Annotated in this window: 193 protein-coding genes, 5 tRNA genes, 3 pseudogenes and 1 riboswitch (2 of these 202 only partly in view); of the genes and pseudogenes, 101 read left to right on the plus strand and 100 right to left on the minus strand. The window is 70.2% G+C overall.

Annotation, left to right across the window (positions count from 1 at the left end; genetic code table 11):
* The 9 genes from SSPS47_RS10330 to SSPS47_RS10370 all read left to right on the plus strand — a co-directional run.
* Window positions 1-393 carry the 3' end of a 6-phospho-beta-glucosidase gene (locus tag SSPS47_RS10330; protein ID WP_164250459.1) on the plus strand. It extends 882 nt beyond the left edge of the window, so only the last 393 of its 1,275 coding nucleotides appear in the window; its start codon lies off the left edge, out of view; it ends in the stop codon at window positions 391-393.
* Complete coding sequence (locus SSPS47_RS10335) at window positions 390-1,394, plus strand: BadF/BadG/BcrA/BcrD ATPase family protein (protein WP_164250461.1); 1,005 nt, start codon at window positions 390-392, stop codon at window positions 1,392-1,394. The genes SSPS47_RS10330 and SSPS47_RS10335 overlap by 4 nt, the downstream gene beginning before the upstream one ends.
* A gap of 471 nt (window positions 1,395-1,865) precedes the next feature.
* Window positions 1,866-3,137: a hypothetical protein gene (locus tag SSPS47_RS10340; protein ID WP_164254491.1), complete on the plus strand. Its 1,272-nt coding sequence runs from the start codon at window positions 1,866-1,868 to the stop codon at window positions 3,135-3,137.
* Window positions 3,138-3,148: 11 nt separating this feature from the next.
* The gene (locus SSPS47_RS10345; RefSeq protein WP_164250463.1) at window positions 3,149-4,225 is read left to right on the plus strand and encodes a glutamate ABC transporter substrate-binding protein; all 1,077 of its coding nucleotides are present in this window, start codon (window positions 3,149-3,151) and stop codon (window positions 4,223-4,225) included.
* A 123-nt stretch (window positions 4,226-4,348) separates the two neighbouring features.
* Window positions 4,349-5,677, plus strand: a complete 1,329-nt coding sequence (locus SSPS47_RS10350) for a hypothetical protein (RefSeq protein WP_203557818.1) — start codon at window positions 4,349-4,351, stop codon at window positions 5,675-5,677.
* 73 nt (window positions 5,678-5,750) lie between these two features.
* Window positions 5,751-8,531 (plus strand): serine/threonine-protein kinase, encoded by a 2,781-nt coding sequence (locus SSPS47_RS10355; RefSeq protein ID WP_164250465.1) that lies wholly within the window; start codon window positions 5,751-5,753, stop codon window positions 8,529-8,531.
* A 3-nt stretch (window positions 8,532-8,534) separates the two neighbouring features.
* Complete coding sequence (locus SSPS47_RS10360; RefSeq protein WP_164250466.1) at window positions 8,535-9,956, plus strand: PP2C family serine/threonine-protein phosphatase; 1,422 nt, start codon at window positions 8,535-8,537, stop codon at window positions 9,954-9,956.
* 320 nt (window positions 9,957-10,276) lie between these two features.
* Window positions 10,277-11,632: a VWA domain-containing protein gene (locus SSPS47_RS10365; protein WP_164250468.1), complete on the plus strand. Its 1,356-nt coding sequence runs from the start codon at window positions 10,277-10,279 to the stop codon at window positions 11,630-11,632.
* 86 nt (window positions 11,633-11,718) lie between these two features.
* Window positions 11,719-12,930 carry an FHA domain-containing protein gene (locus SSPS47_RS10370; protein WP_164250470.1) on the plus strand — a complete coding sequence of 404 codons (1,212 nt, stop codon included), beginning with the start codon at window positions 11,719-11,721 and terminating at the stop codon, window positions 12,928-12,930.
* On the opposite strand, the gene SSPS47_RS10375 is transcribed toward SSPS47_RS10370, so the two are convergent.
* Entirely contained in the window at window positions 12,911-13,936 is a 1,026-nt protein-coding gene (locus tag SSPS47_RS10375) for a methyltransferase domain-containing protein (RefSeq protein ID WP_164250472.1), read from the minus strand. The genes SSPS47_RS10370 and SSPS47_RS10375 overlap by 20 nt on opposite strands.
* Before the next feature lie 193 nt (window positions 13,937-14,129).
* Here SSPS47_RS10375 and SSPS47_RS10380 point away from each other — a divergent pair, with 193 nt between their 5' ends.
* The 4 genes from SSPS47_RS10380 (at window position 14,130) to SSPS47_RS10395 (ending at window position 22,072) form a co-directional block, all read left to right on the plus strand.
* Window positions 14,130-14,528 carry a globin gene (locus SSPS47_RS10380; protein WP_147875336.1) on the plus strand — a complete coding sequence of 133 codons (399 nt, stop codon included), beginning with the start codon at window positions 14,130-14,132 and terminating at the stop codon, window positions 14,526-14,528.
* Between the two features lie 176 nt (window positions 14,529-14,704).
* Window positions 14,705-18,106, plus strand: a complete 3,402-nt coding sequence (locus SSPS47_RS10385) for an ABC transporter permease (protein ID WP_164250474.1) — start codon at window positions 14,705-14,707, stop codon at window positions 18,104-18,106.
* 1 nt (window position 18,107) lies between these two features.
* Window positions 18,108-21,059, plus strand: a complete 2,952-nt coding sequence (locus SSPS47_RS10390) for an FtsX-like permease family protein (protein ID WP_239064836.1) — start codon at window positions 18,108-18,110, stop codon at window positions 21,057-21,059.
* Window positions 21,056-22,072: an ABC transporter ATP-binding protein gene (locus tag SSPS47_RS10395; RefSeq protein WP_164250476.1), complete on the plus strand. Its 1,017-nt coding sequence runs from the start codon at window positions 21,056-21,058 to the stop codon at window positions 22,070-22,072. The genes SSPS47_RS10390 and SSPS47_RS10395 overlap by 4 nt, the downstream gene beginning before the upstream one ends.
* A gap of 213 nt (window positions 22,073-22,285) precedes the next feature.
* Here the strand turns inward: SSPS47_RS10395 and SSPS47_RS10400 are convergent, their stop codons facing one another.
* The 7 genes from SSPS47_RS10400 to SSPS47_RS10430 form a co-directional block, all read right to left on the minus strand.
* Entirely contained in the window at window positions 22,286-23,011 is a 726-nt protein-coding gene (locus tag SSPS47_RS10400) for a hypothetical protein (protein WP_164250477.1), read from the minus strand.
* The gene (locus tag SSPS47_RS10405) at window positions 23,008-23,433 is read right to left on the minus strand and encodes a thioesterase family protein (RefSeq protein WP_147875340.1); all 426 of its coding nucleotides are present in this window, start codon (window positions 23,431-23,433) and stop codon (window positions 23,008-23,010) included. The genes SSPS47_RS10400 and SSPS47_RS10405 overlap by 4 nt, the downstream gene beginning before the upstream one ends.
* Before the next feature lies 1 nt (window position 23,434).
* Window positions 23,435-25,099: an energy-dependent translational throttle protein EttA gene (gene ettA / locus SSPS47_RS10410; RefSeq protein WP_147875341.1), complete on the minus strand. Its 1,665-nt coding sequence runs from the start codon at window positions 25,097-25,099 to the stop codon at window positions 23,435-23,437.
* A gap of 330 nt (window positions 25,100-25,429) precedes the next feature.
* A complete protein-coding gene (locus tag SSPS47_RS10415; protein ID WP_164254494.1) occupies window positions 25,430-26,782 on the minus strand; it encodes a Cys-Gln thioester bond-forming surface protein in 1,353 nt (450 codons plus the stop codon).
* Window positions 26,783-27,069: 287 nt separating this feature from the next.
* The gene (locus SSPS47_RS10420; RefSeq protein WP_164250479.1) at window positions 27,070-27,600 is read right to left on the minus strand and encodes a single-stranded DNA-binding protein; all 531 of its coding nucleotides are present in this window, start codon (window positions 27,598-27,600) and stop codon (window positions 27,070-27,072) included.
* Between the two features lie 187 nt (window positions 27,601-27,787).
* Complete coding sequence (locus tag SSPS47_RS10425) at window positions 27,788-29,740, minus strand: YfjP family GTPase (protein ID WP_239064837.1); 1,953 nt, start codon at window positions 29,738-29,740, stop codon at window positions 27,788-27,790.
* Between the two features lie 5 nt (window positions 29,741-29,745).
* Window positions 29,746-31,338 (minus strand): dynamin family protein, encoded by a 1,593-nt coding sequence (locus tag SSPS47_RS10430; protein WP_164254495.1) that lies wholly within the window; start codon window positions 31,336-31,338, stop codon window positions 29,746-29,748.
* A gap of 324 nt (window positions 31,339-31,662) precedes the next feature.
* Here SSPS47_RS10430 and SSPS47_RS10435 point away from each other — a divergent pair.
* Window positions 31,663-31,735 (plus strand) — tRNA-Arg (locus SSPS47_RS10435).
* Window positions 31,736-32,050: 315 nt separating this feature from the next.
* Here the strand turns inward: SSPS47_RS10435 and SSPS47_RS10440 are convergent.
* The 7 genes from SSPS47_RS10440 to SSPS47_RS10470 all read right to left on the minus strand — a co-directional run bounded on the left by SSPS47_RS10440 (window position 32,051) and on the right by SSPS47_RS10470 (window position 40,796).
* Complete coding sequence (locus tag SSPS47_RS10440; RefSeq protein ID WP_164250481.1) at window positions 32,051-33,352, minus strand: MFS transporter; 1,302 nt, start codon at window positions 33,350-33,352, stop codon at window positions 32,051-32,053.
* 230 nt (window positions 33,353-33,582) lie between these two features.
* Entirely contained in the window at window positions 33,583-34,389 is an 807-nt protein-coding gene (locus SSPS47_RS10445) for an APH(3'') family aminoglycoside O-phosphotransferase (RefSeq protein ID WP_164254497.1), read from the minus strand.
* A gap of 130 nt (window positions 34,390-34,519) precedes the next feature.
* Window positions 34,520-35,302 carry a hypothetical protein gene (locus SSPS47_RS10450; RefSeq protein ID WP_239064838.1) on the minus strand — a complete coding sequence of 261 codons (783 nt, stop codon included), beginning with the start codon at window positions 35,300-35,302 and terminating at the stop codon, window positions 34,520-34,522.
* Window positions 35,303-35,573: 271 nt separating this feature from the next.
* On the minus strand, window positions 35,574-36,107 hold the full coding sequence (locus SSPS47_RS10455) for a DUF6630 family protein (RefSeq protein ID WP_164250483.1): 534 nt from the start codon (window positions 36,105-36,107) through the stop codon (window positions 35,574-35,576).
* A gap of 106 nt (window positions 36,108-36,213) precedes the next feature.
* Entirely contained in the window at window positions 36,214-37,875 is a 1,662-nt protein-coding gene (locus SSPS47_RS10460; RefSeq protein ID WP_164250485.1) for an MFS transporter, read from the minus strand.
* Between the two features lie 196 nt (window positions 37,876-38,071).
* Window positions 38,072-39,385, minus strand: coding sequence for a DUF4032 domain-containing protein (locus SSPS47_RS10465; RefSeq protein WP_164250487.1), 1,314 nt, complete (start codon window positions 39,383-39,385; stop codon window positions 38,072-38,074).
* A gap of 121 nt (window positions 39,386-39,506) precedes the next feature.
* Window positions 39,507-40,796, minus strand: coding sequence for a damage-control phosphatase ARMT1 family protein (locus SSPS47_RS10470; RefSeq protein WP_164250488.1), 1,290 nt, complete (start codon window positions 40,794-40,796; stop codon window positions 39,507-39,509).
* Between the two features lie 179 nt (window positions 40,797-40,975).
* Between SSPS47_RS10470 and SSPS47_RS10475 the strand changes: the two genes are divergently transcribed.
* Window positions 40,976-41,800, plus strand: a complete 825-nt coding sequence (locus tag SSPS47_RS10475) for a class I SAM-dependent methyltransferase family protein (protein ID WP_164250491.1) — start codon at window positions 40,976-40,978, stop codon at window positions 41,798-41,800.
* Here SSPS47_RS10475 and SSPS47_RS10480 read toward each other — a convergent pair.
* The gene (locus tag SSPS47_RS10480; RefSeq protein WP_164250493.1) at window positions 41,781-42,245 is read right to left on the minus strand and encodes an anthrone oxygenase family protein; all 465 of its coding nucleotides are present in this window, start codon (window positions 42,243-42,245) and stop codon (window positions 41,781-41,783) included. The two genes, SSPS47_RS10475 and SSPS47_RS10480, sit on opposite strands and share 20 nt — an antisense overlap.
* Before the next feature lie 156 nt (window positions 42,246-42,401).
* Complete coding sequence (locus tag SSPS47_RS10485; protein WP_164250495.1) at window positions 42,402-43,994, minus strand: von Willebrand factor type A domain-containing protein; 1,593 nt, start codon at window positions 43,992-43,994, stop codon at window positions 42,402-42,404.
* A gap of 370 nt (window positions 43,995-44,364) precedes the next feature.
* Here SSPS47_RS10485 and SSPS47_RS10490 point away from each other — a divergent pair, with 370 nt between their 5' ends.
* Window positions 44,365-45,162: a DNA-binding response regulator gene (locus SSPS47_RS10490; RefSeq protein ID WP_239064839.1), complete on the plus strand. Its 798-nt coding sequence runs from the start codon at window positions 44,365-44,367 to the stop codon at window positions 45,160-45,162.
* A gap of 53 nt (window positions 45,163-45,215) precedes the next feature.
* Here SSPS47_RS10490 and SSPS47_RS10495 read toward each other — a convergent pair whose 3' ends face one another.
* The gene (locus SSPS47_RS10495) at window positions 45,216-46,091 is read right to left on the minus strand and encodes an ABC transporter permease (protein WP_147875352.1); all 876 of its coding nucleotides are present in this window, start codon (window positions 46,089-46,091) and stop codon (window positions 45,216-45,218) included.
* Window positions 46,088-48,730 carry an alpha/beta fold hydrolase gene (locus SSPS47_RS10500; protein ID WP_164250496.1) on the minus strand — a complete coding sequence of 881 codons (2,643 nt, stop codon included), beginning with the start codon at window positions 48,728-48,730 and terminating at the stop codon, window positions 46,088-46,090. Before SSPS47_RS10500 ends, SSPS47_RS10495 begins: the two co-directional genes overlap by 4 nt.
* 159 nt (window positions 48,731-48,889) lie before the next feature.
* Here SSPS47_RS10500 and SSPS47_RS10505 point away from each other — a divergent pair, with 159 nt between their 5' ends.
* Entirely contained in the window at window positions 48,890-49,306 is a 417-nt protein-coding gene (locus SSPS47_RS10505; RefSeq protein ID WP_164254499.1) for a GNAT family N-acetyltransferase, read from the plus strand.
* Window positions 49,307-49,313: 7 nt separating this feature from the next.
* On the opposite strand, the gene SSPS47_RS10510 is transcribed toward SSPS47_RS10505, so the two are convergent.
* Window positions 49,314-50,165, minus strand: coding sequence for a class I SAM-dependent methyltransferase (locus SSPS47_RS10510; RefSeq protein WP_343234872.1), 852 nt, complete (start codon window positions 50,163-50,165; stop codon window positions 49,314-49,316).
* A 259-nt stretch (window positions 50,166-50,424) separates the two neighbouring features.
* Between SSPS47_RS10510 and SSPS47_RS10515 the strand changes: the two genes are divergently transcribed.
* The gene (locus tag SSPS47_RS10515) at window positions 50,425-51,360 is read left to right on the plus strand and encodes an aldo/keto reductase (protein ID WP_164250499.1); all 936 of its coding nucleotides are present in this window, start codon (window positions 50,425-50,427) and stop codon (window positions 51,358-51,360) included.
* A gap of 95 nt (window positions 51,361-51,455) precedes the next feature.
* Here the strand turns inward: SSPS47_RS10515 and mmsA are convergent, their stop codons facing one another.
* From mmsA to iolC, 5 genes are all read right to left on the minus strand, one after another.
* Window positions 51,456-52,955, minus strand: coding sequence for a CoA-acylating methylmalonate-semialdehyde dehydrogenase (mmsA, locus tag SSPS47_RS10520; RefSeq protein ID WP_164250507.1), 1,500 nt, complete (start codon window positions 52,953-52,955; stop codon window positions 51,456-51,458).
* A gap of 54 nt (window positions 52,956-53,009) precedes the next feature.
* Entirely contained in the window at window positions 53,010-54,896 is a 1,887-nt protein-coding gene (gene iolD / locus SSPS47_RS10525) for a 3D-(3,5/4)-trihydroxycyclohexane-1,2-dione acylhydrolase (decyclizing) (RefSeq protein ID WP_164250509.1), read from the minus strand.
* A complete protein-coding gene (gene iolB / locus SSPS47_RS10530) occupies window positions 54,893-55,873 on the minus strand; it encodes a 5-deoxy-glucuronate isomerase (RefSeq protein WP_164250511.1) in 981 nt (326 codons plus the stop codon). Before iolB ends, iolD begins: the two co-directional genes overlap by 4 nt.
* Before the next feature lie 78 nt (window positions 55,874-55,951).
* The gene (locus tag SSPS47_RS10535) at window positions 55,952-56,833 is read right to left on the minus strand and encodes a deoxyribose-phosphate aldolase (protein ID WP_164250513.1); all 882 of its coding nucleotides are present in this window, start codon (window positions 56,831-56,833) and stop codon (window positions 55,952-55,954) included.
* The gene (iolC, locus tag SSPS47_RS10540) at window positions 56,830-57,906 is read right to left on the minus strand and encodes a 5-dehydro-2-deoxygluconokinase (protein ID WP_164250515.1); all 1,077 of its coding nucleotides are present in this window, start codon (window positions 57,904-57,906) and stop codon (window positions 56,830-56,832) included. Before iolC ends, SSPS47_RS10535 begins: the two co-directional genes overlap by 4 nt.
* Before the next feature lie 126 nt (window positions 57,907-58,032).
* Here iolC and SSPS47_RS10545 point away from each other — a divergent pair, with 126 nt between their 5' ends.
* Both SSPS47_RS10545 and SSPS47_RS10550 read left to right on the plus strand, forming a co-directional pair.
* Entirely contained in the window at window positions 58,033-58,944 is a 912-nt protein-coding gene (locus SSPS47_RS10545) for a sugar phosphate isomerase/epimerase (protein ID WP_164250517.1), read from the plus strand.
* 254 nt (window positions 58,945-59,198) lie between these two features.
* Window positions 59,199-59,396 (plus strand): MerR family transcriptional regulator, encoded by a 198-nt coding sequence (locus tag SSPS47_RS10550; RefSeq protein ID WP_078077269.1) that lies wholly within the window; start codon window positions 59,199-59,201, stop codon window positions 59,394-59,396.
* A 102-nt stretch (window positions 59,397-59,498) separates the two neighbouring features.
* On the opposite strand, the gene SSPS47_RS10555 is transcribed toward SSPS47_RS10550, so the two are convergent.
* Window positions 59,499-61,775, minus strand: coding sequence for an MMPL family transporter (locus SSPS47_RS10555; protein WP_164250520.1), 2,277 nt, complete (start codon window positions 61,773-61,775; stop codon window positions 59,499-59,501).
* Between the two features lie 180 nt (window positions 61,776-61,955).
* On the opposite strand from SSPS47_RS10555, the gene SSPS47_RS10560 reads away from it, so the two are divergent.
* Window positions 61,956-62,660: a TetR/AcrR family transcriptional regulator gene (locus tag SSPS47_RS10560; protein WP_239064840.1), complete on the plus strand. Its 705-nt coding sequence runs from the start codon at window positions 61,956-61,958 to the stop codon at window positions 62,658-62,660.
* A gap of 143 nt (window positions 62,661-62,803) precedes the next feature.
* A complete protein-coding gene (locus tag SSPS47_RS10565; protein WP_164250524.1) occupies window positions 62,804-63,121 on the plus strand; it encodes a heavy metal-associated domain-containing protein in 318 nt (105 codons plus the stop codon).
* A 589-nt stretch (window positions 63,122-63,710) separates the two neighbouring features.
* Here the strand turns inward: SSPS47_RS10565 and SSPS47_RS10570 are convergent.
* The 5 genes from SSPS47_RS10570 to SSPS47_RS10590 form a co-directional block, all read right to left on the minus strand.
* The gene (locus SSPS47_RS10570; protein WP_078077265.1) at window positions 63,711-65,000 is read right to left on the minus strand and encodes a citrate synthase; all 1,290 of its coding nucleotides are present in this window, start codon (window positions 64,998-65,000) and stop codon (window positions 63,711-63,713) included.
* Window positions 65,001-65,274: 274 nt separating this feature from the next.
* Window positions 65,275-67,497: an ATP-dependent RecD-like DNA helicase gene (locus tag SSPS47_RS10575; RefSeq protein WP_164250525.1), complete on the minus strand. Its 2,223-nt coding sequence runs from the start codon at window positions 67,495-67,497 to the stop codon at window positions 65,275-65,277.
* 367 nt (window positions 67,498-67,864) lie between these two features.
* Window positions 67,865-68,656 (minus strand): sugar phosphate isomerase/epimerase family protein, encoded by a 792-nt coding sequence (locus SSPS47_RS10580; RefSeq protein ID WP_147875421.1) that lies wholly within the window; start codon window positions 68,654-68,656, stop codon window positions 67,865-67,867.
* A gap of 101 nt (window positions 68,657-68,757) precedes the next feature.
* Window positions 68,758-69,987 carry a dihydrodipicolinate synthase family protein gene (locus SSPS47_RS10585; RefSeq protein ID WP_164250527.1) on the minus strand — a complete coding sequence of 410 codons (1,230 nt, stop codon included), beginning with the start codon at window positions 69,985-69,987 and terminating at the stop codon, window positions 68,758-68,760.
* Window positions 69,984-71,135 (minus strand): Gfo/Idh/MocA family oxidoreductase, encoded by a 1,152-nt coding sequence (locus tag SSPS47_RS10590; RefSeq protein ID WP_164250529.1) that lies wholly within the window; start codon window positions 71,133-71,135, stop codon window positions 69,984-69,986. The genes SSPS47_RS10585 and SSPS47_RS10590 overlap by 4 nt, the downstream gene beginning before the upstream one ends.
* A gap of 124 nt (window positions 71,136-71,259) precedes the next feature.
* Between SSPS47_RS10590 and SSPS47_RS10595 the strand changes: the two genes are divergently transcribed.
* The 3 genes from SSPS47_RS10595 (at window position 71,260) to SSPS47_RS10605 (ending at window position 74,317) form a co-directional block, all read left to right on the plus strand.
* Window positions 71,260-72,321: a LacI family DNA-binding transcriptional regulator gene (locus SSPS47_RS10595; protein ID WP_164250531.1), complete on the plus strand. Its 1,062-nt coding sequence runs from the start codon at window positions 71,260-71,262 to the stop codon at window positions 72,319-72,321.
* 207 nt (window positions 72,322-72,528) lie between these two features.
* Window positions 72,529-73,503, plus strand: coding sequence for a helix-turn-helix domain-containing GNAT family N-acetyltransferase (locus SSPS47_RS10600; protein WP_164250533.1), 975 nt, complete (start codon window positions 72,529-72,531; stop codon window positions 73,501-73,503).
* Window positions 73,504-73,516: 13 nt separating this feature from the next.
* Window positions 73,517-74,317 (plus strand): sugar phosphate isomerase/epimerase family protein, encoded by an 801-nt coding sequence (locus tag SSPS47_RS10605; RefSeq protein WP_164250536.1) that lies wholly within the window; start codon window positions 73,517-73,519, stop codon window positions 74,315-74,317.
* A 388-nt stretch (window positions 74,318-74,705) separates the two neighbouring features.
* Here SSPS47_RS10605 and SSPS47_RS10610 read toward each other — a convergent pair whose 3' ends face one another.
* A complete protein-coding gene (locus SSPS47_RS10610) occupies window positions 74,706-76,133 on the minus strand; it encodes a S28 family serine protease (RefSeq protein ID WP_164250538.1) in 1,428 nt (475 codons plus the stop codon).
* Between the two features lie 1,298 nt (window positions 76,134-77,431).
* Here SSPS47_RS10610 and SSPS47_RS35960 point away from each other — a divergent pair.
* Window positions 77,432-77,656, plus strand: coding sequence for a LuxR C-terminal-related transcriptional regulator (locus SSPS47_RS35960; RefSeq protein WP_255293297.1), 225 nt, complete (start codon window positions 77,432-77,434; stop codon window positions 77,654-77,656).
* Window positions 77,657-78,491: 835 nt separating this feature from the next.
* On the opposite strand, the gene SSPS47_RS10620 is transcribed toward SSPS47_RS35960, so the two are convergent.
* The gene (locus SSPS47_RS10620; protein WP_164250540.1) at window positions 78,492-78,812 is read right to left on the minus strand and encodes a hypothetical protein; all 321 of its coding nucleotides are present in this window, start codon (window positions 78,810-78,812) and stop codon (window positions 78,492-78,494) included.
* 596 nt (window positions 78,813-79,408) lie between these two features.
* Here SSPS47_RS10620 and SSPS47_RS10625 point away from each other — a divergent pair.
* Entirely contained in the window at window positions 79,409-79,588 is a 180-nt protein-coding gene (locus SSPS47_RS10625) for a hypothetical protein (RefSeq protein ID WP_164250541.1), read from the plus strand.
* A 16-nt stretch (window positions 79,589-79,604) separates the two neighbouring features.
* Here SSPS47_RS10625 and SSPS47_RS10630 read toward each other — a convergent pair whose 3' ends face one another.
* The 4 genes from SSPS47_RS10630 to SSPS47_RS10645 form a co-directional block, all read right to left on the minus strand.
* On the minus strand, window positions 79,605-83,420 hold the full coding sequence (locus SSPS47_RS10630; RefSeq protein ID WP_239065239.1) for an ABC transporter ATP-binding protein: 3,816 nt from the start codon (window positions 83,418-83,420) through the stop codon (window positions 79,605-79,607).
* 332 nt (window positions 83,421-83,752) lie between these two features.
* Entirely contained in the window at window positions 83,753-85,444 is a 1,692-nt protein-coding gene (locus SSPS47_RS10635) for a thiamine pyrophosphate-binding protein (protein WP_164250545.1), read from the minus strand.
* Window positions 85,441-86,463: an agmatinase gene (gene speB, locus SSPS47_RS10640; RefSeq protein WP_239064841.1), complete on the minus strand. Its 1,023-nt coding sequence runs from the start codon at window positions 86,461-86,463 to the stop codon at window positions 85,441-85,443. Before speB ends, SSPS47_RS10635 begins: the two co-directional genes overlap by 4 nt.
* Before the next feature lie 159 nt (window positions 86,464-86,622).
* Window positions 86,623-88,125 carry a sodium:solute symporter gene (locus SSPS47_RS10645; RefSeq protein ID WP_164250547.1) on the minus strand — a complete coding sequence of 501 codons (1,503 nt, stop codon included), beginning with the start codon at window positions 88,123-88,125 and terminating at the stop codon, window positions 86,623-86,625.
* 132 nt (window positions 88,126-88,257) lie between these two features.
* Here SSPS47_RS10645 and SSPS47_RS10650 point away from each other — a divergent pair, with 132 nt between their 5' ends.
* Complete coding sequence (locus SSPS47_RS10650; protein WP_164250549.1) at window positions 88,258-89,712, plus strand: PucR family transcriptional regulator; 1,455 nt, start codon at window positions 88,258-88,260, stop codon at window positions 89,710-89,712.
* Between the two features lie 33 nt (window positions 89,713-89,745).
* On the opposite strand, the gene SSPS47_RS10655 is transcribed toward SSPS47_RS10650, so the two are convergent.
* The 5 genes from SSPS47_RS10655 to SSPS47_RS10675 all read right to left on the minus strand — a co-directional run bounded on the left by SSPS47_RS10655 (window position 89,746) and on the right by SSPS47_RS10675 (window position 94,484).
* Window positions 89,746-90,498: an amino acid ABC transporter ATP-binding protein gene (locus tag SSPS47_RS10655; protein ID WP_239065240.1), complete on the minus strand. Its 753-nt coding sequence runs from the start codon at window positions 90,496-90,498 to the stop codon at window positions 89,746-89,748.
* 80 nt (window positions 90,499-90,578) lie between these two features.
* Window positions 90,579-91,580: an amino acid ABC transporter permease gene (locus SSPS47_RS10660; protein ID WP_239064842.1), complete on the minus strand. Its 1,002-nt coding sequence runs from the start codon at window positions 91,578-91,580 to the stop codon at window positions 90,579-90,581.
* A gap of 63 nt (window positions 91,581-91,643) precedes the next feature.
* The gene (locus SSPS47_RS10665) at window positions 91,644-92,594 is read right to left on the minus strand and encodes an ABC transporter substrate-binding protein (RefSeq protein WP_164250555.1); all 951 of its coding nucleotides are present in this window, start codon (window positions 92,592-92,594) and stop codon (window positions 91,644-91,646) included.
* Entirely contained in the window at window positions 92,591-93,409 is an 819-nt protein-coding gene (locus tag SSPS47_RS10670; protein WP_164250557.1) for a carbon-nitrogen hydrolase family protein, read from the minus strand. The genes SSPS47_RS10665 and SSPS47_RS10670 overlap by 4 nt, the downstream gene beginning before the upstream one ends.
* 19 nt (window positions 93,410-93,428) lie before the next feature.
* The gene (locus SSPS47_RS10675) at window positions 93,429-94,484 is read right to left on the minus strand and encodes a hypothetical protein (protein ID WP_164250559.1); all 1,056 of its coding nucleotides are present in this window, start codon (window positions 94,482-94,484) and stop codon (window positions 93,429-93,431) included.
* 205 nt (window positions 94,485-94,689) lie between these two features.
* On the opposite strand from SSPS47_RS10675, the gene SSPS47_RS10680 reads away from it, so the two are divergent.
* From SSPS47_RS10680 to tesB, 3 genes are all read left to right on the plus strand, one after another.
* Window positions 94,690-96,054: an aminotransferase class I/II-fold pyridoxal phosphate-dependent enzyme gene (locus tag SSPS47_RS10680; RefSeq protein ID WP_164250567.1), complete on the plus strand. Its 1,365-nt coding sequence runs from the start codon at window positions 94,690-94,692 to the stop codon at window positions 96,052-96,054.
* 189 nt (window positions 96,055-96,243) lie between these two features.
* On the plus strand, window positions 96,244-97,401 hold the full coding sequence (locus SSPS47_RS10685) for an acyl-CoA dehydrogenase family protein (protein ID WP_164250569.1): 1,158 nt from the start codon (window positions 96,244-96,246) through the stop codon (window positions 97,399-97,401).
* Between the two features lie 22 nt (window positions 97,402-97,423).
* Window positions 97,424-98,296 carry an acyl-CoA thioesterase II gene (gene tesB, locus SSPS47_RS10690; RefSeq protein ID WP_164250571.1) on the plus strand — a complete coding sequence of 291 codons (873 nt, stop codon included), beginning with the start codon at window positions 97,424-97,426 and terminating at the stop codon, window positions 98,294-98,296.
* Between the two features lie 7 nt (window positions 98,297-98,303).
* On the opposite strand, the gene SSPS47_RS10695 is transcribed toward tesB, so the two are convergent.
* The 3 genes from SSPS47_RS10695 to SSPS47_RS10705 form a co-directional block, all read right to left on the minus strand.
* The gene (locus SSPS47_RS10695; RefSeq protein WP_164250573.1) at window positions 98,304-98,876 is read right to left on the minus strand and encodes a hypothetical protein; all 573 of its coding nucleotides are present in this window, start codon (window positions 98,874-98,876) and stop codon (window positions 98,304-98,306) included.
* 111 nt (window positions 98,877-98,987) lie between these two features.
* Window positions 98,988-99,716 carry a Crp/Fnr family transcriptional regulator gene (locus SSPS47_RS10700; RefSeq protein ID WP_164250576.1) on the minus strand — a complete coding sequence of 243 codons (729 nt, stop codon included), beginning with the start codon at window positions 99,714-99,716 and terminating at the stop codon, window positions 98,988-98,990.
* Between the two features lie 1,034 nt (window positions 99,717-100,750).
* The gene (locus SSPS47_RS10705) at window positions 100,751-101,530 is read right to left on the minus strand and encodes a phosphatase (RefSeq protein ID WP_164250577.1); all 780 of its coding nucleotides are present in this window, start codon (window positions 101,528-101,530) and stop codon (window positions 100,751-100,753) included.
* Window positions 101,531-101,608: 78 nt separating this feature from the next.
* Here SSPS47_RS10705 and SSPS47_RS10710 point away from each other — a divergent pair, with 78 nt between their 5' ends.
* Window positions 101,609-102,094 carry a peroxiredoxin gene (locus SSPS47_RS10710; RefSeq protein WP_164250579.1) on the plus strand — a complete coding sequence of 162 codons (486 nt, stop codon included), beginning with the start codon at window positions 101,609-101,611 and terminating at the stop codon, window positions 102,092-102,094.
* A 20-nt stretch (window positions 102,095-102,114) separates the two neighbouring features.
* On the opposite strand, the gene SSPS47_RS10715 is transcribed toward SSPS47_RS10710, so the two are convergent.
* Window positions 102,115-102,729 carry a TetR/AcrR family transcriptional regulator gene (locus SSPS47_RS10715; protein ID WP_164250581.1) on the minus strand — a complete coding sequence of 205 codons (615 nt, stop codon included), beginning with the start codon at window positions 102,727-102,729 and terminating at the stop codon, window positions 102,115-102,117.
* A gap of 88 nt (window positions 102,730-102,817) precedes the next feature.
* Between SSPS47_RS10715 and SSPS47_RS10720 the strand changes: the two genes are divergently transcribed.
* The 5 genes from SSPS47_RS10720 to SSPS47_RS10740 all read left to right on the plus strand — a co-directional run bounded on the left by SSPS47_RS10720 (window position 102,818) and on the right by SSPS47_RS10740 (window position 109,255).
* Window positions 102,818-104,449, plus strand: coding sequence for a carboxyl transferase domain-containing protein (locus SSPS47_RS10720; RefSeq protein WP_164250583.1), 1,632 nt, complete (start codon window positions 102,818-102,820; stop codon window positions 104,447-104,449).
* A gap of 49 nt (window positions 104,450-104,498) precedes the next feature.
* On the plus strand, window positions 104,499-106,592 hold the full coding sequence (locus tag SSPS47_RS10725; RefSeq protein WP_203558055.1) for an acetyl-CoA carboxylase biotin carboxylase subunit: 2,094 nt from the start codon (window positions 104,499-104,501) through the stop codon (window positions 106,590-106,592).
* Entirely contained in the window at window positions 106,589-107,524 is a 936-nt protein-coding gene (locus SSPS47_RS10730; protein ID WP_164250584.1) for a hydroxymethylglutaryl-CoA lyase, read from the plus strand. The genes SSPS47_RS10725 and SSPS47_RS10730 overlap by 4 nt, the downstream gene beginning before the upstream one ends.
* A gap of 2 nt (window positions 107,525-107,526) precedes the next feature.
* On the plus strand, window positions 107,527-108,681 hold the full coding sequence (locus SSPS47_RS10735) for an acyl-CoA dehydrogenase family protein (protein ID WP_164250586.1): 1,155 nt from the start codon (window positions 107,527-107,529) through the stop codon (window positions 108,679-108,681).
* 157 nt (window positions 108,682-108,838) lie between these two features.
* Window positions 108,839-109,255 carry a hypothetical protein gene (locus tag SSPS47_RS10740; protein WP_239064843.1) on the plus strand — a complete coding sequence of 139 codons (417 nt, stop codon included), beginning with the start codon at window positions 108,839-108,841 and terminating at the stop codon, window positions 109,253-109,255.
* Between the two features lie 64 nt (window positions 109,256-109,319).
* Here the strand turns inward: SSPS47_RS10740 and SSPS47_RS10745 are convergent, their stop codons facing one another.
* On the minus strand, window positions 109,320-109,685 hold the full coding sequence (locus tag SSPS47_RS10745; RefSeq protein WP_147875388.1) for a VOC family protein: 366 nt from the start codon (window positions 109,683-109,685) through the stop codon (window positions 109,320-109,322).
* A 150-nt stretch (window positions 109,686-109,835) separates the two neighbouring features.
* Here SSPS47_RS10745 and SSPS47_RS10750 point away from each other — a divergent pair, with 150 nt between their 5' ends.
* Both SSPS47_RS10750 and SSPS47_RS10755 read left to right on the plus strand, forming a co-directional pair.
* Window positions 109,836-110,861: an ABC transporter substrate-binding protein gene (locus tag SSPS47_RS10750; protein WP_164250590.1), complete on the plus strand. Its 1,026-nt coding sequence runs from the start codon at window positions 109,836-109,838 to the stop codon at window positions 110,859-110,861.
* A 3-nt stretch (window positions 110,862-110,864) separates the two neighbouring features.
* Window positions 110,865-111,770, plus strand: a complete 906-nt coding sequence (locus SSPS47_RS10755) for a siderophore-interacting protein (protein WP_164250592.1) — start codon at window positions 110,865-110,867, stop codon at window positions 111,768-111,770.
* A gap of 138 nt (window positions 111,771-111,908) precedes the next feature.
* Here SSPS47_RS10755 and SSPS47_RS10760 read toward each other — a convergent pair whose 3' ends face one another.
* The 3 genes from SSPS47_RS10760 to SSPS47_RS10770 form a co-directional block, all read right to left on the minus strand.
* Entirely contained in the window at window positions 111,909-112,595 is a 687-nt protein-coding gene (locus SSPS47_RS10760; protein ID WP_164250594.1) for a lysophospholipid acyltransferase family protein, read from the minus strand.
* Between the two features lie 154 nt (window positions 112,596-112,749).
* A complete protein-coding gene (locus SSPS47_RS10765) occupies window positions 112,750-113,049 on the minus strand; it encodes a hypothetical protein (RefSeq protein ID WP_164250596.1) in 300 nt (99 codons plus the stop codon).
* Window positions 113,050-113,272: 223 nt separating this feature from the next.
* Window positions 113,273-114,862, minus strand: a complete 1,590-nt coding sequence (locus SSPS47_RS10770; protein WP_239064844.1) for a beta-N-acetylhexosaminidase — start codon at window positions 114,860-114,862, stop codon at window positions 113,273-113,275.
* A gap of 342 nt (window positions 114,863-115,204) precedes the next feature.
* On the opposite strand from SSPS47_RS10770, the gene SSPS47_RS10775 reads away from it, so the two are divergent.
* The 3 genes from SSPS47_RS10775 to glmS all read left to right on the plus strand — a co-directional run bounded on the left by SSPS47_RS10775 (window position 115,205) and on the right by glmS (window position 118,400).
* Window positions 115,205-116,122, plus strand: coding sequence for a DUF4429 domain-containing protein (locus SSPS47_RS10775; protein ID WP_164250597.1), 918 nt, complete (start codon window positions 115,205-115,207; stop codon window positions 116,120-116,122).
* 88 nt (window positions 116,123-116,210) lie between these two features.
* Window positions 116,211-116,492, plus strand: a complete 282-nt coding sequence (locus SSPS47_RS10780) for a hypothetical protein (RefSeq protein ID WP_078077226.1) — start codon at window positions 116,211-116,213, stop codon at window positions 116,490-116,492.
* Between the two features lie 78 nt (window positions 116,493-116,570).
* On the plus strand, window positions 116,571-118,400 hold the full coding sequence (glmS, locus tag SSPS47_RS10785; protein WP_164250599.1) for a glutamine--fructose-6-phosphate transaminase (isomerizing): 1,830 nt from the start codon (window positions 116,571-116,573) through the stop codon (window positions 118,398-118,400).
* Window positions 118,401-118,662: 262 nt separating this feature from the next.
* Here the strand turns inward: glmS and SSPS47_RS10790 are convergent, their stop codons facing one another.
* Window positions 118,663-119,184, minus strand: a complete 522-nt coding sequence (locus SSPS47_RS10790; protein WP_078077224.1) for a universal stress protein — start codon at window positions 119,182-119,184, stop codon at window positions 118,663-118,665.
* A 375-nt stretch (window positions 119,185-119,559) separates the two neighbouring features.
* Here SSPS47_RS10790 and SSPS47_RS10795 point away from each other — a divergent pair, with 375 nt between their 5' ends.
* From SSPS47_RS10795 to SSPS47_RS10825, 7 genes are all read left to right on the plus strand, one after another.
* Window positions 119,560-119,826: a hypothetical protein gene (locus tag SSPS47_RS10795; protein ID WP_164247415.1), complete on the plus strand. Its 267-nt coding sequence runs from the start codon at window positions 119,560-119,562 to the stop codon at window positions 119,824-119,826.
* 450 nt (window positions 119,827-120,276) lie between these two features.
* Entirely contained in the window at window positions 120,277-121,497 is a 1,221-nt protein-coding gene (locus tag SSPS47_RS10800) for a helix-turn-helix domain-containing protein (RefSeq protein WP_164250601.1), read from the plus strand.
* Between the two features lie 10 nt (window positions 121,498-121,507).
* A complete protein-coding gene (orn, locus tag SSPS47_RS10805) occupies window positions 121,508-122,101 on the plus strand; it encodes an oligoribonuclease (RefSeq protein WP_164250603.1) in 594 nt (197 codons plus the stop codon).
* Window positions 122,102-122,226: 125 nt separating this feature from the next.
* A tRNA-His gene (locus SSPS47_RS10810) sits at window positions 122,227-122,299 on the plus strand.
* 172 nt (window positions 122,300-122,471) lie between these two features.
* Window positions 122,472-123,095 (plus strand): extracellular solute-binding protein, encoded by a 624-nt coding sequence (locus SSPS47_RS10815; protein WP_164247417.1) that lies wholly within the window; start codon window positions 122,472-122,474, stop codon window positions 123,093-123,095.
* Window positions 123,095-123,988, plus strand: coding sequence for a carbohydrate ABC transporter permease (locus tag SSPS47_RS10820; RefSeq protein WP_239064845.1), 894 nt, complete (start codon window positions 123,095-123,097; stop codon window positions 123,986-123,988). The genes SSPS47_RS10815 and SSPS47_RS10820 overlap by 1 nt, the downstream gene beginning before the upstream one ends.
* Before the next feature lie 31 nt (window positions 123,989-124,019).
* Window positions 124,020-125,444, plus strand: a complete 1,425-nt coding sequence (locus SSPS47_RS10825) for a family 1 glycosylhydrolase (protein WP_164250605.1) — start codon at window positions 124,020-124,022, stop codon at window positions 125,442-125,444.
* A 249-nt stretch (window positions 125,445-125,693) separates the two neighbouring features.
* Here SSPS47_RS10825 and SSPS47_RS10830 read toward each other — a convergent pair whose 3' ends face one another.
* Window positions 125,694-127,097 (minus strand): HAMP domain-containing sensor histidine kinase, encoded by a 1,404-nt coding sequence (locus SSPS47_RS10830; RefSeq protein ID WP_164250607.1) that lies wholly within the window; start codon window positions 127,095-127,097, stop codon window positions 125,694-125,696.
* The gene (locus tag SSPS47_RS10835) at window positions 127,094-127,828 is read right to left on the minus strand and encodes a response regulator transcription factor (protein ID WP_164250609.1); all 735 of its coding nucleotides are present in this window, start codon (window positions 127,826-127,828) and stop codon (window positions 127,094-127,096) included. Before SSPS47_RS10835 ends, SSPS47_RS10830 begins: the two co-directional genes overlap by 4 nt.
* Before the next feature lie 102 nt (window positions 127,829-127,930).
* On the opposite strand from SSPS47_RS10835, the gene SSPS47_RS10840 reads away from it, so the two are divergent.
* Entirely contained in the window at window positions 127,931-128,506 is a 576-nt protein-coding gene (locus SSPS47_RS10840) for a hypothetical protein (protein WP_164250611.1), read from the plus strand.
* Between the two features lie 210 nt (window positions 128,507-128,716).
* On the opposite strand, the gene SSPS47_RS10845 is transcribed toward SSPS47_RS10840, so the two are convergent.
* Both SSPS47_RS10845 and SSPS47_RS10850 read right to left on the minus strand, forming a co-directional pair.
* Complete coding sequence (locus SSPS47_RS10845) at window positions 128,717-129,505, minus strand: fused MFS/spermidine synthase (protein WP_239065241.1); 789 nt, start codon at window positions 129,503-129,505, stop codon at window positions 128,717-128,719.
* A 170-nt stretch (window positions 129,506-129,675) separates the two neighbouring features.
* Window positions 129,676-130,125, minus strand: a complete 450-nt coding sequence (locus SSPS47_RS10850; RefSeq protein ID WP_239065242.1) for a hypothetical protein — start codon at window positions 130,123-130,125, stop codon at window positions 129,676-129,678.
* A 306-nt stretch (window positions 130,126-130,431) separates the two neighbouring features.
* On the opposite strand from SSPS47_RS10850, the gene SSPS47_RS10855 reads away from it, so the two are divergent.
* Entirely contained in the window at window positions 130,432-131,811 is a 1,380-nt protein-coding gene (locus tag SSPS47_RS10855; protein WP_164250615.1) for a tetratricopeptide repeat protein, read from the plus strand.
* A gap of 36 nt (window positions 131,812-131,847) precedes the next feature.
* Here SSPS47_RS10855 and SSPS47_RS10860 read toward each other — a convergent pair whose 3' ends face one another.
* Window positions 131,848-132,444 carry a histidine phosphatase family protein gene (locus tag SSPS47_RS10860; protein WP_164250617.1) on the minus strand — a complete coding sequence of 199 codons (597 nt, stop codon included), beginning with the start codon at window positions 132,442-132,444 and terminating at the stop codon, window positions 131,848-131,850.
* A 233-nt stretch (window positions 132,445-132,677) separates the two neighbouring features.
* On the opposite strand from SSPS47_RS10860, the gene SSPS47_RS10865 reads away from it, so the two are divergent.
* The 7 genes from SSPS47_RS10865 to SSPS47_RS10895 all read left to right on the plus strand — a co-directional run bounded on the left by SSPS47_RS10865 (window position 132,678) and on the right by SSPS47_RS10895 (window position 139,276).
* Window positions 132,678-133,757 carry a phosphatase PAP2 family protein gene (locus SSPS47_RS10865; RefSeq protein ID WP_164250619.1) on the plus strand — a complete coding sequence of 360 codons (1,080 nt, stop codon included), beginning with the start codon at window positions 132,678-132,680 and terminating at the stop codon, window positions 133,755-133,757.
* Complete coding sequence (locus SSPS47_RS10870; protein ID WP_239064846.1) at window positions 133,714-134,868, plus strand: hypothetical protein; 1,155 nt, start codon at window positions 133,714-133,716, stop codon at window positions 134,866-134,868. Before SSPS47_RS10865 ends, SSPS47_RS10870 begins: the two co-directional genes overlap by 44 nt.
* Entirely contained in the window at window positions 134,859-136,532 is a 1,674-nt protein-coding gene (locus tag SSPS47_RS10875) for a hypothetical protein (RefSeq protein WP_164250622.1), read from the plus strand. Before SSPS47_RS10870 ends, SSPS47_RS10875 begins: the two co-directional genes overlap by 10 nt.
* Window positions 136,529-137,884 carry an AAA domain-containing protein gene (locus SSPS47_RS10880; protein WP_147875429.1) on the plus strand — a complete coding sequence of 452 codons (1,356 nt, stop codon included), beginning with the start codon at window positions 136,529-136,531 and terminating at the stop codon, window positions 137,882-137,884. The genes SSPS47_RS10875 and SSPS47_RS10880 overlap by 4 nt, the downstream gene beginning before the upstream one ends.
* A gap of 92 nt (window positions 137,885-137,976) precedes the next feature.
* A complete protein-coding gene (locus SSPS47_RS10885; protein ID WP_164250624.1) occupies window positions 137,977-138,324 on the plus strand; it encodes a hypothetical protein in 348 nt (115 codons plus the stop codon).
* Between the two features lie 132 nt (window positions 138,325-138,456).
* The gene (locus tag SSPS47_RS10890) at window positions 138,457-139,119 is read left to right on the plus strand and encodes a hypothetical protein (RefSeq protein WP_239064847.1); all 663 of its coding nucleotides are present in this window, start codon (window positions 138,457-138,459) and stop codon (window positions 139,117-139,119) included.
* Between the two features lie 83 nt (window positions 139,120-139,202).
* Window positions 139,203-139,276: transfer RNA gene (locus tag SSPS47_RS10895), tRNA-Lys, on the plus strand.
* 72 nt (window positions 139,277-139,348) lie between these two features.
* Here SSPS47_RS10895 and SSPS47_RS10900 read toward each other — a convergent pair.
* On the minus strand, window positions 139,349-140,620 hold the full coding sequence (locus SSPS47_RS10900; RefSeq protein WP_239065243.1) for a M6 family metalloprotease domain-containing protein: 1,272 nt from the start codon (window positions 140,618-140,620) through the stop codon (window positions 139,349-139,351).
* Between the two features lie 297 nt (window positions 140,621-140,917).
* Here SSPS47_RS10900 and SSPS47_RS10905 point away from each other — a divergent pair, with 297 nt between their 5' ends.
* Window positions 140,918-142,810 carry an EAL domain-containing protein gene (locus tag SSPS47_RS10905; protein WP_164250626.1) on the plus strand — a complete coding sequence of 631 codons (1,893 nt, stop codon included), beginning with the start codon at window positions 140,918-140,920 and terminating at the stop codon, window positions 142,808-142,810.
* Between the two features lie 6 nt (window positions 142,811-142,816).
* Here SSPS47_RS10905 and SSPS47_RS10910 read toward each other — a convergent pair whose 3' ends face one another.
* From SSPS47_RS10910 to SSPS47_RS10920, 3 genes are all read right to left on the minus strand, one after another.
* Entirely contained in the window at window positions 142,817-143,884 is a 1,068-nt protein-coding gene (locus SSPS47_RS10910; RefSeq protein WP_164250628.1) for an LLM class flavin-dependent oxidoreductase, read from the minus strand.
* A gap of 86 nt (window positions 143,885-143,970) precedes the next feature.
* A complete protein-coding gene (locus SSPS47_RS10915) occupies window positions 143,971-144,690 on the minus strand; it encodes an aspartate/glutamate racemase family protein (RefSeq protein WP_147875433.1) in 720 nt (239 codons plus the stop codon).
* Complete coding sequence (locus SSPS47_RS10920; RefSeq protein ID WP_164250630.1) at window positions 144,687-145,649, minus strand: aspartate/glutamate racemase family protein; 963 nt, start codon at window positions 145,647-145,649, stop codon at window positions 144,687-144,689. The genes SSPS47_RS10915 and SSPS47_RS10920 overlap by 4 nt, the downstream gene beginning before the upstream one ends.
* A 130-nt stretch (window positions 145,650-145,779) precedes the next feature.
* Here SSPS47_RS10920 and SSPS47_RS10925 point away from each other — a divergent pair, with 130 nt between their 5' ends.
* Window positions 145,780-146,730 carry a D-2-hydroxyacid dehydrogenase gene (locus SSPS47_RS10925; RefSeq protein ID WP_164250632.1) on the plus strand — a complete coding sequence of 317 codons (951 nt, stop codon included), beginning with the start codon at window positions 145,780-145,782 and terminating at the stop codon, window positions 146,728-146,730.
* Window positions 146,723-148,132 carry an amidase gene (locus SSPS47_RS10930; protein ID WP_164250634.1) on the plus strand — a complete coding sequence of 470 codons (1,410 nt, stop codon included), beginning with the start codon at window positions 146,723-146,725 and terminating at the stop codon, window positions 148,130-148,132. The genes SSPS47_RS10925 and SSPS47_RS10930 overlap by 8 nt, the downstream gene beginning before the upstream one ends.
* A 108-nt stretch (window positions 148,133-148,240) precedes the next feature.
* Here SSPS47_RS10930 and SSPS47_RS10935 read toward each other — a convergent pair whose 3' ends face one another.
* The gene (locus SSPS47_RS10935; RefSeq protein ID WP_078077198.1) at window positions 148,241-148,741 is read right to left on the minus strand and encodes a DUF3830 family protein; all 501 of its coding nucleotides are present in this window, start codon (window positions 148,739-148,741) and stop codon (window positions 148,241-148,243) included.
* 180 nt (window positions 148,742-148,921) lie between these two features.
* Here SSPS47_RS10935 and ehuB point away from each other — a divergent pair, with 180 nt between their 5' ends.
* The 5 genes from ehuB to SSPS47_RS10960 all read left to right on the plus strand — a co-directional run bounded on the left by ehuB (window position 148,922) and on the right by SSPS47_RS10960 (window position 153,056).
* Window positions 148,922-149,842, plus strand: a complete 921-nt coding sequence (ehuB, locus tag SSPS47_RS10940; RefSeq protein WP_164250636.1) for an ectoine/hydroxyectoine ABC transporter substrate-binding protein EhuB — start codon at window positions 148,922-148,924, stop codon at window positions 149,840-149,842.
* Window positions 149,839-150,579: an ectoine/hydroxyectoine ABC transporter permease subunit EhuC gene (gene ehuC, locus SSPS47_RS10945; protein WP_203557820.1), complete on the plus strand. Its 741-nt coding sequence runs from the start codon at window positions 149,839-149,841 to the stop codon at window positions 150,577-150,579. Before ehuB ends, ehuC begins: the two co-directional genes overlap by 4 nt.
* Complete coding sequence (gene ehuD / locus SSPS47_RS10950; protein WP_164250638.1) at window positions 150,579-151,229, plus strand: ectoine/hydroxyectoine ABC transporter permease subunit EhuD; 651 nt, start codon at window positions 150,579-150,581, stop codon at window positions 151,227-151,229. Before ehuC ends, ehuD begins: the two co-directional genes overlap by 1 nt.
* Entirely contained in the window at window positions 151,219-152,043 is an 825-nt protein-coding gene (ehuA, locus tag SSPS47_RS10955; RefSeq protein ID WP_164250640.1) for an ectoine/hydroxyectoine ABC transporter ATP-binding protein EhuA, read from the plus strand. The genes ehuD and ehuA overlap by 11 nt, the downstream gene beginning before the upstream one ends.
* Before the next feature lie 254 nt (window positions 152,044-152,297).
* Window positions 152,298-153,056 carry an IclR family transcriptional regulator C-terminal domain-containing protein gene (locus SSPS47_RS10960; protein WP_164250641.1) on the plus strand — a complete coding sequence of 253 codons (759 nt, stop codon included), beginning with the start codon at window positions 152,298-152,300 and terminating at the stop codon, window positions 153,054-153,056.
* A gap of 164 nt (window positions 153,057-153,220) precedes the next feature.
* Here the strand turns inward: SSPS47_RS10960 and SSPS47_RS10965 are convergent, their stop codons facing one another.
* The 3 genes from SSPS47_RS10965 to SSPS47_RS10975 form a co-directional block, all read right to left on the minus strand.
* Complete coding sequence (locus tag SSPS47_RS10965) at window positions 153,221-153,814, minus strand: lytic polysaccharide monooxygenase auxiliary activity family 9 protein (RefSeq protein WP_147875442.1); 594 nt, start codon at window positions 153,812-153,814, stop codon at window positions 153,221-153,223.
* A 153-nt stretch (window positions 153,815-153,967) separates the two neighbouring features.
* Complete coding sequence (locus tag SSPS47_RS35285; protein ID WP_239064848.1) at window positions 153,968-156,178, minus strand: SPFH domain-containing protein; 2,211 nt, start codon at window positions 156,176-156,178, stop codon at window positions 153,968-153,970.
* Window positions 156,179-156,192: 14 nt separating this feature from the next.
* On the minus strand, window positions 156,193-157,551 hold the full coding sequence (locus SSPS47_RS10975) for a peptidoglycan-binding protein (protein WP_164250643.1): 1,359 nt from the start codon (window positions 157,549-157,551) through the stop codon (window positions 156,193-156,195).
* 181 nt (window positions 157,552-157,732) lie between these two features.
* On the opposite strand from SSPS47_RS10975, the gene SSPS47_RS10980 reads away from it, so the two are divergent.
* The 3 genes from SSPS47_RS10980 (at window position 157,733) to SSPS47_RS10990 (ending at window position 162,244) form a co-directional block, all read left to right on the plus strand.
* Window positions 157,733-157,806, plus strand: a tRNA-Lys gene (locus tag SSPS47_RS10980).
* A gap of 494 nt (window positions 157,807-158,300) precedes the next feature.
* Window positions 158,301-160,295 (plus strand): cellulose synthase catalytic subunit, encoded by a 1,995-nt coding sequence (locus SSPS47_RS10985; protein ID WP_164250645.1) that lies wholly within the window; start codon window positions 158,301-158,303, stop codon window positions 160,293-160,295.
* On the plus strand, window positions 160,292-162,244 hold the full coding sequence (locus tag SSPS47_RS10990; protein ID WP_164250647.1) for a kelch motif-containing protein: 1,953 nt from the start codon (window positions 160,292-160,294) through the stop codon (window positions 162,242-162,244). The genes SSPS47_RS10985 and SSPS47_RS10990 overlap by 4 nt, the downstream gene beginning before the upstream one ends.
* A gap of 73 nt (window positions 162,245-162,317) precedes the next feature.
* On the opposite strand, the gene SSPS47_RS10995 is transcribed toward SSPS47_RS10990, so the two are convergent.
* The 7 genes from SSPS47_RS10995 to SSPS47_RS11025 all read right to left on the minus strand — a co-directional run bounded on the left by SSPS47_RS10995 (window position 162,318) and on the right by SSPS47_RS11025 (window position 170,088).
* Window positions 162,318-163,337, minus strand: a complete 1,020-nt coding sequence (locus SSPS47_RS10995) for a glycoside hydrolase family 6 protein (RefSeq protein WP_164250649.1) — start codon at window positions 163,335-163,337, stop codon at window positions 162,318-162,320.
* 194 nt (window positions 163,338-163,531) lie between these two features.
* The gene (locus SSPS47_RS11000; RefSeq protein WP_164250651.1) at window positions 163,532-164,200 is read right to left on the minus strand and encodes a class F sortase; all 669 of its coding nucleotides are present in this window, start codon (window positions 164,198-164,200) and stop codon (window positions 163,532-163,534) included.
* A gap of 10 nt (window positions 164,201-164,210) precedes the next feature.
* A complete protein-coding gene (locus SSPS47_RS35290; protein WP_164250653.1) occupies window positions 164,211-165,125 on the minus strand; it encodes a hypothetical protein in 915 nt (304 codons plus the stop codon).
* A gap of 113 nt (window positions 165,126-165,238) precedes the next feature.
* The gene (locus tag SSPS47_RS11010) at window positions 165,239-166,018 is read right to left on the minus strand and encodes an HAD-IIA family hydrolase (RefSeq protein WP_164250655.1); all 780 of its coding nucleotides are present in this window, start codon (window positions 166,016-166,018) and stop codon (window positions 165,239-165,241) included.
* Window positions 166,019-166,179: 161 nt separating this feature from the next.
* A complete protein-coding gene (locus SSPS47_RS11015) occupies window positions 166,180-167,277 on the minus strand; it encodes a 2-aminoethylphosphonate ABC transporter substrate-binding protein (protein ID WP_164250657.1) in 1,098 nt (365 codons plus the stop codon).
* Window positions 167,278-167,537: 260 nt separating this feature from the next.
* Entirely contained in the window at window positions 167,538-168,539 is a 1,002-nt protein-coding gene (locus tag SSPS47_RS11020) for a hypothetical protein (RefSeq protein WP_164250660.1), read from the minus strand.
* A 259-nt stretch (window positions 168,540-168,798) separates the two neighbouring features.
* The gene (locus SSPS47_RS11025) at window positions 168,799-170,088 is read right to left on the minus strand and encodes an ROK family transcriptional regulator (RefSeq protein ID WP_164250662.1); all 1,290 of its coding nucleotides are present in this window, start codon (window positions 170,086-170,088) and stop codon (window positions 168,799-168,801) included.
* A gap of 87 nt (window positions 170,089-170,175) precedes the next feature.
* On the opposite strand from SSPS47_RS11025, the gene SSPS47_RS11030 reads away from it, so the two are divergent.
* The gene (locus tag SSPS47_RS11030) at window positions 170,176-171,276 is read left to right on the plus strand and encodes a Gfo/Idh/MocA family oxidoreductase (protein WP_164254508.1); all 1,101 of its coding nucleotides are present in this window, start codon (window positions 170,176-170,178) and stop codon (window positions 171,274-171,276) included.
* Window positions 171,273-171,764, plus strand: a complete 492-nt coding sequence (locus SSPS47_RS11035) for a heme-degrading domain-containing protein (RefSeq protein WP_164250664.1) — start codon at window positions 171,273-171,275, stop codon at window positions 171,762-171,764. The genes SSPS47_RS11030 and SSPS47_RS11035 overlap by 4 nt, the downstream gene beginning before the upstream one ends.
* Window positions 171,765-171,823: 59 nt before the next feature.
* On the opposite strand, the gene SSPS47_RS11040 is transcribed toward SSPS47_RS11035, so the two are convergent.
* The 5 genes from SSPS47_RS11040 to SSPS47_RS11060 all read right to left on the minus strand — a co-directional run bounded on the left by SSPS47_RS11040 (window position 171,824) and on the right by SSPS47_RS11060 (window position 175,415).
* Window positions 171,824-172,417 (minus strand): DsbA family protein, encoded by a 594-nt coding sequence (locus SSPS47_RS11040; protein ID WP_164250666.1) that lies wholly within the window; start codon window positions 172,415-172,417, stop codon window positions 171,824-171,826.
* 46 nt (window positions 172,418-172,463) lie between these two features.
* Window positions 172,464-173,321, minus strand: a complete 858-nt coding sequence (locus SSPS47_RS11045; protein WP_164250668.1) for a fumarylacetoacetate hydrolase family protein — start codon at window positions 173,319-173,321, stop codon at window positions 172,464-172,466.
* A gap of 255 nt (window positions 173,322-173,576) precedes the next feature.
* Window positions 173,577-174,338: a YidC/Oxa1 family membrane protein insertase gene (locus SSPS47_RS11050; RefSeq protein WP_164250669.1), complete on the minus strand. Its 762-nt coding sequence runs from the start codon at window positions 174,336-174,338 to the stop codon at window positions 173,577-173,579.
* 127 nt (window positions 174,339-174,465) lie between these two features.
* Entirely contained in the window at window positions 174,466-174,798 is a 333-nt protein-coding gene (locus SSPS47_RS11055) for a DUF6412 domain-containing protein (protein WP_147875457.1), read from the minus strand.
* An 86-nt stretch (window positions 174,799-174,884) separates the two neighbouring features.
* Window positions 174,885-175,415 (minus strand): helix-turn-helix domain-containing protein, encoded by a 531-nt coding sequence (locus tag SSPS47_RS11060; protein ID WP_164250670.1) that lies wholly within the window; start codon window positions 175,413-175,415, stop codon window positions 174,885-174,887.
* A gap of 103 nt (window positions 175,416-175,518) precedes the next feature.
* Here SSPS47_RS11060 and SSPS47_RS11065 point away from each other — a divergent pair, with 103 nt between their 5' ends.
* The 6 genes from SSPS47_RS11065 (at window position 175,519) to SSPS47_RS11090 (ending at window position 184,195) form a co-directional block, all read left to right on the plus strand.
* Window positions 175,519-176,919 (plus strand): MFS transporter, encoded by a 1,401-nt coding sequence (locus SSPS47_RS11065; protein WP_164250672.1) that lies wholly within the window; start codon window positions 175,519-175,521, stop codon window positions 176,917-176,919.
* Window positions 176,920-177,006: 87 nt separating this feature from the next.
* Complete coding sequence (locus tag SSPS47_RS11070) at window positions 177,007-178,005, plus strand: SEC-C domain-containing protein (RefSeq protein ID WP_164250674.1); 999 nt, start codon at window positions 177,007-177,009, stop codon at window positions 178,003-178,005.
* 261 nt (window positions 178,006-178,266) lie between these two features.
* Window positions 178,267-179,802 carry an ATP-binding protein gene (locus SSPS47_RS11075; RefSeq protein WP_164250676.1) on the plus strand — a complete coding sequence of 512 codons (1,536 nt, stop codon included), beginning with the start codon at window positions 178,267-178,269 and terminating at the stop codon, window positions 179,800-179,802.
* A gap of 13 nt (window positions 179,803-179,815) precedes the next feature.
* Window positions 179,816-182,740: a Z1 domain-containing protein gene (locus tag SSPS47_RS11080; protein ID WP_164250678.1), complete on the plus strand. Its 2,925-nt coding sequence runs from the start codon at window positions 179,816-179,818 to the stop codon at window positions 182,738-182,740.
* 41 nt (window positions 182,741-182,781) lie between these two features.
* Window positions 182,782-183,693 carry a NaeI family type II restriction endonuclease gene (locus SSPS47_RS11085; RefSeq protein ID WP_164250680.1) on the plus strand — a complete coding sequence of 304 codons (912 nt, stop codon included), beginning with the start codon at window positions 182,782-182,784 and terminating at the stop codon, window positions 183,691-183,693.
* Between the two features lie 46 nt (window positions 183,694-183,739).
* Entirely contained in the window at window positions 183,740-184,195 is a 456-nt protein-coding gene (locus SSPS47_RS11090) for a very short patch repair endonuclease (protein WP_164250682.1), read from the plus strand.
* On the opposite strand, the gene SSPS47_RS11095 is transcribed toward SSPS47_RS11090, so the two are convergent.
* Window positions 184,130-185,341: a DNA cytosine methyltransferase gene (locus tag SSPS47_RS11095; protein ID WP_164250684.1), complete on the minus strand. Its 1,212-nt coding sequence runs from the start codon at window positions 185,339-185,341 to the stop codon at window positions 184,130-184,132. The genes SSPS47_RS11090 and SSPS47_RS11095 overlap by 66 nt on opposite strands.
* 158 nt (window positions 185,342-185,499) lie before the next feature.
* On the opposite strand from SSPS47_RS11095, the gene SSPS47_RS11100 reads away from it, so the two are divergent.
* Complete coding sequence (locus tag SSPS47_RS11100; protein ID WP_164250686.1) at window positions 185,500-186,252, plus strand: HNH endonuclease; 753 nt, start codon at window positions 185,500-185,502, stop codon at window positions 186,250-186,252.
* A 29-nt stretch (window positions 186,253-186,281) separates the two neighbouring features.
* Here SSPS47_RS11100 and SSPS47_RS11105 read toward each other — a convergent pair whose 3' ends face one another.
* Window positions 186,282-186,911, minus strand: a complete 630-nt coding sequence (locus tag SSPS47_RS11105) for an ATP-binding protein (protein ID WP_164250688.1) — start codon at window positions 186,909-186,911, stop codon at window positions 186,282-186,284.
* Window positions 186,912-187,124: 213 nt separating this feature from the next.
* On the opposite strand from SSPS47_RS11105, the gene SSPS47_RS11110 reads away from it, so the two are divergent.
* The 7 genes from SSPS47_RS11110 to SSPS47_RS11140 all read left to right on the plus strand — a co-directional run bounded on the left by SSPS47_RS11110 (window position 187,125) and on the right by SSPS47_RS11140 (window position 194,326).
* Complete coding sequence (locus SSPS47_RS11110) at window positions 187,125-187,970, plus strand: helix-turn-helix transcriptional regulator (protein ID WP_164250690.1); 846 nt, start codon at window positions 187,125-187,127, stop codon at window positions 187,968-187,970.
* A complete protein-coding gene (locus SSPS47_RS11115; RefSeq protein WP_164250692.1) occupies window positions 187,970-188,182 on the plus strand; it encodes a DUF397 domain-containing protein in 213 nt (70 codons plus the stop codon). The genes SSPS47_RS11110 and SSPS47_RS11115 overlap by 1 nt, the downstream gene beginning before the upstream one ends.
* A gap of 199 nt (window positions 188,183-188,381) precedes the next feature.
* Window positions 188,382-188,582, plus strand: a complete 201-nt coding sequence (locus tag SSPS47_RS11120) for a DUF397 domain-containing protein (protein WP_164250693.1) — start codon at window positions 188,382-188,384, stop codon at window positions 188,580-188,582.
* A gap of 400 nt (window positions 188,583-188,982) precedes the next feature.
* Window positions 188,983-192,573: a DNA polymerase III subunit alpha gene (dnaE, locus tag SSPS47_RS11125; RefSeq protein ID WP_164250695.1), complete on the plus strand. Its 3,591-nt coding sequence runs from the start codon at window positions 188,983-188,985 to the stop codon at window positions 192,571-192,573.
* Window positions 192,570-192,917 carry a DUF6300 family protein gene (locus SSPS47_RS11130; protein ID WP_164250697.1) on the plus strand — a complete coding sequence of 116 codons (348 nt, stop codon included), beginning with the start codon at window positions 192,570-192,572 and terminating at the stop codon, window positions 192,915-192,917. The genes dnaE and SSPS47_RS11130 overlap by 4 nt, the downstream gene beginning before the upstream one ends.
* Window positions 192,918-193,716: 799 nt before the next feature.
* Window positions 193,717-194,109 (plus strand): carboxymuconolactone decarboxylase family protein, encoded by a 393-nt coding sequence (locus SSPS47_RS11135; RefSeq protein ID WP_164250698.1) that lies wholly within the window; start codon window positions 193,717-193,719, stop codon window positions 194,107-194,109.
* Window positions 194,110-194,113: 4 nt separating this feature from the next.
* Window positions 194,114-194,326, plus strand: a complete 213-nt coding sequence (locus SSPS47_RS11140) for a hypothetical protein (RefSeq protein WP_164250700.1) — start codon at window positions 194,114-194,116, stop codon at window positions 194,324-194,326.
* Between the two features lie 27 nt (window positions 194,327-194,353).
* Here SSPS47_RS11140 and SSPS47_RS36175 read toward each other — a convergent pair whose 3' ends face one another.
* Both SSPS47_RS36175 and SSPS47_RS11150 read right to left on the minus strand, forming a co-directional pair.
* On the minus strand, window positions 194,354-195,433 hold the full coding sequence (locus SSPS47_RS36175) for an alpha/beta hydrolase (protein ID WP_343234873.1): 1,080 nt from the start codon (window positions 195,431-195,433) through the stop codon (window positions 194,354-194,356).
* 149 nt (window positions 195,434-195,582) lie between these two features.
* Window positions 195,583-196,833: pseudogene (locus SSPS47_RS11150) on the minus strand (DUF445 domain-containing protein); the annotation flags it as partial.
* Between the two features lie 734 nt (window positions 196,834-197,567).
* On the opposite strand from SSPS47_RS11150, the gene SSPS47_RS11155 reads away from it, so the two are divergent.
* On the plus strand, window positions 197,568-198,140 hold the full coding sequence (locus SSPS47_RS11155) for a GDSL-type esterase/lipase family protein (protein WP_239064849.1): 573 nt from the start codon (window positions 197,568-197,570) through the stop codon (window positions 198,138-198,140).
* Window positions 198,141-198,320: 180 nt separating this feature from the next.
* Here the strand turns inward: SSPS47_RS11155 and SSPS47_RS11160 are convergent, their stop codons facing one another.
* From SSPS47_RS11160 to SSPS47_RS11175, 4 genes are all read right to left on the minus strand, one after another.
* On the minus strand, window positions 198,321-199,010 hold the full coding sequence (locus SSPS47_RS11160) for a DUF1707 domain-containing protein (RefSeq protein ID WP_164250706.1): 690 nt from the start codon (window positions 199,008-199,010) through the stop codon (window positions 198,321-198,323).
* A gap of 31 nt (window positions 199,011-199,041) precedes the next feature.
* Window positions 199,042-200,040, minus strand: a complete 999-nt coding sequence (locus SSPS47_RS11165) for an ATP-binding cassette domain-containing protein (protein WP_164254510.1) — start codon at window positions 200,038-200,040, stop codon at window positions 199,042-199,044.
* A 94-nt stretch (window positions 200,041-200,134) separates the two neighbouring features.
* Window positions 200,135-200,986 (minus strand): ABC transporter permease, encoded by an 852-nt coding sequence (locus SSPS47_RS11170; RefSeq protein ID WP_239065245.1) that lies wholly within the window; start codon window positions 200,984-200,986, stop codon window positions 200,135-200,137.
* Window positions 200,987-201,005: 19 nt separating this feature from the next.
* On the minus strand, window positions 201,006-201,806 hold the full coding sequence (locus SSPS47_RS11175) for an ABC-2 family transporter protein (protein WP_164250708.1): 801 nt from the start codon (window positions 201,804-201,806) through the stop codon (window positions 201,006-201,008).
* A gap of 222 nt (window positions 201,807-202,028) precedes the next feature.
* On the opposite strand from SSPS47_RS11175, the gene SSPS47_RS11180 reads away from it, so the two are divergent.
* Window positions 202,029-204,491 (plus strand): transglycosylase domain-containing protein, encoded by a 2,463-nt coding sequence (locus tag SSPS47_RS11180; RefSeq protein WP_164250710.1) that lies wholly within the window; start codon window positions 202,029-202,031, stop codon window positions 204,489-204,491.
* A 240-nt stretch (window positions 204,492-204,731) separates the two neighbouring features.
* Here SSPS47_RS11180 and SSPS47_RS11185 read toward each other — a convergent pair whose 3' ends face one another.
* From SSPS47_RS11185 to SSPS47_RS11195, 3 genes are all read right to left on the minus strand, one after another.
* Window positions 204,732-205,052 (minus strand): multidrug efflux SMR transporter, encoded by a 321-nt coding sequence (locus SSPS47_RS11185; protein WP_147875474.1) that lies wholly within the window; start codon window positions 205,050-205,052, stop codon window positions 204,732-204,734.
* Between the two features lie 31 nt (window positions 205,053-205,083).
* Window positions 205,084-205,155: riboswitch (guanidine-III (ykkC-III) riboswitch) on the minus strand.
* A 78-nt stretch (window positions 205,156-205,233) separates the two neighbouring features.
* Window positions 205,234-205,536 carry a co-chaperone GroES gene (locus SSPS47_RS11190; protein ID WP_239065246.1) on the minus strand — a complete coding sequence of 101 codons (303 nt, stop codon included), beginning with the start codon at window positions 205,534-205,536 and terminating at the stop codon, window positions 205,234-205,236.
* A 97-nt stretch (window positions 205,537-205,633) separates the two neighbouring features.
* On the minus strand, window positions 205,634-205,954 hold the full coding sequence (locus tag SSPS47_RS11195; RefSeq protein ID WP_147875475.1) for a DUF3618 domain-containing protein: 321 nt from the start codon (window positions 205,952-205,954) through the stop codon (window positions 205,634-205,636).
* 156 nt (window positions 205,955-206,110) lie between these two features.
* Here SSPS47_RS11195 and bcp point away from each other — a divergent pair, with 156 nt between their 5' ends.
* From bcp to SSPS47_RS11210, 3 genes and pseudogenes are all read left to right on the plus strand, one after another.
* Window positions 206,111-206,578 carry a thioredoxin-dependent thiol peroxidase gene (gene bcp / locus SSPS47_RS11200; protein ID WP_164250714.1) on the plus strand — a complete coding sequence of 156 codons (468 nt, stop codon included), beginning with the start codon at window positions 206,111-206,113 and terminating at the stop codon, window positions 206,576-206,578.
* A 284-nt stretch (window positions 206,579-206,862) separates the two neighbouring features.
* A complete protein-coding gene (locus SSPS47_RS11205; protein ID WP_203558047.1) occupies window positions 206,863-208,071 on the plus strand; it encodes an IS701 family transposase in 1,209 nt (402 codons plus the stop codon).
* 261 nt (window positions 208,072-208,332) lie between these two features.
* Window positions 208,333-208,527: pseudogene (locus SSPS47_RS11210) on the plus strand (MFS transporter); the annotation flags it as partial.
* Between the two features lie 569 nt (window positions 208,528-209,096).
* Here SSPS47_RS11210 and SSPS47_RS11215 read toward each other — a convergent pair.
* Together SSPS47_RS11215 and SSPS47_RS11220 are read right to left on the minus strand one after the other, a co-directional pair.
* On the minus strand, window positions 209,097-209,426 hold the full coding sequence (locus SSPS47_RS11215) for a hypothetical protein (protein WP_147875477.1): 330 nt from the start codon (window positions 209,424-209,426) through the stop codon (window positions 209,097-209,099).
* Window positions 209,427-209,546: 120 nt separating this feature from the next.
* Entirely contained in the window at window positions 209,547-210,800 is a 1,254-nt protein-coding gene (locus tag SSPS47_RS11220; RefSeq protein ID WP_147875478.1) for a helix-turn-helix transcriptional regulator, read from the minus strand.
* A 402-nt stretch (window positions 210,801-211,202) separates the two neighbouring features.
* On the opposite strand from SSPS47_RS11220, the gene SSPS47_RS11225 reads away from it, so the two are divergent.
* The 6 genes from SSPS47_RS11225 to SSPS47_RS11250 all read left to right on the plus strand — a co-directional run bounded on the left by SSPS47_RS11225 (window position 211,203) and on the right by SSPS47_RS11250 (window position 216,557).
* Window positions 211,203-211,391, plus strand: coding sequence for a hypothetical protein (locus SSPS47_RS11225; protein WP_147875479.1), 189 nt, complete (start codon window positions 211,203-211,205; stop codon window positions 211,389-211,391).
* Between the two features lie 1,120 nt (window positions 211,392-212,511).
* A complete protein-coding gene (locus tag SSPS47_RS11230; protein ID WP_147875480.1) occupies window positions 212,512-212,892 on the plus strand; it encodes a hypothetical protein in 381 nt (126 codons plus the stop codon).
* Window positions 212,889-213,113 (plus strand): hypothetical protein, encoded by a 225-nt coding sequence (locus tag SSPS47_RS11235; RefSeq protein WP_164250716.1) that lies wholly within the window; start codon window positions 212,889-212,891, stop codon window positions 213,111-213,113. Before SSPS47_RS11230 ends, SSPS47_RS11235 begins: the two co-directional genes overlap by 4 nt.
* Before the next feature lie 253 nt (window positions 213,114-213,366).
* Window positions 213,367-214,710, plus strand: coding sequence for an FtsK/SpoIIIE domain-containing protein (locus tag SSPS47_RS11240; protein ID WP_239064850.1), 1,344 nt, complete (start codon window positions 213,367-213,369; stop codon window positions 214,708-214,710).
* Window positions 214,707-214,898, plus strand: coding sequence for a hypothetical protein (locus SSPS47_RS11245; RefSeq protein WP_164250717.1), 192 nt, complete (start codon window positions 214,707-214,709; stop codon window positions 214,896-214,898). Before SSPS47_RS11240 ends, SSPS47_RS11245 begins: the two co-directional genes overlap by 4 nt.
* A 258-nt stretch (window positions 214,899-215,156) precedes the next feature.
* Window positions 215,157-216,557, plus strand: a complete 1,401-nt coding sequence (locus SSPS47_RS11250) for a replication initiator (protein WP_164250719.1) — start codon at window positions 215,157-215,159, stop codon at window positions 216,555-216,557.
* 531 nt (window positions 216,558-217,088) lie between these two features.
* Here SSPS47_RS11250 and SSPS47_RS35300 read toward each other — a convergent pair.
* On the minus strand, window positions 217,089-217,838 hold the full coding sequence (locus SSPS47_RS35300; RefSeq protein WP_239064851.1) for a zinc ribbon domain-containing protein: 750 nt from the start codon (window positions 217,836-217,838) through the stop codon (window positions 217,089-217,091).
* An 826-nt stretch (window positions 217,839-218,664) separates the two neighbouring features.
* On the opposite strand from SSPS47_RS35300, the pseudogene SSPS47_RS11260 reads away from it, so the two are divergent.
* Together SSPS47_RS11260 and SSPS47_RS11265 are read left to right on the plus strand one after the other, a co-directional pair.
* Window positions 218,665-219,972, plus strand: a pseudogene (locus SSPS47_RS11260) (MFS transporter); the annotation flags it as partial.
* Between the two features lie 30 nt (window positions 219,973-220,002).
* A tRNA-Leu gene (locus SSPS47_RS11265) sits at window positions 220,003-220,086 on the plus strand.
* Window positions 220,087-220,188: 102 nt separating this feature from the next.
* On the opposite strand, the gene rdgB is transcribed toward SSPS47_RS11265, so the two are convergent.
* From rdgB to SSPS47_RS11285, 4 genes are all read right to left on the minus strand, one after another.
* Window positions 220,189-220,791, minus strand: coding sequence for an RdgB/HAM1 family non-canonical purine NTP pyrophosphatase (gene rdgB / locus SSPS47_RS11270; RefSeq protein ID WP_164250724.1), 603 nt, complete (start codon window positions 220,789-220,791; stop codon window positions 220,189-220,191).
* Between the two features lie 45 nt (window positions 220,792-220,836).
* Entirely contained in the window at window positions 220,837-221,220 is a 384-nt protein-coding gene (locus SSPS47_RS11275) for a hypothetical protein (protein ID WP_164250726.1), read from the minus strand.
* A gap of 105 nt (window positions 221,221-221,325) precedes the next feature.
* Window positions 221,326-222,063: a ribonuclease PH gene (gene rph, locus SSPS47_RS11280; RefSeq protein WP_147875490.1), complete on the minus strand. Its 738-nt coding sequence runs from the start codon at window positions 222,061-222,063 to the stop codon at window positions 221,326-221,328.
* 128 nt (window positions 222,064-222,191) lie between these two features.
* A complete protein-coding gene (locus tag SSPS47_RS11285) occupies window positions 222,192-222,425 on the minus strand; it encodes a PTS glucose/sucrose transporter subunit IIB (protein ID WP_078077135.1) in 234 nt (77 codons plus the stop codon).
* Between the two features lie 204 nt (window positions 222,426-222,629).
* Here SSPS47_RS11285 and SSPS47_RS11290 point away from each other — a divergent pair, with 204 nt between their 5' ends.
* Window positions 222,630-223,913 (plus strand): PTS transporter subunit EIIC, encoded by a 1,284-nt coding sequence (locus SSPS47_RS11290; RefSeq protein WP_164250728.1) that lies wholly within the window; start codon window positions 222,630-222,632, stop codon window positions 223,911-223,913.
* Window positions 223,914-224,252: 339 nt separating this feature from the next.
* Window positions 224,253-225,515, plus strand: coding sequence for a PTS transporter subunit EIIC (locus SSPS47_RS11295; protein ID WP_147875492.1), 1,263 nt, complete (start codon window positions 224,253-224,255; stop codon window positions 225,513-225,515).
* Window positions 225,516-225,602: 87 nt separating this feature from the next.
* On the opposite strand, the gene SSPS47_RS11300 is transcribed toward SSPS47_RS11295, so the two are convergent.
* The gene (locus SSPS47_RS11300; protein ID WP_147875493.1) at window positions 225,603-226,355 is read right to left on the minus strand and encodes an MBL fold metallo-hydrolase; all 753 of its coding nucleotides are present in this window, start codon (window positions 226,353-226,355) and stop codon (window positions 225,603-225,605) included.
* Window positions 226,356-226,566: 211 nt separating this feature from the next.
* Between SSPS47_RS11300 and SSPS47_RS11305 the strand changes: the two genes are divergently transcribed.
* Window positions 226,567-227,091: a type II toxin-antitoxin system PemK/MazF family toxin gene (locus tag SSPS47_RS11305; protein WP_164250730.1), complete on the plus strand. Its 525-nt coding sequence runs from the start codon at window positions 226,567-226,569 to the stop codon at window positions 227,089-227,091.
* Between the two features lie 47 nt (window positions 227,092-227,138).
* On the opposite strand, the gene SSPS47_RS11310 is transcribed toward SSPS47_RS11305, so the two are convergent.
* The 5 genes from SSPS47_RS11310 to SSPS47_RS11325 form a co-directional block, all read right to left on the minus strand.
* Entirely contained in the window at window positions 227,139-228,260 is a 1,122-nt protein-coding gene (locus SSPS47_RS11310; RefSeq protein ID WP_164250732.1) for a hypothetical protein, read from the minus strand.
* A 153-nt stretch (window positions 228,261-228,413) separates the two neighbouring features.
* Window positions 228,414-229,364, minus strand: coding sequence for a cysteine synthase (locus SSPS47_RS11315; protein WP_147875496.1), 951 nt, complete (start codon window positions 229,362-229,364; stop codon window positions 228,414-228,416).
* Window positions 229,364-229,681, minus strand: a complete 318-nt coding sequence (locus SSPS47_RS11320) for a MoaD/ThiS family protein (RefSeq protein WP_164250733.1) — start codon at window positions 229,679-229,681, stop codon at window positions 229,364-229,366. The genes SSPS47_RS11315 and SSPS47_RS11320 overlap by 1 nt, the downstream gene beginning before the upstream one ends.
* Window positions 229,682-229,774: 93 nt before the next feature.
* Window positions 229,775-229,888 carry a putative leader peptide gene (locus tag SSPS47_RS36180; RefSeq protein ID WP_329033241.1) on the minus strand — a complete coding sequence of 38 codons (114 nt, stop codon included), beginning with the start codon at window positions 229,886-229,888 and terminating at the stop codon, window positions 229,775-229,777.
* A 69-nt stretch (window positions 229,889-229,957) separates the two neighbouring features.
* Window positions 229,958-230,686, minus strand: the 3' portion of a protein-coding gene (locus tag SSPS47_RS11325) for an ABC transporter ATP-binding protein (RefSeq protein WP_164250735.1). It continues 75 nt past the right edge of the window; only the last 729 of its 804 coding nucleotides appear in the window; its start codon lies off the right edge, out of view; it ends in the stop codon at window positions 229,958-229,960.

Here is a 230,686-nt window from a genome sequence, read left to right on the forward strand (position 1 = left end):
GGCGGCGCCTTCTACAGCGAGGCCGCGGTCGATCTGGCCGCCTCGCTGCTGGGTGACGCGGGCCGCGGCGGCAGCCCGGTCCAGGTCGTCAACACCTACAACAACGGCACCCTGCCCTTCCTCGCCGACGACGCGGTGATCGAGGTACAGGCGAGGATCGATTCCTCCGGGGCGACGCCGCTGGCCGTGGCCGAGGTCGACCCGCTGTACGCGGGGCTGATCGCGAACGTGACCGCGTACGAGGACCTGGCGCTCCACGCCGCACTGCACGGTGGCCGCGACCGTGTCTACAAGGCGCTGCTGTCCCACCCGTTGATCGGTCAGTACGAGTACGCCGAGGGCCTCACCGACCGACTGATCGCGCACAACCGGGAGCACCTCGCGTGGGCATGAGCCGGACCGAGCCGGCGGCGGGACGCGGGAGCGTCCTGGCCGTCGACGCCGGGAACAGCAAGACCGATGTGACCGTGATCGGTGCGGACGGGTATGTGCTCGGCGCGGCGCGCGGCGGCGGCTTCCAGCCGCCGGTCGTGGGCGTGGAGCCGGCGATCGACCGGCTCGCCGCGATCGTCGCCGACGCGGCGGCCGACGCCGGCCTCCGTACGGAGGGCATCGCCGGGCATGTCTCCGCGTGTCTGGCCAACGCCGATCTCCCGGTGGAGGAGCGGGAGTTGGCGGCGGCGGTGCAGCGGCGCGGCTGGGGCCGCACCACGGAGGTGCGCAACGACACCTTCGCGATACTGCGTGCCGGGCTGCCCGGCGGCGCCGAACCGCGCGGAGTCGCCGTGGTGTGCGGCGCGGGCATCAACTGCGTGGGCATGCTGCCGGACGGGCGTACGGCGCGCTTCCCCGCGATCGGCCGGATCTCCGGCGACTGGGGCGGTGGCTCCGGGCTCTCCGAGGAGGCGCTGTGGTTCGCGGCGCGCGCCGAGGACGGTCGGGGCGAGCCGACGGAACTGATGCGTACGGTGCCGGCGCACTTCGGCCTCGGCTCGGTGTACGCGCTGATCGAGGCGCTGCATCTGGGGCACGTCCCGTACGGGCGCAGGCACGAGCTGACGCCGGTCCTCTTCGCGACGGCCGCGGCGGGCGACGCGGTGGCCCGGTCGGTGGTCGACCGGCTCGCCACCGAGGTCGTGGCGCTGGCGGGGGTGGCGCTGGAGCGGCTGGGGCTGCTCGACGAGGAGGTGCCGGTGCTGCTGGGCGGCAGTGTGCTGGCGGCCCGTCACCCGCAACTGGACGAGGGGATCGGGGAACTGCTCGCGGCCCGTGCGCCGAAGGCGGTGGTGGCAGTGGTGACAGCGCCGCCGGTGCTGGGTGCCGGGCTGCTGGGGCTGGATCACACCGGCGCCGCGCCCCCGGCGCACGCCAGGCTGCGCGCGCACTACGCCTGACGCGCTCGTACCGCCGGGCACCCGCACGAACGCGGGTGCCCGGCGTCGGCGTGTACCGGGCCCGCGCCGGGCGCGAACCGGGCGTGTGCCAGGCGTGTACCGGGCGCGGCCACCCTCCGGGCCCGTGATCGAACCCTCACGTTCGGGAACCGATCACGGGTTCCTGACGTATTCAATGGGGGGAGCACGCCGGGGAGATCGTGTTCCGTCGGCGGGCTCCGTCCGCACAAGATCCAGTCAAGGCCTGTGTGGAAGCCGGTCCCTGCGGCCATACTGCTGGCCGGGAGTCGTCCCACGGTCCGCCGAAGAGCGCGACGCCGTCGACAGGACCTAGGGGGAGGTCAAGTGACATACCCGCCGAATGTGCGCTCAGCGCCTGTTCCGGCACCGCCGCACGCGCCCGCGCCGTCGGCTCCGCCACCGGAGCCACCACCCGCGCGCCACGGCGCGTGGGCCGAGGGCAAGGAGCGCCTGCGCGCGGCGGCGACGACGGAGCCGGGCCGGCTCCAGATCATCGGTGCCCTGCTGGCCCTGCTGGTCGTGGTGTTCGGAGCGGTGACGGCCTTCGAGGTCGGTGACCGGTCCGTCGCCGCGGACGACGTCGTCGACCGCAGCCAGCCGCTGAGCGCGGACGCGGCGAACATCTACCGCTCGCTGGCCGGCGCCGACACGGCCGCCGCGAGCGGCTTCCTGGCGGGCGCGCAGGAACCGCCGAAGGTGCAGCAGCTCTACAAGGACGACATAGAGACCGCGTCCCTGCTGCTGGTCAAGGCCGCGGCGAACACGGAGGGTTCCAGTGAGTCCCGCAGCCAGATCGCCACGCTCAACGAACAACTCCCGCTCTACACGGGTCTGATCGAGCGCGCCCGGGCCAACAACCGCCAGGGCCTGCCGCTGGGCGGCGCCTATCTGCGCTATGCCAACCAGAAGATGACGAAGGAGATCCTCCCGGCGGCCGAGAAGCTGTACGCGTCGGAGACCGCGCAGCTCGACCGGGACCAGGGGGACGCGCGGGCGTGGCCGTTGCTGTCCCTGGCCACCGGTGTCGTGGCGCTGGGTGTGCTGGCCTGGGCGCAGCGGCGCAACTACCACCGGACGAACAGGGTGTTCAACCACGGTCTGCTGGCGGCGACGGCCGCGGCGACGGTCGTGCTGCTGTGGCTGGCGGTGGGCCACACGGTGGCGCGTACGCAGCTCGACGACGCGAGCGCGCACGGCCAGGCGTCGCTGACGGTCCTCAACGACGCCCGGATCAGCTCGCTGAAGGCGCGTGCGAACGAGAACCTGACGCTGGTCGCACGCGGCGCCGTCCTGACGAAGGACGGCAGCGACCGGTACGAGACGGACCACCAGGCCGACATGAAGGGGCTCGGTGCCGCGCTGGAGAAGGCGCGGAAGCTCGCCGACGACAGCGCGGGCTCCGAGCCGGTCGGCGTCGCCCGCACGGCGGCCACCGAGTGGCAGAAGCTGCACAAGTCGGCGAACGACACCGACAAGGCCGGTGACTACGAGGGCGCGCTGGCGAAGGTCATCGGCGACAAGGACTCGACGGGCGAGTCGTTCGACCGGGTGGACGACGCGCTGGCGAAGGCGATCGGCCACGAGCAGCGGGAGTTCACCGACGCCGCCGATTCCGGCCGGGACGCGCTGACGGGCCTGTCGATCGGGGCCGTCGTACTGGCCCTGCTCGGCGCGGTGGGCGCGATCCTGGGTATCAACCGCAGGCTTTCGGAGTACCGGTGACAGGGGGAGGAATGACAGCCGACACCACGGAGCCGACGGGCACGGACGGGCCGCGCGAGCCGTACCGGCCGCAGAGGACCGACCGTCGCCCGGCCGCCCGCCGTACGGGAGTCACGGTCGCCGCCGCCCTCGCGCTGACGGCGACGCTCGCCCTCCTTCCGCTGTCACGCGACAGCCGGACCGGCGAGGGCGGGGAGCCGCGGCAGGTCACGGCCGAGGCCGCGCCCGCCGCCGCCGAGGCGCCGGACTGCGAGGAGCCGGAGCGCAGTCTGCGGCCCGACGACGCGGACGGACCGGCCGTCGAACGCATCAGGGCCCGGGGCAAACTGGTCGTCGGCATCGACCAGAACAGCTTCAGCTGGGGCTACCGCAACCCCGCCACCGGCACCATCGAGGGCTTCGACATCGACCTCGCGCGGGAGATCGCCAAGGACATCCTCGGCTCCCCCGACGACATCATCTTCCGCGCCATCCCCACCAATCTGCGTGAACAGTCCCTGGAGAACGGCACGGTCGACCTGGTCGTACGGACCATGACGATCAACTGCAAGCGGCTCGAAAAGGTCTCCTTCTCCACCGCCTACTTCCAGGCCGGCCAGCAGGTGCTCGTGCCCAAGGGGTCGGACATCACGGGTTACGACGAGTCGCTGTCCGGCAAGCGCGTCTGTTCGGCGTCGGGCTCGACGGCGTACGACGCGCTGGTGGAGCAGTCGTACGGCGCGATCTTCAAGGACAGGCACGACGGGACCGAGCAGGACGAGGACAAGCTGACGGTGTCGAACCAGCTGGACTGCCTGGTGCGGCTCCAGATGGGCGAGGTCGACGCGGTCGTCACCGACAACGCCCTCGCGGCCGGCCAGGCGGCGCAGGACCCGGCGGTCGAGCTGGTGGGCGAGCCGTTCACCGAGGAGTACTACGGCGTCGCGGCCAAGCTCGGCAGCGACGACCTGGTGCGCCGGGTCAACCAGGTCCTGGAGGACTACCGGGCGGGCGGCGCCGGCAGCCTCTGGATGCGTTCGTACAACCAGTGGCTGAAGGACGGTCTGCCAGGCATAACCGCGGCCCCGAAGGCCAAGTACAAGGATTGAGGAACGAGGTCGGGGACCGGGCATCCGGGCACCGACGCCGCGAAGAGGCGGTATCAGAACGGAAGATCGGGCACGGCACCGGGCAACGGCGCCGGCGGTCAGGGCAGAGCGGAGAGGTGATCGATGGGCGACGCGGGCTCCTTCACCGGTTCGACGGGGAAGTCGGCCGGTCCTGCCATGGACCGGGACGAGGCGGATCGTGCCCTCGCGCGCCTCGGCGCGGAGCGCGAGGCGATCGAGACGTCCCTGCTCGCCCTCCAGGACCACGCGGGCAGGCGGCTGCTCGAAGGGGCCTCCCTGACCGGAGTCACCAAGGACCGCTGGGCCACCACCGAACAGACGATCACCCTGCTGTGGAGCTACTTCGACGCCTACGGCGCCGCGCTGCGCGGCGCCCGCGAGGCCCGCGCCCGGCTGCGGTGGCTCAACCAGCAGGACCTGGTGGACCTGACCGAGAAGCTGCGGGGCCGCAGCGTCACGGTCGCGGGCTCCGCCACCGCCGTCCCGTCCATCGCGGGACCGGCGAAGCTCTCCGAGCAGTTCACGCTCGCCGAGCTGGTCGCGCGGATGAACGAGCTGTACGCGCAGTCGCTGGACATGGTCGTGGCGTCGGACTCCGTCTGGTCGGCGCTGCCCGCCCGGATCGACCTGCTCGCCGCCGAGCTGAACCGCACCCGCTCGCTGGCGCACTCCGCCGGGGTACGGCCCGGTGAGCACCCGGCGGGTGACGAACTGGAGGCGATCACCGACGAGCTGTCCACGCTGCGTGCCCAGGTGATCTCCGATCCGCTGGCCTTCTGGCAGCCGGTGCACGGCAGTTCGGCGCCCGGCGGCGGCCGGCCCGACACCGAGCGCTACGACCGGGCGGCCCGCGCGCTGGAGGACGTACGCCGCGAGATCGACGCGGTCCTGACGGTGCGCCAGGACTCGGAGGCGCGGCTGCTGCGGCTGCGTGACGTGCTGTCGCGCGCCGACCGTACGCTCACCGAGGCGCGGTCGGCCCGCGGCGAGGTGCTGGCGAAGATCGCCGCTTCGGAGGTGCCCGCGGTGAGCGGTCCGCCGACGGCGCTCCAGGAGCGGCTGTCGACGGCCGCCGAGTACCGCAGACACGCGCAGTGGCACCGCCTCTCCCCGCTGCTGGAGTCCCTGGAGCGGGAGGCGGAGGACGAACTGCACCGGGCCCGCGAGTCGTTGACGGCCGTCACGGCCCCGCTCGCGGTCCGGGCCGAGCTGCGCGGCAGGCTCGACGCGTACAAGGCGAAGGTCGCCAGGCACGGGCTCGCCGAGGACCTGATGCTGACCGAGCGCTACGACGCGGCCCGCCGGATGCTCTGGAGCGCCCCCTGCGATCTGCGCGTCGCCGAGCAGGCGGTGCTGCGCTACCAGCAGGCGGCGGCGGAGGCACTGGCCCAGCGGCAGTCCGGGCCCTCCGACCGCGGGGGGAACGCGTGAGCGAGGGCAGGGCGGTGGTCGGGAGACCGGGCGGCACCGGCGGAACGAACGACGTGGGCGAACGGGGGGACCGATGAGCGGGACGAGGGGATGCCAGCGCCCCGGCTGCGAGGGCAGTTACGAGGACATGGGCGGCGGTGAGCTGTACTGCGACAACTGCGGTCTGGCACCGGTCGTCCCGCCGACCGGCATGGTGTCGTCCCCGCCGACCGGGATCACCGGCGGCGGCAGGGACAGCAAGGGCAGCGGCCGGAGCAGCGGTTCGACGCGCAGCGGTTCGTCCCGCGCGTCGTCGCGGGCCTCCTCGCGCTCGTCGACGTCCCGGCGTTCGGTCTCGGGACGGCTGTCGCGTTCGCTCTCCGGCCGGCTCTCCAGCCGGTCGGTCTCGGTCCGCAGCTCCGGCACCGCCACCGCCGCTTCGGGGCGCAACCGGCTGGGCGCCGGCCTCGTCTCCGTACCGGACGTGCCGAGGCCCGATCCGCGCTCGGCGGTGATGACGAGCGCCGAGGTCCCGGAGCGCAAGCGGTACTGCTCGCGTTCCGACTGCGGTGCGCCGGTGGGCCGTTCGCGCGGTGAGCGGCCGGGGCGTACGGAGGGGTTCTGCACCAAGTGCGGCCACCCGTACTCGTTCATGCCGAAGCTGCGCGAGGGCGACATCGTCCACGGGCAGTACGAGGTCGCGGGCTGTCTGGCGCACGGCGGTCTGGGCTGGATCTATCTCGCCGTCGACCGCGCCGTCTCCGACCGCTGGGTGGTCCTCAAGGGTCTGCTCGACACGGGTGACCAGGACGCCATGGAGGCGGCGATCTCCGAGCGGCGCTTCCTCGCCGAGATCGAGCACTCCAACATCGTCCGTATCTACAACTTCGTGGAACATCTCGACCAGCGGACCGGCTCCATGGACGGCTACATCGTCATGGAGTACGTGGGCGGCAAGGCGCTCAAGGAGATCGCCAACGAGCGGCGCGGCCCGGACGGCAAGCGCGACCCGCTGCCGGTCGAGCAGGCGTGCGCGTACGGCATCGAGGCGCTGGAGGCCCTCGGGCATCTGCACAGCCGCAATCTTCTCTACTGCGACTTCAAGGTCGACAACGCGATCCAGTCCGAGGACCAGCTCAAGCTCATCGACATGGGCGCTGTCCGCAGGATGGACGACGACGAGTCGGCGATCTACGGCACGGTGGGCTACCAGGCGCCGGAGGTCGCCGAGGTGGGCCCGTCGGTGGCCTCCGACCTGTACACGGTGGCGCGCACGCTCGCGGTGCTGACGTTCGACTTCCAGGGCTACACGAACGTGTTCGTGGACTCGCTGCCGGACCCGGACAACATCGACGTGTTCCGGAAGTACGAGTCGTTCTACCGGCTGCTGGTACGGGCGACGGACCCGGATCCGGCGCGGCGGTTCGCCTCGGCGCAGGAGATGGCCGAGCAGCTGACCGGCGTGCTGCGGGAGGTCGTGGCGTTGCAGACGGGGCGCCCCCGCCCGGCGCTCTCGACGCTGTTCGGTACGGAACTGCGCGTCACGGACACGCGGTTGTTCGCCGACACCTTGCAGGACGTGTCACGGCTGGGGCTGCGCCCGGAGCCGGTGCGCGCCGGTCTGTTCGGCCGCCGCGACAGGGCCGCGATGGGCGGGAGCGGCGCCCCGGGCACGGCCGCGATCGGCTCCGGCTTCCCGGTCGGTGCCCCGCCCCCGCCGGGCGGGGGCAACGGCGCGCCCGTACCGCTGCCCGGCCGGCCGGCGATGCCGCCTCCCCCGGCGCCCTTCGGGGCACAGCCCCAACTCCCGCCCGGGAACGGTGGTCGGGCCGGCGTCCCGGCACCCCGGACGGCGCCGGGCGGCGCGGTCCCCGCCTCGCCCGCCGGAGAGACCCTGGAGACCGGCGCCCCGCTCGCGCGCATCGACGCGGGCGCCACCGCGCTCGCGCTGCCGGTGCCACGGGTCGACGCGAACGACCCCAACGCCGGCTTCCTGGCCGGTCTGATGGCCTCCGCCCCCGCCGAGCTGATCTCGGCGCTCGCGGCGGCTCCCGCCGACTCCGTCGAGCGCCGGCTGCGCGAGCTGCGCGCCCGGCTGGAGATGGGCGAACTGGTCACGGCCTCCGAGGCGTTGACCGAACTCGAAGCGTGCCACGCCGACGACTGGCGGGTGGTCTGGTACCGGGGTCTGGCCTCGCTCGTGACGGGTGAACACGAGATCGCCGCGCTCTCCTTCGACGCGATCTACGACGCGTTCCCCGGCGAGGCTGCGCCGAAGCTGGCGCTCGGGGTCTGCGCCGAGGTGCTCGGCCAGCTCGACAACGCGGCCGAGTACTACCGCCTCGTATGGATGACGGATCCGAGCTATGTCAGCGCCGCCTTCGGTCTCGCCCGGGTGCAGAACGCGGCGGGTGACCGGACCGGAGCCGTACGGACACTGGAGTCAGTCCCCGAGGCGTCGATCCACTACACGGCGGCCAGGATCGCGGCCGTTCGGTCCCGGCTGCGCCGCCGTGACCTGCGCTCTCAGTGGCCCGCGACCACGGCGGGAGCCGCGGCGGACACACCGCTGATCGACGATCTGCGGGCCGCCGCCGACCAGATCTCGCGGCTGGGCCAGTTCGGTCTGGACGCGCTGCGGCGCGAGCAGTTGTCGGCGGAGGTACTGGGCACGGCTCTGGACTGGGTACTCTCCGGTGGTCCAGGGAATCGGCCCGGACAGACCACGCTGCTCGACAGTGAACTGGACGAGCGCGGTCTGCGCTTGGGACTGGAACGCTCGTACCGGGTGCTTGCCCGGCTCGCTCAGCGTGGCGAGGAGAGGATCGACCTGGTGGAGCGGGCCAACCGCTTCCGCCCCCGGACGTGGGTGTGATTGATGTCGCAGATGCACCAGCCGACAGCCCTTTCGAGGTGCCCCGGTTGCGAGGAGCCGCTGGAGTCGGGCGACCTGTTCTGTGGTGCGTGCGGGTACGACCTGTCGGCCGTGCCCCCGCCCCCGGACGACCACCCCACGATCGTCATCAACGGCGCCCCCGCACCGGCTGAGGCCGCTTCGGGCGCCGCTCCCCCGGGCGCCGTCGACTGGCCCGCCGCCGCCGACAGGGACAGCACGAACACGCCCGCCCCGGTCCATCTGCCGGGCGAGCTGCCGGGCCTCGACTCGACCGGGGTGCCGCTGTCCGGGCACACCACGGCCGCGCCCACCCCGGCCGGTGACTTCGAACTCCCCGCGCCCGCCGCGGCGCCGGACGCGGTCGCCGGGGCCGTGCCCGCGGTGCCCCATGTCACCGACCACCGCTCGTCGGACCCGGACCCGGTGGCCCCCGCCGACCCGGCCGATCCCCGTACGGCGCCGCCCGCCGCCCCGGCGGGTACGAAGCTCTGCGTGGCCTGCCGCGCCGGCCATGTCGACACCGACGGCTACTGCGAGAACTGCGGTCACGCCCAGCCGCGCGAGCGCGACCACGTGGAGCAGGAACTGAACTCCGTGGCGGCGGTGAGCGACCGCGGACTGCGCCACCACCGAAACGAGGACGCGTTCGCCGTGTCGTCGGCCGCCCTGCCGGACGGCACACCGGCCGTGATCGCGATCGTCTGCGACGGGGTGTCGTCGGCGACCCGCCCCGACGAGGCCTCGGCGGCGGCCTCGGCCACCGCCAACGAGGTGCTGCTGGCCGCACTACCGCGCGGCACGCACCCGCAGCAGGCGATGCACGAGGCGATCGTGGCCGCCGCCGAGGCCGTCAACGTCCTTGCCACCCGGCCGGGTCGGGCGGGCGAACACGAGGCCGCGCACCGCGCGCAGAACGCGCCCGCGTGCACGATCGTCGGCGCGGTCGTGGCGAGCGGGCTGCTGGTCGTCGGCTGGGTCGGCGACAGCCGCGCCTACTGGGTGCCCGACGACCGCACCGGCCCGCCCGCGCGGCTCACCGAGGACGACTCCTGGGCGGCGCAGATGGTCGCCGCGGGCCTGATGAACGAGGCGGAGGCGTACGCGGACGAGCGCGCCCACGCCATCACCGGCTGGCTCGGCGCCGACGCGTACGAACTCGAACCGCACACGGCGTCTTTCAAGCCGGACCGCCCCGGGGTCGTGGTGGTCTGCACGGACGGGCTGTGGAACTACGCGGAGAGCCCGCAGGAAATGGCCCGGGTCCTGCCGCCCGACGCCGCCGGTCGGCCTCTGCACAGCGCCCAGGTGCTGGTCGGCCACGCGCTCGACGGTGGGGGCCACGACAACGTAACAGTGGCCCTGCTGCCGTTCGCCGTACCGCAGCAAGGGGCAGGATCCGGCTAGGTCCTGTCCGGAGGATCTTCGGGGATCGGCCCGGGGCTTCCGGTGCGGTGCGTCGCAAGGCGGAGGATCGTGCTCGTACCGGGCGTACGTGCACGACTCCGACCACGCGGCGAGGTGCCGTGCCGGACGCCCCGGGGGCCCCGGAGATCGCCGGACAGGGCCTGAGCCCGGCCTGAGCACCCCACTGCCCGGCCCACCGGACCGGAGGGGCGACCCGGACCGGCGCCCGGTCCAACCCCGGGAGCACGCCGGCCCGTTGTCCAGCCGTCCCCCTCAAGTCTCAGATCTTTTGCCAGTGGAGCGTCAAGGAGCCGATACAGATGGCGAACTTCTCCAAGTCGACGGTGCCGCAGTTCTCCGTCGAGGTGTACCAGAACGAGTTCCTGCCGGAAGGCGGGCGCGAGGTGAACGCGATCGTGACGGTTACCTCCACCGGGGGTGGCACGAGCGGCGGGGCGCCGCTCACGGGCGCGCCCCCGGCATCGGCGACGCCGCCGGGCGGGAACCCGAACGCGGCCGTTGTGATCATGGTCGACTGCTCGGGGTCGATGGACTATCCGCCGACGAAGATGCGCAACGCGCGCGACGCCACGTCCGCCGCCATCGACACGCTGCGCGACGGTGTCGCCTTCGCCGTGGTGGCCGGCACGCACGTGGCCAAGGAGGTCTACCCGGGCGAGGGCCGGCTCGCGGTCGCCGACGCAGGCACCCGCGCGGAGGCCAAGAACGCCCTGCGCAAGCTGAGCGCGGGCGGCGGTACGGCCATCGGCACCTGGCTGCGCCTCGCGGACCGGCTGCTGGCCTCGGCCGACGTGTCGATCAGGCACGGCATCCTGCTCACCGACGGGCGTAACGAGCACGAGACACCGGAAGACCTGCGTGCCTCGCTCGACGCCTGCGCCGGCCGTTTCACCTGTGACGCCCGCGGTGTCGGCACGGACTGGGTGGTGAAGGAGGTCACAGGCATCGCCTCGGCGATGCTCGGCACGGCGGACATCGTCGCCGATCCCTCGGGGCTGGCCGCCGACTTCACCGAGATGATGGAGAACGCGATGGGCAAGGAGGTCGCGGACGTCGCGCTGCGGCTCTGGACACCCGTCGGCGTGGAGATCAAGTTCGTCAAGCAGGTGGCGCCGACGGTCGAGGAGCTGACCGAGCGGCGTACGGACGCCAATCCCCGTGCGGGGGACTATCCGACCGGCTCCTGGGGCGACGAGTCCCGCGATTACCACGTATGTGTCCAGGTCCCGGAGGCGGGCGTCGGCCAGGAGATGCTGGCGGCCCGGGTCTCGCTGATCCTCCCCGCCGCCGACGGCACGTCGCAGGTGCTGTCCCAGGGACTGGTACGGGCGGTATGGACCGACGACATGGTGGCGTCGACGTCCATCAATCCGCAGGTCGCGCACTACACGGGCCAGGCCGAGCTGGCGCAGGTCATCCAACAGGGCCTGGAGGCCCGTAAGTCGGGCGACTTCGACGGCGCGACGGCCAAACTGGGGCGCGCGGTACAGCTCGCGTCGGACTCGGGTAACGCCGATACGGCGAAATTGCTTTCGAAGGTGGTGGACGTGGTCGATGCGGCGACGGGTACTGTGCGACTGAAAGCGAAGGTCGCGGACGCGGACGAGATGACACTGGAGACTCGCTCGACGAAGACAGTCCGCGTCAAGAAGTAGCGAACAGCGGCACGTCACGTCACGTCACGTCACGTCACGATCAACCGCGGCCTGCGGGCCGGACGAGGAGAGGGGGAAGCGCCGACATGCCGACTTGCCCGAACGGACACCAGTCGGGTTCCGACGACTGGTGCGAGGTCTGTGGCCATCGCATGGCCGGAGCCGGCGCTCCCGCCGGTTCGGTGCCGCCGCCTCCCCCACCGCCCGCGCCCGGCTACGGCTACCCGCAGGACCCGAACGCGACTGCGCAGGCGGAGCTCTGCCCGCAGTGCCGCACTCCTCGCGAGGGCAACGCCCTGTTCTGCGAGGAGTGCCGGTGGAACTTCCTCACCAACACGGCCACCTCGTACACGCCGCTGGCTCCGCAGCACCAACAGCCCGGACCGGGTGGTCCCGGCGGGCCGGGAGGACCGGGTGGACCGCCGCCTCCGGGACTGAACCTGCCGCCGGGCTTCCAGGCCCAGCAGGGGCCACCCCGGCCGCCGGAGCCCTACGACTACCAGGGCTCGCGCCCCTCCCAGCTGAACCGGCCCGCCGAGCCGCTGCTCCCCGATCAGCAGGGCGGACCCGGTGGACCCGGCCCGCAGGGCGGGCACCCCGGTCCCCCCGGACCTCCCGGACCGCACGGCCCTCCCGGTCCCCATGGCCGGCAGGGACCGCCGCCGCCCCCGCCGTACCAGCAGCAGGGCCCGCCGTCGCCTCCCTCGTTCCAGCAGTCGGGGCCCCCGGCGCCCCCGCAGCAGACCGGTGGCGACGACTGGGTGCTGCCGCCGCCCTCGCAGGCGCAGGCTTCGGCGCCCCCGCAGCAGTTCCAGCAGGGACCGCCGCCGCAGCAGCACCAGCAGCAGCAGCACGACCCGATGCAGCAGCAGCCCCACCAGTACCAGCCGCCCGGCAACTGGACCGCGGTCGTCGCGCCGGACCGTGAGTACTTCATGGCGATGATGCAGCGCAGCGGCCCCGAGGCGACGGGCCTCAACCTGCCCGCGTACTCACCGGAACAGCACCTTCCGATGACCGGGAACCAGATCACCATCGGCCGCCGTCGCCACTCCACCGGTGAGTCCCCCGATGTCGACCTGTCCGTCCCGCCGGAGGACCCGGGCGTCTCGCACCAGCACGCGGTCCTGGTCCAGCAGCCCGACGGCGGCTGGGCGGTGGTCGATCAGAACTCCACCAACGGCACGACGCTGAACGGCGCCGAGGACCCGATCCAGCCGTATGTCCCCGTCCCCCTCAAGGACGGCGACCGCGTGCACGTCGGTGCCTGGACGACGATCACGATCCGCCGGGGCTGAGCGGCCAGACGTACGGCCCCGAGGGGTCGTCCAGCCAGGCCCACTGCCGGTCCCGGCCGACGGTGATGCCGAACCTCTCCCGCTGCGGGCGCTTCTCGCGCTCCCAGAGGGAGAGGGCCTCGTGCGGGTCCAGGCTGCCCGCCGTCAGCGAGAGCATGAAGCGGAAGAGTTCGTTCTCCAGCGCCCGTCTGGGCAGTCCGCCGATCCGCTGGAGGACCGGCAGCCCCGACTTCTCCGTGCCGCCCCGCAGCGGGACGAAGAAGGCGGACGTGTGCAGGAAGTGCCCTTCCGCGTAACGGCCGTGGAGGTCCTCGCCGACGTCCAGCGCGATCAGTCCGGTGGACAGCGGCGCCAGGATCCGCGCACCGTCCGCGCACTGCTCCAGCCAGCCGGACGGCACCGCGGACAGCGTGCAGGTCGCGATGATCCGGTCGAACGGCGCCCGGCGCCGGCAGCCGATCGCACCGTCGCCGGTGACGACCGCGGGCCGGTATCCGGCGCTCGCGAGATGCGTACGGGCGGACTCCGTGATCTCCGGATCCAGATCGACGGTCGTCACGCGCTCGTCACCCAGCCGGTGCGAGAGCAGCCCCGCGTTGTAGCCGGTGCCCGCGCCGATCTCCAGGACGGTGTGCCCCTCGCGCACCTCCAGCTCCGCGAGCATCCGGGCCATCAGCGAGGGCTGACTGCTGGAGGAGATCAGTTCACCGTCCCGTACGCGGGTGGCCAGCGCCCCGTCCGCGTACGCGCCGCGCAGCCAGCGGAGCCGCCGGACCGGATCGGGGTCCTCGCGCCACAGCCGGTCGTGGCCGCCGGGTCTGCTGACGAAGTAGTACGGCACGAACACATGGCGCGGCACCTCCTCGAACGCCGCGCGCCAGGCCGGGTCGGCCAGCGACCCGTCGTCCACCATGCCCCGCACCATGGCGGCACGCGCCTCGGCGGCGACGCCCTCGTCGTCGTCGCCCGGCCGGTACGCCTCGTGGTGCTCGCGGTGAACGCCCATGACCCCACTGTCCTGTGTCCCGGGCGCGGAAGCGAGCAGTACCGTCTCCCGGACCCCGGGTAACCGGATTCCCGGGCGTGATCGGCCGGTTCCGTGAGGTGGTCGTGCAGGACCCATGTCCTGCCCGGCTGAGATCGCCCGTGCGGGACCTAGATCTCAGGTACTCGGCCGGTGGGTCTGAGACCATGGAGGGGTGAACGAGATTCCGCGCGGCACACTTTCGGAGCAGACCTTCTACGAGCAGGTCGGCGGGGAGGAGACCTTCCGGCGCCTGGTCCACCGGTTCTACCAGGGGGTCGCCGAGGACCCGCTGCTCCGGCCGATGTATCCGGAGGAGGATCTGGGGCCCGCCGAGGAGCGGTTCACGCTGTTCCTGATCCAGTACTGGGGCGGCCCGCGCACCTACAGCGACAACCGGGGCCATCCCCGGCTGCGGATGCGCCACGCCCCGTTCACCGTCGACCGGGCCGCGCACGACGCGTGGCTGCGGCACATGCGGGTGGCCATCGACGAGCTGGAGCTCTCCGAGGAGCACGAGCGGCAGCTCTGGAACTACATGACGTACGCCGCCGCGTCCATGGTCAACAGCTGACGCCCCGCCCCGGCCCCGGCCCGGCGGACACCCGCCGCGCCCCGGAATACGGAACTCCCGTTCCGCACAACGGTCACGATCGGATCAATGTAGGCCCGTGAGCGGTTTCCACGGGCGGGTGCCCTCTGAAAGTATCCGAGGCTCCGGGGGAGAACGACGGATCGCAAGGGGGACGTGTGACGGGGTTCGTCTTTCTGCGGGTCCGCGCGCACCGGCTCCTGCTCGCCGCCGCCCTTCTCGCCGTCCTCCTCACCACCTCCGTCCTGTCGGCCCTCACCGCCTTCTCGGGTTCGATCGGGGACGCCGCGCTCCGTCACACGCTCCAGGGCCGCGAGGCCGCCTCGGCGGCGCTCGTGATCAGCGCGCAGGTCGCCGCCGACGACCGGGAGGCCGCGAACGAGGCCGCCTCCGAGGCCGCGCGTAAGTCCTTCGACGGGCTGCCGGTCACCGTGGGGAAATTGGAGCGTTCCGGGTCGTACGCGCTCCCCCGCGCTCTCCAGCCGCCCGCCGCCCGCGAGGGAGAGCCCGACCTCACGCACTTCGCGACGCTCGACCGCTCACGCGTACGGCTCGTGACCGGGGCCTGGCCCGCCGCGGGTGACGCCACCGCCGGCGACCCCGTGCAGGCGGCGTTCCCCGAGGTCGCCGCGGCCCAGCTCGGGCTCAAGGCGGGGACCCGGCTCACCCTCGTCGACCGGCTGGGGGACAGACCGCTCACGATCCGCGTCACCGGCATCTACCGGCCGGCCGATCTCACCGACCCGTACTGGAAGTTGGACACCCTCGGCGGCCACGGGGTCCGGACGGTCACCTTCACCACCTACGGCCCGCTGCTCACCGACCCCGCCCTGTTCGACTCCGGACGGCTCTCGGCGGGCGACCTCGCCTGGCTGGCCGCCGCCGACTTCCGGTCCGTCACCACCGGCCGTATCGATTCGCTGCGCACCTCGGCCGAGCGGGGTCCCAAGACCCTCGCCGAGCAGCCGGTCTTCGCCGACGGCGTGAACGTGAGCACCGCACTGCCGGGGGTGCTCGACCGGACCCAACGCGCGCTGCTCGTCTCCCGCTCCACGCTGCTGATCGTCGCCGTGCAGCTCGTACTGCTCGCGGGTTACGCCCTGTTGCTGGTCGCCCGCCTGCTGAGCACCGAGCGGACGGGCGAGACAGATCTGCTGCGGGCCCGCGGGGGCTCGCGGCGCCGGATCCTCTGGCTCACCGCCGTCGAGGCGCTGCTCCTCGCGCTGCCCGCCGCGCTCTGCGCGCCGCTGCTCGCGGGGCCGCTGACCCGGCTCCTCGCCGACAGCGGCAGGCTCACCGAGATCGGACTGCGGCTCGGTGACACCTCCACCGCCGAGGTGTGGCTGACCGGCGGCGGGGTCGCGCTGGCGTGCGCCGCCGCCGTCGTGGCGCCCGCCCTGGCCTCGGCCGGCGCGACCCGGCTGCGGCGCGGCAGGGCCAAGCCGCTGCCGGGCCCGGTGCGCGCGGGCGCCGACGTGGGGCTGCTGGTGATCGCCGCCGTGGCGTACTGGCAGTTGGACCGGCAGACGGCCGCCTCGGGCGGCGGCGCGCTGAGCGGTGACAGCCGGGGCGAACTCGGCATCGATCCGCTGCTGGTCGCCGCTCCCGCGCTGGCTCTGCTGGCGGGCACCGTACTGACCCTTCGCCTGCTGCCCCCCGTGGCACGCCTCGCCGAACGGCGCGCGGCGAACGGGGCGGGCCTGTCGTCGGCGCTCGCCGGCTGGCAGTTCAGCCGCAGGCCGCTGCGCGGCGCGGGCCCGGTGCTGCTGCTGGTGCTGGCCGTGGCGATGGGGATGCTGGCGATCGGGCAGAGCGCGTCGTGGGACCGTTCGCAGGAGGACCAGGCGGACTTCCGGACCGGCGCGTCGGTGCGGGTGGCGACGGACCGGCCGGGGGATCCCGGGCAGGCGGGGATCTACGCCGCGCTGCCGGGGGTGCGCGACGCCGCCCCCGCGCACCGCGCGACCTCCGAGCTGGCGGGGAACCGGATGGCGACCGTCCTCGCACTGGACACCGCTCACGCGCGGGAGCGGATGCTGCTGCGGGACGACACCCCCGGACTGTCCGGCGACGAGGGCGCGGCCCGGCTCCTGGACGCGCTGAAGCCGCCGGGGACGGCACGGCCCGGCGCCCCGCTGCCCGACGGCACCCGTCAGCTCCGGATCACGCTGCGGCTGACCGACACCGGGGCGGACGACGGAGTGTCGCCGACCGGTGCGGAACCCTTCGCCACGGTGGTGGTCGAGGACCGGTACGGCGTCGGCCACCGCATGCCCGTGGGCGAGGTGCCCGTCGACGGCCGCCCGCACACGGTGACACTGGATCTGACCGGAGCGGCGGACTCCGCGGCCGGGCCCGAGGCGAGGACCACACCGCTCGCCCCGGCCGAGCCGCTGGCGCTGACCGGTCTGGAGTTCGTCTCCACCGCTCCGCAGGGCAGCAGCGAGACCCACCGGCTCAGCGTCGACGCGCTGCGCTCGCTGGACGCCGACGGCACCGTGCGCCCGGTCGACGTCGCCGAGGACCTCGACTGGCGGGCGACGCGGCTGAGTTCCCTGGACGGCGAGGCGGACCCGGAGGTGCCGCTGAAGCCGGCCGCCTCGGCGACGGCCCCGCTGGCGCTCTCGTACGAGACGGGGGTCAGCCCGCTGGCCGGGCCGTACCTGGATCCCGCGCGAAGCGTCACCGTCCATGTGAGCGCGGCGCGCGCCGAACCACCGGCCGTGCTGCCCGGGATCGCCACCGACACCTTTCTGCGCGCGGCCGGCGCGAAGAGGGGGCAGAACGTGGACGTCCAGATCTCGGGCCAGCGCCTCCGGGTGAAGATCGTGCGCTCGGTCGACCAACTGCCCACCACCGGGGCCAGCGCCCTGAGCGCGCGGGCGACCTCGGAGACCGTCGACGGCGGGCGTCCGGGTGACGGCGGCGGACTCCTGGTCGATCTGCGCACCGCCAACGAGGTGCTCACCGAAAGGCGCGTGGCGTCGCTCGCCCCCACCGAGTGGTGGCTGAGCACGGCACCGGACCGTACGGCGGAGATCGCCGAGACGCTGCGGAAGCGGTCCGACCTCGACCCGGCGCAGGTCCTGGTACGCGACGAGACGGCGGACGAGTTGCTGAGCGATCCGCTGGGAGTCGGCCCGCAGTCCGCGCTGACGGCCGCCGCCATCGCGGCGGCGGCGCTCGCGGCGGTCGGCTTCGCGGTGAGCGCGGCGGGGTCGCAACGCGAACGGGCCGCCGAATTCGCCCTGTTGAGGGCCCTGGGGACGCCACGGCGCCAACTCGCCCGACTGATAGCCACCGAACAGGGCGTGCTGCTGACGGTCGCGCTCCTGGTCGGACTCGCCCTCGGCGCCGTCCTGACCAGGGCGGTGGTGCCCCTGGTCGTCCTGACGGGCCAGGCCACCCAGCCGGTCCCGCGCGTCCTGGTCGAACTGCCCACGGGCCAGGTGGCGGCGCTGCTGGCGGGGGTGTCGGCGCTGCCCCTGCTGATGATCGCGTCCCTGGCCCTGCGCCGCACGGACCCGACGGTCACGCTGCGCGAACGGGGAGGCAACTGAGATGCGAACTCCTTCGCGGGACCCCAACGGGAACGGCGGGCCGGAGACCGCGGGCGGGCCCGAGTCACGTACACCCGGCGGCGACGGGGCCACCCGCGGCCGCCCGCTGCGAAGCGCCGGATCCCGCGCCGGGCGCCCCGCGCGGGCCGTCGCGCCCTGGGTGCGGACGCGGCTGCGGACCGCGCCCGGCGCGGCCGTCGCGATGGCTGTGCTCGTCGTGCTCACCGCCTACCTCGCCGCCGCGTTCCCCCGGTCCGTCGACGCGTACGAGACCCACGGCCTGCGTCACGACATCCGGAGCGCCACCGCCGTCGAGAGGGTCCTGGAAGTCAGTTCTCCGGCGTTCGGCCCCGGCGTGCCGCGGGCGGACCGGGAGGAGACGCTGCGCGGCGCGTGGGTGGCCCGGACGCAGCGCAAGATCGTGCGGGGTCTGCCGGCGCCGGTACGGGCCGACGAGGGCAGTTCGGCGTACGGCGTACGGACCTCCGAGCCCATCGAGGGCACCGACCCCTGGCTGGCCGCGCCCGACAATCTGCCGCCGATGTTCACCCTCGCGGCCCAGGCGGCCCTCGACAGCCACTCCACACTCCGCGAGGGCCGGCTCCCCCGCGCCGACGCGCCGGTGACGGAGAGCACGGAGGAGGTGGAGGCCGCGGTCACCGCCGCGACCGCCAAGTCGCTCCATATCGAGGTCGGTTCGGTGGTGCACGTGCCGGCCGCCGGCCGGGACGAGATCGGTGTACGGATCACCGGAATCGTCGTGCCACGCGACCCGGACAACAGCTACTGGTCCTTCGAGCCCACACTCCGCTCCCCCGCCCTGGTCGCCTTGCCGACCGACGACCGCCCGCAGCCCCGCTACTGGCGCGCTGCCCTCCTCCTGCCGCCCGACGCCGCCCCGGTACTGCTCGCCACCACCGGCGAGCCGCAGCTCTACTGGCGGATCGCGCCCGACACCGACGCGCTCACCGCACGCGACGCGCCGGCGCTCGCGTCGCGCGTCGCGTCGATGAAGAACGGCCCGGAGCTGACCGAACTGCGCACGAACGTCGTCGGCCCCGTGGCCGTGGTGGCGACGAGACTCGACGACATCGTCGCCGGGCACCGCTCGATGCGTGCCGCCATCTCCCCGGTCGTCGCCGTCGCCGCACTGGGGATCGGGGCCGTGGCCGCCGTCGTCCTGGTGATGGCGGGCGGCCTGATCGCGGCACGGCGCCAGGCCGAGCTGGGCCTGCTGCGCTCACGCGGCGGATCACTGACCGGCATCGGCGGCAGACTCCTCGCCGAGACGGCGGTGGTCGTCCTGCCGGCGGCGGCCGTCGGCCTGTGGCTCGCCGTCCTGACGGTCCCGGAGGCCCGGCTGCTGCCCGCCGTGGCCGCCGCGGGCGCCGCGGCCCTGCTGGCCTGCGCAGCGCTGCCGGTACGGGCCGTCGTACGGCACCGCAGGCCACTGCCGCACGGGGGCCGCGAGGATCTCGTCCGGACCCGGCCCTCCCGCCGCCGCACGATCGCCGAACTGACCCTGCTGGCCCTGGCGATCGGCGCGGTGGTCGCGCTGCGCCGGCGCGGCACGGGCGGCGCGTCCGGCTCCGCGGGCACCGGTGGCGTGGGCGACGTGGACTATCTGGTCAGCTCCGCGCCGGTGCTGGTGGGACTGATCGCCGCGCTCGTCCTCGTACGTCTCTACCCACTGCCGCTGCGTCTCGCGGGCCGCCCCGCCGGCCGGCTGCGCGGCGCGGTCGGTTTCCTCTCGCTGGCCCGCGCGGGCCGCGCGTCGTCGTCGGGCGCGCTGCCGCTGCTCGCCCTGCTCGTCGCGCTGACGACGGCGGCGTTCGGCGGCTCGGTACTCGCCGGGATCGAGAGCGCCAGGGAACGGGCCGCCGTGCTGGCGACGGGCGCCGACGCCCGCGTCAGCGTCGCCGGCACGTCGCCGGCGCTGCCCGACGGCCTGGCCGCGGCCGTGGGGAAGAGCTCCGGGGTCGATGAGGTGACCGCGGTGCGCGTCGAGTACGGCGTACCGCTGGCGTCCGACGGCGAGGATCCCCGGACGGCGCGCGGTGTGACCATGATCGGTGTGGAGCCGCGGGCGTACGCGCGACTGGCCCGGCAGACCGGCCTCGGCGAGTTCTCCGCCGACGCCCTGAAGTCCGTCGGCGGGGGCGGTGTGCGCGACGGCGGACCGGACCGGAACCGGGTACTGCCCGCGATCGCCTCACCCGCCGTCGCCGAACGTCTCGGTGACCAGCCGCGTGACATCCTCTCCGAGGCCGGGGAGTTCAAGGTGCGGGTCGCGGAGATACACCGGAACACCCCGGCGGCACCCGGCACCGACTATCTCCTGGTGAACGCGGCCGACCTGACGCAGCGGGCGCCCACCACCCTGCTGGTCGGCGGTGCGGAGCTGGACGGCGCGGCACTGCGCCGTACCGTCGCCGGGTTCGGCGACGATCTCAGCGTCAAGCTGCGCACCGAGGAGCGGAGCACGTTCGTCAACACGCCCATGCAGGAGGGCGCCGAGCGGATCTACGCTGCGGCGATCGCGGCGGGCGCGGGTTACGCGCTGCTGGCCCTGCTGCTCTCGCTGTCGCAGACGGCCCCGGAGCGCGTCACGTTGCTGGCGAGGCTGCGCACCATGGGCCTCACGACGCGGCAGGGCCGCCAGCTTCTCGGTCTGGAGGTCCTTCCCCAGGCGCTGCTGGCCGCCGTGGGCGGGGCGCTGGTCGGCTGGGCGACCGTCGTACTGCTGGCGCCGGGCGTGGATCTCGTACGGCTGGCGCTCAACGCGACGTCGGACGTGACGCTGGACGGGGCGCCGCTCCAGGCGGATCCGTGGTCGCTGGTGCTGCCCGCGGTGGGGGTACTGGCACTCGCCGGGGCGGTGTCGGTCGTCCAGGCGTGGTGGGCGGGACGACAAGGGTCGATCAATGAACTCAGGGCAGGAGACAGCCGATGACATCGTCGACCGGGTCGAGCAAGTCGGGTGGGTCCGCTGTGTCGGGTGAGTCCGGTGAGTCGGCAGTGACGCTGGAGCAGTTGGAGCGACGCGCGGGTACGCACCGCGACCGGCCGTCGTACGGCCACGACGCGCTCATCGCCTGCGACCGGCTGGTGCGGATCTTCACCGCCGACGGAGTGGAGGTGCAGGCCCTCCAGGGCCTCGATCTCCTGGTCGCGGAGGGCGAGTTGATGGCTCTCGTGGGCGCGTCGGGCAGCGGCAAGTCGACGCTGATGAACATTCTCGCGGGGCTGGACGTCCCGACGGCCGGCGCCGCGAAGGTGGCGGGGCGCGATCTGCTGGGCATGGACGCGAAGACGCGGCTGCGCTACCGGCGCGAGGCGGTGGGCTTCGTCTGGCAGGAGACCGGACGGAATCTGCTGCCGTATATGACGGCCGCTCAGAATGTGGCGCTGCCGATGCAGTTGAGCCACCGGGGTGGCCGCGGCCGGCGGGCCGAGCGCGCCGCGCGGGCGGAGTCGCTGCTGGCGATGCTGAACGTCGCGGACTGCCGCGACCGCCGCCCGCGCCAGATGTCGGGAGGCCAGCAGCAGCGCGTGGCGATCGCCGTCGCCCTTGCCAACTCCCCTTCCGTACTGCTGGCCGACGAGCCGACGGGTGAGCTGGACTCGGCGACCGGTGAGCAGGTGTTCGCCGCGTTCCGGCGGGCGAACGAGGAGCTGGGCACGACGATCGTGATCGTCACCCACGACCAGGCGGTCGCGAGCGAGGTACGCCGGACGGTCGCCATCCGCGACGGCCGCACCTCGTCGGAGGTCCTGCGCCGCACGGAGGTCGACGCGACGACGGGCCAGGAGTCGGTGGTGGCGAGGGAGTACGCGATGCTCGACCGTGCGGGCCGCCTCCAGCTGCCCGCGGAGTACACGAAGGCACTGGGCATGGAACAGCGCGTGCTGCTGGAACTGGAACAGGACCACATAGGAGTCTGGCCGGACACCCCACCCACCTGACCAACCCACCCCCGCCCGGCGAGCATTTCAAGCCCGTCCGGCGATTGAGGACACCACCCACCCGGCGCAACCAACCAAACCACCCAGGCCAGCAAATCAAGCCCGTCCGGCGATTGAGGACACCACCCACCGGGCGCAACCCGGTGAACCCGGTGAACCCGGTGAACCCGGTGAACCCGCCCGCAGGCAACCCCGCCACGTCGGCGACAAGCCCTACGTCGGGGTGACGCTCAGCCCCCCGATGCCACCAGCCCCACCCGTACGTACGGCGATCGAGCCGTACGGCGTCCGCAGCCGCATCCACGCCCCCGCCCTCAGCAGCGCCACCGGCGCGTCCTCGGGCATCGGCCGCAGGAAGCCCACCGACTGCGCCGCGTGCACGGCGCGCAGCGGCAGACCCGTGCCGCCGACCGTCCGCGACCAGATCTCGCGGCCGATCCTGTCCCGTTCGGCGCGGTCCCGGTGCGCCGCGGGCAACGCCTCGTCGCGCGTGCGGAATTCGGTGACCGCCGCCGCGACCGCCTGGCGCAGCCCGTCGGGCCCCGGCAGGCCGGGCACCCGCTGCCAGCCGCCGCGCGGCGGCAGCACCCCGGTCCACGGGGGACCGGTGACGGCGGCGGGCAGCCCGAAGCCGCCCGTCAACTCGTCGATCCCTTCGAGGAGTTCACCGGCGGAGACGGTGACGTCCAGCTCCACCGGACCCTCCACCGAACCCTCCGCAGACCTCTCCACCGCCCCCGCGTCACGCAACCGCGCCGTACGGATCGCCAGCACCTCGAACGCCGGCGGACGCCCGAACACGGCCACCGCCCCGCCGCCCGCCTGGAGGCGCACCGCGGCGGCGCGGTCGTAGCGGATCAGCCGGCCGAGGAAGGCGGCGAGATCCGCCGCCTCCGCCGTGTCGGCGAGCCGCAGGGCCCGCACGGTCGTCGCCGTCATGCCGCGAGCGCCTCCGCGTCGTCGAGGTACTTCAGGAGGAAGGACTTCTCCTCGGCGGTGATGCGCCGAGGCCGGCCCGCCTGGAGGTCGTACGGCACGATGACCGTCGAGGCCCGCACGTACACCTGGTCCTCGTCCTTGATCTCGTACGCGATCGTGAGCGTCGCCGCGCCGATCTTCGTCACCCACAGCTCCACGGTCACCGGCTCGTGCCGGTGGACCAGCGGCAGCTTGTAGTCGATCTCGTGCCGGGCCACGACCGACCCGCCCGAGAAGGACGGCGAGCCGCCCCCGGGCGCCAGCCGGAACATGAAGTCGATACGCGCTTCCTCCAGATAGCGGATGAAGACGACGTTGTTGACGTGCCCGAAGGCGTCCATGTCCGACCAGCGCAAGGGGCAGCTGTAGTGGTGGCGGGTCATGTCAGCCTCGGGTCAGCTTCTTGTACGTGGCGCGGTGCGGCCGGGCCGCGTCGGCGCCGAGCCGCTCCACCTTGTTCTTCTCGTACGACTCGAAGTTGCCCTCGAACCAGAACCACTTGGACTCGCCCTCGTACGCCAGGATGTGCGTGGCGACACGGTCGAGGAACCACCGGTCGTGAGAGATGATCACGGCCGCGCCGGAGAACTCCAGCAGCGCGTTCTCCAGCGACGACAGGGTCTCGACGTCGAGGTCGTTGGTCGGTTCGTCGAGGAGCAGCAGGTTGCCGCCCTGCTTGAGGGTCAGCGCCAGGTTGAGGCGGTTGCGCTCACCGCCGGAGAGGACCCCGGCCGGCTTCTGCTGGTCCGGGCCCTTGAATCCGAACGCGGAGACGTACGCCCGCGAGGGCATCTCGACGTGGCCGACGTTGATGTAGTCCAGCTCGTCGGAGACGACGGCCCACAGCGTCTTCTTCGGGTCGATGTTGGCGCGGCTCTGGTCGACGTAGCTGATGTTGACGGTCTCGCCGACCTTGATGCTGCCGGAGTCCGGCTGCTCCAGGCCCTGGATCATCTTGAAGAGCGTGGTCTTGCCGGCGCCGTTGGGGCCGATGATCCCGACGATGCCGTTGCGCGGGAGCGAGAACGACAGGTCGTCGATCAGGACCTTGTCACCGAACGCCTTGGAGAGCTTCTCCACCTCGACGACGACGCTGCCGAGCCGCGGGCCCGGCGGGATCTGGATCTCCTCGAAGTCCAGCTTCCGCATCTTGTCCGCCTCGGCGGCCATCTCCTCGTAACGGGCCAGCCTGGCCTTGGACTTGGCCTGGCGCCCCTTCGCGTTGGAGCGGACCCACTCCAACTCGTCCTTGAGGCGCTTGGCGCGCTTGACGTCCTTCTGCCCCTCGACCTTCAGACGCGCCTGCTTGGTCTCCAGGTACTTGGAGTAGTTGCCCTCGTAGCCGTGCAGACGGCCGCGGTCGACCTCGCAGATCCAGCCGGCGACGTTGTCGAGGAAGTACCGGTCGTGGGTGACGGCGACGACGGTGCCGGGGTACTTGGCGAGGTGCTGCTCCAGCCACTGCACGGACTCGGCGTCCAGGTGGTTGGTGGGCTCGTCCAGCAGCAGCAGGTCGGGCGCCTCCAGCAGCAGCTTGCAGAGCGCGACACGGCGGCGCTCACCGCCGGAGAGCGTGGTGACGGGCCAGTCGCCGGGCGGGCAGCCCAGCGCGTCCATGGCCTGCTCCAGCTGGGTGTCCAGGTCCCACGCGTTGGCGTGGTCCAGGTCCTCCTGGAGCTTGCCCATCTCGTCCATCAGCGCTTCGGAGTAGTCGGTCGCCATCAGCTCGGCGACCTCGTTGAACCTCTTCAGCTTGCCCATGGTCTCGGCGGCGCCGTCCTGGACGTTCTCCAGGACCGTCTTGGTCTCGTCCAGCGGCGGCTCCTGGAGGAGCATCCCGACCGAGTACCCGGGCGACAGGAAGGCGTCGCCGTTGGACGGCTGCTCCAGCCCGGCCATGATCTTCAGCACGGTGGACTTACCGGCGCCGTTGGGGCCGACCACACCGATCTTCGCACCGGGCAGGAAGCTCAGCGTCACGTCATCGAGGATGACCTTGTCGCCGTGCGCCTTGCGCGTCTTGCGCATCGTGTAGATGTACTCAGCCAAGAGAAACCGTCCGGCATATCGAGAAGGGCCAATGTGCGGCTCCGCCGCGTGAGGGCAGATGAAACCATCTTGCCGCACGTTCCTCCCTTGGGAGAAACCGCGTGTCCAGGGCTCGGACACACCGTCCAGGCCCGCGGCACCCGGGCCGCTCTCCGGGCAGGCCCGGAGGGTGGCCGCGGACCGGCCTCGTGTCGGCGCGCGGCTCCGGCGCGCGACCGGATTCGTCTGCGCGTCGGAGCCGCTGTCAGGGGTGACCGTCACGCGACCGTCTGCCATGCCGGTCGGCGGGTCGTACCAGTCAGCAGGAGGTCGTGCGGCGCTCCGGGCCGCTCACTCCTCGGCGGAGGGGTCGTTCTTCTTACGGAAGAAGAAGACCGCCGCGCCACCCAGCAGGACCAGTCCGATCGCGACACCCGCGATCACCGGGGTGGCGTTGGAGGTGCCGGTCTCGGCCAGGTCGAGACCGTCCGTGCCCCCGGTGACGCCCGCCGAGGCCGGGGCCAGCTGGGTGGTGGTCTCGTCGGCCGGCGGGGCCGGGTTTCCGGTGGTGCGGCAGTCGAGGACGCCCTGGAAGTTCTCCGTGAAGCCACCGGGCCCGGTGATCGTGAAGTCGTACGCCTGGTCCTCGGCGACCGGCACCGTGACCGTCCTGGCCTTGCCGGCCTCGACCTCGTACTCCTCGCCGGCGAGCTGGAAGGTGAACGGCTCGTCGCCCTTGTTGGCCGCCGTGACGTCCACGCCGCCCTTCGCGCAGTTCTTCTCGGCGGTGATGGCGGGTATCGCGCCCTGCGCGGCCCAGGTGGCGGTGGCCGTCGCCGAGACCGTGGACTCGCTGGAGCCGGCCAGGATCTGCGTCTGGCTCTTGGTGACCCCGGCGAACGCCCTGCCCACCGGCACCGAAGTGGTCGCCTGCACGCTCAGTGAGGCCGTGCCGTCGGCCGCGTCCTCGGGAACGTCGAAGTACAGCCGCGCCCCGTCGGTCGCCTCGGTGACGGGCTTGCCGTCCTTGTCGGTGACCTTGATGCCCAGAGCTGCCGCGTCGGCGGGCGGGGACACCGCGACACTGTCCGCGTCCGTACGGACGGTGACCGGCCCGAGAAGCTCGCCGCTCCTGCCGGAGACCGCGCCGGGCTCCAGGGTGAGCGAGGCCTTGGGCTCACCGAGATGGTCGGCGCTCCGCTCCAGCCAGTCGGCCAGCTTCTCGGCCTGCGGGTCCACTGCGTCCACGTCGGCGTTGTCCGAGTGACGCCAGATCGCGACCTGCGTACCGGCGGCGGCGGTCCGCGCGGTGAGCGGTCCGGTGTCCGCGTCGTCGGCGAGCGCGGCGAGGTCGTCGACCTGGGGGTAGGAGTTCTGCAGGATCCAGCGGATCTTCCCGGCGTTCTTGTTCGCGCCGAGTGAGGTCTGGGCCCAGGGGGTCTCCAGATACTTCGCCTGGTTCTGCGTGGGGTTGTGGATGTCGATGCAGTACGTCTTGAGCTTGCCGCCGCCGTCGACGGTCATCTCGAAGAGCCCTGCGGGCAGTTCGCGCGTCTCGCCGTCCGTGTGGAGAACGGCCTTGTCGAACGTCCGGAGGCCGTCGAGCGTCGCGGCGGCGCCGCCGCGGTGCTGGAGCGTGTCGTCGGCCACGGCCACGCCCGCGCCGACCATGGAGCCCGCGACGACAAGGCCCGAGACGGCCATCGAGGCGGCGAGACGGGCGGCGCCCCGCCTCCGAGCGGTTGGAGCGAAGAACTCAGACAGCGCAGACAACACAGATTTTTCCCTCCGGGCGAGGTCCTCCGCGTGGGACGCGTGGGGGGATTGCCTCACCAGCAGACTCAAGTGCCCCATGAGTACTCGGGAATCCTATGGATCAAGGGGACCGCCGATGCCCGTTCATACGTTCCGATAACCGTTCCGAATCGGAATCGTTATCGCTCACACCTTCGGGTTCGTTCGACTATCGACATATCTCCACAACTCCCCGGTCAGAGCGGCCCGGTCGGCGCCGCGACCTCCCCGGCCGACGCGGACGACTCGTCCTGTTCGGACAACCACGGTTGCGTATGCACGGGTTCGCGGGTCACCGCCGTCGCACCGGACATCGCCGCGGATGTCGCGGCCGACGCGTCCGCCGGACGCTCCGTCAGCGCCGGATTCGCCCGTGCCACCCGCTTGAACGCCGAGGTCCCCCACGTCAGATCGTGACCGACAGACACCGCGTCGATGTCCACGAACGTCCGGCGCACGCCGTCCTTCGCCTCCTCCCTCACGCGCAGCTTGCCGTGCACCACCAGCGGGTCTCCCACATTGACCGACGCGGTGAGGTTCGCCCCGAGATTCCGCCACGCGCAGACGGTGTAGAAGCTCGTACCACCGTCGGTCCAGACCGAATTGCGGCGGTCCCAGCGGCGCGGAGTCACCGCGAACCTGAACCGCGCCACCCCACCGTTCGTCGTCTCCCGGTACTCCACACCCGTCGCGGCATTACCCACCAGCGTCACCACCGTGTCGTTCATGACAGCCCCCTGCTTCTCCGGCGTCGGCGCTCACCGACCACTTCATGCTGGCCCGGAGGAGAAATCTCTGCCGACGCCTGTGGACTACTCGCCAGTTGTGCAAAACTCCGTCACCCTTTCGTGGCCAACCGCGCCCAACCGCCGGAAACACCCGGCCCACCCGGCACGTGCGAGCACGCAGAGCGCTCTACCTCGTCAGCCCCGACACCGTCGAGTACTGCTCCCGCACCTCCCGGTACCGCATCAGCTCCGCCGCGATCGGATCGAGCACCTTGGCCCGTCCGCAGCCCGCCGCCGCCTCGCGCAGCCTCCGCTCCGCGTCCTGCCCGTACCGCCTCGCCGGTCCGCGCGCCGCCGCCGCGCACGCCCACTCCACCAGCGGCCCGCCGACGATCCCGCCGAGCATCACCAGCACGGGCGGGACGATGCCGGGATCGAGCACCCCGATGATCTGGCCGACCAGCCACAGCCCGCCGTAGATTTGCAGGAGCGTCATGGTCGCCTGTGCGAGCACCGCCGCCGGCCACCAGGCGGGGCGCGAGGGGCGACCGCTCGGCGGCCCCGCCGTCACCGCCAGCTCGTCCAGGGCCTCCGGCAGCCCTACGGCGCCCCGCACCGCCGCCTCGCGCACCGCCTGCGCCCACGGCCGGGGCAGCCCGGCCGCCGCGTCGTCCGCGACCGTACGCACGGCCTGCTCGACCCGTTGCCTGGCGGTGAGTTCGTCCTCCACGATCACCTCGGCGCGCGGCACGCCGCCGCCGGGTGTCCGGGTGCGTTCGTACCAGCGCCACAGCCGCAGCCAGGGCGTGCCGCAGGCGCGTCCGGCGTTCCTGAGCCACTCGCGTTCGGCGGCCTCACCGGTGGCCACCGCGCCCACCGCTCCCGCGAGCCGTTCGGCGAACTCATCGCGCGAGCGCTCGCTGAGGCCCGTGCGCCCGTCGGCGACGTACACCGAGCGCAGCCGCGCGGCGGCCGCGTCCACATCGGCCGACAGCCGCCTCGCGGCGGCGTTCCGCTCCTGGACGCAACGGCCGATCTCCCCGCGCAGTTCGCCCACACCCCGGCCGGTGAGCGCGGAGATCGGCAGCACCGTGGCCCCCGGTTCACCGTGCTCGCCGAGCGCCATGCCGTCCTCGTCGAGCAGTCTGCGCAGATCGTCCAGGACCTGGTCGGCGGCGTCCGCGGGCAGCCGGTCGATCTGGTTCAGCACGACGAAGGTGATCTCCGCGTGGCCGGCGAGCGGTCGCAGATAGCGCTCGTGGAGCGCGGCGTCGGCGTACTTCTCGGGGTCGACCACCCAGATGACGGCGTCGACCAGGGCCAGTACGCGGTCGACCTGGTCCCGGTGCGCCACGACGGCGGAGTCGTGGTCGGGCAGGTCGATGAGGACGAGACCCTCCAGTTCCTCGTCCCCGTCACCGCCCGCGAGCGGCTTACGACGCAGCCTCCCGGGGATGGCGAGCCGGTCGAGCAGCCCGGCGGCGCCCTCGGACCAGACGCAGGCGATGGGCGCGGAGGTGGTGGGCCTGCGCAGCCCAGTCTCGGAGATCGGTACCTCGGCGAGGGCGTTGAACAGCGTCGACTTGCCGCTTCCCGTCGCGCCGGCGATGGCGACGACCGTGTGCCGGGACGAGAGCCTCTGCCGCGTGGACGCCTCGTCCAGCACGCGTCCGGCCTCGGCGAGCGTCGTCCCCTCGATGCGGGTCCGCGAGAGACCCACGAGTTCACGCAGGGCGTCGAGCCGCGCCCGCAACGGCCCTTCGTAGGCGCCTCCGATGGGCTGGTGCGCGCCGGCCGGGGCCGCCGTACCGCCGTCGATCCCCTCCACGCCGACGGTGACGGCCACGCCGCCGACGCCGTTGTGCCCGGCCGCGTGACGGGCGATCAGTCCGTCGTCCCAGCTCCGATCCGCGCCTTCCGCACCGCTGTTCGCACCGCCCTTCGTACCACCGTTCGCACCGGTCACCTCTGCCGTACCAGCACCGCCGGCACCGCTCGCACCACCAGAACCACCGGCCGTCCCGGCATCGGCCGTCCCGGCATCGGCCTTCCCGGCCCTGGCCCTTCCGGCTCCGACCTTTCCGGCTCCGGTCTCACCGGGCCCGTTCGTCAACGTGCTCACGTCCGTCGCGTCCGCCATCTCGGTCACATCTCCTTCTGGAGTACGGAAAGCGCGGCGATGAGTTCCGCCTGCGGCTCCGGCGCCACTTCGAGCGCGTCGAGGGGAGCCAGCCGCCGGTCCCGTTCTGTGTGCAGTACGTCGTCGATGTATGTCGCCACCAGGTCACCGCCCTTGTCGCGCAGCCGCAGCGCGCCCTGCGCCCCGATCCGCTCGGCCAGCCGCTCCCCCGCGACCCGGGTGCGGTGCCCGCCGAGAAGGGAGGCGGCCAGGAGCGCGGCGACGGTCTCGGCGTCGGGCGCGCCGGCGCGTTCGAGGAGTCGTACCTCGTCCTCGGCCAACTCCTCGACGACCCGCCGCCAGCGCCGTACGGCCATCCCGATCCGCTCGGACACCTCACCGTCCGGCCCCGGTGCCAGGACCGCCGCCGAGGCGGGCTCGCGCCGCCACGCCTCGATGACCTGCTCGTCGGCGGCGGCGACGGCGCACTGGAGCAGCGAGGCCAGGCTCTCGACCAGCGAATCGAGCAGTTCCCGCGCGGAGCTGTCCCTCGGATAGCCGCGCCAGCGGGTCCGCGCGTCCCCCGCGAGCACGGCCCCCGCCTTGAGCCGCCCCCGTACCCGCTCGCGCTCGGACGCGTACGCCTCCTCGACGGCGCCCGTGAGGCGTACGGCGGCGGCGTACTGCGCCGCGACGGCGCCCGCGAGCTCCGGCATCCGCACGTTGAGCGACCCGATGACACCGGCGGCCGTACGCACAACGGCCTGCTGGCGGGCCGCCGGATCCCGCACCCGGTGCGTCAGCCAGGCCAGCAGGGGCGCGACGGCGGTGGTGGGGAGCAGCCCGCTGCCGCCGCCCGCCGACTCGGGCAGTTCGGGGATGGTGAAGCGCGGCACGTCACCCAGGCCCGCCTTGGTGAGCAGCGCCGCGTACTGACGTGACACCTCGTCAATCATCTGATGGGGCACCCGGTCGAGGACGGTCACGAGCGAGGCGTCGTACTCCTTCGCCGTACGCAGCAGATGCCAGGGCACCGCGTCGGCGTACCGGGACGCGGTGGTGACCATCACCCACACGTCGGCCGCGCAGATCAACTCGGCGGCCAGGACCCGGTTCCGTACGACGAGCGAGTCGATGTCGGGCGCGTCCAGCAGCGCGAGGCCGCGGGGCAGCGCCGCAGCGGTGTCGATGCGCAGCGCGTACTCGTCGTCCGCGCTCCAGGCGCCCGGGCCGCCGTCCTTCTCCTGCTGGGTCAGAAAGACGCGGGGCAGCTGCGGCAGGACCCGTACGCCGTCGAACCAGTGGCAGTCGTCGGGGTGGCACACCAGTACCGGCGTACGTGTCGTGGGCCGCAGCACGCCCGCTTCGCTGACCCGCCGCCCCACAAGGGAGTTGACCAGCGTCGACTTCCCGGCCCCGGTGGATCCGCCCACCACGGCGAGCAGCGGCGCTTCGGGGTCCCGGAGCCGTGGCACCAGATAGTCGTCGAGCTGCGCGAGAAGCTCCTCCCTGGTCTGCCGGGCACGCGGAGTCCCGGCGAGGGGGAGTGGAAGACGCACGGCGGCGACACGGTCGCGCAGCGCGGAAAGTGCGTCGATCAGCTGAGGCCGTACGTCCAAGGTCACCACATGCGAAGAATGCCCAACTTTAGCGGCTTTTTGAAGCGTATAGACATCTCCTGCGCGCCGGTCAGCCGTGGGGGACAGACAGGACGAGTGGGGCACAGGCATAACGAGTGCACAACACCCGTAGCTTGAGGCGCGAAAAGCACTGCAGGAATCGCACCTGCCTGCGATTATCGGTTCGCTTCACCGAACCTCCACATCGTGCCACGCAGGTGAAGCAACCGGGTCAGGGTGAGCGGAGCCCTATCCTTGTCCCGGCACAGGTCACGGACCGCACGGACTGCCCACCGGCACTCCGGGCCCCGGGACCACGTTCCGGCCCCCGTAGCTCAGTGGATAGAGCAGGCGCCTTCTAAGCGCTTGGCCGCAGGTTCGAGTCCTGCCGGGGGCGCAACAGACATCGCGCCGGATCGGCGGCGTTTCACACAGGTCCGGCTTCCCGTGTCCGGTTCTCCGGCGGAAGGCCGGGGACGGCGGGCCGCGCCGAAACCGCCGCGCCGAAGCGGCGATTGCGCCGCACGGACGGACGAGCCCCGGCGCAGGCGCCGCTAGGGTCTGTCGTTTGGATCAGGCCGGATCAGGGAGCGGGGTCCGGTGCGTGCGATCGCAAGGCGGAGGAGGGAGACAACGCGGAGCGTTGGCGACCGACGACAACGCGGCGGGCGTGCCAGGGGCCGCGAGCCCGGCAAGATCCGAACGACAGGCCCTAGCCCCCGGATCGCCCGAGCGCGACCGACCCGCCAGGTGCCGGCAGCTCCTTCCCCAGCCGCGCGAGCGGGGAGAACGCCATGAACAGCGGGGACAGCACCATGCCGACCGCTGTGAGCAGCAGGCTGGTTCGCAGATCCCACCGGTCGGCCAGAAAGCCGCCGAGCAGCGAGCCGAGCGGGGTCAGTCCCATGCCGACGAAATTGATCGTCGCGACCACTCGTCCCTGGATGGGCAGCGGCGTGATCGACTGGCGAACCGCCATCACCGTGACGTCGACCAGCTGACCGAAGGCGCCGAACAGGAAGTTGACCGCCATGAGGGAGGCGACCGTGAGAGCGGTGGAGCCGCGCATGGCCGGTACGCACAGCATCACGGCGTCGGCGAGCACCGCCGACGACACCAGCACCACGCCGTGGCCGAACCTCCTCGGCAGCCGCGCCGCCAGTACGGATCCGACCAGCGCCCCCGGGCCCATGGCCGCGAGCACCAGGCCCACCTCCGTACCCGACAGATGCAGCGTGCGCGGCAGGAAGAGCAGATAGACGGTCATCAGGGCCGCGAAGAAGAAGTGGAAGAGCGCCGAGGCGAGCCCCACGGCCCGCAAGGACGGATCACCTGCGACCAGGCGGAGACCTTCGGTGATCTGCCGTCCCATCCGGGTGGGGCGTTCGACGGCGCGGGGCGGCGACTCGCGGTGCCGGATCCGCCGGATCGACAGGCAGGACACGCCGAAGAAGAACGCGCCCGCGATCACCGCGATCGGCGCCGTGAGGAGCGACACGAGCGCACCGCCGAGCGCGGGTCCGCCGATCTGCGCCGCGGATCTGCTGCCCTCCAGCGCGCTGTTGCCCTGCACCAACTGGTCGCGTTTCACCAGCCGTACGAGGGCGGCCTGGTAGGCCACGTCGAAGAACACCGTGAGCACGCCGACGAGGAAAGCGACAACGAGCAGTACGGGAATCCCGAGTACGCCCAGCAGGAAGGCGATCGGGATCGCGGCAAGTGCCGCCGCCCGGCCGAAGTCCGCCAGCACCATCACGTTGCGGGATCGCCAACGGTCCACCCACACGCCCACGAAGAGCGAGAACAGGAGGATCGGTATCTGCTGGACGGCGCGGAGTGCGCCGAGTTGGGTGGAGTCGGCGTTGAGCGCCACCACGGCGAGGAGCGGCAGCGTCACCTGGCCGGCCTGAGCCCCGAACTGGGACGCCGTCTGGCCTGCCCAGAGCCTGCGGAAGTCGCGGTCCCGCCAGAGGCTCGGCGGAGTGGGTGATGCGGGAGATTCAGGTGATGGCACAGCCGGCACGGACGGCACAAGGACCCCTTGAGTTGCCGAGAACGAAATCCGCCGAAATGGGGCGGTGAAAGGTTCGCTGTGCCGCAGCTCAAAGGGCAGCACGCGATGACAGGTCGGTCGTGACCTACGGCGTCAACGCGCGCTCGGGTAACCGGGTGTCTCGGGCATCGGCATCTCAACTCCTCTCGAACGACGTGCCGGTTGAAGACTGGTCGCGGATCGGTCCATCGTCAGCCCCAGGTGAGCGGGTCGAGATGGAGATAGAACTTCTCCCGGTCACGGTCGAGCACGATGCCGTACCGCTCGGCGAACGCCTCGTCCGCGGAGTTCGCCTGCCCCTCATCCGCCCAGGTTTCGCGGGAGTTGGCGAGCAGGAGAGCGATGTCCGCGTACGGATCGGCCGCTCCGAGCCGGCCGAGATCGATGAAACCCGCCACGTTCGTCGTCTCCGGGTCGAGGACGACGTTGGGCAGGCACAGGTCCCCGTGGCAGACGACGGTCTCGGCGGCCTCCTGGGCGAGGCGGTGTCCGAGCTGCGGTACGAGGCGTGCGAGCAACTCGTCGGCGGGTGTCCCCTGCTGGTCCTCGGGGAGGAACTCGGGATTGACCGCACCCCGCTCGACGACATCACGGGCGGTCGCGAACATTCCCGAGAGGTCGCGGGTGAACGGGCACTCCCGTACCGGCAGTTCGTGCAGGTGCCGCACGGCATCGGCGATGGACGTCCAGGCCACCCGGAGTCGCGTGGCCGGCACGCGGTCGGCGGGGACTCCCGCGACGGCGCTCATCACCAGGCAGGCCGCGTCGGGGGTGACACGCCAGTCGAGCACGCGCGGACCCGGCACACCCTGCTCGCTGAGCCAGCCGACACGATCGAGTTCCTCCTTCAGCGAGGCCGCGGAGTCGGCGGGGACGCATTTCGCGTACCGCGTGCCGTCCTCGGAACGGAACACACCGGCCCCCGACTCGCCGTCCAGGACGGGCTCCCACGCGCCCGCGCCGCCGTCGTGGCCGCTGGCCAGTAGTGCCCGGAACATCGAATCGATCACGACGGCCACCCTAGCCAGAGCGGCCCGCATCGCACCTGGCATTGAATGCGTGAGCGCGGCGCCACGGACCGGACAGCATCCCGGTCCCCGGCTCCCGGTCCGCCGACACCCCGGTGGCTCAGGCGGTACGCAGCGCGTCCGTCGCCATCCCGCGTACGCGCTCGTCGCCGACCGCGATCATGTACGAGCCCAGTCGCCGGACTTCGGCGGCCGAGGAGCGGTGCAGCACGGTGACGGCGTGCAGCAGCGCCCGACGGGAAGGTTCGACCTCCAGGACCGCCAGGGCGAGCTTCGCGGCGAGGACTCCGTCGACGGAGGCGACCGCGCCCGCGAGATCGACAAGCTGGGTGGCGAGGTCGAAGCGGGGCCGCACCCCGACGATCCCGGTCAGGGAGCCGACTCCCCTGTCCACCGTCTCGCTGATGTCGGCGCGCAGTGAACGGGCCGTCGACTCCTCCAGGAGATCGCCGAGTTGGTCCTCGAAGTACTCGGAGTCGGCGATTCTCACCAGCGCGCGGAAAGCGGATTCCCGCTGCGGGAGCGTCCCCTTCTCCTGCGCCATGTCCCTGCTGTCGCCCAGGGCCACGGCGAGTTGGGCGAAGGTACTGTCCACCGAGAACTTCCGGTCGACGAGAATGCCGTACCAGGGAGCGCACTTGCCGGATTCGGCGGCGTCCGCCACCGCCCGGTATCCGGCGGGCTCTCCCCAGGTCGTCAGGGCCGCGCATGCCAGGAAGCGTTCCCTGTCGGGTGCCGCGGAGTCGGTCAGGACCGCGACGAGACCGGGAACCCGCGCCCGGTGCCGCTCCGGGTGGTCGAGTCCCGCGTAGATGACCTCGTCCGCGTCGGACGTGGGCCGATCTCCGAAATCCGTGCCGAGCAGTTGATCGAACCCGCCCATCCCCGACTTCCCTTCCTGAAAGGGCCACCGGGGCTGCTCGCTCACACCTGCGAGTCTCCCGGAGTACCGCGCACGCTAGTTCGGGCCCCGGGCCCAGAGACAGGGCTCGTGGGCCCACTCGTGGACCTAACGAAGTGTGGGCCGCGACCCTCGCGTCGGCCTAGAACACACCTTGCGGGGCAGGACGGGGCACTCTTCGCACCCTTATGGCGGGTCACGACGGGGCCTGGTGACCCGCCCGGTCGATGCCCTCGCCCCGGGCCGGTGCGGGTCAGACGCCGAGGGGCCAGGCGGCGAAGCCCGCGGCCTTCGCGAGCGACACCAACTCCTCGACGCGGCTCGCGCGCAGGCCCGCCACCGGATAGCAGTCCGACTCGATGTCGAGCACCACGAGGGCCGCACCGACCTCGCGGTAGTGCCGACCGCAGACCTCCAGGAAGTCATGGGTCGTCAGCTCCGACTCGCCGTCGTCGAACAGCGCCCAGGGATCGACGGACGGGCGCGAGGCCAGCCCCCTCAGGCCGAACCGGATCTCGTCCGCGCCCTCCTTCCAGTCGAACTCCGCGAGCAGTTTTTGCTCGTGGAGCGCGTCGACGAGGGCTATCCACGCCAGCCCCGGAAACGGCTCGTCTATCCCGCGGTCGTCCAGCCGGTTCGCGTACGTGCGCACGTAACCCTCGGGGTCCTCGTGGGCGTGCCGCACCTGTTCTGCGACGCTCGGCTGGTCGGGCGCCAGCAAAGACGCCACGGCCGTCAGGGACGTGAGGACTGCGCCGTCGGCGGGATCGGGACCGGGACCGGACATGGGTGTGCTCCTTCTGCGGCGAAGGTCGACAAACGTAAGGGGTGCGCCTTGTTCGGCACCTGAAAACACCTTGCCACAGGGGTACGACAACAGGTCGCGGCCGCCGCTACGGCCCGGTGGGCCGCCCCGGCTCCACCGGCTCTCCCGGCTCCCCCGGCCCGGTTCTCTCCGGAGCACCGGTCGGCTCCGGCGTGCCCGTCACCCGCGTCCCCGGGTGGAACAGCGAGCAGATGAACGCCAGCACGAGCGCGATGGCCATCCCGTAGAACACCCACTGGTTGGCCTGCGCGAAGTCCATCCGGATCGCCTCCATCGACTCGCGCATGATCCGCGCGACATCACCTTCCCCGGAGGGCTGTCGCGTGTCCGCCTGCCCGGACACGGCCTCCGCGACGCTGTTGGCGGCGTCCCGTGCCTCGCCCGCCGGAAGGCCCTTCGCCCGGAGGGTCTCGGCGACCCGGTCACCGGTGATGTGGGTCAGTACGGTGCCGAACACCGCCAGTCCCACACTCGCCGCGAAGTAGCGGATGGTCTGGGTGATTCCGGTGACCTCTCCGTAGGAGGCACCGATCGCACGGTTGACCGCATCGGTCGAGGCCGGGGAGAGGAGCAGACCGATACCGGCGCCCGCCAATGCCACGTACGGCCACTGGTCGTGCATCGACAGGTCCGTCAACTTGGAGGCCCACAAGCCGAATCCGACCGCCCCGATCGCGGTGCCGAGCCGCAGCGCCGGTCTGGCGCCCCGCTTGTCCAGGACGCGTCCGCCCCACTGCGAGGCGATTGCGAAGCCAACGAAGAAGTACAGCAGGAAGAGCGCGGCCTGGTTCGGCGACGAGCTCAACGACACCTGCGCGTAGACCGAGGCGAAGAAGAAGACCGGGACGAACGCGAGCATGGCGAAGAACAGCACGGCACAGTCCACGGCGAACGCCCGGTCCCGGAAGACCTGGAGCTTGACGAGCGGGTCCCGGACGCGGAGTTCGAAGAGGCAGAAGGCGATCAGGACGAGCAGCCCGCCGACGATGCACGCCCAGGTGGTCGCGCTGCCCCAGCCCCACGTCGACGCCTGCTGGAAGCCGAGCACGCACAGCCCCATGCCGCCGGCCACCAGTACGGCGCCGGGCACGTCCAGCCGGTCGCGGCGCGTGACGTTCGGGACATGGGCCATGGCAGTCAGTACGAGGGCGATCACGGCGACAGGGACGTTGATCCAGAAGATCGCCCGCCAGGTCCAGTCGGTGAGCCAGCCGCCGAGGAGCGGGCCCACGGCGGTGAGGGCGCCGGAGAGCCCGAAGAACACAGCCAGGGCCCTGCCCCGTCGCTCGACCGGGAACACGTTGATGACGACGGCGAGAGCGGCGGGGAACATCAGCGCGGCACCGAGGCCCTGGAAGGCCCGGAAGGTGATGAGCCAGCTCTGCGCGAAGTCCCCGCGTGGCACGCACCCGCACAGGACGGAGGAGATCACGAAGACGAGGGTGCCGATCACCATGATCCGCCGGTGCCCCACGATGTCGGCCAGCCGCCCGCCGAGGGCGAAGAACGCCGCCAGCGTCAGCAGATACGCGTTGATCACCCACTGCATCCCGGAGGCCGTGAGCCCGAGCTCGTCGATGATGTCGGGTGCGGCGATGGCGACGATCGTCTGGTCGATGAATGTCATCGACACGGCGAACAGCATGGCCGCGAGAGCCAGTGTCTGATTCGGCGCGCCCTTCGTACCGAGGGACGCGTCGGGGCTTGGGAAATCGCCTCTTTCGGTCATGGACCGGCATTTTCCCCGGTTATGCCGCATCGAGCGCATTCGGCACGCGCGGCAAGGGAAGGTGATCACCGCGAGCGGTCGAAGCGAAAACGTATGCGTAATCGGCGGCGGAGAGGGCATTCGCACTCAAGGTCCCGCCGCGTTTCCCCCGTCGCGGCGGGGCCCTACACATCTGCCGACCGGGCCCGGCGAGTGGTCAGGAAGCGCGCGGCGCCTTCGGCTCGGCCGGTTCGTCCGGCTCCCCGGACCCCGCCGGCTCCTCGGTAAGAGGATCCGACTCGGACGCATCCGGCGCGGACGGGTTCTGCGGACGCGGCAATATGTTGGCGACGTAGTCCTCGATGGTCGCCTCCAGCCCCACGTCGTTCCCGGCGCTCTCGGACAGGTACCAGCGGTGTTCCAGCACCTCGTGGTAGATCTGCGCCGCGTCCGTCCTGCGGCGCAGCTCCAGCGGCACGGCCCGTACGGTCGGCCGGAACACGTCCCGCACCCAGCGGTGCGCCAGGACCTCGGGGCGGGCCCCCAGCGGGTCGCCGGGCGCGTAGTCGTCCTGGCCCGCCATCCAGCTCTCCAGGTCGTTGAGCAGCCGGCGCGCCTGGTTCTCCTCCGCGTCCAGGCCCGTCAGACGCAGCAGTTGGCGCTGATGGTGGCCCGCGTCGACCACCTTGGGGAGAAAGGTGACGGTATCGCCCATCGGCGAGCGCTCCATCTGCATCTCCGCGACGTCGAAACCCAGTTCGTTGAGCCTGCGGATCCGGCGGTCGATGTAGTGGCGCTTGTCGACCGGGTAGACGGACTCACGCGTCAGCTCGTGCCACAGGTCCTCGTAGCGCCGTACGATCGCCGCCCCGAACGGCACCGGGTCGACGGACGGATGGAGCGAGCCGGAGGCTTCCAGGTCCATCAGCTCCCCGGCGATGTTCACGCGCGCCAGCTCTATGTCGTAGTCGCGCTGGCCACGGCTGAGTGTCGGCTGGATCTGGCCCGTCTCGGCGTCCACCAGATACGCGGCGTAGGCGCCGGCGTCGCGCCTGAAGAGAGCGTTGGAAAGCGAGCAGTCGCCCCACGCGAAGCCGGTCAGATGCAACCTCACCAGGAGGACGGCGAGCGCATCCATGAGCCGCTTCACGGTGCTCGGGCGCATGGTCGACTCGAACATCGAGCGGTACGGAAGCGAGCCCTTCAGGTGCCGTGTGATCAGCGCGGACTCCAGCGGCCTGCCGTCCGCGTCCACCCGCCCCGTCACCACGGCGACCGGGTCCACCGCGGGTATGCCCAGCCGGTGCAGATCCCTCAGCAGCCCGAACTCGCGCACCGCGGGACGCTCGGCTATCTCCTTGACCGCCAGCACCTCGGAACCGGCGTCGGCGAAACGCACCACATGGCGCGAGATGCCGCGCGGGAGGGCCACCAGACAGTCATCGGGCCACTCTTCGAGCGGGATGCCCCAGGGCAGGTCGAGGAGCACGGCCGGCTGCTCCGGGTTGGTCGCGCTGATCTGGAGCGCCATGACGCTGCCTCCGACGTTCGACTGTTCGTTCCGTGCTGCCGAATCGGCTCGGCTGGGGCGTGTCCGGAATGTAGCGCCGTCCGCCCGCAGGGCGGGCCAGGCGGGACTTTCCGGACACGACCTAGGGCCTTACCTGGATGAGCGCGTGCGTTCCGCTCGTACGCCATGCCTGGTTCGCGCCGTCCCCCGCGCCCCCGCTCGCGTCCGCGTCCTCCAGCCGCGCCACGGTGCGCGGGGCGAGGCCGACGATCACATCGGACTTCAGGGTACGCAAGGCGGCCACCGGCCCCGGGAAGTACGCCGTGCGCTCGGCGAACGGTGTGGTGGGCGCCCAGAGCCGGTCACCCACGAGACGGCGGTAGTTGAGGTCGCCCTTCACGATCGTCAGGGCCGCGCCCGCGAACTCCCCCCGCAGATCGGCCGGCATCTCGCCGTAGGGGAACGGTGCGCAGTAGAAGGCGTGCGCGCGCACGGCGAGCCGCCCGTCGCCCATCGCGGCCCAGAGCCGCTCTCCGGCCCCGCCCGCGCTGCCGGACGCCTGGGCGAGACGGCGCACGCAGTCGACGGCGTCGGCCGTGGTGGCGTCGGAGACGTAGTACGGATACGGCTTCACGTGCAGGACCACTTCGTCCGCGTGCTCCGTGGTGAGGAGGTGGTCGATGAGGACGAGGTCGGGGATCAGCTCGCGGCCCGCGTTGTCCGCGATGACGTGGACGGTCCGCACGGCGCCGGGCGAGCGGCCGGCCGGCAGCAGCGCCCACAGCGCGTCGCTGTCGTCCGCGACGAGGGGCGGCGGGTCCTCGACGGCGGAGGCACCGGACGAGCCCCCGACGGCTTCGTCGCCGGCGTCCGCGTCGGAGGTGCCGGGCCTGGCCGCCGTCCGCGCTCCGTCCGGCGATCCGACGGCGAAGCCGAGGTCCGCGCGGTTCCCCCAGAGCGAGCCCTGGACGTAGGCGGCGGCCCGCTCGCCCACCGGCCGTCGGGCGAGCGCGTCGAGCGCCGCGAGTTCGTCGTCGACGAGCCAGCCGCGCAACTCGGCCTCTTTGAAGGGCGCGAACGGGTCGATGCCCTGCCACGGCCCCGGAGCGAAGTAGCCGGTCGCTCCGAGGAGCCGGCGGTAGAAGTAGCTCTCGGACCAGAGGAACGGCACGTCGAACCATGAGCGGCCGACGTACTCGCCGCCCCACGCGTCCCACTGGTCACGATCGTGCGCGTCCGGACCCAGCGGTTCGATCACACCCTCCGTACAGGAGGCGAGCAGCGCGTCGAGCGCCCGGTGCCGTTCCGGGGGCCACGGGAAGGCGTCCCGTACCTGCTGGATGAGGGCGGGATGGCGTTCGGCCAGCACGCTCCGCGCGAACGAACCGGGCACGCTGCTCACGATCACGGGCGCGTCATCCACTTCAGGCACGGCTTCCCTGTCCTCCGGAGCTGGTCGGTGTCCGTCGCACCGTACCCCCACGATTCCGCCCGCCCGGCGTGCCGGTGTGCCGGGGCGGCTTCGGCGGAGGTGTACGCAGAACTACTCACGCGCCGTCCGAGTAGCCGCGCGGATACCGAGGTCCGCGCTTGGGGCCGACGCTGATGCGCATGACGAAGAACAGGACGAGGACGAAGTGGTGGAAGCGCGCTCAGTGGGCGGCCATGCGCGCCCTGCTCGGCACCGTGGGCCGAGCGAGCGCCGGGATCCGGATCGGATTCCGGCACGGCTTCGACAGCGGATCGATGCTGGACTACGTGTACGTCAACAAGGCCGGCGGCTTCCCGGTCGTCGGACACCTCATCGACCGCGTGTATCTGAACGCGGTCGGGTGGCGGGCCATCCGCGCCCGTCGCGAACTGCTCAAAAACGTACTCCGTGAGGAGATCGCGGGACGCGGCGGCACCGGGGCCCAGGGCGGTCTGCGCGTACTGGACGTGGCGTCGGGCCCCGGACGGTACCTCCAGGACCTGCTCGCGGAGTACGAGCCCGGCACCCTCCACGTCGAGTGCCGCGACCTTGACCGCGCGGGTCTCGCGCAGGGCGGGCGTCAGGCGGCCGAGCGTGGGCTGACGGGGATCTCATACGCGTACGGGGACGCCCTCGACCCGGCCCCCGCCGCTCCCGCGCCCGACATCGTCGTCGTGTCGGGGCTCTACGAACTCCTGCTGGACGACGCCGTCATCGCCGCGTCGGTCGCGCGGCTGCGCGGCATGCTCGCGCCCGGCGGGGTGCTGGTCTTCACGACACAGACCCGCCACCCTCAGTTGGAGTTCATCGCGAACGTGCTGCCGAACCGCGAAGGCGTCCTGTGGGAGATGAAGTGCCGTCCCGTGGAGGTGGCCGAACAGTGGGCCGCTCAGGCGGGGTTCGCCGGGGTCGCGAGCCGGCGGGAATCCGTGGGGCTGTTCACCGTCACGACAGCGAGGCGCTGACGATCAGCGCGAACCCCCCGACGGCGAAGGCCGTGCGGACGGCGTGGAAGCGGTTCCAGCGGCCCTCGAAGGCCGCGCGGACCGCGCTGTCGGGGGTGGCGGCCGCGGACGACGCGAGAGCGTTGTTGAGCGGAATGTTGCCCGCGACGGTGACGAGGTGGTTGACCACCACGCAGATCAGGCCGGCCAGCAGCAGCCACCACTGGGTGTCGGACCGGTCGTCGACGGGGACGGCGAGCGCGGCGACCGGGAAGGCCACTTCGGCGAGGAACAGGAGCAGGAACAGCCCGCGCGGGACCTCCTCGTTGATCCGGCGCATGGCCACCACGAACTCCCCGTCCGTGAGCCGCGCCAGAGCGGGCATGATCCCGGTCAGGAAGATGAGCATCATGCCGGCGTACAGACCGGTGGAGATGACAGCGAGAGCGAGCAGGACAGTGGCCATGCCGCACATCATGTCCCGTGGAGGAGGGCGGCGCAGCACTGTTTCGCCCATGGGCCGGCAGCCCGCCGCCGCGCCGCCCCCACCGCTTGTGAAGTGTCACGGGACCGGCCACGAACGGGCACGGCCGGCCCCGGATCAGCCCGCCTCGGTCCCGGTTCAGTCCCGGAGGCGGCCGGCCTGATCGATCGCCTCCGCCAGTTCCTTCACCGAGCCGTCCTCCGTGGAATCCGCCAACGTACGTGCCCGCTCCTCCAGTTCGCCGAGACCGGGAGCGCCGGGCAGGGTGCCGTCGATCGTCGATCCGCCGCGCAGGGCCTCGGCGAAGTACGCGGCGACAGCGGTGACCTGGAGCCGCGGCTTCGCCTCGCCCCAGAGCCGTGAGTCGATCGCGCCCGCGCCGACCGAGCCCGACCGCTCGCGCGGCGACCGGGTCCCGGGATCCAGCCAGCGCACCGTCGCCCTCGCCACCTCGCCGCTCGCGCCGGGCCGCAGCCTGACGGCGTACAGCGCCGTCACCGTGTGCCCCGGCCCGACCTCGCCGCCGTCGACCCGGTCGTCACGGAAGTCCTCGTCCGCGACGGCCCTGTTCTCGTAGCCGATCAGCCGGAACCGTTCGACCGTGTCGCTGTCGAACGCCACCTGCGCCTTGGCGTCCCTGGCGCGCAGTTCGACGTTCATGGGGAGCTGGTCGACGAAGACCTTCCTGGCCTGTTCCCTGTCGGAGACGTACGTCGTGTGTCCGTCGCCCTTGTCGGCCAGCCGTTCCATCAGGGCGTCGCCGTAGTCGCTTCCGACGCCCACGCCGAACAGGGTGATGCCGTGCTCGCTGCGCGCGCCCGCGATGCGTTCGAGGATCGCGTCCGCCTGCGTCTCGCCGGTGTTGGCCAGCGCGTCCGACAGCAGGACGACCCGGTTGGTCGCGCCGCTCCTGCGGCCGTCGACGGCTTCGTCGTAGCCCGTCTCGACGCCCGCCCCGACATTGGTCGAGTCGGAGGGTTCCAGCTCCTCGATCACGTCGTGGATCCGGTCGCGGCTGTCGCCGACGCGGGTCATCGGCAGCCGGGTCTCGGCCTCCGCGCTGAAGGTGACCAGGGCGATCGAGTCGTCGCCGCGCAGCTCGTCCGTAAGGATTCCGAGTGATTCCTTGACGAGGTCGAGGCGGCCGGGCTCGGCCATGGAGCCGGAGGTGTCGATCACGAACGTGAGCGCGGCAGGCGGGCGTTCACCCGCGTGGTCGGCCTGACGGGTGGCGAGTCCGACGCGCAGGAGGGACCAGTCGTCGTCCCCGCCCGGCGCCGCCGCGCCGTCCACCGTGACGGAGAAGCCGTCTCCCTCGGGCCGTTCGTAGTCCTGGCGGAAGCTGTTGACGAACTCCTCGGGCCGTACGGTGCCGGGGTCCGGCAGCCGCCCTTCGTCGAGGGTGCGGAGCGCGTAGCCGTAGGAGGCGGTGTCCACGTCCAGTGCGAAGGTCGACAGATAGTCCGGTTCCGGTGCGAGGTCCCGCCCCTTGTCGTCCTGTTTCTGTTCGCCCTCCCGCCGTCCCTCGTCCTGCTCGACGCCGTCGGCCGGCCCCGCCGATCCCGAGCCCCCGGTGGATCCCGAACCGCTGCCGGGGGCACTTCCACCGGCCGGCCTGTCGGCCGCCTTGCTCGCGTCCTGCCGGTTGTCGCCGGAGCAGCCGGTGAGCAGCAGGCCGCCCGCCAGCAACGCGACCACCGCACTCCGGCATGCCCTTGTGTCGAGCTTCATCACGGTCCCCCTGGAATCGTCAGCACTTGTGAATGTGACGTCCGAGTCGCCCGGGAGGACCGGCACAGAAGGTTGCGGATGAATCTCGATGCGGCAACGGGCCAGGGGAGTTGTCCGCCACCGGCCCGCTGTTCACGCCGCCTTCGCGCGAACTCGTACGCACAGTGGCGCCGTTGATGCGTGGATCAACTCCTTTGGCATGGAGTCGCCACTCTCTGAACTGGCACTTGTCACAGTGTGCAGTCTCATGAGTACATTGAGTGGCGTACGGCTCCGAGGGGATGGCGGGGGTGGTCAGCCGTGGCACAGGTTCCGGGGTCTGTACTCAACAGGTCTGCCCTGCCGAGAAGCGCACTGCGGGGGGGAGGCGGTGGAGAGTCTCCGACCTGCCGGCCGGGCGGTCCGCGGTACCCATCAGGTGGCCGCCGCGCTGGCCGCGCTCGTCCGTTCCGCGCGTCACGAACTGCTGACGTTCGACGATCCGGGCCGTTCTCTCGGGAAGGGCCTGCCGTTGCCGTTCCTGGAGTTCGCCACCGCGTGCGTCCGCGCCGCCGCGGAACGGGCGGGCCCGGAGGCGCGTCCCGGGACGGGAGACGGCGCACGTGACAACACGGAAGCCGGCGCGGGGTCCGACGCCGGGACCGCTCCCCTGCCCGCCCACCCGCTCACGGTCCGCCGGATCGTGCCGCGTCAGGGCCTGGCGGGCCTGCCGCACACGCTGCGGGCTCTCGCCCGTGGTGCACGGCAGACGGAGACGATCCCGTTCAAGATGGTCCTCGTGGACCGTACGACGGCCGCGCTCCCCCTCGATCTGGATCTCCACTTCAACGGGGTGCTGCTGATCAGGGACCCGGTGGTCGTCGGGGCCCTGGTCCGTATCCATCAGCACTGGTGGGACCACGGCGAGGAGCTGACCGTGCGTCCGGACCCGGCGGCGGGCCCGGCACCGGCCGACGCGGAGGCCGGCACCGGTGCCGCCGCCCTTCCCCGTCAGTTACGGCCCGTGCTCGATGCCATGTTGTGCGGGCTCACCGACGAGGCGGCGGCGGCACGGCTCGGCATGTCGCCCCGCACCTACAGCAGACGCGTCGGTGAGCTGCTCACCGCCCTCGGCACGACGAGCCGCTTCCGTGCGGGGGCGGAAGCGGCTCGTCGGGGCTGGGTGTGAACGCGCCGCGCGGGCCGGCCCACGGCATCGGGCCGGCCGGTCGACAGGCCCGCTCAGCTCACGATGTCCTTCCGGGAGAAGTTCCTGAAGGCGAGCGCGAACAGCACCAGGGCGTACGTCACCGAGACCGCCGAGCCCTTCAGCATGCCGCTCCACTCCAACTGCGGCTGGAGCGCGTCCGCCCAGGCGAACTGCCAGTGCGCGGGCAGGAAGTCCCGCCAGGTCCCCAGCGCCGTCACCTGGTCCAGGACGTTGCCGATGATCGTCAGTCCGACCGCGCCGCCGACCGCGCCGAGCGGGGCGTCGGTCTTCGTGGAGAGCCAGAAGGCGAGGCCCGCCGTGACCAGTTGGGAGACGAAGATGAAGCCGACCACGAGCGCGAGCCGGGGCACGGTGTCGGCCGTGCCCAGCGACCCTCCGGTGGGCAGTTCCAGCGCCCCCCAGCCATAGGCGGCCGTGCCCGCCGCCAGCGCGACGACCGGCAGCAGCACCATCGCCGCCAGGCTCATGGAGAGCGCCACCGCCAGCTTGCTCCACAGCAGGCGGGCGCGGGGCACCGGCGCGGCGAGCAGATAGCGCAGCGAGGACCAGCTCGCCTCGGAGGCCACGGTGTCCCCGCAGAACAGCGCGACGGGGACGACCAGCAGGAAGCCCGCCGAGACGAAGAGGCAGGTGGCGGCGAAGTTGGCGCCGGAGGCGGTCGCGGTGTCCATCAGGTTCAGCCGGCTGCCGCCCCCGCCGCCGCCGTCCTCGTCGGCTCCCGGTGTCCCGCCGATGGCGAAGGCCACGATCAGCACGAAGGGCAGGACGGCCAGGATCCCGCCCATCGCCATCGTGCGCCTGCGCTTGAGCTGTCGTACGAGCTCGACGCGGAACGGGAGGGTGCGGCCCGCCCGGTAGCCCGGAGCCGATTCGGTGAGCGCGCTCATGCGGAGGCTCCTGAGATGAGGGTGAGGAAGGCGTCCTCCAGGCGGCGGTGCGGTCCGACGCCGGTGAGCGTCACGTCCATCCGGATCAGCTCGGTGACGAGGGTGTTGGTACCGGCCCCGTCGAGCCGTACGAGCAGCCCCTCGTCCGTACGGATCGCGGATCCGATCCCGGGCATCGCGGCGATCTTGTCCAGGACAGGTTCGGGCACCTGTCCGGCCGTGGTGACGAGCACGGTGTCACCGGATCCGGTGATCTCGGCGACCGGACCGGCCTGGACGAGCCGGCCCCGGTCCATGACGACCAGGTGCGTACAGGTCTGTTCGACCTCGGAGAGGAGGTGGCTGGAGACGATGACGGTCCGGCCTTCGGCCGCGTAACGGATCATCACGTCACGCATCTCGCGGATCTGCGGCGGGTCGAGGCCGTTGGTCGGCTCGTCCAGGATGAGGAGGTCCGGCAGGCCGAGCATGGCCTGGGCTATGGCGAGGCGCTGACGCATGCCCTGCGAGTAGGTGCGCACCGCGCGGGCGAGGACGTCGCCGAGTCCGGCGATCTCCAGGGCCTGTTCGATGTGCGAGTCCTCGGCGGGGCGGCCGGTGGCCCGCCAGTACAGCTCCAGGTTGTCTTGTCCGGACAGGTGCGGCAGGAAGCCCGCGCCTTCTACGAAGGATCCGACGTGGGACAGCACGGGTGCGCCCGGCCTGATGGCGTGCCCGAAGACCCGGATGTCTCCGGCGTCAGGGGTGATGAGTCCCATCAGCATGCGCAGGGTCGTGGTCTTGCCCGCGCCGTTCGGGCCGAGGAGCCCGAGCACCTGCCCCTTCTCGACGCGGAAGGACAGGTCCCGCACGGCGTAGCGGTCGGCGGACTTGGCATAGCGCTTCGACAGGTCCGTGATCTGGAGGGGTACGTCGGCGAGTTCCGGGTCGGGCGCCGGCGCGCTGACCCTGCGGCGTGCGGTGAGCAGCAGTGCGGCGGCGATCAGCGCACCACCCAGCGGCAGGCCCCAGACCCACCAGGCGAGGGTGGGCGCCGCGGTGCTGAGGGCGGGCGCGGTGGGTACGGAGAGGTCGCCGTCCACGGTGACGGTGTAGGTGGCCGGGGTGGCGGGTGAGGCGTAGGCGAGGTCGGTCGCGGCGAGGACGACGCGCAGCCGGTGCCCCGCCTCCACCTTGTGGTCGATGGCCGGCAGGGTCAGTTCGACGGTCTTGCCACCGCCCGCCTCGACTCCCTCGACCCGTACGGGGGAGACGAGTTGTGAGGGCAGCACCTGCTGGCGGCCGTCGGGGCTCACGTCGTAGACCTTGCCGAAGAGGACGGCGTCGGCGCTGTCCGCCTTGACGGTGACCCGCACGGTCGGTGAGCCCGTCACCTGGAGGGATGTGTCGAGCGGCCGGGAGTCGAAGCGCGCGTACTGGCCGGGGAAGTCGAGGGCGAGGCCCATGCCGAACGAGGACAGCTGGGACAGCCCGCCGCCGACGCCCGGGACGGTGGAGATGGCGGGCGGACTCGCACCGGCGGGGTTGTCGAACGACTGCTCCCGCCCGGTGAGCGGAATGTTCGCTGTCCCGCTCCGCAGTCCGGGGTAGCTGTCGCTGGTCGCGCCCCGCAGCAGGGCCCGGCCGTCGGTGGAGTCGACGCCGCCGGTCCGGCTGACGCGGAACGCGGGCCCGGTGTCGACGCCCGCGTCCTTCTTGAGGTAGTGGTCGAACCAGGAGTTGATACGGCTCTCGACCCGGCCGGTCTCGGCGTTCCCGCCATCGTGACCGCCGGCCATCCAGTCGACGGCGACAGGTGCGCCGTTGGCCTTGATCGTCTTCGCCATGGCGTCGGACTGGCCGAGCGGGAAGAGCGAGTCGGTCTGGCCCTGGATGATCAGCGAGGGGACCTTGATGCGGTCGCCGACCGCGGACGGGCTGCGCTCCGCGAGGAGTTGCCTGGCCGCCGCGTCGGGCTTCCCGGCGACGGCGACCCGGTCGTACATCTCGCAGAGCTGCTTCTCGAAGGTGTCGCAGCCGCCGCCGGTGGAGAAGAAGATCCCGGCCCAGAGCTTCTTGAAGACGCCGTCGGGGAAGAGGGAGTCGGCGAGATTCCAGTAGGTGATCACGGGGGCGATCGCGTCGACGCGCGGGTCATGGCCCGCGCCGAGCAGCGAGATGGCTCCTCCGTAGGAGGCGCCGCTCATACCGACGCGTGGGTCGCCGTCGCCGTCGAGTTCGACCTCGGGGCGCTCGGCGAGCCAGTCGATCATCCGGGAGACGTCTTTGACCTCGTAGGCCGGGTCGTTGAGACCGATGGTGCCGGTGGACTCTCCGAACCCTCGTGCCGACCAGGTCAGTACGGCGTACCCGTCGCGCGCGAGCTTCTCGGCCTGGGCCCGTACGTCGTTCTTGCTGCCGCCGAAGCCGTGGCCGAGCAGGACCGCGGGCCTGCGGCGGTCGCCGTCGTCGGCGGTGAAGTACGAGGTGTCGATCCGGGCGCCGGGCATCTCCATCGTCTGGTCGTCTCGGTCCACGGTGGGCGCGCTGTCCGAGGCGACGGCTGTCCAGGTGCCGGCGCCGACGAGCACGGCGGCCGCGGCCACGCCCGCGAGCCACCGTTTGCGCAGCCGTGGCCGCCGGGGGGTAGGGATCTCCATGCTTGAACCCTAGACGGCCCCTTGCGCCGCCCGCGCTGACACCGGTCGGAACTCACGGGCCTCCTTGAGGAGTACGGGATAGCGTCGGCGTACACCAGCCGTGGTACGTACGGCGGCCCCGGACGCGACGCGCGAGGAGAGACCAGCGACATGACCGGCATGGAGATCCGCCGGGCGACGACGGTCGGCGAGCTCGTCGCCGGCCGGCATCTGTACGACAGCCCGGCCCGGCCGGAGTGGGCGGAGCGCTTCCTCGCCGCTCCGGGCCATCTGATGCTGATCGCCTACGTCGAAGGCGCACCTGTCGGATTTGTCTCAGGCATCGAGATGCTACATCCGGACAAAGGCGTTGAAATGTTCCTGTACGAGCTGTCGGTGGGCGAGCCGTACCGGCGTCGGGGCATCGGTCGGGCGCTGACCGAGGCGCTCGCGGAGATCGCGCGTGAGCGCGGCTGCTACGACATGTGGGTGGGGGTGGACACCGACAACGACCCGGCACTGGCGACGTACCGCGCGGCCGGGGCACGTGAGGAGGGCCACTTCGCCATGCTGACCTGGGAGTTCTCCACCCCCTAGGGGGCGTTCACGGGCGTTCGGCTGTGACGAGCCACAGGCGGCTGGTCAGCCGTACGCCCTGCCGGGTCTCGAAGGCGTGGAACGCCTCCGTGGCGGCGTCGTGGGCGCGCGCACGGGTCCGCTCATCGGCGTCCGCGAGAGCCAGCCAGTGCTGCAGGGGTCCCCATCCCATCAGGAAGGCGGAGGCGTCCGAGGCGTCCTTGCCCCAGTGCTGGCTCAGGGCGATGGCCCGCAGGCCGATGCCCTTGAATCCCGCCTCGCTCAACACACGCTCGGTGTGCGCGGGGTCCGCGAAGGAGGCGGGCTGGTGCTTGCTGTCCTCGTTGAGGGCGGGGAGCGTGACCTGGGTGCCGATCGCCGCGAAGATCACCGCCTGGTCCATGAGGCTGAACGACTGTGGGCAGACGAAGGCGAGCCGCCCACCGGGCCGTAAAGCGCGTCCGATGTTGCGGAACGCGGCGGCGGGATCGGCGAAGAACATCACTCCGAAGCGGCTCACCGCGATGTCGAAAGCCTCCTCCTCGAAGTCGTGCACCTGTGCGTCGCCCTGCACGAACGTGACGTCCTCGATCCCCTCCGCCACGGCCGACGCTCTGGCCCGCGTCAGCATCGGTAAGGACAGGTCGATCCCGACGGCACGAGCCCCACGGAGAGCGGCGAGCCGCGTCACCCGTCCGTTCCCGCAGCCGATGTCCAGAACCCGGTCACCCTCCTTTATGCCGGCGGCTTCCAGCAGCGGGGCATTGGCAGCGTCGTTCAGATGGTCGTACCGATCCTGGTGTTCCGCCCAGTGCCTGCCCTCGTAGCCGTTCCACGCCTCGGTCTGGGCTGAGTTCACCATGTCCGTCATGCCTTCCATACTGCCGCTCCTCCCGTCTTGGGCCCATAGCATGGCGAGAACTCGACGCGCTCGGCGCGCCTGTGTCACGAAGGGTGTTCGCGCAACGCTCGAATCCGGCGGTCGCGGGGCCGACTCGGGAGTGCCGCACACGGTCGTTCGGCCGGGCCGGGAAGCGTCCGCGACTCGCTGCTCGCCGCCGACGGCCCCTCCGCCGCCTAAAGTGCGGAGCGGCCCGGTGTGTACTGTGCGGGCCCGGCCATCTGGGAGGAATACCGTCGTGAAGACCTTCACCATGCCCGGCACCGACATCCTCGTTCCGAACGTCGTACTCGGTCTGATGCGTATCGCCGACAAGACGGACGACGAAGTCCGCGAACTCGTCCGCACCGCGCGTGACGCCGGCATCGACTTCGTCGACCACGCCGATGTCTACGGCGGCGAACTGCACGGATGTGAACGCCGCTTCGCCGACGCGATGACGCTGAGCCCGTCGCAGCGCGACGAGATCACGATCCAGACCAAGGCGGGCATCGTCACGGACGGGCCGTACTACGACTTCTCCTACGAACACATCGTCAAATCGGTCGAGGGCTCACTCGCTGCCCTGCGGACCGACCGCATCGACATCCTGCTGCTGCACCGCCCCGACGCGCTCGTCGAGCCCGAAGAGGTTGCCCGCGCCTTCGACGAGCTCGAATCCTCGGGCAAGGTGCGCGCCTTCGGTGTCTCGAACCAGACCCCACGTCAGATCGACCTGCTGCGCAGGTACGTGCGCCAGCCCATCGTGGCCAACCAGCTTCAGCTCTCGATCACACACGAGCCGATCATCGCTCAAGGGGTTGCCGCGAACATGCTCGCGGAGCAGCAGGCGGCCACCCTCGACGGCGGAGGCGTCGTCGACTACTGCCGGCTGAACGACATCACCATCCAGGCGTGGTCCCCCTTCCAGGCCGGTTTCTTCACGGGTGTCTTTCTCGACTCGCCGGACTACCCCGAGCTGAACGCCGTCATCGACCGCCTCGCCGGCCGGTACGACGTCCCCGCCGTCGCGATCGCGACTGCCTGGATCACCCGCCACCCCGCTCGGATGCAGGTCGTGCTCGGCACCACCAGCCCGGAGCGCGTCGCGGGCGCCGCCCAAGGCTCCGAACTTCCGCTCACCCGGGCCGAGTGGTACGAACTGTTCCGCGCCGCGGGCCACCTCGTTCCCTGAATCGGCGTCGGGGAGCTGTCCGTCACGTGCGGCGGCCCGCGCGGAATAGGGGTACCGTGCGGGCCGTCGCGGTCTGTGGTGGGTGCCGTCCGGGGTCAGTGGTTGCGGGGGAAGCCCAGGTCCACGCCCGAGGGGACGTCCGCCGGGTCCGGCCAGCGGGTCGTGACGACCTTGCCGCGCGTGTAGAAGTGCACGCCGTCGTTGCCGTAGATGTGGTGGTCGCCGAAGAGCGAGTCCTTCCACCCTCCGAAGGAGTGGTAGCCCACCGGCACCGGGATCGGCACGTTCACGCCGACCATGCCCGCCTCGATCTCCAGTTGGAAGCGGCGGGCCGCGCCGCCGTCGCGGGTGAAGATCGCCGTGCCGTTGCCGAAGGGCGAGGCGTTCATGAGGGCGACGCCCTCTTCGTAGGTCTCCGTGCGCAGCACGCACAGCACCGGGCCGAAGATCTCGTCGCGGTAGGCGTCGGAGTCGGTGGAGACGTGGTCCAGGAGCGACAGGCCGATCCAGTGGCCGTCCTCGTAACCGTCGACGCGCAGACCGGTGCCGTCCAGGACGACTTCGGCGCCCTGAGCGGCGGCGCCCGTCACGTACGACGCGACCTTGTCGCGGTGGGCCGCCGTGATGAGCGGGCCCATCTCGGAGGCGGGGTCGGTGCCGGGGCCGATCTTGATCTTCTCGGCCCGTTCGCGGATCTTGCTCACGAGTTCGTCGCCGATCGCGCCGACCGCGACGACCGCCGAGATCGCCATGCAGCGCTCGCCCGCGGAGCCGTACGCCGCCGAGACGGCCGCGTCCGCCGCCGCGTCCAGGTCCGCGTCCGGCAGGACCAGCATGTGGTTCTTGGCGCCGCCGAGCGCCTGTACGCGCTTGCCGTTGGCCGACGCCGTCGCGTGGATGTGGCGGGCGATCGGTGTGGAGCCGACGAAGGAGACCGCCGCGATGTCCGGGTGGGCCAGGAGGGAGTCGACGGCCACCTTGTCGCCGTGGACGACGTTGAGCACGCCGTCCGGGAGCCCCGCCTCGGCCGCCAGCTCGGCCAGCAGATTCGCCGCCGAGGGGTCCTTCTCGCTCGGCTTCAGTACGAAGGTGTTGCCGCAGGCGACGGCCAGCGGGAACATCCACATCGGCACCATCGCGGGGAAGTTGAACGGTGTGATGCCGGCGACGACGCCCAGCGGCTGCCTGATCGAGGAGACGTCGACCTTGCTGGAGACCTGGGTCGACAGCTCGCCCTTCAGCTGGGTGGTGATCCCGCAGGCCAGCTCGACGATCTCCAGCCCGCGCGCCACCTCGCCGAGTGCGTCGGAGTGGACCTTGCCGTGCTCGGCGGTGATCAGCGCGGCGATCTCGTCACGGTGCGCGTCGAGCAGAGCGCGGTAGCTGAACAGGATGCCGGTGCGCGCGGAGAGGGAGGAGGTGCCCCAGGTGCCGTACGCGGCCTTCGCCGCCGTGACGGCCGCGTCCACCTCCTCCGGCGAGGCGAGCGCCACCCGTGTGGTGACCGCGCCGGTCGCCGGGTCGGTGACCTGGCCCCAGTTGCCGGAGGCGCCCTCGACGGTCTTGCCACCGATCCAGTGGTTGACGGTCTTCATTACGTCTCCTTCGGGTCCATCGGGTCCATCGGCGCGGGCGGCGCCCGGGGGGTGTCAGAGATGGCGGCGGCGGGCTGCGGCTCTCCGGTCGTACTCCTCGCGTGCCGTGACCGCTGACGGCCGGGTCGCCGTCTCGGCCACGGGGACATCCCACCACGCCTGGGCCGGAGGCGCGCCCGACACAGTGTCTGCCGTTTCGGTCTCCGCGTAGACACATGTGGGGACGTCGGACTCACGCGCGGCGGCGAGGGCTTCGCGCAGGTCACGAATGGTTCTGGCCCGGATGACGCGCATCCCGAGCGAGGCCGCGTTGGCTGCGAGGTCGACGGGGAGCGGGTCGCCGGTGTAGGTCGGCGAGCCGACCGTGGCTGCCTCGCGGTAGCGGTACGCCGTACCGAACCGTTCCGCGCCGACGGACTCCGAGAGCCCGCCGATCGACGCGTAGCCGTGGTTCTGGAGGATCACCAGCTTCAGTGGGAGGCGTTCCTGGACGGCGGTGACGATCTCGGTGGGGTTCATCAGATACGTGCCGTCGCCGACGAGCGCCCAGACGGGCCGGCCGGGGGCGGCCAGCATCACACCGATGGCGGCCGGGATCTCGTAACCCATGCACGAGTAGCCGTACTCGACGTGGTAATGGTCGCGGGAGCGGGACCGCCACAGTCTGTGGAGGTCGCCGGGGAGCGATCCGGCCGCGTTGATGACGATGTCGTCGTCGGTGACGAGCGCGTCCAGCAGCCCGAGGACCTGCGGCTGGGTGGGCCGCAGAAGGTCTTCGGAGGTGTCGAACGCGGCGTCGACACGGTGCTCCCAGCGCTCCTTGTCGTCGGCGTACTCGGTGACGTAGGCGGCGTCGGCGCGGTGGTCGGCGAGGGCCGTGGTGAGTTCTTCCAGGGCGGTGCGCGCGTCGGCGACCAGTGGGGCGGCGGCGAGCTTGTGGGCGTCGAAGCCGGTGACGTTGACGTTGAGGAAGCGGACGGACGGGTTCGCGAAGAGCGTCGCCGATGCCGTGGAGAAGTCGGACCAGCGGGTGCCGACGCCGATCACCAGGTCGGCGGTGCGGGCCAGTTCGTCGGCGGTGGCGGTGCCGGTGTGCCCGATGCCGCCGACGTCGGCCGGGTGGTCGTGGCGCAGGGAGCCCTTGCCGGCCTGGGTGGAGGCGACGGGGATGCCGGTCGCCGTCGCGAAGTCGGCCAGCGCGTCCTCGGCCGCGCTGTGGTGGACGCCGCCGCCCGCGACGAGGAGCGGACGGCGGGCGGCGCGGACGGCCTGGACCGCGTCGGCGAGTTCGTACGGGTCGGGGCCCTGCCTGCGGACCCGCCAGACGCGTTCGGCGAAGAACTCCTCCGGCCAGTCGTACGCCTCCGCCTGGACGTCCTGCGGCAGGGCGAGGGTCACCGCGCCCGTCTCGGCGGGGTCGGTGAGCACCCGCATGGCGGCGAGCGCGGCCGGGACGAGCGCCTCGGGCCGCGAGACGCGGTCGAAGTACTTCGACACGGGGCGGAGCGCGTCGTTGACGGAGACGTCGCCCGCGTGGGGCACTTCGAGCTGCTGGAGAACCGGGTCGGCGGGGTGCGTCGCGAAGATGTCGCCGGGGAGCAGCAGCACGGGCAGCCGGTTGATGGTGGCGAGGGCGGCGCCCGTGACGAGGTTGGTGGCGCCGGGGCCGATGGAGGTGGTCACGGCGTGTGTGGAGAGGCGGTTGCTCTGGCGGGCGTAGCCGACGGCGGCGTGCACCATGGCCTGTTCGCTGCGTCCTTGGAAGTACGGCATCTCCGGGCCGGCCTGGACGAGCGCCTGGCCGATGCCTGCCACGTTCCCGTGGCCGAAGATGCCCCAGGTGGCGTCGATCAGCCGGCGGCGGTTGCCGTCGCGTTCGGTGTACTGGCGGGACAGGAAGGCGATCAGTGCCTGGGCCACGGTGAGCCGGCGCGTACTCATCGGAGGGTCTCCTTGTCCTCGTCCTCATAAGGAGGTTGGCTCGGCGGGCCCTGTGAGGGTGTCTGCGACGCGTGCGGCCGGGACGCCTCGTACATCGGCAGCCGGGGGTCGACCGCCTGGTCCGGCCACGTGTCGCGGATCCAGCCGTGGTCGGGGTGGTCGCGGATCAGCCACTGTCTGGTCGCGCCCGGTCCCGCCATCACGTTGAGGTAGTACATGGCGCGGCCGGGTGCGGCGATGGACGGGCCGTGCCAGCCGTCGGGGATCAGGACGCTGTCGCCGGTGCGGACCTCGGCGAGGACGTCGGTGCCGCCGGGCCTGGAGGGCGAGACCCGGTGGTAGCCGAGGCCGCCGTCCTCGATCTCGAAGTAGTAGATCTCCTCCAGCTCGGACTCGACACCGGGGTGGTCCTCGTCGTGCTTGTGCGGCGGGTAGGACGACCAGTTGCCGCCCGGCGTGAGGACTTCGACGGCGATGAGCCGGTCGCAGTCGAAGGTGTCGGCGGCGGCGAAGTTGTTGACCTGGCGGGAGCAGTTGCCGCTGCCCCGCAGTTCGACCGGAACCTCCGGTGCGGAGCCGTAGCGAGCGGGGAGTCGTCGCTCGCACTTCGCTCCTGCCAGGGCGAAGCGGCCCCCCGCACCGGAGGCGATCTGGGCGTGGGCGTCACGCGGAACGTACGCGAAGTCCGTGACGGAGCTGAACACGCTTTCTCTGCCCAGCAGTTCAAAGATCTCGCCTTGCGTGTGCACCGTACAACCGCCGCTGAGGGGAAGCACGATCCATTCGCTGTCCCCGCTGTCCAGCGTGTGCGTACCGCCGGGCGGCAGGTCGAGGACGCGCAGGGCACTGTGCAGCCAGCCGGCCCGCCGCGGCTCGATGTCGAGCGCGTACGGGCCGCTCGCCGCGCTGCCCGCGCGCACGTGCCGTTCCAGGAAGTCACCGTCGGAGCCCGTGTCGGTGTCGGTTTCCGTCGTCATGGTCGTTCCGTATCCCTCCGCACGTCTGCCTACTCTCCCCGTGTCCCCTACAGCTACCGCGGTCCGGCGGCCGCGGCCCTACAACAGGCCCACGGCGGTGTCGACGGCCGCCGCGACGTCACCGTCCACCGGATAGAGCAGCGAGCGCCCCACGACCAGGCCCTGCACCGTGGGCAGCCGCAGCGCCTTGCGCCACTTCTCGTACACGCCTTCCTGGTCGTCGCCGATCTCGCCGCCGAGCAGGACGGCGGGCAGGGTCGATGTCTCCATCACCCGGGCCATCTCGTCCGGATTCTCGGTGACCGGCACCTTCAGCCAGGTGTACGCGGAGGTGCCGGCGAGGCCGGAGGCGATGGCGATGGAGCGGGTCACCGCCTCGGCCGACAGGTCGTTGGCGAGCCGTCCGTCCCTGCGGCGGCAGATGAACGGCTCGACGAAGACGGGCAGCCGCCGCTCCGCCATGGCGTCGACGGCGCGGGCGGCCGACAGGAGGGTGTCGGGCGAGCGCGCGTCCTCGTAGTCGATACGCAGGAGCAGCTTTCCCGCGTCGAAGCCGAGGCGGGCGATGTCCTCGGCGCGGTGGCCGGTGAAGCGGTCGTCCAGTTCGAAGGCGGCGCCCGCGAGTCCGCCGCGGTTCATGGAGCCGACGACGACGCGGTCCTCCAGGGCGCCGAGGAGCAGCAGGTCGTCGAGTATGTCGGCGGTGGCGAGGACACCGTCCACGCCGGGCCGGGACAGTGCGAGGCAGAGGCGCTCCAGGAGGTCGACGCGGTTGGCCATGGCCAACCGGCGGTTCCCCACGGCGAGGGCGCCGCGTGCCGGGTGGTCGGCGGCGACGATCATCAGCCGTCCGCCGGGGCGCACCAGGGGGCGCCGGCCGCGGCGGGCGGCTGCCTCGGCGACCGCCTCGGGGTGGTGCGTACGGATCCGTGCGAGCTCCGACGCGTCGACTCGGGTCACTGAGCGGCCTCCGGTGGCAGCGTTCCCGGTGTGGGGACGGGGCCTGCGCCGAGGACCTGGACGACTTCCCTGGCGTACGGCATGGCGGAGGAGCAGGCGAGCCGGGCGGCGACGATCGCGCCCGCGGCGTTGGCGTACCGCATGACGCGCTCCAGGTCCCAGCCGGCCAGCAGGCCGTGGCAGAGCGCGCCGCCGAAGGCGTCGCCGGCGCCGAGTCCGTTGACGACCTCGACGGGTACGGGCGGCACCTCGGCGGTGGTGCCGTCGCGGTGGACGGCGAGGACGCCCTTGGGGCCCTGTTTGACGACGGCCAGTTCGGGTCCGGCGGCGAGGAGCGCCCGTGCGGCGGCGTACGGTTCGCGCTCCCCGACGGCGACTTCGCACTCGTCCAGATTGCCCACCGCGACCGTGGCGTGGCGCAGGGCCTGTTCGTAGAGGGGCCGGGCCGCCGCCATGAGGGCCCGCGGGTCGTCGGAACGCGGGTCGTCTGCGGGCACCTTCCAGAACATGGGGCGCCAGTCGAGGTCGAAGACGGTGATGTCCGTTCCGGGCCGACGTCCGGTCTGCCGCTCCTCGGAGCCGCGTACGCGCGCCTGGCTGCGCGCACCGAGGGCCGTCAGGGTCGAGGTCCGGCTGGGCTCCTCGCACAGGCCGGTACCCGTCATCCAGAAGATCCGCGCGGCCCTGACGGCGTCCAGGTCCAGCTCATGCGGATGAATTTCCAGATCGGGCGCCTTGGGCTGCCGGTAGAAGTACAGCGGGAAGTCGTCCGGGGGGAAGATCTCGCAGAACGTCACCGGAGTGGGCCACTGGTCGACGGGTGTCACCCACCGGTCGTCGACCTCGAACTCCCGCAGCGCGTGGTGGAGATAGTCCCCGAACGCGTCCCGTCCGGTGCGGGTGATGACAGCCGTACGGCGGCCGAGCCGGGCGGCGGCCACGGCCACGTTCGTCGCCGATCCGCCGAGGAACTTCCCGAAGGTGTCGACCTGCGCCAACGGGACTCCGGTACGCAGCGGATAGAGGTCCACGCCGATCCGCCCCATGGTGATCACGTCGTACGGCTCAGGCATACGCGTCCCCTCGTCTCGACGGCCAGTGCCAGGTCTAGTGCTCACTCCCGACCCCTGTCAACGTTTTGTCCTTACATTCGGACGAAGGCTTGACACTCTTCTCGGACGGCCTGGAGGCTGACCGGTATGACCTCCTCCGTACCCCCGCTGAACCGCATCAGGGTCGGGTCGGCCCCCGACTCCTGGGGCGTGTGGTTTCCCGACGATCCGCGACAGGTCCCCTGGCAGCGTTTTCTCGACGAGGTGGCCGAGGCCGGATACGAGTGGATCGAACTCGGTCCGTACGGCTACCTTCCGACCGATCCGGCGCGCCTCGCCGACGAGACCGCCCTGCGTGGTCTGAAGGTCTCGGCCGGCACCGTGTTCACCGGCCTTCACCACGGGCCCGCCGTCTGGGAGAAGACCTGGGCGCATGTCGCCGACATCGCCGCTCTCACCAAGGAGATGGGCGCGGACCATCTCGTCGTCATCCCGTCGTTCTGGCGTGACGACAAGACGGGGCAGGTGCTGGAGGACCGGACACTCACCCCGGCGCAGTGGCACGACCTGACGACTCAGACCGAGCGGCTCGGCCGCGAGGTGCGGGACCGCTTCGGGCTGAACATCGTGGTCCATCCGCACGCCGACACCCACATCGACAGCGAGGACAACGTCAGCCGTTTCCTCGACGCCACCGATCCCGATCTGGTGTCACTGTGCCTGGACACCGGGCACTACGCGTACTGCGGCGGCGACAGCGTCAAACTGATCGAGACCTACGGGGAGCGGATCGGGTATCTGCATCTCAAGCAGGTGGATCCGGAGATCCTCACGGACGTCATCGCCAACGAGGTGCCGTTCGGGCCTGCCGTGGGACGTGGCGTGATGTGTGAGCCGCCGAACGGAGTGCCCGCGCTGGAACCGGTGCTGACGGCCGCCCGGAATCTGGATGTTGATCTCTTCGCCATCGTCGAACAGGACATGTATCCCTGTCCGCCCGACAAGCCCTACCCGATCGCCAAGCGGACGCGCCGTTTCCTCCGCTCGTGCGGCGCGTAACTCCGGCCCCCCGTCGAACAATTGGACCACCAGCACCTCTGTCTCCCATGCGTTGTTTCTGTCACAGAGATCCGCTTAACGTCACGCTTATCTCCATTACGCGGGTTTTCCGTCACAGGCGCGTGACAGCCCCTCCCCCACCATCACTCTGCGTCGTTCAACGGGCACAGGCTCAGTGATCACCAGCGTCTCAGTCGCAGCTCTCCCGACGGCCCCCCGGCCGCCGCTGCGGTGGACGCAGGGAGGTGCCACACATGACGGACAGAAGTCTCTGGTCCTACAAGGAGATCGCCGCACACATCCGCGTACAGCCGGACACCGTCCGTTCGTACCGCAAGCACGGTCTGCTTCCACGGCCGGACCATGTGGAGAACGGCAAGCCCTACTGGTACGCGGACACCGTCCGCGCCTGGGTGGCCAAACGCCCGGGAAACAGAGGCCGTAGAGAGTAAGGGACGGAATCCGGCAACGCCCCGGGTCCGCCGAGGACCGACTCCGAGGGCCCCGTACCCCACACCACCGGTGGACGTACGGGGCCCTCGGGCGTGTCCGGCTCAGACCCCGACCTTGTCCCGCTCCCCCGCCCCGGACACGGTCCCGTCCAAACCGTCCGCACCGTCCACGCCATTGGCCCCGGCCGGCGGGTGCGACTCGCCCTCGCTCACCCCGAACCGGTCGTGGAAGCGGCGCAGCGGCCCCGGCGCCCACCAAGTCGCCTTCCCCGTCAGCTTCATCACCGCCGGAACCAGCAGGCTGCGCACCACCATCGCGTCCATGACCACGGCGAGCGCGATACCGAGACCGAGCATCTTGGTGTTGGTCACCCGCGAGGCGCCGATGGCGACCATGACCACCGCCAGGATCACCGCCGCCGCCGTGATCAGCCCTCCGGTGCGCTGGAGCCCGAAGACGACCGCGTGTTCGTGGTCACCACTCCGGTCGTACTCCTCCTTGATCCGGGATATCAGGAAGACCCCGTAGTCCATGGAGAGTCCGAACGCGACGCAGAACATCAGCACCGGAAGGGTCGTCTCCATGTCACCCGTTGAGGTGAAACCGAGGACTCCGGACAGATTGCCGTCCTGGAACACCCAGACGACCGCTCCGAACATCGCCGTCAGACTGAGCGCGTTGAGCGCCACCGCCTGGATCGGTATGAGGAGGCTGCCGGTGAGCAGGAAGACCAGCAGCAGCGTCACCACGACGATGATGCCCAGGGCCAGGGGCAGCCGGTCGGCGATGGCGTCCTTCGAATCGACCAGCACGGCGGCCGTACCGGTCACGGAGGTGTCGAAGGCGGCCGGCTCGGCCCGGAGTTCACGGACGAGCCGCTGGGCCTCCTGGCCCACCGCCTCACCGCGCGGCAGCACGGTGAAGTACGCGTGGTCGCCGGAGACGACCGGACCGTCGATCCGCTCCACATCCGGCAGAGCGGCCACCCGCTCGCGGTAGTCCGCGTACTCGGCGGAGTTCGCCGCGCCCTCACCCAGCACTTCGAGCCCACCGCCCGGACTGCCGGGGAAGCCGCCCCTGATGTCTTCCTGCACCACTCGGGCCTCGGCGCTCGACGGCAGTTGCCGGTGGTCCGCCGTGCCGAACTGCACGCCCAGGAAGGGCAGTCCCAGAAGCACCAGACCCGTGGCCGTCAGGGCGGCGAAGAGCGGAGCCCTGCGCATCACCAGCGTCGCCGTGCGCCCCCAGCCTCCGGACCCGTCCGGTCCCGCGGGCCGGGATCCGGCCGGGCCCCCGTCGCCGGGCACGGACTTCCTCCCGCGGAACAGCCGCCGCAGATCGAGGGAGTTGACCCGGTGGCCGAGCAGCATCAGCGCGCCGGGCAGCAGGAGCAGCGCGGCAGCGGCGGCGAGCAGCACCACCGCTATCCCCGCGTAGGCGAACGAGCGCAGGAAGTACTGGGGGAAGACCATCATGGCCGCGAGCGACACCGCCACCGTCAGGGCGGAGAACAGCACCGTCCGCCCGGCGGTGCGCAGCGTGGTCCCCACCGCGTCCCGCACCTCCGCGCCCTCGGCCAACTCTTCGCGGAATCTGCGCACGATGAACAGCGCGTAGTCCACGGCCAGTCCGAGCCCCAGAGCCGTGGTGAGGTTCTGCGCGAAGACCGAGACATCCGTGATCTCGGTGATCCCTCGCAGCACGGCGTTGGTGCCGAGGATCGCGACGATGCCGATCCCCAGGGGCAGCAGCGCGGCGATCGCGCTGCCGAAGACCATCACCAGCAGCACCAGCGTCACCGGCAGGGCGATCAACTCGGCTCGCAGCAGGTCCTCCTGGATGATGGCCTGCATCTCGTGCCGTACCGCGACCGGTCCGCCGACCGAGACTTCCACCGGCCCCTGCGCGCCACGGAATTCGGGCGCTATCCGCTCCAGGGTCTCGCCGGCCTCCTTCTCCTTGCCCACGATCCTGGCCGCGATCAGCGCCTCGCCCCCGTCCTCGGCGCGCAACGCGGGCGCTCGCGTCTGCCAGTAGGACCCGACACCCACGACGCCCGCCTCGGCCGCGAGCCGCTCGGTGAGCCGCTCGGCCTCGGCGGTGACGGCGGGGTCGTCCACGCCCTTGTCGCCCGCGTCGACGAGCAGCAGGAGATTCGGCTGGGAGGCGGGGAACTCACGCTCCAGCGCCTGCGTGGCGTAGGTCGACGAGGCATCGGGGTCCTCCCAGCCACCGGTGCCCATCCGGTCGCCCACGCCGCTCCCCGCGACGACCGCCAGCGCCGTGATCACCAGGGCGACCAGCAGCGAAAGCCGTGGGCGCGCCGTGACGAACCGGGTCCAGCCGCCGATTCGCGACGCCCTGTTGACTTCGGACATAGTGCGGTGTCCCCTTCACCGTGACCCGGCACATGGGTCGGCGACTGCCATGAAATGGCAAACACGAGTGATCGCTCGCATTAAGCAAGAATGCGAGCGACGACTCGCATTTGTCAACCGTCGCCAACCGATCGAGGGATCCTGGGGATTCACGTGCCTGAAGCGAGGAGAGGCGGAGCCGTGGAGCGAGACAGCCAGGACAGCGCGACCAAGGGCGGACCCGCCGGCGGCACCGGGAAGCCGCGCCGCCGCCAGGCCCGCGGCGAGCGCCGTATCGCCCAACTCCTCGAAGCCGCGGGCCGCGTCTTCTGCGCCAGCGGCTACACGGCGGCGAGCACCAACTCCATCGCCCGCGAGGCCGGCGTCTCCCCCGGCACGCTCTACCAGTTCTTCCCCAACAAGGAAGCCATCGCGGTCGAGTTGGGTGACGTGCTCCTCAATCGCTGGCGCACGACCTACGGCCAGGCGTTCACCCCCGCCCATGTGAATCTGCCGCTCCCCGAGATGCTGGACGCCGTCCTCGATCCCCTGATCACGTTCAACTGCGAGAATCCGGCGTTCGCGGTCCTGATGCACGGGTCGGAGATTCCGGGGCAGGTGACGGAGGAGCACGACCTCCTGCACTCCACCCTGCTCACCCGGGTCGAGGAGATCCTCGGCAGCTACCTTCCCGACACCCCCCGGGCGGAGCGCACCAGAACGGCGGAGTTCGCCTTCGCCCTGTTCAAGGGCGGCATGGACCTGATCCTGTCCCACGAGGGTGAGGAGCGGGAGGCCTATATCGGGGAGCTGAAGAGCGCCATGTTCCGCTATCTGTGCCCCGTCGTCGGCGACGCGCTCCCGCAGCGCCCGCCATCACGGGAGACCACGGGAGCGGAGTCCTGACCCCCTGCGCGCACCAAGCACCTCCGCCCGGGAGTCGCTTTTATACCCCCTAGGGGTATAGGCTGGGAGCGTCAGGGCGTCTCGGCGTTCCCGCCGGCCCCTGGCGCACCATGCCTCGCACATTCGCCCCGGAGGAGAACGCCATGACCGCAGAGACGCAGACCGAGACGCAGACCGCCCCGGCCGCCGGTTCCTGCTGCTCGCCCACCGGCTCCTGCCACGACGGCGCCGCCGGGGCCACGACGGACTCCGTCACCAGGGTGTACGCGGTCACCGGCATGACGTGCGGCCACTGCGAAGGCGCGGTCTCCGACGAGATCTCCGCGCTACAGGGCGTCACGTCGGTCAAGGCCGAGGCCGCCACCGGCCGGGTGACCGTCACCTCCGAGGCCCCGCTCGAGGAGAGCGACGTGCGCGCGGCGGTCGACGAGGCGGGCTACGAGCTGACCGGCCAGGCCTGAACGACCTCCGCCGCGGGGCCGTACGCGACCGGATTCCTCCGGATCGGGTGCGGCCCTTCCGCCGTTTCCGCCGTCCCGCACCACAACATCCCTGCTCAGCCCGGTGATCAGGGAGCCGGGACGGCACCCCTGTCATCTGTTTTCGTAGTAACCAACAATTTGTGACCCCGTCCCTTCACATGAGGCACAGGACCTTCACAAAGAGATCTAGATCACATAGATTTAGGGGTAACCATCCGGGCAGCTCGCGAGTCTAAGAGGCGATGCCGAGAACGTCTTGGGGGACGTTCATGAGATGTCTTGGGGGATGTCTCAGGCAAGCGTTGGCCGGGGCACGTGCAACTGGGGAGCTTTGAGCGGCCCCCCTGGTTCGTACGTACCCCGGCAGACCGCGTGAAACTGGCTTCTGCCGGCAACCGCAGACGCCCGGCCCGGATCCCGTGGGGGGAATCCGCTCCGGGGATATGGGAAGCGCCCCGCTATACCGACCCGTGGGGGGATCGGGAAGCGGGGCGCTTTCTGTTGCGCTCGGGTGGCCGTCCGGTTCGCGGAACCGCCGACCGGACGGCGAGAACCCTCCGCCGAGGGCTCAGCGGCTCTCGACCGGGACGAAGTCGCGCAGGACCTCACCGGTGTAGATCTGACGCGGGCGGCCGATGCGGGAGCCGGGCTCCTTGATCATCTCGTGCCACTGGGCGATCCAGCCGGGAAGCCGGCCGATCGCGAAGAGCACGGTGAACATCTCGGTCGGGAAGCCCATGGCCCGGTAGATCAGACCCGTGTAGAAGTCCACGTTCGGGTAGAGGTTGCGCGAGACGAAGTAGTCGTCGGAGAGCGCGTGCTCCTCCAGCTTCAGCGCGATGTCGAGCAGCTCGTCGGACTTGCCGAGCGCCGAGAGGACATCGTGCGCCGCCGCCTTGATGATCTTCGCCCGGGGGTCGAAGCTCTTGTAGACGCGGTGGCCGAAGCCCATCAGACGGACGCCGTCCTCCTTGTTCTTCACCTTGCGGATGAAGGAGTCGACATCGCCGCCGTTGGCCTGGATGCCTTCGAGCATCTCCAGCACCGACTGGTTGGCGCCACCGTGCAGCGGGCCCCACAGGGCGCTGATGCCGGCGGAGATCGAGGCGAACATGTTCGCCTGCGACGAGCCGACCAGACGCACGGTGGAGGTCGAACAGTTCTGCTCGTGGTCCGCGTGCAGGATCAGCAGCTTGTCGAGGGCCGAGACCACCACCGGGTCGAGCTCGTACTCCTGGGCGGGCACCGAGAACGTCATGCGGAGGAAGTTCTCGACGTACCCGAGATCATTGCGCGGGTACACGAAGGGGTGACCGATCGACTTTTTGTACGCGTACGCGGCGATCGTCGGCAGCTTGGCCAGCAGCCGGATCGTCGACAGGTGGCGCTGCTTCTCGTCGAACGGGTTGTGGCTGTCCTGGTAGAACGTCGACAGCGCGCTGACCACGGAGGACAGCATGGCCATCGGATGCGCGTCACGCGGGAAGCCGTCGAAGAACCGCTTCACGTCCTCGTGCAGCAGCGTGTGCTGGGTGATCTCGTTCTTGAAGGACGACAGCTCGTCGACCTTGGGAAGTTCACCGTTGATGAGCAGGTAGCCCACCTCGAGGAACGTCGAGCTCTCGGCCAGCTGCTCGATGGGGTAGCCGCGGTAGCGGAGGATGCCCTGCTCACCGTCGAGATAGGTGATGCCGGATTTATAGGCGGCGGTGTTGCCGTAGCCGCTGTCCAGAGTCACCAGGCCGGTCTGGGCCCGCAGCTTCCCGATGTCGAAGCCCTTGTCGCCGACGGTGCTGTCGATCACCGGGTAGGTGTACTCGCCATCGCCGTACCGCAGTACTACAGAGTTGTCGCTCACGTCATCCCTCACCGACGTAGTGCCTCTTCTTCGAGGTGCCCTGACTGTCTCTACCATCCCCCATTTGGCTCAGGAGAGTGCACTCGGGGTCGACCATTAGGCCTATTCGCGGCACTGAGTGCCGCCAACTTTCACATCCTGCCCCCTTCGCCCCGGTTCCGAAAGCCCGGGGTGGCAATCCCGTCGCCGGACACTCCCCTGGGGGAGGACGATCCGCCCGAACACGGACCGCCGCCGGGACCGGCCGCGCCAGGTCCCACCAGGTCACGCGAGCTCAGAACTTCCCGGACCGGAGGCTGCCGGAGAGCCGGTGGTCGAGCGCGGTGCAGCGCCGGCCCGCGGAGACCGTACGGACCGCCTGCCCTATCGCCTTCCGGGAGCCGACCAGGACGACGAGCTTCTTGGCACGGGTGACCGCCGTGTACAGCAGGTTCCGCTGGAGCATCATCCAGGCGCCGGTGGTGACGGGGATGACCACGGCGGGGTACTCGCTGCCCTGCGAGCGGTGGATCGTCACCGCGTAGGCGTGCGCCAGCTCGTCCAGCTCGTCGAAGTCGTAAGGCACTTCCTCGTCCTCGTCCGTCCGCACCGTCAGACACTGGTCGTCCAGGTTCAGCGAGGTCACGACCCCGACCGTGCCGTTGAAGACGCCGTTCTGCCCCTTGTCGTAGTTGTTGCGGATCTGGGTGACCTTGTCTCCGACGCGGAAGACGCGACCGCCGAGCCGCTTCTCGGGCAGTTCGGGCCGGGCGGGGGTGATGGCCTGCTGGAGCAGGCCGTTGAGGGTGCCCGCGCCGGCCGGGCCGCGGTGCATCGGGGCCAGCACCTGGATGTCGCGCCGCGGGTCGAGGCCGAAGGTGGCGGGGATCCGGCGGGCCGCGACATCCACCGTGAGCTTTCCGGCCTCCTCCGTCTCGTCCTCCACGAACAGGAAGAAGTCGCTGAGGCCCTGGGTGATGGGCTGGACCCCGGAGTTGATGCGGTGGGCGTTGGTGACCACCCCCGACTGCTGGGCCTGCCGGAAGATGCGGGTCAGACGCACCTGTGGCACGGGCCCGTCGTCGGCCAGCAGGTCGCGCAGCACCTCGCCCGCCCCGACCGAGGGCAGCTGGTCGACATCGCCGACGAGCAGCAGATGTGCACCGGGTGCCACCGCCTTGACGAGCTTGTTGGCGAGCAGCAGATCCAGCATGGACGCCTCGTCGACCACCACCAGATCGGCGTCGAGCGGCCGGTCCCTGTCGTAAGCGGCGTCCCCTCCGGGTTTGAGTTCCAGCAGCCGGTGGACCGTCGACGCCTCGGCGCCCGTGAGCTCGGCGAGGCGCTTGGCCGCGCGCCCCGTGGGCGCCGCGAGGACCACCTTGGCCTTCTTGGCCCTGGCCAGCTCCACGATCGAGCGGACCGTGAAGGACTTGCCGCAGCCCGGCCCACCGGTCAGGACGGCGACCTTGCGGGTGAGGGCGAGCCGCACCGCGGCTTCCTGCTCGGGGGCCAGTTCGGCGCCTGTGCGGCTCGCGAGCCAGGGCAGGGCCTTCTCCCAGACCACGTCCTGGAAGGCGGGCATCCGGTCCTCCGACGCGCGCAGCAACCGCAGCAGCTGGGCGGAGAGGGAGAGTTCGGCGCGGTGGAACGGCACCAGGTAGACGGCGGTGACCGGCTCGCCCCCGTCAGGGCCCGGCACCTTCTCCCTGACGACTCCCTCCTCCTCGGCGGCGAGCTCGGCGAGGCAGTCGATGACCAGACCGGTGTCGACCTGGAGGAGCTTCACCGCGTCCGAGATGAGCTGCTCCTCCGGCAGGAAGCAGTGGCCCTGGTCGGTCGACTGGGAGAGCGCGTACTGCAGTCCGGCCTTGGCGCGGTCAGGACTGTCGTGCGGGATACCGACGGCCTGGGCGATGCGGTCGGCGGTGAGGAAGCCGATGCCCCAGACGTCGGCCGCCAGCCGGTAGGGCTCGTTCTTCACGACGGAGATCGAGGCGTCGCCGTACTTCTTGTAGATGCGGACGGCGATCGAGGTCGAGACACCGACGCCCTGGAGGAAGATCATGACTTCCTTGATCGCCTTCTGCTCCTCCCAGGCGGCGCCGATCATCTTCGTCCGCTTGGGTCCGAGGCCGGGGACCTCGACGAGCCGCTTCGGCTCCTTCTCGATGATCTCCAGTGTGTCGACGCCGAAATGCTCGACGATGCGCTCGGCGATGCGCGGTCCGATGCCCTTGATCAGTCCGGAGCCGAGATAGCGGCGGATGCCCTGGATGGTCGCGGGCAGGACCGTCGTGTAATTCTCCACCGTGAACTGCTTGCCGTACTGCGGGTGCGAGGCCCAACGGCCCTCCATCCGCAGCGACTCACCGGGCTGCGCGCCGAGGAGCGAGCCGACCACGGTGAGCAGATCGGCGCCACGGCCGGTGTCGACGCGGGCGACCGTATAGCCGTTCTCCTCGTTGCTGTACGTGATCCGCTCAAGAACGCCTTCGAGCACGGCCGGGTTGGACATGATCCGACGCTACCGTCTGGGTACGACAGCCGGCCCGCCCTGTGGACAACCTCGGCGCCGGAGAGCCGCACCTGTGGACAACTCCCTCTCGGGCAGGGCTCCGAGGAAGCGGCCGGAAAAGCTTTAGGGGCCCGGTCCACCGGACCGGGCCCCACGCGCTCCCCCCTCCGAACAAGGCTTCCCGATCCCCCCGGACCCCTCCCCGGAAGCCTTGATGCCATGTACGACCACCGTCACCCCGAAAGGGTTGCACGGTTGCGGGCAGTTATTCTTTCTGCCACCAGAAAAGGTGACAGAAGATGACAGACACGCCTATTTGGTCATGAGGGACCATGAGAGCGCCTTCGTCGCGACAGGCGGGCCGCCCTTACAGCACATGCCTCACATACCGCTCCGCGACGTCCGCCAGCAGCTCCGCACCGTCCCGCACCCACAGGGTGTCGTTGAAGAGTTCGACCTCGATCGGCCCTTCGTATCCGGCGGCGTCGACCCGTTCGCGCCATGCGCGCAGGTCGATGGCGCCGTCACCGATCAGACCGCGGCCGTTCAGCACCCCGGCGGGCAACGGCGTCGTCCAGTCGGCCAGTTGGAAGGAGTGGATCCGGTCCCCCGCCCTGGTGATCGCCGCCGGGGCCCGGTCGTCCCACCAGAGGTGGTAGGTGTCCACGACGACCCCGACCTGCTCGACGGGAAAGCGCTCGGCGAGATCCAGCGCCTGGTCGAGTGTGGAGACGACGCAGCGGTCGGACGCGTACATCGGGTGCAGCGGCTCGATCGCCAGCCGTACGCCGCGCTCACCGGCGTACGGCGCCAGGATCGCGAGCGCGTCGGCGATCCGTTCTCGCGCCCCGTACAGATCGCGGCTGCCGGGCGGCAGTCCGCCCGACACCAGGACGAGGGTGTCGGTGCCGAGGGTCACCGCCTCGTCGATCGCCGCGCGGTTGTCGTCCAGGGCGTCGGCCCGTGCCACGGGGTCGCTCGCCGTGAGGAAGCCGCCGCGGCACAGGGTGGTGACGGCGAGTCCGGCGTCGTGCACGAGCTTGGCGGCCGCCTCCGTGCCGTACGCCCGCACGGGCTCCCGCCACAACCCCACGCCGGGGACGCCGAGTCGTACGCACGCCTCGGTGAGCTCGGGGAGGGTGAGCTGCTTGACGGTCATCTGGTTGATGCTGAAGCGGCTGAGGTCGCCCGGCAGCCCCCTCGCACCCGCGCCCGTCACATCCGCCGCTTCGGTCACGTCGGTCGTCTCGTTCAGGTCCGTCACTGGTCGACTCCGTACACGCCGAGCAGGGACTTCATCCGGTCTTCGGCCGCCACCGGGTCCGGGAACAGGCCCAGCCCGTCCGCCAGTTCGTACGCCCGCGCGAGATGCGGGAGCGAACGGGCCGACTGGAGGCCGCCGACCATGGCGAAGTGATCCTGGTGGCCCGCCAGCCAGGCCAGGAACACCACACCCGTCTTGTAGAAGCGGGTGGGCGCCTGGAAGAGATGACGCGACAGCTCGACCGTGGGATCGAGCAGTTCCCTAAATCCCTTCGCGTCGCCCGTGTCCAGGACACGGACGGCTTCGGCGGCCACCGGCCCGAGCGGGTCGAAGATGCCCAGCAGCGCATGACTGAAGCCGCGTTCGTCGCCCGCGATCAGTTCGGGGTAGTTGAAGTCGTCGCCCGTGTAGCAGCGCACGCCCTGCGGGAGACGCCGGCGCAGCTCGACCTCGCGCCGCGCGTCCAGCAGCGAGACCTTGATCCCGTCGATCTTGTCCGGGTGTTCGGAGATGACCTGGAGGAACGTCTCGGTGGCCGCGTCGAGGTCCGAACTGCCCCAGTAGCCCTCCAGCGCCGGGTCGAACATCGGGCCGAGCCAGTGGAGCACCACGGGTTCGTCCGCCTGCCGCAGCAGATGGGCGTAGACGGCCAGATAGTCCTCCGGCCCCTCGGCCGCCGCGGCGAGCGCGCGTGAGGCCATCAGGATGGCCCGGGAGCCGGTCTCCTCGACGAGCGCGAGCTGTTCCTCGTACGCCGCCCGCACCTCCTCCAGAGAGTGTGCTCCCGGCGCGAGTTGGTCGGTGCCCACCCCGCACGCGATCAGGCCTCCGGTGGACCGCGCCTCCGCCGCCGAACGGCGGATCAGCTCGGCCGCCCCCGCCCAGTCCAGGCCCATGCCGCGCTGCGCGGTGTCCATGGCCTCCGCGACCCCGAGGCCGTGTGACCACAGATGGCGGCGGAAGGCGAGCGTGGTGTCCCAGTCGACGACGACCGGCGCTCCGGGGCTGCTGTCGGCGTACGGGTCGGCCACGACGTGCGCGGCGGAGAAGACCGTACGGGAGACGAGAGGAGCGGCGTCGGCGCCCTTGGTGACGAAGGCGGCAGGTTCCCGGCGCGGCACGTACGTACGCAGCCTGCCGTCCGCGTCCGGGAGCCGGAGCCCCTGGCCCGGCTTCCTTACGGAGGGAGCGCCGGACGCCGTGGGGGGTGTGGTCCGGGTGGTCACAGTGAGAGCTCCGGTACGTCGAAGCGCCGTCCCTGCGCCGAGGACTTGAGCCCGAGTTCCGCGAGTTGTACGCCGCGCGCGCCGGCGAGCAGGTCCCAGCGGTACGGCTCGCCGAGCGCGACGTGGCGCAGGAAAAGCTCCCACTGCGCTTTGAAGCCGTTGTCGAACTCGGTGTTGTCCGGGATCTCCTGCCACTGGTCGCGGAAGGACTCGGTGGCGGCCAGGTCCGGGTTCCAGACGGGCTTGGGGGTGGCGCTGCGGTGCTGGACGCGGCAGCGGCGCAGGCCGGCGACCGCCGAGCCGTGGGTGCCGTCCACCTGGAACTCGACGAGTTCGTCGCGGTTGACGCGTACCGCCCAGGAGGAGTTGATCTGGGCGACGATGCCGCCCTCCAGCTCGAAGATCCCGTAGGCGGAGTCGTCGGCGGTGGCCGCGTACGGCTTGCCCTGCTCGTCCCAGCGGCGCGGGATGTGTGTGGTGATGTGCGCCGAGACGGAGTTGACCCTGCCGAACAGCTCGTGCAGGACGTACTCCCAGTGCGGGAACATGTCGACGGTGATGCCGCCGCCGTCCTCGGTCCGGTAGTTCCAGGAGGGTCGCTGCGACTCCTGCCAGTCGCCTTCGAAGACCCAGTAGCCGAACTCGCCCCGTACGGAGAGGATCTCGCCGAAGAAGCCGCCGTCGATGAGGCGCTTCAGCTTGAGCAGGCCGGGCAGGAAGATCTTGTCCTGGACCACACCGTGCTTGATGCCGGCGCTCTGGGCGAGGCGGGCCAGGTCGAGAGCGCCTTCGAGGTCGGTCGCCGTCGGCTTCTCCGTGTAGATGTGCTTCCCGGCAGCAACGGCTTTCTTGATGGCCTCGACCCGCGCGGAGGTGACCTGCGCGTCGAAGTAGATGTCGACGGTGTCGTCGGCGAGGACGGTGTCGAGGTCGGTGGACCACTCCGTGAGGCCGTGTCGCTCCGCGACCTCCCTGAGGGCGTGTTCACGGCGCCCGACGAGGACGGGCTCGGGCCACAGCACCTCACCGTCGCCGAGGTCCAGTCCGCCCTGTTCCCGGATCGCGAGGATGGAGCGCACCAGGTGTTGCCGGTACCCCATCCGCCCCGTGACGCCGTTCATGGCGATCCGCACTGTCCTGCGTGTCACGAAGTTCCCTCCATACGGCCGTAGCAAGCGCTTTCTATAGGGTATGAAGCTAGCCTGCCGAAAGCGACCGGACAAGAGTCCGGCGCCGATCCACCGCATCACCCACCTTCCGGAGGAACCGCCGATGACAGTCACCCTGGCCGATGTGGCGGCCCGCGCCCGGGTGTCGCCCGCCACCGTTTCCCGTGTGCTGAACGGCAACTACCCGGTGGCCGCATCCACCAGGGAGCGCGTACTGCGGGCGGTGGACGAGCTCGACTACGTGCTGAACGGGCCGGCCAGTTCGCTCGCCGCCGCCACGTCGGACCTGGTCGGGATCCTGGTGAACGACATCGCCGACCCGTTCTTCGGGATCATGGCCGGGGCCGCGCAGACAGAGATCGGCGGCCAGGAGGGAACCGGGCGGGCGGGCGGCGAGAAACTCGCGGTCGTCTGCAACACGGGCGGCTCCCCGGAGCGGGAACTGACCTATCTCACCCTCCTCCAGCGCCAGCGGGCCGCCGCCGTGATCCTCACCGGCGGGGCACTTGAGGACCCCACTCATATCGCGGCGATGTCCGCCAAACTGGCCAAACTCGCCGACGCGGGAACGCACGTCGTGCTGTGTGGGCGGCCCCCGCTGCCGGGGAGCAGCGCGGTCGTCGCGTCGCTGGCGTTCGACAACCGGGGCGGCGGGCGGCGACTGACCGAGCATCTGCTGGCTCTTGGGCACCGCAGGATCGGGTATGTCGCGGGGCCGGCGGAGCGGACCACGACCCGGCACCGGCTGGAGGGCCACTGGTCGGCGCTGGCCGCCGCGGGACTGACCGAGGACCAGGGCCCGCTGACGGTGCACGGCCCCTATGACCGGCGCTCGGGCTACGAGGCGACGCTGGAGTTGCTGCGGCGCTCGCCGGATCTGACGGCGGTGGTCGCCGCGAACGACACGGTGGCGCTCGGCGCCTGCGCGGCGGTGCGTGACCAGGGGCTGCGCATCCCCGAGGACATCTCGGTGGCGGGCTTCGACGACCTGCCGTTCTCGGTCGACGCGGTACCGGCACTGACGACGGTGCGGCTGCCCCTGTACGAGGCGGGGGCACGAGCCGGGCGGCTCGCGATGGGGACGGAGGCCCCGCCACCGGGCGGGATCGCGACGATCGCCGCGGAGTTGATGGCGCGGGCCTCGACGGCGCCACCACGGGGCTGAGCCGGGCGGGACCGTTGGGGTGGGCGGGGTTGGTAGGTCGTACGGGGGTTGGTGGGGTGGGCGGGGCCAAAGGGGGAGATGGGGCCGGTGGGGCCGGGCGACGACCGGCTGGTGGTTCACCCGATCGAGCGTCTTGCCGATCTTGGCGACCTCGACGTACTGTTGACTCAGTCAAGAAAAATTGGATGAGTGAAGGGTCGGGGGACCATGACCATTCAAGAAGTCCGCGCGTTCAACCGCTTCTACACCAACCTCATCGGCGCGCTGAATTACAGCAAGCACCTCTACACGCCGTACACGCTGACCGAGTCACGGCTGCTGTACGAGCTCGCGCACACGCCACGTACGGACGCGGCGGAGCTCCGTGCCGAGCTGTCCCTGGACGCGGGCTATCTGAGCCGAATGCTGACCAAGTTCGAGCGTGAGGGGCTGGTTGAGCGCGCCCCGTCGCAGGAGGACGCCCGGCGCCGGCGGATCACCCTGACCCGGCAGGGGCGTGGGACCGCCGCGCTGCTCGACGAGCGGTCGCGTGAAGCGGTCGGCGCCCTGCTGGACCGGGTCGAGCCGGACGAACGCCCGCGCCTCGTCGAGGCGTTGCGGACGGCCAGGGAAATACTGAGCGCGGGCGGGACGCCCGCGGACGGCCGCCGGGCATCCGCCAGCCGCGCGGGGCCGGTGCTGCGGGATCCCGTCCCGGGTGACCTGGGCTGGATCGTGCAACGGCACGGCGCGGTCTACGCGGCGGAGTACGGGTGGGACGCCACCTTCGAGGGCCTCGTCGCCAGGATCGTCGCCGACTTCGCCGCGGATCACGACGAGCGGATGGAGCGGGTGTGGATAGCCGAACTCGACGGGCGGCCGGTGGGCTCCGTGATGTGCGTGCGGGACGAGGAGGCGCCGGGCGCCGCGCGCCTGCGCCTGCTCCTGGTCGAGCCCGAGGCGCGCGGGCACGGTCTGGGTGAGCGAATGGTCGGGGCGGTTGTGGGTTTCGCCCGCGATGCGGGGTATCGGGAGGTGGTGTTGTGGACCAACGACCTACTGACCGCTGCTCGCAAGCTGTACGTGCGGGCGGGGTTCACGCTGGTCGCCGAGAAGCCGCACCATTCCTACGGAGCGGACCTGGTCGGCCAGGACTGGCGGCTCCCGCTCGCCGACGAGTCCGTCGTGGACTCTGCCTCGTGAAAGGAAACACGGCGTGAAATTCGCCTTCTCGACCCTCGGTGTCCCCGGCCTCCCCATTCCCGAGGTCGCCGCCCTCGCCAGTGGGGCCGGCTACCAAGGTGTGGAGTTGCGCGCCCATCCGGAGGAGCCGGTGCACCCCGGCATCGGTTCGCGGGAACGGGCCGCCGTGGTGGACGAGTTCAAGCGTCACGGGGTCGAGATCCTGTCGGTCGCGGGCTATGTGCGGGTGGCCGCGGAAGGCGGCGACGAGGAGCAGTTGAGCGAGGACCTGCACGAACTGATCCGGCTGGCACGGGACCTGGGCGCGTCGTACGTACGCGTCTTCCCGGGCGGCGGCGACCAGGACCCGGAGGCCGCCGACGCGACGGCCGCCCGTCGACTGGCCGCGGCGGCCCCCCTCGCCGCGGATTCGCAGGTGCGGATCCTGCTGGAGACGCACGACTCCCACCGCACGGGCGCCGACGCGATCCGCGTCCTCGGTCTTGTCGGCCACAAGCAGGTGGGTGCGCTCTGGGACGTGATGCACACCTGGCTCGGCGGGGAGCGCCCGGTCACCAGCCATGCGTCGCTGTCGCCCCACCTCGGCTACGTACAGGTCAAGGACATCGCCTCGGCCGAGGACACCACGCCGTTGGCGCTGGGCGCGGGAGTCCTGCCGTTGGGCGAGTGCGTCGGTCTGTTCGCAGGGGACGGGGACGACGGGTGGCTCTGCTGGGAGTACGAGCGGCGCTGGTACCCGGAAGCGGCGGACCTCCCCGACATGCTGATCCCGGGCCGCGAGCATCTGGAAGCACTGCTGGCGCGGGGGCACTGACCGAAGACCCGAAGAGATGCGGAGCCAGGACCTCCGCCCGGGGCCAGGGTTCGGTGGAACCCCGCGAATTCGTAGGGCGGTTGCCCGAAGGGGGTACGGATGCGTGGCCGCCTCCCCCACACCCCGGAGGCGCCAGTCCGATCGCCCCGCTTACGGCTTACCGTGCCTTTTCGATGAAATAGGCGGAATCTTCGCTTCCTGGGAACTTCCCGCAGCGTCCACCCGTCCTAGTCCATGCGCTCCCGTCGACTCTCCGCAGCGCGGTGTCGGCTCTCGTGCTCACTGCTTACGATCGCTGACTCCCCCCTCCAGGCCGCCTGCGTCCGGGCAGCACACCGCCACCGGTGCGCCCCCTCGTATGCGCCGGTGGCGGTTTCGTGCTCGCGGGTTACGGACGCAGCGTCGGCATCCGCTCCATGTTCTGCTTGTCCAGCTTCGCGTCGTACGCGGCCAGCGGCTTCGCCTTGGCGGCGTCCTGCTGCACAGTCGCCGGTGCGACATCCGCCCAGTCGAGGATCCGGGCCGTGGCCTCCGCCTGCTCGTCGGCCACAAGACCGGCGACGTTGGCACCGTGGTTGGCGCCCGGCGCGGTGTAGACGTGGGTGTCGTGCGTGCCGCGGCCGGGACGGAAGCGCTCGGCGCCCCACGGGTCGTTCTCGCCGTAGACGAACATCATCTGGTTGGCGTTGCGGCGGACCCAGTTGTCGACGGACGCCATCTCCCACGGCCTGAACTTCATGGGGATCTCGCGCGGGACGAAGTTCCGCGGCGGCTGGTAGCCGTAGCGGCTCAGGTCGCCCAGGTGGGGCAGCTTGATGGCGGGGGACCCGAGTTCGGTGCCGGCCTGGTAGTAGTACGGCGTGTACGGGGCGAGGCCCTGGTCCGTGTAGAAGGAGAAGCCGGAGATCGCGTCGATGATGTTGTAGATCTCCTCGTCCGACGCGGTGGCCGCCGGGATGTCGGCGCAGTCGGCTTCCAGGCTGTACTGCCAGAAGGCCCAGACGAAGTCGAGCACCACGGCTTCGTACGCCTTGTCGAGCGTGCCGACGGTGGTGAACGTCGCGCCTTCGGCCTCGGCCCACGCCTTGTACATCTTCTGCAGCGGCTCACGTCTGATCAGCGCCTCGCGCTGCACGGCGTTGAGCTTGGCGCGGCACTCCGCGGTGCCGACCTTCTCGAAGAAGCGGTCGTAGGCGGAATCCTCCTTGTTGACCACGTCGTTGGGTGCGACGTAGGCGACGACGCCGTCCATGTCACGGGGGTGGAAGCGCTCGTAGTACGTGGCGGTCATGCCGCCCTTCGAGCCACCGGTGGCGAGCCACTTCTGCGGGTAGATCTTCTTCAGCGCGCCGAAGATCCGGTGCTGGTCGGCCGCGGCCTGCTCGTAGTCGAGCTTGGACCAGTCGGCCGGATCGGGACGGGACGGTGTGAAGAAGCGGTATTCGAGCGAGACCTGGTTGCCGTCGATGATCCGTGTCGGCTCACTGCGGCTCGGGTTGGTGGACACGCCGTACCCGCTCGTGAAGAACACGGTGGGGCGGCTGGTGTCCTTGTGCAGCAGCGTGAGGCGCTGCTTGAAGGTGCCCTTCGACGGTCGCTTGTGGTCGACGGGCTGGGTGTAGTTGAGGACGAAGTATCGGTAACCGGTGTACGGCTTCTCCTCGATCAGGCTCATCCCCGGGATGGCGAGGATCTGGTCCTTGATGTCGGGGGCCGCGGATCCCGCGTTCCCCTCGGCGGCCGTTGCCGCGCCGGCCGTGCCCAGCGTGCCGACGAGCAGCACGAGCGACAGCAGCCATCTCAGCGCCTTGCGCATTCACACTCCCTGTGTTCATGACAGACGCCCGCGAACCTAGCCGGGGAGGTGCCCACGCCGCCAGCCCCCACGAGGCGTCGCACTCGGATGGCGCCTCCGAACGCGGCGCCTTCCGCCTGCCGCGCCCGCGCCTTGGTCGAGCCGGCGCGGCCGAAGTGGCCGGCCCGGCAGGCGAGTTCGGGAGGCGCGCCGCGAGGAGGACGGCGAGCCGACGCGGGCGGGGAGCCGACGAGGCCGGGAAGCCGACGAGGGCCGGAGCGTGGTCAGGGAGGGGAGTGCGGGGAGAGGGGCCGTGGAGAGGTGAACGCGGAGGGGCACGAAGGATACGTGAAGGGAGAGTGGAGGGCGGTCCGGGCCCGAAAGCGGAACGGGCCGCCTGGCCTTCGGGACCGTAATTCCCAACCACCCCCGAAGGGGACTCGATCGCCTCCACCGACGCTTAACACGGTCGACACAACTAGGACATGGCCTTTCCCCGACCTAACCGGCGCGGCGCCTTGCCATGTCCGGAATGCCATCCTCGGACTCGCGTTCCGGACACGTTCCATCGAGCCATTCGGCCATTTATCAACCCTCCCCACGATGGCCTCAATTGGCCACCCCGGCATCTCTTCTCCCCACTCGGAACCGGGCGTTCGAGTGGTGGGTCCGACCCTCGTGACGACCGTCGCGGCGACACTCCGGGCAGGCTCGACGAGGTGCCGGGCCATCCCGGCGAGCACTCCGGCACACACCCCTCCCAGGTACCCACTCGCGACGTTCCGGACATCACCGCCCCGAAGTGACTCACGACAACCCCCAAAGGATGCTGTGATCTGCGTCACATATTCCGGGCGTGTCGCGCCACCCCCGAACACCCCGCTCCAAGGCGCAAAAGTGAAGCTGGGAGACCGTGCGGGGACCCCTCGGACCGACCTGTGACGAGTCGACAGCACAGGGCGATCACATCCCACCCTGTTCACCTCCCCCACCGGGCCGTTTGAACATACGAAGTGGAGGCGAGGTGGAGAGGTGTCATGGCCACGGGTGGCCGACACCTCGCCCGACTCGACCACGGGGGAGGCGACTCCCGCGTGACAGGCGTAACGATCGGATGACCACTCCGATCCGATGAGTGAAACGGGGGCATTAATTGACTGACGCATAGACCGAGAATCCACACTTCCCGGACCGTGCTCGACCGGACCGGATAAAGCAGCTCTTCCGGCGGCAGCACTGTGAACGAGCTTGTTGTTTCAGGCCGTCGAGCATCTCGGAATCCGGCGCCTCACCGCCGGACGACCGTGAGGTTGATACAGGTGAATCCACGAAGTGTCCTCAGAGCCCCCCACCTCGGACTGGAAAATGATCACTTGAGAATCCTTCAACTTGTCTCGCAGGGCTGCACCATGGCGCAGGTCGCTCGCAGGATGGGAATGAGCGACCGCACACTGCGCCGTAAACTGCGGACCATATGCGAACGAGTCGACGTCGAAACGCCGATCGAAGCGGTCGTGTGGGCCGTACGGCGAAGAATCGTCTGACCCCGTCCCATCAAAGAAAAAGCGCCCGCGCAACAATCACAACAATCGCAACAGTAAGAAAAGGCGGAACAAGCGCGATTGGCACCACGCGTGACAGCACCACCCAGCACCACCCAGCACCACCCACACACGCGGGCGACGAGATTACGTAATACCGGTTCGGACAGTTCGGCAGCTCGAACGGTGGAGTCGTGTGACGGTTAGCGGAGGAATCGTCACCGGCCGCCGTTCACCTGTCCGAACCTCGAACGACCTCCCACGCGGGAACGGTTTTCCCTGCTTGGCCCGCGTGGGCGGTCCGACGAAAGACAGGTCACGGCGTTCGGCCGACGTGCCGAGGATGCGCCGGCCTCGCATCGGCCTCGCATCGGCCTCGCGTCCACGGCGCCCGTACGCCCCCCTGGAACGACCGTGCGACCGCCCCCCCGTACCCGTACGGTGTCGGGCCCCTCCCACGGCCCCGACACCGCCCCTACGGGACGAACGTCGGTCCCGCACGTTTCCCAGCCCGCCATGTCCCGGCCGGGGGTGGCCGATGGCGGTCAATTCGTTGTCCGCGGCCTGCCACCCGCGATAGAAAACGCATGTGGCAGGCGTAAAGACTCAATATCCGCAGAGCCGCTTCTCCGCGTCGGCTGTCGACAGTCCCGTGGACGCATCGGTCGAACAGCTCCTCGCCCAGCTCCACTTGGGTTCTCCCGACGCCTCGGAGGTCTTCTCCTGTCCGGGCCGGAACGACAACTGGTCCGGCGTTACCGACACCGGCCCCGCGGTATTCGTGAAGCGCCTCAAAGAAAATCCCCAGGAATTGCTGAAGCGTGATCAGCGGCTCATTTCATTCGAGCGCCTGATGGATCGGGGCCAATCGCCTTTCCCTCGACCCGAATTCCTCGGTGGTGACGAGGAGCAGCGCCCGCTGGTCTTCGGGATGCTCGACGACATCCGGTCGGGCAGCGAGCTCGCCGCGGAGGAGGAGTTCACCGAGGCGACATCTGCCGAGGCCGGCCGCACGTCGGCCTCGCTGCACCGACTGCCGTTCCTGCCCGAGGACTTCCCGGGACCGGCCCCGCACCCGTACCCGCCCGTCGAGGACCGTTCGCATGTGCTGGCCCGCGCGTTCGTCGCCGCCGAGGGGACGGGCCGAGGGGAACTTCATCAGGACCACGGGGCGGCCGGGATCGCCGTACGGCCCCTTCCGCTGTCCACCAGGGGCGTTGGCGGACGCGGGCCGGACGCAACGGCAACCGCGCGACGTTCCGTGGGAGTTCGGGGAGACCCGGCACCACCACGGCGCAGGACGGCTCCGGGCCTGGCTCCCGGGGTCGGCCGACGCCTCCGCGGAGAACGCCCCGGAGAACGCCCCGCACCGTGCCCGGCTGCGTGCCCTGGCCCGCGACCGGCTCGGCTCCCGTCTGTGGACCCGGCCGGCCGACCGGTCCGAGGCCGCCCAACTGCCACCCGGCAGGGGAGGAGCGGTCCTGCTGCACGGTGCCCCCAGCACCGGCTGGCTGGTCCCCTCCCCTGCCGGTGACCACACCCCCCTGCTCACCGGCGAAGAGGTCACCGGGGGCGACCCGGCGCTCGACCTCGGCCGGGTCCTCGGCGAACTCCACGAACTGCGCTCCGCAGCCACGCGCGGTCTCGGCACCGCCGGCCAGGGCCCTCCCGTGGACCGTCCGGCCGCGGCCCGCGCCCTGCTCGCCGGCTACCTCCGTACGGAGGAGGTCACGGCGGACGCCGGCGCGAACCTCCTTGACGAGGACGCCACGGCCGCGCCCCCGCCGGGGAACCGCGCGTGCCGCCACCCTCCGGCTCGCCGTCCACATGCGGGACTTCGCGTCCTTCGTCGGCCGGCACGAGGACCTGCGCCACTACGACGATCTGCCGGCGGAGACCCTCGACGCGGACGGCGCCCCCACCCTCCGGTGGTGAGACCCCGGCACCGCCCTCACGCCCCCGCGACGGTGGCGCGCTCCTCCTCGGGCTCCGCCCCCGGTCCGGTCCCGGGACCCGCCCCGGCATCTGCCTCGCCGATGAAGCTGCTCCACAGCCGCGCGTACGAGCCGCCGAGCGTCAGCAACTCCCCGTGCGTACCGTCCTCCACGACCCGGCCGTGGTCCAGCACGACCACCCGGTCGGCGCGTGCCGCCGTCGTCAGCCGGTGCGCGACGACCAGCGTCGTCCGCCGGCCCGACAGCCGGTCCGTCGCCTGGTTGACCAGGGCCTCGGAGGCGAGGTCGAGCGCGGCGGTCGCCTCGTCCAGGAGCAGGACGTCCGGGTCGACCAGCTCCGCGCGGGCCAGGGCGATCAACTGCCGCTGACCGGCCGAGAGATTACGGCCCCGCTCGGCGACCTCGTGCAGATAGCCGCCGTCCAGCGTGGCGATCATCTCGTGCGCGCCCACCGCGCGGGCCGCCGACTCCACCTCCGCGTCGGTGGCACCCGGCCGCCCGTAGGCGATGGCGTCGCGCACCGTACCGGCGAAGAGATACGCCTCCTGCGGTACGACGCCGAGCCGGTGCCGGTACGCGGTCATGTCCAGGTCGCGCAGGTCGGTGCCGTCCGCCGTGACGCGGCCGGACGTCGGGTCGTAGAAGCGGGCGACGAGCTTGACGAGCGTCGACTTGCCCGCGCCCGTCTCGCCGACGAAGGCGACCGTCTGACCCGCGGGAATACGGAGGTTGACGCCCATGAGGGCGGTCTCCTCCTGGGCCGGGGCCTTCGCCGGGACGACGGCTCCGTCCGGGTCGCCGGCGCCGCCGCCCTCGGCCAGGCCGCCTTCCAGGTTCCCGTACGCGAAGTGCACGTCCTCGAAGGCGATCTCGCCGCGCAGCGACGGGACGTCGAGCGGTGTGGCCGCCTCCGCCGTGGACGTCGGTTCGCGCAGCAGCTCCTGGATGCGGCCGAGCGAGACGGTGGCCTGCTGGTAGCCGTCGAAGACCTGCGACAGCTGCTGCACCGGCGCGAAGAACAGCTCGATGTACAGGAGATACGCCACGAGCGCGCCGGTCGTCAGCGTCCCGGCCTCCACCCGGCCCGCGCCGACGATCAGCACCGCCGCCGCGGCCACCGAGGACAGCAGCTGGACGAAGGGGAAGTAGACGGAGATCAGCCACTGGCCGCGCACCCGCGCCTGCCGGTAGTGGTCGCTGCGGTCGGCGAACCGCCGCGCGCCGTCCTTCTCCCGGCCGAAGGCCTGGACGATACGGAGCCCGGACACCGACTCCTGGAGGTCGGCGTTGACGACGCTGATCCGCTCTCGCGCCAGCTCGTACGCCTTGACGCTCTTGCGCCGGAAGAAGACGGTGCCGACGATCAGCACGGGCAGGGTCGCGAAGACGACCAGTGCCAGCTCCACGTCGATGACGAGCAGGACGACGAGGATGCCGAAGAAGGTGACGACGGAGACGAAGGCCGTGACGAGTCCGGTCTGGAGGAACGTGGACAGCGCGTCCACGTCGGTCGTCATGCGGGTCATGATGCGGCCGGTCAACTCGCGCTCGTAGTAGTCGAGTCCGAGCCGCTGGAGCTGCGCGAAGATCTTCAGGCGCAGCGAGTACAGGACGCGTTCGCCGGTGCGGCCGGTCATCCGTGTCTCGCCGATCTGGGCCGTCCACTGGACGAGCACGACGACCAGGCCGAGGAGCGAGGCGGCCCATACGGCGCCGAGCGCGAGCTGTTCCACCCCTTCGTCGATGCCGTGGCGGATGAGGACCGGCAGCAGCAGGCCCATTCCGGCGTCGACGGCGACGAGGGCGAGGCTGACGGCAAGGGGCGCGCCGAAGCCGCGCAGCAGGCGGCGCAGCCCGTACGACGACTCGGTGCCGACGGCGCGGGCCTCGTCGATCGACGGGAGGTCGTCGGCGGGCGGCAACGCCTCGACCTGGGCGAGGAGTTCGGGTGTGGCGCCGGGCGCCGCCGATTCCTCGGCGGGTGTCTCCTGGCGTTCCCACAGGGCGGGGGTGATGCCGCGTTCGGCGTCGAACTCGGCGTCCAGCTCCTGCTGGACGGTGCGGTCGTCCTCGGCGGCCGTGGAGACGACGGCGGCCGGGGTGTGGCCGGGGGACACGCCGCCGAGTTCGTCGGGGTCGGTGAGCAGGCGCCGGTAGAGGGCGGAGCGTTCCTGGAGTTCGTCGTGGGTGCCGATGTCGGCGAGGCGTCCGTCGTCGAGCACGGCGATCCGGTCGGCGAGGCCGAGGGTGGAGCGGCGGTGGGCGATGAGGAGCGTCGTACGGCCGGCCATGACCGAGCGCAGCGCCTCGTGGATCTCGTGTTCGACGCGGGCGTCGACGGCGGAGGTGGCGTCGTCCAGGAGCAGCAGTCGGGGGTCGGTGAGGATCGCGCGGGCCAGGGCGATGCGCTGGCGCTGGCCGCCGGAGAGGGTCAGGCCCTGTTCGCCGACGGTGGTGTCGTAGCCGGCGGGCAGTTCGGCGATGAAGCGGTCGGCCTGGGCGGCGCGGACGGCGCGTTCGATCTCCTCGTCGGTGGCGTCGGGCTTGCCGTAGGCGATGTTGGCACGGACGGTGTCGGAGAAGAGGAAGCTGTCTTCCGGTACGAGCCCGATGGCGGCGCGCAGGGAGTCGAGCGTCAGTTCGCGTACGTCGTGGCCGCCGACGAGGACGGCGCCGTGGGTGACGTCGTAGAAGCGTGGCAGGAGCAGCGACACGGTGGACTTGCCGCTGCCGGAGGAGCCGACGACGGCGACGGTCTCGCCGGGGCGGATCTCCAGGGAGAAGCCGTCGAGGACGGTGCGGCCGTCCGCGTAGGAGAACGTCACGTCGTCGAACTCGACGGAAGCCTCGGCGTCGGCGGGGAGGTCCTTGGTGCCGTCCTGGATGGACGGCTCGGTGTCGATGAGTTCGAGGACCCGCTCGACGCCGGCGCGTGCCTGCTGGCCGACGGTCAGGACCATGGCGAGCATGCGGACGGGACCGACGAGCTGCGCGAGGTAGGTGGAGAAGGCGACGAACGTGCCGAGGGTGATCTGGCCGCGGGTGGCGAGCCAGCCGCCGAGCGCGAGCATCGCGACCTGTCCGAGGGCCGGGACGGCCTGGAGGGCTGGTGTGTAGCGGGAGTTCAGCTTGATGGTGCGCAGCCGCCCGGCGAAGAGTCTGCGTCCGGCGGCGCGCAGTTTGCCGGTCTCCTGGTCCTCCTGGCCGAAGCCCTTGACGACGCGTACGCCGGAGACGGATCCGTCGACGACTCCCGCGACGGCCGCGGCCTGTGACTGGGCGTACCAGGTGGCGGGGTGCAGCCGGGTGCGGCTGTGGCGGGCGATGTACCAGAGGGCGGGTGCGACGGCGAGGGCGACGAGGGTCAGGGGCAGCGAGAGCCACGCCATGATCACGAGGGAGATGATGAAGAGCAGGACGTTGCCGATGGTCATCGGCAACATGAAGAGCAGGCCCTGGATGAGCTGGAGGTCGCTGGTGGCGCGGCCGATGACCTGTCCGGTGGACAGTTCGTCCTGGCGGCGGCCGTCGAGCCCGGCGATGGTGCCGTACATCTCCGTACGGAGGTCGTGCTGGACGTCGAGGGCCAGGCGTCCGCCGTAGTAGCGGCGGATGTAGGTCATGGCGTAGATGACGAGGGCCGCCACTATCAGGAGGCTGGTCCAGACGGCGATGGACCGGGTGCCGGTGCCGATGACGTCGTCGATGACGACTTTGGTGATCAGCGGGACGAGGGCCATGACGGCCATGCCGGCGAGGGAGGAGCCGAGGGCGAGGATCACGTTGCGCCGGTAGCGCCAGGCGTAGCCCACCAGACGGCGGGCCCAGCCCGCCGTCCGCGGCTCGTCCGTCGTACTCTCGCCGGGCTTCTCACGCTCCGGGTCTGTCCGCTCCGCCGCCACTGTTGCCGCCTCCCGTTGCCCTGTCGCTCGTTCCGGTGCGCGGGCGTCCCCCGTGGGTCACCTGCCGGATGGCATCAACGCGCCCACGTGCGGATTTCATCCCACCGCAACAGATACCCGTCGCTGGTCCCATGCGCTCGCCGGAGGACCTAGGACCGATGACCGGGTCCGGCCGGTGGGCCGGAGGCCGCGCCGGGGCCTCCGGGTCGGGGGCTCGGGGCGGGGTCGGGGTGGCGTGGTCGCTACGTGGGCAGGTGGGTCGGGGCGAACAGCTTCAGGAGGGCCGGGAGCACCACCACGGAGGGGCCGGGGGCCGCCAGCGCCTTCGAGAGGTCCTCCCGCAGCGCCTCGGGGGTCGTACGGACCGCGGGCACCCCGAAGGACTCGGCGAGCGCGACGAAGTCCGGGCGGGCCAGCTCGGTGCCGGTGCTCTCTCCGAAGGCGTCCGTCATGTACTCGCGCAGGATGCCGTAGCCGCCGTCGTCGACGATCAGCCAGGTGACGGGGAGGTCGTACTGCCGGGCCGTGGCCAGCTCGGCGATCGAGTACATGGCGCCGCCGTCGCCCGAGACCGCGAGGACGGGCTTCGTGGCGTCGGCCGCCGCCGCTCCCAGGGCCGCCGGGAAGCCGTACCCGAGGCCGCCGGCACCCTGGCCGGAGTGCATCGGGCCGGGCCAGGCGGACCAGGCCCAGTAGGCGAGGATCGTCATGTCCCAGAAGCTGGGGGAGGTGGCGGGCAGCGCCTCTCGTACGGAGGCGAGCACCCGCTGCTCCAGTGCCAGGTCCTGGGCGTCGATCCGGCTCCGTACCTTCGCGAGCACCGTACGGACCGCGTCCCGCGCGGACTCGGCGGCGGCCGGATCGTCGCGCTCGGTCACCGATTCCAGCAGCGCGGACAGGGCTTCCCGCGCGTCGGCGTGGACGCCGAGCGCCGGGAGGTTGGACTCCAGCTTGCCGAGGTCGGCCTCGATCTGGATCACCCGGCCGCGGGGGCGGAAGGTGTAGTAGTTGGAGGACAGTTCGCCGAGCCCGGAGCCGACGACCAGCACCACGTCGGCGTCCTCCAGGAAGTCGGTGGTGTGCCGGTCCTCCAGCCAGGACTGGAGCGACAGCGGGTGCTCCCAGGGGAACGCGCCCTTGCCGCCGAAGGTGGTGACGACGGGGGCGGCCAGCTTCTCGGCGAGGGCCCGCAGCTTCCCGGCGGCGTCCGCCCGTACGACCCCGCCGCCCGCGATGATCACGGGTCGCCGCGCGTGGGACAGGGCGTGGGCCGCCACGGCGATCAGCTCCGGGCGCGGCGGCAGTTCGCGCGGGGTGGCGTCGACGGCGGTGACGAGCGGCAGTGTCGTCTCCTTGAGGAGGACGTCCTGCGGGATCTCGACCCAGACGGGTCCGTGCGGCGCGGTGAGCGCGGACTCCCAGGCGGCCGCGACGGCGGACGGGATCTGGGAGGCCGTACGGACGACGTGGACGGACTTGACGATGTCGCGGAACGACGCCTGCTGGTCGCGCAGTTCGTGGAGGTAGCCGTGCCTGCCGCCGCCGAGGCCCGCCGACGGGATCTGGCTGGAGATCGCGAGCACGGGCGAGGACGCCGCCGCGGCCTCCTGGAGCGCGGCGAGCGAGGTCAGGGCGCCCGGTCCGGTGGACAGCAGCAGGGGCGCGACCTCGCCGGTGACACGGCCGTAGGCGTCGGCGGCGAATCCGGCGTTGTTCTCGACGCGCAGCCCGACGTACTCCAGGTCGGAGCGGCGCAGGGCGTCGAACATGCCCAGGGCGTGCTGGCCGGGCAGGCCGAAGACGGTGGTGGCGCCGAGGCCGTGCAGTGTCTCGACGACGAGGTCGCCGCCGCTCCGCCCGGCGGGCGGGTTCAGGGCCCGTGCCGTCTGCTCGGGGGTGTAGCGGGGGATCTCGTGGTGGTGGTCGTGTGTCACTTCGCGCGGTCCTCCGCGATCTGGCGGGACATGATCGTGATCAGTTCGTATGCCGTGTGGGAGGCGGCGACGGACGTGATCTCCGCGTGGTCGTACGCCGGGGCGACCTCGACCACGTCGGCCGACACCAGGTGGCAGGAGGCCAGTCCCCGGAGGATTTCGAGGAGTTCGCGGGAGGTGAGCCCGCCGGCCTCGGGCGTGCCGGTGCCGGGCGCGTGGGCCGGGTCGAGCACGTCGACGTCGATCGAGATGTACAGCGGGCGGTCCCCGATGCGCTGCCGGAGCTGGTCGGCGACCTCGTCGACGCCGCGCCGCATGACGTCGGCGGAGGTCACGATGCCGAAGCCCATGCGGTGGTCGTCGTCCAGGTCCTTCTTTCCGTAGAGCGGCCCGCGTGTGCCGACGTGGGAGAGAGCCTCGGTGTCGAGGATGCCTTCCTCGACGGCGCGGCGGAACGGGGTGCCGTGGGTGTACTCGGCGCCGAAGTAGGTGTCCCAGGTGTCCAGGTGGGCGTCGAAGTGGAGCAGCGCGACCGGGCCGTGCCTCTTGGCGACCGAGCGCAGCAGGGGCAGCGCGATCGTGTGGTCGCCGCCGAGGGTCATCAGGCGAGCGCCGGTGGAGAGCAGGCCGTCGGCCGCCGCCTCGATCGTGTCGACCGCCTCGTTGATGTTGAACGGGTTGGCGGCGATGTCCCCGGCGTCGGCCACCTGCGCGAGCGCGAACGGCGACGCCTCCTGGGCGGGGTTGTACGGGCGCAGCAGGCGGGACGCCTCGCGGATCGCGTTGCCGCCGAAGCGGGCGCCGGGCCGGTAGGACACCCCGCTGTCGAACGGCACTCCAACAACGACGATGTCGGCGACATCGGCGGTCCCGACCTCGTCCAGCCTGGGCAGCCGGGCGAAGGTGGCGGGCCCCGCGAACCGGGGCACACGGGAGGAGTCGACGGGCCCGCGCGGGCCGTCTTCCCGGCTCTCGGCCGCCGTGGCGCCGGGGGTGTCGGGTCCTGCTGCGCTGCTCATGCTCGTGGAGCCCTTTCGTGGTGCGTGTACGTGTCCAGCATGACCCCACCCACCGACAGTGCGTTCGGTGGCCCGGCAGGGCCGGTGTTCCGGCCGGGAACGGCGGCGGGGTCGCGCGGCTCGTGGGCCGCGCCCCGGTGGACCTCTCCGGTCACCGCGTCAGTTCGTGCTCCCGGCGGGGACGGTCGGCTCCCGGGGGCCGTCCCCGGTGGCGCCCTCCGCGCCCTCGCCCGCGAGGCGTCGGCGCCAGGCGGCCAGCACGGCCGCGTCCGTCGGCCTCGTCGCCAGGCTGACGACGACGTAGACCACCAGCGAGGCGATCAGCCCGTAGTAGATGGGCTCGTTGGCCAGGATGCCGTACGCGATCATCAGGCCGACCACCGAGAGTCCGCCCACGACCATCGCGGCGAGCGCGCCCTGCACGGTGCCGCGCCTCCACAGGAGGCCGCCGAGGATGGGCACCAGCAGGCCGCCGACGAGCAGGTTGTACGCGACGGTCAGCGCCCCGACGACGTCGTTGAGCGCGATGGCGATGCAGATGACGGCGAGGCCCATGACGAGAATGAAGGCGCGGTTGTCCCGTACCTCGTCCCGCTCCCCCGCCGTCTCGGGTCGGCCGCCCCGCTGCCCGGACAGCTCCCGCAGCCGCGCCCAGATGTCGTTGTTGGCGACGGTGGCGCAGGCGATGAGCGCGCCGGAGGACGTCGACATGACGGCGGCGAGGGCGGCGGCCAGTACCAGTCCCCGTACGCCGGGCGGGAGTTCGTCCTTGACGATGGTGGCGAACGCGTCGTCGGCGCTCGGCAGCTTCGGGTAGAGGACCTTGGCAGCGGTGCCGATGACGGCTCCGGCTATCGCGTAGACGAGACAGTAGGTACCGGCGACGGTGCCGCCCCAGCGGGCGGTGGAGTCGCCGCGCGCGGTGAACACCCGCTGCCAGATGTCCTGTCCGATCAGCATGCCGAAGGTGTAGATCAGCACGTACGTGAAGATCGTCTCGCCGCCGATGCCCAGGGGGTCGAAGTACTCCGTGGGAAGCTGCGCCTTCATCTCGCTGAAGCCGCCCGCCTTGACGACGGCGATGGGCAGCAGGAGCAGCAGTACGCCGATCGTCTTGACGACGAACTGCACCATGTCGGTGAGCGTGATCGACCACATGCCGCCGAGTGTCGAGTACGCGACGACGATCGCGCCGCCCAGGACGATGGCGACGGTGCGGTGCAGGTCGAACAGGACGTCGAAGATCGTGGCGTACGCGATGGTCGAGGTGACCGCGAGCATCAGGGTGTAGCCCCACATCACCAGTCCGGAGATGATGCCGGCGCGCCCTCCGTACCGGAGGTCGAGCATCTCGGAGACGGTGTAGACCTTCAGCCGGGCGATGCGGGCGGAGAAGAACACCGACAGGGCCAGCAGTCCGAGGCCGATGGTGAAGACCATCCAGGCGCCGGAGAGACCGTACTGGTAACCGAGGCCGACGCCACCGATGGTGGAGGCGCCGCCGAGGACGATGGCGGCCATCGTGCCGGAGTACATCCAGGGGCCGAGCCGGCGGCCCGCCACCAGGAACTCGCTCTTGGACTTGGCGCGGCGCATGCCCCACCAGCCCATGGCGAGCATGCCGGCGAGATAGACGACGATCACCGCGTAGTCCACAACCATGGGGCTTCCTCCTGATCGACTCCTGGGGGTACCGGGGGTCCGGCCTTGTGCGAGTCGACGGTAGGTGGCCGGAAAGGAACGCTGAAGTGTACGTTTCATCCATTCTTTCCGCCGCCGATGGATGGACCGTCCATGCCGGAACCTTCCGCCCCGCCTCCCACCCCGCCGGTTTCGCTGGCCGCGCTGCTCGCGGACGGCTCGCTCGGCCTGCGGCTGATCGCGGGGCTGCCGGACGCACCGACGGACCGGGTGGCCGTCCACTGGGTGCACACCTCGGAGATGGCCGACCCGTACCCGTATCTGCTCGGGGGTGAGCTGCTGCTGACGGCGGGCGTGCAGCTCACGGACGCGCACGCCGAGACCTATGTGAGGAGGGTTGTGGAGGCGGGCGCGGCGGCGCTCGGCTTCGGGGTCGCGCCGGTGTACGACACGGTCCCGGACAGCCTCGTCGAGGCGTGCGACCGGCACGGGCTGCCGCTGCTGGAGATTCCCCGGCGCACCCCGTTCACGACCGTGGCGCGCGGAGTGTGGCGGCTGATGGCGGAGGCCCGCCACCGGGAGCTGCGCAGGGTCACCGAGGCCCAGCAGGGCCTCGCCGCGGCGGCGGCCCGTCCGGACCCGGTCCCGGCGGTGCTGCGCCAGCTCGCGGTGCGGCTCGGCGGACGCGCGGTGCTGTTCGCCCCGGACGGCGCGGAGCTGCACGCGACCGGCCGCGACCCGGCGCCCGGCTGCCGCACGGCCCTGGCCCGGCTGGCCCGCGTGGTGAACCCGCCGGGCGCCACCTCCCCGCCCACCTCCGCCACCGACACCGTCGGCGGCGCGCGCCTCGCCGCCTACGCGCTGGGCGGCGGCCAGGGCCTCGTCCTCGGTGTCGCCGCCGGAGGCCGGGAGGCCGGGGACCATACCGTCACGGGCGTGGCGGTCGTCCTGCTGTCGCTGCTCACGGCGCCGCACCAGGGCGCGGCGGAGGCCGCGCGCTCGGCGGCGCTGGTACGGCTGCTGCTGGGCGCCACGCCCACCGAGGCGGCGGCGCTGCTCGGCCCCGGACCCTGGACGGTCGTGCACGCGCACGGCGGCGACACGCCCTTCGCCGCGTCCGCGCTGGCGGCGGCGCTCGGCAGCGCGCTGGCCGAGACGGACGGCGCGACCGTCCGTGTGCTCACCGACCGGCCGGTCACCGGCCAGGCGGGCTGGACGCTCGGGGTGAGTGCCCCGGCCGGCCCCGCCGGACTGGCCGAGGCGGACACCCAGGCGGAGCGCGCGCTGCGCCACGCGGAGGCCACCCGTGCCGATCTCGTCCGCCACCGGGAGCCCGGCTCCGACGCCCTCACCGCGCTCGTGCCTCCTGAAGAGGCCGCCGCTCACGCCCGCGCCCGCCTGGCCCCGATCGCCGGCTCCCCCGCGCTGGCCGAGACACTGCGCACCTGGCTGTCGCTGCACGGCAGTTGGGACCGTACGGCGGTGGCCCTGAGGGTCCACCGCAACACGGTGCGCCAGCGCATCGCCCGCTGCGCGTCACTGCTGGAGGCGGACCTGGACGAGGCGGACGTACGGATGGATCTGTGGTTCGCGTTGCGGCGGCTGTGAGAGGTGCCCGCGGTGGCCGTACCTTCCCGGCCGTCAGAGGAAACGTCCGAGAAAGGCGCGGGTCCGGGGGTTGGAGGGCCGGTCGAGCACGTCCTCAGGGGTGCCGCTCTCCAGCACGCGCCCGCCGTCCATGAAGACCACCCGGTCCGCGACCTCTTTGGCGAACCCGACCTCGTGGGTCACCACGATCATGGTCAGACCGTCGCGGGCCAGGTCGCGCATCGTGGCGAGTACTTCACCGACGAGTTCCGGGTCCAGGGCGCTGGTCGGCTCGTCGAAGAGCATCAGCTTGGGCCGCATCGCCAGCGCGCGGGCGATGGCGACCCGCTGCTGCTGGCCGCCGGACAGCTGTTTCGGGTAGGCGCCGGCCTTGTCCGACAGGCCCACGCGCTCCAGCAGCGCGAGCGCTGTCTTGCGCGCCTCGGCCTTCGGCACCCGGAGCACCCCGACCGGTGCCTCCATGACGTTGCCCAGGACGGTCTGGTGCGGAAAGAGATTGAAGTGCTGGAACACCATGCCGATGTCACGGCGCTGCCGCGTCACCTCGCGGGGGCGCAGATGGTGGACGCGGGAGCCGGAGGTGCGGTGGCCGATCAGCCGTCCGCCGACATGGATGGAGCCCGCGTCGATCTGTTCCAGATGATTGATGCACCGCAGGAAGGTCGACTTGCCGGACCCGGAAGGCCCCATGAGGACGACGACCTCGCCCGCGCGCACGTCGAAGTCGATACCGCGCAGCACTTCCAGGTGCCCGAACCGCTTGTGCACGCCGTGGGCGACCACCAGGGGCGGCGCGGCGGCGGGATCGACCGGATCGGTGCCCTGCGGGGCCTTCGCCAAGGCGTCTTGGGTCGAGATGTCCTCGCTCATGGCGTCTCCTCCTTCTCGGCGGTGGGTTCGGTCGGCGAGGTGGGCGAGGTGGGCGACGTGGCCGCGGCGGCGCGTCGGCGGAAGAGCGCGAAGTCCCAGAAGCCCTGCCGGGTCTGGCGGGTCGCTCCGCGTGCGTAGTACCGCTCGATGAACGACTGACCGACGTAGAGCACGCTCGTCATGACCAGGTACCAGAGGCAGGCCACGATCAGCAGCGGGATGGTCTCGAAGGTGCGGTTGTAGATCGACTGCACGGTGTAGAGCAGATCCGCCAGGGCGATGACGCTCACCAGCGAGGTGGCCTTCATCATGTTGATCACCTGGCTGCCGGTGGGCGGCACGATGAACCGCATCGCCTGCGGCAGCACCACGCGCCGCAGTACCCGGCTCTTGCCCATGCCGAGCGCGGCGGCGGCCTCCGTCTGCCCCTGGTCGACGCCCAGCAGGCCGCCGCGCACGATCTCGGCCATGTAGGCGGCCTCGTTGAGCCCGAGGCCGAGGATCGCGGCGAGCAGCGGGGTGATGAGCGAGTTCGTCTGTCCGCTGACGAACTCGGGGCCGAACGGCACCCCGAAGGAGATCCGGGGCAGCAGCGCCGACAGGTTGTACCAGAACACCAGTTGGACCAGGACCGGGATCCCGCGGAAGAACCAGACGTACGCGCCGCAGACGACGCTCAGCACGCGGTTCTCCGACATGCGGCCGACCGCGACGAGTACACCGCCGACGATGCCGATGAGCATGGCGATGACGGTCAGTTCGATGGTCGTGGCGATGCCCTGCCCGATGGCCTGCGCACCGAAGTAGCTACCTACGGTGGCCCATTCGAAGTTGGTGTTGGTCACCAGGAAGTGGGCGAACTGGGCGCCGAGGACGGCGAGGGCCAGGACCGACAGCCAGCGCATCGGATGGCGTACGTGGGCGGCTCCGGCCACGTCCACGGCGGGGACCGCACCCGGCTCGGCTGCGCCACCGGCATCGTCCGTGGCGGCTTTCATGGTGGAATCGGTAGAGGTGGGAGAGTGTGCGGTGGCCATGGTCGGCTCACCTCCTCACTGGGATCAGGCGTCGCCGCCGAGGTTGACTCCGGGCTCGTCGAGCTGGTTGGCGGACAGACCCCACTGCTTCATGATCTGGCCGTAGGTGCCGTTGTCGATGAGTTTCTGTATCGACTTCAGGAGTACGTCGCGCAGCGGCGAGTCCTTGGCGACGACCGCGCCTTGGTAGAGGTCGTTGAAGCCGTTGGCCTGGCCTGTTCCGGCCAGTTCGAGGTCGCCCTTCGCCTGGGAGACGAAGTACGTGAGGGGCGCCTGCGAGGAGAAGAACGCGTCGGCCCTGCCGGACCGTACGGCCAGGATCGATCCGGGCTGGTCCTTGTACGACTGGACCTTGACGGCCGGCTTGCCGTCCGTGACGCACTTCTCGGCCTGCTTCTTGATCACGCCTTCGGCGGAGCCGCCGCCCATGACGGCGATCCGCTTGCCACAGGCGGTGTCGAGGTCCTTGATGCCCTGCGGGTTCCCCTTCTTCACGGCGAAGACGACGAACTCCTGTGCCCAGTCGACGAAGTCGTTGGCGCCCTGACGGTCCTTGAAGTCCCCGATCGGGCCGATCGCGAGGTCGTAGCGGCCCGCCTTGATACCGGTCAGCGCGCTCGGCAGGCCGTCCGCCGTCACATGCTCGATCGTGACGCCGAGCAGCTGCCCGAGCGCGTCGGAGAGGTCGGCGGAGGCCCCGGTGAGGCTGTGCCCGTCGGAGCCCGCTATCTCGTACGGCGGGAAGGACCCGTTGTTGACCGAGATCAGCTTGCCGGAGGCGCGCGCCTTCTCAGGAAGCAGTGCGCTCAGTTCCTTGTCCACGGTCAGATCGGGCTTGGCCTGGTCCGCAGCCCCGGTGCTGTCCGTGGCGCCCTTGGACTGGGGCGGGTTGCTGCCGCAGCCGACGAGGACGAGGGAACAGGCGAGGGCGGTGGCGAACCCCGCACTCTTCGGGAAGCGTTTCGGGAAACTCATGAGTGGGCTCCAGATGGTGCGAGGGGAATGACGGCCGGGTCGACGGCGAACCGGCGGTTGGCCAGCACGGGCAGGGTCCGGCGGGCTGCGGACGTGATGTCGGGGTCGGCCTCGGCCCAGGCCAGTCCGCGTACGGCGGCGAGCCGGGTGCGTACGGTGCCGAGCGGGTCCACGACGAGGCTGTTGCCGATGTTGCGCGGGCCGCACTCGCCGCTCGCCGCGACCCAGCAGGTGTTCTCCAGCGCCCGCGCCGTGATCATGACCTCCCAGTGGCGCTCCTTGGCCGGGCCGCGCACCCAGGCCGCGGGCAGCGCCAGGACCTCGGCGCCGGCGTCCACGAGGAGCCGGGCCAGTTCGGGGAAGCGCACGTCGTAGCAGGTCATGAGGCCGACCTTGGTGCCGGCCACCTCGATGACGACGGGAGGCTCGTCCGCCGGGCGTACGTTCGCCGACTCCAGGTCGCCGAAGGCGTCGTAGAGATGGATCTTGCGGTACGTGCCGACCAGTTCCCCGTCGCGAAGTGCGACGAGTGTGTTGAACACCCGCCCGTCGTCGGAGGGTTCATGGATGCCGACGACGACGGCGACATGGCTGCCGACGGTCGTCGCGCGCAGCTCGCTGACGAACGGGCCGTCCAGCGGCTGGGCGACCTCGCGGATGCGGTGGCGGTCCTCGGTGAAGCGGGCCAGTACCCCTTCGGGGAGTACGAGCAGATCCGCGCCGCCCCGTTCCGCCTCGGCGGTGAGTTCCTGGCAGGCGGCCAGATTGTCCTTCCAGTCGGGGCTGGCGGCGAATTGTCCGACGGCTATGCGCATGGTGACGGCTCCGGGAGGATCAGGCGGCGGAAAGGGGAAGAGGGTGGGCGAGCGCGGCGTCGGGGACGGTCGCGAGCGTGGGGTCGGGGAAGACCACGGCGGGGTCGATGGGTTCGGGCCAGACCCCCTGCGCGTACAGCTCCTCGCAGAAGGCGCTGGTCATCTCCGCGTTGGCCTCGGCCCCGTACGGCATCCAGTCGCCGCCGAAGAGGACGGCCGACTCGGTCAGTTCGTGCAGCAGCCACGGCGTGGTGTCGGCGAGCAGCCTGCGCCGCTCGACCCAGCGGCGCTTGGACCGCTCAAGGCCCGCGAGCAGCGCGGCGGGCAGCGCGGGATGGGCCTCGACGACCTCGCGCTTGAGGGTGACGAGGTGGATTCCGGGGACGAAACCGGTGGCCGCCCAGTAGGCGCGCTCGGCCGCCCGATGGTCGTCCAGCAGATGCCGGAAGCGACTGTCGCGGGTGAAGAGTTCCGCGGGCATGAACGGGCTGAGTATCGCGTCCAGCCGGCCCGCGGCCAGCTCACCCTCCAGCGTCTCGCCCTCACCCATGGCGCGGACGTTCGGCGGAAGCGGTCTGCCGCCCAGCCGGTCCTTGCCCGGCTCCCCCGCCGTCAGCGGGCCCACCCGCCAGGTCACCCCGGCGAGATCGACGCCCTCCGCCCGCAGCAGGGCGCGGGTCCAGGTGTTGCCGGAGTCCGGCCAGCCGGTGAGTCCGACCCTGGTCCCGGCGAGCTGGGCGAGGGTACGCAGCGGACTGTCCACCCGTACGAGGACGCAGCGCTGGCGGAATCCGCGCATGACGAACGCGGGCAGGCCGACCAGCCGGTCGTCGCCCGCCGCGCGGGCCTGGACGTAGCGGCTGAACGAGGTCTCGCCGCCGTCGAGTCCGGGTTCGGCGAGTACGTCCGGGGTGGTGTCGCGCGAGTCGACCCAGACGGCGAAGCCCGCGACGTCCACCAGCCCGGAGGCCAGCGGTACGACATGGTCCCAGTCGCGAAGTCCCAGGCGGATCACGGGAGATGACGCGGACGACGACGCGGGCTTCGGCGCGGACTTCGGCGCGGGGGAAGACACAGCGGGCACTCCTTGCATTCAACGCACTTCACACATAGCTCACTTTCGGCCACATTCGGCCGGGCGATGGCTGGAACACTATTGTTCAGCCATGGGGCAAACAAGGTCTTGTTTGTTCCCGAACATAATTTCTTCGTGCGGTAACCTGCCGTCATCCGCCGCACGGCGGAGCGGGGCGCGGCCCGGACAGGCATGGGGTGGGGCAATGCAGGAGAACCTGGTGACCAGGACCGGACTGGCCGCACACATCCCGGACTCCAGCGCACGCGGGATCGCGGCCGCGATGACCGACCTCATCAGATCCGGCGAACTCGCGCCCGGCAGCACCCTGCCCACGGTGCGCGGCCTCGCCGCCGAACTCGGCGTCAGCCCCGGCACCGTGGCGGAGGCGTGGGCGGCGCTGCGCAGGCATCGGATGATCACCACGCTCGGCCGCCGGGGCAGCGTCGTCAGCGGGCCGCCGACCGTCCCGCACCCGGCCCGTTTCGAGCGTGTGGGGGACCTCGGGTCCCATCTCACGCTGGATCTCGCCGTGGCCGCCCCGGACCCCGCCCTGCTGCCCGCGCTGGAGGACGCCCTGCTCGCCGGGGCGCGGAGTCCGCGGCTCAACGACTACTCCCGTTGCGCCATCACACCCGCACTGCTGGATGCCGTGCGGGACACCTGGCCGTTCGAGCCGGGCGCCTGGACGGCCGTGGGCGGCGGCTACGAAGGCGTACAACTGCTCTGCCAGTCCCTGATCGTGCCCGGCGACCGGGTCGCGGTGGAGGAACCGACGGCGGCGCGACTGCTGGACATCCTCGAAGCGCTCGACGCGCAGATCCTGCCGGTCGCCTGCGACACCGAGGGGCCGCGCCCCGACTCCCTGGCCGAGGCGCTGCGGCAGCGTCCCGCGCTCTTCCTGCACCAGTCACGGGCGCAGGCGCCGTGCGGCTGGACGGTCAGCGAGGAACGGGCCGCCGCGCTGGCCGCGTTGCTCGAAGGCTCCCCGAACGTCGTCGTGATCGAGGACGACGGCATCGGCCCCGTCGCCATGGGCCCGGCGGCGAGCATCGGCGCCCATCTCCCGCACCGGACGGCGCTGGTGCGCTCGTACTCCAAATCGTACGGGCCCGACCTGCGCATCGCGGTGGTCGGCGGGCCCAGGGAAGCCGTGGAGCGGGCACGGGTGTTGCGTACGTTCGGTACGGGGTGGACCAGCCGGATCCTCCAGGACGCCCTGGCGTATCTGCTGACCCACGACGACACGACCCGCCGCGTACGGGCCGCCGCGCACCGCTACGACCTGCGCCGCCGCGCGCTGGCAGACCGCCTGGCCGGCCACGGCGTGGACACCGCCAACCGGGACGGGCTGATGCTGTGGGTACCGGTCGCGGACGAGACGTCGGCGCTGGTCACCCTGGCGGCGCGGGGCGTCACCGTCTCCCCGGGCAGCCGCTTCTGCGTCTCCTACGCCGCCCCTCACGTACGGATCGCCACCAGCCGCCTCACGGAGGATCCGCAGGCGCTGGACGAGGCGGCGGCACTGATCGCCCTGGCGGCATCGGCCTCGACGGGTCGACCGGGCTGATCGCGCCCGTCACCCGGGTCGGCAGCGCGGTCGAGCAGTTCACCACCCGCGATCGCCGCATCCCGAAGAGGCTGTGACGCCGCTGACACCCCCGCTCTCTGGACACCCGTGCGAACCGCTGGGTAACTTGGACTGAGCAAGCGCTTAGACATGTTCCGGCAGTGATTCGAACCGAAGGAGAGGGCTTCCGTGCGCCGTAGCGTTTACAACGAGGACCACGAGGCGTTCCGGGAGACCCTCCGCGCCTTCATCGAGGCCGAGGTCGTGCCCGTCCACGACGAGTGGTACGCCGAGGGCCTGGTCCCCCGCGATTTCTACTACAAGCTCGGTGAGCTGGGCATCTTCGGTATCGAGGTGCCGGAGGAGTACGGCGGCGCGGGCGAGGAGTCGTTCAAGTTCCAGGCGATCATTTCGGAGGAGTGCGCCCGCGCGGGCGTCTCCTTCGGAGGTTCCGGCGTGCATGTCGCGCTCTGCCTGCCCTATGTGAAGGCGTACGCCACCGAGGAACAGAAGAAGCGGTGGCTGCCCGGCTTCGTGACCGGCGAGACCATGTACGCCATCGCCATGACCGAGCCCGGCACCGGATCCGACCTCGCGGGCATGAAGACCACGGCCAAGCTCTCCGCCGACGGCTCGCACTACGTCCTCAACGGGGCGAAGACCTTCATCACCGGCGGCGTGCACGCCGACCGGGTCATCGTCTGCGCCCGCACCGCCCCGCCGAGCCCGGAGGACCGCAGGCACGGGATCTCGCTCCTCGTCGTGGACACCCGGTCCGAGGGGTACGCGGTCGGCCGCAAGCTCGACAAGCTCGGCCTGAAGTCCTCCGACACCGCCGAACTGTCCTTCACCGACGTCCACGTGCCCGCCGAGGACCTGCTCGGCGAGGAGAACAAGGGCTTCTCCTACCTCGGTCAGAACCTGCCGCAGGAGCGCCTGGGCATCGCCGTCGGCGCGTACGCGCAGGCGTCGGCCGCGATCCGGTTCGCCCAGAACTACGTGCAGGACCGCACCGTCTTCGGCAAGACCGTCGCCTCCTTCCAGAACACCAAGTTCGAACTCGCCGCCTGCAAGGCCGAGGTCGACGCCGCCGAGGCCGTCTGCGACCGCGCCCTCGAGGCCCACGACGCGGGCGAGCTGTCCGCCGCCGAGGCCGCCTCCGCCAAGCTCTTCTGTACGGAGGTCGCACACCGCGTGATCGACAAGTGCCTCCAGCTGCACGGCGGCTACGGCTACATGAACGAGTACCCGATCGCCCGCCTGTACGCCGACAACCGCGTCAACCGCATCTACGGCGGCACCAGCGAGGTCATGAAGATGATCATCGCCAAGTCCATGGGCCTGTAGGGCGCGCTGAGCGATCAGCGCCATGAACGCACTGGAGTCCCTCCTCGAACTGCTCGACCTGGAGCGGATCGAGGAGGACATCTTCCGCGGCCTCAGCCGCTCGGCGGCCATCCCGCGCGTCTACGGCGGCCAGGTCGCCGCGCAGGCCCTGGTGGCCGCGGGCCGTACCGTCCCCGCCGACCGCCCTGCGCACTCCCTGCACTCGTACTTCCTGCGGGCGGGCGATCCGGACGCGCCGATCGTCTACACCGTCGACCGCATCCGCGACGGCCGGTCCTTCACCACACGCCGGGTGGTGGCCGTCCAGCACGGCCGGCCGATCTTCCATCTCTCGGCGTCCTTCCAGACGTACGAGGAGGGCCTGGAGCACCAGGAGCGGATGCCGGACGCGCCCGATCCGGAGAGCCTGCCGACGGCGGCCGAGCTGCTGCCGCGGTACGCGGACCGGTTCACCGACCCGTCCGTGGCCGACCGGCTGATCCAGGCGCGCGCCGCGGTGGATCTGCGGTACGTGGACGCCCCGCCGTATGCCACCGCCGGGCAGCCGCGCGAGCCCCGCTCGCAGGTGTGGTTCCGCGCGGTCGGCAAGCTCGCCGACGACCCACTGCTGCACGTCTGCCTGGCGACGTACGTCTCCGACATGACACTGCTCGACTCGGTGCTGCTCGCGCACGGCCGGGGCGGCTGGGCGAGCGGTGACATCGTCGGGGCGAGCCTGGACCACGCGATGTGGTTCCACCGCCCCTTCCGCGCGGACGAATGGCTGCTGTACGACCAGACGTCGCCCTCCGCCTCCGGCGGCCGGGGACTCGGCCAGGCGCGAATCCACACCCAGGACGGACGGCTGGTGATCTCGGTCATCCAGGAGGGCGTCATGCGGGTGCCCCGCGCCTGACGCCGCGTCAGCGATTGCGCCGGCGCGTGACCTCGGACTGCGCCAGGCGCACCGCCTCCTTCAGCTCCACGGCCGCCGCGCCCTGCGCCTTGGCCAGCGTCAGCAGCGTCTCGACGCGCCAGGGCTCGGGGAGGTCGGACTCGACCGTGCCGTACGGCCGTTCGCGTCCGAGGTCGGCCGTGGTGGGCAGCGCGGTGCCGATGTACACGTCGATCAGCCGGACCGTCTCGTTGAGGTGCCGGCGGAGCTTGTCCCACTGCTCGGCGGCCACCTCGATCCGGTCGCGCTGCTCCCGCAGGGAGTCGACGTCGTCCGTGGTCATCAGGCGCTTCGCGTGGCGGCAGCGCAGGAGCGAGATCTGTTCGAGCGCCGCGGCGGAGGTGCTCAGGTCCTCACGCTGCCGGTCGCGCCTGCGGTATTCGCGCGTCTTCAGCACGCCGAGGACCGTCAGCGCCAGGGTGGCGATCCCGACGCAGAGCGCCACCAGGGGGGTCGCCCAGCCGGGCGGGGAACCGGCGGCCATCGCGGTGAGGGCCTCGACGGAAGGCTGCTTCAGCGGCGGGGAAGCGAGGGGGTGCATGACTTTTCCGTTCGTGCGGGATCGGAGCGCTGCGGTCGGAAGGGGCGGGGGCCACTGCCCTGCCACCGCGCGAGGAGCCGGATGGGCCCTGCGTCGTGCTCGGACAGGGCGTCAGGAGCGGGGCGGCCAGACGAGTTCGGCCAGTCCGTCCATGTCGGTCATGACGATCTGGCGGTATCCGCTGCGGGCCACGCCGAGCGCCTTGAGCTCCTTGAAGGCGTTCTCCACGGTGGAGCGGCCGACGAGCAGGGCGTCGGCGAGATCCGTCTGGCGTATGCCGGCGATCCGGACCCCGAGCGGGTCCTTCTTCCCCGAGACGGTCGCCAGGTGGTACAGCAGGGCGCCCACCCTGGCCAGGGCGGGGCGCCCGAACGTGCCGTAGATCATCTCGTCGCTGCGGTTGCGCGCTTCGAGACTGCGCAACAGCGCCATCTGCACGTCGGGCTGGCGGGTGAGTACGGAGTGCATCCGCGCGGTCGTGAGGCTCATGACCCAGGTGTCACCGAGGCAGACCGTACGGCCCCCGGCGTGCGAGCCGACGAGATTGGCCTCGCCGAGAAGCTGCCCGACACCGCGGAAACGGACCAGCTTCGTACGGAGGTGGGTGCGCTCCCGCGCGACGCAGCCGCCCAGGACGATATGAACCGCGCCGTCCTCACGGCCGACGGGCAGTTCGTCCCCGGCGGGGTGGACCCGGCTGTCGCCGCGGCCCACGAAGTGGCGCTTCCACTGCCGGTCGGAGAGGAAGGACAGGAAGCTGCCGTCCGGCATGGGCTGGCGTCCGTGGACGACACCGGCGGGGTTGAAGGACTCGACGTCCGGGGGCACGGTCGCGCTCACCGCCCGGGGACCCGGGGCGGCGGGCCACAGGTACGGGAGACGCTGAGGGGGACCGTGCCGTGGTCAACGGCTGTCGGCATGAGGGTCTGAGCTCCTCTAGTTGACGAGGATCATTGAGTGGCGGGTCCAGCACCTCTCATCGACCTTGATCACCCGCTGGTTTAGGACGGGAAGGATGATGAGCGATTGGAAGCACATTACCCCGGTCCGGGGGCAGTTCACAGCCGCGTATGACGTGCGGTACAGCTTGCCCCGACGGGTACACACCATGCGCACATATGCGCCACGTCCGCCGTCCTGTGGCGATGGTCACAGCAGGACGGTTCGGGCCGGAAAGTAAATTCACACAGCAACTTGATGCCGTCGAAATTGCTTCTTTCCGCGGCCAATCACCGGTCCCGCACCATGAGATTTCCCGGCGAATTACCCGGAAATAAACGAGGGCTCCTGGGAACCACCCCTGGAGCCCTCGATGAGAGGTCTGGACCCGCCAAGGCTCAGACCGACAGTCAGTAAACACCACACCCGGACCGGCTGAGAGCCGAATCCCGGCCCTCCGGCCGCCAGAAACCCCAGCAGGAGTGATTTTGGCGCGGCGATTTCGACAAGCGCTGTCCCACGACACCAGCACAGAGGTGGCTACGGAACGCTGTCACTCCAGCACGAAGCGGAGTGACCATGGCTTCTTGTTCACCCGATGGGGTGAAGACACGAGCCCGCATTCAAGCACTGCCCGCGATCCGGGACGACAGCACGGACTTCCATATTTCTCAGCGCACGGCTGTCGGCTTCCGACAAGGCGCGGATCATGATCAACGGCGCGGCTCCGGCACGTAGATCACCAGGAACGGTGACCGATGCGGTCCCATTCACCTTACGAATTACGGTGGAATTGCACCGTCCGCGACCCGTGATTGCGCTGAATTCGTGCTCCGTCGCACGGTTCTCGCGAATTGCGGACGGCATCGCCGACGCGGACCGGGGAAAGCGGCACCCGGCCGGCACGACGTCAGACGTACGAAGTCGGCGACCGGCTACAGAAGTTGGGCCTGGTGCAGCAGGTACTCCGTCATGGGGTCGTAGAAGCGCGGGTCCGTCACATGGTCGTCCAGGGGAACCGTCACCTGGAGGGTGCCCTCGGCCTCGCCGATGAACAGGGCCGGGTCGTTGCAGTCCGCGTAGCCGATCGAGTCGAGTCCCCGCTGGCCCGCGCAGCCCGCCCAGCCGTGGTCGGCCAGCACCAGGTCCGGCTGCGGTCTGCCCTCGCGCTCCAGGCCGTCCAGGATGGCCCGCATCGGCTCGGGCGAGTGGGTGTGCCAGAGCGTGGCCCCGCGCTCCAGCATCGCGACCCCCGCGAACTGGAACACCATGCCCTCGTCGGCCATGAGCCCGCCGGGGATCCGGACGATCTCGCAGCCCGCCAGCCGCAGCGCGTCCGCCGTCTGCCGGTGCACGTCCAGCAGCCCGCCGGGGTGACCGGTGGCGAACAGCACCCGCTCCTGGCCCGCCGCCGCCTTGCGCAGCCGCGCCGCCATCCGCCCCAGGGCGTCGACGGTCAGCTCGGGGTCGATGGTGTCCTGGCCGTGCCGGTGCTCCGGATCGTCGCTGACCCCGCACCGCTCCGCCATCACGGCGAGCACGTCCTGCTCGTCGGTCCAGCGGTCGCCGAGCTCCAGGCCCAGCCAGAAGTGGCGGTCGCCGTTGGCGAGCTTGCGATAGTGGGAGAGGTTGTTGTCCCTGGGAGTGGCCACGTCTCCGGCGATACGCGTACGGACGAGGTGGTCGACGAGAGCTTCGCGGCTGGGTATCGGCATGAGCCCATTGTGCCGTCAGGTCTCCGCGCGGTGCCGCTCGTCCCCGTGACTGGACGTCGTGCCGATGAAGGAGTTCTTGTGCCAGCATCACCCGGTCCCGGCCGTCCCGTGGAGAACTTCACCCTGCCCGGCGGGGTCCTCGGCGGCGACGACACCTTCGTACGGAGGGAGTACCGCCTCGACGAGCGCCGGGGCGCTCCCCTGGTCCTGGCCTTCTACCCGGGTGACGACACCAGCGTCTGCACCCGACAGCTGTGCTCGTACTCCAGCGGTCTGGAGACGTTCACGGAGCTGGGGGCCGAGGTGTGGGGCATCAGCCCGCAGGACGTCGACAGCCACGAGGCGTTCGCCCGCAGGTACGGCCTGCGGATCCCGCTGCTCGCCGACACCGACCGCACGGTGGCGCGGGCGTTCGGGATCGCCGCCCCCGGGATCGGACTGCGCCGGGCGGTGTTCCTGATCGCGCCGGACGGCACGCTGCACTGGAAGCACGTGTCGCTGCTCGGCGCGACGTTCCAGCCGGTTCGGACGCTGGCCGGGGAGCTCGCCGCGCTGAAGGTCTGATCGGCTCGGGCGACGGGCCGTCACGGACGCGGCGCGCCGTCCTCTTCACCGAGGGCGGCGAACGCGCCGTGGGCCAGGCGGCGCAGGAGCGTTTCCGCCACCGCCCGCCGGGGGGTGCCGCGGCCGTCGGGGCTCAGGTGCGGTGTCGAGTTCAGCAGGCCGAAGACGGCGTGCACGGCGCCGCGCGCGACCGGCTCGGGGACGTCCTGGTGGATCTCGCGGACGACACCGACCCACAGCTCCACGTACTGCCGCTGGAGCTGCCGTACGAGTTTGCGGTCGCTGTCCCGCAGCCGGTCCAGTTCGCGGTCGTGCAGGGTGATCAGCGGGCGGTCGTCCAGCGCGAAGTCGATGTGGCCGTCGATCAGCGAGGCGAGCACGGCCGCCGGGTCACCGGCCGACGCCGCCACACGCTTCCTGCCGCCGTCGAGGAGCCGGCCGCTGATGCCGACGAGCAGCTCGGCGAGCATGGCGTCCTTGCCCGCGAAATGGCGGTACAGGCCCGGCCCGCTGATGCCGACGGCCGCCCCTATCTCATCGACGCCCACGCCGTGGAAGCCGCGCTCGGCGAAGAGCCTGGCGGCCTCGTTGAGGATCTGCTCACGGCGCGTCGGTGCCGCGGTCCTGGTGCCCATGGAAAACCATTCTAGACAGGAGGGTTAGCGGTCGTTAACCTGAGGAGGCTACGTTAACGCTCATTAACCGTGCGAGGGAGCTCGATCGATGCAGCAGGCACCCGTGCTGGCGAGCGCCGCGGACCCGGCGTCCGAGGCCTGGCGCGTGAACGAGGCGGCGCATCAGGAGCTCTCCGGCGCTCTGCGCGCCCGGCTCGCCGCCGCGCGGCTCGGCGGCGGCGAGAAGTCCCGCGCCCGGCACGTGGCACGCGGCAAGCTGCTGCCCCGCGACCGGGTGGACACCCTGCTCGACCCGGGCTCGCCCTTCCTGGAGCTGGCCCCGCTGGCGGCGGAGGACATGTACGACGGCCAGGCGCCGGCGGCCGGGGTGATCGCCGGGATCGGCCGGGTCAGCGGCCGTGAGGTGGTCGTGGTCGCCAACGACGCCACGGTCAAGGGCGGGACGTACTACCCGATGACGGTGAAGAAGCATCTGCGCGCCCAGGAGGTCGCGCTGGAGAACAGACTGCCGTGCGTCTATCTCGTGGACTCGGGCGGCGCCTTCCTGCCGATGCAGGACGAGGTCTTCCCCGACCGTGACCACTTCGGCCGGATCTTCTACAACCAGGCGCGGATGTCCGGCGCCGGCATCCCGCAGATCGCGGCCGTGCTCGGCTCCTGCACGGCGGGCGGCGCGTACGTCCCCGCGATGAGCGACGAGGCCGTGATCGTCCGCGGCCAGGGCACGATCTTCCTGGGCGGCCCGCCTCTGGTGAAGGCGGCGACCGGCGAGGTCGTCACCGCCGAGGAACTGGGCGGCGGCGAGGTCCACTCCCGTACGTCGGGGGTCACGGACCATCTCGCCGAGGACGACGCGCACGCGCTGCGGATCGTCCGCACGATCGTCTCGACGCTCCCCGAGCGCGGCCCGCTGCCGTGGAAGGTCGAGCCGGCTCAGGAGCCGAAGGTCGACCCCGCGGGGCTCTACGGGGCGGTGCCGGTCGACTCGCGCACGCCCTACGACGTCCGCGAGGTCATCGCCCGGCTGGTGGACGGCTCACGGTTCGCGGAGTTCAAGTCCGAGTTCGGTACGACGCTGGTGACGGGCTTCGCCCGGATCCACGGCCACCCGGTGGGAATCGTCGCCAACAACGGCATCCTGTTCTCCGAATCGGCCCAGAAGGGCGCGCACTTCATCGAGCTGTGCGACCAGCGCGGCATCCCGCTGCTCTTCCTCCAGAACATCTCCGGCTTCATGGTCGGCCGCAGTTACGAGGCGGGCGGCATCGCCAAGCACGGCGCGAAGATGGTGACGGCCGTGGCGTGCGCGCGCGTACCCAAGCTCACGGTCGTGGTCGGCGGTTCGTACGGCGCGGGGAACTACTCGATGTGCGGCCGGGCCTACTCCCCCCGCTTCCTGTGGATGTGGCCCAACGCCAAGATCTCCGTCATGGGCGGCGAGCAGGCGGCCTCGGTGCTGGCGACGGTCAAGCGCGACCAGATCGAGGGCCGCGGGGATCAGTGGCCGGCCGAGGAGGAAGAGGCGTTCAAGGACCCGGTGCGCGCCCAGTACGACGCGCAGGGCAACGCCTACTACGCGACGGCGCGGCTCTGGGACGACGGGGTGATCGACCCGCTGGAGACCCGTCAGGTGGTGGGTCTGGCGCTGACGGCCTGCGCCAACTCCCCGCTTCCCCAGAAGGACAGCACCGCCCCCGGCTTCGGCGTCTTCCGGATGTGAGTGACAGATGACCACCAGGACGATCAGGACCCCCCAGCCCATGACCAGCATGTTCGACACGGTCCTCGTCGCGAACCGCGGCGAGATCGCGGTGCGCGTCATCCGTACGCTGCGCGCGCTCGGCATCCGTTCCGTCGCGGTCTTCAGCGACGCCGACGCCGACGCCCGGCATGTACGTGAGGCGGACACCGCCGTACGGATCGGTCCGGCGCCCGCCTCCGAGAGCTATCTCGTGAGTGACCGGCTGCTGGAGGCCGCGGCCCGGACCGGCGCCCAGGCGGTCCACCCCGGCTACGGCTTCCTCGCGGAGAACGCGGACTTCGCGCGGGCGTGCGCGGACGCCGGTCTCGTCTTCATCGGCCCGACCGCCGACGCCATCTCACTGATGGGCGACAAGATCCGCGCCAAGGAGACCGTGGCGGCGGCCGGGGTGCCGGTGGTGCCCGGCTCCTCGGGCAGCGGACTGACCGACGACCAACTGGCCGACGCGGCCAGGGAGATCGGCATGCCGGTGCTGCTGAAGCCGTCGGCGGGCGGCGGCGGCAAGGGCATGCGGCTCACCCGCCTGGAGTCGGCCCTGCGCGACGAGATCGCGGCGGCCCGGCGCGAGGCCCGCGCCTCCTTCGGCGACGACACGCTCCTGGTCGAGCGGTGGATCGACCGGCCGCGCCACATCGAGATCCAGGTGCTGGCCGACGGGCACGGCAACGTGGTCCATCTCGGCGAGCGCGAGTGCTCGTTGCAGCGCCGCCACCAGAAGATCATCGAGGAGGCGCCGTCCGTCCTGCTGGACGACAAGACGCGGGCGGCGATGGGCGAGGCCGCGGTGCAGGCGGCGCGCTCCTGCGGCTACCGGGGCGCGGGGACGGTGGAGTTCATCGTGCCGGGCGAGGACCCGGCCTCGTACTTCTTCATGGAGATGAACACCCGTCTTCAGGTGGAGCATCCCGTCACCGAGCTGGTCACCGGTCTGGATCTGGTCGAGTGGCAACTGCGCGTCGCCGCCGGTGAGCGGCTTCCCTTCACCCAGGACGACATCACCCTCACCGGGCACGCGATCGAGGCCCGGATCTGCGCCGAGGACCCCGCGCGCGGCTTTTTGCCGTCGGGCGGCCGCGTGCTGTCGCTGCAAGAGCCGCAGGGCGAGGGCGTGCGCACCGACTCCGGCCTGAGCGAGGGCACGGAGGTCGGGAGCCTGTACGACCCGATGCTCTCGAAGGTGATAGTGCACGCCCCGGACCGCGCGACGGCGCTGCGCCGGCTGCGGGCGGCCCTGGCGGAGACGGTGACGCTGGGCGTCCCGACGAACGCCGGCTTCCTGCGGAGGCTGCTGGCCCACCCCGCCGTGGTGGCGGGCGAGCTGGACACGGGCCTGGTGGAGCGCGACGCGGACGCGCTGGTGGCGGCGGAGGTGCCGGCCGAGGTGTACGAAGCGGCGGCGGCCGTCCGGGAACACGCGCTGGCCCCCGCCCCTTCCCCGGAAGGCGGCTCCGGAGGCGGCTGGACCGATCCCTTCTCCGTACCGAACGGCTGGCGGATGGGCGGCATGGCCGTGCCGGTCGCCCACCATCTGCGGGTACCGGGACACGAGCCCGTCACCCACCGGCTGCTCGGCACCGGCCCGTCCCGTGTGGAGACCGACCGGGTCACCGTCACCGTGGACGGGATGACGCACACCTTCCACCGGGCGGACGACTGGCTCGGCAGCAACGGCGACAGCTGGCACGTACAGGACCACGATCCGGTGGAGGCGGCGCTGCTCGGAGCCGCCGGCGCGGGCGGCGTCGACGCGCTCACGGCCCCGATGCCCGGCACCGTCACGGTCGTGAAGGTGGCGGTCGGGGACGAAGTGGTGGCCGGTCAGGGCCTGTTGGTGGTCGAGGCGATGAAGATGGAGCACGTCGTCGCGGCCCCGCACGACGGCACGGTCACGGAGCTGGACGTGACGGCGGGCTCCACCGTCGCCATGGACCAGGTACTGGCCGTGGTCGCCCCCGCCGCGGACCCGGCCTCCACCGACAGCGCCGCTGTCGACCCGGCCTCCACAGAAGGCACCGCCGTCATCTCCGCCGATGCCGACGCCTCCGCCGTCCCCGCCGCCGCTGCCGCCGCACCCCCCACGGTCCCCGAGGAGGAGAAATGACGCTCCCCATGACCGTCATGGACGAGGGCCTGCCGACCCGGATCCGGATCCACGAGGTGGGCGCGCGCGACGGCCTCCAGAACGAGTCGGCGATCGTCCCGACCGAGATCAAGGCGGAGTTCATCCACCGCCTCGCCGCCGCCGGGCTCACCACCATCGAGGCGACCAGCTTCGTCCACCCCGACTGGGTGCCCCAACTGGCCGACGCCGAGCGGCTGTTCCCGATGGTGCGTGATCTGGAGAACGTGCGGCTGCCCGCCCTCGTCCCGAACGACCGCGGTCTCGACCGGGCGCTGGCCCTCGGTGTCCGTCAGGTGGCCGTCTTCGCCAGCGCGACCGAGTCGTTCGCCAAGGCCAATCTGAACCGCACGCTGGACGAGTCGCTCGCCATGTTCGAGCCGGTCGTCGCCCGCGCCCGCGCCCAACGGCTCCATGTCCGGGGCTATCTGTCGATGTGCTTCGGCGACCCGTGGGAGGGCCCCGTCCCCGTCGGCCAGGTCGCCCGGCTCGTCAGGACCCTGGTCGACATGGGCTGCGACGAGGTGAGCCTCGGCGACACGATCGGTGTGGCCACCCCCGGCCATGTGCAGAGCCTGCTCGCCACCCTCATCGAGGAAGGCGTGCACCTGTCGAAGGTCGGCGTCCACTTCCACGACACGTACGGCCAGGCACTCGCCAACACCTTCGCCGCGCTCCAGCACGGAGTGACCACCGTGGACGCGTCGGCGGGCGGCCTCGGCGGCTGCCCCTACGCCAAGAGCGCCACCGGGAACCTCGCCACCGAAGACCTCCTGTGGATGTTGCAGGGCCTCGGTATCGACACCGGGGTCGACCTCGGCCTCCTCACCGCCACCAGCGTGTGGATGGCCGAACAGCTGGGGCGACCCAGCCCCTCCCGCACCGTCAGCGCCCTCTCCCACAAGGAGTCCTAGCCATGTCCCTGGACCACCGGCTCTCACCCGAGCACGAGGAACTGCGCCGTACCGTCGAGGCGTTCGCCCAGGACGTCGTCGCGCCCAAGATCGGCGACTTCTACGAGCGGCACGAGTTCCCGTACGAGATCGTGCGCGAGATGGGCCGGATGGGCCTGTTCGGCCTGCCCTTCCCGGAGGAGTACGGCGGCATGGGCGGCGACTACATGGCGCTCGGCATCGCCCTGGAGGAGCTGGCCCGGGTCGACTCCTCGGTGGCCATCACCCTTGAGGCGGGCGTCTCGCTCGGCGCGATGCCGCTGCACCTCTTCGGTACGCAGGAGCAGAAGCGCCAGTGGCTGCCGCGCCTGTGCTCGGGCGAGGTCCTCGGCGCCTTCGGACTGACCGAGCCCGAGGCCGGCTCGGACGCGGGCGGCACCCGCACCACGGCCGTCCGGGACGGCGACGAGTGGGTCATCAACGGCTCGAAGTGCTTCATCACCAACTCGGGCACGGACATCACCGGACTGGTCACGGTCACGGCCGTCACCGGCCGCAAGGAGGACGGCAGGCCGGAGATCTCCTCGATCATCGTCCCGTCCGGCACCCCCGGCTTCACGGTCGCCGCCCCGTACTCGAAGGTCGGCTGGAACGCGTCGGACACCCGTGAACTGTCCTTCTCCGACGTCCGGGTGCCGCTGACGAACCTGGTCGGCGCGGAGGGCCGCGGGTACGCCCAGTTCCTCCGCATCCTGGACGAGGGCCGCATCGCGATCTCCGCGCTGGCGACGGGTCTGGCGCAGGGCTGTGTGGACGAGTCGGTGAAGTACGCGAAGGAGCGCCACGCCTTCGGCCGCCCGATCGGCGCGAACCAGGCCATCCAGTTCAAGATCGCCGACATGGAGATGCGTGCCCACCTGGCCCGCCTCGGCTGGCGCGACGCGGCTTCCCGGCTGGTCCACGGCGAGCCTTTCAAGAAGGAGGCGGCGCTGGCGAAGCTCTACTCCTCGACGGTGGCGGTGGACAACGCCCGCGAAGCCACCCAGATCCACGGCGGCTACGGCTTCATGAACGAGTACCCGGTGGCCAGGATGTGGCGCGACTCCAAGATCCTGGAGATCGGCGAGGGCACGAGCGAGGTCCAGCGGATGCTGATCGCCCGGGAGTTGGGGCTGTAGGGGGCGATCGGCGCGACGGTCCGGCCGGGGGACGTGGCCCCGGCCGGCTCCGGCGGATCGATCCCACCGGACACCTCGAACACCGCTCCTGTGATGTGCTGCGCCCATGAACGGCGCTCTCTCGACACTTGTGGCTGTCCTCGGCACCCTTCTGGGCGTGGTCGTCACTCACATATTCCAACGCGATTCATCGAAACGGGCGGAGAGTTTCACGCTCGGCCAGCAGCTCCGCTCGGAGCGGCTGGCCGTCTACAGCGACTTCGCGGGGGCCGTTACGGAGCTTCGCCGAGGCCAGCAGGATCGCTGGCACAGGAAGCGCGAAGACCCCGAGAGCCCTGCCCACTTCGAGGCACGCACCGAGTCCTACCGCCTCCGCGGAGTGGCTCTGCACGCCCTGTTCCGGGTGCAGCTCATAGCCAGTTGCCCCGAGGTGGTCGACGCCGCGAGGGCCGCGTACGAGAAGGCGTCCTCCATCCCCCAGGCCACTGACCGCCAGGAGCTGAGCACCAACGGCGAGCAGGCGAGAGAGCGTTTGGAACGCTTCATCGTCCTGGCCTCCACCGACCTCCGGTGAAGCCCTGGGACGCCCGCCGTCGAAAACCGCACCGCCGGGCCGACGACTTGCCCGAACGTTGACGTCACCCCGCCCCGCCGCGGTGCTCCAGCACGTTCACGACCCGGCCGCCCGGATCGCGTACGAAGAAGCGGCGCACTCCCCACTCCTCGTCGCGCAGCGTGTGGACGATCTCCGCGCCGCTCGCGCGCACGGCGGCGTACGCCGCGTCCACATCGTCCACCTCGACGCTCATGTCGGGGACGACCGGCCCCGTCGCGTCCTCCGTCAGGAAGCTGACCTGGGCGGTGGGGGCGGACGGTGAGGCGAGGGTCATGATCCAGCCCTGGTTCATGACCTCCTCGAAGCCGAGCAGACCGTAGAACTCCCGGCTCCGGGCCAGCCCTTCGGGCTGCGTCTGGATGTTGGGCACGACGCGGCGGATCGACATCGCTGACTCCTGGGGAGAGGCGGGACCAGTCCCCCCACTGTGCCCCGGACCTCGGACACCCGCCCCGTACGCAGAGGTAAGGAAGGTTAGGCTAACCTGTCTGAACTACCCATCGGCCGGTCCTCGGCGTGTACGGAAGCGGACATCGACATGCGCAACGCCCTTCATTCGCCCCTCAGCCGTCGCGGCGTGCTCGCCGTCGGCGGTGCCGTCGGTCTCGGCGTCGCGCTCGCCGCCTGCGGGAGCGGTGACGACAAGAGTACGGACGCGGGCGGCGACGCGAAGTCGGGTCCCTGGTCCTTCAAGGACGACCGCGGCGAGACGGCCGAAGCCGGCAGCGTCCCGAAGAACATCGTCGCCTTCACCGGCACCGCCGCCGCGCTCCACGACTACGGGATCGAGGTCAAGGGCGTCTTCGGGCCGACCACCACCAAGGGCGGCGAGCCGGACATCCAGGCGGGCGACCTCGATGTCACGAAGGTCGAGATACTCGGCAACGTCTGGGGCGAGTTCAACGTCGAGAAGTACGCGGCGCTCGCCCCGGACCTGCTCGTCACCGCCCAGTGGGTCGAGGGTGAACTCTGGTACGTCCCCGAGCAGTCCAAGGACAAGATCCTCAAGCTGGCTCCGAGCGTCGCGCTCCTCGCGGCGGAGACCACCGTCCCCAAGGCGATCCAGCGCCACGCGGACCTCGCCGAGTCCCTGGGCGCGGACCTCAAGGCCAAGAAGGTGACCGACGCCAAGGCCCGGTTCGAGAAGGCCGCGGGCCGGCTGCGGGCGGCCGCGAAGTCCAAGCCGGACGTCAGGATCATGATCGGCTCGGCCAGCCAGGACCTGTTCTACGTCTCCCTCGCCAAGATGTCCGCCGACACCCTCTACCTCCAGGAGCTGGGGGTGAGGTTCGTCGAGCCGAAGGTGAACGCGCAGGGCTTCTTCGAGGAGTTGAGCTGGGAGAACGTCGACAAGTACCCGGCCGACATCATCATGATGGACAACCGTTCCTCCGCTCTCCAGCCCGAGGCCCTGACGTCCAAGCCGACCTGGGCGCGGCTGGCCGCGGTCAAGGCGGGCCAGGTGATCCCCCGCGTGACCGAGCCCATCTACTCGTACGACAAGTGCGCGCCGATCCTGGAAGACCTCGCCGACGCCATCGAGAAGGCCAGGAAGGTCGCCTGACCCATGACGACCGCGACGCCGCGCACGAACGCGACACCCGCGACGCCCGCGACGGCGGCCGGCACCGCCCCGTTCCGCTTCTTCGCCCTTCAGGTCGTACGGACCCGTCGTCTCGGCCCGTCCCTGGTCCGCGTCACGTTCGGCGGCGACACGAGCCCCGGCAACGCGACGGGCGGCGCGGGGCTCACGGGCTTCGCTGCCGGCGGGCGCGACCAGAGCCTGTCCCTCTTCCTGCCGAGGCCGGGGCAGCGGGCGCCGATGGTCCCGGTGGAGGAGGGCGAGGGCTGGTGGGCGGCCTGGCGGGCGCTGCCCGAGGACGTGCGGGCCGTGATGCGCTCGTACACGGCGCGCGAACAGCGCCACGACCCGGACGAGCTGGACATCGACTTCGCCCTGCACCCCGACGGCGGACCGGCCTGCCGCTGGGCGGACGACGCGGCGCCCGGTGACCGCGTGCTCGTCCTCGGGCCGGCGGTCGCGGACAACACCGCGGTGCGCTTCCGGCCCCCGGCCGGTACGGACTCCGTGCTGATCTGGGCCGACGAGACGTCCCTGCCCGCGGCCGCCGCCATCCTGGAGTGGCTGCCCGCCGGGACGAAGGCGCGGGTCTGGTTCGACGTGCCGTACGCCGCCGACCGCATGGAGCTGCCGACGGCGGCCGACGCGACCGTCCACTGGCTGGCGCGCGACGAGGACGCTCCCTCGGCCCTGGACGCGGTACGCGCCGCCGAACTGCCCGGCGCCTCGCCGTACGCGTGGGTCGCGGGCGAGGCGGGGACGGTGAAGGAGCTTCGGCGCCATCTCGTACGGGAGCGGCGACTGAACCGCCGGCACGTCACGTTCGTGGGCTACTGGCGCCGGGGTCTGAGCGAGGAGCAGTTGCGGGAGGAGGCGGCGAAGGGCGGCTAGCGTCTGTCGTTCGGATCAGGCCGGATCAGGGCACGCACCGGACGCCGTGAGCCCCGCCCTGCGGGCGGACGACGCCAGTTCGAAGACAGGAAACCAGCTCCTGTCCGCGTGCCGTGCGTACGGTGCGTACGGCCGCCGTCAGGCAGCGGCCTCCATCACCGGGGCCGGAACCGGGGCCGGGGGCGTCGCGGTGTGGCCGCCCGCGGTCAGCCACGCGGTGGTCACCGCGGCGTGGGCCTGAGCCGTCGCGGCCGGCAGATCGCCCGTCAGCCGCACCGGGGCGCCGATGTGCACACGAAGCTCCGGGCGGCGCAGCGGCGCGCGCGCCAGTCTCGTGAACTGCCCCGGCCCGCTGCCCGACATGACGCTCCGGGCTCCCCTCTGCCCGAGAGGCACGACCGGTGCGCCGGTGGCGGCGACGAGGCGGGCGAGGCCGCTGCGGAACGGGTGGGGAGCTGTCTCGGTGGCGCTCTCGAAGTCCGGTATGCCGCCCTCGCCGTAGATGACGACGAGCCGGCCACGCGCGAGCGCCGCTGCGGCGTCTTCGAGGCAGGCGGCGGCCCGCGGGTCGGCGCGGCGGACGGGGATGTGCCCGTCGTGGGCGAGCGCCCGCCCGAGGAGCGGCACGCGCCACAGGCCGGCGGCCGCCATCACGACCGGCTCCACGCCCAGCCGGTGCAGCGCGGCGAGCACGATCGCCGGGTCGCTGAGCGAGGTGTGGTTCGCGGCGACGACGCTCCCGGGCGCCAGTTCGGCGGCCCCGTCCAGCGTGACCGTGAGACGGCCGAAGAACGGCACCAGTGCGGCGGCCGTGCGGCTGAGCATGAGGGGCCTCCGGGGCTCCGGGACGGACGGGGTTCGTGGACGGCGTGTGGTGGTTCTCATGGTCGCCGGGAGCGCGGGCGGCGGCGTGAGTACGCGTACTCAACCGCGCGACGGGCCCTGAGGTACGGCCAACCCGCCCACCACACGCCCGCGTTCAGGCTTCGTCCGGGTAGCCCCACTCCACATCGATCGCGGCCGACGGCACGACGTCGTGGACCGCCGCCGTCACGTCGCGCTCGAAGGCGGTGCTCCACACCCCGAACCCCCGGACGCTCAACGGCCACCTGCCCGTTGTCACCTTCACCGATATCGGTTCCCGGAACTTCCGGAGCCGCACGTCCCGGTCGATCGAGTGCTCCCGCAGAACCTCGGCCAGCGCCGTCTTGACGGTCTCGGCCTGTTCGATGGATTCGAGCTTGTCGACGCGGAGTGCGAGATGAACGTTCACAGACATGCGCCGCACCCTATCGAGCCCTGCCACGACGGCTGTCGCACGGGCCGGACGCCGCCTTCGCCACCACGGCCTCGTCGCTGACGCGGCGGCCGGACCGCGCGCTTCGCTCCAAGCGCCGCCGTCCCGATCCGAGACCGGCGGGCGCCCGTGCACGGTCTCGCACGGGCGCCCGCCCCCTAGGTCCTGTCTTCGAACCGGCGTCCGTCCGGACGGACGGACCCGTTCACTCGGCGGGCCACGGCACCACCGGTGAGCGGTAGTAGTCGATACCCAGCGCCGTCAGCCGCGGCCCCTGCGCCGCGAGCCGGTACTTGTACGTGTCCCAGTCCCGCGCCGACTGCGGGGACCAGCCGATCTCCGCGACACCCGGCAGCCTCGGGAACGCCATCTCCTCGATGTGGTCGCTGGTCGACAGGGTCTCCGTCCAGAGCGGCGCCTCGACGCCGAGCACCGCTCCCGGGGCGACGCCCGCGTCGGCGAGATAGGCCGCCGGGTCCCAGTCGTAGGAGCGGTTCACCTCCACCAACCCGGCCCAGGACTGGCCCAGTTGGGTGTTCCGGTCGTACTTCATGTCCAGGTAGACCCGGTCGGCCGGCGAGAGGATCAGCTTCGTGCCGCCCTTCGTCGCCTCGGCGACCTGCGCGCGCTCTGCGGCGCCCGTGGCGTCGTAGCCCCAGTACTGGGCCACCGCGCCCTTCACCGGATCGGCGCCGGTCAGCTGGTGCCAACCCACCACCTTCTTGCCGTACTTGCCCACCACCGCCTGTGTCCGCCGCATGAACTCCACATAGTCCTCATGGCTGGTGGAGTGCGCCTCGTCGCCGCCGATGTGCAGGTACCTGCCGGGTGTCAGCTCGGCCAGCTCGCGCACCACGTCGTCCACGAAGTCGTACGTGATCTCCTTGGACGCGCACAGCGAGCTGAAGCCGACGGCTGTTCCGGTGTAGAGCGGCGGCACGACTCCGTCGCAGTTCAGCTCGGCGTACGAGGCGAGCGCCGCGTTCGTGTGGCCCGGCATGTCGATCTCCGGGACGACTTCGAGATGGCGGGACGTGGCGTAGCGCACCAGTTCGCGGTACTGGGCCTTGGTGTAGTACCCGCCCGGTCCGCCGCCGACCTGCGTCGAACCGCCGTGTGCGGCCAGCCGCGGCCAGGAGTCGATCGCGATGCGCCAGCCCTGGTCGTCCGAGAGGTGCAGATGCAGCGTATTGATCTTGTAGAGGGCCAACTGATCGATGTAGCGCTTGACTTGGTCGACGCTGAAGAAGTGCCGTGAGACGTCGAGCATGGCGCCCCGGTACGCGTAGCGCGGCTTGTCCGTGATGGTGCCGCCGGCGACCTTCCAGGGGCCGCGCTGCCGGCTGTCGCGCTCCACGGCGGCGGGGAGGAGCTGCCGCAGTGTCTGGACGCCGTGGAAGAGCCCGGCGGGCTCGCGGGCGGTGAGGGTGACACCGTCCCGGTCCGACTCCAGCCGGTATCCCTCGTCGCCGAGCGCGCGGTCCCGGTCGCCGGACACCAGCCGCAGCCGGATCACGTCGTCGCCGTGCCCGCGGCCGGGGCGGTCGTCGGTGATCCGCAGGCCGTAGCCGGTGGAGGGGCGCAGCAGCCCCGCCAGATAGGTGCCGACGCTCCGCGCCTCGCGGGAGTCGTCGTCGACCCGGATGCGGGTCGAGCCGGTGATGGCGTACGGCTTCCCGCCCGGCCGCACCGAGGCGGGCGCGGGGACGACGTCGCCGAGCGGGCGGACGGACTGGGCTGCTCCGGCCGCCGTACGCCAGCCGCCACCGCCGCCACCGCCTCCGCCGCCGCCCACACCGCCGCCGCCCCCGTCTCCGGGGTCCGCGGCCGCGACTCCGCCGGAGGCGGCCAGGCACGAGAAGAGGGCTACGGCGACGAGGAGCGGCGCGCGCAGACGCCGGGACGGGGGCCGCGGGGAGGCGCGGGGTGCGGTGGGCGTGCGTAACGCGGAAAGGACTCGGGACGTGGGAGGTGTGGGGGATGTGGGGGACGTTCCGTGCTGTCTCACAGGCTTGGGCCCCTTCAGGGAATTCAGGACTGTGGTGCGGAGCAACCGAACTTCCCCATCCGAACCCAACGCCCCGTCGGTGGTCAAGGTGTAGACCATTTCTCGGCGCCTCGATGGAACAATCGGCGCATGGCGGAAATCATCCAGAAGGACGGCACCTGGACCTTCGACGGCGACACGGTGCGCATAGTGCCCGGCAGCGACAAGCGCGTGAGTCTGCTGCGCAAGTCGCTCGGTGAAGTCGCCGTGCCGCTCCGGGCGTTGGCGGGCATCACCTTCGAGCCGGGCCGCAAGTCCGGCCGGCTCAGGCTGCGGCTGCGCGACGGCGCCGACCCGCTCACGAGGGTCGCCGGTGGCAAGCTGGACGACGGCTCCGATCCGTACCGGCTGACCGTGGAGAACGACCGCGCGGGCGTCGCGGAGTACTTCGTCGACGAGGTGCGCAACTCCCTGCTGCTCGACGAGGTCGGCACGGGTCCCACCGAGCGCTATCTGCTGCCCGGCCCCGCCCTGCCGATCACGATGGGCGCGGGCGACGGGACGGCCACCTTCGACGGGGAGGAGATCCGGCTGGAGTGGAACTGGAAGACGGAGGAGTCGAAGTCCTCGCGGGGCACCACCACCCTCTCGCTCGGCGATGTGGAGGGTGTGGAGTGGCGGCCGAGCGCCGGTATGGAGAACGGCTTCCTGCGTTTCCGCGTCGGCCGGGGCAATTCCCCGGCGCCCAAGTACGACCCGCACGCCGTGGAGCTGTACGGCTTCCGCAAGGACCCGCTGATGGCGCTGGTGGCCGCCGCCGTGGTCGCCCGGCTGCCGCACCCGAACGCGGGAGCCGCCGCGCCCGCGCTCCTGGCCAAGACGCCCGAGCCCGCCGACGCCGTCCCCGCGCCGGCCGGCGCGACCGCTCCCGTTCCGGCCCCGGCGAGTGGCGACGATCATGACGCGCTGCTGCGCAGGCTGCGGGAGCTGGGTGAGCTGCACCAGGCCGGGATCCTGACGGCGGAGGAGTTCACGACCGCCAAGCAGGCCGTGCTGAAGCGTCTCTGAACAGCCTCCCGGAGGGGATCATGGGCACTCCTGCCCGATATCGGGCAGGATTCTTGCAAAGGGCCTGATTCGCCCGCAGTATCTACGGGTGCTCGAACGCCGTTCACCCTCGTCCCACGACGACCTCGTCGACCATCTGGTCCGCAGCACCGCGCTCCCGCGCGGGGAGGCGGCCCGGGTGGTCCTGGACGTCCTGGCGTACTTCGACGAGACCACCGAGGAGTTCGTCCGGCGCAGGCACCGCGAGCTCCAGGGCGGCGGCGCCCAGAACCCGGAGATCTTCGAGCGGATCGCGGCCGAGCTGCCGCACCGCGCGGTGGCGCCGCCGGAGCTGTCCCTCAGACAGCTCCGGCGCATCGTCTACGGCTGAGCGCGCCGTGGGGCCGCCCACCGGCGCCTCACGCACACCACGGGACATTGACGCATCGACGGATGGGCAGAGACTGATATGTGCGGGATCGTCGGTTACATCGGAAGGCGTGACGTCGCTCCACTGCTGCTTGAGGGCCTGCAGCGGCTGGAGTACCGGGGTTACGACTCCGCGGGCCTGGTCATCACCGGCAAGGCGGCGGCGGGCAAGCCCGCGGCCCTGAAGATGGTCAAGGCCAAGGGCCGCGTCCGTGAGCTGGAGTCCCGCGTCCCCAAGCGCTTCGCCGGCACCACGGGCATCGCCCACACCCGCTGGGCCACCCACGGCGCCCCGAGCGACGAGAACGCGCACCCGCACCTCGACCCCGAGAACAAGGTCGCCCTCGTCCACAACGGGATCATCGACAACGCCACCGAGCTGCGCGTGAAGCTGGAGGCCGACGGTGTCGTGTTCCTCTCCGAGACCGACACCGAGGTCCTGACGCATCTCATCGCGCGCTCGCAGGCCGAGACGCTGGAGGAGAAGGTCCGCCAGTCGCTGAAGCAGGTGGAGGGCACGTACGGCATCGCCGTCCTGCACGCCGACTTCGCGGACCGTATCGTCGTCGCACGCAACGGCTCGCCCGTCGTCCTCGGCATCGGCGAGAAGGAGATGTTCGTCGCCTCCGACGTCGCCGCGCTGGTCTCCCACACCCGCCAGGTCGTCACGCTGGACGACGGCGAGATGGCCACCATCAAGGCCGACGACTTCCGTACGTACACCACCGAGGGCTCCCGCACCTCGGCCACGCCGACCACCGTGGAGTGGGAGGCCGAGTCGTACGACATGGGCGGCCACGACACGTACATGCACAAGGAGATCTCCGAGCAGGCCGACGCCGTGGACCGGGTCCTGCGCGGCCGGATCGACGACCGGTTCTCCACGGTGCACCTCGGCGGCCTCAATCTGGACGCGCGGGAGGCGCGCGGGGTGCGGCGCATCAAGATCCTCGGCTGCGGCACCTCGTACCACGCGGGTCTCATCGGCGCCGGGCTCATCGAGTCGCTGGCGCGGATCCCGGCGGACGCCGAGCCCGCGTCCGAATTCCGCTACCGCAACCCCGTCGTGGACCCCGACACGCTCTACATCGCCGTGTCGCAGTCGGGTGAGACGTACGACGTCCTGGCCGCCGTGCAGGAGCTCAAGCGCAAGGGCGCCCGGGTGCTCGGCGTGGTCAACGTCGTCGGCTCGGCGATCGCCCGCGAGACCGACGGCGGTGTGTACGTGCACGCGGGCCCCGAGGTCTGTGTCGTCTCCACGAAGTGCTTCACCAACACGGTCGTGTCGTTCGCGCTGCTGGCTCTGCACCTTGGCCGGATCCGCGATCTGTCGGTCGCCGACGGCAAGCGGATCATCGCGGGGCTGCGCAGGCTGCCCGGCCAGATCGAGGAGATCCTCGGGTCCGAGGCCGAGATCAAGAAGGTGGCGGAGGAGTACGCGGATGCGAAGTCGATGATGTTCATCGGCCGCGTGCGCGGCTATCCGGTGGCGCTCGAGGCCTCCCTGAAGCTCAAGGAGATCTCGTACATCCACGCCGAGGCCTATCCGGCGTCCGAGCTGAAGCACGGACCGCTCGCGCTCATCGAGCCGGCGCTGCCGACGGTCGCGATCGTGCCGGACGACGACCTGCTGGAGAAGAACCGCGCGGCGCTGGAGGAGATCAAGGCACGCAGCGGCCGGATCCTGGCGGTCGCACACCAGGAGCAGCCGAAGGCCGACCAGACGATCGTGGTACCGAAGAACGAGACGGAGCTGGACCCGATCCTGATGGGGATTCCGCTTCAACTGCTCGCTTATCACACGGCGTTGGCGCTGGGCCGGGACATCGACAAGCCGCGCAACCTCGCGAAGTCCGTGACGGTGGAGTAGCAACCCGCGGCGCTGGAACCGCGACTGACGTCGGATCGGTACGGCTGCGGGTGCCGCCGTCGGCGCGGCTGCGGATCGGTACGGCCGCGGGGAGGCGGGGCTAGGGTCTGTCGTTTGGATCAGGCCGGATCAGGGAGCGGGGTCCGGTGCGTGCGATCGCAAGGCGGAGGAGGGAGACAACGCGGAGCGTTGGCGACCGACGACAACGCGGCGGGCGTGCGTGCCAGGGACCGCGAGCCCGGCAAGATCCGAACGACAGACCCTAGGGGATGACCACGACGGGCCGTTGGGCCCGTCGTGCCAGCCGCCCCGCCACCGTGCCGAAGATGCGTCCGACGATGCCGTGCGTCGAGCCGACGACGATCGCGTCGGCCGAGTACTCCTGGCCGACCTCTTCGAGCTCGTGGCAGATGTCGCCACCGCGCTCGACGAGGATCCACGGCACCTCGGTGAGGTAGTCGGCGCAGGCCAGTTCGAGACCGAGGACTTCGGTGCGGTGGTCCGGGACGTCCACGAAGACGGGGGGCTCGCAGCCCGCCCAGACGGTGGTGGGCAGCCGATTGGCCACATGGACGATGATCAGGGCCGAGCCTAGCCTGCGGGCCATTCCGATGGCGTACGCGAGCGCGCGCTCGCTGGAGGTCGAGCCGTCGAAGCCGACCACCACTCCGTGCCGGAAGGCGGGATCGCAGGAGTGGCGTGTCTCTTCCGCCGCTTGCAGGTCCGACGCGGGGTCGGTCAGCTGCTCGCGGTCAGCGGGTTCGGGGATTTCGTGACCGGCCATCGATGTCTCGGCGAAGAGGGTCCTTGCGTGAAGGAGCAACAGTTGACGTGGCAACGGAGCTGTGTCTGGGAATCATCTTCCCAACCCCTTACCCCCAAGGGTACGGCGACACTCCTCTTCTGCCCATGCGCCGCCGCTCCACACGCGGCGTCCCAGGGAGCATGCCCGAGGCCGTCAGGGATCGCAACGCCGGATGGCACGTACACAGGGACGCGTACAGGCGGCCTCGACACGCCGCGCACCGGGGCCCCGGGCGCGGGCCACCCGGGGGGTGGTAAGTGACCGGACGGCCGGACGCCTCGTTGATCATGGGTCCCCCGTGATGGCTGCGGTCACTCCAGTCACCACGGCCACCCCCGTCACCAGGGAGCTCACGTGTCCGTACGACCGCACCACCACGACTCCCCCTCGGGACCGGACTCCCCGTCGGCCGCCCCGGCCGCGTCCGCCGCCACCGTCACCGCACCCGTCGCACCCGCCGTCCCCGCCTCGCCCACCGCCACCGCCGACTCCGCCGGCGATGTGGTTCGCTGGGCCGCGTTCAGTTGTCTGCTCGTGCCGGTCGTGCTTGTCGTATTCGGTACGTCGGTCGGCGGAGCCGCCGTACCGGCGCTCCGTCCGGGTTCGGCGTACGGCGGGTAACACCAAGTCCCGGGGGGCGCGTCAGGGCGCGCGGGCACATGACTGACGTGCGCCGGGCGATTGGCGCTTCCTGGCCCGCACACCCGTAAATTTTCAGCCAACTTCACCCCTGCGACCGATCCTTGGCGAAATGGCCTGTCAACCCCCTTGCCACCAGGGCAGAGAGGTCCTTTCCGGCCGCGAACGGCCTACGGGGACGGGCCATGCACGCGAGGCGCACTTCCCTGTGAGCCGCCTGAGTGGAACGCTTCGTGATCGAATGCTTCGCGCCAAGTTGCCTTGTCGACATAGCGCTGGATAGCGAACTTGTCACGCCGGCACCACGGGACACAGTAGATTCGATCATGAGTATCGAAGACTGGGGTCCCGTGCAAAACCGAGGGGAATCGTGCAGGAGCGAAAGACCCGACACGAACGGGGAGACGAGAACACCGAGGGGGGCTTAGCGCCATGAGCCAGGACTCCATTGCCGCACCGGAGTCAGCACGAAAGCTTTCCGGCCGCCGCCGCCGAGAAGTCGTCGCAGTGCTGCTGTTCAGTGGTGGGCCCATCTTCGAGAGCTCCATCCCGCTCTCCGTGTTCGGCATCGACCGTCAGGATGCCGGGGTCCCGCGATACCGGCTGCTCGTGTGCGGTGGGGAGGAAGGTCCGCTGCGCACCACCGGCGGCCTCGAACTCACCACGCCCTACGGCCTGGAGGCGATCGGCAGAGCGGGCACGGTGGTCGTCCCGGCCTGGCGGTCGATCACCTCGCCGCCGCCGCCCGAGGCGCTCGACGCGCTGCGCCGCGCGCACGAGGAAGGCGCCCGGATCGTCGGACTGTGCACCGGCGCGTTCGTGCTCGCCGCGGCCGGTCTGCTGGACGGCCGCCCGGCGACCACGCACTGGATGTACGCGCCGACGCTCGCCAAGCGGTATCCGTCCGTCCATGTCGATCCGCGCGAACTGTTCGTGGACGACGGCGATGTGCTCACCTCCGCGGGCACGGCGGCCGGAATCGATCTGTGTCTGCACATAGTGCGTACGGATCACGGGACCGAGGCCGCCGGGGCACTGGCGCGCAGGCTCGTCGTCCCGCCGCGGCGCAGTGGCGGTCAGGAGCGCTATCTCGACAGGTCTTTACCAGAAGAGATCGGCTCCGACCCGCTCGCCGAGGTCGTGGCCTGGGCGCTGGAGCATCTGCACGAGCAGTTCGACGTGGAGACTCTGGCCGCCCGCGCCTACATGAGCCGCAGGACGTTCGACCGCCGCTTCCGTTCGCTCACCGGCAGCGCGCCGCTCCAGTGGCTGATCACGCAGCGCGTGCTCCAGGCGCAGCGGCTGCTGGAGACCTCCGACTACTCGGTGGACGAGGTGGCCGGCCGCTGCGGCTTCCGCTCACCGGTGGCGCTTCGCGGGCACTTCCGGCGTCAGCTGGGCTCGTCCCCCGCCGCGTACCGGGCCGCCTACCGGGCCCGCCGTCCGCACGGGGACCAGCTCGCGCCGACGGCGATGGAACAGGTCGTACCGGCGCAGCCGTCCCCGCACGCCCGGCGGACGGCGGCGGCCACCGCGCCGTCCGGTTCCGCGACGGCCTCGTCGACGGTGCCGGAGCCGGTCAAGTCCTACTCGGAGGCTTTCGCCGCCGGCCAGGGCCGCCCGAGCCTGCCCGGCCAGAGGAGCGCACCGTAGGGTAAGGCGCATGAACGATCGAATGGTGTGGATCGACTGCGAGATGACCGGGCTCTCGCTGACGGACGACGCACTCATCGAGGTGGCCGCACTGGTCACCGACTCGGAGCTGAACGTGCTCGGCGAGGGGGTCGACATCGTCGTGCGTCCCCCGGACGCGGCGCTGGAGACGATGCCCGAGGTGGTGCGGCAGATGCACACCGCCTCGGGCCTCCTCGACGAACTGGCCGGCGGCACGACCCTGGCCGAGGCCGAGGAGCGGGTGCTGGAGTACGTGCGCGAGCACGTCAGGGAGCCCGGCAAGGCGCCGCTGTGCGGCAACACGGTCGGCACCGACCGCGGCTTCCTGCTGCGGGACATGCCGGAACTGGAGGGCTACCTCCACTACCGGATCGTCGACGTCTCGTCGGTCAAGGAGCTGGCGCGCCGGTGGTACCCGCGCGCCTACTTCAACAGCCCCGAGAAGAGCGGCAACCACCGGGCCCTGGCGGACATCCGTGAGTCCATCGCGGAGCTGCGCTACTACCGTGAGGCGGTCTTCGTGCCGCAGCCCGGCCCGGACTCGGACACGGCGAAGGCGATCGCGGCGAAGCACGTGCTGTGAGCCGCGGGGCCCGCCGCCGGATCCACCGGGGGCGGTCCACGGGCCCGCCGAAACTCGGGCGCGAGCACCCTCGCGGACCCTGTACACTTTTTCTCGGCCGGTCGGGTACGCAATGACCGGGCGTGGTGGGTATAGCTCAGCTGGTAGAGCACCTGGTTGTGGTCCAGGATGTCGCGGGTTCAAGTCCCGTTACTCACCCTGACGGAAGAAGGGCCGGTTCGCGTGAGCGGACCGGCCCTTCGTCGTGTCGCCGCCCGGTCCCTTGACACCTCCTGTGCGAGCGGGGACGCTCGACCCGGCGTGGGAGCGCTCCCATTTCCCGTCCGAGGCCGGGTGCGGCCCCGCCCGGGCCGGTCCAAGGAAGGACGTCATGCGCACACACTCCCGCACGGCCCGGCGGCTGGCGGGCCTCGTGGCCGAGCCCCCGGGCAGTGCCGCGTACGACGGGGGCACGAGCGGCGGCTGGGGCGGCGGGACCACGCTCACGGTGGGCGTCTTCGGGGCCTTCGGTCTCAAGGAGGCCGGGCTCTACGACGAGTACATGAAGCTCAACAGGGACGTCGTCATCAAGCAGACGTCCATCGAGCGGAACGAGAACTACTACCCGCAGCTCCTGACCCATCTGGGCAGCGGCAGCGGTCTCGCCGACATCCAGGCCGTCGAGGTCAACAACATCGCCGAGATCACCGCCACCCAGGCGGACAAGCTCATGGACCTGGGCCGGACCGAGGGCGTGCGGAAGGACAGCTTCCTGCCCTGGAAGTGGTCGCAGGCCACCACCGCCGGCGGGAAGACCGTCGGCCTCGGTAAGGACATCGGGCCGCAGGGCGTCTGCTACCGCAGGGACCTCTTCGCCGAGGCCGGGCTGCCCACCGACCGCACGGCCGTGGGGAGGCTGTGGGCGGGCGACTGGCGGAAGTACCTGGCGGCGGGGAAGCTGTACAAGGCTCGGGCGCCCCGGGGACGGTCTTCGTCGACTCGGCGGCCGGGGTGATGGCGGCCATCACCGGTGGGCACGAGAAGCGCTTCCACGACGCGGACGGCCAGGTCGTCTACAAGACCAACCCGGCCGTACGAGGGGCCTGGAACACCGCCGCCGAGTTCGCCCGCGCGGGGCTCACCGGCAGGCTCCAGCAGTTCACGCCCGCCTGGGACCAGGGCTTCGCCAACGCCACCTTCGCGACCGTCTCCTGTCCGGCCTGGATGCTCGGCTACATCCGGCGCAATCTCCGGATCGCCTGGACCGACGCCAACATGGGTACGGCACTGTTCAACACGGTCCTGGTGGCGGGGACGGTGGCCGCCGGGACGGTGCTGTTCTCGACGCTCGCGGGCTTCGCCTTCGCCAAGCTCCGCTTCCGGTTCAAGAACCTGCTCCTGCCGCTGGTGATCGGCACGATGATGGTGCCGCCGCAACTCGGCGTCGTACCCCTGTACATGCTGATCGCCGAGCTGTCCTGGACCGACCGGCTCCAGGCCGTCGTCCTGCCCACCCTGGTCAGCGCGTTCGGGGTGTTCCTCATGCGCCAGTATCTGCTCCGGGCGCTGCCGACCGAGCTGGTCGAGGCGGCGCGCGTGGACGGGGCGAGCAGCTGGCGGGTCGTGTGGCACGTGGTCTTCCCGGCGGCGCGGCCCGCGATGGCGGTCCTCGGGATGCTGGCCTTCGTGATGGCCTGGAACGATTTCTTCTGGCCGATCATCGCACTCACACAGAACGGCAACCCGACGGGTCAGGTCGCGCTGACGGGCCTCGGCCGTGGCTGCATCCCCGACCAGTCGGTGATCATGGCCGGTGCGCTGCTCGGTACGCTGCCGCTGCTGCTGGCCTTCGTGATCTTCGGCAAGCACATCGTCGGTGGCATCATGACAGGCGCGGTCAAGGGCTGACCGCGCGTTTTCCTCGACCCGGAGCGCATCCATGTCCCTCAGTTTTCCGTCCGACTTCATATGGGGCACCGCCACCGCCGCCTATCAGATCGAGGGCGGCGCGCGGGAGATCGGCCGTACCCCGTCGATCTGGGACACGTTCAGCCACACACCCGGCAAGGTCGAGAACGGCGACACGGGTGACACCGCGGCCGACCACATCCACCGCCGGGCCGAGGACGTGCGCCTCATGGCGGACCTCGGGGTGAACGCGTACCGCTTCTCGGTCTCCTGGTCGCGCGTCCAGCCCATCGGGCGCGGCCCGGCCGTACAGCGCGGTCTCGACTTCTACCGCAAGCTCGTCGACGACCTGCTGGAGCGCGGCATACGGCCCGTCCTGACCCTCTACCACTGGGACCTGCCGCACGATCTGGAGACCGCGGGCGGCTGGCCGGTGCGCGAGACGGCGTTCCGGTTCGCGGAGTACGCGCGGATCCTCGGCGACGCGCTCGGCGACCGGGTCGACCGGTGGGTGACTCTCAACGAGCCCTGGTGCAGCGCGTTCCTGGGGTACGCCTCCGGGGTCCACGCGCCGGGCCGTACGGATCCGGTGCTCGCGCTGCGGGCCGCGCACCATCTCAACCTGGGCCACGGGCTCGCCGCCCAGGCGCTGCGGACCGTGCTGCCCAGACGGGCGCAGATCACCGTCTGCCACAACGCGGCGGTGGTGCGGGCCCGTTCGCAGTCGCCGGAGGACCTGGACGCGGGGCGCCGTATCGACGCGCTGGCGAACCGGATCTTCACCGGGCCGATGCTGTCGGGCGCCTACCCCGAGGACCTGTTCAAGGACACCGCGCGGATCACCGACTGGTCCTTCGTGAAGGCGGACGACGCGGTGACGATCCATCAGCCGCTGGACTGGCTGGGGATCAACTACTACACGCCGCACCTGGTCTCGGCCGCGACGGACACCGGAGCGGACGCGTCCCGCCGCGACAGCCACGGTCACGCGCACGGCGAGGGCGAGAAGTCGCCGTGGCCGGGCGCGGAGTCGGTGACGTTCCATCAGCCGCCGGGCGAGGTAACCGAGATGGGCTGGTCGGTCGATCCGACCGGGCTGTACGACGTGCTGATGCGCTACACCCGCGAGGCGCCCGACGTGCCGCTGGTGATCACCGAGAACGGCGCGGCGTACGACGACAGGCCGGACGCGGACGGCGTGGTCCACGACCCCGACCGCATCCGTTTCCTGCACGGGCACCTGTCGGCGGCGCACCGGGCGATGGCCGACGGGGCGGATGTACGTGGCTACTTCCTCTGGTCGCTGCTGGACAACTTCGAGTGGGAGCGGGGTTACGGGAAGCGGTTCGGGGCGGTGCACGTCGACTACGGGACGCAGGAGCGCACCCCGAAGTCGAGCGCCCGCTGGTACGCCCGCCTGACGGAGACGGGCATCCTGCCGGACCCGCCCGCGTAGACCTGTGGCCCCGGAGCGCCCGCGGGCTCGCGCGGCCCCGCCGGCCGTGGTGACGGGGGCGCGCCCCGGCCGGGTGGGGGGTGGGGTGGGCCGGCCGGGACGCGGGGGGTGGCGACCGGTGGGGGACGGCAGCCGTGCGGTTCGTACGGTCTCGCGGCAGCACGCTAGCCGCCCCGATCCGGACAAGTCACCGATACCGGACGGGCGTTGCCGTTCTTGAGGCCCCCTTAAGGAACCATTGGGAGCGGATTAATGGTCCGCGGGCCGCAGGCCGTTCCCCCGCCGCCGCAGCCGGTGCCCGCGGCGCTCCCCCGTGGACCGCGTGGAGCGCCGCCCGCCGAGCCCGATCCAGATCCGCACCTCCGTGCCGCCGAGCACGGAGCGCCCGATCCGTACGTCCCCGCCGGTCGACTCCGCGACCCTGCGCACGATGTCGAGCCCGAGCCCCGTGGAGCCCTCGCGGGCCCCGCTGTTGCCGCGTACGAGTGCCGCCTCGGGGTCCGCGATCCCGGGTCCCGCGTCCGAGACGAGGACGATCACGGCGTCTTCGGCGTGGTGGACGTCGACGGCGAAGGCGGTGCCCTCCGGGGTGTGCCGGAAGACGTTGCCGAGCAACGCGTCGAGGGCGGCGGCCAGTTCGGGCCGGGCGACGGGGATGCGTACCGGCCGGCCGACCCCGGCCAGCCGTACCTTCCGGCCCTCGTCCTCGGCCAGCGCCGACCAGAAGTCCATGCGCTCGCGAATGACCTCGGAGACCTCGCAGCCCACTCCCGGTGTCGTCGCGCGGGTCTGCGGCTTGGCTTTGCGGGCCGTACGGATGATGGTGTCGACCTCGCGTTCGAGCTGCGCGACGGCCGCCCGCGTCTGGTCGGCGGCCGGACTCTCGCCCAGCGACGCGGCGTTGAGGCGCAGCACGGTGAGCGGTGTGCGCAGGCGGTGCGAGAGGTCGGCGGCCAGTTCCCTCTCGTTGGCGAGGAGTTGGACCACCTGGTCGGCCATCGAGTTGAAGGCGATCGCCGCGGACCGCAGCTCCGTCGGACCCTTCTCCGGGACCCGTGCGCCGAGTCTGCCCTCGCCGAGGTCATGGGCGGCGCCCGCGAGCCGCTGGGCCGGCCGCACCATCCGTACGCCGAGCCGGTCGGCCACGGCGACCGACCCCACGACGAGCGCGACGCCCACACCGGCGAGCACCAGCCAGGCGGTGGCGACACCGTTGGACACCTCGTCCTCGGGGACGAACACCTCGATGATGGCGATCTTGCCGGTGGAGATCGCGATCGGCTGGAGCAGCGCGGAACCGCCGCTGACCTCGGCGATCGAGGCCCTGCCCAGCCGCTCGGTGGCGCGCAGGTCCTTCTGTGCCGCCCGGCGGGTGCCGATCTCCATGGGCAGGCCGCCCGGTTCGCCGGAGGCCGGCACATGGACGGCGAGGTGTCCGGTGTCGCCGATGGGGCTGGACCGGACGGCCCACTCCAGTTGTTCGCGGCCCTGTGCGATGGAGAGCACCGGGCCGAGGGTCGCGGCCTGCCGTTCGGCGTTGGAGAAGGCACGGTCCTTGGCCATCTCCTTGATGACGAGACCGAGCGGGACGGCGAAGGCGAGCACGACCATCGCGGTCACCGCCAGCGAGACCCTGACCAGCGCCCATCTCATGACAGGGGCTCGTGCGCGCCGGAGCCGGCCACCGGCGCACCGGGGGCCGGCGGCTCCAGCTTCACGCCGACGCCGCGCAGTGTGTGCAGATAGCGGGGCCGGGCCGCCGTCTCGCCCAGCTTCCGCCGCAGCCAGGACAGATGGACGTCGATGGTCTGGTCGTCGCCGTACGACTGCTGCCACACCTCGGCCAGCAGTTCCTTGCGCGCGACGACCACACCGGGCCGTCCGGCGAGGAAGGCGAGCAGGTCGAACTCCCGCCGGGTCAGATCCAGCCGTGCGCCGTCGAGTTCGGCCTGACGGCGCAGCGGGTCGATGGCGAGGCCGCCGACGCGGATGACGCGCGAGAGCGGGTCGTCGGTGGCGAGGGCTCGCGAGCGCCGCAGCACGGCGGCCATCCGGGCCGACAGGTGTTCCACGGAGAACGGTTTGGTGAGGTAGTCGTCGGCGCCGTCGTTCAACAGCCGTACGATCTCCGCCTCGTCGTCCCGTGCGGTGGCGATGATCACCGGCACGTCGGTGATCCCGCGCAGCATCTTCAACACCTCGGATCCGTCGAGATCGGGGAGTCCGAGGTCGAGGATGACCACGTCGAAACGGAAATGGGCGACCTCGCGCAGTGCCTCCAGGGCGGTACCGACGCTCCGTACGGTGTGGGAGGCCTCGGTCAAGTGCCTGATGAGGGCGGAGCGCACGAACTGGTCGTCCTCGACCACGAGCACACTTGGCATGGGCGGCACCGTACGCCATTCGGGGGAGCCGAGGTCGGAAGGCGGACGGGACGGGGACGGGGACCGCGGACGGAGGGACAGGGGTGGGGCGGGTGGTGCAGTATGGCCCCGATGCGCAGAGGACTCGTACATGCCATGGCGTGGACGCTCGCGACCGGGGCGGCGGTCACGCTCTCCTGGTGGGGCGTGCACACGGTCGTCGTGGGCACGGTGTACGACAGACCCCGGGCGCTTCCGATCACCGGGGACAGCGCGACGACGCAGCGCGCCCGGCCGCAGTCCTCCTCGACGCACCGCCCGCCGAGCCCGCCGCCCTCGCCGTCACCGCGGACGCCCGCGCCGGCCGATACCCCGGAGTCCTCCGGGACGCCGGACGGCAAGGCGTCGGCGACCCCTCCGGCGAAGACCCCGGAGAAGAACGGGCCGTCGGATCCGGACACCGGCCCCGCCACACCGGGGAACGTGAAGAGCTATCCCGTCGACGGCGGACGGGTCGTCTTCGATCTCGGCAGCCACTCGGCGGAGCTGGTCTCGGCGACGCCGGAGGCCGACTGGCAGATGCAGGTCTGGAAGCAGGACTTCTGGATCCGGGTGACGTTCACCCGCGACGACCGGGAGATCTCGGTCTTCTGCACCTGGCACGATTCCGCGCCCCGGGTCCAGATCGACGAGCGGTGAGTGTCCTCAGGCGCCGGACGGGCTCAGGTCCTGTCTTCGAACTGGCGTCGTCCGCCCGCAGGGCGGGGCTCACGACCTCTGGTGCGTGCGATCGCAGGACGGAGGATCGCATCCGTACCGGGCGTACTCGGGCGAGTCCGACAACGCAGCGGCGTGCCAAGCGTCGTGAGCCGGACGCCGGTGTGAAGACAGGACCTGGGGGACGTCCGTTCAGTCGAACGTACCCGGCGGCGGTACGGGTGACGGCTTCGCGTTCGCGTCGGTGACCACCACCGCGCCGCCCGTGAAGTCCGTGAGCGACCGCCCGTGTTCCACCCGCCCCGGATGCGGATCGCCCGCGACCCGGCGCGTCAGCTCCGCGACCGGCAACTCCCGGTCCGACGCGAGGAGTACGGCGTTGCCGAAGCGCCGGCCGCGCAGTACGGCCGGGTCGGCGGCGAGCGCCAGTTCCGGGAAGACGGTGGCGGCCGTGGCGATCTGGGAGCGCAGATGGGCGAGCGGCGGCCCGTCGGCCAGGTTGGCCGCGTAACCGCCGCCGGGCGCCAGCACGCGCCGTACGTCGGCGAGAAATTCCGCGCTGGTGAGATGCGCCGGGGTACGGGCCCCGTCGAAGACGTCCGTGATCACCAGGTCCGCCCAGCCGTCGGGCATCCTGGCGAGCCCGGCGCGTGCGTCGGCGGAGCGGACCCGGATCCGGGCGCCCGGATCCAACGGCAGCTCCCTGCGGACCAGTTGGACGAGGCGCGCGTCCAGCTCCACGATCTGCTGCGTGGACCGGGGGCGGGTGGCCGCGACGTAACGGGCGAGGGTGAAGGCGCCGCCGCCGAGGTGCACGACGTGCAGCGGGCGGCCGGCGGGAGCGACGAGATCGGCGACATGGCCGAGTCTGCGCTGATAGGGGAAGGAGAGATGCGCCGGGTCGTCGAGGTCGACGTGGGACTGCGGGGCGCCGTCGATCAGCAGCGTCCGGGCACGGGGACGCTCACGGTCGGGCACCAGTTCGGCGAGGCCGCCGTCGACCGGCTCGGTGGCGGTGTCGTGCCCCGTCCCCGCCTCGGGGACACCTCGTCCACGCCGTCTGTTCCTCGCCGCCGGGTTCTTCGCCACCGGCCCATTGTCACCCGGCCGCGGTGGTCGGCGACGCGGGCGACGGCCACTGCCGGTGCTCGCTACTGGTGACCGTCGGCCGCCTCGATCAGCCGCGCCGCCTCGCCGAGGGCCTCACGCAGCACTGCCGGGTCGGTGACCTCACCGGTGCCGGCGTCGGGCGGCAGCAGCCACGCGCCGCCGGTGAGGGGCGGCTCGGCCGGCACGCGCAGTCCCCGGCCGGCCGTCTCCGTACACGCGCTGCCGGGCATGTCCCAGCCCGCCGCCGTGCCGGGAGGTACCAGGAAGCCGAGGTTGTCGCAGGTGCCGTCGAGGACCACGGGTCCCACCGCTGGAGCCTCACCCGAGCCACGGCGCAGGATGTCGACGGCCTCCAGCCCCTGGCGGGCCGGGACGGTCACCAGATCGCAGGGCACACCGTGGCCCCCGCCGGAAGCGCTCGCGGGCGACTCGCTCGCCTCGGCCGAGGGTGCGCGCCGAGCAGTCGCCCATGGGCCGTCACTGGTCTTCATACCGACCTCCAACTTCAACAAGGAAACCCCTCCTCGTCGAGTGGAGACACGTTGCGCGTCTCCGCATGGTTCAACGCGTCGGGGCGTCAACAGCAACGGCACGGGTCCGCCGCAAAGGATGGCAGTTCATGGCAGATCGTGGGTGAGATATCCGGTTTGTAGCCAAACACCGTGTAGCCAACTGGTCACAACGGGTACCTTCTTGGACGCCGGACCGCCGGAACGCCGGAACGCCGGAACGCCGGAACACCGGGGACGAGGTGAACCGGCGCGCAGGACCAACGTGTCCAAGGAGAGGTCTCGGCCATGGTGTCGACCCCGGCAGTTCCCAATCTCGCCTTCCGCCGGCTGCGCGGCCCTCGCTCGCCGGGGGAGTTCGCCGCGGCCGTGCGCAGGGCCGCCCGGGAGACAGGTGAACAGGTCGCGTGCGACGCACGTTATATCGGACGGGTGGAGGCCGGCGAGATCCGCTGTCCCAACTACGCGTACGAACGCGTCTTCCTCCATATGTTCCCCGGCCTCACCCTGGCCGATCTGGGCTTCTCGCCCCGCGACACCGTGCGCGGCAGGGCGTCCGGAACCAGGGCCGACGTCCGTACGGCGCCGGCCCCCGACCCGACCCCGGTGCGCGGCGCTACCGGTGACACCAGCGAGGAGAGCGACGTGCTGCGTCGCGCATTCATGACCAACGGCACCGCGACGATGGCGGGGGCCTGTCTCGGCCTCGACATCGGCGGTGCGCACGCCACCGCCGGGACCGGCCCCCGGCAGTTGGGCGAGGCGGAGATCAACGCGCTGGAGGAGGCGGTACGCCGGATCAGGCTGCTGGACGACCGGCACGGCGCCGACGGGCTGTACCGGCGGGCGGCGCAGCCCCTGCGGACCGCGTACGCGCTCCTCGACGCGGGCACGGCCACCCGTGGCGCGACGGCCGACCGGCTGCACGCGAGCGCGGGCGAACTGGCGATCTCGGTGGGCTGGCTGGCCCACGACTCGGGCCGGTTCGACGACGCGCGTTCGCACTACGCGGAGGCGCTGGCCACCGCACGGGTCGCGGGTGATCCGGCACTTGAGGCGCACGCGTTCTGCAACACGTCGTTCCTGGCGAGGGACGGGGGCCGGCACCGTGAGGCGGTGCGCGCGGCGCAGGCCGGCCGGCGCGCGGCGTCGGAACTCGCCTCGCCGCGACTGCTGTCGCTCCTCGCGCTGCGCGAGGCGGGCGGCTGGGCCGGGCTCGGGGACCGTACGGGCTGCGAGCAGTCCCTGGGGCAGGCGCACACGTTCTTCGAGCGGGGTCCGTCGGACGACGACCCCGAGTGGATGTCGTTCTTCGGCGAGCCCGAACTGGAGGTGCTGGAGGCGCAGTGCCGGGCGGCGCTGGGCGACTGGTCGGCGGCGGCCCGGCACGCGTACCGGGCCACCGTCCTCCTGGACCCGCACTTCACCCGCAATCTCGCGCTCTACCGGGCGGAGTTGGCCTCGAACCTGGCGCGCGCGGGCTTCCTCGACGAGGCCGCCGCGGCCGGGCACCGGGTGCTGGACCTGATGGACGAGGTCCAGTCGTCCCGTATCCAGGGCATGCTCGCGGGCATGGTCCGGGTGCTGCTGCCCAAGGGGCGCACGGCGGAGGTGGGCGGCTTCCTGGACCGCCACGCGTCGTCGGCCGCGACGGCGCGCAGGGCCTGACCTAGGGCCCGTCCGGCGTTCGGGGACAGCCGGACCTCAGCCCGCCAGATGCCCCGTGTCGTTCCAGATGTCGATCGCGGGGGCCCCGTACGCCCAGTCCAGGACCGACAGTGACGTCGGCGCCAGACGGATCCGGGAGGCGAAGGACACGTCCTCCCCCAGCCATCGCGCGCCGATCGCGCGCAGGATGTGGCCGTGTGCGAAGACCAGTACGTCACGGTCGGCCGAGCGGGCCCACGCCACGACCTCGTCGGCGCGTGCGGCGACCGCGGCCAGGGTCTCGCCGTCGGGGACGCCGTCGCGCCAGATGAACCAGCCCGGCCGCACCGCCTGGATCTCGGCCGGGGTCATGCCCTCGTACGCGCCGTAGTCGAACTCCATCAGCGCGTCCCACTCCCGCGCCCGGCCGCCGAACCCCGCGAGTTCGCACGTGTCGCTCGCGCGCAGCAGCGGGCTGGTGCGGATCTCCGCGTCGCGCAGGCCGGACCACGGCTCCCGGTGCAGCCGCTCCCCCAGCAGCTCGGCGCCGCGCCTGCCCTCGTCGAGCAGCGGGACATCCGTCCTCCCGGTGTGCCTGCCGGACCGCGACCACGCCGTCTGACCGTGCCGGGCGAGGAGGATGCGCGGTGCCATGGGAGCTCTCCCTGAGGTTCACAACAGGTGCCCTCCCATCATCCCGTACCTGAACGCGGGGCAACCTCCGGGACGATCTCGGCGTCCCAATGGGCAGCCCTCGGTGAGGCCGCGGAGGCCCCGTCGCCGCACCAGGGTCCGTAGGGGGACCCCTCGCATACGTGCGATCGCCTACACCGTACGGTTGAACGTCGGCGGAAGGCCGCGTAAACACATTGAGGGAGAGCGTCCGGATGCCGCAGATCGTCCATGCGCGCACCGCCCACCGGCCTCGCTGGTGGGCCGAACTGCTGCTCCTGGTGGTGGTTTACGGGGCGTACTCGGCCGGGAGACTTCTGGCGCGCGGCGACGTGTCGACGGCTGTGGACCACGGTCTGGCGATCCTGCGAATAGAGAAGGCGTTCTTCCTGAACGCCGAGCATCCGCTCAACAGACTCTTCACCAGCACGCCGGCCATCGGCATACCCGCCGACTTCGCGTACGCCTCGCTGCACTACCTCGTCACCCCCGCCGTGCTGATCTGGCTGTTCCGCCGCCGCCCCGCGCGGTACCGCGCCGCACGGACCTGGCTGATGCTCTCCACGCTGCTCGGCCTGATCGGCTTCACCCTGCTCCCGACGTGCCCGCCGCGGCTGCTCGACGCGTCGTACGGGTTCGTCGACACGATGGCCCAGTACAGCTCGTACGGCTGGTGGGGCGCCGAGGCGAGCGCGCCGCGCGGACTGGGCGGGATGACCAACCAGTACGCCGCGATGCCGAGCCTGCACGTCGGCTGGGCACTGTGGTGCGGGGTGCTGCTGTGGCGGCACGGCAGGACGCCGCTGATGAGGGTCCTCGGCATCGTCTACCCCCTGCTGACCGTGATCGTGGTGATGGGGACGGCGAACCACTACTTCCTCGACGCGGTCGCCGGCGGCCTCGTGATGGGGGCGGGGGCGCTGCTGACGGCGCCCGCGCTGCGGGCCGCCGACCGGGCCCGGACGCGCGCGGCCGACCGGTACGCGTTCGTGGGCGGGCTCGCGCGGCTGCCGCTCGTGGCGGGACCGGGACAGCGATCGGTGCCGGGTCAGCGGCGTCAGTCCGTCGAGGTCGTGAAGTCCACGGTCGTGACGTCCCCTGCCTCGAACTCCCCGAACCTTCCGGGCAAGTCCGCGGTGGCCAGGTCCCCGGTCAAACCTCCGAATGTCAGTGACGGATGCGAGACTTCCGCGGGTGAGCGATTCCCCGGGCAGCGCACCCGCACCAACAGCAGCACCGGCACCCCCGGCAGTGGCGGAGCCGCGACCGACGACGCTCCGGCAAAGACTCGCTGAGCTGCGCGGACCGGACGTCGCGCCGCATCCGCTGGATGCCCGTGCCCTGGCCGCCCTGGCCGCCAATCCCGGCTGCGGACGCCGTGCGCTGCTGGACGGCGCCGGGGTCGACAAGACGGCACTCGCGGCGGCGCTCGGCTCCCCCGCCCCGTTCGGACAGTCGCAGTTCGCGTTCATGCGCGGCAACGCCTTCGAGGCGCGTGTCAAGGCCGACGGCGGCACGGAGTTGATGCGCCTGCTGCACGAGCGCATGGGCGCGGGTTCGCCCGCGCCGGTGCCCGGTGAGGTGCGTGTCCCGGACCTGTCGGCGGCCGGCCCCGAGGGGCGCGCGGCGCGTACGGCGCTGGCGCTGCGCGAGGCGACCGCCGCCGGGGCCGGGGCGTGGACGCTGCTCGTGCACCCGCTGCTCGCACTGGAGGTGGCGGGCTCGCCCGCCTATCTGGAGCCGGACGCCGTGGTGGTGCATCCGGACGGCCGGTGGACGGTCGTGGAGATCAAGTCCTTCCCGATGATCGACAGTTCGGCCGACGCGTCGAAGGTGGGCGCCGCCGCGCGGCAGGCTGCCGTGTACGTGCTGGCGCTGGAGCGGGTCGCCGACCGGGTGACCGGCGCCCGCGTGGACCACTCGGTGCTGCTGGTCTGCCCCAGGGACTTCTCCAACCTGCCGACCGCGTCGGTCGTCGACGTACGCAAACAGCGTTCGGTGACCCGGCGGCAGCTGACCCGGCTGACCCGGATCGAGGACATCGCGGCGACTCTGCCGGAGGGCACCAGCTTCGATCTGGAGCGGTGCTCGCCCGCCGAGCTGACCGCGGCGGTCGACTCCGTGACGGCGGCGTACGCACCGGAGTGCCTGGCGGCCTGCGAGCTGGCCTTCCACTGCCGGGGCCGGGCGCGCTCCGCCGGGGCCGTGGAGGCGCTGGGACGGGGCGTACGGGGCGAGTTGGGCGGTCTGACGACGGTCGGCGCCGTCCTGGCGGCGGCGCGCGGTGAGACGGTGCCGGGGACCGCGGACGACGATCCGACGGTGGTGGCGCTGCGGCGGGCCGCCGCGCTGCGCGCCGAGGCGCTGGAGTCCGTCCCCGAAGGCACGGTCGCCGTATGTCGCTGATCAGCACACTGGCCCGGCTGGAGGCGGTGGAGAGCGGGCGCGCGCAGCCGCTGGCCACCGTGTGCCATCGCCGGCTCTCGGCGCGCCCGCTCGTGTTCGTCCCTCTCACCACGGCCGGTGAGGCCGGCGCCCCGCTGGGCGCGCTCGTGGGTACGGACCGTGATTCGCCCCGGCTGCTGACCGTGGCGCAGCCGCGCGACCGCGATCTGCGCTTCGCGTTCCTCGCCGATCTGGCGGAGGTGCTGCTGCCTCATCTGGACGCCTACGCGGACGACGTGGAACCGGCCGAACGCAGTGAGACCGACCCGGAGACGGGCAAGCGCGTCAAGGTGGAGGTCGATCTGTGCGTGGACGCACCGCAGTTGATCGTGCCGAACCGGCCGGGTGTGAACTTCGTACGGCTGCTGGGGCGCTCGATGCGATTCCGGCGTACGGCGGAGCAGGACCCGGACACGCCGTATCCGGCGCCCGTGCGCGTGCCGCTGCTGGGCCGCTGGCTGACGCACTACGGGGAGCGGGCGCGGGTGCCGGGGTCGTCACTGCTGCTGGCCGCGACCGATCTGCTGAACAGGCACTGGGCGACGGGGCAGTCCACTCTGGAGGACCAGCACCTGGGGGCGCTGCTGGCCTGGATCGACCCGCCGCCGGACGGCGGTTCGGGCCGGGACGCCGCGCTGCGTGCGGAGACGGCACGGGACGGCCGTGGCCAGTTGCTCTGCCCGCCGGCGGGTCCGGCGACGGACCCGGCGTTCGACAACAGGCTGCTGGCACCGGCGATCGACGCGTACGACCGGGCGCGGCAGTCCCTCGGGGCGGCGCAGGACGGGCTGGGCGCGGACGAGCAGTTGGGGCGGCTGACGAGGGCCGAGCGGGAGATCCGGGCGCTGCTGGAGAGCCAGGCGCGGCCGACGTGGGACGCGGTGTGGCGGGGGCTGGACCTGCTGCGGGAGCTGCCGGAGGGGGCGCGGGTCGCCGACCGCTGGACGCGCGACCGCTGGTCCTTCACCGGCCACCGTGACCGGGTGCGCTCCGGTGAGCCGCCGCAGCCCCGGCACGACGACGCGGTGACGGCGGCGCAGAAGCTCGCCTCGCGGGAGACGGCGCAGGGGCAGCTGGAGGCGCAGGAGGCCCTGGACGACCCGCTGGTGCTGGCCGGGCGCAGGCTGTCGGGCGAGGCGTTCATCGGCGAGGTGACGGACGTGGTGATGGCCTACAGCGAGAGCAGGCGCCCCAGCCCGCGCCCGCTGATCACGCTGTACAGCGAGGACAGTCCGCAGCTGGGCGTGCGCACGAAGGTCTACCGGTCGCTGGACGGCAGACCGCAGTCGGCCGAGTTCGTGGGGTGGGACCCGGCCGGGGACGGCACGCTGGTGGTGCGGCTGACGGACCGGATGGGCCGCGGCAAGGAGCCGGCCGAGGGCTCGCTCCCGGAGAAGGGCGACCGGATCGCCTGGACCTTGTTCGAACACGACCAGCGGGGCGGGCCGAAGCTGCCGTCGACGGAGGAGACGCCGTGGACGCACGGGGGTCCGCCGGGCGTTGAGGGGGCGGGTGCCGTCACGGCCGCGGTCGCTGTCGCCCCGGACACGGCTGCCGGTGAGGCCGCTGAAGCGCCACCGCCACTGCCGCTCCCTGATCCGGTGACCGAGGAGGACTTCCTGTGACCGCCGCCGTCGTATCCGACCGGGCCGGCTTCGACCCGGGCGCCGAGGCCGCGCGGGCCACCGACGCGATCCTGCACGACACGTTGCACGGTGCGTACCGGGGCGTGGTCGTCGACTCGCCGCCCGGTGCGGGCAAGTCGACGCTCGTGGTGCGCGCCGCGCTCGAACTGGCCTCGGCGGGGCGGCCGTTGATGGTCGTCGCGCAGACCAACGCCCAGGTCGACGATCTGGTCACGCGGCTCGCCGAGAAGGCACCCGACCTGCCGGTGGGCCGTCTGCACAGCAACGACCCGGATCCGTACGACCCGTCGCTCAACGAGCTGCCGTCCGTACGGAAGTCGGCGAAGGCGGGCGATCTGGCGGGCCTGGACGTGGTCGTGTCGACGGCCGCGAAGTGGGCGCACGTGCAGGGCGTCGAGCCCTGGCGGCACGCGATCGTGGACGAGGCGTACCAGATGCGTTCGGACGCGCTGCTCGCCGTGGCGGGGCTCTTCGAGCGGGCGCTCTTCGTGGGGGATCCGGGCCAGTTGGACCCGTTCAGCGTGGTCGGCGCCGATCAGTGGGCGGGGCTCACGTACGACCCGTCGGCGAGCGCGGTCGCCACACTCCTCGCGCACAATCCCGAACTGCCGCAGCACCGGCTGCCGGTGTCGTGGCGGCTGCCCGCGTCGGCCGCGCCGCTGGTGTCGGACGCGTTCTACCCGTACACGCCCTTCCGCAGCGGTACGGGCCCGGCGGACCGGCGCCTCACCTTCGCCGTGCCCTCCGACGGCTCGGGCCCGGACCGGGTGGTGGACGAGGCGGCGGCGTCCGGCTGGGGTCTGCTGGAGCTGCCCGCGCGGCGTACGCCCCGTACGGACCCCGAGGCGGTGCGGGCGGTGGCCCTGGTCGTCCGGCGGCTGCTGGACCGGGGCGGCGCGACGGTCGGCGAGCGCGGCCCGGACGCGGCGCCGCTGACGGCCGACCGCGTGGCGGTGGGCACGGCGCATCGCGACCAGGCGGCGGCGATCCGCGCGGCCCTCGCGGAGCTGGGGGTGACGGGTGTGGCCGTGGACACCGCGAACCGGCTCCAGGGCCGTGAGTTCGACGTCACAGTCGTCCTGCACCCGCTCTCGGGCCGCCCGGACGCGACGGCGTTCCACCTGGAGACGGGCCGCCTGTGCGTGCTCACCTCACGGCACCGGCACGCCTGCATCGTGGTCTGCCGCGCGGGCGTCCCGGAACTGCTCGACGAACACCCCTCGACGGAGCCGGTGCAACTGGGCGTGACGATCAAGTTTCCAGATGGCTGGGAGGCGAACCACGCGGTGCTCTCCCACCTCTCCGAACACCGCGTGCCCTGGCAACAGTGAGGCACTCTTGCGCGGGGCGGGACAATGGACGGTGGCCGAAACGGCACGTACGGCGTCACACACGCCCCCACCAGGAGCAGCAGGAGGAACACATGGCGGAATCCGAGTCGAGTCAGCGACGGCTGCGGCCCGCTCCGCTGCTGTTCGAGCCCTCCGAGGCCGCCGCCGATCCCGAGCACTTCTTCGATCTGGAGTCGATCGACGACCCGGGCGCCCTGCTGGACCGGGCCACCGAGCTGACGCTCGCCTTCCGGGCGGCGACCGACCGGGCCGTGGAGTTCCAGGCCGTCGCCGCCGCGCAGCTCGCCGATCCCCGGCGGTTCGACCGGCTGACGCCCGCCGACATCGCCGAGCGGGCCCAGTGGACCGAGGACTACGCGAAGAAGATGGTGGAGTTCGGGCGCGATCTGATGCGCAACGGGCGCACGCCCGGGGAGTGAGCGGGCGCAATTGAAAGCTGCCCGCCCCTCTGGCATATGCCGGGCCTTAGGTTACGCCGTCCCGCCCCACCCTGTCCCGGTTTCGCGCAACTCCCCGGAACGGGTCGATTACTCCAGGTAGATGTAGTCGTCATGAGCGCATGGCTGCGAGATGAGTCCCCTCTGAGTCCGGGGTCCTGCGACGACGAGCGCCGGACCGACGTCTTCACCTACCTCCGCGAGGAAGGCCGCCACCACAGCGCGCAGGTCACCGCCGCCGGCGCCGGATGGCTCGCCTCCGCGGGACCGTACCCCCGCTCCACGCTCTCCCTCTGGGAGGCCAGGCCGACGGCCCCCGGCGTGCTGCCCTGCGGCGTCCTCTTCGACATCGTGAACGTACCCGCCGTCTTCGGCAGGCGGATGCTCGACCGGCTCTGGTCCGACGGGCCGGGCTCCGGGCCCGTCGCCACGCACCGGGGCCGCATGATGCTGTTCGCGGCCCCCGGCACCGCCCAGCGGCTGCCCTCCCTGCTGTCCTGGGAGGAGTGGGGCCGCTCGGTCCCCGAAGGCGCGCCGCCGAGCGTTCCGCCGCTGCTCTGCCACGGTTCCGGTGACGCGGTGACCGTACCGTCGCTGCTTCCCGCCTTCGGGCCGGCACCGCGCTGGGTGGTGGCCCCCGACACCCGCCACCCGTGGCTGCCGGGGCCCGAGGTCCTGCTGTGGGCCTGCGTACGGGCGAGCCGACCCACCCCGCGGACGGCGGTCCCCCGCCCACGGAACGGCTCGGTGTCCAACCTGCCGGGTACCCGCCCCTGAGCAGCGCTCCAGCGCCTTCCGGGGCCTGTCATATCGATTTTTCTTCGCACCGATCCTGGTGCTAAGGTCTACGACGTCAGCAGGCGCCGCTAGCTCAGTTGGTTAGAGCAGCTGACTCTTAATCAGCGGGTCCGGGGTTCGAGTCCCTGGCGGCGCACAGACAGGAGAAGCCCCTCGCGAGAGCGAGGGGCTTCTTCGTGTCCCCCCGCCCGCCCCGCCCCTCTCCCCCTCACACCCCCGTCGTCACCTTGACCGTCCAGGCTCCCGCCCGCGTACGGTCGGCGACCTCCACCTTCGTCCCCTCCCCCGGCACCGTGAACGTCTCCCCCACCCCCAGCGGCGCGTCCGCCAGCGGCGGGTAGACCGACTGGTCCCAGCAGGCCTCGCTGTCCGGGTGGGTGTCCACCACTTCGATGGGGCCGCCGCCCGACTCCGTCTCCCCCCGCACCCGGTAGATCAGCACACCCTCGGTGCACGTGGTGGCGTCGTTGCCGGTCGAGCCGCGCGCCTCGATCGCGAGGGCCGAGTGCTCGCCCGTCCTGACCACCGCGAGCCGGGTCCCGGCGCCCGCGCCGGCCGCGGGCGCCGCGCCCAGCGGTTCCAGGGTGAGCATGCTGCTGCCGGTGGGCTTCACACAGCTCACCTGCCGCCCGCCGAGCCAGCCCAGCTTCCACTTGTGCCAGCCGAACAGGTCCGGCGACAGGCCGAACTGGCTGCCCATCACGTCCCAGTCTCCGACATGGGTGTCCCAGTCGCCCTTGCCGTCGGTGGGCCGGTGGTAGAGGTCCGGCAGGTCGAAGACGTGCCCGGTCTCGTGGGCGAGCACGTTGCGGTCCGGCGGGTGCCGCTCGAAGACGGTGACGACGCGCTTGATGTCCGTACCGTCCGCGGTCAGCGGATGATCGAAATTGACCACTTTCGTCGCGTCGGAATCCACACCGGGCGCGTCCGGGTCCGCGACCAGGTAGACGACGTCGTACCGCGAGAAGTCGATCACCGGATCGGCGACCGCCAGCGCGTCCCGCAGATACGCCGTGCGCATCTGGGGCGCCCAGTCGCGCTTTATGACGTAGTCGGTGGACGCCCGCGGCATGTCGATCCACTGGAGCCGGGGATGCGGGTGCAGCGCGAACTTCCCGTACGAGGCCCGCTCGAAGAATCTGCTGGTCGCCGGGAAGTGGTCGGCCACCAGGTCGGCGGGCTCGATCCGGGGGGCCGCGTCCGGGAAGGACAGGAAGACCATGACCGCGTCGAGGGTCCTGGCCGGGCGCGGGTAGGAGGCGTTCCACGTGTCGAGGCCGAGCGAGTGGTGCGCGGTGGTACGCGGGAGGGCACAGGGTCCTGCGGGGTCGGCGACGGCGGGGCCTGCCACCAGTGAGGTGGCGGCGACCGCGACGAGGGAGGTGAAGGCCGCGGCCGTACTGCGCAGGCGCGGCCGGTCCACTCCCCCGGGTGTCAGGCGACGCTCCACGTGGACCTCCGGCTGCGGAATGCGGGACAGCTCACCCACTTTCCGTCCTTTTACTGCGGTACGCCCTGTTCCGCTGGCCCAGTTGGGTGAGCGGACCGACACCCCCGGCGGATCACGGAAAGTCACAATCGATCAGGTCGACGACAGGTCGGGCCACAGGCGCGCAGAAACGATCGTCCGCCGATCGGCGTCGACCTCGCGCGCCCCGGTTCACCGTCGGAGAGCTGGAACGGCCGACCGGCCAGCCTCTATGATCGGCAGACTTTCCTGCGCCGATCATCGCGAATCACACCCCTGTACGACACCACTGCACTGCGGGAGCGAGCCGTGAGCGGAACCTCCGAAAGGCCCCAGCCCGCGGCAGTCGCGGCGCCCCACTCCGCCGCACCGTCGGTCACGGAGTGTCATGCTCTGGCCGTACAGGACGACCGGGGTCGTACGCGGGGCGAACGGCACCCCTCCACGCTCCCCGCCCCCGAGACGCGCGACCACGAAGAGCACAAGGAGCACGGCGACTACCGGGCGGCCTTCAACGCGGCCCAGCTCCCCATGGCCGTCGTGGACCGGCGGGGAACCGTCGTCACCGTCAACGACGCCCTCGCCGAACTGATCGGCACCGAGCGCGACTCGCTGCACGAGCGCGCCGCCGCCGACCTGGTCGACCTCGCCTCCGACGACCGGACCTGGCACGCGTACCAGGAGGTGCTGCGCGGCCGTCGCTCCCGCTTCCGCTGCACCCGCCGCCTCAAACACCCCGACGGCCGCGCGCTCTGGGCGGAGGTCACCGTCACGCCCCTGCCCGACGGCGGCAGCGTCCTGCTCTCCCTCACCGACATCAGCGAGCGGCGCGAGCTCCAGGCCAGGCTGCGCCATCTCCAGATGCACGACCCGGTGACCCGGCTGCCCAACCGCACGCTGTTCTTCGAGCGGCTCTCCACCGCGCTCGAATCGTCGTACGACCATGGCAGAACGGGGCGGATCGGTCTCTGCTACCTGGATCTCGACGGCTTCAAGGCCGTCAACGACACGCTCGGACACCGTGTCGGCGACCGGCTGCTCGCCGCCGTCGGGGCCCGGCTGACCGAGTGCGCCGACAACGACGGCCACAGCCGCGGCGGCCATCACCTCGTCGCGCGCCTCGGCGGCGACGAGTTCGCGATCCTGGTCGAGGACTCGGCCGGTACGGAACAGCTCGCCGATCTCGCCCGCGCCGTGCTCGCCGCCCTCCAGCTCCCGTTCGACCTCGCCGGGCAGCGGCTCTCCGTCTCGGCGTCCATCGGCGTCGTCGAACGGTCCGCCGAGGGCACCACCCCCACCGGCCTGATGCAGGTCGCCGACACGACGCTCTACTGGGCGAAGGCGGACGGCAAGGCCCGCTGGACCCTCTTCGACCCGGAGCGCAACGCCCACCGGATGACCCGCCAGGCGCTGTCGTCCACGCTGCGGCCGGCCGTCGAGCGCGACGAGTTCGTGCTCCAGTACCAGCCGCTGGTGGGGATGGCCGACGGAGTCGTACAGGGCGTGGAGGCGCTGGTGCGCTGGGACCACCCGCAGTTCGGCATCCTGGCGCCGAACCGCTTCATCGGCATCGCCGAGGAGGACGGCTCGATCGTCCAGCTCGGCCGCTGGGTGCTGCGTACGGCCTGTCTCCAGGCCCGTCAGTGGCAGCGCGACCACCCGGCGGACCGGCCGCTGTTCGTGAGCGTCAACGTCGCCGTACGGCAGGTCTGGGACTCCGACCTGGTGGCCGACGTGGGGGCGATCCTCGCCGAGACGGGGCTCGCGCCGCGTCTGCTGCAACTGGAGCTGACCGAGTCCGCGGTGATGGGCTCGGCGGGCCGGCCGCTCCAGGCGCTCCAGGCGCTGAGCGACATGGGCGTGCGCATCGCCATCGACGACTTCGGGACCGGCTACTCGAACCTCGCGTATCTCAGCAGGCTGCCCGTCTCCGTACTGAAGCTGGACGGCTCCTTCGTCCGGGGCTTCCGTTACGACGAGGGCGTCCACCCCAACCCGGCGGACGAGACGATCGTCGAGACGCTGGTCCACCTCGCCCACCGGCTGGGCCTGACGGTCACCGCGGAGTGCGTGGAGACGGCGGGCCAGGCCGCCCGGCTGCGCCGGATCGGCTGCGACACCGGGCAGGGCTGGCTGTACTCGCGGGCGGTGGGGCCGGAGCGGATCGCGGAGATGATCGGGGTCAGCCCGCTGAAGGTCTGACCCCGCTCACCGACCGTCCGGCAGGCCGTACGCGTCGGCGATCAGGCCGTAGCTGCGCAGACGCGCGTCACCGCCGTGGGCATTGGCGGTGAGCATCAGCTCGTCGGCGCCCGTGCGCTTCTGAAGGTCGTCGAGGCCGGCGCGGACGGCGTCCGGGGTGCCGTGGACGATGTTCGTCAGCCAGCCGTCGACGAAGTCGCGCTCCTGCGGGCTGAAGCTGTACGCCTCCGCCTCCTCGGGGGTCGGGACGAGCCCGGGGCGCCCGGTGCGCAGGCGCAGCATCGACAGCGCACCGGTCAGGACCTGGCGGCGGGCCTCGTTCTCGTCCTCGGCGGCGAGAGCGGCGACGCCGATCACCGCGTACGGGGCGTCGAGCACGGCCGAGGGCCGGAAGGACTCGCGGTAGAGGTCCAGCGCGGGGATCGTGTTCTGCGCCGAGAAGTGGTGCGCGAAGGCGAACGGCAGCCCGAGCGTGGCGGCGAGCCGGGCGCTGAAGCCGGAGGAGCCGAGGAGCCAGATCGGCGGCCGGGCGGCGGGGCCCTGGACGGGGCCGGGAACCGCGTGGATCCGCGCGTACGGGTGCCCGTCCGGGAAGTCGTCGTCCAGGAAGCGGGTGAGTTCGGCGAGCTGCTGCGGGAAGTCGTCGGCGCCTTCGTTCAGCCGGTCGGTACGGCGCAGCGCGGCGGCCGTGGCCCCGTCGGTGCCGGGCGCCCGGCCGAGCCCGAGGTCGACCCGTCCGGGGGCGAGGGCCTCCAGGGTGCCGAACTGCTCGGCGATGACGAGCGGCGCGTGGTTGGGCAGCATCACGCCGCCCGAACCGAGCCGGATGCGCTCGGTGTGGGCGGCGAGATGGGCCAGGATCACGGCGGGCGACGAGGAGGCGACACCGGGCATCGAGTGATGCTCGGCGACCCAGTGGCGGTGGTAGCCCCTGCGCTCGCCGAGCCTGGCGATCTCCACGCTGGTCCGCAGTGACTGCCGGGCGGTGCTCCCGCTGCCGACGGTGACCAGATCCAGGACGGACAGCGGCACGGGCGCGCTGCCCAGCGCCGTACCTCGAATTGCGTCAACCACCGGTGCGGGCCCTTCTGGTGCGGGAGTACGTACAGCCCGCACCAACGGGAGGACGGCTCCGTTTTATTCCCGGACCGGGCCGGGAATCAGTCGCGGCTCGCGAACAGCGTTCCCAGCTTGGGCGCCCACGCGTGGCGTTCCACCAGGCGCAGCCCTTCCCAGACCGTCACCTGGTTCGCGGTGAGGACCGGTTTGCCCAGGGCCGCCTCCAGCTCCGGGAGGTACGCGACGGTGTGCAGCGCCGTGTCCGGGAGCAGGACCACCTCCGCGTCCGGATGGTCGCCCTCACGGGCCAGGGCGAGTACCTCGTCCCGGCCCCAGGTGCCGACCTCGGCCGCCGTGATGATGCCGCTGCCGCGCGTGGAGACCACCTCGATGCCCGCCGCCTTCAGGAAAGCGGCGAAGTAGCCCGCGACGTCCTCCGGATAGGTCGCGGCCACCGCGACCTTCCGGGCGCCCAGCGCCTGGACGGCGTGCGCGAAGGCGAAGGAGGTGCTGGAGGCCGGCAGTCCCGCCTCCACGGCCAGTTGCCGTGCCTGTTCGTGGGCACCGTCCCAGCCGTACACGAAGCTGCCGCTCGTGCACGCCCAGACCACGGACTCGGCCCCCGCCATCCGCAGCTCCTCGACACCGTCCGCCAGCCTCCGGGCCGAGCCCATTTCCAGGAGCGCGTCGACCCGGTGGGCGTCCTCACCGATGTCGGTGTGGACGAGGGGCAGTCTGATGTCGCTGTCGAAGAGCATCTCCAGACGGGGGTAGTCGTCCTCGGCGGAGTGGCCGGGGTAGAGAAGTCCGACGGTCGTCATGTCCACCCTTCCTGTTCCTCGGTCGGAGCGTCCGGCTGGGAGGGCTGCGCCCACTCGCCGGGCTGGACCGGATGGACGTCCTGCAGGTGCTGGACCGGTTCCATCCGCTCCATCTCCGCGATGCCGGGGATGTCACCGATCCCGGAGATCTCCGGGATCCGGTGGGCCTCGGGCATCTCAGGGATTTCTCCCATCCTCTCCAGCGTAGGCATGTGGCGCGCCGGGGGCGGGTTGAGCAGCAGGCCCTGGTAGGGGCCGACCGCGTGCGCGCCGATTCTGCGCAGGGCCGCCCACATCGTGACCTGGTTCGCCGAAAGCACCGGCATCCTCAGCTCGGCCTCCAACTGCGGGATCGCGTCGTACGTCGGCAGGTTCGTACAGCTGATGAACAGCGCGTCGGCCGCGCCGACGACGGCCTGCCGCGCCATGTCCACGACCGACCTGTACGGCACCTTCCAGATGTGCCGGGTCAGCCCCAGAAAGGCGCGACCCGTGACGGTTACCCCGGCCTCCGCCAGGTACTCCTCCAGCGACTCGGTGACCGACTCCGTATAGGGGGTGACCAGCGCGATCCGTTTCGCGCCCAGCTCTTCGAGCGCTTCCAGCAGCGCGCCCGAGGTGGTGAGCGAGGGCACCTCGCCCGCCCTGTTCATCGCCTCGCACATCGCCCGCTCACCGACGACACCGCCGACGAAGCTGCCCGACGTGCAGGCGTACGCGATCACCTCCGGCTCGGACGCGCCAAGGGCCATCACCGCCTCTCCGAGCGTCTCGTGCTCACTCACGAGCCTGGCAAGGTCCAGCGACACCTCGACGGGGACATAAGGGGTCCTGGTCAGGCGCAGCGAGATCTCGTCGGGCATCCAACGCCAGAGTTCACGATCAAGGGCAAAGTCGAATGGGGCGACCACACCGACACCACGCTGCGGCTGCGGTCCACCCAGAAAGGAGACATCCATCTCACGGCCCCCTTTGGCTGTTGTTGACGACGGTAGGAGCTGAATGCGAGCGTGGTCAATGAGCACAGGAAATACGTTGCAACGAATTTTCCTGGAGGAAATTTCCGCCCCGATCCGAAGGGCTCCCCCGATGACCGTACCGACCCTTCTCGTCCTGGGTGCCGACCCGCCGCCGCGCCTCGGCCGGCTGACCGGTCGGGCGCACGTCCGGTACGCCGACGAGTCCTCGCTCGCCTCCCAACTCCCCCTGGCTGACGTCCTGTTGGCGTGGGACTTCACATCCGACGCGATCCGGCTGGCCTGGCCGGGGGACGGGCCCCGGCCAGGCTGGGTGCACACGGCGAGCGCCGGCGTGGACCGGCTGCTCTGCCCCGAACTGATCAACTCCGAAACAATCGTCACCAACGCCCGCGGCATCTTCGAGGAACCCATTGCCGAATATGTGACAAGTCTTGTCCTTGCCATGGCCAAGGATCTGCCGGGAACTCTCGAACTACAGCGTCAGCGGCGCTGGCGCCACCGCGAGGGACTACGGGTGGCCGAGAGCCGGGCGACCGTCGTCGGCGCGGGCCCGATCGGCCGGGCGATCGCCGGGACCCTGCGGGCGCTCGGCGTGACGGTGGCGATCACCGGCCGCACGGCGCGCCCGGGAATCCACGGCGCCGACCAGTTGGACCGGCTGCTCACCCGCTCCGACTGGGTGATCTGCGCGGCGCCGCTCACCGAGAGCACGCGCGGCATGTTCGACTCGCGTCTCTTCGGTCTGATGCAGCCCTCGGCGCACTTCATCAATGTGGGACGGGGCCAGCTCGTCGACGAGAAGGCGCTGGCGGACGCCGTGGCCAAGCGCTGGATCGCGGGCGCCGCCCTCGACGTCTTCGAGGCCGAGCCGCTCGATCCGGAGAGCCGGCTGTGGGACGTGCCGGGCCTGATCGTGTCGCCCCACATGAGCGGTGACACCGTCGGCTGGCGCGACCGACTGGGCGAGCAGTTCGTCGACCTTTACGACATCTGGGCGTCCGGAGACCCACTGCCTAACGTGGTGGACAAGAAACGTGGGTACGTCCCCATGCATGACTGAGTCCATGTTCCTCACCGATCTCACCGCACGACAGCTGCTGGCCGGCTACGAGAAGGGCGACTTCTCGCCGGTCGACGCGGTGCGCGCCGCGCTGGAACGGATCGAGGCGGTCGAACCGCTCGTCAACGCCTTCGTCCGGGTCGACGCAGAAGAGGCGCTCGCCGCCGCGGAGGACGCCGCCGACCGGTGGCACAGAAAGGAACCGCGGGGGCGGCTCGACGGTGTCCCGGTCTCCGTGAAGGACATCTTCCTCCAGCGCGGCGGGCCGACCCTGCGCGGTTCGCGGACGGTCGACCCGGCGGGCCCGTGGACGGACGACGCGCCGGCGGTGGCGCGGCTGCGCGAGCACGGCGCGGTCCTCATCGGCAAGACGACGACGCCGGAGTTCGGCTGGAAGGGCGTGACGGACTCGCCGCTGAACGGGGTCACGCGTAACCCCTACGACCTGTCCCGGACGGCGGGCGGGTCCAGCGGCGGCAGCGCGGCGGCGGTCGCGCTCGGCGCCGGACCGCTGTCGATCGGCACCGACGGCGGCGGCTCGGTCCGGATCCCCGCGTCGTTCTGCGGCATCTTCGGGCTCAAGCCCACCTACGGGCGGATCCCGCTCTTCCCGTCCAGCCCCTTCGGCACGCTGGCGCACGCCGGTCCGATGGCGCGCGACGCCGCCGATGCCGCGCTGCTGCTCGACGTCATCAGCGGCGCCGACTGGCGCGACTGGTCGCAGCTCGCCCCGGCACCGGGTGTCACCGCCACCCTGTCGGAGGGGGTCGCGGGGCTGCGGATCGCGTACTCGCCGTCGTTCGGCGGCCAGGTCGCGGTGCGGCCGTCCGTGGCGGCGGCCGTACGGCGCGGGGTGGAGCGGCTCGCCGAGCTGGGCGCGTACATCGAGGAGACCGACCCGGACATCCCGGACCCGGTGGAGGCGTTCCACACGCTGTGGTTCTCGGGTGCGGCGCGGGTGACGCAGCCGCTCGGCGAGGAGCAGCGCGAGCTGCTCGACCCGGGGCTCCGGGAGGTCGTGGCCGAGGGGGAGCGGGCGAGCGCGCTGGACTATCTGGCCGCCGTGGACGCGCGGATGGAGCTCGGGCGGCGGCTCGGCCGGTTCCACGAGACGTACGACCTGCTGGTGACGCCGACGCTGCCGATCGCGGCCTTCGAGGCGGGTGTGGAGACGCCGAAGGGCTCGGGGCACCGCCGCTGGACCGGCTGGACCCCGTTCACCTACCCCTTCAACCTCACGCAGCAGCCCGCGGCGACGGTGCCGTGCGGGGTGGACGAGGACGGGCTGCCGATCGGCCTCCAGCTGATCGGCGCGCGCCACGCGGACGCCCTGGTGATGCGGGCGGCCCACGCGCTGTACGAGTCGGGCGCGGCGTCCCTCCCGGCCCCGACCGGCGCGTAGCCCCTGCCGGGTTCGCAGGACAGGCTGTCCTCAATCGCCGGACGGGCCGCGAATGCGGCCCGTCCGGCGATGAGAACGCAGCCGGACCGGCGGCCGAGGGCGAGCCCCTCAGACCCGCCGGAAGTTGAGCGTCTCGCCCGTCGCGCCCGCGCGCCAGAGGTCCTGGCAGGCTTCGGCCATCTCGTCCAGGCCCTCGACCACCGAGCCCCAGACGATCCCGGGGATCCACCCCGTGTCGCCGTTGATCAGCAGGTTGTTGCGCTCGTAGAACAGCGCGAGGTCGACGACGGTACGGCGGCCCCGGTGCGCGGCCTGTTCCTCGTACCCGTACGAGGTGGTGCCGAGCACCGTGTCCGAGAAGGTGAAGTAGCACAGGTCACCCGGAATGGGGGTGACCGTCGGGTTCTCCAGCGGCGGTTCCTCGGCGGCGAACCCGGGCATCAGCGCGTAGATCTCGTTGCGCGCGTACTTGGCGTGGTAGACGTCACCGCCCAGCGGCAGCGCCTCCCACACCGCGGCGCAGGTGATCGGGGCCAGGTCATCGAGGAGCTTGGCGGTGCAGCGGACGCCGCGCTTGTCCAGGGACACTTCGATGAAGCGGTCGCTCATAAGTCTTCGCGCCCTTCCGGTCGGTTCGTAAGCCTGTGTCCGGCCATGAATACCCGCCCCCGCCGCACGAATGCGGGGCCGAAGGGCCTCGTCTCTCGTATGTGACGCGTGGACAACGATAGGCATATCGGTCCGAAAATAATCCGCATACCCTCTGTCGTTTCGGGTAGCCGCGCGCCTATGGCTCCACTAAAGGGGAACAACACAAGCACAGGAAGAGGGCTCCGGCGCCGTTCGCTGCTCGCGGGTGCCGCGGCACTCGGTGTCGCGGGCGCTGTCGGGGCCACCAGCGGATGCAGCCGCGTGGCCACCGCCGACAACGGGGACGGGGGGACCCTCCTCGATCAGCTGCGCGCCAAGGGAACGGTGCGCCTCGGACTGGCGGGCGAGCAGCCGTACAGCTACATCGGCAAGGACGGTGAGATGACGGGCTCCGCCCCGGCCATCGCCTCACGCATCTTCAAGGAGTTGGGTGTGGACAGCGTCCAGCCCTTCGCCACCGAGTTCGGTTCACTGATCACCGGTCTGAACTCGCTCCAATTCGATGTGGTCGCCGCCGGGATGTACATCAACCCCGAGCGCTGCGAACAGGTCATCTTCGCGGACCCCGAATACCAGATGCTCGACGCGTTCATCGTGCCGAAGGGGAATCCGAAGAATCTCCACACGTACAAGGACATAGCCGACGCCGGCGCCAGGATGGCGACGGGCGTCGGCTACGCGGAGATCGGTTACGCGGAGGAGGCCGGGGTCAAGAGCATCACGACCCTGCCCGACCAGCTGGCCGGGCTGCTCGCCGTCGAACAGGGCCGCGTCGACGTCTTCGCCGGTACGGCGGTCACGGTGTTCAACGTGATCAAGGAGACCGACAGCACGAAGGCCGAGGCGACCAAAGAGGTCACACCGATCGTCGACGGCAAGCCCGTCACCGACGTCGGCGGCTTCGCCTTCCGCTCGCCCGAGACGAACCTCCGCGACTCCTTCAACCGCGAGCTGCACAAGCTCAAGAAGAGCGGTGAGCTGCTGGAGATCATGCGGCCCTTCGGCTTCACGAAGGACCAGATGACGACCATCACGGCGAAGGAGAAGTGCGCGCCATGAGTGAGATCACCTGGGGCCTTTGGAAACTCCTCCTCGAAGGCGTGTGGATCACCGTCCAGCTGACGATCTTCAGCTCCGCGCTGGCCGCCGTGGTCGCGCTGGTCGTCGGACTCGCCCGCGCCCACCGCCTGTGGATCGTCCGGTTCATATCCGGGGCCTACTTCGAGATATTCCGCGGTACGTCCGCGCTGATCCTGATGTTCTGGATCTTCTTCGTGCTCCCGCTGGGCTTCGGCTGGCAGCTCGTCCCGATGTGGGCGGCGACGCTGGCGCTGGGGCTCACCTACGGGGCGTACGGCTCCGAGGTCGTCCGCGGCGCGGTGCAGGCCGTGGCTCCCGCTCAGCGCGAGGCGGGGATCGCACTGAGCTTCACGCCCGCCCAGCAGCTGCGGAAGATCATCCTGCCGCAGGCCTGGCCGGAGATGATCCCGCCGTTCAACAACCTGCTGATCGAGCTGCTCAAGGGCACGGCACTGGTCTCCATCATGGGCGTTGCCGACATCGCCTTCGGCGCGTCGCTGGTGCGTAACGCGACGGGCGAGAGCGCGCCCGTCTACACGGTCATCCTGCTGATGTACTTCGTGCTCGCCTTCGTGCTCACGCGCGGCATGCGCGTCCTGGAACGACAGGCGAAGGCCGGGATCGGCCAGCGCCCCGAGAAGACGGGGGGCGTCGTGAGCAAGCTCGGCCTCTTCCGCCGGAACGCCGTTTCGGCGAGCGCGGGAGGTGAGAGCTGATGGAGTGGAACTGGTCCGCGGTCGGCGACTTCATGCCGATGTTCTGGGACGGCCTGCTCGTCACTCTCCAGGCACTGGTCCTGGGTGCGCTGCTCGCCTTCGCCCTCGGTCTCGTCTGGGCGATGGCCCAGCGCTCGACCCTGGCGGTGGTGCGGTGGCCGGTGAACATCCTCACCGAGTTCGTCCGCAACACCCCGCTGCTCGTGCAGCTGTTCTTCCTCTACTACGTGCTCCCCGAGTGGGGTGTCACGCTCAGCGCCATGGTGACCGGTGTCGTCGGCCTGGGCCTGCACTACTCGACGTACACCGCCGAGGTCTACCGGGCCGGCATCGACGGCGTCCCGGCCGGCCAGTGGGAGGCGGCCAAGGCGCTCAGCCTCCCGAGGTCCCGCACCTGGGGTGCGGTGATCCTGCCGCAGGCGATCCGCCGCGTCGTGCCCGCGCTGGGCAACTACGTCATCGCGATGCTGAAGGACACTCCGATGATCTTCGTCATCGGAGTGATGGAAATGCTCGGCCAGGCACGGCAGTTCGCCTCCGAGTCGTTCCTGACCGTCGAGGTCTTCACCGTCGTGGGTGTGGCCTTCATCGTCATCTCCTATCCGGCATCCCTTCTCATGCGAGCATTGGAGCGTCGCCTTGTCCGCTGACAGCACTCCCCTCAACACCTCCAGGGAAACGGCCAATCCCGCCGCAGACGGCAGCGAGTTGATCCGCTTCGACAAGGTCACCAAGCGCTTCGGGTCCAACACGGTCCTGGACTCACTGGACTTCACGGTCAACTCCGGCAAGCACGTGACGCTGATCGGTGCCTCGGGATCGGGCAAGACGACGATCCTCAGACTGCTGATGACGCTGATCAAGCCGGAGGAGGGCACCATCAAGGTGGCGGGTGAGTACCTCACGCACCAGGAGAAGGACGGCAGACTCGTCCCGGCCGGCGAGAACCATGTCCGTGAGGTGCGCAAGAACATAGGCATGGTGTTCCAGCAGTTCAACCTCTTCCCCAACATGAAGGTCCTGCGGAACGTCACCGAGGCCCCGGTGCACGTGCTCGGCCTGTCCAAGGACGAGGCCGACGAGCGGGCGCGCGGCCTGCTCGACCTGGTGGGTCTCGGGGACCGCTGCGACGCGTACCCGAGCCAGCTCTCGGGCGGGCAGCAGCAGCGGGTGGCCATCGCGCGGGCGCTCGCGATGCGGCCGCAGGTCCTGCTGCTGGACGAGGTCACCTCCGCGCTCGACCCGGAGCTGGTCGCGGGCGTCCTCGATGTGCTGAGGGACATCGCCCACACGACGGACATCACGATGCTGTGCGTGACTCACGAGATGAACTTCGCGCGCGACATCTCCGACGACGTACTGATGTTCGACGCGGGCCGGGTCATCGAGTCCGGGCCGCCGGAGAAGATCTTCAGCGACCCGGAGCACGAGCGCACGCGGGAGTTCCTGAGCGCGGTGCTGTAGGCGTGCGCCCGGCGCACTGAAGGGGCGCTCGCCTCGCGTTATTCGGGGGAACCCGGTCCGACCCGGCGGACCGGGTTCCCCCGTTTTCCCGGCCGGTCCCCGCCAACGTCATTGACTCCGGCATATGCCAGAGCGATACGCCCAGATGAGGCCACTGTGACGGGTGTCATTCTGCTCAACAGCCGCCCCGGAAAAGGCCCTTGGCGGCTATCGTGGTAGGGAAGCTTGCGGTCACAACCTGGTAGGGGGAAACCGTGGCGCTGAAGCCGGAGCCGACCGCGCCGTTCCACTCGGTGCAATACGTCCTGCGCGTCCTCGAAACGGTTTCCAAGCACGTCGGCGGTGTCACCGACGTCCAGATCGCCCGCGAGACGGGCCTGCCGACCGGCCATCTCGCCCCGATGCTGGCGATGCTGCGCCGCGAGGGCTATGTGGAGCAGGTCTCGGACGGCGCCTATGTCATCGGGGACTCGCTGGTCCTGCTCGGTACCGGCACCACCCGCGAGGAGGCCCTGGAGACCAAGCTCCAGGACACACTCACCGAGCTGCGCGACTCGGTCGGGGCGGCGGTCTACATCAGCCGTTACATCGACGGCGAGGTCAGGATCACGCAGTACGCCGACGGGCCGGACGCGCCCGCGGTGAACGAGTGGGTGGACTTCCGCTCGGCCGCGCACGCGAGCGCCGTCGGCAAGTGCCTGCTCACCCAGCTCGACCGGAACAGCCGCCGGGACCATCTCTCCCGGCACAAGATCGCGCGCCTCACCTCACGGACCATCACCAGCGAGCGCGTGCTCTTCTCCAAGCTGGACAGCCAGCCGTCCACGGTCCCGATCCTGGACCTCCAGGAGTACGCGGTGGGCACGGTCTGCGCGGCGGTGCCGCTGACGGCGGGTTCGGCGGTGGGCTGTCTGGCCCTGTCGATGCCCATCGAGCACGCGCACCGGCTGCGCTCGGCGGCGGACACGCTCAACCGGGGCGCCGCGCCGATGGCGCTCTCGCTGGCCATCTGACCCGGCCGTCCCACCGGGCGGCCCCGCGCGTCCGGGCCGGGAAAGCCCGGAACCGGGCCGCGGCGGGCGGGGTGCGGCACACACCCCGCGTACGACGGCCCGGCCCGGTCAGCGATGAATCAGACCCTCGCCGGTCACATGCTGATGGAACGGGATCGGACTGATCAGAACTTGACGTCCGAGCAGGCGTAGAACGCGTTGGTGGTGTCCGCGACGTTCCAGACCGCCAGGACGATGTGCTTGCCCGTCTTCTGGGTCGGCATGCTGCCCTGGTGGACGAGCGTGGCCGGCGGCTGCTGGTTGCCGTACGGCACGGTCATGAACGGCTGCGGGTCGAGGTCCGCGCGGGTGAGCGGCTTGGTCGGGTCCCAGCCGTTCTTGGTGATGTAGTAGCGGAAGTCCGACGTGGAGTGCCGGGCGGTGAACTGCCAGCGGAAGCTGTAGCCCTGACCGGCCGTCACGTTGGTGGCGGGCCAGTTGCCGCCACGCGGGTCGTCGAGCTGCGCGAACTGGCCGTTGCCGCCCGAGCAGATCTTTCCGTCGGCGGGACCCGCGGCCGGGAAGCCCTTGGGCCCCTCGACGCTCTGCGGCTCCCACTGGATGTTCCCGCATCCGGTGACGGTGCCGTTCTGACACAGCTTCTGACGGCTGATCGGTGAGTCGGTGTAGCCGTGGCTGCTCGCGCTGCCGGTGGCGAGCAGGGACACGCCCGCCACCGCGAGACCGAGTACCGCGGCGCTGATTCTCTTCTTTCGCATGCTCTCGCTCCTGGGGACCGTGGGGAGTACGTGCGGTGACTCCTGACTGCGCAATCAGGTCTAGACCAAGTCACACAGTATTGACGGACGTTGATCGTGTCCATAACAACGACCAAGAAAGGTCCAGACCAATCACCGATGCTTGGACATCGGTCAGCTTCCCTCGTTGAGACCGTGCCTGCCGGTGTAGAACGCGACGGTCAGGTCCTTCACCAGCACCTTGCGCTCGTAGTCGTCCAGCTCCACGAGCCCCCGCGACGTCAGCCGGTGCACGGTGTCGTCCACCGCGTCGACCACCGACGTCAGCACGGTGTCCCGGTGCCTGGCGTCGATCGCCGCGATCCGGCTGCGCTGCATCGCCGCCGAGATCTCCGGCGCGTACTCGATCCGGGTCGGCTGCGCGGAGAAGACGTCGAGCCCGACCGGGCGGCACTCGGCCGACAGCATCCGGGTCAGCGCCTCGCCGACGGCCTCGGCGTTGCGCAGCGTCGGCGCGGTCTCGTGGAAGGCGTCGGCGGGCAGTTGGGAGAGCACACGCGCCATCGCCGCCTCGACCTGCTCGCGCAGGTACTCCTCGTGGTCGCGCACCCCGAGCGCCGCCCGGACGGTGTCCCTGACCCGCCATACCACCAGGACGACGACCCGCAGCGCCGTGCCGTTCGCGTCGACCGCGGACATCGGCTCGCTGCGCCAGTGCCGCAGCCGTACGTCCACACGCCGGCGCAGCAGGAGCGGGCTCACCCACAGAAGTCCCGTACGGCGCACGCTCCCCCGGTACTCGCCGAAGAGCGTCAGCACCCAGGCGTGACCGACCCGGCCGCGGCCGAGCCCACCGAAGGCGAAGAGGGTGAGGCTCACGGCGGCGGTGAGCAGCGCCCACATCCCGATCCCGATGCCGTGGTAGTGGTTCGAGTCCAGCCCGAACATCTCGGTCAGCGCCTCGGGCACGGCCCCGACCCACCAGAGCACCGTCAGACAGCCGATCAGCCCGGCGACACCGACGAGCCCCGCCGCCCAGCCGGGCAGCGTGGGACCGGGCCGCTCGACGAGCTTGGTGTCCACGGGCGTGGCGGGGCGCGAGATGGAGCTGGGGGCCAGCACCGGCGGTACGACGGGGGCGGGGACGACGGGTCCGCGCCGGGTCCTGGTGCGCCCGGCGGCCGGGTCGGCCGACTTCTCGTCGCGGAAGAGGAGATGGACGGGGATCTCGTGGGTGGCCTCGCCGACGATGAGCGGGCTCCACCGGTGGCTGTCGAAGGTGAGGGCGGCGCGGGCGGGTACGGCGGAACCGGACCCGGTCCGCACGGTGACGTCCCACACGGGGGCGGGGATGCCGCTCGACGCGCTCGATCCGCTCTGCCCGGCGGAGTCCGCCGGTTCGGCGGGGTCGCCCGGGTCCGCGCCGGGCGACGCCGGGGCCGGGGCGGTCACGCCCTCGACGTCGTACGGGGCCCGGTCGTTCTCCGCCGCGGCTGACGGCGGGGCCGTACCGGCGTCCGGGGCCGACGGGCCGTCATCGGTCGCGGGCACGGCGATGTCCACGCCCACGCCACCGCCCTGCTCCGCCGTGGCCATCGCCCAGGACTCGCCCCGCGAATGCGGCACATCGGCGGCTTCCGGCTCCACGACCGGCTCCAGAACCGGCTCCAGGACCGGGCCCGGCCCGGCGAACCCGGTGGTCGCCGGGGCACCGGCCACGGACTCCGGCTCCGCACCGGCGATGTACAGCGAGGCGCCCGCCTCCACCGACGCGGACTCCAACTCCCGCTCCGGGCGGACCTCCTGCCCGGCGAACGGGGCCGGGGCCGCCACCTGCGACACGGTGCCGGACTCCGCACCGGCGGCGGCCGTGAACAGCGGGGCACCAGCCTCCACCGGCAGTTCCACCGAAACGGATCCCGGCGCGGGCTCCCGGCCCTCCTCGGCCACCGTCCCGCCGTAGCAAGCCTCCTGACCGGCCCCGAGGCCGGGCTCCGGCTCCTCGGGCCGCTTCGCGGACATGTCCGCGCGTCCCGGCGGGTCCTCCCCCTGCGGTGGGCGAGGCTCGGTCGGCCCCGTCAGGGGGCGTACGTTCTGGTGCCAGCCGGCCTCGTTCCCCCCGGTCGTCGCGGCCGACGGGGGCTCCGGCCGCGCTTCGGGCCCGGTGGCCGCGACCGGCTCGGTCGGCCCTGTCGACTCCACCGGCCGGGGCGGATCCGTCGGCTCCCGCGCCTCGTGCGGTTCCACCGGCTCGACCGGTTCCACCGGCTCCACAGGCTCGACCGGCCTCCGTGCCGTCAGCGCGTTGCGTGCCGCCGCCCGGAGCGCCTGTGCGCCGCGCAGCATCTGCCCGTCGCCGTTCGGTTGCGATGTCTGTGTGGTCATCCTTGCCTCCGTCGTCATGCGAAGAGTCGTCGCCAAGTCTCGGGGCCGGGGTACCCGTCGGCCGCGCTGCCGCGCCAGCCCTGCGCCCGTTGGAAGGCCTCGACATTGCGCCGGTCGGCCTCGCCCCACCTCGGGCCGGGGCCCGAGACGTAGTGCCGGCCGTAGCCGCGCTTCACCAGCTGTTCGCCGAGCCTGGTGACGTGGGAGTTCGACCTCCCCGGCCGGAACCGGTCCGCCCCCGGGAACGCCGGCCGTGCGCTCGTACCGCCGGGACCGGCCGCCCCCGCCTTCGGAATGTCCTTGCCGAGCCCGTTCACGAGGTATCGCCAGGTGTCGGGCCCCGGCAGCCCGTCGGCCTCCGCGCCCCGCCAGCCCTGCGCCCGCTGGAACGCCTCGGTGGCACGCCGGTCGGCCTCGCCCCAGCCCGGTCCGGGGCCCACGTCGTAGAAGCGTCCACCGCCCCGGCCGACGAGCATCTCGCCGAGCCGGGTCACATGCGCGTTGTCGGCACCGGGCCCGAAGGACTTCGCACCGGGGAAGCCCGCCGCCGGGGTCTCGTCCGGTGTGTCCGCCGGGCTGCCGGCGGTGCCCGAGGTCACGCCGTTGTAGCGGTACGCCACGTAACTCGCCGAATTGCTCCAGTACGCCATCGGCGTGGACAGGGCACGGGTGTTCGGCTTGGTCTGCTCGTACGCGATGTAGTAGTCGTGCGTGTAGTCCGTCCACCCGCCGAAGATCGTCACGTGTGACCCCTTGTTGGGGTCCTTCGGGTTGTGGAACAGCAGGATGTCGCCGGGCTGGAGGTCGCTCCTGTCGATCCGGGTGCCGAAGCGGGACAGGCTCCCGGTCCACTCGTTGCCGTCCAGGTTCCAGGCCATCGAGACATACCCCGAACAGTCCTGGCGGTAGCCGTCGGACCAGTACTTCGTCATGGAGTACGGGACCTTCGCGCTCACCCATCGCTTGGCGCGGTTGATGATGTCGGCGCGGCTGATCCTGCGCAGCGTGTCGACGGAGTGGTTCGCCGACGGTCCGGCCGACGGGCGGCCGTGCAGCGGGCCGCTCGCGCCCTGCGGGGTCGCCGGATACGGTTCGGCGACCGCCGCGGTCGCCACCGACGGCGCCGCCCCCTCCGCCGTCGCGGTGCCGAGCGCGGGCCAGGCGGCGTCGGCCTCGCTCGCGCCGGCGCCGGTGACGCCGAGGGCGACACCGGCCGCGGTGGCGAGGACCAGGACACGGCGCGCGCCGTGTGCGGCGGGGTGGCCGCCCGCGCGCAGGGGCAGGCCCTGGGCCAGCAGATGGCGCTGCTCGGCGCATCCGCCACAGGGGCAGTCGCAAGCGGGTTCGTATTCCTCGAAGACCGGTGAGTTCATGCGATCCCCTCCACACTCGACAGGATGCTGTGCCGTGTTGCACGCGCGTCAGGAGCCACAGGACCCGACTAATCACACTTTGACGGATCAAAGGTAAAAAACGACCATCCGACAGGCCACATCGCTCATCAAATGGTCGGGAGCACTCCGGAGCGTCGGGTAGAGTTCTCCAGGTCAGCAGGCGCCGCTAGCTCAGTTGGTTAGAGCAGCTGACTCTTAATCAGCGGGTCCGGGGTTCGAGTCCCTGGCGGCGCACGCAGGGCTGAGGCCCCCTCGTCATCGCACGAGGGGGCCTCAGTCGTTCCGTCTGACCACCACCCCTGACCGGGCGGTCTCCGCGGCAACTTCACAGTCCGGCCACAGCTCCGCCTCCAACAGACCCCCAATGGGGGCATATGACGCTCAAGTAGTATCTTTCACTCTTGCGATCATGGCTGGGGTCGTAGAATCTATCCTGAAGCCGAAGCGCCCAAGGAAGCACGCGTTCCTCACAGTTGGGGCACCTGAAGAGTTTGCTCCGGTTTGCATACCGAGCGGGGTGGGGGTCCCGTTCACGGGCCGATGCCGCAAACGGCGTCATGCAACCGGAAGGTCCCGATGCGTGTCTGTACTGAGGGCGGCGCGCGACCATGCGGGCCTCCACCGGTGGCCCGCCACCGACATGTCCGGGACGGGTGGTCTGCGGGGGCCCTCTCCGGACGAACCGACCGACCAATCACGCAGCCAGCATGCGTGCGGGGGGATGACTGATGACGTCGACGCCGAACGGCGAGCGGCCGAACAACGACGCGTCCCGGACCACTCAGCTCCGGGTTCCCTCGCAGCTCAGGAATGCCAGGGCCCGCCTCCGGCCCAAGGCCGAACTGCCCAAGTACGACTACGAGCACTACAGCCGGCTCGCCGGGCCGCTCACCCAGCCGGACCCGAACAAGCCGTACAAGGTGCAGTACCGCTCGCTGCTCTCGCAGGAGCCGCACCGGATCCGGGCCGCCCTGCTGCTCGGCGCCGCCCCGCTCCTCTCCCTCGGACTCTTCGCCTGGCTGATGCAGCCGCAGCACTGGACCGAGCGCGACCCGAACCTGAAGAACGACACGCTGCTCGTCCTCGACATCGTGATGCTGGTCTCGATCGGACTGATCGAGCTGTTCCGCACGATGAACGTGCTGTCCAACGCGCACGCGACGCTGGTGGCCCGTGACCCGGTCCCCGTCGTACCCGCGAGCGGCACCCGCGTCGCCTTCCTCACCTCCTTCGTGCCGGGCAAGGAGCCCCTCGAAATGGTGACGAAGACGCTGGAGGCCGCGGTCAGGATCCGGCACCGCGGGCTGCTGCACGTCTGGCTCCTCGACGAGGGCGACGACCCCGCCGTCAAGGAGGTCTGCGCCCGGCTCGGAGTCCACCACTTCTCCCGCAAGGGCGTGGCGAAGTGGAACCAGGCCAAGGGCGCGCACCGCGCGAAGACCAAGCACGGCAACTACAACGCCTGGCTCGACGCGCACGGAGACGACTACGACTTCTTCGCGTCCGTCGACACCGACCACGTCCCGATGGCCAACTACCTGGAGCGGATGCTCGGTTACTTCCGTGACCCGGACGTCGGCTTCGTCATCGGCCCGCAGGTCTACGGCAACTACGACACGTTCGTCACCAAGGCGGCCGAGTCGCAGCAGTTCCTCTTCCACGCCCTGATCCAGCGCGCGGGCAACCGCTACGGCTCGCCCATGTTCGTCGGCACGAGCAACGCCGTACGCATCTCGGCGCTCAAGCAGATCGGCGGGCTGTACGACTCGATCACCGAGGACATGGCGACGGGCTTCGAGATGCACCGCGCCAAGAACCCGCAGACGGGCGAGAAGTGGCGTTCCGTGTACACCCCGGACGTCCTCGCCGTCGGTGAGGGCCCGACCGCCTGGACGGACTTCTTCACCCAGCAGCTGCGCTGGTCGCGGGGCACGTACGAGACGATCCTCAAGCAGTACTGGCGGGGTTACACCACGCTGCCGCCCGGCAAGCTCTTCAACTACACGATGATGATCATCTTCTACCCGATGTCGGCGCTCAACTGGATCCTGGCGGCGCTGAGTTGTGCGCTGTTCCTGGGCATGGGCGCCTCGGGTGTGCAGATCGACCCGGCGATCTGGATGATGCTGTACGGCAACGCGTCGGCCCTCCAGATCGGCCTCTACATCTGGAACCGGCGGCACAACGTCTCGCCGCACGAGCCCGAGGGGTCCGGCGGTCTCGCGGGCATGGCGATGTCCGCGCTCTCCGCGCCGATCTACGCGCGCTCGCTGCTCGACGCCGCACTGCGGCGCAAGAGCGGCTTCGTGGTGACGCCCAAGGGTGACTCGTCCAGTCCGGACACCCTGTTCGGGACGTTCCGGATCCATCTGTTCTTCATTCTCGTCTTCGCCGGATCGCTGGTCTCGTCCTTCTTCTTCGGACACGACCATCCGGCGATGATCACCTGGGCCTCGCTGGCGCTGCTGATCACGGCCTCACCGATCATCGTCTGGCGTCTGGGCATGCGCGCGGAGAAGAAGAAGCGCCGGAAGCACGGGGCTCACCGGGGCGGCGGCGGGGGTACGCCTCCGGGAGCCCCGGCGGCCTCCGGGCCGGCTCATCGGTCCCCCCAGGTCCCGGGCGCTCCCCAGACCTCCCAGGCCTCGCAGGTTTCGCAGCAGACGCCCCCCGGGGCCCTCGACCAGACCATACAGATTTCCCTTGGGGGACCTAAGCAATGAGCGCGCTTCCCGTCCGGCCGAACCACCGCAAGAACCGGGCCCGCCGCTTGGCGATAGGCGCCGCGGTGGTCGTCGTGGTGGCCGGGATGAACGGGCCGGCGATGTGGCGGTTCGGCTCGGAGCAGTACCACGATTACAAGATCAACCGGCCCGAGTACAAGGCCGCGAACGGCCACTGGGACTTTCTCGACATCCCGGCGAAATTCAAGATCAATTCGATTCACGCGTCGCTTCTGCACACCGGCAAGGTGCTGCTGATAGCCGGGTCGGGGAACAACCAGAAGAACTTCGACGCGAACAAGTTCGAGTCGGTCCTCTGGGATCCGGCGACGAACGACTTCAAGATGATCCCGACGCCCAAGGACATGTTCTGCGCCGGGCACACCCAGCTGCCGGACGGCAAGCTGCTGGTGGCGGGCGGTACGAAGCGCTACGAGAAGCTCAAGGGCGACGCCACCAAGGCCGGCGGCCTGATGGTGGTCCACAACGAGGACCCCGACAAGCCGATGACGCTGCCGGCGGGCACGATGTTCACCGGGAAGAAGAACGGCAAGACCTTCGAGTCCAAGGACCCGGTGCTGGTCGAGAAGGCGAAGAAGATATTCGACCCGGCGACGGGGGCCTTCCTGCGGACCGAGCCCGGCCTCGGCCGTATCTATGTCGAGGCGAGGAAGAGCGGGAAGAAGTACGAGACCGGCACCGAGGACAATTACCGGGTGCAGGGCATGAAGGGCACCGACGCCCGTAATGTCTACGGCATCGCGCAGAAGCTCGCGCTCGACAAGAAGGACTTCCAAGGCATCAAGGACGCCTTCGAGTTCGACCCGGTCGCCGAGAAGTACATCAAAGTGGACCCGATGAACGAGGCCCGCTGGTATCCCACACTCACGACGCTGGAGGACGGCAAGGTCCTCGCGCTGTCGGGCCTCGACGAGATCGGGCAGATCGTCCCGGGCAAGGACGAGATCTACGACCCCGAGACCAAGGAGTGGGAGTACACGGGGATCATCAGGAAGTTCCCCACCTACCCGGCGATCTTCCTGATGGACAACGGCAAGCTGTTCTACAGCGGCTCCAACGCCGGATACGGCCCCGCCGACGTCGGCCGCAAGCCCGGCATCTGGGACCTGGACACCAACAAGTTCCAGAACATCCCCGGACTGAGCGACGCGGACACGATGGAGACGTCCGCGACCGTCATGCTGCCGCCCGCGCAGGACCAGAAGTTCATGGTCATCGGCGGCGGTGGCGTGGGCGAGTCCGAGAAGTCCAGCGAGAAGTCCCGGCTGGTCGATCTCAAGGCGGACAAGCCGGAGTTCAAGGACGGCGCCGCGCTCGACAAGGGCACCCGCTACCCGAGCGCGACGCTGATGCCGGACGACTCGGTGCTGGTCACGGGCGGCGCCGAGGACTACCGGGGCCGCAGCGGCTCCAACATCCTCGAAGCGCGGATGTACGACCCGAAGGCGGGCGAGTACAAGCGCGTCGCCGATCCCCAGGTCGGCCGCAACTACCACTCGGGCTCGCTCCTGCTGCCCGACGGGCGCGTCATGATCTTCGGCTCCGACTCGCTCTACGCCGACAAGGCGAACACCAAGCCGGGCGTCTTCGAGCAGCGCATCGAGATCTACACCCCGCCGTACCTCTTCCGGGACTCCAAGCCGGCGCTGACGGACGGACCGGAGCGGATCGAGCACGGCGAGTCCGGGGTCTTCAAGACCGGGGACGCCGCGTCGCTCAAGTCCGCGAAGCTGCTGCGGCCGAGCGCCGTCACGCATGTCACCGATGTCGAACAGCGCTCGATCGCACTGGACATGGAGAAGACGGCGGACGGGGTCGAGGTGACGGTGCCGAAGAACAAGGCGCTGGTGCCCGCCGGTTGGTACATGCTCTTCGTGACGGACGACAAGGGGACACCGTCCGAGGGCAAGTGGGTCGAGGTCCCGTAACCCGGCGGGTACGCACGGCTAATACAGAGGCCCCCGGCTCACGCCGGGGGCCTCGTCGTTCGGTCGCCGCCTTCTACCTCGCGTTGCGCGCCAGTTCCAGGGCGTACTCCGGATACCAGTCGCCGGCCTTGGGCCCGCCCTTGCAGTCGCCGTCCGACTCCCCCGGGCGCTTGACCCACAGATACGCCTTCACCAGCGGGTCACCGGTCTTCGTGGTCGGCGGCTCACCGAGCGCGCGGCCCGGCGGGTTGCACCAGTTCTCGCCCGGATCGCCCTCCGTGTAGGGGCCGTTGCCGTTGCGGCTGGTGTCGATCACGAACGGCTTGTTGCCGACCTTCGCCGACAGCTTCTTGCCGAACTCCTGGCTCACGTCGGTCGGGAAGAAGTTGGAGACGTTGACCGAGAAGCCGTCCGCCTTGTCGATGCCCGCCCACTGGAGCGGCTCGAAGAGCGCGTCCGGCGACTGCCAGCCGGCGTTCCCCGCGTCCAGGTAGACCGTGGTGGCCGGCTGCTGCTTGAGCCGTTCGATGGCGCCCTTCAGCAGGTCGTACCGCTCCTCGTGGAACTCCTCGGGCGTGCACCCGTCCACCAGGTGCAGCAGCGCGTCCGGCTCCAGGACGACCGTGGCCCGCCGGTCGCCGATGCCCTTGGCGACCTTGTCGACCCAGTCCCGGTAAGCGTTGCCGTCCGCCGCGCCGCCCTTGGAGAACTGGCCGCAGTCGCGGTGCGGGACGTTGTAGAGGACCAGCAGGGCGTCCCGGTCGGCCTTCGCGGCGGCTTCCGTGTAACCGCGGGCCTCCTGCTCGGGGTTGTCCGGGCCGACCCACTCGCCGACGGGCTGTGAGGCGATCTTCTTGATCAGGCCGGCGTTCTCGTCGTCGCCGTCCTTCGTGTAGTCGGCGACCTGCTTGGCCGCGTTGCCGTCGGGGTTGACCCAGTACGGATCGGTCGCCTTGGGCTGCTGGCTCGTGGCCGGGTTCTTCTCGCCCTTGTCCCCACCGCCCGAGGAACAGCCCGCGACGAGCAGTGCCGCTCCCGCGGCCGCCGCGCACGCCGTCACTCGAAGACCGCGACCGGAATTACTGCCGTACATCCACTCCCCCTCGGTGCCTGTTCGTCGGAGCCGCCCCCCCAGGCGCCCCGCTCCTGCCCTGCCTGCCGCCCGCCTGCCCGGACAAGACCGGTCGAATCCATCCTGGCACACGGCCCGGAGCCGTACGGCCGCCCGTTCGCGTTCGTGTGCGAGCTGTGACAGCGGGGCGCCGGACAGGCTCCGCCGATACCGGATCAGCCATCGTGACGCGCCTCTTCCACATCGGTGAGGTACGCCGAGACCACCACGTTCGCCGTGTACGTACGGTTCTCGCGGTCGAAGGTCCCGCCGCAGGTGATCAGCCGCAGTTCGGCACGGTCCGCCTCGTGGGGGCCGTACACCTTCCGCGCGTCGAACCTCTCCCGCGAGTAGACCCGTACGTCGTCGATGGTGAACTCGGCGACCGAACCGTCGGACCTGGTGACCCGGACCTTCTCGCCGGGCCGGGCCGCGCTCAGGTCGTAGAAGACGGCCGGTTCGGTCCGGGTGTCGACGTGGCCGACGAGGAGCGCGGTGCCCGTGGCGCCTGGCCGGGCGCCACCGCCGTACCAGCCGACGGTCCCCGATTCCTCGTACGGCGGCGGCTCGACCGCCCCCGTCACGTCCAGGCCGCGCGAGACGACCGGCGCCTGTATGCCGACGGAGGGGACGTCCACGCGGCGCGGATCGGCGGGCTCCAGCGGGTCGCGGGCCACCGGGCGCTCCCCCGTCGGCCGGCCGACGGCGGCGATGTCGCCGGTCATGGGACCGGAGGTGCCGACGACGGCGTCGTGGCCCCAGCCCCAGAGGCCGAGCAGCAGGGAGGCGAGGGCGACCCCGGTCAGCAGTCGGCCGGATCCCGTCCGGCGGTCGGTTTCGGACATCTCAGCCGTCTCAGTCGGAGTCCCGCGCGGCGGAACGCTTCCGGCGCGCGCTGCGGATGGCCACGGCCACGGCGGCGACGCCGGCGAGGACGAGACCGATCACGGTGTGCGGGGTGCTGGGGCCGGCCTCGTCGGCGGCGGCCGTACTGATCGTCCGCCCGCCACCACCCGCCCGGACCGGCGCTACGGGCGAGGCGTGGTGCTCGCCGGGGTCGGCGTGTGCCCCGGGGGACCGGGGCTGGGAGGCCAGGGGCTGCCGGTCGGTCGGAGCGGGCTTCGGCTTGGACTCGGGCTTGGACTCGGGCTTGGTCTCCGGCTTGGCGGAGGGCCTGGCCGAGGTGGGCCGAAGCTTCGCTTCGGGCTTGGCGGAGGCCTTGGCCGTGGCCGAAGTCCTGGACTCGGGCTTGGGCTTGGTCTCCGGCTTTTCGGAGGCCGTGATGGAGGCCGATGCCTTGGGCTTCGGCTTCGGCTTGGGTTTCGCGGAGGCCGAGGCCGACGTCCTGGCGGAGGGCTTGGCGGAGGACTTGGTTTCCGGCTTGGCGGAGGGCTTCGGGTCGTGGTCCACCTCGAAGACCGCCGCACGCCCGTGCTCGTGCCCGTCGCACCAGACATCGACCGCGTACCTGCCGTCCTTCGCCGACGACTTGACCTTCGCCTCGCCCTGGAGCGGCGACTTCCGGTCGCCGCCCCGGCGGGCTCCGAGTTCGGAGTCGGCGACGAAGACGTCGGACCGCGCCGCCCCCGCGCGGGGGTTCTCGCAGCCTGTGACCTTGATCTTCACCTCGGCGCCGGGGCGCACGGGGGACGGCGTGACCGTCGCCTTCACGGAGTCATGGGCGTCGGCGGCGGTGGTAGCGAGGACGGGGACCGCCACCACGGCGGCGACCAGCCCTGCGGCACGGAGTGTGAGCAAGCCTGAACGCATCGTGAACCTCCTGACGAAGGAAGCCTCACCCGTCCGGCCGGATCCCGCATCCGCAGCGAGCCCGGAGAACCGTCGTATACAGCTGTGACCTGCGGATATTCAGTCAGATCCGGTCAGATCAAATCCACCAGATCGGCGATCGAGTCGACGATCGTGGAGGGCCGGAACGGATAGCGGTCGACATCGTCCGGCTTTGTCAGACCGGTCAGTACCAGGAAGGTCTCCATACCGGCCTCCAGCCCCGCCAGGACGTCGGTGTCCATCCGGTCGCCAATCATCGCGCTGGTCTCGGAGTGCGCGCCGATGGCGTTCAGCCCGGTCCGCATCATCAGCGGATTCGGCTTGCCCGCGAAGTACGGGGCCTTGCCGGTCGCCTTGGTGATCAGGGCGGCGACGGAACCGGCGGCGGGCAGCGGCCCCTCGGCCGACGGGCCCGTCTCGTCGGGATTGGTGCAGATGAAGCGGGCGCCGTCGTTGATCAGCCGGATCGCCTTGGTGAGGGATTCGAAGCTGTACGTGCGCGTCTCGCCGAGCACCACATAATCCGGGTCGTGGTCGGTGAGGATGTAGCCGATGTCGTGCAGCGCGGTCGTGAGGCCGGCCTCGCCGATGACGTACGCGGTGCCGCCGGGACGCTGGACGTCCAGGAACTTGGCGGTCGCGAGCGCGGAGGTCCAGATGTTGTCCACGGGCACGGCGAGACCCATCCGGGACAGCCGGGCCTGGAGGTCGCGCGGGGTGTAGATCGAGTTGTTGGTGAGGACGAGGAAGGGCTTGCCGGAGTCCCGCAGCCGCTTGATGAAGGCTTCGGCACCGGGGATGGGGATGCCTTCGTGGACGAGGACACCGTCCATGTCGGTGAGCCAGGACTCGATCGGCTTGCGATCTGACATGTGACGGACTCCTGCCGTACGCAGTGTGCTGGTGGCGCCGCGGGCACTGCTCCGTACCGCCCGGCGCCTCCAGCCTAATCAGGTGCCGATGATCGCGGGCCCCGGGAGGCACGGTCGGAGAGTGGTCTTCAGAAGGCCGGCCGTCCGTGCGGCCGCGCCCCTCAGTTGCCGGTGGCGGTCTTCCAGGCGTCGACGTACCCGTCGAGGCCGGACTCGATCTTCTCCCAGTTGGGTTCGAAGAGAGTGACACCGTCGATCAGCCTGGCCAGTTCGATGGCGTTCTCGTCGGTGGGTCTGATGTCCGTACGGGCGGGGAAGCCGCCGCCGATACCGCTGACCTGTCTCTGTGCCTTCTCGGTCAGCATGTAGTCGAGCAGCCTCTTGCCGTTCGCGCTGTGCGGGGCGTCCGCCACGACGCCGGCTCCGTAGTACATGGCGAACGTGGTCGGCTTGCCGCCCTCCTTCGCCGGGAACCAGATGGCGATGTTCGACAGGCTCTTGGACTGCTCGAAATTGGTCTGTACGTCGCCGTTCGCGACGAGGAGCTCGCCCTTGTCGACCTTGGGCGCGAGCTTGAAGGTGGAGGGGGTGGGGCCGACGTTGTTCTCTTCGAGCTTCCGCAGGTACTCCATCGCCGGCTTCTCGCCGCCGAAGTCGTTCATGGCCTTGATGAGGAGGCCCGTGCCGTCGCCCGCGACTCCCGGGGTCGAGTACTGGAGCTTGTCCTTGTACTCGGGGTCCAGCAACTCCTCCCAGGTGGCCGGAGGTTCCGTCAGTTCCTTCTTGTTGTATATGAAGCCGAAGTAGTTGTTCACGACCGACGTCCATCTGTTGTCGACGGACTTGCCCGAACCGTGCACCCGGTCCGAGCCCTTGGGGTCGTACGACGCCAACAGCCCCTTGTGCTCGACCAGTTGGATGTACGGCGGCAGGACGATGATGAGATCGGCGCGGGTGTCGTTCTTCTCGCTGTCCACCCGGTCCGCCATCTCGCCGGAACCGCCCTCCTCGTACTTCACCTTGATGCCGGTGTCCTTCTCGAAGTCGGCGAAGACCTCGTCGTACCAGCCGTCGCCGTCGACGCCCTTGAGCCCGTCGGCGCTGTAGACGGTGACGACCTTCTCGCCGGAGGCGACCGAGCCGTCGCCGCACCCGGCGAGCGAGGCGGTCAGGGCGAGGCTGCCGACGACGGCCGTGAGGGGTCTGCGACAGCTTCGAGAGGTGAGGGCGTTGCGGGAGTTGAGGGCGTTGCGGGGCATGACGGCTCGTATCTCCTAGCGGGGGGCGGCTCGGGACGGGGACGGGCTGCGTCCCGTACCTCTGTGCACCGACACGCCCGCTCACCACCCGTAGATCACATGGGGACCCGCGGAGATGGCGATGTCGAGGACCACGCACGCGACTTCGTGGGTCGCGGGGATGGTCGGACTCCAGAATCGCTTCGTTCAGGCCCAGGACGAGCATGAGAGTACCGCTCGCCGCACGCCCTGACTGCGCCCGCGCACGGATCAGGACAGGGTCAGCGGCGCTTGCGCGGGCGGCGGAGGCCGACGATCAGTGCGGCGCCGGCGACGACGAATACGACGGCGGCGATCGCGGGGCCGGCGAGGGAGCCGGAGCCGGTGTCGGCGAGTGCGCCGATGCCCAGCGGCAGTGAAGAGTCCTTGCGGCCTTCGGAGTTGGGGGCGGGGGCAGTGGTGCCGCGCGGTTCACCGGTGCCGGGTTCCTTCCCGCCCTCGTGGCGGGGGCCGGCGCTGGGGTCGCCGGTGCTGGTGCTGGTGCCGGGGTCTGAGCCGGAGTCCGTGCCGGGGTCCGAGCGGTGGTCTTGGCGCGGGCCCGTACCGCGTACGGAGAAGCGGTAGTCGTTCGACTCCCCCACCCAGTCGCCGTCACCGCCGCGCCGCTGCACCGTCGCCGTGTTCGCCACGACGCTGTTGGACACGGCGGCGGCCGTGAAGGCAAGCCTCGCGCGCACGGTGACGGTCTGTCGGCCCGGGACCGCGAAGCCGGGGAAGCCGCCTTCGAGGACGGCGATGGTCTCGTCCTCGTCGGACTTCTCCAGCGACATGGTCCGCCAGCGGCCCTTGTCGTCGGTGAGCTGGAGCCGGACCTGAGCCGCGGTGAGGGACCGGTGCCGGTCGCTGAGAACGATGACCGGGTGGATGTTGTGGCACGCCTCGGCGGTGCTGTTGGTGAGATCGATGGACCAGGTCTGCGGCGGGCCGCCGGGGAGGTACTCGTCCGGGCCGCCGTGGATGCGTGTGTCGATGGGAAAGTCCGGATCGGACGCCCTGCCGCAACTCGGCTGCCGGTCGGCCCCGGGCCCCGCCCCGTCGCCCGCATCCGCATCCGCATCCGCATCCGTGTTCCCGTCCTCGTCCTCGTCCTCGTTCGATACGGCGGCGGTCGCGGTCGCCGCGGGCAGCAACGGGGGCACGATGGTGCCGGCGGTGACACCGGCCGCCCCGATGACTGCGGTGACGGCGGTGACGAGGACGGGACGCAGTCGCATGGATCGCATGGGTGGGTGCCTTTGCTGATCGCGAAGCGGTCGGGCATGGAGGACACCCCCGACGCTGCCACGGTCCGGCGGCCGGCTCGTGAAGCCACATCCACCTCCGACCCGAAAATCACACAACCCCACCCCAACGGCCCCACTGCCGCCCCCCTGATCCACCACGCACCGCCACCCCCACCCGGCACAGCCACCCCCGCTGCCACACCGCACTCGGAGGCAAACCACCCATCACCCGCGTCAACAACCCTCCAGGTCAATACACCTAGCCCCCCACCGACACCCGCCCCCGCCCCCGCCCAAATACCCGCGCGTGACCGAACACCGGCGCCAGCACCAACTGCGCCGCCCCCTCCGCCACCGAATGCACGCCGCCGTCAGCCATCCCCACCGGCACCACAGGCCCCCGCGCCCGCTCCTCCAGCACCGCCCCGACTCCCGACACGAAGCGCTCCTCCGCCGCCGCGACCGCGCGCCCACCCAGCAGCACCCGGTCGATGTCCAGGAGCCCGACGAGATTCGCCGCCCCGGCGCCGAGCACCCGCGCCGCCTCCGCCAGGTCGCCGCGCGCGACCGCCGCCATGCAGAGCGCCTCGATGCAGCCGCGGTTCCCGCAGTCGCACGGCGGCCCGTCGAGCTGGATCACCTGGTGCCCGAACTCACCCGCCCCCGTACGGTCGCCCCGGTAGAGCGCGCCGCCCAGTACGAGGCCCGCGCCCAGACCCGTACCGAGGTGGAGGTACGCGAACGAGTCGCCGGGCCCCCGCAGCGCGAGCCCGAGCGCGGCGGCGTTGGTGTCCTTGTCCAGGACCACCGGCAGGCCGAGGCGGTCGGCGAGCGTCTCGCGCAGCGGAAAGCCGTCCCAGCGGGGAAAGCCGGTGACGCGCCCCAGTACTCCTGTCGCGTGGTCGAGCGGGCCCGGCAGGGCGACACCCACGCCCAGCAGCCGCCCCGGACTCGCCGCGCCGGGAGTCTCCGTGACGCGCTCCGCCTCCGCCCGTACCGACTCCACCTGCCCCGCCGCGGTCTCGACGACCTCGGCCGCCGCGGCCCCCAGGTCGAACGGTGCCGTACGGACCGCGACCGGGGTGCCCGCCAGGTCGACCACGACGGCCGTCAGCTCGTCGCGGTCCAGGTGCAGGCCCACCGCGTGCGCGGCGGAGGGGACGAGGCACAGGACGGTCCGGGGTTTGCCGCCGGTGGACGCCCGCTGGCCGACGCCGGCCGCCAGCCCCTCCGTACGGAGCCTGGCCGTGATCTTGCTGACCGCCTGGGGGGTGAGACCGGTGGATTCGGCGAGTTCGAGGCGGCTGATACCGCCCTCCCCCGCCGTACGGAGCAGGTCCAGCACCAGCGCGGAGTTGTGGCTGCGCAGCGACGGCAGGTTCGCACCGGTCTGCGGGCTCGGGTTCACGCCGGTACGGATACCCGCCGGTACACCCGCGCCCGCTTCCACATCCGCCCCGGCTTCCGCACACCCGGTCTCCGCGCCCGCATCCGCACCCACACCCGCCTCCACCCCCGCGCTCCCCCGTCCGCCGTCACTGTCCGACATCGCTGTCTCCACTGTCACCACTGTTGCCCACGGTGTCATTGTTCCCGGCGCTTGCACTATGGCAACACCGTTGCTTAAGTGGAACGCATGACTGGCACCGGCACCCCTCAGCGCGTCGCACTCGTGGGCTACGGCCTCGCGGGCTCCGTCTTCCACGCCCCGCTGATCTCCGCGACCGAGGACCTGGTCCTCGACACGGTCGTCACCTCGAACCCGGAGCGCCAGGCGCAGGCGCGCGCCGAGTTCCCCGGCGTCCGCTTCGCGGTGTCGCCGGACGAGCTCTGGGAGCGCGCGGACGAGCTGGACCTGGTCGTGATCGCGTCGCCGAACAAGACGCACGTCCCGATCGCGACCGCCGCCCTGAAGGCGGGCCTGCCGGTCGTGGTGGACAAGCCGATCGCCGGTACCGCCGCCGAGGCGCGCGAACTCGCCGCTCTCGCCGAGGAGCGCGGCCTGCTGCTCTCCGTCTTCCAGAACCGCCGCTGGGACAACGACTTCCTCACTCTCGCCCGCCTCGTCGCGGGCGGCGAGCTGGGCGACGTACAGCGCTTCGAATCGCGGTTCGAGCGGTGGCGGCCACAGACCAAGGGCGGCTGGCGTGAGTCGGGGGTGCCGGAAGAGATCGGAGGGCTGCTCTACGACCTGGGCAGCCATGTCGTGGACCAGGCGCTGGTGCTGTTCGGTCCGGCGGCGCTGGTGTACGCGGAGTCCGACGTACGCAGGCCCGGTGCCGCGGCCGACGACGACACCTTCATCGCGCTCACGCACACGAGCGGTGTGCGCTCGCATCTGTACGTCAGCGCCACCACGGCCCAACTCGGCCCGCGCTTCCGGGTACTGGGCTCGAAGGCGGGCTATGTGAAGTACGGTCTCGACCCGCAGGAGGCCGATCTGCGCGGCGGCAGGCGTCCCAACACCCCGGATTCCGCCGGGAACTGGGGTCTGGAGCCCGAGTCGCTGTGGGGCCGTATCGGGGCCGGCGAGTCCCCGGCGACGGGTGGCGGCCACCCGGTGGAGAACACGCCCGGCGACTACCCGGCCTTCTACGCGGGGGTCGCGCGAGCACTGCGCGAGGGTGCGCCGCCGCCGGTGACGGCGCACGAGGCAGCCGCGGCGCTCGACGTCCTGGAGGCGGCGCGCCGCTCCGCCCGCGAGGGTGTCACGGTCGCGATCGGAGCCTCGTCATGACGGCGACCCAGGACCGTCCCTTCCCGACGGTGGCCGAACTGGAGGCGCAGGACGCCCGGTTGGTCCTGCCGCACTTCACGTACGACGACGCGTGGGCGCTCGGCAGCCTGCTGGTCGAGCTGTCGCGTGAGCGCGAGGCGCCGGTCGCGATCGACATCCGCCGGGGCGCCCAGCAGCTGTTCCGCTGCGCGCTGCCGGGCTCGTCGGCGGACAACGACGCCTGGATCGACCGCAAGCGGCGGGTGGTCGAGCGGTACGGCGAGAGTTCGTTCCTGGTCGGTACGCGCTTCCGCGCCAAGGGCACCACGTTCGAGGACTCCTCGCGCCTGGACCCGGACCGGTACGCGGCCCACGGCGGCTCGTTCCCGATCACGGTGCGGGGCGCGGGAGTTGTCGGCACGGTGACGGTCTCGGGGCTCCCTCAGGAGGAGGACCACGCGCTGGTGGTGCAGGCCCTGGAGCGGACGCTGGCGGAGTCCGGGAGCTGACGCACCGCCGACCCGCACCACAGACCCGCACCGCCGACCCGCGTTCTCCCGGAGCTCGTTCAGGTCTTGATCTCGCGGAAGCCCGGCACGCTCGCGACGAGGAGCGTGCCGTCCCACAGCCGCAGCGCGTCCTCGGGGCCCGGCGTCTCCGTGACGACCGGGCCGAAGAACGCGTGCCGGGAGCCGGAGGGGTGGGTGACGGCGAGGACCGGCGTACCCACCTCTCCGACGACGAGGCCCATCGCTTCGTCGTGCGAGGCCCTGAGCGCAGCGTCGTGGTCGGTGGTCGGGCCCGCCTCGGCCAGTGCCACCGGCAGCCCGGCGGCGCCCAGGGCCTCGACGAGATCACCGATCCACTCCCGCCGCCCGCCGTCCTCGGCGGTCCACAGCGCGTCGTAGAACCTCCCGAGCGCCGTGTGCCCGTACGCCGTCTGGATCGCGGCGCAGACGCTGGCGGGGATCCAGAGGTACCCCTCCTCGTCGCCCTCGGGGTCGACGTCCCTGCCCTCGTTCAGCACCGAGAGGCTCATCACGCGCCAGCGGATGTCGACCGGGCGCTGTCCGGCGACGGCGGTGATCCACGTCGCGGTGACCCGGCTGAGCGGGCACGCGGGGTCGAACCAGAAGTCGACGGTCCGTCGCTCCGTGACCATCGGGTGCTCCCTCCCGTCGGTCCGACCCCGCCCAAGTCCCGCCGGGTTACGCGTCCTTGAGTTCCTGTCGCTGGCGCCCCAGGCCCCCGATCTCCAGCTCGACGACGTCCCCGGCCCGCAGGTACGGCTTCGGCTCCGGCTGCCCGAGCGCGACGCCCGCCGGCGTACCGGTGTTGATGACGTCACCGGGGTACAGCGTCATGAACTGGCTGACATAGCGCACCACTTCGGCCACCGGGAAGATCTGCTCGGCCGTCGTGCCATTCTGCTTCCGCTCCCCGTTGACGGACAGCCTGAGCGACAGCGCCTGCGGGTCGGGCACCTCGTCGGCGGTCACGAGCCAGGGGCCCAGCGGGTTGAACGTCTCGCAGTTCTTGCCCTTGTCCCACTGGCCGCCGCGCTCGATCTGGAACTCGCGCTCGGAGACGTCGTGGGAGACGGCGTAGCCCGCGACATGCGTCAGGGCCTCCTCCCTGGACTCCAGGTAGCGGGCGGTGCGGCCGATGACGACGGCCAGCTCCACCTCCCAGTCCGTCTTGACGCTCTTGCGCGGTACGAGGACGGTGTCGTCCGGGCCGACGACGGTGTCCGGCGCCTTGAAGAAGATGATCGGCTCGGTCGGGATGTCCGCGCCCGTCTCGCGCGCGTGGTCGTGGTAGTTCAGCCCGATGCACACGATCTTGCCGATCCGGCCGACCGGTGGTCCGGTGCGCAGTCCGGCCGGGTCGACGACGGGCAGCTCGCCGGACGCGGCGGCGGCCCGGATCCGGTCGAGCGCGGCCTCGTCGGCGAGCAGTGCGCCGTCGATGTCAGTGACGAGTCCGGACAGGTCCCTGAGGGTTCCGTCCTGGTCGAGCAGTGCGGGGCGCTCCGCGCCCGCCGTACCGACACGCAGCAGCTTCATGGTCTGTTCTCCCTCTGGTCGAGCGGATCGACCTGGTCGAGCGGGGGCCCGCCGACGGGTCGCGGCCATCGGCGGATCGGCTGATCCTCCAAGACATCCGATCACTCCGCAAGACCCCGTTCACACCCTGGACCACGACCGCCCCGCCACAGCGGCCGTCGCCCGCCCGCCCGCCTGCCCGCCCGCCTGCCCGCCTGCCCGCCTCGTCACGGCGACCGCCGCGCCTCGTCGGATGGCCTCCGGTCCGCGCCCGCGTCACGCCGCGGTGGCCAGCGCGCCCGCCGGGGCGTCCCGGTACAGGAAGGCCCGTTCGACCGCGGACCATGTGGTGCTCGTCACGACGTACAGCGCGGCTGCCAGCGGCACCACGCCCACTGTGATGAGCGTCGCGAAGGACATCAGCGGCATCAGCTTGGTCATGGCACCCATGCCTGGCATCTGCTGCCCGTCCGCCCCGGCCGTCGGCATCGGCATGGCGGCCATCTGGCGCTTCGTACGCCGGTAGTTGAAGGTGGCGACGGCCACGACGATCACGAAGAGCGCGACGTACACCAGGCCCGCTCCCCCGAAGATCCCGCCGTCGGCGAGCGCGTCCTTCCAGCGGTCGCCGAGCGGCGCGGCGCCGAGGGAGTGGCCAAGCAGTTCGTTCGGGCTGCCGCCGATCTCCCGGCTGGAGAAGAGGTGGTACATCAGGAAGAACGCGGGGATCTGGAGCAGGCTGGGCAGGCAGCCCGCGAGCGGGGAGACCTGCTCCTTCTTGTGCAGCTCCATGATCGCCTTCTGGAGGCGTTCGGGGTTCTTGGCGTGCTTCTTGCGCAGGGCGGCGATCTGCGGCGAGAGCTTGGTGCGGGCCTTCTGGCCACGGGCCGCCGCCCGGGAGAGCGGGTGGACCGCGAGCCGTACACAGGCGGTGAACAGGATGATCGCCGCGGCGGTCGCTCCGCCCTGGAAGAGGGGCTGGAGCAGGTCGGCGAAGTGCCCGACCAGGGAGGCGAAGCCGGACAGGAAGACGGACATGGGTGAGCCCTCCGAGGGTCTCGTCGTGCCGGAAGGAAGGCGCGGCGCGGGTGGTGCGGCGCGGCGCGGTTCGGCATGACGACCCGCGTGGGGGCCGATCGCTCGGGAGGTGGGGTCGGCGAAGGCCCTACGCGGTCGTCAGGAGGGGACGACCGGGCGCTCGTGGCCTGGTGCGGCCTCGCGCGTCGGGATCTCGCTGCGGCAGGAACGCCGTTCGTTGCTCGCGGTCGCGGATCGCCGTACGGACCCGGGTGGGCGGCACGGCGGGCGCGCACCGGGCCGAGATGACGGCGGCGGTGGCGAACGCGGTGGAGGCCGCGGCGGTGGCGGCGAGGGCGACGGCGGCGGAGAGGCTGCCGGCGTCGACGAGGAGGATCTGGGCGAGGCCGAAGAACAGGAAGAACAGCGGTGCGGCGGGGCGGGGCAGCCGGACGGCGCGTCGTACGGCGCGTCGGATCATGGCCTGTTCCCCTCGTCGTTTCCGTGCCGGGTCCTGTGCCGGATGGCGTGCCGCGGGCCTCTCAGGGCTTCGGCGCCCTCCAGCCGTTATACACGATCCGTTTCGACAGGCAGAAGCAGGCGTCGGGGCGCGAGCAGCGCCCGGCTCACCGGATTGTCCGGGTCCGGATCCAGTCCGCGTCCCGGCTGCATCTCCACGTCGTGCGGCGGTACGGCCGTCCCGCAGGCCGGGCACTGGCCGTAGGAGCCCAGTTCGGTACCGCACGCGGCGTGCGTGAACACCCGCATCGGCAGGACACCTTCGATGTGTTCGCGGCCCCAGAGCCCGAGGGAGCGCAGGACGGGCCAGAGCGCGAGGCCGCGCTCGGTCAGGACGTACTCGTCGCGCGGCGGCGACTCCTGGTAGCGCCGCTTCTCCAGGACGCCGGCCTGCTCCAGGCTCTTGAGGCGGGTGGCGAGGACGGCGCGGGGGACGCCGAGGTGGACGAGGAAGTCGTTGTAGCGGCGCACTCCGTAGAAGGCGTCGCGCACGACGAGCAGCGTCCAGCGCTCGCCGACGACCTCCAGCGCGCGGGCGATGGAGCACTGCTGCGTGGAGTAGTCCTTGCCGAGGGCCATGGGCCCACCTTAGCAAAATCAAGGTTCAATGAACGAACTCACCATGTTACCGTCGACCCATTCCTGAGTTCATTCACCGAACCCTGAAAGGTGGCGCCTCGCCATGCCCTCCTCGCCCATAACCGCGAGCCCGGCCGCCGCCACCGCCTCCCGCGGCACCGGGCGCCCCGGGGCCACGCTCGCCGTCACCAGCGCGGCCACGACCGTCGCGCTCATGAACTACACCGTTCCGATGCTCGCGCTCCCCGATCTGACCGCCGACTTCGGCACCGCGACATCGGCGCAGGCATGGCTCCTCAACGGCGCCCCGCTCGGCCTCGCGGCCCTGCTGCTCGTCGCGGGCAGCCTCGCCGACGACTACGGCCGCCGCAGACTCTTCCTCGCGGGCACCCTCGGCCTCGCGCTCACCACCGGACTCGGCGCACTCGCCGGCTCCACACTCACCTTCACCCTCGCCCGGATCGCACAGGGCGCCTCCAGCGCCGCGATCATCGCCAGCAGCCTCGGACTCCTGGTGCACGCCTTCCCGGCCGGGCCGGGCCGCATCAGGGCCACCGGCGTCTGGGGAGCGTTCGTCAGCGCGGGAATCGCCACCGGGCCGCTGCTCGCCGGGGCGCTGGGTACGTACGGCTGGCAGCAGCCGTACGCCGTACTCGCCGCCGCCGCCCTCGTCATCGCGGTCCTCGCCTTCCGTACGCTCGGCGAATCCCGCGCGCCCCGCGGTGGCCGCCCCGACGTGGCGGGCGCGGTCGTACTGGGCCTGGCCATGACCGCGCTGCTCAGCGCGCTGACGCTGGGCCGCGACGGATGGCTGCGTACGCCCGTCGTCCTGCTGCTGGTGACCGCCGCCGTACTGACCGGCGTCTTCGCCGCCGTGGAACGGCGCGGCGGCGCCCCGCTGATCGAGCCGCGGCTGGTGGGCCGGCGGCCGTTCCAGGCGGCGACGTCCGGAGCGCTGTTCACGGGGCTGGCCGTGATCGGGCTGTTCAGCTACCTGCCCGCACTGCTCCAGCGGACGCTCGGCATCTCCCCGATGGGCGCGGCATGGCTGTTCGTGCTCTGGTCGGGCACGGCCTTCCTTGTCGCCCTCCAGGCCCGCCGTCTCGCGGGCCGTGTGGCCGCCCGCCACCAGCTCGCGCTCGGCTTCGCCCTGCACGCGGCGGGCGCCCTGTCGATGCTGGGCGCGGTCGGCGCCGGGTCATGGGCGCGGCTGCTGCCGGGGCTCTTCGTCGCGGGCGTGGGCAGCGGCCTGCTGAACGCCGCCCTGCCCCGCCTGTCCGTCGAGTCCGTGCCCCAGGAACGCGCGGCGATGGGCTCGGGCGCGAACAACACCGCCCGCTACATCGGCTCGGCGGCGGGAGTCGCCCTGATGATCGCGGTGGCGACCTCGGCGGACACCCCGGAGCACGGCACCGACCTGGCGATCCTGGTGTCGGCGGGCGTGACGTTGCTCGGGGCGGTGCTCGTACTGGCTTTGCGGGAGGGCGTGAAGGCGCGGAACTGAGCCGCCGCGTCCCTACCACGGGACCTCCCCCGCCTCTGTCCCGAACACACTCGGCCCCGGCGGACGTACAGCAGTACCGTGTGGACCATGCGCCCCGACATCCCTGCCGACCACACCACTGAAGCCGAGCGCCTGCTGCGCACAGCGGCCCAGTACCCCGAGGACCGCGAACCCCTGCTGCTCCAGGCCGCGGCCCACCTGGAACTGGCCGGCGCCCGCGACCGCGCCACCGGCCTCTACGACGATCTCCTCACCGGCGCCCCGGACCACCCCCACCTGGTGAAGGCGCTCAAGGCCGCGAACCTGTGGGAGTACGGCCACGAGGCGGAGGCCCGCGCGATCATCGAGGGCCTGCGCATCGCCGAACCGCTGGAGCCGGCGCCCTGGGAGATCGTGGCGGAGACGCTGGAGGCCCACGACGAACTCGAAGCGGCCCACGACTCCTACACCACGGCCCTGAACCTGCTCCTGACCCCGGGCGAGGAAGTCCCGTACTCCGCGGGCTCCCTTCTCCTCGGCCGCCACCGCCTGCGCCGGCTGCTGGGCCTGGAGCACGACGACTGGGACGCCCTCGGCGACCAGGTGAACAAGACGGCCGTCCCCCTCGACGAACTGCACGACCCCAAACGCCTCTGGGCCCTCGGCTCCGACAACCCGGCCGAACTCCAGGCCGAGATCGCCCGCCTGCGGGCCGAGTTGGGCTCGTACCGCTCGGCGCTCTCCCGCCCGTTCCCGGTCGCGGTCCTGCACTGGCCAGCCACGGAACTGACGGAACTCCTCACGGCGTACCCCGAGTTGCGCACCGAGTACCCCTCCCGCGAGGCACACCTCGCCCAACTGGAGTCCTCCCTGCGCGAACTGGCCGCCGGGGGCACCCCGAACCTGGGCATCGTGACGGGCACGGTCCCCTCCTACGAGGCCTTCGCCGCCTCCGAGGGCACCTCCCCCTCGGACCCGAACCTGCTCCCCCAGTACGCCACCACCCTCGCGGCCCGCGGCCGCGCCACGGCCTGGCCCCCAGCCCGCAACGCGTCGTGCTGGTGCGGGTCGGGGGTGGCGTACAGGGATTGCCACGGGGTGGGTTAGTCCGCGTCATTTTCATTGCCTCCCAGCCCAAACCGGGCGTGTTTCGAGACCCGGAATTCGCTCTCGGAGCACGCCTGGATGGCGGGGCCAGACGTAGATGAACCTTCCGCCCAGCGTCGGCCCCACCCCGCACAACTGACCACTTTTCAGGAACGGATTCCCCTATGTCCTTCCTTTGCAGTACGGTCACATTCCGTCCGCCGATTCGGGCCGCACCCTCCCCCACGCAGGCCCAAGCACTCTGTGTTCAAGGGAGCTTGCATGCCCTACCAGCCGTCTACTGACTGGCAGTTCGAGGTCCCAACGAGCGGCAGCAAGCGGCTACCTCCCGACTCGGGCTATGCCAACGCGCTGACCAACCAGGGGTACAGCTTCGAGGTAGCCATCGCCGACCTCATCGACAACTCCCTTGATGCGGGGGCGAGTAATGTCGTCGTCCACTTCCTGCGGGACGATGACCGACTGCTCAGTCTGCTCATTGTCGATGACGGCCGAGGGATGAACGACGCGGAGCTGGACGCCGCGATGACGGTGGGACGTCGGCGCGACTACGGCCCCGGCGCCCTCGGCATGTACGGCACAGGTCTGAAGGCAGCATCTCTCTCCCACGCGGGCGCTCTCACCCTCGTCAGCAAGACTAGGACGAGCCGGTCCGGCGGACGCCAGTTGACTGCCGCTTCTCTTGCCGACGGCTACCGCTGCGACACCGTTGCACCTGAGTACGCCCAGTCTCTGATCGACCGCTATGACGGCCTTATCCAATGGCATGGAACCGTCGTTCGCTGGGACCGGGTGCGCGCGTTCGAGACGGTCGAAGCCAGTCAGACTGACCAGTTCCTCTCTGAGGCGATGCACAAACTGGAAACCCACCTGGGGCTCTATCTGCACCGGTTTCTTGACCGAGGCGATCTCAACATTGACATAGTGGTGGAGGATGTCCACACTCGCGAGGAACTGGATCACAACCCAGTCGAGGCGCTCGACCCTTTCAACTACCGAGTGCCCGGAAAATCTGGATACCCGCGCGTCTTCACCGCGCCCGTTGAAGGAATTGGCCACCTCAAGATGGCCGCCCACATCTGGCCGGCCAAGTCGCCGCGTGCTGAGTACAAAATGATTGGGCCGCTCGCCGAACGCCAGGGTTTCTACTTCTACCGCAACGATCGCCTGGTGCAGGCAGGCGGCTGGAACGGGCAGCGAGGAAGTAGCGACACCCACCTCAATCTGGCCCGGATCGCTCTTGACTTACCCTCTCAGCCCAACAGCGTCTTCAGCCTGGACGTGAAGAAGGTGGGAGTCACCGCGACCCCCGCTTTCGCCCGTGGCATCGAAAAGGCCGCAGACCATCAAGGGCGGAGCTTCTCTTCTTTCCTCAAAGATGCGCAAGCAGCCTATCGTGAGGGATCTTCACGAACCGAAGTGACCCGCAAATCCGTCATTCCACCAGGAAAAGGAATTGATCCAAGGATCAGGCGAGTCATCCAGGAAGAACTGTCAGCGAAACCCGGCGAAGACCCCATCACGGTCAGCTGGATTACGCTGCCCGCCCAGAAATTCTTTGAACTCGACCGAGATAACCGGGTAATTCAGCTCAACAAGCAGTACCGCAGCGCCTTTAATGCAGGACGCCGTGGCGGCTCAAACGATGCCCCCATAACGAAGACGCTTCTCTACTTGATGCTCGAAGAACTTTTCAGTTTCGCGCGCTGGGAGAAAAAGCGGAGCGACCAGGTCGATTACTGGAACAGGATCCTGATCGCCGCCGTGGAGGCACAGCGAGACCGCTTCGCCAACTGAAGGACGATCTGCCATGACTGACGCGCTTACGGAAATCCATACGGCAGCCCTCACTGGAATGCTTCGCGGCCCAAAGCCCTTCGCCAAGTGGGCCGCCCTCGTGGCCGAAGATGATTTCCCTGACATTGACCTCTCCGAAGACGCTTTCCGCAAGCACCTCGCCGAATTGGGTGGGAGCCTTAGCGCGCTGTGGAGCCGCAGGCTCACCAAGTGGGACTTCGAAGAGCAGCCCACGTGGTCAACCGCCTCGGCACGCACCAGTGAACGACGGTCCGACATATACAGACTGCTCGGCTTTGACGCGGAACTGCGGGCGGCACTAAACGAGACCGTTGAGGTCTCCAAGGAGCCCCGCCCAGCCGTCATCTGCTCTGACTTCACACCGTGGTACACACGTGAGCGTGCCGCATCAAAGGCCTTCTATTGGAACGCCTACGAGCGCGCGCTCCGCACCAAAGGGTGGTCTGAAGCCGCGATCGCAGGACTCGACGAAGCCAGTCGCGCAGTGGTGGAGCGGCTCACGAATCCCGAGCAGGAGGCCAGGCGACAGGCCAAGGGACTGGTCGTGGGCTACGTACAGTCAGGCAAGACGGCAAACTTCACCGGCGTGACGGCCAAGGCGATCGACGCAGGCTACCGCTTGGTGATCATCCTCAGCGGCACGCTTAATCTGCTGCGCGCACAGACTCAACGCCGCCTGGACAAGGAACTCATCGGCCAGGAGAACATCCTGCGCGGGGCTAATCCAGCCGACCCGGACAGTCTCGTGGGCATCGACTACATCGGCGACGATGAAGAGTGGCCCACGTTTCTTTCCCATGGACAGCGTCCGGCGGATCTAAACGCATTTAACATCGAACGGCTTACCACTCGGGACAGAGACTACAAGAGCCTATTCCAGGGCATTGGCATGCTGGAAGTCCAGAAAGCCAGCCGCGACTTGCCTCTATACCACCCGGCTAATCTGCATCAGGCGGATGCCCGCATCATGGTCGTAAAAAAGAACAAATCAGTACTCACCAATCTCGTCAAAGACCTCAAACAACTTCACGGACGGTTCGATGAACTACCCGTCCTGATCATCGATGATGAGTCCGACCAAGCATCGGTTAACACATCAAATCCCGATAAATGGAAATCAGGCCGAACTACGCGTACGGCAATCAATGGCTTGATTTCGCAGCTACTCGGGCTGCTGCCACGCGCCCAGTATGTCGGATATACCGCTACCCCTTTCGCCAACGTGTTCATCGACCCGAGTGATGCTGAGGATATTTTCCCGAGTGACTTCCTCATCTCGCTACCGCGTCCCGCTGGATACATGGGAGTTCAGGACTTCCATGACTTCGACTCCTCCGGGATCGCCAAAGAGACACACGTCCGTGACATTGTCGACAAATCCGGCGACCGCCTTCAAGAAGCTATGGATGCGTATGTGCTCGCCGGGGCTCTCAAACTCTTCCGTGCTGACCATGGAATTGATAGCAAACCCTTCCGCCATCACACCATGCTCGTCCACCAGTCTGTCAGGCAGGACGATCACGCGGACCTGGCCCAGCGCATCACCTCCATGTGGCACAACGCCGCTTACACAGGAGTCGAAGGTCACGCCCGTCTTGCCGCCTTACTCCACTCAGACTTCGAGGTCCATTCCTCCGCCACAGGACCTGCACCCTCCTCGTACGACGAGCTCAAACCATATGTTTTCCAGGCCCGCCAGAGAATCAACCGCGGAGGCAACCCGGTCATTGTGGTAAACGGCGACACGGACCGCTATTTCTCCCAGGTGGACCTGGATTTTGACCGGACACCCCACGTCTGGAAAATCCTGGTGGGTGGCACAAAGCTGTCTCGTGGATTCACCGTCGAGGGGCTGACAGTCACCTACTACCGCCGGACAACGCGGCAGGCTGACACGTTGATGCAGATGGGGCGCTGGTTCGGCTTCCGGCCGGGATACCGGGACTTGGTGCGTCTCTACATCGGTCGCGCCGAGCCGCTGACGAAGAACAAGACACTAGATCTGTACGAAGCTTTCGAAGCCGTCTGTCGTGATGAAGAGAACTTCCGTGCACAGTTGACGATGTACGCCGAACTGATTGATGGCGAGAAGCAATTGAGACCTGCGGAGATCCCTCCTCTGGTATCCCAGCACTTGCCAGGACTCAAGCCATCTAGCCGCAACAAAATGTTCAACGCCGAGCTGGTAGAGGTGCGTTCGCCAGGGCAATGGGTGGAACCGACCGCGTATCCAACGAGGGGCTCCGAACTTGAGGACAACACTAAGGAGTGGCTGCCGGCGTTGAAGGCCCTGAGTACGGACTTCACTGTCCTAGTCACTGTCTCCGATGCGGGCCGGGCAAACACGTCCTATCGAGCCAAGACGGCAGTCCTCAGTCACCAGAAGCTACTGGACATCATGAGCCGTCTCACATGGGGCCGACCAGATCTCTTCCAGCCCCACCTCGCTTATCTCAAGGACTCCAGTGACGCTGGCTGCGCAACTGACGATTGGGCACTGCTTGTTCCGCAGACCTCCGGACCCTCCAGCATCACGGCTAAAATCCTCGGGGCCCAGCCCCTAACGCTCGTGCAGCGTGGACGGAACGCCCGGGGGATCTTCAACCGCATTTCCGGCATGTCCCATCGCCAGTCAGCCGAGCGCATCGCCGGCCTGCACCCGCTCAGCGAGGACGACCCGGTGGCCACTCAACTCCATCGGCCCCGACGGGGAGCCATCCTTCTCTACCCCGTAGTTGACTCAACTCTGGGTACCCCCTCAGCTCTCGTGACCAACGGCAGCATCGACGCAGACAAGGTCGTCATGGCTGCCGCCTTTATTCCCGCTGCCGGACAGACGGGGAAGTCAGTACCCTTCGTTCGGTTCCGCACGAAGGACAAAACCCGGCGCGACAAGGCGATCGTCGAAGCATCCTGACCGGGGTAGCAACGGACCCTGTGGTCTATAGCAGAGAGTGAGTGATCTTCCGCATGCCCCGGCTTGTTCTTCAGCAGCCCGGAGAACTCTGCACGAACGCGGAGTCTGTTCCGGAGCACCTACTGCTGCGGCCCGAGGATGACTCCGAATTACAGTCAGTACTCGACTGGTTCAGAGATTATCCAGTTGGTTCGCTATATACCGAAGCTATCCGAAATGCGATCGATTACGTTCTCGACGGCGGCAGGACCGGCAGGTTCGACCTGCTGGCTCAGGATGTGCATCCTGGCGAAAGGGCGTCCGTCGGAGCCAAGCTGGAGTACGAAGTGCTGCGGGTCTTCGAGCTGCCTAAGATTCGGCCACTCGATACCATCATCTCCGGAGCACCTGTCGACATCAAAGCAACTGTTGGCGATAACTGGACCATTCCATCCGAGGCACACTGCCAATTGTGTATCTGCACACAGATACAACTCGGGAAAAATCGACACCGCTCTTGGCTCGTCCGTACTCATCGCTCCTGGCTTTACCGGGGAAAGGGAAACAATGACGGCAAACGGGGACTGGCGGTCGATGCTCGCGAAAAATGGAGCGTCCCCCTCTACGACTGGCAGGAACTACCCGTCAATCCGCTCCGTTATCTGACCGATGAGCAAGCTTCTCTGGTTCTGGCGAAGAAACCGGGGCAAGTAAAGCGCCTCGTGATGATGTTCCGCTTCCTGGAGGGCATGATTATTCCACGAAACGTCATCCTCACGGTCGGGGCGGGAAATGACGACCCCATGCGCAGGGCTCGCCAGGCAAGAGACGCTGCGGCAAAAGAAGGATTGACGCTGCTGTGCGGCGACTGGGTCGAGTCACGCGACCAAGCTGCGGCACGCAACATCACCCTCGGACCTGGAGAGTGGATCGCCGTGCGGGAAGACTCGCCGACTGAATCTAACTTTCAATGAGAACTCTTCGATTAACTGGCACTTACTCGGAAAGGAGGAAATATCTGTGTCCAAGCCCGCGGAATGGACCCCTCCGGAGGGGTCATGGGCGTCCTCCGCCGGCCGCCGCCGTAATATGCAGGCCATCAGGAGTCGCGATACCAAACCCGAGCAACTCATTCGCCGCCTAGTCCACGCACAGGGTCTCCGCTATCGCGTAGCCGCCCGGCCTTTGGCCGACCTCCGCCGGACGGCGGATCTCGTATTCCGTCCGGTGAAGGTCGCGGTATTCATTGACGGCTGCTACTGGCACGGATGCCCGGACCATTACGTGGCACCAAGAACTAACTCGGGATACTGGTCCGGCAAAGTGGCGGGCAACATTTCGCGTGATCGCGACACCAATCAGCAACTATCCGCGGCCGGCTGGACTGTGCTGCGGTTTTGGGAGCACGAGTCACCCGACGATTGCGCTCTCAAGATCACGACTACGGTGAGAAGGCTGCGCGCGAAGGAACTCTGAGGAGTCTGCGATATCGAAAAGCATGTCGCCCTCAGTGTTTTTCTCGTAGCTATCTTCAGGGATAGGACTCTTGGCGCCGGCCTCAAGCGCCCGAACGATTTGCCGTCCTACCGCCTCCGCCACGGGAGGCGGGAAGGCGTTCCCTACCTGCCGATAGGCTGCGGTCTTCAAGCCGGTAAATTTCCATTTCGCAGGAAATCCCTGGATAAGGGCAGCTTGCTCAACTGTAAGCTTCGGCCCTCTAGGCCCATAAAGATCGCGGCCAGGATCCGTCATCTTCTTGGAGGAATTTGCGACACCCATGCCGTCCACGCCGAGCTTTAGCCAGGCATTCTTAGCACGTGTAGGACCAAGGTCGGCCCCGCCGTGCTTCTTCGAGCCTCCGACCAGAGTTGGCGCTACACCCCTCTTAGCCATATCACGCCATTTCTTGAAAGCAGCCTTGCCTTCCGGCGTTTTTCCAAATCTTTTGCGCATCGAAGGCGTCAGAGCTTCAGCCACCGTCACCAGTTTTGCATCGGCCGGATTTGGCCAGACGAAATGACCAGCATAATCAGGAAGCATCGCAACGAGGATTGCCCTCGGACGGAGCTGGGGAACTCCAAAGTCACGGGCTTCCAGAAGCTCCCAGCCACAAATTACGTAGCCAGACTCCCGCAAGCGCCTTTTAATGTACGTTTCCCTGTACTCGTGAAACTTCTCCGCAGGCTCTAGAATACCCCGGACATTCTCAATCATGACAGCCTTGGGCTTCAGGCAATCGACAAGATCGAGCATGGTCGGAAACAAGTCGCGCTCATCGTCCTTGCCAAGCTGCCTACCAGCCGCAGAGAACGGCGGGCAGGGGACGCCGCCGGCGAGGAGATCGAGCGAAACTTCGGCATTCCCTTCATCCTGCAGGGCGAGCCGGGGCTTCAATTTCTTTTTCAGCTCATCCGGGGCGAGTTTCGTCAGGTCTTGTTCCATGACTTCACACCCTCCCCATTCTGCGTTGCCTTCGATGTTGTGCCTGAGCGTGGCGCAGGCATGCTTGTCAACTTCGATCAGCGCGAGGTGTTTGAACAACGCGTTGTGCAGCCCTACCGCCTGACCACCCGCGCCCGCGCAGATCTCAACCGAAGTGAACTTGCGTTCAGTGCTGGTCATGCACCCTCCTTGCGAACGTGCTTGGCGGCCACTCTTTGCAATCCGCCCTTACAGAGGGTGACATGTTCCACTGACAACGCGTCTCTCCCCTGCGCGGCACGACTCGTCGCGCCCTTAACTTCACTCACACCGCAGCGAACACGCATACGATATTGCCCATGCGTAGCCCTGCATGGACCCGGGATGAGTTGCTGCTGATCTGTTCGCGCCTCGTCGACAGTGACTGGCGCCAGCTCCGGGCCTACCAGGCGTCTACCAGGGAGCTTGCCGAGCTGCTGCGCTCGCTCCCTCTGCACCTTGGCGCCGCCCATGAGCTTCCTGAGTTCCGATCCGCTACCAGCGTCAGCCGCAAGAGCGCCGCCCTGATCACCAGCCGCCCAGGCTATACGGGACCAGCGACCAGAGGCGGCCAGCTCACCAGAGAGATCGCCGAAGCTTTCAGCGCACGCGAAGCAGAGATGATGCAAGCAGCACGTGCGCTTGAGGCAGGGATCAGCTCCGGTGCACTGGTCCAGATTCCGGAGCAGCCCGACGAGATGGGAGAAGACGGTTCCACGGCTCCGGAGGGGCGCCTTCTCGCCCGTTGGGCGATCTTCCGTGAACGCAACCCCCAGCTCCGGAAGCAGAAGATCGCTGAGAGCAAGAGACTTTGCCAGCCCCTTCAGTGCAGCGTGTGCGACTTCCACTTCGGCGAGATGTACGGGGCGCTGGGGGCGGACTACATCGAAGTGCACCACGTACTCCCCCTCCACGCGGCCGGCCCACGAGAGACACGCCTCGAAGATCTCGCCTTGCTGTGCGCGAACTGCCATCGCATGTGCCACAGAAGCCATCAGGGCACATCCTGGCGCACTCCTGATGCCTTGAGGCGAGTGATTGCCAGAGGAGACACGGCCGGCGACTCGCCGTAACGCTCCACTGGCAATGGAGCCGGGGGACATCAGGCGGCGTCAGCCTCGAAGTGCATCTGCGCTCGATCCAAGATCGCATCTGGATCGCCGCCTTGAGCACTCAGCCAGTGGAGCAGATCGGCGATGAGTTCCGTTGCCGATTCCTCCAGCACTGGCAGGCGGCTCACTCCCAGCGACGGTCTCCCGTCCATGGCGAGGCGGTAGTTCTCCATCACCGACATCGCACGCCGAACACGCAGACAATGGCCACCCACCGCTTGGATCGCAAACTCACACCACACCGCCTTGCCCGTGGCCGTCTGGGCAGTACCCCAGTTCGCCGACATTCCGGCCAGCAAGTGAAGACCCCGACCACACTCAGCACCACACTGCGGGTCGCGGACCGCCGGAACCGCGTGGCTCGTGTCATGGACCTCCACGCGAAGCACACCTTCCCGCGGTTCCATCACGAGCGCGGAAGGCACGCCTTCGCCCACGTGCTTGATCACGTTGCTTGCCAATTCCGTGACTGCCAACTGCACCTCGTCAGACAGAGCAGACATCCCCCACGAGGTGAGCTGATCCCGAACGGTCCGGCGAAGCAGCCGGATTCTCGTCGGCTCAGCCTTGAATGTCAGAACACAACGGAGACCATCTGCTGTGGCTTCATCGCTGCACATGGAGCACTCCTTCCTCTGCCACATCAGGACTTCGCGCCGCATCCATGCGGCTGCGCTGCGTAGCGGCTGAGCACGAGTATGCCACTGAGAAGTCTCTCAATGAAACTTCTCATGAGACTCTGACGAGTGAATCTCCCAGCACATCAACGTCGCTATGGTGCAACCCTGTTGGCTGACCCAGGCAATGACCACCCAGGATGCGAGGCGTCTCCCATGCCAGCGAAGACCACGACACGCCGCCGTCAGCTCGGCGCCATGATGCGCAAGCTTCGTGCGAGCAAGGGCATGACACTGGAGGAAGCAGGCCGACTGGTCGGAATCTCAAAGGCGACCGTCAGCCGCTATGAGACTCAGGAAGGACCGGTGAAATGGCCCATCGTGGATGCGCTCTGCCGCGAGTACGACGCGAGCGACGCAGAGCGCAATGCGGTTGTGGCCTTGGCCAAGGACGCCAAACAACAGGGCTGGTGGGGTCCGCTCAGCGACTCCATCCCAGCCGAGATGAGTCTGCTCCTGACGCTTGAAGACGAGGCCTCCCGTGAGGACCACTTCTCCTGCGTCTACGTGCCGGGGCTACTTCAGACCCGCAACTACACCATGGCGATCCAGCAGGCGAACGAGATGCGCCTCACTCAGCAGGAGGTCGAACACCTTGTAGATATCCGGATGAAGCGGCAGGAAATCCTCACCCGTGCCAAGCCGCCGCACCTCTGGGCGATCCTTGATGAGTCGGTGATCCGACGGGTAGTCGGCTCACGCGAAATCATGCGTGAGCAACTCAGCCACCTCCTGGAGGCCAACGAGTCTCCGGATATCACCCTTCAGATCCTCCCGTTCGCCAAGGGAGCCCACAGCGCCGCGCTGGGTAGTTTCGTGATCCTGGGCGGAGTGGAAGCATCGCTGGACGTCGTCTACGTCGACCTGCACATCGGCTCTCTGTTCATGGAGAAGGACGAGGAACTGAACCGATACAGACTTGCGTTCGACTACCTGCGCGCACAAGCGTTGGACATGTCCGCTTCATCGCTCATGATGGAGCGCGTTCGCGAGGAGATGTAATGGGTGTTCCGGTTACCGAGTCGGCAGAGGCAGTTGTGTGGTTCAAGTCCTCTTACAGCGGTGGCAACGCCACGGAGTGTGTCGAGGCTGCTCACCTCGCGCACGCCTTCGCTGTCAGAGACTCCAAGTGCCCAGCGGGCCCCTGCCTGGCTTTCAGCACAGGCTCATGGGGTGGCTTCATAGACGCGCTGCGTGAAGGCAGGATTGGATGACTTCGATAGCCTCGAAGACGCCTATGTCGGTCTCCTTCTATCGCTCGGTAGGTCCGACCAGTCCGCCACGTAGTCGGTCTTCGGCTCACCGGTGAAGCGCTTGCGCATCCCGGCGAGCCGCGTCTACCGAAAGCAGTAGTAGCCCTGGGCCTTCACCTATCGGGCCTACAGAACCGTTCAGCCTGGAGGAACACTCCCCATGACTTCGTCCCCCACCGAGTCCCAGTGGCGAAAGAGTAGCTACAGCAACGGAGCCGGCGGAGAGTGTGTTGAGGTCGCCGCCTTCACAGGGAACGTGGGCGTGCGTGACTCGAAAGTGCTCGACGGGGAGCGACTGGCCGTGCCACACAGCGCCTGGGCCGAATTTGTCACCGCTGTGCGGCACCAGGAACTCGGCTGATTGATCCCCACGGCACCTTCACTTACGCCAGTGAGTCTTGGATCGCCTCGAAGATGTCGGCGTCGGTCTCCTTCTGCCGGTCCGGGAGCTCGGACCAGTCCGCCACGTAGCCCGGCTTGGGGTCTTCGAAGTGCTTGTACATCTGGGCCGTCCAGCACGTCGCGACGAAGCGGCGACGGTCGGCAGCAGCGGTGGGAGGACCGCGCGGACAGCGTCTCCCACAGGTACAAGCAGGACGGTGGGGTGACAGCTCGCTGCTCTGGGCTACTTTGCGTCATACGTCAAGGTCACCGTTTCGCCCGGTTTTGATCTTGTTCTCGGGGTGTTGGAGGATCGCGTTCCGCCGGTGCTTCGGGGATAGGGTGGAGGCTTCCCGCGAGCTTCTTGGAGGGCCTGCCCGGTGTCCGACAGCTTTGTTCACCTGCACAATCACACCGAATACTCGATGCTCGACGGTGCGCAGCGGCTGAAGCCGATGTTCACGGAGGTGGCCCGCCAGGGCATGCCCGCGATCGCCATGAGCGATCACGGGAACATGTTCGGAGCGTACGAGTTTCAGCAGGTGGCCAAGGGCTTCGATGGCGTGAAGCCGATTATCGGGATCGAGGCGTACGTCGCGCCTTCCTCGCGCCGGAACCGCAAGCAGGAGTTCTGGGGCCCTGGTGGTGTCAGGGCGATGTCGGACGACGGCGAGGGCTCGAAGGACGTCTCCGGTGGTGGCCGGTTCACGCACATGACGATGTGGGCGCGGAACGTCCAGGGTCTGCGGAACCTGTTCTACCTGGCCACCGAGGCTTCGTACACGGGCCAGTTCCCGGCCGGCAAGCCGCGGATGGACATGGAGCTGATCTCCGAGCACGCCGAGGGGATCATCGGTACGACCGGCTGCCCCTCGGGCGCGATCCAGACGCGGCTGCGCCTGAACCAGTACGACGAGGCCCGGGAGGTGGCAGCCTCCTACCAGGACATTCTCGGCAAGGAGAATTACTTCCTGGAGCTGATGGACCACGGTCTGGATCTTGAGCGCAACGTGCGGGCCGACCTCCTGCGCCTGGCGAAGGACCTCGACATCCCGCTTCTGGCCACCAACGATGCGCACTACGTCCTTGAGGAGCACGCTGACGCGCACGACAACCTGCTGTGCATCGGTGTCGGGAAGAACAAGGACGACCCGAACCGTTTCCGGTTCAACGGCAGCGGCTACTACCTCAAGACCGCGGCGCAGATGCGGGAGTTGTTCTCTGAAATCCCCGAGGCGTGCAACAACACACTGCTGATCGCCGAGCGCATCGAGTCCTACGAGGAGGTTTTCGCACCTGAGGACGAGATGCCGCAGTTTCCCGACGTTCCGGAGGGCGAGACCCAGGAGTCGTGGCTGCGCAGGGAGTGCATCAAGGGGTTGGAGATGCGCTACGGCACTCCCCTCCCGGACGAGGTGACGGAGCGGTTCGAGACCGAGATGAAGGTCATCGGTCCGATGGGCTTCAGCTCGTACTTCCTCGTCGTCGCGGACATCTGCCAGCACGCCCGTGACAACAAGATCCCGGTCGGCCCCGGCCGTGGATCAGCCACCGGCTCGATCGTGGCCTACGCGACGCGCATCACCGAGTTGTGCCCGCTGGAGCACGGTCTGCTGTTCGAACGGTTCCTGAACCCCGAGCGCATCAACCCGCCGGATGTCGACCTCGACTTCGACGACCGCCACCGTGACCGGATGGTGCGGTACGTCGTCGAGAAGTACGGCGACGAGTACACCGCCATGGTGAACACGTTCGGCAAGCTGAAGGCGAAGAACGCGATCAAGGACACGTCGCGTCTGCTGGGTTACCCCTTCAGCCACGGTGAGCGCATCACGAAGGCCCTGCCGGCGGACGTGATGGGCAAGAGCATCCCTCTCGACGGCATCTTCGACTCGAACCACCCCCGCTACGGGGAAGCCGGTGAGATCCGCGGCCTGTACGAGAACGAGCCGGAGGTCCGGAAGGTCATCGACGGCGCCAAGGGCGTCGAGGGCCTTATCCGTAACACCGGCGTCCACGCCGCCGCGGTCATCCTGTCCAAGACCCGGCTGACCGACCGCATCCCGCTGCACATGCGCGCCAAGGACGGCGTGAAGATCACCGGCTTCGACTACCCCAGTTGCGAGGACATGGGGCTGGTCAAGATGGACTTCCTGGGGCTGCGCAACCTGGGCGTGATCGACCACGCGATCCAGAACATCCGGGAGAACCGCGGCGTCGATATCACCACCGACACCGTCCCCCAGGACGGTTCACAACCGATCCCGCTCGACGACGTGACGACCTTCCAACTCCTGGCGCGCGGCGACACGTTCGGCGTGTTCCAGCTCGACGGCGGCGGAATGCGCACCCTGCTGAAGCTGATGGAACCGACACGGTTCGAGGACATCGCGGCGGCCCTCGCTCTCTACCGCCCGGGCCCGATGGCGGCGAACGCGCACACCAACTACGCGCACCGCAAAACCGGTCGCCAGGAGATCGCGCCGATCCATCCCGAACTGCGGGACGCCCTGGAGCCGATCCTTGGAAACACCTTCCACCTGCTCGTCTACCAAGAGCAGATCATGGCCATCGCCCGGCAGCTCGCCGGCTACACCCTCGGCGGCGCCGACCTGTTGCGCCGCGCGATGGGTAAGAAGAAGCCCGAGGTGCTGGCCGCCGAATGGGAGAAATTCCACGGCGGCATGCAGGCCAACAACTACTCCGAGGAGTCCATTAAGGCCCTGTGGGACGTCATGCTCCCGTTCTCCGGCTACGCCTTCAACAAATCCCACACCGCCGGATACGGTCTGGTGTCCTACTGGACCGCCTACCTCAAGGCGAACTACCCCGCCGAGTACATGGCCGCGCTCCTCACCTCGGTCGGCGACGACAAGGACAAGGCCGGTATCTACCTGGCCGACGCCCGCAAGCTGGGCGTGCAGGTGCTGCCCCCGGACATCAACGAGTCCGTCGCCGACTTCACCGCCATCGGCGACGACGTACGGTTCGGCCTTCGCTCGGTACGTAACGTCGGTGACGGCGTCATCGAGTCCCTGGTTACCACCCGCAAGTCCAAGGGCAAGTACACCTCCTTCCCCGACTTCCTCGACAAGGCCGAAATCGGGGCCCTGAACAAGCGGGCCGTGGAGTCACTGATCAAGGCCGGTGCCTTCGACTCGCTCCAGCACACCCGCAAGGGGCTGTGCGCCGCACACGAGGACGCGATCGACGCGATCATCCCCGTGAAGAAGGCCGCCGCCTTCGGCCAGGACGACCTGTTCGCAGGCATGGGCGGAGACGGAGAAGACACACCGGCCTTCGGGCTGGACTTCCCGATCGGCGACAGCGAGTGGCCCCGCAAGGCTCTTCTCTCCGAGGAACGGGACATGCTCGGCATGTACGTCTCGGCGCACCCGCTGGACGGCACCGAGCACATCCTGTCCCGCCACCGGGACACCACCATCAGCGAGCTGCTCGGCTCGGGCCGCACCGAGGGCGTGGCACAGCTGTCCGGGCTCATCACGAATGTCGACCGCCGGATGACCAAGCAGGGCAACGCCTGGGCGATCATCAACCTCGCCGACCGAGACGGCGAGATGGAAATCCTGTTCTTCCCGGCCACCTACAACCTCGTGCAGCACGCTCTGCTCCCGGACAGCGTGGTCAGCGTCCAGGGGCGGCTCAACGACCGGGACGGGGCCGTCAGCATCTTCGGGCAGGAACTCCAGACGCTGGACGTGTCGTCCGCCGAGAGCGGCGGCCGCCCCCCCGTCCAACTCGCTCTTCGCTCCCACAAGATCAACGACCCGGCTGTGAAGGAACTCAAGCGCATCCTCGGCGCACACAAGGGAGAGAGCCCGGTACGCCTGCGCGTTGAGGCCCCGCAGAAGACAGTCGTGTACGAACTCGGCTTCCTTGTGGACCCGACATCGGTCGCCTCCGACATCAAGGGCACCTTCGGACCGGACGCCTGGATCGGTGTGTCGTGAACGACGAGCAGGAGTACGAAATCCGGCTTTCACAGACACCCCCGTGCGGGCACTGCGATCAGCCGACGCTGCTCACGGCAGCCTTCCCGAGCCCCATGACGAACGCCCGGGGCGACGGCGTGAAGGGCCTCTGCGAAGTTGCTCTCTGCCGCACCTGCGATTACGGGGAGCCAGCCGCGAACGGACTCCTGGCGTTCTTCACCGTTCACGAGAGACTTGATGAAGTCGACCTCTGGACCTTCAACGAACTTGTCGTCGCCTGGGTGGACGTCGCCCGCCGCCGTCAGGTCGACCAAGTGCAGCTCGATGCCGAGTACGAACGCTGGCGCGAGGGCGTGCTGTAGCGGGCAGTGCCCACGGTCGCCCGCCGGCGCTGCCACTCAGGGGGCTATGCCCTGTGTGACTGTTCTCCGGACAGCCGCTGTGACACTGCAAGCACCTGGCGGGGGCGCCGACAACCCGGCATTCGGCTCAGTAGCTGATGCTCCGCATCGCATCGCATCGAGCGGACGCGGACGCGGACGCGTCAGACCAGCTCGACGGCAGCGACACGACGCGTGTGGGCACTCTGTAACTTCCTCATTACTGTGGGCGGTTGCACGGGTCCCATCGATGAGAGGAACATCCATGCTCCGTTTCGGAGACGAGGACAGCAAGGACAACACGGATATCGAGGAGGGTGACGGCGGCGGTTCCAACCCGTCTCAGGGTTGCGGTGACAACCTCGCCGCTCGGTAGGTAGCACCACACACTCTGAGTCCGCCCCCATCAATCCGCTGGGGGCGGACATCGTTGGGGCAGCCCCGCCCTGCATCAACGCGCCTGCAGCAGCAGCCGCTTGATTCGGCTTCGAACCTCATCTGCAACCCCAGTAGCAGCAAGCGCGTCTACCGCTTCGCACCCGGCGATGGAGGACTTCGGGCCTGAGACCGGGACGGGCCGGTGACAGACAGGTCTCTCGGATCGACATACAGCAGGCCGCATGGGCCGACTTCGTCGGCGCGCTGCGTACGTCCCGGCTTGGGTGACCGAGGGCATCCTTCAGCGTTGCCGGTGGGCACGACTGCGGTCGCCGTGGTATGCGGTGCGATTTAGCCTGGGAGTGGAGGACATCCGTTCGCTTGGCTGAGAGGAGTGATCGCCATGGCGGGCCGGAGCCGGAGCGAGGTTGAGTCGGAGATCAAGGAGACGCTTGGTCTTGTACCGCATTTCTTGGCTCAGATACCCGATGAGATGCTGGACGCCGAGTGGGAGATCTTCAAGAGGATCGAACTCGGCGAGACGCTTATCCCGAACAAGTACAAGGAGCTGATGGGGATAGCGTTGCATTCGGAGACGAAGTGCCGTTACTGCCTGCTCTTCCACACGGAGGCCGCGAAGATGTTCGGGGCCACCGACGAGGAGATTCAGGAAGCTGTCCACTACGCGAAGAACAGCGTCGGCTGGAGCGTGTATCTCAACGGTACGCGTGAGAACTACGACGAATTCGCGGAGGAACTCGGGCAGATGAAGGACTACATGGCGTCGAAGGGCTGAGACCATGCGCCTTGAGTGGGCCCGGCCGGGTGTCGTGCGGGCGACCGCGCACGCATACGAACTCGCCGCGCTGGTGTCCGCCGCGCGGCTGGTGGCGGAGTCCGAGTCACCCGAGATTCCTCCGGGGACGCTGGAAGATCTCCGTCAGATTCTCGATGACTACGACGCCCAAGTGGCGCGCCTGCGCAAAGCGCCGTTCCCTGGGGACGGCGCGTGAGCGCAGGCGCTCCCGCGCCGTCGGGCGTCAGCTGTAGTCGTCCGGGCGGTCCTGCATCCAGACGTTGATCTTGTCGCGGGTGCCGATGAGTTCCGTGCGGTGTTTTTCCAGGTTCGGCGTGGATGTGTAGTCGCCCAGGGTCTTCCAGAGCTTGGACGTCAGTTCCAAGGGCTCCTTGAAGTGGCCCGGTCCCTTCGGGTCCGCCTTCATGGCGGCGTCGAGGCCGGTCAGTTCGTCGTGGACGCGGCCGAGGAAGTAGTCGCAGTTGCCCGGGGTGCAGTTAGGGTGGCGTTCCAGAGGGGGTCGGGGATGCCGGCGCGGAGCAGGGTGTCGCGGGTCTCGCCCTCGGCGATGGAGCGGACGCCGACGCGGAGGTCGTCCAGCACCGCGTACCCGCATCTCCTCGGCCTCCGACGTCGGCATGGCGCCCGCCGCGCCCCGTACCACCAGCGTCGGGCAGCGCACCTCGTCCCATTCCTCCCAGAAGGAACGGACGGCGCTCTCCGCCACGCAGCCGACCATCACGTCCCGGTCGACCCGCGGATACAGACCGTCGGGACGGACCTTTAGGCCCGCCGCCCAGGCCAGGCCCGCCGGGCCGCCGCCGAAGAAGCGCACCGCCTCGTCGGCCGAGGCGAACGGAATGGGCCACGAGTCCAGCCAGGTCCCGATCTTGCCGGGCAGTTCGGGGGCCGGGCCCCTCGGTCCGGCCTCCACCAGGACCAGGGCGCGGACGAGGTCCGGGTGGGCGGCGGCGGTGAGCAGGGCCGTGAGTCCGCCGAGGGACTGGCCGATCAGAACGGGGCGGGCCAGGGCCAGTTGATCGATGACGGCCACGGCGTCCCGTACGTGCGCGGCGCGCGAGACGTCCTCGGGAAGGCGGTCGCTCAGGCCGTGGCCCCGCGCGTCGTAGCCGACCGGGCGGTAGCCGGGACCGAGCAGGCCCGCGAGGACGTCCCACTCCGCCGTGTGGCCCGCGAGGCCGTGGAGCAGCAGGACGGGGACGGCGGGGTCGGTGGACCCCGCGGAGGGTCCCTGTCCGTACTCCGCGCAGGCCAGCCGTACGCCGTCGGCCGTGGTGATCGTCGTGCGGCGTGCTCTCGGCAAGAAGTCCACCCCTTCGCTGAACGCCTCCGTACAACTGTGCGTACTAGAGAGCACTCCCCCATGGTTGCCGGGTGTGTGGGCCGGACACAGGGTCCGGTTCGCACACCCGGCTCTGTTCCTCCGGGAGAGCCCTCCCCACGGGACAGTCCTCAGCTCAGCGCGTGCGAGATCGTGTAGATCAGCAGGCCCGCCAGCGCGCCGACCACCGTGCCGTTGATGCGGATGAACTGGAGGTCGCGGCCGATGTGGGCCTCGATCTTCTTGGACGTGTGCTTGCCGTCCCAGCTCGCGACCGTGTCGGAGATCAGTGAGGTGATCTCGCCCCGGTACGTCGTCACGACGTAGTCCGCCGCGTCCTCCACCCAGCCCTCCAGCTTCCGCTGGAGCCTGCCGTCCGTCGCCAGGCGGGCGCCGAGCGAGAGGAGGGAGGCGCGGGCGCGCAGGCGCAGTTCGCTGCGGTCGTCCTCGGCCGCGGCGATGATCATCGCGCGTACGGAGGACCACGCCGACGCGATGATGTCCTGCACCTCGGGACGGGCCAGCAGGTCCGACTTGAGGCGTTCGACGCGGGCCCGGGTCTCGGTGTCCGACTGGAGGTCGGAGGCGAAGTCCCGGAGGAAGCGGTCGATCGCGCCGCGCGCGGGGTGGGTCGGCATGTCGCGCATCTCCGTGACGAAGCGCAGCAACTCCTTGTAGACGCGGTCGCCGATCCTGCGGTCGACGAAGCGCGGCGTCCAGCCCGGCGCGCCGCCCTGCACCGCGTCCATGACCGAATCGCCGTGCTCGACCAGCCAGTCGTGCCCGCGGGCGCAGATCAGGTCGACGGCGCGGTGGTGGGCACCGTCGTCGACGACGCGGGCCAGCATCTTCCCTATGCCGGGGGCGATCTCGGCGGCGTCCGCGCGGCGGGTGATCGCCTCGCCGACGACGGCCTGGACGTCGCTGTCCCGCAGGACGGTCAGCGCGCCGCGCAGGGCCGTGGCGAGTTCGGCGGTGACACGGTCGGCGTGGACGGGCTCGGCGAGCCAGGTGCCGAGCCGGCCGCCGATGCCCAGCCCGCGCAGCCGGGTCCGTACGACGTCGGAGGACAGGAAGTTCTCCCCCACGAACGAGCCCAGCGACGCGCCGAGTTGGTCCTTCTTGTTCGGGATGATCGCGGTGTGCGGAATGGGCACGCCGAGCGGGTGGCGGAACAGCGCCGTGACGGCGAACCAGTCGGCGAGCGCGCCCACCATGCCGGCTTCGGCCGCCGCCGCGACGTAGCCGGGCCAGCCGGTGACGCCCGAGTTCTCCGCCCAGGTGGCGAGGATGTAGATGACCGCGACGAACAGCAGCAGGCCGGTCGCGGTGGTCTTCATACGGCGGACGCCGCGCCGCTTCTCCTCGTCGGCGGCGGTGAAGCCGAGGGAGCCGAGCGGGGAGAACGGCGAGCGCTTGCCGGGGCCCGAGCCGCCGGACCCGGAGCCCGGGTCGGACCCGTGGCCTGAGCCGTCGCCACCGTGCCGTCGCCGCCGTCGCCTTCGGCCCGAACCGGACCCTGAAGCCGGAGGACCCGAGCCCTCGGGCTCGGACGGGAGGTCGGCTCCGCCCGGCGGACGGGCCCGGAAGAGCCCCTCGTACGAGCGGAGCCCGTCCGCGCCGCCGCCCCCGGCAGGTCGGCGCCCGACACCGGCCGCCCGGACCCGGCCCGTCCGCTGGTGCCCCTCACCCTGTCCGGATCAGCCGGATCGCGTCGTTCCATTCACCGTGCGCCGGGCGGCGGCCCTGCCGTCGCGTGCCCGGACCCCCGATCCCGCGCGGGCCCTGCCCACCCGTACGCATTGTCCCCTCTCGTACTCCCGGGGCGCATCGGTTCCCGCGTCATGCCGGATGATGTCCGCGCGGGACCGGAGACGGGGACATGCAGACAACGGGGATTCGCCCTGCTCGCGGGCCTTCTGGCGATCGCTGGTGTGCGCCACGATATTCCGGGTCACCGCCGGCGGCGGGGGCCGTCGATCGGGCAGCGTCACCACCCGCATCCGCGGGCGGGCGCTGGCCGTCGTCCGTGGATCGCCGTGCCGACGCGTGGGTCGGGATCAGGGCACCGGCCGGATCGGCCTGTCGTACGGCGCCACCGGCGCCATCCGCAACCGTGCACACCAGCTCGGCGGCACTCCGGCGCGCATCAGCCGCGTCTGGGCGCCTGGTCGCCCTCAACGCGGGCATCAGCGGCAACCGCCTCCTGCGGCAGAGCCTCGCCGTCGGCAAGGGGCCGAGCGGCGTCTCCCGCTTCGAGCGTGACGTCCTGGAGCGGGCGGGCACCGAGGCCGTCTTCGTCGAGCTGGGCATCAACGACATCATCCGCGAGCCGCACGAGACCGGTCCGGACCGGATCACGGCCGGTCTGAAGGCCCTCACCCGGCAGGCGCACGCCCGCGGGCTGCGGGTCGTCGGGTCGACGCTCACGCCCTTCGGCGGCAACCCGCGCCACACCGACGAGCTGGAAGCCGTACGGGACCGGGTCAACGACGCCATCAGGTCGGGCGACGTCTTCGACCGGACCGTCGACTTCGACCGGCTGCTGCGCGATCCGTACGCCCCCGACCGGCTACGGCCGGAGTACGACTCGGGCGACGGTCTGCATCCGAGCGACGCCGGTTACCGGGCCATGGGGCGCTTCGTGAAGCTCGGAGACCTGATCGGCAAGGAGCCCGCGCAGCTCTGACCGCGGGGTCGGAGGTCGCTCAGGTCTGAGCGCCGGGCCGCGAGTCCGCCCGGCTCCGAAGGAGGGCTCCGCGCTCAGCTCTGAAGGCCGGCTCGCGAGTCCGCTCAGGTCCGCGAGCCGGGCCGCTCTGCGGGCGGCCTCGCGAGTCCGTCCGGCTCCGGGGGCCGCCCCGAAGTCCGCTCAGTCCAGCTCCTTGCGGAGCCTGTTCCTCTCCAGCTCCGCCTTCTTGCGCTCCTCCTTGAGACGGCGCTTCTCCGCCGCCCTCATCTTCCGCTCCACGCCCACGCCGCCCATCATCGAGAACCCCGTGATGATCACCCGAGGCGACCCGGGACTCACATCGGTCGCCTCGCCGCTCTCGCCGAAGCCGCCCATGATCCCGAAGCCGCGCACCGTGACGTCCATGTCCGGCGGTACGGTGACATGGACACCGCCCATCAGCGTGAAACAGCGGATGACCACGTCACGCTGCTCGAACCGGGCCTCGCGCAGATCGATCTCGCCACCGCCCATGCAGACCGTCGCGAGGAACTTCGGGCCGACCGTCCACGAGCCCTTGCGCTTGAATCCACCCCAGATGGCGAGGGCCCACTTGGAGGTCGCGGGGCCCCGGCCGACCTTCGCAGCCCACCGCCCGCGCCCGTCACCGTCGTCGGTCCGCGCCGGACCGGTCGTCGTCGCGCCCACCGCGGGCAGGTCGCGTACGAGTGGCTCCAACTCACCGTGCGTACGGGCCTTGTACGTCGCGTCGAGACGGGTGTCGAACTCCGCCATGTCGATGCGCCCCTCGGCCACGGCATCGCGCAACAGTTCGGCGACGCGCTCGCGCTCGGCGTCGGAGGCGCGCATCTCGGGAAGTTCACTCGTCATACGCTCAGCCTAGTCAAAGCTGAGTCGGACGTCACAGCGTCGATCGCTCCGCCGGTTCCGGGACCTTCCTCCTGGAGAGCATCTTCGCGATCACGGATTCGATGTCCGGCTCCCGTACCGAGAGGTCCACCAGCGGATACTCCGCCGCGATCCGCGCCACCAGCGGCGCCGCCGATTCAGCAGCCGGAAAGGCCAGCCACTGCCGCGGGCCCTCCACCTTCACCACCCGCGCACCCGGCAGCTCGACGGCCGGCAGCTCCCGTTCGAGGTCGACGACCAGGGTCCGCTCGCTCGCGCCCACCTCGTGCAGCCCGGCGAGCGCCCCGTCATACATCAGCCGGCCGTGGTCGATGACCATGACCCGCTCGCAGAGCTGCTCGATGTCGGTGAGGTCGTGCGTGGTCAGCACGACCGTCGTACGGAGCTCCGCGTTCAGGTCCCGCAGGAACTCGCGGACCCTGGCCTTGGAGATCACGTCCAGGCCGATCGTCGGTTCGTCGAGGTACAGCACCTCGGGGTCGTGCAGCAGCGCCGCCGCGATGTCGCCGCGCATCCGCTGCCCGAGCGAGAGCTGCCGTACGGGGACCTCCAACAGCTCGCCCAGTTCGAGCAGTTCGACGCAGCGCTCCAGATTCTCCCGGTAGCGCCGGTCCGGGATGCGGTACATACGGTGCACCAGCCGGTAGGAGTCGATCAGCGGCAGGTCCCACCACAGGGTCGTGCGCTGGCCGAACACCACGCCGATCCGGCGCGCCAGCTTCGTGCGCTCCCGCGACGGGTCGATCCCGGCGACGCGCAGCCGGCCCGCGCTCGGTGTCAGGATGCCGGTGAGCATCTTGATGGTGGTGGACTTGCCGGCACCGTTGGGGCCGATGTAGCCGACCATCTCGCCGCGTGCCACACGGAAGGTGATGCCGTCGACCGCGCGCACCTGGTGCTTCTCGCGGCGCAGCAGACCCGCCCTTCGCCGGACGTCGAAGACCTTCTCGACGCCGTCCAGTTCGATGAGGCCCGAGCCGTCCGAATCCATGTCCCTCACGTGTCCCTCTCCAGTCTCCCGGTCCCGGGTCCCCGGGTCCCCGGCCCGGTCCCCGGTCCGTGGTGCCGTCGTCCCGTCCGTCGCCCTAACTCCCCGTGCTGCGGTACGCGCGCAGCCCCACCCGCCAGGCCGCCCCCGCCAGCACGCAGCACCCCGCCGCCACCAGCGGCGGCAGGAACGCCACCCAGTCCGGCAGCCCCAGCGGATCCTCGCGGCCCATCACGTACAGGGCGGGCAGCCAGTTGACGAAGGCCAGCGGCACCACGAAGGTCACCCCGCGCACCAGGTCCTTCGCGAAGACCGTCGGCGGGTACTGGAGCAGTGTGGTGCCGCCGTACGTGAAGGAGTTCTGCACCTCGGCCGCGTCCTGCGCCCAGAACTGGAACGCCGCGCCCGCCACGAACACCGCCGCGAAGATCGTCGCGCCGCTGAGCAGCATCATCGGGATCATCGCGACCTTCAGCGGCGTCCAGGCGATGTCCAGTGCCGCCAGCGCGTATCCGAGCACCAGCAGGCCCTGGGTGATCCGGCCCAGCCGCCGCAGCGCGAACCGGTCCGCCGCGATCTGCGCGAGGACCGGCACCGGCCGGACGAGCAGGGTGTCCAGGGTGCCGTCCCTGACCCGGCGGCCCAGCCGGTCCATCGAGCCCAGGCACAGGTCGGCCAGGCCGAAGGCCGCGCCCGCCGCGCCGTACAGGAAGGCGACCTCGGGCAGCGAGTAGCCGCCCAACTGGTCGACGTGGGAGAACATCAGCAGGATCGCGACGAAGCCGAACGCGGTCGCGGCGAAGTTCCCGAAGGCCGTCATGGCGAACGACGCGCGGTAGGCCATCGTCGAACGCACCCACATGGCCACGATCAGGCCGTACGCGCGCAGCCCCTGCCACAGCAGCGAGCGCGACCACTCGGCGGCCTCCTCGGTGCCCCGGGCCACCACGTCCGTACCCGTCGCCTCGTCAGCCACCCTGCACCACCACCCGTCGCGTCGCCACGGACTGGACCAGCCGCCCGAGCGCCAGCAGCGCCAGCGCCCAGCCGGCCTGGAAGGCGAACGCCCCCAGCAGCCCCCAGCCGGTGTGGCGGCCGAGGAAGACGTCCGCCGGTACCTGGAGCAGCGACGACCACGGCAGCGCTCTGGCGATCTCGCCGAGCAGACCGGGGAAGAGCGTCAGCGGCAGCAGCATCCCGGAGAAGAACAGCCCTATCAGGAAGGCGATCTGTCCCACACCGGCGCCGTCCATCAGCCAGAAGGCCGACAGGGCGACCAGGAAGCGTATGGAGAAGCTGACCACGACTCCCAGGAACACGGAGAGGAGGAAGGCGAGCCACGTCAGGGGACTGCCGGGCAGCGCCAGGTCGAAGGCGAGCGCGCCGAGCGCCATCGGTACGATCCCGCGCCCCATCAGATGGAAGGCGGCACGGCCCAGGTCGCCTGCCAGCCACCAGAGTTGGAGATCCGCCGGCCGGTAGAGATCGATCGCGACGTCGCCGGTGCGGATGCGCTCCATCAGCTCGTCCTCGAAGCCGCCGCCCATCATGGCGCAGGTCATCAGCAGCGCCTGGCCGAGCCATACGTAGGTGAGGGCCTGCGAGAGGTCGTAGCCGCCGAGCTGCGGCCGCTGGTCCCAGAGCGCCGTGTAGGTGTACGCCACGATGAAGCCGAAGACGGTGTTGGTGAACACCCCGGCGGCCGTGGCGGTCCGGTATGTCGCATGGCGGCGGAAGCCACCCGCCGCGACAACCGCGTACAGACGCACGTCAGCACTCCCCCTCAGGCCCGTTACGTGTGATGTCCCCGCGCCGTTCCCGCTGTACGGCACCAAAGCGCACGACCCTAGCCCAAGGGGGTCAGCCACCGCGAGCGGTTATCCGGTCGGCGGCTCAGCGCCGGTCCGACCGTGTTTCATGGTGCCTCACATGAATCACCCGAATAACCCGTAACGCCCGATATGCAACCCGGTCGAGGAGCCTCCGTACACATGAGCGACGCGCAGCAGCAGGGCTGGGCCCCGCGCGACCCGACGGACCGCGGCCCCGGCGCGGTGACCGGAGGCCCGGGCGCCCTCGACGGCGGGGGCGCCGGCCGGCGGCCCGGCCGCAAGGGGCGCAGGGGCCGCCGCAGGCGCACCGGCTGGCGGCGGATCCTGCCCACCTGGCGGATGCTGCTCGGCGCGTTCCTGACCTGCGCGTTCATCCTCATGGCCGGTTTCATCAGCGGCTACACCCTCGTCAAGATCCCACCCGCCAACGTCGCGGCCGTCGCCCAGTCCAACGTGTATCTGTACGAGGACGGCAGCCAGCTCGCGCGCGACGGCGAGGTCAACCGCGAGAACGTGCCGCTCTCCCAGATCCCGTCGCACGTCCGCCGCGCCGTACTGGCCGCCGAGGACCGGGACTTCTACAACGAACCCGCCATCGACCCCCAGGGCATGGCCCGCGCCGCCTGGAACACGATGACGGGCAAGGGCACGCAGGGCGGCTCCACGATCACCCAGCAGTACGTCAAGAACTACTACCTCGCGCAGGAACAGACCGTCGTCCGCAAGGGGAAGGAGTTCTTCATCGCGATCAAGCTCAACCGCGAGGAGAGCAAGGCGCAGATCCTGGAGGGCTATCTCAACACCAGCTACTTCGGGCGCAACGCGTACGGCATCCAGGCCGCCGCGCACGCCTACTACGGCAAGGACATCCAGGACGTCGACACGGCGGAGGGTGCCTTCCTGGCCGCGCTGCTCAACGCGCCCAGCGCGTACGACGTGGCCGTGCACCCGGAGAACAGGGCGCACGCGGAGGGCCGTTGGAAGTACGTCCTCGACGGCATGGTCACCGAGAAGTGGCTCTCCGCCGCCGACCGGGCCGCGCTGACCTTCCCGATGCCCGATGAGGCCAAGCCGTCCACCGGCCTCTCCGGACAGCGCGGATACATCGTCCAGGCGGTCGAGGACTACCTCACCGAGAACAAGATCATCGACGACAGCACCCTCGCCAACGGCGGCTACCGGATCACCACCACGCTCCAGCGGCCGAAACAGAACGCCCTGGTCGAATCCGTCGACGAACAGGTCATGTCGAAGGTCGACGACAAGCGCGCGGCCGACCGCAACGTGCGCGTGGGCGGCGTCTCCATCGACCCCGCCACCGGCGGAGTCGTCGCCATGTACGGCGGTGTCGACTACACCCGGCAGTACGTCAACAACGCGACCCGCCGCGACTACCAGGTGGGCTCCACCTTCAAACCCTTCGTGTTCACCGCCGCCGTCGAGAACGACTCGCACACCCAGGACGGCGAACGGATCACCCCCAACACCGTCTACGACGGCACCAACAAGCGCATGGTGGAGGGCCCCGACGGGCCAACCGGCTACGACCCCGCCAACGAGGACGACGTCAGTTACGGAGACGTCACCGTCAGCGAGGCGACCGACAAGTCCATCAACTCCGTGTACGCGCAGATGGCGCAGGACGTCGGCCCCACGCGGGTCCGCGGCACCGCGGTCGCCCTCGGTGTCCCCGACGACACCCCCGACCTCACCGCGTCGCCGTCCATCGCCCTCGGCCCGGCCACGGCGAGCGTGCTCGACATGACCGAGGCGTACGCGACGCTCGCCAACCACGGGGCGCACGGCACGTACACGATGGTCACGAAGATCACCAAGGACGGCAGGACCGTCGAACTGCCGCTCCAGAAGCCCGGACAGGCCGTCAGCCGCCAGGCCGCCGACACCACCACGGCGATCCTGCGCAGCGTCGTGGAGGACGGCACGGGCATGGCGGCCCAGTCCGCGAACCGTCCTGCGGCGGGCAAGACGGGAACGGCGGAGGACGACAAGGCGGCCTGGTTCGCCGGCTACACCCCCGACCTCGCGACCGTCGTCGCGATCATGGGCGCGGACCCCAGGACCGCGCAGCAGAGACCGCTGTACGGCGCGCTCGGTCTGGATCGCGTCAACGGCGGCGGGCCGCCCGCGCAGATCTGGGGCCAGTTCACGGCGACGGCTCTCGAAGGCACCGAGCCCACGGATTTCGAACTGACCCTGGAGGACGGCATAAAGGACATCTCCCCGCCGGACGACGAGTCGGGCCAGCCCGAGGAGCCCTCGTCGCCGGGGCAGTCGGAGAGCCCCGGCGCATCAGGTCAGCCCGACGCACCGGGCGGGCCCTCCGGACAGGACGGGGGCGCGGCGCGGGGGCTGAGCGAGGGCGCCGACCCCAGCGGGAAACAGGGCCGGTCGCAGGGCGGGACGCCGGGGGGCGGGGGCACCAACGGCGGTGGTACGGACGGGGGTCAGGGCGACGGCGGGACACGGGGCCAGGACCAGGGACAGTCGAACGGCCTGACCGACGGGCTGATCGGAGGCGGCGGCGCGGCGGACAACGGGGGCGGCGCGGCGGACGGCGTCACGGGCGACGGCTCGCCCCGCGGCCTGCGCCCGCGGCAGTGACGCCCGCGCCACGCCCCGGTGGGCCGGGCCGTCCCCGATCGCCGGCCGACGTCGCGGCCGGCCGGCGATCGGGAACAAGCCCGGCCCGAAGCCGCGTAACGCGGGCCGGGCCGTGACTTCCGGGTCCCGCCCGGCCCGAGCCGCCCGGCGACGCACCGCACCGACCGAGTCGTCGGACGCCCGCAGGGCGGGCCCGGACCCGCGCCCCCGGCAAGATCTGCAAGGTCGGCAAGACACCCTCTAGTGACCCGACGTCGCCTTCAGGCCCACCACGGCCACCAGCAGCAGACAGACGAAGAAGATCCGCGCGGCGGTCGCCGGCTCGCCGAGTGCCACCATGCCGACCACAGCCGCGCCGGCCGCGCCGATGCCGACCCACACGCCGTACGCCGTACCGATCGGCAGCGTCTTGGCGGCCTGCGAGAGCAGCAGCATGCTGACGACGATCCCGGCACCGGTGAACACGCTCGGCCACAGCCGGGTGAATCCTTCGGTGTACTTCATCCCGATCGACCAGCCGACTTCGAGCAGACCGGCGACGATCAGCAGGACCCAGGCCATGACGGCACCTCCGAGCGAGAACGCGAACAGGGGTGCGTCGTCTTTCGATTGCCCCGGTACGGCGCGTCTCGTCGGGGTCCCTCAAACGTAGCAAAGAGACGGCGGAAGGGCCCGGTGACGATGGTCACCGGGCCCTTCCGCCATCCGCTGTTCCCGGGTCCGCCCAGTGGTGGAGCGGGACCTAGAGGTAGAGGCCCGTGGAGTCCTCCGCCCCCTCAAAACGGTCGGCCGCCACCGCGTGCAGGTCGCGTTCCCGCATGAGTACGTAGGCCACACCCCGCACCTCGACCTCGGCGCGGTCCTCGGGGTCGTACAGCACCCGGTCCGCGGGCTCCACCGTCCGTACGTTCTGGCCGACCGCGACCACCTCGGCCCAGGCGAGGCGCCGTCCGACGGCGGCGGTCGCCGGGATGACGATGCCGCCGGACGAACGCCGCTCGCCCTCCGGGATGTCGGTCCTGACCAGCACCCGGTCGTGCAGCATCCGGATGGGCAGCTTGTCATTGGAGGTGTCGAGGGAGTTGTCGCTCACGCCCACGAACCTACCCGCCCGGACCACCGCCCCACGACGGGCCCCGTGCTCAGAGCCTGCGACGGCGCGCCGACATCGTGAGCAGGCCGACCACACCGACGACCACCAGAGCGATCGGGACGAGCCGCTCCAGCCGCGGAGCGCCGTCCTCCGAGACGAACTTGTGCTTCACATCCGTCACCGTGCGGTTCACCGCGACATACGCCTTGCCCGCGGTCTGGTCCACCCGGGAAACCATCCGGGCCTTCGCGTCCCCCATGATCGTCTGCGGGTGCACCCGCACGCCGATCTCGTCGAGCGTCTCGGCGAGCTGGTCGCGCCTGCGGACGATGTCCGCCTCGATCTGCGCAGGGGTCCTGGCATCCGACACCGCGCTGCCTCCGTCGTATATCCGGTTGGTTGGTCCTTCGGTCCTTCGCCTACACCGACAGTCTGTCAGCTCGGCCGCTCTCGCACCCCGCGGCGCCCCTACTACGCTCGGCCCGATACAACCGGGCGCCCTGCCCGCCCCGTACCGAGGAGAACCATGAGCGAGCGACTTCAGCCGGGCGACACCGCCCCCGCCTTCACCCTGCCCGACGCGGACGGCAACGACGTCTCGCTCGCCGACCACAAGGGGCGCAAGGTCATCGTCTACTTCTACCCCGCCGCGCTTACCCCCGGATGCACCAAGCAGGCCTGCGACTTCACCGACAACCTCGACGTACTGGCCGGCGCGGGCTACGACGTCATGGGTGTCTCGCCCGACAAGCCGGAGAAGCTCGCCAAGTTCCGCGACAAGGAGAACCTGAAGGTGACGCTGGTCGGCGACACGGACAAGGCCGTGCTCACCTCGTACGGCGCCTTCGGCGAGAAGAAGCTCTACGGCAAGACGGTGACGGGTGTCATCCGCTCGACCGTCGTCGTGGACGAGGAGGGCAAGGTCGAACGCGCCCTGTACAACGTCCGGGCCACCGGCCATGTCGCGAAGATCATCAAGGACCTCGGCATCTAGGGTCTGTCGTTTGGATCAGGCCGGATCAGGGAGCGGGGTCTGGTGCGTGCGATCGCAAGGCGGAGGAGGGAGGCATGGCGGAGCCATGTCGACCGACGACAACGCGGCGGGCGTGCGTGCCGGGGACCGCGAGCCCGGCAAGATCCAAACGACAGACCCTAGTAGGGCTTGGTCATGTGTGGTTTGTGATGGCGTGTCTTCTTGATCGGTCGTGTCGTTGACCGTGTGTGCTGAGTGAGGAATTGGCTGCGGTCCGGTGTGATCTGGAGGACTTCGCGGCGGAGATGTTCGAGCCGTTCGCGCGGGCGGATCAGCGTCGGTGGGGCGGGGTCTATCTGCGGGGCCTGCTGCTGGACGGCGGGCGCAAGTCGGTGGAGCCGATGGCCGCCCGCCTGGGCGAGGACGGGAACCGGCAGGCCCTGGCCCACTTCGTCACCTCCAGCCCGTGGGATGCGGCGCATGTGCGGGCCCGCCTGGCCTGGCGCATGCAGCCGGTCATCAAACCCACCTCGTTGGTCATCGATGACACCGGGTTCCTCAAGGACGGGGACGCGTCGGCGTGCGTGACCCGGCAGTACACCGGCACCGCGGGCAAGGTCACCAACTGCCAGGCCGGAGTCTCGCTCCACCTGGCCTCCAACGGAGCCTCCGCGGCGGTGAACTGGCGTCTGTTCCTGCCCGGGAGCTGGGATCCCGCCTCGCCCAAGGCCGACCGGGCCAAAGTGGCCCGCCGTGACAAGTGCGCCATCCCTGCCCAGGTGGGGCATGTCGAGAAGTGGCAGCTGGCCCTCGACATGATCGACGAGACGCGGTCCTGGGGCATCGAGGTGCCCCAGGTCATCGCCGACGGCGGCTACGGGGACACCGCAGCCTTCCGGCTCGGCCTGGAAGAACGCGGTCTCGACTACGTGGTGGGCATCTCGACCACGACCACCGCGCAACCCGAGGACGCACAACCGTGCACCCCGGCCTACTCCGGCCGCGGCCCACATCCGGTTCCTTCCTACCCCGAGCCGGCCCAGCGAGTGAAGAGCCTGGTCATCGCGGCCGGCAAATCCTCCGCGCGGCCGGTGCAGTGGAGGGAGGGATCACGGCCGGGCAGCGGCCGCAGCGGATTCAAGCGCATGTACTCGCGCTTCGTGGCCCTGCGGATCCGGCCCGCCGGACGCGAGATCCGCAAGGCCGCGGCCACCGCCGAGCTTCCGGTCCGCTGGCTGCTGGCCGAATGGCCCGCCGACCAGGACGAGCCCGTGCAGTTCTGGCTCTCCAACCTGCCCGCAACCACCCCGCTGCCCGTCCTCGTGCGCACCGCGAAGCTCCGCTGGCGCATCGAGAACGACTACCGCGAGATGAAACAGGCCCTGGGCCTGTCCCACTTCGAGGGCCGGACCTGGCCAGGCTGGCACCACCACGTCACCCTCGTCTCGGTCGCCCACGCCTTCTGCACCCTGCAGCGACTGAACAGATCCCCAAAAGAGACGGCGTCGGCCTGAGCCTCTACCGAGTCGTCCGCGAGCTGCAGAGACTCCTCGCGACCTGGACCGGCGCCTGCCCCACCTGTCACCGCGACATGCCAGACCCCGCACCAACATGACCAAGCACTACTAGGGTCTGTCGTTTGGATCAGGACCCGCGGGGCCCGGCCGGCACCGGCCGGGCCCCGCGCGACGCCGTGGCTCCGGCTTGCGGCCCCCGCGGCACGGTGCGGAGGCTTTCTCCGAGGACTCGCGTCCCCGAGGAAAGGAAACCGGACCATGGCGGCACCCGAGCGCGACCAGGCTGCCGACTCCCCGGCGGCCCGCCGTCACCCGCACCTCTTCCGCGCGCTCCGGCGCCGCAAGAACCCACGACTGCGCAGGTCGGACGTCACCGTCACCGACGAAGCGGCCGTCAGGCGGGCGGTGAAGGCGGCGTCGCTCGGCAACGCCATGGAGTGGTTCGACTTCGGCAACCACCACTGAACATACTCCGTCCCCTAGAGGTGTCCAGAGGGACGCCCCACCCGGTTCGCAGACCGGATGGGGCGCATGAGGGCTGGCAGCATCGGCTACCTGGGTGAGCCTCTACAGGCGGCCGGTGATGGCGAGCCAGGGAATACCGGGCACAGTGCCAACGGCAACGAGTGATGCCAGCACCCAAGCGACTCGGCTAACAGTGCGTTCGATCACGGGGACCCCATCCGATTTCGTCGCGAAGATCGCGAACGGTCCTTAGCAGTCGGGTGGCAATGCCGCAGTACGCGTAGAAAGTCGCGCAGTCGGTGCACTTCCCGCTGTGGTTGAGGTAGGCGCTCCACGCCTTCTCTTCCTGAACTTCGAGTTCCTGGAGGGCGGTCATTCGAGCCCCAAGGCGCGCCTGGCATCCGCATTCGTCGCGGCGATGTTGGCGCCCGTACCGCAGCTCACGCCAGGCGTCCGGCACGGGACACACCGCATCTCGTGGGTTTCCAGATCACGGTCAGACCGCTCCACGACGGCCCAGAGCGCGTCTCTCTCCTGCGGTCCAATTTCAGGGGCGCTCATGCGTCCACCCCTGCCAACTCGCGAGCGTCGCGCCACTCGCTCAGCAGCGCGTCACCGGCCTTGCATGCTGCTCCGACTGCCCTGCACCCACACACTTCCAAATGCGCCATGTACCGGCCGTGAGCCTCGGTCGCCGCGTACTCCAGGAAGCTAGCCACGCTCATCTTGACGACCACGGAGATTCGGACTTCGAGGGCTCCTTGCGCCATCACCATCAGCCCTTGGCGCTTGAAGTCGTCTCTCCGTGCCAGCGCCCTGGCGATATCCGCTTTGGTGCGTTTGCTTAGCAGGGTCTCGGCCCGTGCTGTACGGCTAAGGTTTCGCATGTCGTCGCTCCTTGTAGCGTCGGCCATGCCCCCGGACCGCCGTGACGCGGTTGCGGGGGTCTGACTATCGACGCTAGAAGCGGGCGGGACCTGGCAGGGGCACAGATTGTGCCCCCTCGCTCATGCGGCTAGTAGGCCCATCTTGACGGCAAGAGCGGACGCACGGCGCTTACGCTCGGGGCTTTTTGACTCGACCTCTTCCAACACGATTCGCTTCGCATAGCCGTTGTACTTGATCGTCTCGGGTGCGGCTTCATGCGCCTTGTCGAGCGTCGCCAGTGCCACGTCAGGCTGTCGATCGAGTTGGTACCCGCGCGCCTCTTCAATGCGGTGCCTCGCCCGACGGGGACGGGAGGGGATGGTCACGGAGTCGGCCGCCGCTGCCTGGCGTACGGACTCACCTCCCGCGTGAAGTTCTACAGCGACAGTCACCGCGTGGGCGCCCATGATCGACTGAGAGAAGGATGTGACCGGGTCGAAATAGTCCACGGGCAACCGTCCCGCCATGTCACGCGCCTGGTCCCAGTAACGCCATGCGCTACCTGTTTCACCACGCCGTGCGGCCGTGTATCCAGCCTCAAAGGTCAGTGCTCCTGCGATGGCCAACACTGGATCCGGTGCGTCCGGCAACAGGGGTTCCAGGTACCGCAGGCTTTCCAGGTTCACGGCGTCGGCTGCGTCAAAGTGCGCGGGCCCCGAGTCTCGATGGGCCTGGGCTGCGAGCCATGCGGCTACACCAATTGCGCGGGGATCCTCAGACTCCTGAGCAGCAATCAGGCCACGCTCCGCGACCCTCCACAACAGGGGCGCGTCAGGCTGGTAGGCCACAAAGAACTGGGCCAGCGAGTAGACCTCGGAAAGTACGGCCTGCGCTGAGCGCCGTTCGGACGCGCTCTCAGCCTGTCTGACGCCCAACTGTGCATCTCGGATGAGGTCGGGCAGCAAAGCACCCACCACGTCCCTGTGATTGGGAGCTGAATGCCGCGCTGCCCACGCACGGGCGAGCCGTGCGCGAAGGTGCGCGGTGGGTGGTGCCTCTCCATGGGGAATGGCGAGCGGGTACGCGTCGACGGCGGCCTTGACGGCTGCAAGACGTGGGTGTCCTGGTCCGGCAAACAGTTCTATGCGCACGCTCTGGTCTCCGGTGAGGTCGGACAGGTCCCTAACTCGCAGGATCTCAGCAATGCGGAGGACCAATTCCAGCTTGGGGGTCTTGAGCCGTCCGCCCTCCACGCCCTTGACCCATGATGCGCTGCGCCCAAGCAACCCCCCGAGCTGGTCACGGGTCATTCCCCGCCGCGTGCGGAGGATCTGAAGGCGCTGCCCGAAGATCAACGGATCGGCGTACGGGTCCGGGGTGGCGGCTGGAGACATGGCGACCTCGCCTCTCCTTGCAGGAGTTTCGACTCCATTCAGAGTAGAGGGAAGCATCGCTCTCCGGTTCCGCCCGCTCTGGGCGCTGGGCCGTCCGCCCTGCGGGTTGGCACGTGGGGGCTTCGTCGTGCACGGTCCACAAAACCCTTGACTTTGCGGACGCAAAGTAAGCAAACTCTTGGTCCATCGGGGTGACCGGCCTGGTCTGCCCCATGATCGAGAGGGCTTCACATGGGAATCATCCGGGAAAAGTTGACGATGGCAATCGCGGCTGCTGTGGCGGTGGTTGTGGCGGCGCTGGGTCTGGCGGTGGCGGGGAGTGCTGATGCGTCGGCGGCGCCCGCTGCGGCTCCGAGCGTGGACGCGGGTGACCGGACGAGCGTGACAACGAACGGGCTCAGGTTGCGGTCGCAGCCTGGCTACTCGGGCTACGTCAAGGGGCTGCTCTACAGCGGTGACCGTGTCTTCGTCCGCGAGACGTTCCACCGTTCCTATAACCCGAACTGGGTGGGGGTGGTGCTGACTCAGCGGAGCGCGGGCGGGCTTCCGAAGATGACGCGGGGCTACGTCCACAAGTCGTATCTGCGGTAGGCGGTTCTCCGTCCGGCGCTGGCGCGGTTCCTTCCTCGGGAGGGGTCGCGCCGTCCGGCGTTCCTGGGCCTGCGGTGGGGGCCTCGTCGTGGTCCTGGTGGCGGTGCTCGTCCTGGGCGGCGAGCTGCGGGCGGGCTGCGGGTGGGCACGTGGCCGGCGGGGCGGGGCTTTGGGCGGGAGCTGCCATGGGGCGAGAGATCGGGGCCCGTACGCTGGCCGCGAATCGGGCAGTCCTGGGACCTGCCCGCAATAGCCCGATGGGGGTCCCGATCTTCGAGGCTCGCCCCATGGTGGCTGCCTAAAGCCTCGCCCTGCCGTCCACCCCCGAGTCACACTGGGTTGAGGTTCCTTCGACCACGATCGGAGTCGGGTCAATGGCATTGAGGCGTAAGGCCGTGGGCGCCCCGATACGGACGCGGGGGCGGGGCACGGTGCGGGTCATGAAGGACGCCAACGGGCACCAGTGGGTGACGTGCTCAGGGTGTCGTCTGGACAGCTATGCGCCCGGTGTCTCGCCCGCGCGCTTTGCGGCACGGCGGCACGCTGCCGAGTGCATCAAGTGACACCCCGTCAGGTCGCGTGACGGCCTCTTCTGACGTCTCGTCAGCTCTGAGGCTCCCGGAGCGGCGGCGCCCGGCCGGGAACGGCGCCCGCGCCGCATGCCCGGCCGTAGGCGCCCGGCCGCTCCGCGCGCCGCAGGCGCGCTCTTGAGTAAGTAGAGAAGATTTGGACCGACCCCCGGCCGCGCTTGATCGTCCGCCCGGGGTCGGCCACATTCGGCCACACCGGCAGCCGTGATCATCCCGCCGCGCCCGTGAATATGCCGCGCGGTTGAGATCACCCGGCGCGCTCGCGTCCTGGCCTGACTGCGCCAAGATCCTTACGCACCGCATGGAATGACGTGGCATTCATTCCGAAAGTAGCTTTCGTAACTGCCGCACTTTGTAACGTTTGAAAGTGCCGGACGCATGAACGGCAGGCAAGTTCAAGGAATTTACTGCGCATATGCACTTGCAAAGCACGGGTCAAATGAGCCAACCTGGGGGCTCGTTGATCGAGTGCCGGAAGTGCCCCCTGGTGGTCCTGGTGCTCGGCGCCGTCCATCAGAGAGGAATCGTTCATGCAGAACATCCCAGTAGACGTGGGCCGGTTGGGGAGCCTGATGTGCGTGGTCCCACCTGAGCCCCGGCTCAACCCGGAGACGCAGCAGGTACGGACCGACCGTGACGGAAACCCGGTGTGGGTCGTCGGTGTCAGCGTCCGGCAGCAGCAGACGCGGCGGGCCGACGTCATCGAGGTGGCAATACCCGGTGAGCCGACCGGAATTGCTGAGGGAATGCGGGTCCAGCTCGTTGACCTCGTGGCCGTGGCCTGGGAGATCGAGGGTCGCAAGGGCACCAGTTTCCGGGCCTCCTCGATCGCCCCCGAGACGGCTGGTCGGCCGGTCGCCTCCGCTCCGTCGTCACGGCCCAAGACGTCAGGACAGGGGGCTGAGGCGTGAACAGAGCCGAGCCTGACTGGGACTGGCTGACCCTCGTGGATCACGTCGTCAGCCTCGCCACGCTCGTGATCGTCCTCGACCGGACTCCGCTGCCGCACGGGACCCGACTCGTCTCTCTGGAACGGCTCGCTATCGACGCTGCGGAGACAACCAAGATCGCGGAATTCATCGCTGCACGTGCAAAGGAAGGTGGCCAATCATGGTTCAGCGCGCAACCGTGACCGACGTTCTGACAACCCTCGCCCGTGATCTCCGGGTCATGGCCGAGTGTGACGCGATCCTGAGCGCGACTCCCCCGCCTGACGCTCAGTCAGTTCGGCGTGCACTCGAACTGATCGCCAAGCACAGTAACTCCGCCCATGACCGCTCCCTGTTGCTCCTCAGTGGGCAGATCAGCGACGGCGCCCGGCGACCGTCCCCGATGGCACAACCGGGAACGCAGCGACGGCGGCCGATGCACGGGCGGGGCCGCTGATGCCCTGGGAGCTGGTCATCTGGTGCGTGTCGGTCGTGCTGTTCCTCGCGCTCCTCACTCAGTGGTGGTGGCAGCCTCGGGCGCCGTTCTGGATGAGGAAAGTCCGGGAAAGTCCGCTGCGCTGGTACCTGGTGGGCTTCCCTCTCACGGTGTGCCGAATGCGGTTCACGTGGCGGCGGCTCTGCCAGAACTGTGACCTTGCGGTCATCCGGCGGCCCCGGTACACGGCCGTGAACCGGGATGTGATGGTCAAGGGAACTCCGCTGCGGCCCATTGCGCCCCGGCTGGGAATTCCCCGCGTGATGCACACCGGCTTCACGGTCCGCGTCCATCTGCATCCGGGGCAGACACCGGCCCAATTCATCGCCTGCGCCGATGCGTTCGTTCATGCGTGGCGAATCCACTCGATCCGGATCATCTCAACGAAGCGAGGAGAAGTGTTCATGATCGCCACTGCCCGTGACCCGCTGGCGGACTCCGCAACGGCGGCTTGGCGGAAGTTCCCCGCACCGCGTCTCATGGCGGCCGTCGTGGGCCGTACCGCAGACGGTTCCGCGTGGACCATGGATTTCCGCAAGGTCCCCCACTGGCTCATCACGGGCGCCACACAGAGCGGTAAGTCCACTCTCCTTGCCGCTCTCCTCACAGAACTGGGAGCACAGCCGGTGAGCATTGTCGGAATCGACTGCAAGGGCGGTATGGAGTTGAGCCTGTTCGAAAAGCGACTTGTCGCGCTCGCCACCACTCGGGCAGAGGCAATCAGCCTCTTGCATGAGATCGTCGGGGACCTCGAACGGCGCATGAGTGTCTGCCGGTTGGCCGGTGTCCGGTCCATCTGGGAACTCCCTGACGGCGCAAGGCCAGCCCCTACGGTCGTCGTCGTGGACGAAATCGCGGAACTCTACCTGGCGGGCGCCGAGTTGGCCGGTCGAAAGGAAGCCGTCGAATGCTCGACCCTTCTTCTTCGGATCGCGCAACTCGGGGCGGCACTCGGCGTGCATCTGGTCATCGCGGGACAGCGGTTCGGGTCCGATCTCGGCCCCGGTGCAACGTCGCTGCGGGCACAGCTCGGCGGCCGTATCTGCCATCGCGTCAACGACGAAGCGACAGCGGAAATGACCCTGGGCGACCTTTCCCCGGACGCGGTGATAGTCGCCCAAGCGATCGGGGAGACGGAAAAGGGAGTTGCCGTGACCACGATCGGCGGGCAGTGGACGCGGGCACGCTCCAACCTCATCACGCCGGACCAGGCGCGCGAATACTCGGCGGCCAATGCGCACTGTGCGCCGGCCTCGGCGATACCCGCGACGGAATCCAGCCCGGACCGTGGGGGGCCTGAATGAGTGAAGCTGCGGCCCTGCCCCTGGTGGTGGTCTTCGGAATCATCACCGTTCTGTTCGTCCGGTCCCGTGAGGTTCCCTCGTGGATAGCGGTACTCATCTTCCTGTTCGGCTTCTACGTGAGCCAGACACCCGCCGTCTTCATGATCTCAGAGACCGTCAACTGGGTGATATCCCGGTTCACGTTCTGACCGACCGAGGAGAAAAGAGGTGTAGAGATGCCTCACCGGTTCATCCGCTGCCCCGTCTGCCGACGCGCACGGCAACGCACCATCGGCGGCCACCTGAGACGCTGCAAATGCTGCCGTGACAAGAAAGACGGAAAGCACTAGAAAAACCTCTAACCCGTCCCCCAATTCACCAAGGAGAACACCTGATGATCCGCACCAATTCCGGTACTGCCGCAATGGCCAGTCCGGCCAATGTTCGTGAAAGGTCGCCCCCGCGCAATGAATTCCACAAAGAAAGGGCGCCCCGTTGTCAATGCTGCGGGGCGCCCGCCTTTTCTCTCCGAAACAGAACGTGATCTGATCCGCCTCGCCAATGAACCGGGATTCACCCGGTGGATTGAGCAGATAAAGACGGCCGGTGGATGTGCCCACCCCATCTACCTATCCGGCCGCACCACTACCGCCGACACGAGCGGCAATCTCCTCCGGCATTACGACACGGCCAGCGAACCCGGCGGGCGTCTCGCAGTCCGCTGCCGCAACCGCCGCGAATCGCGCTGCCAGCCGTGCTCATACACACATTCCGGCGACACATTCCACCTCGTGCGCTCCGGACTCCTGGGCGGCAAGGACGTACCCGCCTCGGTCGCGGACGCCCCCCGGCTGTTCCTGACCCTGACGGCACCCTCGTTCGGGGCCGTGCACCGCGTCACGGACGGCGGCCCCTGCCGACTCACGCGGCAGTCCGGGACCTGCGAGCACGGGCGTCCAAGGGTCTGCGGCCGGTCTCACACGCCGGATGATCCGGACGTCGGCCAACCGCTCTGCGGACGCTGCTACGACTACACCTCACACGTGCTGTGGCACGCGTGCGCGGGCGAGCTGTGGAGCCGCACCACACGCGCGATCCGGCGCCACCTCGCGACCGCAGGCGGCATCTCTCAGTCCACGCTCCCGGACGTGGCCCGGCTGAGCTTCGCCAAGGTCGCCGAGTACCAACGGCGCGGGGCCGTGCACTTCCACGCGGTCATCCGCCTGGACGGTCCACAAGGCCCTGAGTCCGCCCCTCCCGACTGGGCGTCAGCCGAACTGCTCACCAGAGCCGTACGAAGCGCTGTGCGGGCCGTACAGGCGCCTTTGAGGCACGTTCCGGCCCTGGGGGACCGAGAGTTCATCTGGGGCTCCCAGATCGACGTACACACCATCCGTGGCCCCCTCGGCGGCCCCGTGACCGAACAAGCCGTTGCGGCCTACATCGCCAAGTACACCGCCAAGAGCGTGGGGGACACCGGCGGCCTGGACCAACCCGTCACCAGTGCCGAGGAAATCAGTCTCGCGCCCGTCTCCGCCCACCTGCGCGCCCTCATGGGCACCTGCTGGCGCCTGGGCGCTCTCCCCGAGCTGCAACACCTCAGACTGCGCCCCTGGACTCACACACTCGGCTACCGGGGCCATGTCCTCACCAAATCCCGCCGCTACAGCACCACTTACCGCGCACTGCGTGACGCACGGACGGTCCACCAGCAATCCGACTCCCCCGTCACCGCAGACGAAACCGAGACCGTTTCCGAATGGCGATACGTCGGCTCTGGCCACACCCCAGGCGAATCGGAGATCGCGGCCGGCGTAGCGCAAGACCTTTTCGACCTGCGTGAAATCAAACGCATCCTGAGACTTTGAGGTGCGTTCGATGGTTCATGAGACTTGCGGTTTCCTCAGTCTCGAATTGAGCGGAGACCGGTTCAGAGGATACCTACCGCGTTGGTGTTTCACGACTCGCAGCATTAAGAAAGCCAGCGAACTGAGCGCGCTATCCAAAGGCGCCGTAACGTCCTACTGCACTGTTGCTGACCGGAATGAGACGCACGAAGTATCCAGCACGATCCCCGAGTTTCTTGTGACCTCTCTCGGGGCCTCGAATGATCCGCTGTCGTTTCGATTGGCTCGCGCCAGGAGTCTCGGGATGTTCAGTCTTCAGGTGGAGTCATCCAAGCTTAGGTCAGTTCTTGAAAGCGACTTCTCTGATGCTGCTTCGCTAGAGCTTGCTGAGACTTCTGTCTTCCGCCTGGAGATGCGAGAGGTGTCCTTCACCACCTTGACCGGTCGGACTGTGATGTTTTTCCGTCCGGCTATCGTCCGGATTTCCGAATAGACAAAGAATCGCGCCCCGACTGACCAATACAGTCGGGGCGCGATTCCTTGTTGCGCAGCCTAGCTAGCGAGTTCGTACGGGTTGACGCCGGAGCACTTTACGCGGCTCGGTGCGCTTGCCGGATAGATCAATACACGTACATCGAATTGGGCCAGTAGTTCCCGGCGGGCTGCGCCGTCCTTCGCTGCGTGCCATTCGTCGGAAACCGTTTTGCCCGTGGGAACACTGCGCATTCCGGCCGGTCGTTCGGGGAGCGACTTGTAGCGGTCGATTTCCCTCCCCATTCGTGCGTACTCGGTGCGGAACCACTCGGCGTCATCGGCAGAGTCATACAGTCCGGCCGATCGGTCATCGCGTAGCCGTGCCCGATTCCTTTCGAGTTCGAGAATGCGGGCGGCGTACCCGGTACCTGGATCGAACTTTGTCTCCATCACCTGTGCGCTGCCGTATTCAGACAGGAACCACTTTTCCACCTGAGCTTCTGCCAAGGTTTTCTTGATGGTCGGTGCTGGCTTGCAAGATTCTGAGCCCTGCACCCCTCGGACACGACCGACGCAGCCATACCCCTCTAGGCCGTTGATGGTCATGCGGGCCTGACAATTCCCGCAGTAGGCAATCTCAGAGAGTTCAGATATCCCGCTCGGGGCCTTCTTCTTGCGGGTGGTGGTCTTCTGAGGTGTCGGCCTTGTTTTCTCCACGAGGGCATCTCGCGTAGCGATATCCCACAGCGGCGGCGCAATTTGTATTGGCTCGCCGCTGGCGTCAAGTACGGGCTTCCCTTTGTGCATGAGATACCCGAGAGATGCCATGTTGTTGAGGATTCCCCAAAGGGTACGCCAAGTCCAATGCCCGTTTTTCGGCTCGCGCCCGGCTCGTACGGCCATCAAGTCATGGGGAGTTTGAACTCCTTCGCGCGTTAGGCGCCTGCACTCGCTGGCTATGGTGATCAGCCCTGTAAGATCACCGAGAATTCGACGCGCAACCTTCCTAATTTCCACTGAAGCCACAGGATCTAGGGCCACGTGATCTACCGGGCCCTTTGGAGTCAGACGAACGTACATGTAGCCGTAAGTCAGCTTGCATTTTGCCTGACCTGCTTTACGCGCCCTCTTTGACTCTTCAGAGGTACGCGTCTTACCGGCCCGGTGCTCCATTTGAGCACCGAGAGCCTTCCACGCTAGTTCGGCTTCCTGGTTGGGGTCATCGAGATCCCAAACTCCTAGATGATCGGCCGTGACCAAGATTTGTTTGTTGGCGTGGATGGTGTAGGCCGTGCTGAGAACGTCAACAACGTTCCGACCGATCCTGTCGACGGCTGCGCCGACGATCCCGTCGTACGGGCCTCGCTCGCCTCGGAGCCAGGGCCCAAATTGGGGACGGCTCAACGGCGCCACAACGCCGGACACTTCCCAGTCGTCCGCCCATCCAACGATGTGCGCGTCTACGGACTCGGCGGCCGTTAGAACCTGGTCCCTCTGCTTCTCGGGGCTATGCGTCGCTTCGTTCTTCCGTGACAGACGGCGGACACCTACCAGGCACCGGCCGCACCCGTCATACGGCGTGGTGGGTGGGGTCATGACTTCTATGGTGGGCTTCCTCACGGCGCGCTCCAAGTATTCTCCGACTTGGTTGCCGTTCGGCATCTACAGCTATCTGGCCGTCACCATCGGCCAGGTCTTCTTCCCCTCGGGCAACGACACCGTCCAACTGCTCTCCTCCTTCGCGACCTTCGCGGTGGCCTTCCTCGTACGGCCACTCGGCGGCATGTTCTTCGGTCCTTTGGGTGACCGGATCGGCCGCAAGAAGGTCCTGGCCATGACCATGATCATGATGGCGATCGGCACCGGCACGATCGGACTGATCCCGTCGTACGACACGATCGGCTTCTGGTCCCCCGCCCTGCTGATCCTCTTCCGGCTCGTCCAGGGCTTCTCCACCGGCGGCGAGTACGGCGGCGCGTCCACCTTCATCGCCGAGTACGCCCCCGACAAACGGCGCGGCTTCTTCGGCAGCTTCCTCGAATTCGGCACCCTCGCCGGCTACGTCGGCGCGGCAGGACTCGTCACCGGGCTCACCGCCTGGCTCGGCTCGGACGGCATGGCCGCCTGGGGCTGGCGCGTACCGTTCCTCGTCGCCGCGCCGCTGGGACTCATCGGCCTCTACCTGCGGCTGAGACTCGACGAGACACCCGCGTTCGCCAAGATGGAGCAGGACTCGGCCCGCACGTCCGAGACCGCCGACGCGGTCGAGAGCAGCACCGCCTCGGACCTCGGCAGGATCTTCCAGGACCACTGGCCGAGGCTGATCCTCTGCGTCTGCCTCGTCGGCGCGTACAACGTCACCGACTACATGCTGCTGTCGTACATGCCGACGTACCTCTCCGACCAGCTCGACTACAGCGACACCCACGGGCTGCTCATCCTGCTCGGCGTCATGGTCGCGCTGATGATGATCATCAGTCAGGTGGGGCGCCTCAGCGACCGGTTCGGGCGCAAGCCCCTCCTGATGACCGGCATGCTCGGCTTCCTGGTCCTCTCCCTTCCGGCGTTCCTGCTGATCGGGCAGGGCAGTTACCTCGCGGTCATCGCCGGGATGGCGATGCTGGGGCTCTCCCTGGTCTGTCTCCTCGGCACCATGTCGGCGGCCCTGCCCGCGCTCTTCCCCACGAGCGTCCGCTACGGCTCCCTGTCGGTCGGCTACAACCTCTCGGCGTCGCTCTTCGGCGGCACGACGCCGTTCGTGATCACCGGCCTGATCGGCCTCACCGGCGACAAGCTGATGCCCGCGTACTACGCGATGTTCGCGGCCCTGGTCGGCGTCGTCGCGGTGGCCTGCATGAGGGAGACGGCGCGTCAGCCGCTGGAGGGATCGCCGCCGTCGGTGGAGACGAAGGAGGAGGCGGTGGCGCTGGTGCTGGAGCAGGCGCCGGGGGTGAGGTTCTGAGCGGGCGGGCGGTAGGATGACGGGCGTCTCGCGGCGGTGGCGCAGTGGCGACGCAGCAGACTTAGGATCTGTGGCCCGTGAAAAGGCTTGAGGGTTCGAATCCCTTCCGCCGCACAGCAACGGCCTACGAATCAAAGCCCATGGGTCATCGATGCGTAGGCCGTTTCTCTCGTGCGCGGCGGTTCTCCTGCGCGGCGGCGTCGCGATGGACGGGCCTCAGCCCAGCAGCTCTCGCACCTCCGGCACCAGCGCCCGGAACGCCTTGCCGCGGTGGCTGATCGCGTTCTTCTCCGCCGGCGTCAGTTCCGCACAGGTGCGGGTGTCGTTCTCCGGCTGGAGGATCGGGTCGTAGCCGAAGCCGCCCGTGCCCGACGGGGAGTGGCGCAGGGTGCCGCGGAGTTGACCCTCCACCACCCGCTGCGTGCCGTCCGGGAAGGCCAGGGCCGCCGCGCAGGCGAAGTGGGCCGCGCGGTGCGGGGGCGCGATGTCGGAGAGCTGGGCCAGCAGCAGGTCGAGGTTGGCGCGGTCGTCGCCGTGGGTGCCCGACCAGCGGGCGGAGAAGATGCCGGGGGCGCCGCCGAGGACGTCGACGCAGAGGCCGGAGTCGTCGGCGACGGCCGGGTGGCCGGTCGCGCGGGCCAGGGCGTGCGCCTTGAGCAGGGCGTTCTCGGCGAAGGTGACGCCGGTTTCCTTGACGTCCGGGATGTCGGGGTAGGCATCCGCGCCGACGAGGTCGTGGGTGAGACCGGCGTCGGCGAGGATCGCCTTCAGTTCGGTGATTTTCCCGGCGTTGCGGGTGGCGAGGATCAGGCGCGTCATGCGTCGATTATCCGCCCGCGGCCGGGAGGCCCGTTACGGGGTGCGTTACGGGGTGCAGACCTTGCCTATCTCGGTGGCCGCGTCCGTCACGGGGCTGGGGTCGGGGGTTGCGTCACCGTTCTCGATGGCCTCGCGGACGGTGCCGACGCCGGTGTCGAGGTCCTCGACCGCCTTGCTGAGATCGGCGTTGTCGGTCTTGTCCTTGAGCTTGTCGAGTTCGGTGTCGATGTCGTTCAGGGCCTCTTCGGCCTGCGTCGGGTCGTCCGCCGCGGTGGAGATCGCCTGTTGGAGCTTGTCCACGCTGGTGGCTATGGCGTCGGCGGTCTGGACGCAGTCGAGGGCCTTGTCGAGTGCGCCACAGCCGGCCGCCCCCGTGAGCGTGAGCAGGACGGCGGCTATGGTCGCCGCGGTGCGTCGGCGCGAGGCCATGGGTCGGTTCCCTCCCTTGGTGCGGAAGGGCGGTACGGGCAGGTCCGTACCGCCCTTGAGAGTCGCGACAGTAACGACGCCGGACCCCGCCTCTTGGTTGCCTCTTTACCTTGCGAGGGTCTCTTCCAGGACAGCGCTCTGGAGGGCGGCGAGTTCGGCGCAGCCGCTGGTGGCGAGGTCGAGGAGGGTGCCGAGTTCCTTGCGGTCGAAGGGCTCGGCCTCGGCGGTGCCCTGGACCTCGACGAAACGGCCGTCGCCGGTGCAGACGACGTTCATGTCGGTGTCGGCGCGCACGTCCTCCTCGTAACAGAGGTCGAGGAGGGGCGCGCCGTCGACGATGCCGACGCTGATCGCGGAGACGGTTCCGGTCAGGGGCTTGCGGCCGGCCCTGACGATCTTCTTGGCCCTGGCCCACTCGACGGCGTCGGCGAGGGCGACGTACGCGCCGGTGATGGCGGCGGTGCGGGTGCCGCCGTCGGCCTGGAGGACGTCGCAGTCGAGGACGACGGTGTTCTCGCCGAGGGCCTTGTAGTCGATGACCGCGCGCAGCGAGCGGCCGATGAGGCGGGAGATCTCGTGGGTGCGGCCACCGATCTTGCCGCGTACGGCCTCGCGGTCGCCGCGGGTGTTGGTGGAGCGGGGCAGCATCGAGTACTCGGCGGTGACCCAGCCTTCGCCGCTGCCCTTGCGCCAGCGCGGGACGCCTTCCGTGACGGAGGCGGTGCAGAAGACCTTGGTGTCGCCGAAGGAGATGAGTACGGATCCTTCGGCGTGCTTGCTCCATCCGCGTTCGATGGTGACGGGGCGGAGCTGTTCGGGGGTGCGGCCGTCGATTCGAGACATGGGTGTGAGCCTAGCGGGACGTGACTGAGGGGCCGGGCCCGATCCAAAGGACAGGCCCGAGTTCCGGTTCTCCGCGCGGGGTACGGCGGTTGTCCGGATCGGGCCCCTCGGTGAGCGTGGTCGGGCGGTTACATCATGTCTTCGATGTCGGCGGCGATCGGGTCGGCGTCCGTGCCGATGACGACCTGGATCGCGGTGCCCATCTTGACGACGCCGTGGGCGCCGGCGGCCTTCAGCGCGACCTCGTCGACCTTGGCCGGGTCCACCACCTCGGTACGGAGGCGGGTGATGCAGCCCTCGACCTCTTCGATGTTCTCGATCCCGCCGAGCCCGGCGACGATCTTCTCAGCCTTGCTGGCCATGTCTTGCTCCCTGCTGTCCAAGGGGGTGGAGTACCGGTTCACCGTGGATCCGATTTTTCACGGTAACTCACGGTTGGCCCATCTTCACGGGCGGGTGACCGCCCCGTACCGAAAGATGACGGTCACCAGCGATACGCCGTCCGTGGCCCGGCCCCGGGAGCGTATCGCAACTGGTCTACACCACTGTGCCACGGGAGGACGCCGATGAGTTCGACGGGTGCCGAGGCGTCGGCCGCTCCCCCGGCGGCGCCCCGACGGCGGTGGTGGAACGGTCTCCTCCAGGGACTCCAGAAGGTCGGGCGCAGCCTCCAGCTCCCGGTGGCCGTGCTGCCCGCGGCGGGTCTGCTCGTCAGTCTGGGCAATCTCTTCGCGGCGTATCTGCACGGCCCCTTCTGGGACAAGACGACCAAGGTCTTCCTCCAGGGCGGCAACGCGATCCTCGACGGGAGCTTCGGGCTGCCGCTGCTGTTCTGCATCGGGGTCGCGATCGGCTTCGCCAAGAGGGCCGACGGGTCCACGGCGCTGGCGGCGGTCGTGGGCTTTCTCGTCTATCACAACATCCTGGTGGCGTTCCCCGCCGACGGCACGGTCACCGACGCGCTGCCGGAGGGCGATCCGCAGAATCCGGGGGTGCTCGGCGGCATCCTGATCGGGCTGCTCACGGCGGTGGTCTGGCAGCGTTTCCACCGTACGAGGCTGGTGGACTGGCTCGGCTTCTTCAACGGCCGCCGTCTGGTGCCGATCCTGATGGCGTTCCTGGGGGTGATCCTCGGGGTGCTGTTCGGGCTGCTGTGGCAGCCGGTGGGTGACGCGCTGACGGCGTTCGCGAAGCACCTGATCAATCTGGGCGCGTGGGGCGCGGGCATCTTCGGTGTGGCGAACCGGCTGCTGATCCCGATCGGGATGCACCAGTTCCTGAACACCTTCTTCTGGTTCCAGGCGGGCGAGTTCACGACGGAGGACGGGACCGTGGTCCAGGGCGACCTGACGCGGTTCTTCGCGCAGGACCCGACGGCGGGTCAGTTCATGTCGGGCTTCTTCCCGATCATGATGTTCGGGCTGCCGGCCGCCGCACTGGCGATCGCGCACTGCGCGCGGCCCGAGCGGCGCAAGCAGGTGACGGGCCTGATGATCTCGGTCGGCCTGACGTCGTTCGTGACGGGTGTGACGGAGCCGCTGGAGTTCTCGTTCATGTTCGCCGCGCCGCTGCTGTACGGGCTGCACGCACTGCTGACGGGTGCGTCGATGGCGATCACGTGGGCGCTCGGTGTGCACGCCGGGTTCAGCTTCTCGGCGGGGCTGATCGACTACGTCGTCAACTGGCACCTGGACACGAAGCCTTGGCTGATCATCCCGATCGGGCTCTGCTTCGCGGTCGTCTACTACGTGCTGTTCCGGTTCGCGATCACGAAGTTTGACATCCCGACTCCGGGGCGGGAGCCGGAGGAGCTGGAGGAGGAGGTCGAGCGACAGAACATGGGGAAGTGACGCGGGAGCGTGGACATCGAAGGGCGGCGGGGTGAGCGGGGACGGCGGGTGAGCCGGGGCGCCGGCCCGTTCGCGTAGCCCGCGCGGAGCCCCCGGAAGGCCCCCGGACCATGAGGTCCGGGGGCCTTCCCGTACGTCCGCGGCGGGTCGGTGGCACCCCTGAATCATCGAGTCCGGATCGAAAGAATTCGAAGGTTCCTTATTCAACCCTCACCATGTTACAAATGGTCTACACCACTCATAGGTGTAGACCACATGGCTGCGCGCCGTGTTCCCGGGTCACCGCCGATCCCCATTGTGCCTGCTCAACGGCGGTGCCTTGTCCTCTGGAGGAAGTTGATGTCCACGGCCAGCGCCGCCCCCGCGGCGAACAAAAAGGGCTCCGGCGTGATGTCCGTCATGCAGCGCATCGGCCGCAGCCTCATGCTGCCGGTCGCCGTGCTGCCCGCCGGCGCCCTGCTGGTGCGTCTCGGCAACCCCGACATGCTCGGGCGCGAGTCGTTCCCCACCTTCATCACCAAGATCGCCGGTTACATGGCGGCGGGTGGCGGCGCGATCCTCGACAACATGCCGCTGCTCTTCGCCGTCGGCATCGCCATCGGCTTCGCCAAGAAGTCGGACGGTTCGACGGCGCTGGCCGCCGTCACCGGCTATCTGGTCTTCCAGAAGGTGCTCGCCACCTTCACGGACGGAAACCTGCCGCAGGTCGCGAACGTCGTCGACGGCAAGATAGTCATGTCGGACGCCCCCGTGAACGCGGGCGTCCTCGGCGGTGTCGTGATGGGCATCGTGGTCGCCCTCCTCTACCAGAAGTTCTACCGGACGAAGCTGCCCGACTGGGCGGGCTTCTTCGGCGGCCGGCGACTCGTGCCGATCCTGTCGGCCTTCGCCGGTCTGCTCATCGGCGTGGTCTTCGGCCTCATCTGGCCGGTCCTCGGCGCCGGTCTGCACAACTTCGGTGAGTGGCTGGTCGGCTCGGGCGCCGCGGGCGCCGGCATCTTCGGCGTCGCGAACCGCGCGCTGATCCCGATCGGCATGCACCACCTGCTGAACTCGTTCCCGTGGTTCCAGGCCGGTTCGTACGAGGGCAAGAGCGGCGACATCGCGCGCTTCCTCGCCGGTGACCCGTCGGCCGGACAGTTCATGACCGGCTTCTTCCCGATCATGATGTTCGCGCTGCCCGCCGCCTGTCTCGCGATCTACCACTGCGCCCGCCCCGAGCGCCGCAAGGTCGTCGGCGGCATGATGTTCTCGCTCGCGCTCACCGCGTTCGTCACCGGTGTGACCGAGCCGATCGAGTTCACGTTCATGTTCATCGCGCCCGTGCTGTACGCCATCCACGCGGTACTGACCGGTGTCTCCATGGCGCTGACCTGGGGTCTGGGCATGAAGGACGGCTTCGGCTTCTCGGCGGGCGCGGTCGACTTCTTCCTCAACCTGGGGATCGCGACCAACCCGTGGGGCCTGGCACTGGTCGGACTCTGTTTCGCGGCCGTGTACTACGCGGTCTTCCGCTTCGCCATCGTCAAGTTCAACCTGCCGACGCCCGGCCGGGAGACGGACGAGGAGCTGGCGGAACTCCAGAAGGCCGAAGCGAAGTAGACCCTCGGCGCGACCGACGGTGCCCCCGGCCGGGAAGGCCGGGGGACCGTCGCGTCAACGCTCGGATCTCGTGCTCGGATCTCGTGCTCAGATCTCGTACACCGCGCCCGGCGCGGCCAGTTCGGCCGGTCCGGCGTACTCCGCGCGCGCGTCGTTCAGGTTCCGCTCGGCGTCCGTCCACGGCGGGATGTGCGTGAGGACGAGTCTTCGTGCCCGCGCGCGGGTGGCGTGCTCCCCGGCCTCACGGCCGTTGAGGTGGAGCCCCGGGATGTCCTCCTTGCCGTAGGTGAACGCGGCTTCGCAGAGGAACAGATCCGTGTCGTGGGCCAGCTCCACCAGGGCCTCGCTGACGCCGGTGTCGCCGGAGTAGGTGAGCGATCTGCCGTCGTGCTCGACCCGGATGCCGAAGGTGTCGACGGGGTGGGCCAGCTTCTCCGTACGGACCGAGAAGGGCCCGATCTCGAAGGAGCCCGGCTTGAGCGTGTGGAAGTCGAAGACCTCGCTCATGGACTTCTCCGTCGGGGTGTCGGCGTGCGCGGTGGTGAGGCGCTGCTCGGTGCCGTCGGGGCCGTAGACCGGGATGGTGTCGCAGCGTCCGCCGTCGTGGCGGTAGTAGCGGACGACGAAGTAACCGCACATGTCGATGCAGTGGTCGGCGTGGAGATGGCTGAGGAAGATGGCGTCGAGGTCGTAGAGACCACAGTGACGCTGCAACTCGCCGAGGGCACCGTTGCCCATGTCGAGGAGCAGCCGGAAGCCGTCGGCCTCTACGAGGTAGCTGGAGCAGGCCGATCCCACGGAGGGGAAGGAGCCCGAGCAGCCGACGACGGTGAGCTTCATGGAGCGTGAACCTCCGTGGCGTGGAAGGGGGGCGACGGGGGTCGTTCGGTCTGTCGAGCGTAAGGCGCTAAACGGCTGGTCGCTCCTCCGCACCGGCCCGTTGTGGGGGAACTCACCTGCTCTGTCACCGGTTCGGGCGGACCTTGCCGCGGGCGGTGGGGCGGGGATCGTGCGGCACATGGCCGGGGATCGCGCGGGTACGGTCTGGGGCATGAACACGACCTGGTGGGTGGCTCTGATCGTCGTGGTGGTGCTGGCGATGGTCGCCACGGTCGTGGACGGGCGCGGTCGCAGTCCGCGGCCTCCCGGCAGGCGCGCCCGGCGCCCCCGGCCACCGGGCGGTGCGGACCGCAGACCGCCGCGGGGGCCCGCCGGGCGGAAGACGGGCGGGACCGGCGCGAAGAGCGGCGCCAAGAGCGGGAGCCGCGAGCCCCGGCCGGGTGAGATCTGGTGGGCGATGGTGCCGTACGAGGACGGGCCCGGGGCGAAGGACCGGCCCTGTCTGGTGCTCGCGGTACGGGGCCGTACGGTGCTGGTCGCGAAGATCACCAGTAAGTTCCACGAGGAGCGCCCCGGCGTGATCCCGCTGCCCCCGGATGCGGTGGGCGACGTGGACGGACGACGGAGCTTCCTGGAGACGGACGAGCTGCGGAAGGTGGACGCGAAGGCGTTCCGCCGACGGGTGGGGCCGGCGGATCCGGGTCTGTGGCGACAGGTCCGGCACCTGGCACGGTGACGCGCCGAAGCGTGTCGTCGGGGCCGGGCGGAACCTTCGGACACGGCTCAGGGCAGCGGCGACGGCGGGTACCGGGGTGGGACGTACGGGCGCGGGGCGTGCCGGATCAGGGCGATGGCCACCAGCATCGCCGCGGCCGCCGCGAAGGAGCTGGTGAGGTTCCAGCCGGTGCCCGTGTCCCGGTAGTAGTCGGCGAGCCGGTCGTACCGGATGCCCGCGAGGTCGCGGAGCTGGAGGTACGCGGCGATGCCGAGCAGCGCGAGCGCCGCGCCCCGGGCGGCGGGGGCGCCCAGCAGGAGCAGGACGCCGACGACGAGGAACGCCGCGACGAGTGCGCTGTGGTAGTAAGTGAAACCGGCCGAAGTGCCGTATCCGCCACGGGCGTTGATGTTGAGCGCTTCGTGCCACCACTCCGAGAAGGCGCCCCGGCCGCCGCCCGGCCCGACGGCCTCGTTGAACTGACGCAGGCCTCGGGCGTACCAGAAGCCCTGGAGCGCGCCGGTCAGGATGAGCAGGACGCCCGCGGCGCGCCGGGCGCCGGTCGCGGGGTCCGGGGGCAGGTCACGCTCGCGGGCCACCAGCATCAGGATGATCACGGTGGCGGCGGCGAGGAACGCGAACACGTAGGTGAGCACGATCAGCGTGCCGTGCTCGGTGGCGAACATGACGTCGCGGTAGTCGCTCCTGGTGAGGCCGTTGAGCTGGCGGGCGCCCACACCGAGGAGCAGGAACGCGAGGAGCAGGGCCGCCCCGCGCGCGGTACGGCGCCGGGCGAGGGCCGCGATGCCGACGACGAACAGGGCGACGGTGAAGGCCCATTCGTGGGCGGTGAAGACCAACAGCGGCCGGCCCGCTTCGTTCTTGACGAGGCCGTCGAGCAACAGGTCCACGTCGGCCCGCATGTTGCCCGCCGTGTCGCCGATCCAGGCGGCGAGTACGCAGGCGAAGACGAGGAGCAGGATGCCGGAGGTGACGTACGCGCCGAGATGCCGGCGGGGTGCGCGACCGGTGGTCTCCGGCGGGGCGAAGGGGTGGGGCGGGCCGAAGCCCGGTGTGCCGAAGCCGGGTCCCGGGGCCTGTCCCGGGGCTCCCGCCTGCCGGGGCGCCCGTGGCGCCCATACCGCTCCAGCGGTCGTCCATCTCTGTCCCCCGTGGTCGGTGCGCGTCAAAACGCGCCGATCGACACCGATCGTCGGGGGCGGGAGCGGTGGGGCGACAGCCCCGCGCGGGGACTGTTGCACCACTGTTGCCCCCGGGCGGCGGACGGGCCGGACCGGGCGGACCGTGAGCCCGGCCCGCCCGGCGCCCGTGAAGGGGACCGCTCAGGCCCAGAGCTGGCCCTGGAGCGTCTCGATCGCCTCTTCGTCCGTGGCGGCCGTGTAGACGCCGGTGGAGAGGTACTTCCAGCCGCCGTCGGCGACGACGAAGACGATGTCGGCGCTCTCGCCCGCCTTGACGGCCTTGTTGCCGAGACCGATCGCCGCGTGCAGGGCGGCGCCGGTGGAGACGCCCGCGAAGATGCCCTCCTGCTGGAGCAGTTGGCGGGTGCGGGTGACGGCGTCGGCGGAGCCGACGGAGTAGCGGCTGGTGAGGACGGACTCGTCGTACAGCTCGGGGACGAAGCCCTCGTCGAGGTTCCGCAGGCCGTAGACGAGGTCGTCGTAGCGCGGCTCGGCCGCGACGATCCTGACGTCGGGCTTCTGCTCGCGCAGGTAGCGGCCGACGCCCATGAGGGTGCCGGTGGTGCCGAGGCCGGCCACGAAGTGGGTGACGGACGGCAGGTCGGCGAGGATCTCGGGGCCGGTGGTGGCGTAATGGGCGCCCGCGTTGTCCGGGTTGCCGTACTGGTAGAGCATCACCCAGCTCGGGTTCTCGGCGGCGAGCTCCTTGGCGACGCGCACGGCCGTGTTGGAGCCGCCGGCCGCCGGGGACGGGATGATCTCGGCGCCCCACATGGCGAGCAGCTCGCGGCGCTCCTGCGAGGTGTTCTCCGGCATCACGCAGATGATCTTGTAGCCCTTGAGCTTCGCGGCCATGGCGAGGGAGATGCCGGTGTTGCCGCTGGTGGGCTCCAGGATCGTGCAGCCCGGTGTGAGCCGGCCGTCCTTCTCGGCCTGCTCGACCATGCGCAGCGCCGGACGGTCCTTGATGGAGCCGGTCGGGTTGCGGTCCTCCAGCTTGGCCCAGAGCCGGACGTCGTCCGACGGGGAGAGCCGGGGCAGCCGTACGAGGGGGGTGTCGCCGACGACCGCGAGCGGGGAGTCGTACCGCATCAGAGCGTGTGCGTGTCGAGCGTCGGCTTCTCGGGTGCGCCGCCCGCGACGGCCGGGAGGATGGTGACGCTGTCGCCGTCGGCGAGCTTGGTGGAGATGCCGTCCAGGAAGCGGACGTCCTCGTCGTTGAGGTAGACGTTGACGAAGCGGCGGAGCTGGTCGCCGTTGGCGCCGTCGACGATGCGCTCGCGGATGCCCGTGTGGCGGGATTCGAGGTCCGTGAGCAGCGCCGCGATGGTGTCACCGCTGCCTTCGACGGACTTGGCTCCGTCGGTGTAGGTGCGGAGGATGGTCGGAATACGGACCTCGATGGCCATGGCGTGGGCTCCTGTTCGAAAAGAGGCGTGGCGCGGGCGCGCGGCTCAGCCCCCGCGCGGGGGTGATGCTCGGAACGGGCGTTTCCGCCGGGCTCAGGCGGCAGCGCCGACCGTACACATGGCGCTGGCGAGGCGGCACAGGTCGACGTGCAGCCGCGCAACCAGCAGATCGCCGGGCGTCTTGTCGCTCACGTCGTGGGAAACCATGGGGTCATCGTATCGATTCCCGGTCCGCATCCCGGTATGGCATCTCGCATGTTGGACGTTCGGTGTTCGTCAGGTGGACGGGGCCGGGGGCTCGGGCAGATAGACGACGGTGGGGGCGCCGGTCCGGGGGTGCGGTGTGATCTCGGCCTCCACCTCGTAGACGGCGGCCAGGAGGGCGGGGGTCAGGACCTCGGCCGGGGTGCCGGAGGCGACGACAGTACCCGCTCTGAGTACGTAAAGGCGGTCGCAGTAGTACGCGGCGAGATTCAGGTCGTGCAGGGCGAGCAGCTTGGTCGCCCCCAACTCCCGCATCAGGTTGAGGACTTCGAGCTGGTAGCGGATGTCCAGATGATTCGTCGGCTCGTCCAGGACGAAGAGCGCGGGCCGCTGGACCAGAGCGCGGGCGACGAGGGCCCGCTGGCGTTCGCCGCCGGAGAGGGAAGGGAAGTCGCGGTGGGCGAGCGCGGCGATGCCGACCCGGTCGAGCGCGGCGTCGGCCAGTGCGGTGTCGGCCGCCGTGTCCGCCTCCCAGAAGCGGCGGTGCGGGGAGCGGCCCATGGCGACGACCTCGCGGACGGTCAGCTCGAAGTCGCTCTGCCCGTCCTGCGGGACGGTGCCCACGTGCCGGGCGCGCGCCTTGGCGGTCATGCTGTGCAGGTCGTCCCCGTCCAGCAGCGCCCGGCCGTGGGTGGGGCGCAGCGCCCCGTACACGCAGCGCAGCAGGGTGGTCTTGCCGCTGCCGTTGGGGCCGACGAGTCCGACGGTCTCGCCGGGTGCGGCGGTGAGGTCGACGGCGTC

Source organism: Streptomyces sp. S4.7, assembly GCF_010384365.1.
GTDB lineage: Bacteria > Actinomycetota > Actinomycetes > Streptomycetales > Streptomycetaceae > Streptomyces.

Coding starts and splice junctions, on each gene's coding strand:
- SSPS47_RS10335 (WP_164250461.1), top strand. CDS start 390: ATGAGCCGGACCGAGCCGGCGGCGGGACGCGGGAGCGTCCTGGCCGTC.
- SSPS47_RS10345 (WP_164250463.1), top strand. CDS start 3,149: ATGACAGCCGACACCACGGAGCCGACGGGCACGGACGGGCCGCGCGAG.
- SSPS47_RS10350 (WP_203557818.1), top strand. CDS start 4,349: ATGGGCGACGCGGGCTCCTTCACCGGTTCGACGGGGAAGTCGGCCGGT.
- SSPS47_RS10355 (WP_164250465.1), top strand. CDS start 5,751: ATGAGCGGGACGAGGGGATGCCAGCGCCCCGGCTGCGAGGGCAGTTAC.
- SSPS47_RS10360 (WP_164250466.1), top strand. CDS start 8,535: ATGTCGCAGATGCACCAGCCGACAGCCCTTTCGAGGTGCCCCGGTTGC.
- SSPS47_RS10365 (WP_164250468.1), top strand. CDS start 10,277: ATGGCGAACTTCTCCAAGTCGACGGTGCCGCAGTTCTCCGTCGAGGTG.
- SSPS47_RS10370 (WP_164250470.1), top strand. CDS start 11,719: ATGCCGACTTGCCCGAACGGACACCAGTCGGGTTCCGACGACTGGTGC.
- SSPS47_RS10375 (WP_164250472.1), bottom strand. CDS start 13,936: ATGGGCGTTCACCGCGAGCACCACGAGGCGTACCGGCCGGGCGACGAC.
- SSPS47_RS10390 (WP_239064836.1), top strand. CDS start 18,108: ATGCGAACTCCTTCGCGGGACCCCAACGGGAACGGCGGGCCGGAGACC.
- SSPS47_RS10395 (WP_164250476.1), top strand. CDS start 21,056: ATGACATCGTCGACCGGGTCGAGCAAGTCGGGTGGGTCCGCTGTGTCG.
- SSPS47_RS10400 (WP_164250477.1), bottom strand. CDS start 23,011: ATGACGGCGACGACCGTGCGGGCCCTGCGGCTCGCCGACACGGCGGAG.
- SSPS47_RS10405 (WP_147875340.1), bottom strand. CDS start 23,433: ATGACCCGCCACCACTACAGCTGCCCCTTGCGCTGGTCGGACATGGAC.
- SSPS47_RS10415 (WP_164254494.1), bottom strand. CDS start 26,782: ATGGCCGTCTCGGGCCTTGTCGTCGCGGGCTCCATGGTCGGCGCGGGC.
- SSPS47_RS10420 (WP_164250479.1), bottom strand. CDS start 27,600: ATGAACGACACGGTGGTGACGCTGGTGGGTAATGCCGCGACGGGTGTG.
- SSPS47_RS10425 (WP_239064837.1), bottom strand. CDS start 29,740: ATGGCGGACGCGACGGACGTGAGCACGTTGACGAACGGGCCCGGTGAG.
- SSPS47_RS10445 (WP_164254497.1), bottom strand. CDS start 34,389: ATGTTCCGGGCACTACTGGCCAGCGGCCACGACGGCGGCGCGGGCGCG.
- SSPS47_RS10450 (WP_239064838.1), bottom strand. CDS start 35,302: ATGGGCGGGTTCGATCAACTGCTCGGCACGGATTTCGGAGATCGGCCC.
- SSPS47_RS10455 (WP_164250483.1), bottom strand. CDS start 36,107: ATGTCCGGTCCCGGTCCCGATCCCGCCGACGGCGCAGTCCTCACGTCC.
- SSPS47_RS10460 (WP_164250485.1), bottom strand. CDS start 37,875: ATGACCGAAAGAGGCGATTTCCCAAGCCCCGACGCGTCCCTCGGTACG.
- SSPS47_RS10465 (WP_164250487.1), bottom strand. CDS start 39,385: ATGGCGCTCCAGATCAGCGCGACCAACCCGGAGCAGCCGGCCGTGCTC.
- SSPS47_RS10475 (WP_164250491.1), top strand. CDS start 40,976: ATGACGAAGAACAGGACGAGGACGAAGTGGTGGAAGCGCGCTCAGTGG.
- SSPS47_RS10480 (WP_164250493.1), bottom strand. CDS start 42,245: ATGGCCACTGTCCTGCTCGCTCTCGCTGTCATCTCCACCGGTCTGTAC.
- SSPS47_RS10485 (WP_164250495.1), bottom strand. CDS start 43,994: ATGAAGCTCGACACAAGGGCATGCCGGAGTGCGGTGGTCGCGTTGCTG.
- SSPS47_RS10495 (WP_147875352.1), bottom strand. CDS start 46,091: ATGAGCGCGCTCACCGAATCGGCTCCGGGCTACCGGGCGGGCCGCACC.
- SSPS47_RS10500 (WP_164250496.1), bottom strand. CDS start 48,730: ATGGAGATCCCTACCCCCCGGCGGCCACGGCTGCGCAAACGGTGGCTC.
- SSPS47_RS10505 (WP_164254499.1), top strand. CDS start 48,890: ATGGAGATCCGCCGGGCGACGACGGTCGGCGAGCTCGTCGCCGGCCGG.
- SSPS47_RS10510 (WP_343234872.1), bottom strand. CDS start 50,165: ATGGAAGGCATGACGGACATGGTGAACTCAGCCCAGACCGAGGCGTGG.
- mmsA (WP_164250507.1), bottom strand. CDS start 52,955: ATGAAGACCGTCAACCACTGGATCGGTGGCAAGACCGTCGAGGGCGCC.
- iolD (WP_164250509.1), bottom strand. CDS start 54,896: ATGAGTACGCGCCGGCTCACCGTGGCCCAGGCACTGATCGCCTTCCTG.
- iolB (WP_164250511.1), bottom strand. CDS start 55,873: ATGACGACGGAAACCGACACCGACACGGGCTCCGACGGTGACTTCCTG.
- iolC (WP_164250515.1), bottom strand. CDS start 57,906: ATGCCTGAGCCGTACGACGTGATCACCATGGGGCGGATCGGCGTGGAC.
- SSPS47_RS10545 (WP_164250517.1), top strand. CDS start 58,033: ATGACCTCCTCCGTACCCCCGCTGAACCGCATCAGGGTCGGGTCGGCC.
- SSPS47_RS10550 (WP_078077269.1), top strand. CDS start 59,199: ATGACGGACAGAAGTCTCTGGTCCTACAAGGAGATCGCCGCACACATC.
- SSPS47_RS10555 (WP_164250520.1), bottom strand. CDS start 61,775: ATGTCCGAAGTCAACAGGGCGTCGCGAATCGGCGGCTGGACCCGGTTC.
- SSPS47_RS10565 (WP_164250524.1), top strand. CDS start 62,804: ATGACCGCAGAGACGCAGACCGAGACGCAGACCGCCCCGGCCGCCGGT.
- SSPS47_RS10575 (WP_164250525.1), bottom strand. CDS start 67,497: ATGTCCAACCCGGCCGTGCTCGAAGGCGTTCTTGAGCGGATCACGTAC.
- SSPS47_RS10580 (WP_147875421.1), bottom strand. CDS start 68,656: ATGACCGTCAAGCAGCTCACCCTCCCCGAGCTCACCGAGGCGTGCGTA.
- SSPS47_RS10595 (WP_164250531.1), top strand. CDS start 71,260: ATGACAGTCACCCTGGCCGATGTGGCGGCCCGCGCCCGGGTGTCGCCC.
- SSPS47_RS10600 (WP_164250533.1), top strand. CDS start 72,529: ATGACCATTCAAGAAGTCCGCGCGTTCAACCGCTTCTACACCAACCTC.
- SSPS47_RS10610 (WP_164250538.1), bottom strand. CDS start 76,133: ATGCGCAAGGCGCTGAGATGGCTGCTGTCGCTCGTGCTGCTCGTCGGC.
- SSPS47_RS10620 (WP_164250540.1), bottom strand. CDS start 78,812: ATGAAGTTCCCCTCGGCCCGTCCCCTCGGCGGCGACGAACGCGCGGGC.
- speB (WP_239064841.1), bottom strand. CDS start 86,463: ATGAGCAGCGCAGCAGGACCCGACACCCCCGGCGCCACGGCGGCCGAG.
- SSPS47_RS10645 (WP_164250547.1), bottom strand. CDS start 88,125: ATGGTTGTGGACTACGCGGTGATCGTCGTCTATCTCGCCGGCATGCTC.
- SSPS47_RS10650 (WP_164250549.1), top strand. CDS start 88,258: ATGCCGGAACCTTCCGCCCCGCCTCCCACCCCGCCGGTTTCGCTGGCC.
- SSPS47_RS10660 (WP_239064842.1), bottom strand. CDS start 91,580: ATGAAAGCCGCCACGGACGATGCCGGTGGCGCAGCCGAGCCGGGTGCG.
- SSPS47_RS10665 (WP_164250555.1), bottom strand. CDS start 92,594: ATGAGTTTCCCGAAACGCTTCCCGAAGAGTGCGGGGTTCGCCACCGCC.
- SSPS47_RS10670 (WP_164250557.1), bottom strand. CDS start 93,409: ATGCGCATAGCCGTCGGACAATTCGCCGCCAGCCCCGACTGGAAGGAC.
- SSPS47_RS10680 (WP_164250567.1), top strand. CDS start 94,690: ATGCAGGAGAACCTGGTGACCAGGACCGGACTGGCCGCACACATCCCG.
- tesB (WP_164250571.1), top strand. CDS start 97,424: ATGAACGCACTGGAGTCCCTCCTCGAACTGCTCGACCTGGAGCGGATC.
- SSPS47_RS10695 (WP_164250573.1), bottom strand. CDS start 98,876: ATGCACCCCCTCGCTTCCCCGCCGCTGAAGCAGCCTTCCGTCGAGGCC.
- SSPS47_RS10705 (WP_164250577.1), bottom strand. CDS start 101,530: ATGCCGATACCCAGCCGCGAAGCTCTCGTCGACCACCTCGTCCGTACG.
- SSPS47_RS10715 (WP_164250581.1), bottom strand. CDS start 102,729: ATGGGCACCAGGACCGCGGCACCGACGCGCCGTGAGCAGATCCTCAAC.
- SSPS47_RS10720 (WP_164250583.1), top strand. CDS start 102,818: ATGCAGCAGGCACCCGTGCTGGCGAGCGCCGCGGACCCGGCGTCCGAG.
- SSPS47_RS10725 (WP_203558055.1), top strand. CDS start 104,499: ATGTTCGACACGGTCCTCGTCGCGAACCGCGGCGAGATCGCGGTGCGC.
- SSPS47_RS10730 (WP_164250584.1), top strand. CDS start 106,589: ATGACGCTCCCCATGACCGTCATGGACGAGGGCCTGCCGACCCGGATC.
- SSPS47_RS10735 (WP_164250586.1), top strand. CDS start 107,527: ATGTCCCTGGACCACCGGCTCTCACCCGAGCACGAGGAACTGCGCCGT.
- SSPS47_RS10745 (WP_147875388.1), bottom strand. CDS start 109,685: ATGTCGATCCGCCGCGTCGTGCCCAACATCCAGACGCAGCCCGAAGGG.
- SSPS47_RS10750 (WP_164250590.1), top strand. CDS start 109,836: ATGCGCAACGCCCTTCATTCGCCCCTCAGCCGTCGCGGCGTGCTCGCC.
- SSPS47_RS10755 (WP_164250592.1), top strand. CDS start 110,865: ATGACGACCGCGACGCCGCGCACGAACGCGACACCCGCGACGCCCGCG.
- SSPS47_RS10760 (WP_164250594.1), bottom strand. CDS start 112,595: ATGCTCAGCCGCACGGCCGCCGCACTGGTGCCGTTCTTCGGCCGTCTC.
- SSPS47_RS10765 (WP_164250596.1), bottom strand. CDS start 113,049: ATGTCTGTGAACGTTCATCTCGCACTCCGCGTCGACAAGCTCGAATCC.
- SSPS47_RS10775 (WP_164250597.1), top strand. CDS start 115,205: ATGGCGGAAATCATCCAGAAGGACGGCACCTGGACCTTCGACGGCGAC.
- glmS (WP_164250599.1), top strand. CDS start 116,571: ATGTGCGGGATCGTCGGTTACATCGGAAGGCGTGACGTCGCTCCACTG.
- SSPS47_RS10790 (WP_078077224.1), bottom strand. CDS start 119,184: ATGGCCGGTCACGAAATCCCCGAACCCGCTGACCGCGAGCAGCTGACC.
- SSPS47_RS10800 (WP_164250601.1), top strand. CDS start 120,277: ATGAGCCAGGACTCCATTGCCGCACCGGAGTCAGCACGAAAGCTTTCC.
- orn (WP_164250603.1), top strand. CDS start 121,508: ATGAACGATCGAATGGTGTGGATCGACTGCGAGATGACCGGGCTCTCG.
- SSPS47_RS10815 (WP_164247417.1), top strand. CDS start 122,472: ATGCGCACACACTCCCGCACGGCCCGGCGGCTGGCGGGCCTCGTGGCC.
- SSPS47_RS10820 (WP_239064845.1), top strand. CDS start 123,095: ATGGCGGCCATCACCGGTGGGCACGAGAAGCGCTTCCACGACGCGGAC.
- SSPS47_RS10825 (WP_164250605.1), top strand. CDS start 124,020: ATGTCCCTCAGTTTTCCGTCCGACTTCATATGGGGCACCGCCACCGCC.
- SSPS47_RS10830 (WP_164250607.1), bottom strand. CDS start 127,097: ATGAGATGGGCGCTGGTCAGGGTCTCGCTGGCGGTGACCGCGATGGTC.
- SSPS47_RS10835 (WP_164250609.1), bottom strand. CDS start 127,828: ATGCCAAGTGTGCTCGTGGTCGAGGACGACCAGTTCGTGCGCTCCGCC.
- SSPS47_RS10840 (WP_164250611.1), top strand. CDS start 127,931: ATGGCCCCGATGCGCAGAGGACTCGTACATGCCATGGCGTGGACGCTC.
- SSPS47_RS10850 (WP_239065242.1), bottom strand. CDS start 130,125: ATGAAGACCAGTGACGGCCCATGGGCGACTGCTCGGCGCGCACCCTCG.
- SSPS47_RS10855 (WP_164250615.1), top strand. CDS start 130,432: ATGGTGTCGACCCCGGCAGTTCCCAATCTCGCCTTCCGCCGGCTGCGC.
- SSPS47_RS10860 (WP_164250617.1), bottom strand. CDS start 132,444: ATGGCACCGCGCATCCTCCTCGCCCGGCACGGTCAGACGGCGTGGTCG.
- SSPS47_RS10865 (WP_164250619.1), top strand. CDS start 132,678: ATGCCGCAGATCGTCCATGCGCGCACCGCCCACCGGCCTCGCTGGTGG.
- SSPS47_RS10875 (WP_164250622.1), top strand. CDS start 134,859: ATGTCGCTGATCAGCACACTGGCCCGGCTGGAGGCGGTGGAGAGCGGG.
- SSPS47_RS10885 (WP_164250624.1), top strand. CDS start 137,977: ATGGCGGAATCCGAGTCGAGTCAGCGACGGCTGCGGCCCGCTCCGCTG.
- SSPS47_RS10890 (WP_239064847.1), top strand. CDS start 138,457: ATGAGCGCATGGCTGCGAGATGAGTCCCCTCTGAGTCCGGGGTCCTGC.
- SSPS47_RS10915 (WP_147875433.1), bottom strand. CDS start 144,690: ATGACGACCGTCGGACTTCTCTACCCCGGCCACTCCGCCGAGGACGAC.
- SSPS47_RS10920 (WP_164250630.1), bottom strand. CDS start 145,649: ATGGATGTCTCCTTTCTGGGTGGACCGCAGCCGCAGCGTGGTGTCGGT.
- SSPS47_RS10925 (WP_164250632.1), top strand. CDS start 145,780: ATGACCGTACCGACCCTTCTCGTCCTGGGTGCCGACCCGCCGCCGCGC.
- SSPS47_RS10930 (WP_164250634.1), top strand. CDS start 146,723: ATGACTGAGTCCATGTTCCTCACCGATCTCACCGCACGACAGCTGCTG.
- SSPS47_RS10935 (WP_078077198.1), bottom strand. CDS start 148,741: ATGAGCGACCGCTTCATCGAAGTGTCCCTGGACAAGCGCGGCGTCCGC.
- ehuB (WP_164250636.1), top strand. CDS start 148,922: ATGGCTCCACTAAAGGGGAACAACACAAGCACAGGAAGAGGGCTCCGG.
- ehuC (WP_203557820.1), top strand. CDS start 149,839: ATGAGTGAGATCACCTGGGGCCTTTGGAAACTCCTCCTCGAAGGCGTG.
- ehuD (WP_164250638.1), top strand. CDS start 150,579: ATGGAGTGGAACTGGTCCGCGGTCGGCGACTTCATGCCGATGTTCTGG.
- SSPS47_RS10965 (WP_147875442.1), bottom strand. CDS start 153,814: ATGCGAAAGAAGAGAATCAGCGCCGCGGTACTCGGTCTCGCGGTGGCG.
- SSPS47_RS35285 (WP_239064848.1), bottom strand. CDS start 156,178: ATGACCACACAGACATCGCAACCGAACGGCGACGGGCAGATGCTGCGC.
- SSPS47_RS10975 (WP_164250643.1), bottom strand. CDS start 157,551: ATGAACTCACCGGTCTTCGAGGAATACGAACCCGCTTGCGACTGCCCC.
- SSPS47_RS10985 (WP_164250645.1), top strand. CDS start 158,301: ATGACGTCGACGCCGAACGGCGAGCGGCCGAACAACGACGCGTCCCGG.
- SSPS47_RS10990 (WP_164250647.1), top strand. CDS start 160,292: ATGAGCGCGCTTCCCGTCCGGCCGAACCACCGCAAGAACCGGGCCCGC.
- SSPS47_RS10995 (WP_164250649.1), bottom strand. CDS start 163,337: ATGTACGGCAGTAATTCCGGTCGCGGTCTTCGAGTGACGGCGTGCGCG.
- SSPS47_RS11000 (WP_164250651.1), bottom strand. CDS start 164,200: ATGTCCGAAACCGACCGCCGGACGGGATCCGGCCGACTGCTGACCGGG.
- SSPS47_RS35290 (WP_164250653.1), bottom strand. CDS start 165,125: ATGCGTTCAGGCTTGCTCACACTCCGTGCCGCAGGGCTGGTCGCCGCC.
- SSPS47_RS11010 (WP_164250655.1), bottom strand. CDS start 166,018: ATGTCAGATCGCAAGCCGATCGAGTCCTGGCTCACCGACATGGACGGT.
- SSPS47_RS11015 (WP_164250657.1), bottom strand. CDS start 167,277: ATGCCCCGCAACGCCCTCAACTCCCGCAACGCCCTCACCTCTCGAAGC.
- SSPS47_RS11020 (WP_164250660.1), bottom strand. CDS start 168,539: ATGCGATCCATGCGACTGCGTCCCGTCCTCGTCACCGCCGTCACCGCA.
- SSPS47_RS11025 (WP_164250662.1), bottom strand. CDS start 170,088: ATGTCGGACAGTGACGGCGGACGGGGGAGCGCGGGGGTGGAGGCGGGT.
- SSPS47_RS11030 (WP_164254508.1), top strand. CDS start 170,176: ATGACTGGCACCGGCACCCCTCAGCGCGTCGCACTCGTGGGCTACGGC.
- SSPS47_RS11035 (WP_164250664.1), top strand. CDS start 171,273: ATGACGGCGACCCAGGACCGTCCCTTCCCGACGGTGGCCGAACTGGAG.
- SSPS47_RS11040 (WP_164250666.1), bottom strand. CDS start 172,417: ATGGTCACGGAGCGACGGACCGTCGACTTCTGGTTCGACCCCGCGTGC.
- SSPS47_RS11045 (WP_164250668.1), bottom strand. CDS start 173,321: ATGAAGCTGCTGCGTGTCGGTACGGCGGGCGCGGAGCGCCCCGCACTG.
- SSPS47_RS11050 (WP_164250669.1), bottom strand. CDS start 174,338: ATGTCCGTCTTCCTGTCCGGCTTCGCCTCCCTGGTCGGGCACTTCGCC.
- SSPS47_RS11055 (WP_147875457.1), bottom strand. CDS start 174,798: ATGATCCGACGCGCCGTACGACGCGCCGTCCGGCTGCCCCGCCCCGCC.
- SSPS47_RS11060 (WP_164250670.1), bottom strand. CDS start 175,415: ATGGCCCTCGGCAAGGACTACTCCACGCAGCAGTGCTCCATCGCCCGC.
- SSPS47_RS11065 (WP_164250672.1), top strand. CDS start 175,519: ATGCCCTCCTCGCCCATAACCGCGAGCCCGGCCGCCGCCACCGCCTCC.
- SSPS47_RS11070 (WP_164250674.1), top strand. CDS start 177,007: ATGCGCCCCGACATCCCTGCCGACCACACCACTGAAGCCGAGCGCCTG.
- SSPS47_RS11075 (WP_164250676.1), top strand. CDS start 178,267: ATGCCCTACCAGCCGTCTACTGACTGGCAGTTCGAGGTCCCAACGAGC.
- SSPS47_RS11080 (WP_164250678.1), top strand. CDS start 179,816: ATGACTGACGCGCTTACGGAAATCCATACGGCAGCCCTCACTGGAATG.
- SSPS47_RS11095 (WP_164250684.1), bottom strand. CDS start 185,341: ATGACCAGCACTGAACGCAAGTTCACTTCGGTTGAGATCTGCGCGGGC.
- SSPS47_RS11100 (WP_164250686.1), top strand. CDS start 185,500: ATGCGTAGCCCTGCATGGACCCGGGATGAGTTGCTGCTGATCTGTTCG.
- SSPS47_RS11105 (WP_164250688.1), bottom strand. CDS start 186,911: ATGTGCAGCGATGAAGCCACAGCAGATGGTCTCCGTTGTGTTCTGACA.
- SSPS47_RS11110 (WP_164250690.1), top strand. CDS start 187,125: ATGCCAGCGAAGACCACGACACGCCGCCGTCAGCTCGGCGCCATGATG.
- SSPS47_RS11115 (WP_164250692.1), top strand. CDS start 187,970: ATGGGTGTTCCGGTTACCGAGTCGGCAGAGGCAGTTGTGTGGTTCAAG.
- SSPS47_RS11120 (WP_164250693.1), top strand. CDS start 188,382: ATGACTTCGTCCCCCACCGAGTCCCAGTGGCGAAAGAGTAGCTACAGC.
- SSPS47_RS11135 (WP_164250698.1), top strand. CDS start 193,717: ATGGCGGGCCGGAGCCGGAGCGAGGTTGAGTCGGAGATCAAGGAGACG.
- SSPS47_RS11140 (WP_164250700.1), top strand. CDS start 194,114: ATGCGCCTTGAGTGGGCCCGGCCGGGTGTCGTGCGGGCGACCGCGCAC.
- SSPS47_RS11160 (WP_164250706.1), bottom strand. CDS start 199,010: ATGACGAGTGAACTTCCCGAGATGCGCGCCTCCGACGCCGAGCGCGAG.
- SSPS47_RS11165 (WP_164254510.1), bottom strand. CDS start 200,040: ATGGATTCGGACGGCTCGGGCCTCATCGAACTGGACGGCGTCGAGAAG.
- SSPS47_RS11180 (WP_164250710.1), top strand. CDS start 202,029: ATGAGCGACGCGCAGCAGCAGGGCTGGGCCCCGCGCGACCCGACGGAC.
- SSPS47_RS11185 (WP_147875474.1), bottom strand. CDS start 205,052: ATGGCCTGGGTCCTGCTGATCGTCGCCGGTCTGCTCGAAGTCGGCTGG.
- SSPS47_RS11190 (WP_239065246.1), bottom strand. CDS start 205,536: ATGCTGCACGACCGGGTGCTGGTCAGGACCGACATCCCGGAGGGCGAG.
- bcp (WP_164250714.1), top strand. CDS start 206,111: ATGAGCGAGCGACTTCAGCCGGGCGACACCGCCCCCGCCTTCACCCTG.
- SSPS47_RS11205 (WP_203558047.1), top strand. CDS start 206,863: ATGTTCGAGCCGTTCGCGCGGGCGGATCAGCGTCGGTGGGGCGGGGTC.
- SSPS47_RS11215 (WP_147875477.1), bottom strand. CDS start 209,426: ATGCGAAACCTTAGCCGTACAGCACGGGCCGAGACCCTGCTAAGCAAA.
- SSPS47_RS11220 (WP_147875478.1), bottom strand. CDS start 210,800: ATGTCTCCAGCCGCCACCCCGGACCCGTACGCCGATCCGTTGATCTTC.
- SSPS47_RS11230 (WP_147875480.1), top strand. CDS start 212,512: ATGCAGAACATCCCAGTAGACGTGGGCCGGTTGGGGAGCCTGATGTGC.
- SSPS47_RS11240 (WP_239064850.1), top strand. CDS start 213,367: ATGCCCTGGGAGCTGGTCATCTGGTGCGTGTCGGTCGTGCTGTTCCTC.
- SSPS47_RS11245 (WP_164250717.1), top strand. CDS start 214,707: ATGAGTGAAGCTGCGGCCCTGCCCCTGGTGGTGGTCTTCGGAATCATC.
- SSPS47_RS11250 (WP_164250719.1), top strand. CDS start 215,157: ATGAATTCCACAAAGAAAGGGCGCCCCGTTGTCAATGCTGCGGGGCGC.
- SSPS47_RS35300 (WP_239064851.1), bottom strand. CDS start 217,838: ATGGCATCTCTCGGGTATCTCATGCACAAAGGGAAGCCCGTACTTGAC.
- rdgB (WP_164250724.1), bottom strand. CDS start 220,791: ATGACGCGCCTGATCCTCGCCACCCGCAACGCCGGGAAAATCACCGAA.
- SSPS47_RS11275 (WP_164250726.1), bottom strand. CDS start 221,220: ATGGCCTCGCGCCGACGCACCGCGGCGACCATAGCCGCCGTCCTGCTC.
- rph (WP_147875490.1), bottom strand. CDS start 222,063: ATGTCTCGAATCGACGGCCGCACCCCCGAACAGCTCCGCCCCGTCACC.
- SSPS47_RS11285 (WP_078077135.1), bottom strand. CDS start 222,425: ATGGCCAGCAAGGCTGAGAAGATCGTCGCCGGGCTCGGCGGGATCGAG.
- SSPS47_RS11290 (WP_164250728.1), top strand. CDS start 222,630: ATGAGTTCGACGGGTGCCGAGGCGTCGGCCGCTCCCCCGGCGGCGCCC.
- SSPS47_RS11295 (WP_147875492.1), top strand. CDS start 224,253: ATGTCCACGGCCAGCGCCGCCCCCGCGGCGAACAAAAAGGGCTCCGGC.
- SSPS47_RS11300 (WP_147875493.1), bottom strand. CDS start 226,355: ATGAAGCTCACCGTCGTCGGCTGCTCGGGCTCCTTCCCCTCCGTGGGA.
- SSPS47_RS11305 (WP_164250730.1), top strand. CDS start 226,567: ATGAACACGACCTGGTGGGTGGCTCTGATCGTCGTGGTGGTGCTGGCG.
- SSPS47_RS11315 (WP_147875496.1), bottom strand. CDS start 229,364: ATGCGGTACGACTCCCCGCTCGCGGTCGTCGGCGACACCCCCCTCGTA.
- SSPS47_RS11320 (WP_164250733.1), bottom strand. CDS start 229,681: ATGGCCATCGAGGTCCGTATTCCGACCATCCTCCGCACCTACACCGAC.
- SSPS47_RS36180 (WP_329033241.1), bottom strand. CDS start 229,888: ATGGTTTCCCACGACGTGAGCGACAAGACGCCCGGCGATCTGCTGGTT.